Below are 230686 nucleotides of genomic sequence, written 5' to 3' on the forward strand. Positions count from 1 at the left end.
ATGTTTTACTTTCGCAACCATACCCAAGATTTGAGGAGTAGCCTCATGTTCCACGCTACTGTTCATCTTCCCCAATCCCAGAGAATCTAACGTTCTAACTTGACGTTTATCGCTGCCGATTTTACTTTTTACCAATGTAATTTTAATCCTTGCCATCGTCATTCAAATTAACCGTTAAACACTTTATCGAGATTGACTCCTCTTTGTCGAGCTACCATTCGGGCGTCTCTTAACTCTTTCAACGCGGCAAAAGTAGCTTTGACCAAGTTATGCGGGTTGGAAGAACCTTTACATTTAGCCAATACATCTTTTACTCCGGCACTCTCCAGCACGGCACGCATAGCACCTCCCGCCACAAGACCGGTACCGGAAGAAGCAGGACGCATAAACACCTCGGCTCCGCCGTATTTAGCCTCTTGCGCGTGAGGAATCGTTCCCTTATACACGGGAACCTTTACCAAATTCTTTTTAGCAGCCTCTATTCCTTTAGAGATAGCCGTGGTTACTTCATTGGCCTTACCTAATCCATAACCAACTACACCATTCTCATTACCCACTACAACAATAGCAGAGAAACTAAAGGTTCTACCTCCTTTGGTAACCTTGGTTACACGGTTGATAGCAACTAATCTGTCTTTCAATTCCAAGTCAGACGTATTATTTATCTTCTGTTCCATTCTTGCTTACGATTAAAAGTTAAGACCACCGTTACGAGCAGCATCTGCTAATGCCTTTACTCTTCCGTGATATAAATACCCGTTTCTATCAAACACCACGTTCTCGATTCCGGCTGCTTTCGCTTTTTCGGCAATCATGGCACCCAAAAGTTGAGCCTGTTCGATTTTGGTGATTTTCTTCTCTGCAATCTCCTTACAAAGAGAGGAGGCCGATGCTAATGTCTTGGCGGCATTATCATCAATCAACTGAACAGAGATCTGCGCGTTGGAACGGAAAACCGTCATCCGGGGTCTCTCTGCTGTTCCGAAGACTACTTTACGTATTCTTCTTTTTATTCTTATTCTTCTTTCTACCTTCGTTAAAGCCATAACATTACTTTTTTACAGGTGATTAAACTTTAGCCGACTTACCAGCCTTACGACGAAGAACCTCACCCACAAATTTAATACCTTTACCCTTGTAAGGCTCCGGTTTGCGGAATGAACGAATTTTCGCCGCAACCTGACCGATAAGTTGCTTATCACAACTCTCCAATGTAATAATCGGATTAGACCGCTTTTCAGCAAGTACACTCACCTTAACTTCTTTCGGTAACACCAAGAATATTCCATGTGAATAACCTAATCCAAGTTCAAGTACCTGACCTTCGGCGTTCGCACGGTAACCGACTCCGACCAACTCTTGTTTAATCGTGTACCCTTCTGAAACACCAACAACCATATTATGCACCAAAGCACGGTAAAGACCATGCTGAGCCTTATGACTTTTATCTTCGGTGTGACGTTCCAAAGTCACCTGATTCTCTCCCACGTTCACGGTAATATCGGTTCCTACATTTTGAGAAAGCTCTCCTTTCGGACCTTTAACAATCACCGTGTTGTCCGGGTTTACCGTTACGGTAACCCCTTGTGGTATATCTATTGGTAATTTTCCTATTCGTGACATCTTAAGCCCTTTCTATTAATAAACATAACACAATACTTCCCCGCCTACATTTTTCTGGCGAGCCTCTTTATCCGTCATTATTCCTAATGAAGTAGATAAAATCGCGATTCCCAATCCGTTCAATACCTGCGGCATCTCCTCCACGTTGGTATAACGTCTAAGACCCGGTTTTGAAACACGTGTCAATGCTTTAATGGCGGGCATCTTCGTTTCCGGATGATACTTCAAAGCAATCTTGATGTTGCTTCTTACGCCATCCTGCTCAAACTTGTAGTTCAGGATATATCCTTTCTCTTTCAAAATTTTGGTCATCTCCCGTTTCATTTTAGATCCGGGGATATCTACTACCTTATGACCAGCTCTTACTGCATTTCTAATGCGCGTAAGGAAATCTGCTATTGGATCTGTCATCTCTTCTAAATTTTAAAATTTACCAACTAGCCTTCTTAACTCCAGGTATAAGTCCGGCAGAAGCCATTTCCCGGAACTGAATCCGGCTTATACCAAATTGTCTCATGTACCCTCTCGGTCTTCCCGTCAACTTGCATCTGTTATGCAAACGAACGCGACTGGAGTTCTTAGGTAGAAGGCTCAATCCAACGTAGTCTCCTTCCTCTTTTAATTTGGCTCGCTTTGCGGCGTACTTTTCTACCAATTTTGCACGCTTTACCTCACGGGCCTTCATTGATTCTTTTGCCATTTCGCTTTTCTTTTAATTCTTTTTAAATGGTAATCCAAACTCTCTTAGAAGTGCAAAACCCTCTTCGTCGGTATTAGCCGAAGTTACAAACGTGATATTCATACCCATGATCTTGTGGACATTGTCCAGCACGATTTCCGGAAATATGATTTGCTCTTCTATTCCTAAAGTATAGTTTCCTCTTCCGTCCAACTTATTGTTGATTCCTTTGAAATCGCGAATACGCGGAAGGGCGGAAACAATAAGTCTTTCCAAAAATTCATACATACGTTCTTTACGTAAAGTCACTCTCACACCGATCGGCATGCCTTTACGCAATTTAAAATTAGAAACATCCTTGGTTGACTTACAAGTAATCGGTTTCTGACCGGTTATCGCCGTTAACTCGTTCACGGAAAACTCAAGAATTTTCTTATCCTGAATGGATGCTCCTACGCCCTGATTGATTACTATCTTCTCCAATCTGGGTGCTTGCATAACTGACTTGTATCCGAACTCTTTCATCAAAGCCGGTACAATTTCTTCGTTATACTTCTTTTTGTAATTTGGTACGTAATTCATCTAAATATTTATGATTTTCGATTCGTCGTTTTATCGTTAACACTTCACAGGTCGAAATTCTGCAAAATTTCAAGGCTGCAAAGATATAATTTAAAATCAGAAATCCATAATTAATTTATAATTTTTGATTTACGATCAAACATTCCGTTTATCGTAAACCAAAAATTAAAATTTCAAATCTGGACATCGCCTCTCGGCAATCCCTACAATTATTTCAATTCGGTTCCGGATTTCTTCGCGTAACGAACAGATCTCATCTTCGTTACTTTCTTTCCGTCCTTTACAATCTCCACCTCTACCCGTTTTCTTCCGACACGCGTCGGTTTTCCGGTAGTAGGATCAACCACGTTCAAGTTTGAAATATGGATCGGAGCTTCTTTTTTCACGATTCCACCTTGCGGATGAGCGGCATTGGGTTTCGTATGCTTGCTGATCATATTGATTCCCTCAACAATGGCTCTCTCTTTCCCCGGATCCACTTCAAGTACCTTGCCCTGCTTTCCTTTATCTTCGCCGGCATTTACCTGAACTAAATCACCTTTTTTTATATGAAATTTTCTATTCATCACCTATAAAATTTTAGATTTCAGATTTTAGATTTCAGATAAAGCAACTAACTACTAATCGTAAATCTAAAATCATAAATCGTAAATAATTAAAGTACTTCCGGGGCCAACGAAACAATTTTCGTATAACCTTCACGAACTTCTCTGGCTACAGGTCCGAAAATACGGGTTCCTCTCATTTCACCCGCGTTATTCAACAACACGCAAGCGTTGTCGTCAAAGCGGATGTAAGATCCGTCCGGACGTCTGTATTCCTTGCTTACACGAACTACTACTGCCTTACTAACTGAACCTTTTTTTACTTCACCGTTCGGGAGTGCGTTCTTCACGGCAACAACGATTTTATCGCCCACGCGCGCGTATCTTTTCTTGGTTCCTCCAAGTACGCGAATACAAAGCACTTCTTTGGCACCGCTGTTGTCTGCTACGGTCAATCTACTTTCCTGTTGTATCATGATTACTTAGCTCTTTCAATGATTTCAACTAATCTCCATCTCTTGGTTTTACTCAAGGGACGAGTTTCCATAATTCTCACTGTATCGCCGATGTTACATTCATTCTTTTCATCGTGAGCAGTGAATTTCTTGGTCTTGCTGACAAACTTCCCGTAAATCGGGTGTTTCTCTTTGAAGCGAACGGCAACAGTGATAGATTTCTCCATCTTGTTACTTACGACAAGACCGACACGCTCTTTTCTAAGATTTCTTTCCATACTTTATTACTTTACCGTTAATTCTCGCTTACGCAATTCCGTTAACATTCTTGCGATATCTCTTCTGACAGCCCGAATTTGCATCGGATTTTCCAAAGGAGAAACAACATGGTTCATCGTCATTTTAGTCAGATTGGTTCTCTCTGCCAAAATTCTCTCTTTCAGGTCTTCGGTGGTTAACTCTCTAATTTCTGAATTTTTCATCTCGCTAACAATTTTTTGTTTTGAAACTTAAAATAGCCTCTCGACTATTCCGTATAATCACGTCTAACCACGAACTTAGTAGCGATGGGTAGCTTCTGGGCTGCTAAACGCAAAGCCTCCTTAGCTATCGCATACGGCACTCCGTCTGCTTCAAAGAGAATACGACCTGGAGTAACAGGAGCAACGAATCCTTCTGGAGATCCCTTACCTTTACCCATACGAACCTCAGCGGGTTTTTTAGTAATAGGTTTATCTGGAAATATACGTATCCATATTTGACCTTGTCTCTGCATGTAACGTGTCACTGCAACACGGGCTGCTTCAATCTGACGTTGTTCGATCCACGTACTTTCCAACGCCTTAATTCCGAAAGATCCGAATGCCAGTTCATGTCCCCTCTGGGCATTCCCCTTCATTCTACCTTTCTGCGATCTTCTGTATTTAGTCCTTTTTGGCTGTAACATAGCTCTAATCTATTTATAAGTTAAAAGACTACTTTTTTCTTTTCTTGAATCCACCCTTTTTGCCGGCTCCAGCGTTCGGACGACCGCCATCTTTCGGGGCACTAATCAATGAGTTCGGAACAAGCTCGCGCTTGCCGTAAACTTCTCCTTTACAGATCCAAACCTTGATACCCAATTGGCCATAGGTAGTCAATGCTTCGGCCTGGGCGTAATCAATATCTGCCCGGAAAGTGTGTAATGGAATTCTACCTTCCTTGTAGATCTCGGCTCTTGCCATTTCCGCACCGTTCAAACGACCTGAAATCAGGATCTTGATACCCTCCGCTCCCATTCTCATGGTCGAAGCGATAGCCATCTTGATGGCTCTGCGGTAAGCGACACGACCCTCCAGCTGACGAGCTATGTTATTACCCACGATCACCGCATCCAATTCTGGACGTTTGATCTCGAAGATATTAATTTGAACTTCTTTATCTGTGATCTTCTTCAGCTCCTCTTTCAATTTGTCCACTTCTTGACCGCCTTTACCGATGATGATACCCGGACGCGCGGTGTTAATGGTAATCGTGATCAGCTTCAGAGTTCTCTCGATAACAATCTTGGCGATTCCAGCTTTGGCGAGACGGGCGTTCAAATACTTTCTGATTTTGTAATCTTCCACCAATTTATCACCATAGTTTTTACCGCCGAACCAGTTAGAATCCCATCCTCTGATGATTCCTAATCTATTGCTTATTGGATTAACTTTCTGTCCCATGCTAACTATTCTTTAGTAATGTTTTCAACAGCTGTCTTGCTTCCCAGCACGATCGTCACGTGATTTGAACGTTTACGAATCCGATGTGCTCTTCCTTGAGGAGCCGGTCTTAATCTTTTCAACATACCAGCACCGTCAACGAAAATCTCTTGTACAAACAGGGAAGCATCGTCCACGCGTTTTCCCTCGTTTTTCTGTTCCCAGTTCGCAATTGCTGAAAGCAGGAGCTTCTCCACTTTACGAGCAGCTTCTTTCGGACAAAACTTAAGCATATCCAAAGCTTTCTGTACCTCTACCCCACGCACCAAGTCCGCTACCAATCTCATTTTCCGAGGAGATGTAGGACAGTCGCGAAGAATAGCAAAAGCCTTCTCTTTTCTGGCTTCTTTATTCTGATTTGCTCTTAATCTTTTTCTTGCACCCATTTTAATACATCTTCATTAGTTCAACTTAACCACGCTTTATTTTTTCTTCTTGTCAGCATGGCCTCTAAATGTACGTGTCGGCGCAAACTCACCCAGCTTATGACCTACCATGTTCTCAGTCACGTATACCGGAATAAATTTATTACCGTTATGTACAGCGATAGTATGCCCTACAAAGTCCGGAGAGATCATGGAATAACGAGCCCAAGTCTTAATAACTGACTTCTTATTGGTCTCATTCATTACCAAAATTTTTCTCTCTAATTTGAAATCTATAAAAGGGCCTTTTTTTAACGAACGACTCATAACATCAATAATTAATCAGTTATTTCTTTCTTCTTTCTACAATATACTTATTAGAAAGCTTCTTCGGCGCTCTGGTCTTGTATCCCTTAGCCAACAAGCCTTTTCTTGAACGAGGATGTCCTCCTGAAGCGCGGCCTTCACCACCACCCATCGGGTGATCAACCGGGTTCATTACAACACCCCTTACACGCGGTCTGCGACCTAACCAACGGGTACGACCGGCTTTACCTGAACGCACCAACGCGTGGTCGGAATTGGATACCGTACCCACAGTCGCGCGACAGGTCAACAAAATCATACGAACCTCGCCGGAAGGCAACTTAATTGAAGCATATTTTCCTTCCCTCGCAACCAATTGAGCGTAAGAACCGGCACTACGGGCCATCACGGCTCCCTGTTGCGGTCTTAACTCGATGTTATGAATAATTGTACCAAGTGGGATCTCAGATAAGAACAACGAATTTCCTACCTCGGGCGCCACGCCAGCACCGCTCATCACGGTCTGATCTACCTGCAAGCCCGCGGGAGCTATAATATAACGTTTTTCTCCATCGGCATATACTAACAAAGCGATATGAGCGGTACGATTCGGATCATACTCGATCGTAGCTACACGCGCCGGAATATTATCCTTGTCACGCTTAAAATCTATCTCTCTGTATCTTTGTTTATGACCTCCACCTATATATCTCATTGTCATCTTACCGGAGTTATTACGTCCACCGGTCTTTTTCATAGGTCTTAACAATGATTTCTCAGGTCTATCTGTAGTCACCTGATCAAAGGTAATTCCTACCTTATGTCTTTGACCAGGAGTCACAGGATTAAATTTTCTTACAGCCATCTCAATTAAATATTGCTAAAAAAATCAATACTATCACCTTCTGCTAAAGTCACAATTGCTTTCTTAAATGAAGCGGTCCTACCGGAAATAACACCTGCTTTTGTATAGCGAGATTTTACATCTCCCTGATAAATCATGGTGTTTACCTCTTTCACGGTAACCCCGTACATTTTTTCAATTGCCTTTTTTATCTCAAACTTGTTCGCTGCCTTGTCAACAACGAAAGCGACTCTGTTCTGCTTGTCAGTCAAAGCAGTCATCTTTTCTGACAATATGGGCTTCTTTATTATTTCCATCTTTTACTCTTCGTTAAGATTGAACACTTCATTTAGGCCCTGTACAGAACTCTCAACGAACACGAGATTTTTAGCTCTCATGATGTCGTAAGTAGCCAAATCACAAGCTCTCATTACACTCACGTTCTGCAAGTTACGAGCCGACAAAATAATATTCTCGTTACTCTCATTCAAAATCAACAACAAGTTCCGATCGTTTACCTTCAAATTATTCATCAATTGAATCATCTGCTTGGTCTTCGGAACCTCAAAGTTAAAATCTTCAACGACAGTCACAGCATTCGCCCCTGCTTTTACTGATAAAGCGGATCTACGAGCCAATCTCTTCAGTTTCTTATTCAGCTTAAAGCTGTAATCTCTGGGAACGGGACCAAATACTCTACCACCACCTCTGAACAACGGGTTCTTAATACCACCAGCTCTGGCGCCACCGGTACCTTTTTGCTTTTTCAGCTTACGGGTACTACCTGAAATCTCATTTCTCTGCTTTGATTTATGAGTTCCCTGACGATTATTAGCCAAATACTGCTTTACATCAAGATAGATAGCGTGTTCATTAGGCTGAATTCCAAAGATAGCGTCATTTAACTCTATCTTCCTGCCTGTCTCTTGTCCGGCAATGTTTAATACACTTAACTCCATTACTTCTCGATAATTACGTATGAACCTTTAGCTCCGGGAATAGACCCCTTCACCAATAACAAATTATTCTCAGGTATCACTTTCAACACCTTCAAGTTCTGAACCGTCACTCTATCACCGCCCATTTGACCGCCCATACGCATGCCTTTGAACACGCGTGCGGGAGTAGAACAAGCTCCGATAGAACCCGGCTTTCTCGCCCGGTTGTGCTGACCGTGAGTTGCCTGACCAACTCCACCGAAACCGTGACGTTTCACAACGCCCTGGAAACCTTTTCCTTTACTGGTCCCGATTACATCAACGAAATCTGTTCCTTCGAACAGGTTTACATCAATTACGTCTCCTAACTTGTACTCGACATCATACCCGGAAAACTCTACAAGCTTTCTTTTAGGAGTAGTGCCTGCCTTCTTAAAATGTCCACTTAGCGGCTTCGTCGTGTTTTTCTCCTTTGCATCGTCAAACCCCAACTGAAGTGCTTCGTAACCGTCTGTCTCCATTGTTTTGATTTGGGTTACAACACATGGACCGGCCTCAATCACAGTGCATGGGATACTTTTCCCCTCGGCACTGAATACGGATGTCATTCCGACTTTTTTTCCAATTAAACCTGGCATCTCTTTTTTTCTTTTTTAAAATTAGGTTTTAATTCTCTAATAACGACATAGGTTTTCGCCGTTATCATACTTTAATCTCTACTTCAACACCACTCGGTAACTCAAGCTTCATTAAGGCATCGATTGTTCCAGCCGTTGAGCTGTAAATATCAATCAATCTCTTAAACGTGCAAACCAAAAATTGCTCGCGGCTCTTCTTATTCACGAAAGTAGAGCGGTTAACAGTAAAGATTCCTCGGTGAGTCGGAAGTGGAATAGGACCACTCACAACAGCTCCAGTAGCTTTTACTGTCTTAACAATCTTCTCTGCAGACTTGTCTACCAAGTTGTGATCGTAAGATTTCAATTTGATTCTGATTTTTTGGCTCATGTTATTTAATTATGATTCATGATTTAAGATTTACGATTTCGACTGAAAAACAATCTACATCGTAAATCGGTAATCTAAAATTCTATACTAAGTCTACTCTTCCGCTATTCTTTTCAACAACCTCCTTGGCTATTCCCTTCGGAACCTCAGCATAATGAGAGAATTCCATAGAAGAACTGGCACGACCGGATGACAACGTTCTCAATACGGTTACATAACCGAACTGCTCGGACAAAGGCACCTTCGCCTCGATCACGCGGGCTCCGGCTCTGGATTCCATTCCTTCGACCTGACCGCGACGACGATTCAAGTCTCCGATAATGTCGCCCATATACTCCTCGGGAGTAACTACTTCCAATTTCATCACGGGTTCCAATAATACCGGTTTAGCCTTTTGTGCAGCCTCTTTATAACCTATTTTAGCAGCCATTTCAAAAGATAATGCATCGGAATCTACCGGGTGGAAAGATCCGTCGATCAACGTGATCTTCAAGCTTTCCAACGGATAACCCGCCAACACACCACTCTCCATAGCCTCTTTGAATCCTTTCTCCACGGAGGGGATAAACTCCTTCGGAATATTACCGCCTTTTACCTCGTTCACGAACGTCAGACCTTCTTTACCTTCTTCAGCCGGCTCCATTCGGAAGATGATATCGGCAAATTTACCGCGACCACCCGTCTGTTTTTTGAACACATGACGATGTTCGAATACACCGGTAATAGCTTCCTTGTAAGCAACCTGAGGAGCGCCCTGATTACACTCTACCTTGAACTCGCGTCTCAGGCGGTCCAAAATAATATCCAAGTGAAGCTCTCCCATTCCGCTGATAACGGTCTGACCCGAATCTTCATCCGTTTTTACGCGGAAAGTCGGATCCTCTTCAGCCAACTTGGCCAAAGCCATTCCCAACTTATCCGTATCTTTTTGCGTAAGCGGTTCCACGGCAATACCGATCACCGGTTCCGGGAAGGTCATACTCTCCAGTACGATCGGATTCTCCTCGGTACATAAGGTATCCCCCGTACGAATATCCTTAAACCCGACGCAAGCACAAATATCACCGGCCTCAAGAACATCTCTCGGCTGTTGTTTGTTTGAATGCATCTGGAATAAACGCGAAATACGCTCTTTTTTATCTGTACGCGGATTATATACATACGAACCCGCTTCGATCTTACCGGAATAAATACGCGTATAACACAAACGTCCCACGAAAGGATCCGTGGCGATCTTAAATGCCAACGCGGAAAGCGGAGCCTCGGGATCGATCTCGAAAATTTTCTCCTCTCCCGTTCTCGGATCCGTACCTGCAGCAGCCGGAATATCCAACGGATGAGGCAAATAAGCAATTACCGCATCCAACAGGTTTTGAACTCCTTTATTTTTAAAAGAAGAACCGCACATTACCGGACAGAAATCCATCGCTATCACGGCCTTACGGACCACAGCTTTTAATTCCTCCACGGTAATCGATTCCGGATCTTCAAAGAAACGTTCCATCAATGCTTCGTCCTGAACAGCCGCGGCCTCGACCAACTTCTCTCTCCACTCTTGAGCTTCAGCCAACATGTTGGCAGGAATCTCTTTTATCGTCGCCGTCATCTCTCCATTCTCCCACACGTAAGCCTTCATTTCAATCAAATCGATCACACCCTGGAAGTTTTCCTCGGCACCGATCGGAAGTTGAAGCGGAATCGGATTAGCTTTCAATTTTTCACGGATCTCGCGTACTGCCTTAAAGAAATCAGCACCTGAACGGTCCATTTTATTCACGAAAGCGATTCTTGGAACTCCGTACTTGTTTGCCTGACGCCAAACGGTTTCCGATTGAGCCTCTACTCCACCCACGGCACAGAACAGAGCCACAGCTCCATCCAATACACGCAAGGAACGCTCTACCTCCACGGTAAAGTCAACGTGTCCCGGAGTGTCGATAATGTTAATTTTATATTCTTTATCCTGATATTTCCAGAAACAAGTGGTCGCAGCAGAAGTAATGGTAATACCTCTCTCTTGCTCCTGAACCATCCAGTCCATGGTAGCCGTACCATCGTGAGTCTCCCCTATCTTGTGAGATACCCCCGTGAAATACAGGATCCGTTCTGTCGTTGTCGTCTTACCGGCATCAATATGAGCCATGATACCGATATTTCTCGTATAGTGTAAATCTCTTTTTGCCATTTTCTTACTTTATCCCCTCCTTAAAATCTGAAATGAGCAAAAGCACGATTGGCCTCTGCCATACGATGAATATCCTCCTTCTTCTTGAAGGCCGCACCTTCTTCCTTGTAAGCAGCCATGATTTCGGCAGCCAACTTCTCAGCCATTCCCTTACCGCTTCTCTTACGAGCGAATAAGATCATGTTTTTTACAGAGATAGATCTTTTTCTTATCGGATTAATTTCCATCGGCACCTGGAAAGTAGCACCTCCCACGCGGCGACTTTTCACCTCTACCTGAGGAGTGATGTTCTCCAAAGCCTGCTTCCAAATATCCAAAGCCGATTTCTCTTCTTTTTTCGCCATCTTCTCCTCTACGATATCGATAGCATCATAAAAAATACTTAAGGCGATGCTTTTTTTACCATCCACCATTAAATCATTAACGAACCGCGTTACTAATACATCATTAAACTTCGGGTCCGGTAACAGGATTCTCTTTTTTGGTTTTGATTTTCTCATTTCTTCCTACGTTTACGAATTCGTTCGTCAGCTGCCCGTTTTGGTCTTCAACGGTCTCCCGACCATTTACTCAACTCTCGGGAACAACCCATAAACAATTCCTGTTAATAACTACTTTTTACCTTTTTCCGGAGTTTTACCTGCTTTCGGTTTTTTAGCTCCGTACTTGGAACGACTTTGCAAACGACCGTTTACACCGGCAGCATCCAAGGTTCCACGAACAAGGTGATAACGCACACCCGGAAGGTCTTTCACACGACCACCGCGGATCAACACGATAGAGTGTTCTTGCAGATTGTGTCCTTCTCCCGGAATATAAGCATTCACTTCTTTTCCGTTAGTTAATCTAACCCTGGCTACCTTTCTCATTGCAGAGTTCGGTTTTTTCGGAGTCGTCGTGTAAACACGTACACATACCCCGCGTTTTTGCGGACAAGAATCCAAAGCCGGAGCCTTACTCTTATCCTCAATTCTTTTTCTTCCTTTTCTTACTAACTGTTGAATAGTTGGCATACAAGTACTTTTAAATTAGTTACTTTTATTCAATTTGGCCCGCAAATGTAGTAACTAAAAACCACATCACCAAACATTCCAGCTATTTTTTCGCAAAAAAGTATAAGATTGTGAGAAAGTTAGCACTCCCCCCGTGATTAAACCAAACGACAAAATAAAAAACAGCATAAAGATTTTTTTAAATGAGGACGACATAAAGTCAAAAACGAAGGTTGTTAATGTTTGCTAAATAAAGCAAGAAACATCTTTTCAAGAAACATCTCACCACCCAATAATGGCAATAAATACGGCGAAAATACAACAATATAGATCTGTTTTCATCGTTTTATAAAAAGTGAAAAAATAAATCGATAAAATAAAAAATATTTTCTCCATATTTGATAATTCAAAGTAAAGGCATACGGACCGACATCGACCTGTTTTTCTTTTGCCTTGAATAACACAAAGAGGAGAAAATATCGACTCGATAATAACATACATCATTCATAATGACAAATTTAAACACCGTGGATCTACAACTATTTGAAGAAAAAAAGACGATAGACCGTATTCTGACAGACCTGAAAATAGGATGGTGGAAAATAGACCACGAAAAAAAAGGATACGTTCTCTCCGACATCGCGGTAAAAATGTTAAAATTAGACAGTAACATCATCCGTTTCAAAACCTTTACCGAGATGATACGGGAAGATTACCGAGCCCGTATTATGAAAGAAATTGAAAACATCGAGAATCAATACCTATACGACCAAACCTTTCCGATCCAGACTCCTTCCGGAGAGATATGGTTACGTTCCAAAATCATCCATAAAGAAACGGACGAAAAAGGCAACTCCTCCATTTCCGGATTTATCCAGATCATCCCTAATCCGGAAGTAACTCAACCGGAAAAAGCATCCCTTTTAAGAATAAACAATTTATTATACCAGTTAAATACCATTTCACATACGCTGCTCTCTTTTCTTCAATCCGATACGGCCGACACCGTTATCAACAGGATTCTTGAAAATATCCTGGAACAATTCAAAGGCGGAAGGGCTTACATCATTGAATATGACTGGGAAAAAAAGACACAAACTTGTACTTATGAAGTCACAGACTCCAACGTAAATAAAGAACAATCACGAATCAACGATATGCCCATGGAAGAATCTCCATGGTGGACGCGACAAATCACCCGACAAAAACATATCATACTTTCCGATTTAAATGAGCTCCCGGAAGAAGCTTATATCGAAAAAGAATTTTTAGCCCTCCAGGAAATCAAATCCATCATTATCGCCCCCTTAATCTCTCACGAGGGAGCATGGGGATACGTGGGTATCGACGTCGTGGAAGAACATCACGAATGGAGTAACGAAGATTGCCAGTGGTTCACCTCTCTCGCCAACATCATCAACATATGCATCGAATTGCAAAGATCGGAGCATGAAGCTCAAATCGATCGAACTTACTTGCAAAACCTTTACAAACACATGCCATTGGGTTATACGAGATTAAAACTCTTGTACGATTCCAACCGTCAACCGATAGATTATCTATTCTTAGACGCTAATTATGCCGCCGGAGAAATCAATGGTTATGACTTGGAAAAATACATCGGACATAAAGCCAGCGAATTGAGGGTAAACCTGAAAGAAGAGCTCGTCTACCTCCAAGATATCCTACATACCAAGAAACACGCCGATGTAGATTATTATATAGAACCTCTCAAAAAACATTGCCACGCCATTATCTATTCGACGATAGAAGATGAAGTCATCTGCCTCACCTCCGATATAACGGAATCATACAACACGCACGAGGCTTTGGATCGAAGCGAAAAGATTCTCCGAAACATATACGATAACCTGCCGGCAGGAATCGAACTGTACGACAAAACCGGAAAATTGGTTGATATGAATATAAAAGATCTGGAAATATTCGGCCTCGAACGGAAAGAAGATGCCTTGGGTGTCAGCATTTTTGAAAATCCCAACATTCCCCCGGAAATCATAGAAAAAATTAAAAAAGAAGAACCCGTCTCTTTCCGGCTCAACTATTCGTTTAAATCTATCGAACATTATTACTCCTCGACAAAGAAAGGAAATATCGAGATATACACGACGGCAAGTGCGTTATACGATAAACAAGGCAATCTTATACATTATCTGTTTATCAACATCGATAATACGGAGATCAGCAACGCTTACAGTAAAATAGCGGAATTCGAAAGTTCTTTTTCCGCCATCAGCAAATTCGGTAAAATCGGCTATTGTAAATTCGACTTATTCACGAAAAACGGATACGGAGTTGCCCAATGGTATCGAAATTTAGGAGAGCACGAAACAACTCCATTGCCACAGATCATCGGCGTTTACAATCATGTCCATGAAGAAGACAAAGCTTATATTTTGGACTCCATACGCAGAGTAAAAGCACACGAGATCGACAATTTTAGTCGGGATTTACGAGTTCACACGGAAGAGGGCTGGAAATGGACAAGAATCAATGTTATGCGTAATGCCATGAACAATGATCCCGACAAACTCGAAATGTTGTGCGTGAATTACGATATCACCGAATTAAAAGAAACAGAGAAAAAGCTTATCGAAGCAAAAAACAGGGCTGAAATAAGCGATCGGCTGAAATCCGCTTTTTTAGCTAATATGAGTCATGAAATACGAACTCCTTTAAACGCTATCGTAGGCTTCTCAAATCTTTTGGCGGAAACGGATGACCGGGACGAACGGGCTGCCTATTTCGATATTGTACAGGAAAACAACGAATTGTTACTGCAATTGATCTCCGATATTTTGGACTTGTCAAAAATAGAAGCCGGAACATTGGATATTACCAACAGCGATGTCAACGTAAACCAGTTATGTGAAGAAATCATCCGCTCTTTCAGCTTGAAAGCAGAAGAAAACAACATCGAAATTCTTTTCGAGCAACATTTACCCGCGTGTCGTATCAATAGCGACAAAAATCGCCTGACACAAATTATCACGAATTTCATCAATAATGCTTTGAAATTCACGTCTAAAGGCAGCATCACCCTCGGTTATTACCAAAGCGGACCGGAAGAGATTAAATTTTATGTCAAGGATACCGGAACAGGCATTCCCAAAGACAAAATAAACAACGTATTCGAACGCTTTATCAAATTAAACTCTTTCGCTCAGGGAACAGGATTAGGCCTTTCCATTTGCAAAAGCCTCGTAGAACAAATGGGAGGAGAAATCGGAGTGGAATCACAGGAAGGAAAAGGTTCCTGTTTCTGGTTTACACACCCGTTCCACCCCGAAGTACAACTTAAATTATCTTTTGAAACCACAGAAGTAAAAGCAATCGAACCCGCCCACCTTTTTTCAAATCCTACCCGACCGACCATATTAGTAGCCGAAGACACGGATAGCAATTTTTTACTTGTTTCAGCCATTTTAAAAAAAGATTACCGTTTATTCCGGGCCGTCGATGGAATAGAAGCCGTTAAATTGGCCGCGGAGATTCATCCCGATCTCATCCTCATGGACATCAAAATGCCTCATATGGACGGAATTGAAGCGACAAAAGAGATCAGGAAAACAGATAAAAACGTTCCTATCGTCGCCGTGACGGCTTTCGCTTTCGATAGTGATCGACAACGAGTTTTAGAGGCAGGTTGCAACGATTACATGTCCAAACCCATAACCGGACCGGAGTTACATCAAAAGTTGCGTGAAATGATCCGCCGATAGGGACAAACGGGGCATATCCAAAACGATTACTCCCCTTAGACAAATAACGCGACGAATCGGATACAGATGATCAAAAACGCCCCCAAACCGATACTCATGAAAACTATTGATTTTCTTCTATTAAATGCTTAATTTTGTTAAGCATGCCAAATTCACCCGTACGCGACACTTTCGGTATCTAAACTCAATTTATTATGGATGCGACAAATTCATTGTTATGTCAGGTAGCCATCACAATGACCTCGAAGTTAAACAATAAACTCGCTTCCCTCCTGTTCGAAAGATGCGGAGGCATAGAAGGATTTTTCCATGAAAGCAAAAACGCCCTGCAAATACTTATGGAAGAATTTCATTGGAAAAACATTGAAATAAAACAGAAAGAATGGTTGGATCTGGCTAAAAAAGAATTAGATATCATGCAAAAAGAAGAGATAGCGTGTTGTTCCATCGAAGACATGGAATATCCCCCTCTGTTAAAACATTGCGAAGACGCCCCTTTAGTCCTGTTTTACAAAGGCCAACTGGCAATATCCGGAGATAAAATCATCGCTATCGTGGGAACCCGTAAAGCATCCGAACGCTGCAAAAACCGGATAGATTTCATCATAGAACAAATAGCCGGAATGGGATACAGCCCGGTGATTGTCAGCGGACTTGCCTACGGAATCGATATAACCGCACATAAAGCCTGTCTGCGGCATAATCTCATTACCCGGGCCGTCTTGGGACACGGTTTACACATGGTCTATCCCGCCCGCCACCAAGAGATAGCCAACAAAATCATTTCGCAAGGAGGAGCTCTCATCAGCGAGTTTCCCAGCTGTGCACCCGTGTTGCCTATCAATTTTTTACAACGGAATCGAATTATTGCCGGGATGAGCGAAGCCGTTCTGGTTGCGGAATCCGCCATTAAAGGGGGAGCTATGGCTACCGCCAGGCAAGCGCTCTCTTACGATCGGGAAGTAATGGCCCTGCCCGGGAGACCGGAAGATCTTCTCTCTTCCGGTTGCAATTTGCTGATCAAAGAAAATATCGCGGCTCTCGTCGAGCACGTCGATGATATTCTTAAAATTATTCACTGGGAAAATCGACCTCCGCTCTCCCGACAAATGTCTCTTCCGTTTTTAGGAGAAACCGACCTGGAAAAGACCATCGAACGACATCTGGCAGGAGAAGGCCCGCGGGATATCGACCAACTTCACGTGTTGACCGGCATACCGATCCCCACCCTCTCCTCCCTGCTCCTGAAATTGGAGTTAGAGGGAATTATCTCCCGATTACCCGGAAAAAATTATATGCTCCTATAAATGATTTTCTTACAGATTCATAGTATTCGGACGAATGACATATTAATATTTAATTATTATAACGTTTGCACCTGATAAAAAATAATAGAAAAAACTTTTGGAATCATAAACAAAAACATACCTTTGATGCGAATTTATAAAATTCGAATATACAAAGATGTTTTTTTAAAGTTTTGCTTAAACAATATTCAAAATGAGAACAGAAATTAAAGAATTCATGGACGCCTTAAAGGCTAAAACTGTGGGTGAAACCGAATTTCATCAGGCAGTACAAGAAGTGATCGAAACTGTTTGGGATACCTATCAGGCAAACCCCAAATACAAAGCCAATAAGATCCTTGAGAAAATGGTAGAACCTGAAAGAGTAATCATGTTCAGAGTACCTTGGATTGACGACAAAGGTGAAGTACAAATCAACCGTGGCTACAGAGTACAATTCAACAGTGCTATTGGACCCTACAAAGGAGGTTTGCGTTTCCACCCGTCAGTAACCCTCGGCGGTTTGAAATTCTTAGGATTCGAACAAACTTTCAAAAACTCTTTGACTACTCTTCCTATGGGTGGAGGTAAAGGAGGTTCGGACTTCAACCCGAAAGGTAAATCTGACAACGAAATCATGCGTTTCTGCCAAAGCTTCATGACTGAACTTTGCAAACACATCGGAGCTGACACCGACGTTCCCGCTGGTGATATCGGTGTAGGTGGTCGTGAAATCGGTTTCTTGTTCGGACAATACAAGAGAATTCGCAACGAATTCGTCGGTGTTTTAACCGGAAAGAATCGTGAATTCGGTGGATCAAGAGTACGTCCGGAAGCTACCGGTTACGGTACCGTATATTTCGCTCAACACATGTTGGCAGAAAAAGGCGAGAAAATTGCCGGTAAAACGGTTGCTATCTCCGGTTTCGGTAACGTTGCTTGGGGTGCCGCTCAAAAATTAGTTCAATTAGGAGCTAAATTGGTTACCATTTCCGGTCCTGACGGATATATCTATGACGAGAAAGGTCTTACTCAGGAAGGTGTAGACTACATGTTGGAACTTCGTGCAAGCAACAACGACGTAGTTGCTCCGTATGCTGAAAAATTCGGTGCCAAATTCTTCCCGAAACGTAAACCGTGGGAAGTAAAATGCGACATCGCATTCCCTTGCGCTATCCAAAACGAATTGAACGAAGAAGATGCTAAACAATTGGTAGCTAACGGTTGCCAAATGGTTGTTGAAACTTCTAACATGGGTTGTACTGCAGAAGCTGTTAACTACTTGAACGAGCACATCACATTCGCTCCGGGTAAAGCAGCTAACGCCGGTGGTGTTGCCGTTTCCGGTCTCGAAATGAGCCAGAACTCTATGAGATATAGCTGGACTGCTGAAGAAGTAGACGCTAAATTGTCTCAGATCATGAAAGACATCCACGATACTTGCGTTAAATTCGGTAAAGAAGGTAACAAGATCAACTACGTTAAAGGTGCCAACATCGGTGGCTTTATTAAAGTTGCTGAAGCTATGTGCGCTCAAGGACACGTATAATCAACTGTCTTTATATAAAAAAAACCGCTTCGAGAAGAAGCGGTTTTTTTGTTCCCCCAACCGACCCTTCTAAATTAATTTTTGATTTATGATTTACGATTTATGATTAAATGCTGACCTTACCCTCTTTAAATCGTAAATCTAAAATCCGAAATCGTAAATCATTCCAATCACCCAATCTCTAAATCTCTAAATCATTAAATCACTAAATCATTATATCTTTTAATCATTCTATTTTTATCCATTTCACCGCGTCCGCCACGATAGCCACGTCCTTTCTTCTTTGAACCTCCTTATCGGATAACACCACCTTCGCTTCCCCTGCCGGGAAATCGTATTCACCGAGAGAGGCCCAGCCGGAGGGGCTTCCTCGAAGGAGAGCATCAAGATTAATCTCCACCTTTTCCGGCTTATCCCCGTGGTAAACCGTGTAATAATAAACCACGCCTCCCGGACGCCCCGGTCCCGGGACAAGAGATTGTCTGTACACTTTCCCCATCACCCGGTAACGTCCCGCTTCCGGTAGATTTACCCGCCAGGTAGCCGTCGATTTCCCTCGCCCTCCGCTAATACAATGACATCCTTGAATCGAATCCCCTTCCGCTTCTATCGTGACCACCGGAACCCAACGAGAAGTCTCTCCTTCATAAAAATCCCGGACTTCGGGAGCCTTTTGAAACCACTTTTGAAGCCAGGTAAGATTGCCGTCTACCAACTCGAAACCGGAGTCCTGATCATCCACCACAAACTCTCCCTCGTTCCGGTCGGCCAAAAACTCCTCCGCGGGAATGGACCGCCACTCTCTACCGGGCTCCCAAACCGAATCGTTCTTTACGGTCACTCCTTTAAAAAGGAAAATATTCGGCCGATTAGCAGACAAGCCCGTGTTCATATTATTGATCGTTACTCTATCCACAGGAGATCTCCCCTTCGGCGAATCTTGCAGGATAAAGGTAAAAGCCTTGGCCTCCCCGGGACGTATATAGCAACTGAAACGTTCCACGGATATCATATTCCCGTACTCGATAGAGACCACACCACCCGTCTTACCCATGTTCATAATTTTGCCTTCCGCCTTAAACATCCTCGTCTTCGGATTATAATACATTATTCCCCCCTTCATTCGGAAAAATTGCTCGTGCCGAGTGGTGACCCAATCCGAAACCACACTATCTATATCCACTCCCCAACGGGTGGTCCATGCACCTGCCAACGAATCGTAACCGATCTCCCCGTTACGATAACGGTACAAGCTATCCAAACAATCTTTCAACGGGCGTTGAGGAATATTTAACGTTAACCGGGCCCATAAATCTTGTACCTTCGTGTAGAATAAACTGCTTTTAAAACGATCGTCCAATTCTTGATCGGATAAAACATCCCGTAACGAGTGACCGCACAGGTAATCGTATTTCGATTTATTCCGACTGAACATAAACCCGTAAACACTTTGGTCCATGTTAAACGAATTCACGCCGCCTTGTAATTGCTCGAATACATGCCCTAAAAAAGGATTTTCCAAGGAGTGTATCCAGACTTTCCGGTCTCCCCCCAAGGAACCTATACTCCAATCGACAGGTCTATTTTCATAATCTGCTTCTTTCCGGCCCATATCCCAAAGCGGATGGCTACTCGTCTCTCGAACCGTACCGTTAAACAATCGACCGTGTAAAGCGTCGGCCACCGCGAAAAATTCGTTCCCGTTTTTGATTTTTCCGGCAGTCATCACCCCCGCCATATCCAGGTCGAATCCCCGTTCCCGAATAAAAGCCATTCCCGGCTCCACGAGTCCAGCTGACGTTTTTCCCCCGTGGGAAGCTAAACGAAACGAAACGGGGACCTCCGACACGTGCAGATAAGGAGCTTCCGCCTCATACCAGCTCATCGTCCGGAAATTTCTATAATTATACCAGTACATGGCGGGGGGAGTCTTCCACAAGAAAACAAAAGCCGATCGGTTAACTCCGGAAAAAATAGGGGCCAATTCTTTCACGAGACTGAAAGAATGGACTTGGAAACCGAAGGTTTCATCCACCGCCAAACGATAGTCCCTCGTGTTAGCCCCGTACAACGAGATACCGTTCAACGGGTTCCGGCAGGTAAAACGAATACCGTTTTTCAGTCGCTCGGGAACGCCCTGCGAGAGAATCGTTTTTTGCGAGGGATTTTCCACGACCAGCGTGAAAAGGGTGAAATCCCGACCCGTTGCTAACGGCATAAAGGGATTCACCGGGGGAATAGCCACCGGGTACCACGTGCATGCCGGCGTTAACAGGAGAAAATTCTTCCCCGTGAAAGCCCCCTGCCGACCTGTCGGGAAAAAACGATCCCCGTGAAACGCATCCTCGTACGCTTTGTCCGGCAAATGCAGGTCGCAATAACGATCGTCTACCCGACCCTCGTACTTCAACCGCAAGGACAAGGTATCTCCCGGTCCCAAAGCCCGGTCGATCAAGACGAATTGTTGATCCCGCCGGTACGGCAAATTCCCGCCGCCCGACTGAACCGAAATCACCCGCAATCCCGGGTTCAGGAAAAGCACGATCTGGCATAAAGGCTCTTTTTCCGGGTTATAAACCAGCAAGTCGCTCTCCGCCTTCAAAACATGACCCGACTGACGCAACCGGATAACGTGCTTTCTCACTCGGCAGGTCGCCTCCTCCCAGTTCCGCTCGAAGCTCGACCGGTAAGCCGATCGTACCGAACGATCCCGGTAATAGGAGCATTCCAGCAAAACGCCACATGTCAATCCCGCGAGTAAAAGAGCAATCCCGCCCAGCACGTGAATTCTTCCGGTTCCTCGGCGATTCGGCAGGCGTTTCATCCCCCTCGCGCTCCACGCCAACAATCCCGTGCCGATCAAAGCGTAAGCCGAACGATGCAACAGGTAACGGGGAAGATTCACGTGCCCCGTGATTTCAGAAAAAAGATTCGGCAACCCGCTTCCCGTGTAATCGAGTGTCCCGTGCAGGTGATAAGGCAACCAGAACAAGCAGCCCGCCAACCAGATCGCGGAAAGAACGATCGCCGCGAAACGACCTCCGGAAACACTGCTGACCCATAAAGAAAAACCCGCCACCAGTAGCCACGAGGGAAGATTTAACGTCAACAAATAAAACAGGTAACACGACCAGCTCACCGGGGCCAAACTCGTCAGGTTAACGATAAAAACCGAAACCACTATCACCGTGACATTCACCAACCCGAAAAGCAACAAATTACCCGCGATCGTCCCCCAGTAGAATGTCGCGTTATCGGCCGGGCGAGCCCACGTACTATCGAAAGCCCCCGGACGGCCCAGCCGCCGGGGAATATCCGCCATCATCACCGCCAGGAACAACGACTGTACCACGCTATACAGGTAAGCGTTTACCAGCGGCATCGAACAGGGCAAAGCCATCGTCTTCCAGTTGTCTGCCCCTTGTCCCTGCCAGTACACGTGACAAGCCACTATCCCGACCAACGATAACAACGCAAAAAACCGAAAAACCCAACTCCGCCCCTGCTGCTTTACCTCGTATACCGCCACCAAAAACAGTTCACGCAACTCCATCATTTCTCATTTTAAATTTTACTTAGGCCAATACAAGCATTTTAGATCTCCAAATCAAACTTTTTGTTCGGGTACAAATCAATTGATCGAAAGGATTACTTACCTCGTTCATTTTTAAATGATCTGCTTTCCCTGTAATAACGGCCATAGGAGGGCCAGAGACGGTAAGGGTAACACATAGCTTATATTTAAAAATAGTACTTCCTCCCTGAATTGTATCCTGTCCAAACCAATACTCAGCTTCGTCTTCAGCTGTAACACAACACAAAGTGAAAGCAGAAACTTTTCCCAGATTTCTATACTCAAGATTACCTGACGATTTTTTGATACAAAGTTTGACATATCGACTACCATCAAAAACCCCAAAAAAACTAACATGAAAAGTTTCTCCGGGATTACATACTCGAGTACGATAAATTACTTGATTTTGCGCCATTCCTGTTAAAACTCCTCCTACAAGAAGAATCAACGTTACCACTACGAATTGAATTGTCTTTTTCATGATCTTAAAATTTAAAGCTTTGAAAATAATTAGTTTCGGGAATAATTTCCTTTCAATTATCCCCATGATCCCCGGGCATTTACTACCCGCCATTATCCTCCTTTAGCTATTTCCAGATCACATTTAACAAGCCGATTCTTTGACAAAATATCACCTCCTCTTTCTCTCTTTTTAATCACAGAATCTCTTAATCTCTTTAATCATCCAATCCAAAATCCCCAATCTCTTAATCACTCAATCACAGAATCATTATATCTTCTAATCACAGAATCACTCAATCCCTCTTTTTATTGTAAACTGTAGATTATAGATTGGATACTGTTTTTTGTAATTTAAAATCTAAAATCTACAATCGTCAATCACTCCAATCACTAAATCCCTTAATCACTAAATCTCTTAATCATTCAATCACAGAATCATTATATCTTTAATCACCAAATCTCTTAATCTCTCTATTTATTGTAAATTGGACGCTGGTTTTTGTAATTTACAATCGTCAATCTACAATTTACAATTATTTCATTCCACTTTTATCCATTTCACCGCATCCGCCGCGATGGCCACCTCCTTCCGCCGACGTACCTCCTTATCCGAGAGGGTTACGCTCATCTCGCCGGCCGGAAGATCGTATTCTCCTATAAGTGCCCAGCCCGAAGACCCCGATAATTCGGCATCCAAACTGACCTCCGCTTTTTCCTCCCGATCCCCGAAAGAGAGCGTGTAATAGTAGATGATTCCGGAACCGTCAAAAGAGGTTCCGCCCGACGGGGAGTCCGAAAATTCGGGCGGTTTCGTATAGATACGATATACTTTTCCCATGATCCGGTAACGTCCTGCCGACGGGATATTCACTCGCCATGTCGCGGTAGATTTACCGGACCCGCCGCCGATATAATGATACCCCCGGATAGCATCGCCGCAAGCAGAGGCATCTATCACGCGTTGCCAAATTTTGGCATCTCCTTGCATTTGAAGCTGGGTCCCGACAACCCGGGGAGGTTCCTTCCGCCCTTTTTGGAACCACGAGAGATTGCCGTTTTTTACCTCGAAACCCGCGTCCTGATCATCGATGACAAACTCGTTCGGGTTTTCATTTTTCATGAACTCGGACACCGGTATCGAACGCCACTCTTCCATCAACTCCCAGGGTTTTTCCAACGTTCCCGGATCTCTATGCTCGAAGAAAAAAGCGGCCGGAACGTTGGCCGACAATCCCGTGTTTATACATGAAGCCGATTGCTCCGTTACCAACGTGAACGTCTTTGCCTCTCCCGGTTCGATACGACAAACGAAACGTTGCACCTGACCGAGAAAACCCCCGCATTCAATGGAAACAATTCCGCTACTATTTCCAACATTCATCACTTTTCCCTCGATTTTGTAACGCCGAGAATCAGGATCAAAATAGATCACGGCATCTTTCACCCTAAAATATTGCTCGTGTCTCGTGGTAATCCAATCCGCTATGACATCCGCCGCGTTTACCCCCCAACGCGTATCCCATACCCGTATCAAAGAATCGTAGACCAACTCGCCTTTCCGGTAACGATATAAACTATCCAGACTTTGTTTCAACTCCTGTCCCGGAATACCGGACAAGACCAAACGAGTCCATAGATCGTTGAGCTTATTCCATAACATAACCTCCCCGTTGTCCGTCCATATATCTTTTAAAGAATGCCCGATAAAAGGAATATTCTCCTCTTGATTCCCTATCATCGCGTTCGCGGCACCTCTCGCCACGTTAAAATCCGTTGTCGCCAACGCGTTAAATATTCTTCCCATAAAAGGATATTCGGAAGAGTGTACCCAAACCCGTTGTACCTCTTCCAAAGAAGAAGCATCATTATCGTTTTTTTCGAAATTCCAGGAGAACATCACATCTCTTTTTCCCAATCCAAGCAGGGGGTGACTATTCTGTTTTCTCCGCTTAGAATAGAAAAATTCGGGCTGAAGCACTGTAAGAACCTTGAAAAGCTCCTCGTCGTTTTCAATCGCCCCGATCGACATCGCTCCGGCAAGTCTCATATCGAATCCCCGTTCCCGCCAAAAGACCATTCCCGGCTCCACCAATCCGGCTTCCGGCTTTCCGGCATGAGAATCCGAACGGAACGACACCGGGACCTCCAATAAATACAGGTAAGGATTTTCCGGCTCATACCAATCTCCCGAACGATAATTTCGAATCGAATTCAAATTCGATCCCCGCTCTCCCTTCCGCAAAAAGATTATATCGGCTTGCTTTACTTTTGAGAAACACTTCACAAAACGTTTGTCCCAAGTCACGGAACCGAATTGTAAACCGAACGTTTCACCCTCCGGGAGCCTGTAATACTTGTAATCGCCCCCGCATAAAGAGATTCCGTTTAAAGCATGATGACATACGAAAACGACGGAATCTCCCCTTTCGAATACTTGCCCCTGAGAAACGACTACCTTTTGCAACGGGCGGTCCACCACCAACCGGAAGCGGGTAAAATCCCGCCCCGTGGCCATGGGCATCAAGGGATTCACGGGAGGTATCGCCACCGGGTACCACGCCGAGGCAGGGGTCAATAAAAGAAAATCCTTCTCTACAAAAGCTCCCCGTCGACCAGCGGCAAAAAAACGATCGTTATAAAAAGGATGCTCGTAGGCCGTGTCCCTCAAGTGCAGATCGCAAAAACGCTCGTCGATTTTTCCCTCGTAAACCACCTGCACGTGCAAAGAATCGCCCGCCCCCAAAGGACGATCGATCAGGATAAACTGCTGATCCCTCCGGTACGACAGATCCTCCCCGCCCGACTGTAAACCCGTCACCCGTAAACCGGGATTCAGGAAGAGAACGATCCGTTCCAGCGATTCCCGACCCGGGTTATAAACCGTCAACTCGCTCTTCGCCTTCAACTCATCGCCCTCCTGTCTCAACGCGATCGCGTTGCTCCTCACCCGGCAAGTTCTCTCTTGCCAATTCCGATTGAAACTATCCCGGTAATCTGCCCGTGCCTGCCGGTCCCGGTAATAGGAAGATTCCAACGTCACGCCGCAAAGCAAACCGGCTATCACCAAAAAAACACCCGAACAACGATTTAGCCTTAAACCGGCCGCGCCATTCGACAAACGCTCCATCTTTCCCGCGCACAACGCCAACAACCCCGCCCCCGCCAAAAGATACGTCAACCGGTGCAACAAATAGCCGCAAGGGTTCACGTGCCCCGTGATATCCGAGAACAAATTGGGGATCCCGCTCGCCATGTAATCCAGCGTACCGTGAACCTGATAAGGCAACCAGAAGATCGAGCCCGCCAACCAGCACACGGGAATCACCATCGCCAGCACTCGGGAACGGAACAAGTAACTCAACCACAACGTCAAACCGCCGATAAACACCCACGAGGGAATCGTCAACGTCAACAAATAAAAAAGATAATAGTTTAAACTCAACGGGGCTACACTCGCCAGGTTCACCGACAACACGGAGACCCCGATCACCGCGAGATCCACGAGCAGGAAAAGCACGAGATTACCCAGGAGCACGCCCCAGTAATACGTCGCGTTTCCCACCGGACGGGCGTAAAGACTTTCCATAGCCCCCTTCCGTGCCAATCGCCGGGGCACTTCCGCCACCATCACAACCAAAAACAACGACTGCACCACCCCCAACAGGTAAGCATTCACCAACGGCATCGAACAAGACAACGCCATCGTCTTCCAGTTGCCGCTATGCCCCCACCCCTGCCAATAGGCGTGACACCCGACCACCCCCAACAAGGCTACCAGCACGAAAAACAAAAACACCCGGCTCCGGCTTTGCTGCTTCAACTCGTAACCGGCTACGAGACTCAGGTCATGTAGTTTCATCATAAATATCTATATTACATTAATCATCTGTTCGTTCAATTTCCCTCCCCGGATAATATCCACGATCCGTTCTTTACGAATAATCATCATGCCATACCTGTCACGCGTAATTCCTTCTTCCAAACGATAAGAATAAACGGGTACGATCCCTTTCATCATCGTGGGCAGATACACGAACTTAAAATTTTGACACACCTCCTGCAACGTCAATCCCGCTTCCGTAATATGTGTCGAAATAATATAGGAACAATTCCTATTCTCCCCGAAAGCCTTAGCAACTGCCACGGTCGCATCATAAGCATCTTTCACATTCGTTCCCTTGAACAATTCATCAAAAACAATCACCAAATTTTTCCCGACATGCACCTCCTCCGCAACATACTTTGCCCGCAGCACTTCCGCGTAAAAATGACTATATCCCAAGTCCATATGATCAGACACGTTAATCGAGGTGTACAACCCGTCCCGCACCGCAAACGCCATAGCCTTCGCCGCCACGGGGAACCCCATGTGAGCCAAATAAACCGCCACACCGAACGACTTCATAAGCGTCGATTTCCCGGCCATGTTTGCACCCGTCAGGAACAACACGTTATGTTTGCCGTCTATCCGGAGAGAGTTACCCACCGATCCCGGTAGTTGCGGATGATACACTCCCGTCATATCGATGACGTTTTTCCCCTCTTCTCCCGCATAAGCCACAGCCCTTACGAACCCCTTCTCCCTCGCCACATCCGCAACAGCTATATACACGTCCGCATGATAAATAATTTCCAACAACCGACCTAATTCCTTCCGGCAAACATAGCGCAACAAGTAATCGTAACGGGCGACTTTCGCCACGGAAAACTTCCGCGCTCCCCGCCCCCCGCGTATCGGACGCAACCTCTCGTTATTCAAAATTTCAAAAGTTTCGTTTATCACGTCGACGTAAGCCGAATTTTTCCCCTCTTCACTCAATAAGGTATTAAAATCATAACACGCGCTCAACAGCTCTATCGTGTCCTCAAGGCCGGAACAAATCATCTCGTAAACCTTTTCTTTCGCCGCATGACGAACAAGTTTCAAACAACAAGTATTCAGCCATACTGCCCAACGGTTGGAACACACTTTCATTCCCAGGTAACGCTCCACCCGGCCAAGCAACTCCTTCGTGAAAGGGAAGACCGCATTTTTTTCCCGGAAAAATTCGAATACCCTTCCTCGTTTATTAATCGTTTCGACATCCGTCAAAGGATGTTCGAATAAATATTCCAAAACTTGCTCACCCCCGCGGGTAGAAGTACGATTAAACAAGTTAAAAATAGAACGCTCTTTAAACTTCCCGAGTATATTCAAATCCGACAACGTTTGCTTGTCCACGGCAAAGCCCCGATCCTTCCTTGTCCGTTCACCACCTCTCGCTTTTAAGAGGTCCGTTATCCCCGCGTTATGCACGATCGTCATCCCGTAGCGATCATCGGTAATCCCTTGCTTTAACCTGTAGGAGTAAACCGGTACTCCCTCCCTCATTTCCGTGGGCAAATAGACGAAATCGATATTGTTGCACCTGCCTCGTAGCACCTCGCCAGACTCTACGATATGAGTAGAAATCATGAACAACGAATTCTTCCTCGCTGCAAAAGCCTCCATCACTGCCACCGTCGCATCATACGCATCCTTGACATTCGTACCCCGAAACAACTCGTCAAAAACAACCACCAGATTGTCTAAATGGCAAACCCGCTCCGCCACTTTCCGAACCCGTAATACCTCCGCGTAAAAATGGCTATACCCCATATTCAAACTATCCGGTAAATTGATTGTCGTGTACATCCCGTTCCTGACGGAAAACTCCATCCGTTTCACGGGTAAAGGAAATCCCATGTGAGCCAAGAACACCGACACGGCGAACGTTTTCATAAACATCGACTTCCCTGCCATATTGGCCCCTGTCAGAAAAACCACGTTACGGTTCCCGTCGATGTTCAGCCTGTTCGGCACCGCGTTCTCCAGCAAAGGATGGTACATTCCCTCGATACGCAACACGTTCTCCCCCGGCGGCAAAGCCTTACCGAAAACAAATCCCCGCTTCCGAGCCACCTCGGCCGCCGCGACATACACGTCGATACGATAAACGTGATGCAACAATTTTTTCAACGACTCTTTTCCATCAAACCTAAACATCCTGTCGTAATCGCCCATCTTGTTACGGGGCACTCTTTTCCTCTTCTTTCCCAGCAACGCCCACGCGAGATTCGGATCTCTCACGATCTCCGACATTTGCCTACACTCCTCCTCGTATGCTTCCGGAATCTGCTTCCCGGCAACCCATTGTAAAAATTCCGCGGCGACATTCACGATACCGATACCGGCAAACAGCCCCTTGTACAACAACCCGTACTCCCTATCCCGGTATTTTCGCCATTTGCTTCGCAACATATCCTCCTCCATCGCCCACGTCACCCGCCTGTCGCACTTCTCCAAATAACGCCCGATATCCTCGAACCACTCCTTCTTAAACGGAAATTGCATCTCGTTCTCTATAAAGAAATGGATAATCGAACTTCGTTTATTAATCTCTTTTTCATCCGACAAAGGATGCCTGAACATCTCTTCCAATACCAATGCCCCACCCCGTGTCGTTGCCTTAAACAGGTCATACACGGAAGCCCTGCCGCTTTTTCCGAAAATAGCGAGATCGTTCAAAGTCTGCTCATCTGTAAGAAATGCCATACGTTAAAAGTTATCGATTAAAAATGTCCAGCTCCGGCTTTGCCGCTTCAACTCGTAACCCGCACCCAAAACCGAATCACACCAACTCATACTATTCTATTTTTAATTTAACACCACCGTCAATTGACGATTGTAAATTGTAGATTGACGATTATTTAGTGATGAAGGGATTCTGTGATTAAAGGATTTACCTGTAACGGAATCTCTTCATCGACTATTTACCCCCGCCTATTTATAGCACTTTTACCCCGTCCCCAAACGCTACCAAAGTGCTAATTTTGTTTAGTATACAATAGTGACTTTTCAAAAAACCTTTTAATTTTAAAAAATGGACCATGATCTACTATTAGCATCGTTCCCGCAGACCAGTAAAATTGATTACCTGTTCCCACGGCAACATAATAAACTCCTGTATCTTCTGGTTGGGCCCAATTAATCCTTATAACACCCCTTCTCCTTGAAGAATCATAAGAAACTGTAATTCTATTACTCATCGCAGGATTCCGAAAATGGATCCTTCCATTCGAACTAAGAATAAAAAGCAATTCGGGGGTCTTACCAGGTTTCTGAACATATATATAAATCCAAAAACTATCTGAATTTAACCCACTAATAGTATACTCAATGTTTACTGTTTGCCCAGGATATGCGACCATATAAGGCGGAGAGCTAACAACCTGAATATTAGATACATTTTTAGCATTTTCTGCAATCCCATCAGACATTCCTCCCATTAAGAAGAATACCGACACCATTAATAACATCATAATCTTTTTCATAGCTTTAAAATTTAAATGTTTAACATTAATAGTCTATATTACATAACACTTTAACCCCCATATCCGAAGTGCTATGACATCTCTTAATCCCTTAATCACCGAATCTTCTTTTGAGCTATTTTCAGATCACATTTAACAAGCCGATTCTTTAATAAAATACCTCCTCCTTATCTCTTTTTAATCTCCCAATCCTTTAATCTCTTAATCACAGAATCTTTGAATCTCAGAATCTTTGAATCATTTTCATCGTCATTTTTTTAGCCGGGAACTAAAAAGGGCGAAAGAACTTTCGCCTCTTTCGCCCTTACACACTACGATTTTACTCAACACGATTTAATTCACCTTATATTTCATTTTTAATTCCTTCTTTAGAAAATATCCATATTTAATCGGATTCCTTTTTTCTCTTTTAGCCGAAACTCCGACTTTTGATGTATGCTAAAACCGATGTTTTTATTTTTAAATCGCAAATCTAAAATCCGAAATCGTAAATTCTTTAACCTATGATTTAGTGTTTAGAGATCAGGAGACTCGTACAGTCTCCCAATCCCTCATTCACCTAACATTTAATCACTAAATCTATCTAACTTATAACACAACTATAATCACAAGTAGTTATTAACGCCCTCTTCTCCTGATCCAGATAAATAGATACAGTAAGAGCAAAAGTCCCGGAAATACACCCATCAACATATAATCGAGCACCTCAGCTCCTCCTTCCGTGGTAGAAATTCTATTATCTATTGATGCCGGACGACGTACATCGATCGGCACTTCCCCATCCGACAACCAATAGAAACCTCCTTGAACTATCCCGAAATTAGCAACCCACAAAGGCGAACGGGAACGACCGAACTCTCCGTCGCTGATACAATCCGCATCTCCCAATACGATAATTCTCTGCTCTTTATCTCCCATTTTACGAGACAATGCTAATCCCAAGGTGTAAGATTGCTGCACTTCTCCCACTTCCGGATTATACTTCACATCTTCCTCATTTACAATCTCTTTTGTCTCCAACTCGTTCCAACAAGTGGAATCGGAAACAAACATCGGAGTTACTTTAAATCCTTTATCCTCGGTATATTCCAATCCGGTAGCCGAAGGCATAACAATCACATAACTCCGTCTTAATGCATTAAATACGTAGGCTAAATCACCAGCTTCTTTCGTCGGTTTCATCACGATCAGATCGATCGGAAGAGCCGGGACAGTATATCCGGCAAACGGTCCGAGATTGATATTATCCTGCTTTTTCTTTTCCTCCGGATCCTTCGCTTTAGGCGGTTGGATCAGAAACCCATCCATAAACTTTACGCCGAATTGCTCTACCACCGGATTCATCACCTCCTGTCGTCTCGGTTCTCCGATAATCATCAGGTTACCGCCCCGGGCAATATACTTATCCAAATTTATTTTTTCGGACTCCGTCATGGGTTGTCTCATCTCTGCAATCACGAGAATATTCACATCATCCGGAATTTCCTTATCGAGTGTGACATCTTTGTAATCGAATCCTTGATTAATTAACGAACTTCGGAAAGAGGGCATATGTGTGAACATGCAATAATTTCGCTCGCCCGGACGATCCGTTTCCCGCTCCCCGTGTCCGGTCAGGAATCCGACCGTCGGCAATTTCATTACCAATCGTTTTAAAGCGGCTGTGATCTCTGCCTCACCCGGGTATCTTTGTTGACCATCGTATATCCGCAAGAATGTCTTTTCTCCGCTTTCCCGTTCTATTAATCGGGTAAAACGATTTCCTTCTGTCGTGATTAAATCGATTTGTTTCCGAATCTGTTCCGGAGTCAAAACCTTCTTCGGATTCATCTTTTTTCGCTCCATCTCTTTTTTCGCCTTCTCCTCGTATGTCATACCGGGATATATCCTTTCTAACTGATCGTTTTTAATCGTATCGTAATAGAAAACATATTTCATTTTAATCTCCGGTTTAAACCGGGTATATTGCTCAAATAATCGAATATCATTGTTATAGTTTTCAGGGTCCCCAATTTCAGCAAATCGATCCAATATGTTCACGTAAGAAGTAATTGTCATTCCCCCCGTAGCACGTTTAATAATCTCTTGACTATTCGGGGTCAATGTATTTATCTTCAATTGAGTGGCATCGTAATAAAACTTAAATACCGGACGAGACGAGACGTAAGCCAAAACAATCGCTAAAATCCATACTCCGGCATATTTACCCGAAGAGACCATCCAACTCACTTTTTGACGCCTTGCTTGCATACGGATAATCGTCATAAAAAGGAAAAGAGCGATCACCACGAAAAAATAAAGCAGGTCCTCCGTGGAAACCAAACCTCCCACAAAAGCCCCGGCTCTTCCGGAAATTCCGAACCAATAGGTAATATCCCGCAATATGGCGATACTTTGCCACATCCCTTTCACGTAAGTCAATACAGCCAGAATAGCCAACGTCCCCACGGCCGCCACGATCTGGTAGGAGGTCAAACTGGACATAAACAATCCGATGGAGACGTAAATGCACAACAACAGGTAAACACCCAATAACCCGGATAAAATAAGAGTAACGTCCGCATGTTCAATTACCACGATAGCGTATATGGCATACACCACCAACACGCCGATCAGTACCAACCCGTAAATCATCATGGCCAGATACTTACCCAGAATAATTTGCGTGTTCGTGATCGGGGAAGAGTAGAGCAATTTAATGGAACCGCTGCCTAACTCCCGGCTCATCAATCCCATGGTCAACAGGGGAATATAGAGATACAGATAGGATTGCACGTTCGAAAACAAACCACTCCAACCGGCAAAAAAATTGAGGGTAAGGTTTATATGCTGATATCCCATCACCTGTCCCTCTGCAACTTGGGAGATCATACCGGAAAACAGCATTCCGGTTTGAAAAGTGAATATAATTAAAATCAACCAGGCTATCGGAGAATAAAATAGATCTCTTAGCTCTGTTTTTGCTATCTTGAATATTGTTCTCATCTTTAACGAAATAAATTTAATAGATTATTTTTTAGACAACTCGGCAAAAATCGTATCCAAAGAGCTCTTCTCTTGTTGAAGTTCCGACAACTGCCAACCGCGTGTATAACTGGCCTCCACGATATGATCCATCGCCTCCCGGGCATCCGAAAATTGTACCCGGAAACGAGGACCTCCCAACTCTTCCACCCGGACCACGCCCGGAAGCGCCTCGATCTCCTCTACCGGGGGCATGGCCACCAGCGAAACCAAAATCGTACTCGGTTTAATATAATTATCAAATTCATCTACCGTACCGGCGAACACCATGCTTCCCTGCTCGATCATTCGGATATAGTCACAGGTGGCTTGTACCTCGGGCAAAATATGCGTGGAGAGGATCACCGTGCGCTCCTCGGCAATCTCCTTAATCAGGTGACGGATCTCCACGATTTGGTTCGGATCCAACCCGTTGGTCGGTTCATCCAACACCACGAACTCGGGATTATGAATAATGGCTTGGGCGATCCCGACCCGTTGCTGGTAACCACCGGAGAGATTCCGGATCACCCGCTTGGCAAAATGCGAGATACCGCAACGCCCCATCGCCTCTTTTATCGCTTTAGGCACCTCCCGATCCCGGATATGCCGGATCTCCGCACAAAACTCCAAATATTCCCACACCGTCAGGTCCGGATGCAAAGGCGGCACCTGCGGGAGGAATCCGATATGGCGTTTGGCCTCTACCGGATTTTCCCGTATGCTCACTCCCTTTATATACACGTCTCCTTCCGTCTGCTTCAACACCCCGCACATGATATTCATGGTCGTGGATTTCCCGGCTCCGTTGGAGCCGAGTAATCCGTAAATACCATTCCTTGTTATCTCGAAATCGATATCCCGTATCGCCCACTGCACGCTATAGCGATGAGATAAATGTTCTACTTTTAAAATCGGTTCTTCCATACAATATGATTTATCATTTTTACAAACTCGTTCTTTGACATTTAATACTCACTTCCACTTACTTTGGATGTTATCTCTTTAGCCGAAACCACCCGACCGCTCAATTGTTCCGTTTTCAACAGTTTCGGATTATCTCTATCCACGATACTATAAAAAGCCAACTTCCCGTTAATTCCTCCGACCACCAAAACCTGAAAATTACCATCACGCCCCACAAAGGTTACTTTTTCTCCAAAATCCGAAATCAACGGAAAATTCTTGTATTCTCTGTTTTTATCAATATAATTTACAGCATTTCCATTCGAATAGATAATCATAGGTGTCTCCGCTAAAAGTCCGGACAAAACAAAGGAATCATCCGGTACCTTCACAGAACATTCTATCAATTTGGAAAGGAGCGTTCCCGGAAAAGGCCCCCACCCAGCAGTAGCCTGTACCAACTCTCCGGTATTTCCATTCGCTCCACACTCTCCATAATATGTTTTACCATTCAAATTATAGAGTAATGAATACCTATATATCGATGGCATTCCCATAAATCCTCCTTCATGACCAGCATATCCTATATCCAACATTTTCGTACCTTGTGGCATATCCCATACTGGAGGACATTGGCTTACAGTCGAAGAATAACGTACCGGGATTAATTTACTTGTTGAATAAGCAGGATCCCATGGCATTGATCCTTCCGGTTGTTTATCACCAAAAATAACCATGATCACTCTGCTATTCTTTTCATCGTAACAAGGGAAAGAAGATCTAAGTCCATATTGCTTCCGTCCGAATTTTGTAATCTTATATCCTTTTTCATCCAAAAAATAGGGAGTAGTAATAAAAGCTCCTCCTAAATTATTTTTAGACAGTTGCCTTCTGAATAACCGCCCGTCTTCAGTCGCAACAAAAGTGGTTCTTCCGACATTGGCATCATTTTCCCATGCATCGACACGGGCGACCGGTTTAAAGTCTGCAGGAGTTCCATTACCGAACTGATCTTTTAATTCCGCCACTTTTAAAAAATTTTCCGTACGGAATTCATAAGCGACCTTGTCCGTGATAATAGTTCCCGAACCTAAAGGACCTATATTTTTAGCTGTTCTGGTATAAGCCAAGAATAACGGTTTACCCGGGATATTCTCCCCGTTTGCCTTATCGTAAGTATCCTTGATTTCAAAGATCGTCTTATTGGTTTGTTTATCCACGTAACGATCGATATAATAACATTTGGCATTTCCCCCGTCTTCCGCCAACACGAACCAATCACCCGGTCCCCTCGCTGCCGTGATAAAATAAATTACTTTTGACATAAAACGAGTACCTGTTTCTTTATCGATAACAGTAAACGTTCCCAGCAAGAATTCACTTTCTGCTAAAAATTCCGTCAAATTGACCTTTTTAACCACCGAATCAACTTTTATATCAAAATCAGCCTCCTCTCCGATAACAACACCTTTCAAGGTCCATTCGTAACGGACCTCTTTTTCCCGTTGAGCCGAATCGGTTTCCCATTTAAAAGCCTTATGACCGCGAAATTCCATGGTCTCCCCTTCCTTGCCATAGATTGCTATCGGCCGTGCAATAGGATCGGCATACCATTTCGGTTCGTTGATATTTTTATAGTCATAATTTCCCTCGTCTTCCAAGCAACCGACAAACAGGAAGAAAGACAAGTAAAACAATATATTTAGTTTTTTCATAACAGATCTTTTTTAATTATTAAATTTCCACCGTTATCTCTCCGTATTCATCCGTTTGTCCCGGATTATCGGTCAACCATTTCTTAAATCGCAACACATACTCAATGGCCAAATCCGGACGGTTCGTTATCAACTCCTCGTTTAATTCTCCCTTCGGATCGGCATGTTGCAAGAACAATTTATACTTCTTTTGCGAATAACGCCCTAAAAGCGTTATCTCGACCTCCTGAGTCCACCACTCCGGTCGCGACTCGAGGGCAGTAGAAATAATCACGGCCCGACGACGCTCGTATTGTCCCAGCTCCAAACCCTCCATCGGGACCAACTCGACGACTAACCTCACGCCTCCTTCCAAAGTTTTCAATCGATCCGTATATAAAAGCTTTACATGTATCGTATCTTTGATTTCCAATTGTTCCGGAACAATCGGTTTAGCGTGAAAAGTGTAGTATTCATCCAATTTATATTCATCTGCGTTAGCCGTCGTGGCCTCTTTTACCACTTTTAACCCGAATTTCAGATCGGAAGTCAAAGGAACTCCCGAGAATTGAACCACCAACGGGACCTCGATCTCCTTCGTATCTTCCGGGAAGAAAAAGAACGACATCACGGTAGAGTCGGCCTGTTTCGTTCCGGGTTTCAGCGCATCCATATAGAACTTATCGAAATAGATCTGAGAAGTTCCATGAAATACCTCTATCTTCTCCCTATTGCAAGAGATTAAAAACATCGGCATCCAAATCAACAGTAAAATATATTTTTTCATTATCATATCCTTTTAATTATCATTTTATATCGGCAGGCACGGGCAACAAATATTCGTCACGAGTCATCGGACGTACCTGATCGCCGATTTTTAAACTGGCATTCAACCGTTTGTAGAGATAGAACATTTGCCCTTCCGATAACCACTCTCTCCGCGCATCATGTAACAAATCAGCTTGAAATTCTGCCCAGGTCGTACCGGACAATGAACTTCCCCTGATTCCGCGAGATTCACGAATAGCGTTCAAGACCTCGTAAGCCTTCCCGAAATTCCCGTTATGAGCGTAATACTCCGCCATGATATAATGCATCTCCGTGGCACGCATGACCGGAAATATCGGCACATTCTCACGCCGAATGACAAAATTATTTTGATGAGGATACCATTTCCCGGATACCGGATACAGATAATTACCTAAATACATCAAGTATCTCCAACGATAATCGATCCCGGATTCATCCACTCCTCCCCGTTTAAAATAGGATTCCGATATTTGAAACCAATTTGGGGTAGATACTACAGTCCAATAGTTCCTATACATAGCATTCCGGTCATAAACCAATTTATCGTAGGCCGCAAATATCAAATTGGCCTTCATCTTTACATCGGGTCTTTTTTCGAAATTCGCCGCATCATGCCCGTCATTAGTCGTTATCCCGGAAAAATCATCCCTATACATGACAAGAACCCGTCCGTCCAATAATTCCATCTTAAAACCAAGAACCTTTTCTGCATAGTCAAAGGCCTCCTGCTCCATACCGGCATATTGATATACCCGGGCCAAAAGAGCCGTCACGGCATAATAGCTTAATCTATATCCTCTACCTTTAAAGAAATCATCTACCAACTCACTCTTAAATCCATCGATGAACGGATCTATTGTTTGTTCTCCGTCCTTATATTCATTCAAGAAACGTCCTTTTCCGACAATATTTACGGCTTGCCCCACAATCGTCGTATCGAACACAGCCGTTAACTCCCGTGCCATTTTCAAATCGGCGATCACTTTATCCAAAACGGGTTTTACGCCCAATTTCCCGGTTTGTATCGTCGGATAAGCATCCACATAGGGGATATACGCCCGTCCATCATCGTTCACGAGGGCCGGAGCAAACAAACGCAACAATTCAAAATGCATCAAAGCCCGACAAGCGTACGCTTCTCCCAAAATCATTTTACGCTCCATTTCACCCTCTGCAAAAATACCATTAGAAGCATTCTTAGCATTCTGGATCAAAGCATTGGCATTGGCTATAATATTATAAGCTTTAGCCCACATTCCTTCAATCGTTCCGGACAAACGGGAACTTCTATAATCAAATTTTTGAGCATCTTTATACTTTTCATCTGAAAAGGCTCCGTTGGTCTCCAAATCATATATTTGGGCCATACAGTCGATCATCCCATAAGTTAAATCCATACCGTACAATTGAGGATCACCCATAGCTTTGTACAATCCGTTCAAGACGGAACGATAACCGTTTCCGGAAGCAAACATCTCTCCTTCCGTAGCCTGGCCCTCCGGAGTAACGTCCAACCAATCTTTACAGGAGGAAAACATTACCGCCACGGCCAACACGAGTATATTAACATATATTTTCATCTTCTTTTCTATTTAGAATCCTACATTTACCGTAAAACTAAAATTCCTCGCAAACGGATAGTTAATAGCCCGTTCCTCCTTCACACTTCTCCATTTCGCCAATCCATTCGCGTTAAAACTGATTTTCAAATTTCTCATCTTCCACTTCCGTATCAATTCGGAGTTAAAATAATACCCGACAGAAAGACTCGTGAAATCCAAACGATTATCATCCTGCACGAAACGACTGGTAGGATTCTGGGTACGATTTTCTCTGATATCGTAATAAGGTACGATATTCCCGGCCTGCTTCCAGCGGGCAGACAAAACTCGTTTATCCACGTTCTCCGTCGAAATCTGGGCATTCTCCACCTTATCCACCAAAGTAGAATTATAGGTTTGTCCTCCCCATTGATAACTGAAATAAGCGCTCATCGTGATCCCTTTATAGGCAAGATTCACCCCAAAAGAACCTTGTGCATCCGGACTATTATCTCCCACGACGATCTGATCATTGGCATCCCAAGTATAAGTGGACATCCCGTTCTTTTTGATAAATCGTTCTTTTCCGTTAGCAGGATCGATCCCGTCCGAAGGAACGGCATAAATGGCACTCAAAGATTTTCCTTTATAATAAAAAGCCACCGGGCGACTCAACACATCACCGTATTGAGGTTTTTCTCCTCCTTCCGTATACTCTTTCTCGTATTCGTCCAAAATCTTTTGGTTATAGGTATTCATCTCTTCGCTCAAAGAGGTGATCTTACTCTTGTTAGAAGCTAAATTAGCATTCACCGTAATCATACAATCCTTATTCTGGAACACGGTAGCGTTCATCTTCAATTCGAATCCTTCGTTTAGGGTAGAGCCGGAATTTACCTTATAAGAAGAGAAACCCGAATAGGTCGGAATGTTGATATTATCGATCAAATTCCGTGTTTTATTTTGATAATACGATCCTTCCAAGAAAATTCGATCACGCAAGAAAGTTATCGATAACCCGACATCAAATTTATCTGTCGTCTGCCAGGTCAATTTCGGATTGCCCAAAGCTATCAAATTAGCTGCCGGTCCGGTATAAAACCAAGTATCCGTAGCCATTTTAAAAGTAGTGATCGCTGAATAGGGTTCAAACCCGACATTTCCAGTAGAACCGTATGTCACCCTCAATTTCAAACGACTGATTAACCAATTATCTTTCAAAAAAGCGTAATTATGAAGATTTATACCAGCTCCGACAGACCAGAAAGGAGCAAATTGTTTGTCTTTTCCGAAATCGGAACTACCGTCCAATCGGACAGAACCGTCAAACAAATAAATATCGTTATAAGAGTAATTCACCGATCCCAAAAAGCCTATTTTACGACTGGTCGATTCTGTTTCCTGTATCGGACTTGGTTGCTTTGCAGCAAATTGAGGTTTATTCATATTACCCAATTGAAAACCGTTCAAGGTAACAGACGTAGCCTCTGATTCATTTTCTGAAATTTCGACTCCGGCGGTTGCATTAATAAAATGCTTATCGATCATTTTATTAAAATAAAACATACCCTTCAAATTCCAGTTCCAATTTTTAGTATCGCTTCTTCTTAACTCTCCCTTATCTTCTGCAGTAGCACTTGAATAACCAGGATCGGCCGGATCCGTGAAATTCTCGGTTCTGGAAGTGACACTCCGGATTCCCAACGCCCCTTTAAACTGCAGACCTTCCAGTATTACGATATTCAATTGAAAATTATTCGTAATATCGTTTTGTCTCACTTTATTAAAGTAGCTATTCAGATTAGCCACTTTCCACAAAGGATTCGTTTTCGGATCCTGAACACCGATCACGATATCCTTCAGCAATCGTCCATTCTCATCGTAAATAGGAGAATAAGGTTGGGCCTTCGCATACTCCGTGTAGGGTCCATAAGGAGAGTCTTCGGAACGTGTTACCGAATAATTAACCGTATTCAATAACTGCAACCATTTACCAGCACGATAATCAAACGTCAATCCCGCCCCGTAGGTATGCCGGTAAGATCCCTTCATAACCCCGTTTTTACCCTCGTTATAATTCAAATCAAGACTATAACGAATATTTTCCACCCCGCCCGATAAGTTCAAGCTATGAGTATGACCGAATACATTTCGTAAAGGTTTCGACATCCAATCGGTATTTACCCCCCGCTGAATCTCTTTCAATTTCTCGTAATATTTAATCGTTAACGAATTTTGAGTATCCGGATTATCGGAAATATACAATCCTGACAGACGTTCCACTTCCAATTTCTCTGCCGCATTACAAAGATTGTAATCGGATAGGTCGGGCATATCCACGCTACCGGAAAGGTTATAATAGATTTGCATCTCTCCCGGCTTCGGAGCCACCGAGGTTACCACGATCACCCCGTTGGCAGCCTGAGAACCATACATAGCCGTAGCGGCAGCATCTTTCAAGATGGTCATACTCTCGATACGGTTGATATCCATATCGTAGATTTTCTGTACATCCACCTCGAAACCGTCTAAAATAAAAATCGGCAGATTAGGATTATTCTTTAGATTCGTACGTTGTGTCATCCGCTCTTTCTCGATATCCAATCCTTTCTGTTGTCCGATAGAAGTTTCACCCCGAATGTTAAATTCCGGCAAAGCATTCGGATCGGATCCCCATAGTTTATTCTCTTTAATCCGGAAAGAAGGATCAAAGGTTTGCAAAGCCGCAATCACGTTCCTGGCATTCACGTTCATCAGCTGATCTCTTGTCACGGTAGTAGCATTTCCGGTAAAACTCTCTTTCCGCACATTCAAATACCCCGTCACCACCACATCCTGCAATTTGACCTTATCCTCTTTCAGGGTCACGTTGATGGTGTCTTTACCGACATATTTGATCTCCTGGGTTTCCATTCCCATAAATGAAAAGACCAACACGATATCTTTTCTCTCCGGCAATTTCAATGAATACCTTCCATTGAAATCGGTGGCTGTTCCCAACTTCGTTCCTTTTATCAGAACGGTTACCCCGGGCAAGGGAAGCTTTTTTTCGTCGATGACTTTCCCGACGATACGGATCTCCTTTACCTTATCGTCGGGAACGACGGGTTTTAACACGATCACCGCATCCTGAATCACGTAGGTCAATCCCGTTCCTTTCAGACAAACCTTTAAAATCTCTTCGATCTTGGAAGCTTTTAATTTGACATCGATCTTTCCGACCTTGTCCAAATCCTCCTGATTGTACATAAAGGTAAAATCCGTCTGACGCTCGATTGCCCAAATCACATCTTTCAAATAAGCGTCCTTCATTGAAAGAGTCACCTGTCGTTCATTCTGGGAATAAACCGCCCCGCGTACATTCAACATTCCGAGAAGAACAAAAAACAGTGTCCATCTTGACATAACCCATGCTTTTTTTAATCTCCCGGATGGATCCCGGAGAGACATCAGAATTTTTTTCATAAATTTGTTCTTTAAATTGCATTAATAGATTATTTCGCTCGGGCGAGATAGTCCGGGCCGGAGATGCTGGTAACATCTCCGGCTTTCTTATCGATCCCGCTTTACTTTTAAAATCTTTCCTTCCTTATGGATTTTTATTTTACCGTTCAGTTCGAATATCCTCAATAGGGGATCGATCATTTCATGACGTCCCATGTTAAACCCGAAACGAAATTCCTTAACTTCCTCGTCTTCATAAACGACTTTCACATCATACCACCGTTCCACATCACGCATGATATCTTCCAACCGAACGTCCCGGTACCGGAATTTACCGTCTTTCCATGCCGTACAGTAACTCACATCTACTTGCTTCAATTCCGTTTTACCCGTGCTTTTGTTTAAAATAAACTGATCGTTGGGAGTCAATCGTCTGACTCCGCCGATTGTATTGCCGGAAACCGCCACGGCCCCTTGTACCAGGGTGGTGGTCACATCCGTTTCATCCGCGTAGGCTGAAATATTAAATCGCGTACCTAAAACCGTCACATCGTAAGAAGCCGTTTTCACGATAAACGGTTTCTCCGGGTTTTCCGCCACGATAAAGTAAGCCTCCCCCTCCAATTCCACCTCCCGTATCTCCCCGGTAAACCGGATCGGATAGCGAATTTTAGTCATCGAATTCAAATAAATCAACGTACCGTCGCTCAGGCTCAATTGATATTCCCCGCATTTCGGCACCGTGATTTCATTATACTCCACCGTGTCCGAAATCTCCGCGAGGCAAGTATCGCTATACGTAAGCTGGTAGCCGGTATTATAAATAAAGGTCCGTTCTTTTTCCGTACTGATCGTTCCGCTCATGGTCTCCAAATCGATCTTCTGACCGTCGGCCAACGTCAGTACGGCTTTAGACGCCCCCGGAAGGATCGTACTCATCGGGGCAACGGATAGTTTTTTATCCGGTTCCCGGTTCACAAAAAAATAAAAAGCAACACTTAAAGAAATCACAAGCAAAGCCGCGTAAGACAAGAAGTGCGAAAGAAACTTCCTTTGTCTTCTCCCGAATTGTTTTTCCTGGTAATTTTCCCAGCCTATTTTTTTATTAAAGGAAGAAAATTGTTCTTTTTTTAGCTTTCGATTCTCCTCACGCACAACACGTTCGAATAAAGCATTATTCTCCTCCGAAGATTCCCGCCAAACCTCTAACTCTTCCTTTTCCTCTTCCGTAGATTCTCCCGTCAGAAAAGCCGAAATCCATCGAGCTATCAAAAAAGGATCGTTTGATAATACAAAAATGGATTAAATACGGTTTTTTGTTAATTTGTTGATAACAAGAGAGAAAGACTTTTTTGCATGAAGAAAATAGAGAAAAAGGTAAAAGAAAAGAGTGAATCAAAAAACGATCCTTATTGGCATCCGTTCTTCGCCTATTACTTATATAACACAAAAACCCGTTTTTATGGGGAACGAAAAATGAACTTTTTTGCTTATTTTTTTAGTACGAATCGACAATTCTATTATAATCAAACGATTACATGCAAAGAAAAATAATTAAGGCAGGAAAATAAACACGAGATAATAATAATCTTTCAACGTTACTTTCAATTTCTTATAAGCGAGCTTCTTTAAGGTATGAACGGAACTTTCCGCTATTCCCATCTGTTTCGCTATCTCCGAATTTTTCAATCCGTCCAACGCCAATTGGATCACCTCCCGGGTCTGAAGCGGCAAAGCCTCCACGGCATTATAAAAGATACGATAAGCTTCTTCCTCTACCAAATTATCTACAAAAAACGCATCCGATTCAATGAGCGAAATATCTTCTCTTTTTTCCTTCTTATCGCGAATCGCATTGAGACAGTCGTTACGGACAACCGTATAAAGAAAAGATTTGACTTTGAAAAGATTATCAAAATCTCCGCGGCGATTCCAATATTTTATAAAAACCTCCTGCACGATATCGGCAGCCTGTACCTGATCTTTTACATAAGTCAGCGCAAATACACACAAGGCCTGATAAAATTCATCAAACAGTTCTTTAAAAGCAAGCTCATTGCCTTGTTGTATCCTCTCTATTACAATATTCATAATTATGCCGGAAGAATTGGGTCAAAATTAGCAAAAATCAAATGAAATCCAAATTTTCTTTAAATATTGAGATTCCCCCGATGATTCATTATCTTTGCTTCCGACTAAACAGTAAATAAATTCCGTATGTTTATAGATACGCATTCACACATTTATGCCGAAGAATTCGAAGAAGATCGGGAGCAAGTCGTGGAAAGAGCGTTGTCCGCCGATGTAAAATACATCATACTACCGGATATAGACCGGACGACCCGTTCTTCCATGCTGACACTCGCGGAACAATACCCGCGTATAATGCTTCCCTTACTCGGGGTTCACCCGACTTCCGTTAACGCCTCCTACAAGGAAGAGTACGCGGCATTTGAAAAACTTCTCGGGAAATATACGATTTACGGTATCGGCGAATGCGGTATCGATCTTTATTGGGATAAAACTTACTACAAGGAACAAATCGAGGTATTCGAAAGACAACTGCATATCGCCCGGGAAATGAACTTGCCGGTCATCATTCACTCAAGAGAATCCTTGTCCGAGATTTTTACCGTGCTAAAACGCCAACATTACAATATGAAAGGGATACTCCATTGCTTTCCCGGCAACACGGAAGACGCGAAACGCGCCGTTGACCTCGGATTCCTTTTAGGGATCGGGGGAGTAGTTACCTACAAGAAATCGCTTATGGCCGAAGTGGTCAAAGAAATCGGAACGGATCGCCTCGTATTGGAAACGGATGCTCCTTATCTTACCCCGGTTCCTTACCGAGGAAAAAGGAATGAAAGCAGTTATATTCCGTATATAGCCGCTAAAATTGCTGAAATATTAGGGGTTGACGTAAAAAAAATAGAGACGACCACGTCAAACAATGCAACTAATTTATTTAATTTGCATAGTGAATGGTGCGAATAAAATTATTCCTGTTTTAAAATCCAAAACCTCGTTTATGGAAAAACCAGTATTAATCATATATACCGGGGGAACCATCGGTATGGTAAATGATCCTGAAACCGGGGCATTGTGTCCGTTCAATTTCGACCAGATTGCATTGGAAGTTCCGGAAATCAAAGAGTTCGGCTTTCTGATCGACAGCTACACCTTACCCGAGATCATCGATTCTTCCGACCTTCAACCCGGACTATGGAAACAATTATGCCAGATTATCCTGACAAATTACGATAAATACCAGGGGTTCGTAATTCTACACGGTACCGACACGATGGCTTATTCGGCCTCGGCCCTGAGTTTTATGCTGAACAACTTAGACAAACCCGTGGTTTTTACAGGTTCACAACTACCCATTGGAAAAATCAGAACGGACGGAAAAGAGAACCTGATCGCCGCCGTAGAAATTGCCGCGGCATACGACGAAGGCAAAGCGATCGTACCTGAAGTTTCCGTGTTATTCGGCGACAAACTATTCCGGGGAAATCGTACCACGAAGATCAATGCCGAGAGCTTCGACGCCTTCCAATCGTTTAATTATCCCCCTTTAGCAAAAATCGGGATTCATATACATTATAATTACGGTGCTATCGATTACACCCCCCGCACGGAATCCGTTTCCGCTTTCTGCGATGTAGATACGAATATCGCCATCCTTAAAATATTTCCGGGTATGCGTCCCGAAATCATGGACGCCATCATGAATATCCCCGGATTAAAAGGACTCATTTTAGAAAGCTACGGTTCCGGAAACGCTCCCACGAATAAAGTTTTTCTTAACAAAATAGAGAAAATATTACACCGCGGAATATATGTTTATAACGTGACCCAATGCCAGGGCGGAAGCGTGGAAATGGGAAAATACGAGACCAGTAGGGAATTATTAAATTGCGGGGTGATAAGCGGTTATGATATCACGACAGAAGCGGCGGTAACCAAGATGATGTACGTGTTAGGCAAATATAAAGACCCTAACGAAATAAAAAAATGTTTAAATAACACGCTTAAAGGAGAAATATCCCCAAAACGCATTGGCTTTTAACATTTTTTTTATACCTTGCCGCTCTAATTTGTGGTGGAAAGAGAGAAGAATAGAACGAAATGGAGAAGAAAACAAAATATAGAGTTAAATTTTAATTATTTATAAACTAAAAATCAGTTAAATAGATCATGAGAAAATTATTTGCACTAATAGCAGTTTTTGGAATGCTTACTATTGGAGCATCATCTATGCTAATGGCACAGGAAAACGAGACAGTAAGTGTCGATATCCAAACCACGGAAACAGAACAACCTGCAACAAGCACCCCGACCCAATCCATGGATGACGAAGAAAACATCGAGAGTTCTTCATTCCACGCGGTAGTAAAACAAAAATTCATCGAAGGTGGTGCCGCTTTCATGAGCTTCGTTATCTTGGCTCTAATCTTCGGTTTGGCTATTTCTATCGAGAGAGTTATTTATTTGAATTTGGCTTCTACCAACTCTAAAAAACTGATCGACAAAGTAGAAGATGCTTTGGAGAATGGAGGAGTTGAGGCTGCCAAAGAAGTTTGTAGAACGACAAGAGGCCCTATCGCAAGTATTTTCTATCAAGGACTTTCCCGTTACGACCAAGGTATAGATATGGTTGAGAAATCGGTTGTATCTTACGGATCCGTTCAAATGGGATTATTGGAAAAAGGTATGTCTTGGATTGCCTTGTTTATCGCGTTGGCCCCGATGTTAGGGTTCTTGGGAACTGTAATCGGTATGATCGACGCTTTCGATAAAATCCAGGCTGCAGGTGATATTCAACCGTCTTTGGTTGCAGGAGGTATTAAAGTTGCATTGATTACGACCGTTGCCGGTTTGATCGTTGCCATGATTCTTCAAGTGTTCTACAACTATTGTGTTGCAAAAATCGAAGGAATCGTGAACGACATGGAAGATGCTTCCGTAACTTTATTAGACATCCTTGTAAAATATAATCAAAAACACTAAATCACCATGCAGAAGATTAATAAGTTATTGAATATCCTAACCATTGTAATGCTCGTAATTACAGTTGTGTTGATTGGATTGTTTTTTGGAGGAGGAGATCTTCCAAATGCCCAATACACCACTCCTGTTTATACGGACCAATTGATATGGTGGGCTTATATTCTGTTCGGACTTAGTGCTGTGGCAGCATTGGTATTCCCTATTGCCAGACTGTTTACCAGACCGAAACAAGCAATCAAGAGTCTTATCGCCCTCGTGGGGATCGTTGTTCTCGTGTTAATTGCTTATTCATTGTCCGACGGTACATTATTAGACATGAAGGGTTACGATGGACCGGATAACAATCCGAGTGCATTAAAGTTTGCCGATACCATCCTGTTTACCATGTATTTCTTGGGAATTGGAGCGATCGGGTCTATTTTTGTAACAGAAATTATCAGAAGATTGAGATAACTCGTTCTTCCGAATAAATAATAAAAAGAATATGGCAAGAAAAACACCGGAAATTAATGCCACGTCAACGGCAGATATTGCCTTCTTGTTGTTGATTTTCTTCTTGGTATCAACGACAATGGATGTTGACTCGGGATTGTTCAGACGGTTACCGCCCATGGCGCCGGAGAATCAAGCTCCTCCGAAATACGCCAAAAGAAATATTCTGGAGATATTGGTAAATAGAGATGACCTCTTATCCGTAGAGTCAAAGATAATTGATATATCCGAATTAAAAGAAAAGGCGAAAGAATTCATTCTGAACCCCCAAAACAAAGACAATCTACCGGAAAAAGTGAGCAAGGATGTTCCTTTCTTCGGTAAGGTGGATGTCTCAAAAGGTATTATTTCTTTGCAAAGTGACCGAGGTACTTCTTACAAAATGTATATTGCCGTGCAAGACGAACTTGCTGCCGCGTATAATGAAGTAAGAGACGTAATGGCCATGAAGCAATGGGGAAAAAAATATACCGAATTATCAGAAGAACAACAGGAGGCTGTAAGGCAGATCGTCCCGACAGCCATATCCGAAGCTGAACCGAGAAACATCGCAAAGAAAGGAGGGAAGAAATAATGGCTAAGTTTAACAAAGGAGGAAACAAAGAGACCCCTGCTATCTCAACAGCATCTCTTCCGGATATCGTATTCATGTTGTTATTTTTCTTCATGGTAAGTACGACGATGCGGGAAGTAACTCTTATGATTGAAAATGCGATGCCAGAAGCCAGGGAGATTACCAAGTTGGAGAAGAAATCCTTGATCAGTAATATCTATATCGGGAAACCCAAAGCACAGTTTATCGGTGCTTACGGAAGTGAACCTCGCATTCAGCTAAATGATAAGCTGGCCACGGTCGGAGATATAGCTGAATTTGTTTACGCGGAACAGGAAACCCGGAAAGAAGAAGATAAAAACAGGATTACCAATAACTTGAAGATCCAAGCAGATACTAAAATGGGTATCGTAACAGACGTAAAACAGGAATTACGTAAAGTCAATTCTTTGCGCGTGAGTTATGCCACTCGTAAAAAGCTATAATATCTCTATGACGAATAGAGGTAAAGGGGACATTCGTCCCCTTTTTTATTCTCAACATCCTTTCCGAATCTAAAAAAAATGATTAGATTTGTCCCCGGAAAGTCAAACAGACCATCCGGCTCACGGTTCCGTAGTTCAATGGATAGAATGAAGGATTCCGGTTCCTTTGATTGGGGTTCGAGTCCCCACGGAATCACAAGATCAAAAACCCAAAATACTAATATTCAGTGTTTTGGGTTTTATTTTTGAGGCTTATTTTGTAAATTTGCACAACGAATGCGCAACGGAATAATAAAATAAGCGGCTGGTTAGAGCCGCTTATACACACAATAAAGGTAAATGATCAGTTTTCGGAGGGCTGTTTTGTGGATTTTTTGCCCTCCTCTTCCTCCAATTTTTTTTTACGCTTCTGGATGTGGGAAATTCCCAACGTCAGGATCGTGAGAATGATGTCCCATAATGTCGATCTCCAATTGGTTGCCATAGTTGCCTCCTTTCTTTTTGTGCGGAGCTATTTCCGCAGGTTATGAGCCGGCCGATTCTTCGGCTATGTTTGTGACGGTGGTCTGACGAGCGGATGCGTAACCGCTCAGGGTGTTGATGGCATAGATTTGTACCTGTACTTTGTCACCGACGGAAGGAGTTCCGAATTGGGCGGTGTACTTTTCGGTGATGACAGCCTCGGAGGCTCCACCGGCAACCGTTCCCACCTGCCGGAGTCCGTTAATGTTGGTGCTTTGACCGACAGACAACGGAGTGATCCAAACTACCAGCACGTCGTTTTCTTCGATGTTTCCCTCCAAGGCGATTTTCAATTCTGAACCTGAAAGATTTACGGCTTTGAAGTCCGGAAGCAAACCGGTCATGTTATCCACCGGGGTGGTTACCGGGGTGGTGATTCCGATTAGTTCCAGATTCATGTTACAACGGACGTAAAGGTTGAAGCCGCTGATTTTACCGGATATGCCATAGTAGGAACTGGAAGCGGAAACGACTTTTGCCTTTTCGGCACAGAGAGCGCGTTGCTCATCGGTTAAGTCCTGCCAGTTCTTTGCAAAGCGGGTGAAGTTCTGACGGACGACGCACTGGTAGTCTGTATCGGTGTAGGTCGGGGTAACTTTGTTACGTACGACCAAATGACCGGCGGAATGGGCGGCGGTGATGTTGCCGGTTGAGCCGGTGAAGTCTTCAAATAATTCGTTTGTCTTTGCTTTCATGGGTGTGGATTTTATAGGGTTATTAAATGGGTATTCACAATATAGATTTATTTGCAGTACCTTATAATCTGTGCGTATGGCTTTAACATGAGTGAAAGGATAATGCGTAGGATCGGTTTTGGGTGAGCGATGCCGGTGGTATGCCGGAGGGAAGTAATCCGTTTTCTTATTATACTTTTAGCGCCGTGAGAGGACGATGGAAAAAGAACGGAGGCGGCTGTTGGCGCAATTGCAGGAAGGTGGAAAAGGCGGTGCGGTGGGGTGTGATGGGCTTCGGTGCGCCGTCCTCCGGAGACATGGGCGCACCAGCCGAATGGCTTAGCGGGAACGTGGGGTATGCCGGCGTAAAGAGGTAGAGAAAAGAGAATAAGTTTTTATCCCGGCATTGCAGGACGTTAGCAGAAGCGAAGGGGAGTGTGGCGTGGAGATTCACGGGGTATCAGGGCCGCGTATAGGACGGTGTGACGGATGGGTATGGCTGGGATGGCAGAGTGCGGTATCAGGGATTTGCGGGTTTGGCGTGGGTTGGGGTGGAGCTTTCTGGAAACATAATCTCAAATTATAGGACTTTTAAGTGTGAGCGGAGCGAACGAACCTATAATTTCGATTATGTTAAAAGAAAGCGGGACGGACCTGCGATTACCAAAAATGAATCCCAAAAATATAAACTGACGAATAATAGTGCTTATTTTGAATAGTTTATTAACCTTTTCTTTATCAAAGAACATAAATAATACATATTAACGTCAATACTATAAAAGTAAATGCCAAGTTTCGATCTAAGTTATAAGACAATATTTCGGAACAAGTCTTAACGATTACATTTAATCTCACAAATACCCTTTCCTATTAAAATCTGATTTACAAATTAAGTTTTTTCACGATATCTTTTTTTAGCTTTGAAAAAGGGCGTTTATAAAACTCAGTCTCTTCATAATAAGTGCCAAAGATAAGAAGATATAATACTTCTTTGGTGATAGACAAAGGAAAAGCATTATTCAGACTTTTCAAATAATCTTCGGAGAAAACATCCCTAAATTGTATAAGATTTTCAACAATGTCTTTGTGTTCATTGTATATTTCCTTAATCTTAAAAAATTCGAGTGTGTTAGAGATTTTAGACTTTTCCTGTACGTTAATCAATATTTCTTTAACCTGATTGACTCTCTGAAGTGTGTAATCGAAACTAAATTTAGTTATATCATTATCAATATAAGGATGTATGTAATTGTGCAAATCCAATTCTCTGGTTCCCTTCACTGTTGAATTGCATATTTTACAACTTGGAATCAAATTATAAAAAGAAAGTGCAAATAAGGGATAGATGCTTTGAGGAAGAAAATGGTCAAATTCAGGGCGGGTTACAAATTCAGTTTTTCGTGATATAACTGTGACTGTATACATTCTATTGCAATATGGACAGACATGAATATCTAAATTTTTTGCTAATTGATAGGCCCCATACCTCCCTTTTTCTTCATTTTCTTTTTTATTAAATTCCGAATAATTAAAAATACTGCGAATCTTTTTCTTTCCAATGTATTGGACTAATACGATTTTTCGATCTTTATTTTTTTCCGGTTTGAGCTGTATTTTACCTTGATTTTCCCATTTGTTGAACGTCTCAAGCATTTCTTCCGGTTTACATTTAATGATTGATTCACATTCACTAATTGTCAGATCTGTACCTTTAATACGCTTTGTCAATATTGGCACTAAACCTTGCCAATGTTCCTCCAAAGCTAATTGTGTTTTAGGGGTATTAATATTTATCATCAGAATTCATATTTAATTCGTTTAGCTGTTTTTGTAATTCTGCTATTTTTTGTTGAATTATTGCAGCTTCTTCACTTTTTCCGAATTTCTTTATATACATGGATTGTAACTTTTGCTTTAATATTGGCTCATCTATCACTTCTATCAATTTTTTGGAATTCAAATAGTCTGTTTCTTCCAAAGAATTTAAATTATCAATAAGATGATTAATTTTATTGATCGCAAACTGTCCTATCAAACCATCTTTCAAGAAAAAAGAATGTGTCATCAGGTTATGAATATTAGCAGCGAAAGAGCGGGAAGGCCGTTCCTGATTTTCCAAGACTTTACCTTTACATAGATAAACAATATTGTAATTAGGAATATCAGATAAACTAACCGGCGAATGGGAAGCAAAAATAACCTGTAGGTTTAAATTCCTTTCATTAGTATACCCTTTCCTTAAAGTAAAAATTTCAGAGATTATTTGAATTAAGTTGTTAATATAATTCTTTTGCCATTGTAAATGGAAACCAGTTTCACCTTCATCAATAAGAAAGAGAATATTATCAGGGAAACGTTCTTTTCTTTTACTTATCCGTTCCCTGACCATGTAGAATCTTGAAAACAAATTTAAATATGATTTTTCCCCACTACTCAATTCATGCCAATCAATATCCATAAAACCAAAGTCATAGTCAGAATTTTCCTTTAGATTATTAGCCCAATATTTATTCAATTCTGCCAAATAGATGAGATAAACATCCAAAAGTTTTTGACCTTTAGACCGAGAAAGTTTAAAGGATGCATTTATGACACCCTCGTGATCTATTTTCTCTGAATCATTTAAAGAAGATTTCAATACTTCCCAAAAGTTTAAAATCGGAAAAGTATTTAATTCAAATTTTTCATCTTTTCCCAAAGCATCTAATAAGATTTTGAATCCTGTTTCAGCATCGATATCCTCAGGTTGTATCAATTCTTTTATACCCTCCAATGAATAATTCCATTGAGGCTTTTCATTATCAAAACAAAGACGGAAGTTTGTTATAAGTTGTTCTAAGATAAGTCTTTGATAAGGATCTTTACACTTTGGATTGTTTACATCATCAATATTAGCATTTCTGAATTTATCAAGTAATATTTTAAAACAAGTATTTAATCGAGAAGGAATATTTCGTTCATTTGCCGTTTTGGCCAAATATGTCGTTATTGTTACTTTTTCAGGCAGACGGATTAAGTTATTAATAGCTTCCCGTTGATCTTCGGAAATATTATTTATAAAACGAATCTGTCTCCGTGTATCCTGATGTTTATGGAAGAGCACAGAATCTTTGACTTCATGACGAAATCCCTGAATATCAATATAATCCTCGCTTAATAATACGTTAGAGGATACATCATATTTCAAATTGGGATAACCAGGTGAATAATTTGAAAAATCAATAACCGGAGAATAGAATATAGTAGTCAGGTTACTTCGGTCAATTGGTATCAATGATTCTTCCGAAGAGGTAATATCCATATTTGCTATATATCCTAATCCTTTATCTGTTTTGAATACTATTATGTAACCACTATTTCCGGTATCATATAGCCGATGGCTCCAATTATTGGAAAGAGCTATTCGCAGGGCCGCAAGCAAATTTGATTTTCCACATCCATTTTCTCCAATTATTGCAGAAACATTATTTACTCTCCCTCCGGTTTCAGCAGAAAAAAAATCTGTAATATATTTATCATTGTCTGTTTTTTCCAAGTGCAACCTGTTACGATCACGAGTAACTTTAAAAACATACTCAGAGCCAAAGTTTATGCCAGCTTCGCTTAAGTTTCTATAATGCTCTACCCAAAAGAATACTAATTGTTTCAAGTTTGAAATTTTCATAATTGAAATATTTTTAGGAAATGGTCCTATTATAGGATTCACTTCGTAACACAATATTCAAAGATATTAATTTTTGTCTTTAAGTGTTTGGTAAGATAAAATAAAGTTGTATATTTGGAATGCTTAACAATCCCAGAAGGTGGGGAATCCTGCCTTATTATTCGGCGGGCTTTTTTTATGCCTGCTGATTTGATACACGGTTCCGTACCCCCGTGGGGAGCATTAATGTGCCCCCAGCCTTCTGGGTGTTAAGCAACGGGAAAGGCGGAACCGTCTTTTTATTTCCGCCCTCACTCCAAATATCAAAAATTATAAGTACCGTTGCTTTAACACCGGAGAAAAACAATGGGCCGCAACGTCTGACGAAAAGTCAGAGGCGGTTGGAAAGGCTGTTGAAAATGGCCGGGAAACATGCTTTGACGAGCAAAAAGAATTATTCACATTACAAGAATGTGCTGGATTTTATGCAGGTTGATGCGGGAATGATGGAAACGTTGTTCCGGACGCTGGCCTGTTCGTGGACGGATGGACTGGCAGAGATTCAAAGGGCTTGCCATTATTACATCATTCATAACGGGTCCAGCAGCCAGAAGGAGAAAGAGCAGGTTGGCTGGGCTATCAGAAAATGGACGGTAATGGCGGCAAAAATAGAATTGTTCAGCCGGTTGATTTCGGAAAAGCTGTATTATTATGAGCAGATAAACAGCGAGCTGGAGGAAATTATGAGGATAAAGGCTAAAAATGCGATGGTTTAGTTATTCACTTGTAAATGCGGAAAGTTATGGCAAAGATTGATATAAGGGAAAACAGGGCAGAAATGCCGGAAAGGAGAAATGTATTGAGGAAGGTAATCAGCCCGGCAGTGGCCGAGGTGGCTGTGGAGATCAGAACGGAGACGCCGGAGGTGCATCACCTGAAGGTGCAAAGTTTGCTTGAGGAAGGAAGAAAGGAGGTTCCTTTTTTACGGTTGAAAGGGAAATGGATGAGGGAAGCCGGAATTGTGGAGGATTCGCATGTGAGCGTGACGGTGATGGAGGGGTTGTTGCTGATCCGGAGAGTGCGAAGCGAAGTGGGATGATAAACGGATGATGTTGGAACAAATATTATCAAACGGGAGGATGTCCGAAAGGGCCGCCTTCGTTGTGTGAACCCTTTATGAACCCTTTGTGAGCCCATTGAAAGAAGAAGGATTTATTGGTAATATATTTATAATCAATTATATATATACATACATCATGTCGTTGATGTACGATTTTATGAGCCAATTGTGAGCCCTTTATGAACCGTTTATTTTTTGAGCGTTTTTATTTCACGCTGTATGAATTCGGCGAGTTGTTGGGGCTGGGGCAGTTCGATGAGGTATTTGGAGACAAAGAGCTGGGTGTCGAGGCTGGCGGTCGCGTATTCGACCATTTTGGGGCCGGCGCCTGTGCAAAGGAGGATGCCGATGGGCGGGTTGTCGCCGGGGGCCATCTGGGTGTCGCGGTAGTAGGAGACGTAGGTGTTGAGCTGGCCGAGGTGTTCGTGGCGGAATTCGTCGTTTTTGAGTTCTATGATGACGTGGCAATGGAGGATGCGATGGTAGAAGACGAGGTCGGCAAAGTAGTAGCGGTCGTCGATGATGATGCGTTTCTGGCGAGCCTCAAAACAGAAGCCATAGCCGAGTTCGAGGAGGAATTCCTGTAAGTGGTCGATGAGTGCCTGTTCAAGATCGGTTTCCTCGACGGTGTCTTTCGCTTTGAGTCCGAGAAACTCAAAAGTAAAGGGGTGTTTTATGATGTCGGCAGGCTGAGGGTTGTTGTTTTGAAGTGCGGCAATGAGTTTTGAGGGGTTGAGGCTCATGCCGCAACGCTCGTATAGCTGGGTGGCGATCTGGCGGCGAAGTTCGCGGACGCTCCAGTTGCATTTGATGGCTTCGGTTTCATAAAAGAGGCGCTTGAGGGGATCGGCGATGGGAAGAAGTTCCGCTATATGGGAGAAAGAAAGGTGAGCGATTAACTTTTCCGGCGGGAAGGTGAGCGTTTGGTTACCAGCACTTTGTAATTCGTCCGACAGTGTCGGACAAATCGGAGAAAGGGGTTGTAATTTGTGTGACAGTGTCGCACGAATTGATGAAATGACAGAATCCTGCGAGAGTGTCGCAGAAATGGCGTTTAGTTGATCTGTAATAATATCCTTTATTTGCGGATAGGTGATATAGAATTGACGGGATAATTTGAAAAGGGTTTCGGTAAGCCCGCGGGTGTTTACTTGTTTTTCGAGTGTTTTGAGAAGATTAGTGCCGTATTGGGCCCGGTCCTCCCCTTTTTGCTCAAATTCGACGATGTAGAATCCGATGAGCCAATTGCGGAGGGTGAGGTTGCGGTTGATGGCTTTGATGGCATTGGATTGCAATGCGATATGGGTCTGGGAGATGGCGGAGGAAAGGTCGGGTAGTTTCATGGTGTTGATTATTATTTTGATAATAACAAAGATAATGTTTTGCAAGGCTATTTTACAATTCTTTTTTATCTGACGAAGCAAACGTTTCTTATTTTCAGTAAGTTTTCAAAATTAAAAATTGTTTTTAATATCATTCATGGTTAAGATTCTGGATATTAACTTATTTCTATCATCATCACAAACCATATTACCACCAATTTTTTCCGTTGACATTAGGAAGTTTATCATATTATTTCGGGCATGGTCTGATTTTACAATTATAAAATCCACATTTTTAGGTATGAATTTCAATACTTTATCCGTTGCAGGTTTCTTTGTTTTTCCATCATGAACCTTTTTTTGCTGATATTCTTCTTGTGTTAACCAAGGGACCTCTTCCGGTTTAGATACAGAGCGCCATTCCCGTTCAATAAAATTATCCAAAGAATATTTCCATTTTCTATCCTGCATTTTACGAATAGGCTTTGCAAATCCCAATATACCTATGTCTTCAGAATGTCTATTTCCACCATGAAATTCATCGCTTTGTTTTTTAATAACATCAAACAACAAATTATCGACTCTATGATTAGGATAATAAACAACCGGAGTTAAACTGTTTTCTATACCCCACTCTTTACTCATACCAATTGCAAACTTCCCATATCCCAATTGATCTACCAAGGATAAAGGAATATTACAAAACGATACCATTGGAATACCTATGTCTTTTACCTTCTTATGATCTCCTGTCTTAAATTGTTCTGCACAGTAAAATATTTTAAATCCATCTCTCAAAATTTTTTCTAATATCTTTTCCTGACGTGTATAGTGAAAAAAAGAAACACTGTATACTCTTGCCATATTGAATATGATTTACTATTTCGAGCATAAACATACAAAAGTATATTTAATATTTCTTTAAACTAAATATGAAATTCCATAGAGCGGTAAAGGAACAGAATGAGAGGGTGCAGTATCCAGGGAGGATGAGGTGGTAGAGGCCGGTGCGGATGTGGATGCGAGCATGGAAACGGGCGGCTTTGCGCTGGAGGCGACGGAGGTTTTTGGGAGTAAGTTTTTTGAACATGGGTGTTGGAGTATTAGGGGTTAGACTTTGGTTGATGGATTTGGAAGCGGAGATGAACGGGCGCGGATCATGAGGGCGACGGATTAACGGGTGATGTAAAGGAAGATTTCGCGGTGGGTGACCTGGATGCCACGGGCGAGGGCTTCGAGCTGACGGAGGGCGGAGCGGGATTCGGTGAGGCGGCCGTTGCGGAAGTCGATGCCGGTGAGGATGCAGCCGAGGGTGTCGGCGGGGGTGTTGCCGGCGTGGATGAGGATGCCGGAACGGTGGGGAACATCACAGAGGTAGAGTTTTTGGAGACCGTGACGGGGACTGTCGTGGAATTTGAGCCGGTAGGCGGCAAAGGGGACGGCGGTATTGGCAGTGTTGTGGAGGGTGTTTTCGGGCGGATAGTATGGCGGTTCAAGGGTGCGGACGTAGAGCCGGTTCCGGTAGAGTATGGAGCCGATGGTCCGGTCGGGGTAAAATTCTTCGCAGACGAGGATGAGGGTGTTGAGGTTGTTTTGCATGGCGTTAGGGGTTTAAAGGTTTGGGACAATAGTTTTTACAGGCTTTTTGTTTTGCTGAAACGGTGCGCTGTTTCTGGCCGTAGCAGCGGCCAACCTCCCGGTCGAGGATGTTGGGATCGATGAGGAAGTGGAAGCAGCGACCACAGTAGTAAGTGCGTTTTTTCATAGCCGGAAATGTTTACAGGGTTTGGTACGGGGTTTGACTTTTGCCCACTCATAGGCGCGGCGGTGTTCGTAATACAATTGAGCCATACGGAGGCTGCAAAAGGTGACTTCCGGGGTTTGGCGGAAATGGCGGCAGAAGCGGCATTGAGGCGGTGGTGGTTTCATGGTTGCAGGTTTTAAGTGAGTTGTAAGATGTTGACACCGATTTCTTTAAGGCGTTCGTAAATGCAGCGGAGAATGGCAGAGCAGCCGAGGCGGATGATGTCACGGAAGGTGGCGGGGACGAAGGTACAGTAGTCGTGACGGATGATCCGGCCGGAAAATTCGGTGCAGAGGGTGGTGAGATCATCAAAAACAAAGCGATCGACGGCAGCGGTAACGCCGCGGAGGGCGCTGAGGGCGCTGAGGGTGCGGGACAATCCCCAGAGTTTACCCCGGACGAGGAGACGGGGCGGGATGTCTTCGTATTTTTTGTATTCGGAAAGTAGGTTTTTGCAAAGGTATTTACAGAGGTAACGGGTGAGGTCGCGGACTTTGCGGACGCTGTGGACGTCGGTGCTGCTGGGGTTGCGCCAGCCAGAAGCGTGGCCGGCAATGTAGCGACGGCGGAGGGTTGAGGTATCCGCCTGATTGATGTAACGGTTGTAGTAGTCGGTGAAGGTGTGGATTGCGGCGCTCATGCGGTCGGTGTAGGCATCGACGTAACCGAGTTCGTTCTGGATGCGGTTCCACTTTTCGCAGAGTTTGGCGGCATTGATGAAGATGTTTGTGAGGAGGTGAAAATGGATGTTTCCGTTTTCCTGTTTTTCGGCCCTCCAGACATAGTGTATCATGCCGTTTTGTTCACGAAGTTCGGTGAGGAGCTGGTTGAAGAGACGGGATTTAATGACCTGATCGGAATGGCGCTGGGGGCTGCTCAAGGTGACAGTAATTAAGGATATGCGGAATTTGACCCAGCGGCGGGTGTCGCAGTTGTAGGCCCGTTTTGTTTTGGAGAAGAAAAGGAGCCATTTGATAGCGGCCTGAATGCGGCGGGCCGCTTTGGAGGAGACGATGCCCTCCGGATCGTTTTGACGGGGACGGCGCCAGCGATAAGGCTTGGGAAAATCATCTTCACGGCGGGGCCGGGTTTCGAGGTATTGGTCGTAGATGGCGATGCCGTGGGGCTTTATGGATATGGAGGGGATGATGATCATGATTTTTGAGTTGTGGGATGATTAGATAAACCAATTGTGTGTCGCGGGTTGCCGGAGGGGTAGCGCTCTCCCCTCCTCCGGCTATGGGGTATCAAAAGAATTGTGGCGGACGGTGGTCGAGGATGAGGTCGGCGATGTCGATACCGCGCAGGTGTTCGTCGAGGGTGGCGGCACGCTCGATGCAGTCGGAGACGTGGAGCTGGCAACGGACGAGGCGGGTGACAGTTTTGGCCTTAAGGGTCCAGAAACGATAGGCTCCGGCGTCGGGTATGGCGTTGATGATACGTCCGGAGAGCGGGAGGAAACGGTCGGGCGTGAAGTTGTATTTGCCACCGGTGGCAAGCCAAAGGAGCTTGGGATATGTAAGGGAGCAAATGAGGGCCGTTTTTTCGCTCTCGACGATTCCTACGGGTGAGCGGATGGGCCGGGAGAAGATGCTCCCCGAAAAGGCATTGGCGGAGGCGGAAGTCGCGCGGGAGTTTACCCTGTGAGATGAGGATGCAGTGGAGCCAGTTGAAGGAGCCGGCGCGGTCCTTGATGCGGTGGCCGGTGACGGGGTTATAGGCCATGATTTTGGCGGTACGGCAGTGACCGGAGGCATCAATCTGGGGGAAAACGATGCGGCCATATGTAGCGGACTGGAGCCGGTAGGTGTCGATAAGCCGACGAAGTTGATCGGCAGAGAGGTGAAGCCGGCCGGTGAGGAAACGGAGGAGCGCGGTTTGTTCGGGCTGCGAGGCAAGCGCGGAGCCGGTGAGCAGTCCTGAGGGAATGGTGGAAAAGGTAACGGGTTTGTCTTCCGCAGGCGAGGGAACGGCGGAAACAGGCGGCGGAGTGATGCCGAGACGGCAGAGGTCATCGAAGTACTGGCGTGGCGTGTAGTGGTAACCACAGGATTCGGTACGCTCGCAACGGCCTACCTTTTCGTTGAGGAAGTGACCGGTGAGGGTGTCGATGTAGCGGACAAAACAGTGGGCGGCTCCGCAAGCCGGACAGGTGAAGCGGGAGGCCATGCCATCGTAGGGCTGGAGTTTGTAACGGTAGGTATTCATGACTCAGGAGTGTTGAAGGCGTTTGTATTTGGGTGAGGTAGCATTTTCGACTGCGGAGAGGTCGAAAAGGGTGCGGCGGCCGATCTTTACGGCCTGGATTTTACCGGAGTTGATCTATGCGTGGACAGTGGAAAGGGAGACGTGGAATTTTGCGGCAACCTCTTTGCGGGTGAGGTAGCGTTTTTCGTCAGGGATGAAACGGTCGAGGGAACCGGTGACGGCTTCGGAGACGGCCTCGGTAACGATTTGTTTTAAGTCGTCGAGGGAAACGGGGATGATGATTGATTGTTCCATAACTGTGAGTGTTAAAGTTGTGGAACAAAAGAATATAAGAATGAAAGGGAAAGGAATAACAATCCATTGCAGCGAAAGGTGCAATATGCTGCAATGGGTTGCAATGTTATTTGAGGGAACGCCTTATCTGGTCAATGATGCGGAGGGTTTCGGAGTTACGGTTTGAAAGGTAGTTGTATTGTTTTCCGCGCAGGGAATTGTAGTTGAAGCGGCGGCGCTTTTTGTCGCAAAAACAGAGGTGTGCGGTGCGCCATTTGTCGCGCTGGTCGGATATTCCGAAAAACATATCGACAAAGTAGGAAAGTTCGGCGACGGTATGGAGCCAGACAATGAGCTGCCAGGAGGCGGAGGAACCGATGCCGTAAAATATGTAGGCAATGGTTTCGGGCGGAGTGGTTGACGGAATGAGCTGGTGACGGATCAGGAGGGCATGGAGGCGTCCGGGTTCGGAGGGATCAAGGGCGTAACGGTTGAAATGAGGTTTTGCCGGCGGCAGGTCGGGAAGGCTGTCGGGGATACCGGAGAGGAGACGGAGCTGGCCGACGGTTTGAAGGACGTGGTTGTAGGTATCTGCTATCAGGGTGATGATCCGGTCGAGCTGGGAGTATTGATCGGGTGGCAGGTAGAGGTGGAAGTCGTTGGTTGTCCATTGGCGGCGGATGTTTCCGATTTGGGCGGCGGTGCGTTTGATTTGACCATCAACGAGTTTAAAAAAGAGCTGGAGCTGGGTGGTTGTGAGGCAGAGTTCGACGAGTTCGGCGGAAATGGTTTCGGCGGAACAGGTTTGCAGGTAATGGAGGAACTGGGAGAGGGATATGGAACGTAAACAACAATCAAAAGAGAGGGTTGCCGGGGTTTTGGTGGCTGCAAGGTTGTTGAGTTTGGCGGATAGGAGTACGACCAATTTTACGAAGTAAAGGGTTTTGTTGAGGGTTTTCATAAGCGGGCAATTTAGGAGGTTAAGATTTTGCACATAACGGCTTTGAGGAGTTTGGCGGACCTCCTGCGAGAGTATAGGACAACAATGCACGCCGAATGAGGGCGTGCATAAGGGTTTGGGAGATAGTTCATAGCACGGTTTTAGGAGGTAAAGCTATGAATTATTAACTATATTATATTAATTAAGTGCGAAAATTCCTTTGTTGAAATAGTCTGTTTTACTAAGTCTTAGTGCATTTTCTTCGGCAGTGACGCGAATGTATTTGTAGAAGTCCCGTTCACTCTTATGGCCTGTGAATTTCATAATGGTGTGAACATCCATACCAGCCAGATAAAGAAGTGTGGCACCAGTACGACGGGCGGTATGGGTAGTAATAAGTTTGTATTTTTCAATTTTGGTTCTTACTACCATTACACCCTTTTGTTCCTCATGATCGACTTTATGAGTAATACCGGCAAGCTGGCCGATTATCTTTATATCTTCGTTGACTTTCTAGCTGTAGGATTTGGGAAGAGTGTAGTTGTATTTTTTCAGAATACGATTTAAACGGGGTGAAATTGGGATCACGACGTCGGTGTTGGTTTTTTGTTGACGGATTTTAAGGGCTTTTTTATGGTTGGGTAGCTCGATCAGGTTGTCTTTATTGATGCGGTGGTAGTCACTGTAACGCTGCACGGTGTAGATTCCACACAGGAAAATGTTTCTCGAATCTCCGAGTTCAGGATGAGCGGAAAGATCGACTTTTTCAAATAGTTTAACCTCGGCAGCTGTCAAATAGATGGTATCGGATTCGGCGGAAATGGTTTTGAATGATTTTAAGGTGGTCTGGGTGTTGGTGTGCAGTTTTTCTTCGCGTGCCTGATTGACTAATTGTTTAAGGACTTTGATGTGTTTACCGGTGGTCTGAGGTGTGTATTGCTTTGCGTTGCAATGGTGAAGAAATTCGTTGTAAAAGTCCATCGTAACCTCCTCAAAATTAGAATAGTTTTTTTCCTGCATAAAAGCAAGTATGACGTTTACGCTGTTGTTCCGGCTGCGTACGGTGTCCGGTTTGAAAGGGGTGTTTTTGTCCGTCAGACGGGTGCCGTCTTTAATCTCTTTTTTGTAACGGGTAAGGTAATCGATCAGGTTCTCTTTTAGTTCCGGAGCAGATTGTTTGGCTTTTTCTGCTTTGATTTTGTAAAATTGATCTATGACTGTTTGTAACCACGTTGCCGGCAATTCGGCCCCATTGGATCGGTTGAAGGAGTTTAGTATGTGTTTTTTGAGATCGGACAGGTTGTCGATCAGGTGTTGAGCGTATTTGTAGGTGAAGGTCTCGGAAAATATTTGTGCGTCGTCTTTGATTGTCTCGCACTTGGCGTCCCATGCCCGCATGGGAACGGTGTAGGAGGTTTTGCCGTTTAAAATACATTTACGGCCATTGGTGAAACGAACCCGGACGGTAACATTGTCCGCATTTTTTCGACTGGATCGTACGATGTAAATTACCGATGCCATGATGTTGATATTAAATTGTTGTTAAAATTTGCGCAACCAAACATGCACTCCACCGAATCTTATAATACAAATATAGTAAATATTTTACTGATTTCCAATAGTTTACTGAATTTTATTGATGTGGGAAAATAGAATAAAATAAGGATTTTATATTCCCCACGGAATCACCCAAAAAAATAAAACCAACTGGTTAAGGTTGGTTTTATTTTTTTGCAGAATAATACACACAGGATATATTAATTTATTCAACTATGATTAAATGCCGATCCTGGCATCCCCAAATTGTAAATCCGGGATCACGGGATCTTTTAATCACCGAATCTTTAACTAAGCACTTTTATCCCCGGCTCCATCTGCTATAATCTTATTTAAAGTATTGTATGACTTTCAATTTAGCTGTCGAATAAGCCTCTCCCGCTACATTTTTTATACGCACCGTATATTCTCCTTGATCCTCCATACGAACATCTTTAATTATAAGCGTGGAAACACCATTCTTTGTGTCGATTCTAAATCTTCCACCGGATTTGATTTCAACACCGTCCTTATACCACGTAACCTCACACTCGGGGATACCAACAAATATAACTTCAAACATAGCATTTTCACCCTCCCGAACAACAAGGTCACGGAGCTTTCGAGTGAAACTTGGTATCTGGTAATCAGCATACAGACGATTCACAATATTAGAATCACTCAGTTTCACAGCTTTTCCATCAGAGCGAAAACTGGTTAACGTTAAAAACAACGCTAAAATTAAGATTATTCTACTTTTCATACCTTTTTAGTGTTTAATTTTTTTAATTAATAATTTCAACAATTCAAATATAGCAAATAATATATAATTACAACTACAATTTTAAAAATATATTAATATAATACACCTACATGTCAAATTACCTTAATCAGTTGGTTCTATTCTTCATCAAAATTGTACACACAAGGTATATTAATCTATTCAACTTATGATTAAATGCCGATCCTGGCATCCCCAAATCGGAAATCCGGGATCACGGGATCTCTTAATCACCGAATCTTTTAACATATAGCAGTTTTATCCCCGGCCCAGGGTGCTACTCTATTTTTATCCACTTCACCGCGTCAGCCACGATCGCCACCTCTTTTCTTCGCCGGGGATCCTTGTCGGAAAGTACCACCTTGGCCTCCCCCGCCGGGAAATCATACTCGCCGAGCAAGGCCCAACCACGGGAGCCCACGCGCTTGGGTATCGCGATATCCAGATCCACTGCCACCTCCTCTTTTTTATCCCCGTGGAAAACCGTGTAGTAATTAACTACTCCTCCCGGACGACCTATTCCGATAGCAAGAGATTGTACATGCACTTTAGCCATGACCCGGTAACGCCCAGCTTCAGGGAGATTCACCCGCCACGTGGCCGTCGATTTACCCTCTCCTCCCTCGATACAGTAACAACCTCGTATCGAATCCCCTTCCGCCTCCGGCGTGATCACGAATCCCCAGCGAGAGGTATTGCCGCCCTGTCGAAAACTACGCCGCAAGGGAGGTTCCTTCCTGAACCATTTTTGAAACAAGGTGAGGTTACCGTCCACTAACTCGAAACCGGCATCCTGATCATCCACCACGAGCTCGTTTTTATTTTCTCCTGCCAGGAATTCTTCTATCGGGATTGAACGCCATTCCCCGCCTATTTCACCGAAACTCCTCCCGTCTCTCTCTTCATAACTATCAAAAATAAAACCAGCCGGGCGGTTAGCGGATAGTCTCGTGAGAATACCGGATCCCCCTTTCGACACGAGGGTGTACGCCTTCGCTTCCCCGGGGCCCACGTAACAAGCAAAATCTTCCACGTCGCCATATTCACTCGTCAAGTTGCACTCCATGGAGACCACCCCTCCCGTCTTGCCGGCGTTCATGACCCGCCCCTCCACTTTCGAGAGTTTCATCACGGGATCGTAATACACCCCATCATTTTTTACCCTGAAAAACTGCTGGTGTTTAGCGTGTACCCACCCCATCACGATACTATCCACGTCCACGCCCCAGCGAGCGCTCCAAGCTCCCGCTAAAGAGTCATAATCGACCTCCCCGTGACCGCGAAGGCTATCGAGACTGCCACGCCACACCCGCCGGGGAACGTGTATCGAGAAACGAGACCGCAAGTCTTCTGTTTTAAGATACAAGATCCACTCCCGCAAATCTTCCCGCAAACCGGGATCCGATAATATATCTTCCAGGGTATGTTCCAAAAAGTAATCAAGCATGAACGCCTGTTCCGAGAACGAGAAACTGTTAACAGGAGGTCTCCTGTTTTGTAAAAGTTCGAAAACCCGCCCCATAAACGGGTATTTTAAAGAATGTACCCAGACATTCTTGTCATCATCGAGTGACTTCACCCGGCTACCCGTGTAATACGGTTCTTTTATTTCATACCCGATCCCCCGTAACGGGTGACTGTTATCACTCGGGCAATTACCGCTGAACAAGGACTGGTACAAGGGGTTAAAAACCGCGAAAAATTCATCCCCCGTCTTTACCTTTTCCCCCGTCACGACATCGAGCATCCAGTACTCGAATCCCCGCTCACGGAAAAAGACGATACCCGGTTCCGTTAAACCCGCCAGCGGTTTACCCACCCCGGGGGACAACCGGAAAGAGACCGGCACCTCCGAGAAATGAAGGTAAGGGTTACGGGGTTCGTACCAGCCCATCCCGGGAAACCTCCTGTAATCGTACCAGTGATAGATCGTCTCGCTACGCCAGAAAGAGGTGAAAAAACGTTGACTGATACCGGAGAACATTCGGGCTAAATCCCGTCCCCAGCTCGTAAGGTTAAAACGGAAACCGAAACTCGAGTCGACCGGCGCGGTGTAATTCAACGTGTTCGCACCGTACAACGCGATCCCGTTCAGCGGGTTGTGACTCGTGAAACGAATCCCGTCCTTCACCTTACCCGGGACTCCCTGCGAGACCACCGTCTTTTGAAGAGGGTTTTCCACCTCTAACGTGAAAAGGGTAAAATCACGACCCGTGGAAAAAGGCATGAAAGGATTAGACGGGGGAATAGACACCGGGTACCAGCCACTCGCCGGCGTCAACAGGAGAAAATTATTCTCCACGAAAGAACCACGGCGACCCGTCGGGAAAAAACAATCGTTATAAAAAACAGCCTCGTGGTCCTTATCAGGCAAGTGCAGGTCACAATAACGATCGTCTATCGTTCCCTCGTAATCGATATGTAAAGACAAGGTATCGCCCGGCAACAGGACTCGATCGATCGAGATCACCTGTTCATCCCGGTTGTAAGACAAGGCGTTCTCCCCGGATTTAACCGACAAGACACGCAAACCGGGGTTAAGGAAAAGAACGACTCGATCCAAAACCTGTTTTCCCGGGTTATAAACCAAGAGATTACTCTCCGCTTTTAATCGATTACCACTCTGCCGCAACCGGATAGCGTGCTTCTTCACCCGGCAAGTCTCCTCCCGCCAGTGACGGGAGAAACTCGAACGGTAATCTTCACGAGCGGAACGATCACGGTAAAAAGAATACTCCAGCAAGAATGCACCGCCCAACCCCGTTAAAAAAAACAACAAACCGACGAGTACCTGAGTTTCACGGGTCGAGCGGTAATTCGGGATTCGCTTGAAACGGCTCACGCTCCACGCCAACAACCCCAGCCCCAACAACGCGTAAGCCAGGCGATGCAATAAATAACGGGGAAGGTTTAAATGACCCACCAGTTCCGAGAATAGATTGGGCACGCCGCTACCCGTGTAATCGAGCGTACCGTGCTGAAAATAAGGCAACCAGAACAAGCAAGCAACCAACCATGCAAGGGAAAGAGAGATCGCGAGATAACGGGAACCCGTGACACTGCTTAACCAGAAGGAAAAACCGCCCACGAGCAGCCAAGACGGAAGGTTCAGCGTCAACAGGTAAAACAGGTAGCACGACCAGCTTACCGGGGCCAGGCTCGTCAAGTTCACGAGAAAAACACTGGACAGGATCACCACCACGTTCATCGAAAGGAAAAGCAATCCGTTACCCGCGATCACGCCCCAGAGATAAGTCGTGTTACTCACCGGGCGAGCCAACAACGCTTCCGGGGAACCCCGGTGATCGAGCCGACGGGGAATTTCCGACATCATCACCGCCAGGAACAACGATTGAATAACGCTATAAAGGTAAGCGTTAACCAGCGGCATGGAACAGGGAAAGGCAACCATTTTCCAGTTCCCCGCCCCCGGGCCCTGCCAGTAAACGTGACACGACACGATCCCCAATAGCGAGAACAAGACGAAAAAACGGAAAAGCCAACTTCGCCCCTGCTGTTTCATCTCGTATCCGGCAACGTGAAAAAAAACACTCGTGTTCATGTCATCTTATCTTTTAATTCTAATCTACGCTAATACAAACATGTTGGATTGCCAAACTAAACTTTTTTCCTCGATACAAGCTAAACGGGAAAAAAGAAGACCGTGATTCATACCTTTTAAATCATCCGTCTTACCCATCCTTGAAATCATTGAATCACCAGGTTTCTGAAGCACGATAAGTTCCACGATCAATTTTATATCATCAGGTATACCTGCATCTTTAAAATGATGACCAAATTCATAAATTCCATTTTCTTCTGCTGTCACTCCGACATAACAAAATATACCCACATCTATTCCCACTTCCCAACAATCCTTATCAATTACACCTATTTTTTGTCTAACATAAATCATTTTCTTAGAGTCAAATTCGACACCTAAAAAACTGACCGTGAAGTTTTCCCCTTCATAACACACCTGCGTACGATAAATCACTTCACCTAAAGCCACGTTCGTTGATATCCCCCCGACCAGAAGAACCAGCGTTAACACTAATAGTTGAATCGTTTTTTTCATAATTCTTAATTTTAAAAGTTTAGTACGATAGTTATTTAAATGAATATTATTATAAAAGATAATATTTGTGTAAAATTAAGGTAATTATTTTTCATATCAATACACCATACACGCATAATATTTATTATTATAATATAATTTATATTAATCTAACAAAACACGAATAATTCACAAAAAAAACGTTTCGTATTCATACTCTTTTAATGGCATCTGTACTTGTTTATTTTACCCTTTCATCCGGGACGACGAGTGTACATTTCGTGATCTTTTTGTATATTCGCAAAAACGAATTCACGGGACATGCAAAAACTTTTCAAATTCACCAAACTGAAACTGATTGCCGGATATCTTATCCTGCTCTTTCTGGCAACTGTGGCCATTATCTTTATCTACAAAGAGACGCTGCAACTGACCGAAAAAGATCCCAAAGAAACCATCACGCAAACAAAACTATTCATCATCAGCAATACATTGGCCAAACTTTATGAAGCGGAGGGCATCGGTATCGCTTTCTCACAGACCAATTCCAAAACGAAATTCAATCGTTATATAAACTTGATGAAAGAGGTTCGGAGAAATATGGATACGCTAAAAAACCTGACTACCATAAAACTTCAGAAAAAAAGAATAGATACGATCAATTATCTTCTCAACCAAAAAATCGATAACCTCAAGGCTTTAATGGAGGTAAAGCAAATTTCCCTTCCGGAAGATTTCTACAATATCGCCATCGAACGGGTCGAAGCCATAAAAGACAGTACCGCCGTGGAACCGGAAGAGACAACACCCCAAACGATCACCACATATGATAGCGTGTATACCGTGAAGAAAAGAAAAGGCTTTATGGGACTTTTCTCCCGCCGGGACACCACGCTTCAAGTTACGATCAAGCATATCCCAGTCGATACGATCACACAGGAAAAACCCGTGGCAAAGACAGATTCATTAGTCACGGTAATCAAATCGGCCTGGGACGAATTTCAGCAACAGAACCAGGAGATGGCCAAAGAGGTCTACCGGAAAGAGATTGCCGTTATTCAAAGCGGACAAAATATCACGGAAAGAATAAAACGCATCCTCAGCGATCTGGAAAATGAGGAATTCGATCATACCATCACGAAGATGGAACAGCAACAACAGTTGACTCACAGTATTACACGCACGATAGCATGGATTGCCATCATATCCTGCGTATTGGTCATCGTATTTATTTCCCTGATCATAAGCGACATCTCCCAAAGCCAACGGTACCGAAAAGCTTTAGAGGAAGCCAAATCATTTACCGAAAAACTTTTACAAAGCAGGGAACAACTCATGCTGACGGTTACCCACGACATCAAAGCACCTCTTAGCTCCATCATGGGATATATTGAACTTCTGAACAACACATCTTTAGAAGAGCGTCAACGTTATTTTCTCCAAAACATGAAAAGTTCCTCCGAACACATTCTTCATTTAGCCAATAATCTGTTGGACTTCTCTAAACTGGAGTCCAACAAAATGGACATAGACCACGTTCCGTATAATCCGGCCCGTCTGCTACAGGAGACAAGCGACAGTTTACAACCTTTAGCAGCGAAAAAAGAGTTAATATTACAAAGCAACATAAGCTCGGCCTTGGATACCTCATATTCGGGAGATCCGATGAAAATCCGGCAAATAATCATCAATCTGTTATCGAATGCCATTAAATACACCCGGGAAGGAAGAATCGAGTTATCCGCCTTCGTGAGCCCCACGCAGGCAGAGACCTTAATTATCGTCATTAAAGACTCCGGACCGGGAATGACCCGGGAAGAGCAGGAGTTGATTTTCAAAGCATTCACGCGCTTAGATGCACAACACAATAACGGAGCCGAAGGAACGGGTCTCGGACTAACGATCACTCAACAGTTGGTTCAGCTTCTGGGCGGAGAGATCAGCCTTGAAAGCGAGAAAGAGATCGGCAGTAGTTTTACGGTCAAACTTCCCCTGCTGAAAGCTACATCCCCGGTAGAAGAGCTGCCCGAAAAAGAGGAAACCATTCTTCCGGAAGTTCAACAATTGAAAGCCTTGTTAGTAGACGACGACCCATTACAACTCCACATGAGTACCGAACTGCTCAGACAAAAAGGGATTGTTTGTACATCTTGCAATGATCCGACAAAAGTATTGGAATATTTAGAGAAGGAAAGGTTCGATATTATTCTTTCCGATATTCAAATGCCCGGAATGGACGGATTCGAATTGATCGAGCAAATCCGGAGATTTCCGGATCCGGACATTCAAAAAATCCCGGCAATAGCCCTTTCCGCCAGAGGAGATATGAGGGAAAACCATTATAAAAAATCGGGTTTCTCGGCCTATCTGAATAAACCGTTTACACCGCAACAACTTTTCGAATGCATAGCCAAACTAACCGGATTTTCAGTAAAAATAAAAAATACGGAAGGAGAGTCCGTGACAAATAACCTTCCTTACGATTTAAACAGCATAAAAATATTTGCCGACCACGATCCTCAGGCTATAAAGGAAATCATCCGCTCCTTCATTAGGGACTGCGAAACCAATTTCTCGACATTAGCCCAACTTCTCGATAAGAAAGAGTTCCAACAAATCGGCAGACTGTCCCATAAGATGCTGCCCATGTTCAGACAATTTGCCATAGAAGAGATTATACCGCTCCTGGCCTTTTTGGAGCAAACAGATTCTGCCCGGACTCCGGAAACCCAGATAAAAGAGCAAGTTGAAAAAATCATCCGGCAAGGAAAAACGATTTTGGAAGAATTGAAAAAAGAGTTATAAATCCTCCAACCCGAAATGTTTTAATTTACTGTAAAGGGTCTTTCTATCGATTTGGAGAATGCGGGCCGCCTCGCTTTTGTTATTTTTGCACCGAATCATTACGTCCCGAATCAACTCTTTTTCCATATCCTTACGACTTCCGACGCTCTTCTCGGGAGAAGGGGCTTGTTGCTGCCATAATTCAGGCTGCAGACACTCTTTAACAATAAGTTTTCCGGGACACAAAAGAGTCGCTCTTTTCACCACGTTCCGCATCTCGCGAAGATTTCCCGGCCACCTGTAATTCCGGAAAATATCGACAACACTCTCGTCGAAACCGACAACCTCTTTTCCTAAATCCTCATTGGCATTATCTAAAAAATGATTGGCAAAAACCATAATATCTTCCTTCCGCTCTCTTAAAGGTATCGCCTGAATAGAAAATTCATTCAACCGGTGAAACAGATCTTCCCGGAACTTTCCGGAAGCTACGGCTTCCTTTAAATTCTCGTTCGTGGCGGTAATGATACGGACATCGAAAGGAATATCTTTCAGCCCCCCGATCGGATGAACCTTTCGTTCTTCCAACGCCCGCAGCAGCTGCACTTGTACATCATAGGAGAGATTGCCGATCTCATCCAGGAAAATAGTCCCCCCCGACGCTAAAACAAAGTAACCTTCCTTATCGGAAACAGCCCCTGTAAACGAACCTTTTATATGACCAAAAAACTCACTCGCGGCCAAATCTCTCGGGACCGCACCGCAATCCACCGCCACGAAGGGAGCATCCTTTCGGCTACTCATCGAATGAATCAAACGGGCGATATACTCCTTTCCCGTTCCGCTCTCTCCATTGATCAGTACACTCATGTTCGTGGGTCCTACCAAACGAATGTAGTCGTACAGCTGATCGGCCTTCTCGCTTATTCCTTTAATATAAGTGATTTCCGATGTTTTTGCGGAAGAGGCTTTTCCCTTCTCCTCGGGTTTCGTTTCCAATTTCAGGGCTTCCTGCAATTTTTTCAGAATCTCATCGGGGATAACCGGCTTGGATACATAATCGAAGGCTCCCAATTTAATAGCCGTAACGGCCGTCTGAATGTCGGCATAACCGGTCATTAAAATAACCTGAGCCTGAGGAGTTTTCTCTTTAATGATACGAAGCAGATCTATCCCATCTTTATCCGGCAAACGCAGATCCGTGAGAACGACATCAAAAGCGGTTCCCTCCAATTTTTTTACGGCCTCTTTGCAGGTAAAAGCATTCTCTACTTCAAATTTACGCTTCCCCAACCAATTTTTCAACATGATACAGAAAGTCGTATCATCATCGACTACTAAAATTTTTGCCATAGATCGATTATTTATCTTACGAAAATAACCTTAAACGACTAAACAAAAAAAGATTTAACGCTATTTAATAAATAAAGAATCTTGAGGCGTTACGCCTCGGACCACCTCCACACATTCGGCGATACGGATCAAAAATTGATTATTATCTACATATACAACGAAAAGGAGGCTATCCCGGAATAGATCCGAACAGCCTCCTACAAATGCACGATTATGTACCTCACTTATTTCTCCCCTTCACTAATGAATTTCCCGTCTTTATCATATATGACCGTGATTGTTTGTTCATCTTTTTTCAAAATCAGTTTATATTGGTCGTTATCACCTTTATAAGCCTCTTCAATCGTATAGCCCTCGTATTTTTTCGCAACGGCATCCTTTACCGCTTGCGGCACATCGGCTACGTCAATTTTCGTCCAAACCACATCCGCCCGAGTGATCAGACTCAACATAACTTCCTGCTTGGTTGTATCCGGAATAACCGTATCTCTGGCAATAGTCTGGTGGGACGCTGCCACAACATAATTTGAAAAACCAAACACAACAACTGCTACGACTACGATACTTTTCAATACATTTTTCATAATTTCCCGTTTTAAAATTAAACTCATATATATTCAGTTCACTTATTAGATTCCAGCTTATGATCAGGTTCCGTTAAAAAGTGCGGTAATAACAATCCCGATACGGCTACAACGATAAAAAATCCAAAAACTACCATACTTTCAATTTTTAATTTTAACCTCTTTGTCTTTTCTATAAGAAATAGTATGCCAAAACATACAATTTCCGCCGATTCCAATATTTCACACTAATAATCAACACTATACGATATCGTTTATCGCCATACACCGTTTCCCGGGTTGTAGAAAAACGGGGAACAACTGTGGCGATTTTCCACACCCGTTCCGTGATTCCACACTTTACGAATTAATCCGTCGAAAAAACTTTTATTATTCTTCAAAAAATCGTAGTATTGTTATTTATTTAAATATATGAAAACATTACTATATGGGTTCCTGTTTGCAGGACTACTCGCCGGCTGTCAGGATGACAAGATAGGGGATAAGAAGGATCTTTCGGAAAACTACAACATCAATCAATTTGTAGAGTCCCACATGAAAGAAGAGTATTTTTGGGCCAAAGAGGTCCAAACGAAAAACGTGGATAAAGAAACGGCTCCGTCCAGCTTTTTCAATGCCCTAAAATACGAAGGAGACAGGTGGTCTCGTTTAACCGACGAATCGGCTGACGGGACTCTCTCTGCCATTGAAGACGGAGATGATTACGGTTTCGGCATACGTGTTACCATTTGGAGCGATCAATCCGGTAATACCCTTTTTTCCAAAATCAATATGGTTTTTCCGGATTCCCCCGCGGGGAAAGCCGGACTGCGTAAAGGGGATATTATTACACGGGTAAACGGATTAACCCCGAATCTCTCTAATATACAGACGGCATTAAACGCCCGAGAGATAACGATTCAAGTGACCCATAAAAACGGTTCTTCCGAAAGTATCCGTCTGAATGCCCAAAAATATGAAGTCAATCCGATCCTAAAAAATACGATAATCGAAGAGGGAGACAAAAAAATCGGTTACCTCGCCTATGCCAGCTTCGTTTATAAAAATCAAAGCTCTTTAGATGAACTAACCCGGATTTTCAATGAATTCAAAACCCAGGAAATAGACGAATTAATATTAGACCTTCGTTACAACGGGGGTGGTTACAATCATGCGGCCGTTCATTTGGCCTCTCTTATCGCCCCGACATCCGCAGTTACGTCAAACAAGTTGTTGATTTATAAACAATGGAATGAAAAATACCAGGCGATATACCAAAATTCTTCTCTTATGACAGAAGAACATTTGAATGCCAAAGTTCCCGAGAATGCCCGGTTAGGTTTGGAAAAGGTATGGATTCTTACCAACAACTCCACCGCTTCGGCCTCCGAAGTTGTCATATCGGGCCTAAAACCTTATATGGATGTTATTACCGTAGGAGAAACCACTACCGGTAAAAATGCCGGAGGAATCGTTTATACTCCTTCCGATGCAAGCATCGACCAATGGAATGTCTATTTGATCGCATTCGAATATACCAACAGTAACCGTGAATCCGTAAGAAACGGGATTGTTCCCGATTACTACATAAAAGAAAGCGATAACGCTTATTTCCGGGATCAGAACGACTGGGGTGATAAAAACGAATATTTAATCGCTTACACGCTTAACCAAATAACCGGCCGAAGCTCATTCCGTTCGGCCCGCACGATATCGGAACAAGCAGTTCCCGAAACCTTGGAGCCAGAAGGACGTTATATTATCTCCTTTTAACTAAAGACCCTCCACTGCTCAGATTACGGGTAATAACAGGGCTCCCGTCATACAAAAGCAAACCGGAAGAAGATATCTCCGCATTTAATTTCTGACGCACGAAGATCTCTCCTTTAGCAGCATTGCTTATGTCAGCATTACACGTATCCGCTGATAATTCCCATGCCTTCAGGTAGGATGCCGTTGAGAGATTCAAATCCAACTGCTTTACTTCCCCTTTCAATTCCAAACGGGAGGCACCGGAAGCTTCCACCTGTAACTCGTTTCCCTTCACCTCCAATTTCATATTGGAAGCACCGGAAGCGACCACCTCCAATTGATCGACCCGCAACAGCGCCGAGCCCTCAATACGTGCCGCAGAAGCAGCCTCCAGACGAACAAGCCGCGGTAAGGTCACCAATACGTTCATTACCGTGTAGCGGCGAATGCTAATACCCGGTTCTATATATACATTCAACTGATTATTTTTTATCTCCGTCTTGATATATGGCAGAATATTATCATCCGACTCCACGGATATCGTTGCCGTCTTATCCAATGTCACATAGAGTGTAATCCCCTGTTGAACGGATATCTTTTCAAAACGGACATCCGAAGGACGTTGCGACATCAACACATAACCCGTTCCCGTTATTTTTTTGTCTTTTGCCCATCCGCTTACCGCAATAAGCAAAAAACACAATCCCCATAATAGACCTTTCATCATTCGAATTTTTTATATTCATATTCATTTTTCCCCTCCAACAAACCGATAGACTGCAGATACTCGGTTTCACTCAACTTCAACTGCGTCTTGGCTTCGACCCAGTCGCTCCATGCTTGTTGCCATTGAGCTTGAGCCTCTAACAAATCGGTCAGATTTTCCATTCCCACCTCGTATTGGTTTGTCGTAATCTTTAAATTTTCTTCCGCCTGAACCAATGCCGTACGGGTTAATTGAATACGGGTTTGAGCATCTTTCAGTTTAAATCGGTTTCCGGCAATTTCCAATCTCATCAATTCCCCCATTTTCTCTTTGTTTAAACGGCTTATCTCCTCGTCGACCTTTGCAGAACGGACCTTGTTCCGACCTTCCCCCCAATTGAATACGGGAATCTGTACCGAAGCCAATGCATTAAACGAATGATCGTCGGCACCATCCCCGTTTAACTCCAAGCCCCCGCTAAAACCATACCCTACAGAGACTCCGACCTGAGGCAAGAAACCGGAACGAGCGATACGGATCTCTTTCTGTTTCATCTCGATCTCCTTTTCCAACATATTATAATCGGGACGTTGCTCCAGATGATCGGGTAAAGCCCATATTTGCGGACTTAATGTTGAAGATAACGAATCTGTCAATTCTATCCTCGTCTCCAAATCCAATCCGACCAAACGACAAAGATTCATCCGGGAAAGTTCCTGCCCGTGTTGGGCCTTCTGTAATTGCAAAACAGCCTCATTGAATTTCACCTGTGCTTTCAACACATTATTTAAAGAAGTCATTCCGATTTGTTGAGCATCTTCCAGATTTTTCACCAACTCCCCCACGACCTCCTTGTATTTCCGGGCCACGAGAACCAACTCCCGAACCCGTATACATTGCCAATAAGCCTGTTCCAACTCAACAAGAACTTGCGAACGATTTAAGCGCACGTTCTCCTTTGCCAATATTTCTCCCGCTTTGGCCGCCTGATGAGCGGCCCGGATCTTCCCTCCCCAAAAAAGGGGCTGTTGCAACTGCACGCCGGCCATATATACTCCTCTCATCGAAAGAGAAATCGGGATATCCGGTAAAAAAGCATACTCTTTAAACACGGGCTTTCCATCGGGACCGAAGATAGGTTTTCCGTCCGGACCGACAACTAAATTCGGTTCTAACTTTTGATTTTCTCCAGGCACGTAAGTCGGCAAATATCCCCCGTCCAAACTATATTTTTGTTTTTTCTGGTTATAAAAATAAATACCGGTAATCGAAAGTTTCGGATAGTAATTGGCTCTATACTCTTTTTGGGTCCAAACGGCCTTTTGTTCCTGTTGGCGGGCAATAGCCAATTGTTGGCTATACTCAAGTGCCATTTCCCGACAGCGCTCTAAGTTCAGCACGACCTGCGCCTTCACCGGACTCAGTCCTAACACCAGTAGGGTAATAAATAAAAATCGCATCTTCTTCTATTATTTAAATTCTATCGTTCAAAACTCATTCATTAACTCAATCCCATGTGAAAATCTTTCTTCTCCCGTTTCGGATGTTTGATTTTTAAAAAGAGAGAATAAAGAACCGGAAGAATAACCAACGTGATCACGGTCCCAATAAACAACCCACCCATTATGGTCACGGCCAAAGCCCCGAACATATCGTCGTTAACCAAAGGAATCATTCCCAATATGGTTGTCATCGCGGCTAAAAATACAGGACGCAACCGGGAAGAAGAGGCATCCAACAAAGCCTGGAAAGGATCTTTCCCCGATCGGATCTGGATATCGACCTCATCCACCAGCACCACACCATTTTTAATCATCATCCCGACAAGCCCGAGTGCTCCCACGATAGCAACAAAACCGAACTCTTTTCCGGCCAACAACATTCCGAAAACGACTCCGGTAATCGCTAACGGCAAACACAATAAAATCATCGCCGGACGTTTGAAATCTTTAAAAAGTGCAATCAAAATAGCCAACACGAGAACAATAGCAACCGGCACATTCTTAAACAGGTATTGTTTGGACTGCGTACTGGCCAAATACTCCCCTTGCCACTCGGTCGTATACCCCGGAGGAAATTGAATCGTGTCGATTTTAGTAAGAAGGCTGTTCCGTACTTCATTGCTGGTGTATCCCGGAGCATTGTTACATTGGGCGGATATAGAACGCTGGCCGTTATAACGACGCACCACGGGAACCTCCCAAACGGCATTTATTCCATTGGTCGCTTGATTTAAAGGCGTTGACCCGATTGCAGCCGTCAATAGCTCGTCTGCCGAAATCATTCCGCTTATCAGCTCTTTTATGGTCTCCATGTTCAACAAATTCGTGGAAGGAACCAAACTCCAAACCGGAACGTTTCCTAATTTACCCAAACGTTGATTATCCTGCCCCACACTTTTTACATAAATCGGCAAATCGTGTTGTCCCTCGTAATAGGATCCTACCGGCAAACCGTCTGTCGTCGCCAACAAGGCCATTCCGACATCCTCGCGGGAAAGATTGGCCACCCGTGCTATCGGTTGATAATACTCCACGTTCAAAGCCGGAGTCATGGGTCCCCAGTCATTGGTCACCAGCATCGTGGTCGAATCATCCCTCATGATCTCCTCCACTTGGGCACATAACCGCTTTAAGACGGCAGGGTCAGGCCCTGAAATCATAAATTGCACGGGATAATCCATGTACATCAGATTGTATTGCTTCATGCGTACGTAAGCAGAGGGGTAATGTTCCGATAAATATTTCTGTAACTCGTTCAGATTCGCTTTCAATGTCTCCGGAGAAGTAAAATCCACGATCAACTCGCCGTAACTCAAAGCCGGCTCGGCCACGGTCCGTACCAAATTATACCGGGAAGGTGTTCCTCCCAAGCTCGTCGTTACCATCGTGATCTCGGGACGGGAAGAGAGATACCGTTCGATTGAAGCCAGATCTTCTTTTACCGTCTGCGGATTCGTCCCGTAAGGCATCTTATATTCTATATACAATTGATTGTAACTCAAATCGGGGAAGAACCCTTGTTTTATATACCGAAACATGTACACACTGACTAATAACAGAACGACTGTCGCCGCCAAAACACCGATCCGGTTATACACGGAAAATTGCAACACTCCCCTAAACATCCGGTATACCTTCGTGTCATACATCTCTTTTTCGCTAACCTGCTTGGCCGGATTTACCTTCAATCCCCTATCCGCCTGAATCGGGACATAAGCCAACGCTAACACCCAACTCAACCACAAGGAGACCGCCAGCACGATAAAAAGATCCCGGACATATTCACCCGTCGTATCGGGAGAGAGATAAATCGGTAAAAAGGTTAAGATCCCGATCGTCGTTGCTCCCAACAAGGGCCACGCTGTTTTTTTGGTAATATTGACCAAAGCATCGGGTTTCTTTAGTCCCCGTTTCAAATCTACCAATATCCCATCCGTGATTACAATAGCATTATCCACCAGCATTCCCATGGCCACGATAAACGAAGCCAATGAAACCCGTTGCAACGTTCCATGCATCATATGAAGTATCACGAAAGACCCTAAAACCACGACAACCAAACCGATACCAATAATATAACCGCTTCGGAAACCCATGAATAACATCACGACCAAAATAACGATCAGGACGGATTCTATCAGATTCACCATAAATACGTTAATAGCACTCTGCACCCGGGTAGGCTGAAAAAATACTTTTTGAAAATCAATTCCCGCCGGAATAATTTCCCGTTTCAATTCTGCTAATTTCTCGTCCACCTTCTTACCCAATTGAATGATATTCCCTCCTTTTTCCATGGCAATAGAGATGGCAATAGCAGGAATCGTATCATAGATTAATCCCTCCCGCTGGGGTTCCACGTATCCTTTCGTGACAGTTGCCACATCCGAAAGCCGGATCTGATCTTGCTCATGCCCTTTTATCAGAAGGTTACGAATATCCTCTATGGCTTTATAAGCTCCGTCTACATTCACCCTTATCCGCTTTTCTCCGCTATCGAAATAGCCGGAATAAACCGTTTTATTTTGTCCGTTCAGCGTCATGATAATCTCCGCGGGATGAACGCCGAGATTGGCCATCTTATCCTCCCGTATATCGATATTGATACAAGCCTGCCGCTCCCCGTATATATCCACACTGCTTACCCCGTCTATATCCAATACCGTACGACGGACCAATTCGGCATAATCGGACATCTCCTGATATCCGAATCCGTCCGAGGTCATGGCATAAAACATTCCGTATACGTCCCCGAAATCATCCATCACCAAAGAGGCATTGGCCCCTTCCGGTAATTGAGCTTGAACATTTGCCACCTTCCGTCGCAAAATATCCCAATTTTGTTGTAACTCCGCTAGCGGTACCGTACTGCTCAGTTCCACCGTAATCATCGACACATCGTCCATCGAAAGAGAAGAGACATGATCCAAATCTCCCATGGAACGTATGGATTTCTCCAGAACATCCGTTACCTCCAATTCGACTTGATAAGCCGAGGCTCCCGGAAAAGTGGTTATCACCAAAGCCTGCTTCACCGTAATAGCCGGATCCTCCAGTTTACTCATGGTAAAAAAAGAATAAACTCCCCCGACCACCAACACGAAGACGAAAAAATAAACTAAGGCTTTATTTTTTAATGCATATTCCGTAAAGTTCATATTATCAAAATTACAAGTTGCCTACCCGCCGGTTACCATCGTCTATAAATCGTAACCGACAAAGCATTATAAAAGTTTTCCGACATTAGAGGTTGATACGGGGGGAAGTTGACGAACTTTTTGTCCCTCTTTCAAATGATTGACCCCGGCTGTAACGATCCAAGATCCGGGTAGCAGTTCGGATTGAACCAAAACCATTCCGTCTTTCTGAATTTCAACGATCTCTACTAAAGATTTACTTATCTTCCCCTCCTTCTTTTCGTAAGACCATACATACGATTTCCCGTCTTTTTGAAAAAGAGCGGAAATAGGAATCAAGGCCAAATCGTCTTTTCCCGGCATAAAGTCGATGGTGACAGTAGCGCTCATCCCTGCAGCGATATTCAATTTTTGTTCCGGTTTCAGACGAAACCGGACTTTAAAGAGTTGATTGTAATTAGCCTGTTGTGCTATTTCCAATAGTTCCAATGGAATTTTCGTTCCCGGATACACATCGGCAACGCAATAAGAACTCACGAAGTTCTCCCGGCGAATATAATCACTCGATGGAATATCTATGTCTATCTCGAAGTAATTATCATTAATCATCGACAATACGGGTAAACCCTGATTAACGATTTCATGAGCATCAAAAAACTTTTTTTGGATATACCCGTCAAAAGGAGCCCGTAATTTCGTATCGTTCAAAGCATTTCGATGCGCCTCATACAGAGCCGTAATCCGTTTCAATGCAGCAACCGCCTTATCATAATCATTTACCGGAACACTCTTCCGGCGATAAAGCTCCATCACTCGCTCCGACTCACCTTTGATCTGTTTATACTCGGCCGCCGTAGCATCAAATTGCAACTTATAATCCCGGGGATCGATTTCGGCTAATACCTGTCCCTTCTTCACGTATTCTCCCTCTTTTGCTCTAAACCTTATGATCGGACCCGCCACCCGAAAGGCCAATTTTACATCCGAAGCCGCTTTTATCTTCCCCGGATAATTCGTACTACTCTCTCCTTCATATTTTTGAATCTCTGCCGTTTTAACCAACTGCGGGATCTCTAATCCAGGCGCCGCCCTGCGACAGGATTCGACTACAAATAAAGCTCCTATCACCGGAGCCCATTTCAATACAGAAAAAAACATCATCTTCATAATATACAGTTAAAGATCATAACCATATACTCGAAAGACTAAACAAATGTTTCACTTTCTTTTCCGAAACTCTATAAAAACATCCAAACAAAAAACGAAACCAGCGGAAACAGGTATATTATTTCAATCGATCGTATCTGAACGAATCTTTACAATTGCCCCGTCGCTTTCAAATAACGGGTTTCACTTAAACGTAATTCAGCCTTGGCATCGATCCAGTCACTCCATGCTTTTTGCCACTGAGCCTGTGCTTCCATATAGTCGGTCAATGTTTCCATCCCGACTTCGTATTGATTTTTACTAACAGTCAAATTTTCCTCCGCCTGAGATAACGATTGACGGGTCAATGTTACCCGGGTCACCGCATCTTCCACGTTAAAGCGAGCCCGGGCAATCTCTAACTGCATCATTTGTGCCATGTCTTCCTGTCTCAAACGGCTCATCTCTTTTTCCGCCTTCACTGAACGAACCTTATTTCTGCCTTCTCCCCAATTGTAAATCGGAATTTTTAAGGAAGCCATTGCCGTAAAAGAAGATATACCAGAACCCTGTCCGTTCAAGGTAATCCCATCGGAATACCCGTAAGAAGCCGAAACTCCCAGTTGAGGTAAAAAATCGGAACGGGTCAGCTCCACCTCTTTTATTTTTAACTCGACCTCCTTTTCTAACAAATTATATTCGGGCCGTCCCGTGATTTCCGCCTTCACCTCGAATAACCCCGGAGTAATCCCTTCTTGAAGCGTGTCACTAATCTGTACTTCCGAATAAAAATCGATCCCGACAATCCGACATAGATTCATACGGGCCAAAGACTCACCATTCATAGCCTTCTGCAACATAAGCTCTGCCTCATTCAGCTTTACCTGTGCTTTCAATAAATCATTACGGGAACTCATTCCGATTTCATAAGCATTTACCAGATTAAGTACCAACTCTTTCACAACCGACTTATATTTCTCGGCAGAAGTCACCAATTCACACACTTTCAAATATTGCCAATACGCCTCGTCGGCCTCTAAAATTACCTCCTTTCGATTGTATTCCTGATTCAGATCCGCCATCTCTTTCCCTATCTTTGCCATCCTGAAAGCAGAACGCACCTTTCCACCCATAAAAAGAGGCTGCTCCAACAAAATCCCTGCCGTATAAATACCCCTCAAACCCAAAGCCAAATTGATATCAGGCATAAAAGCATATTCATTAAAAAGAAACATACCGTCTTTTCCCATCACCGGCAAATGCGTTGTCGGATCAAGATATAAATTGGGAACTAAATTCCCTTGTCCGTCCTGAATATACGTGGGCAAATAACCGCCGTTGATCTTAAACTTCCACCTCTTTTGCATATAAGCATACATGCCAGTGGCCGAAAACTTCGGAAAGAAATTAGCCCTGTAACTTTTCACGTCATAGGTGGACTTCTCAACTTGTTGAGCCGCAATAGCTATTTTCTTGCTGTTCTCCAAGGCCATTTCCCGACATTTTTTTAAATCCAATGATACCTGAGCCTGTACCGGTATAAAACCCACCAACAATATAACTACAAATAAAAAGCGCATTTTTCCTTGATTTAAATTTATCATTCGCTAAACGTTATTCCTCTTTTTTATCTTCAAAGAAGATTGCATATAAAACCGGAATAAATACCAACGTAATCACTGTTCCGACCAATAATCCTCCCATAATCGTTACCGCCATAGAGCCGAACATATCGTCCCCTAAAAGCGGAATCATTCCTAATATAGTCGTTAAAGAGGCCATCATTACCGGACGGAAACGGGAAGAAGAGGAATCTAACAACGCTTGTAATTGACTCTTTCCCGAGGCTATCTGCAAACCGATCTCATCCAACAATACCACTCCATTCTTAATCATCATCCCGATCAATCCGAGAGCTCCGACGATAGCCACGAACCCGAACTCTTTACCGCTCAATAACATTCCCGCCACAATACCGATCGTCGCCAAAGGTAAACACAAGAAAATGATTATCGGTTTTCTAAAATCTTTAAACAACATAATCAATATGGCAATCATCAAGATAATAGCCAACGGAATATTGGCGAAAAGATATTTCATCGATTCCCCGCTCGCCTTATGCTCCCCTAACCATTGCATCGTATAGCCTTCCGGTAGAGCAATCGTATCTATTCTCTCGGCCAAAAGACCCCTTGCACTTTCGGCAGTATAGCCCAAAGCGTTATTACATTGCGCCCGCATCGCCCGTTGCCCGTTATAACGCCGTACGACCGGATCTTCCCACTTCATACTCACACCGCGGGTCACCTGATTCAAAGGGGTCGAACCTATGGTTCGAGCCAACAACTCCTCTCCCGAGGTCGTTCCCATCAATAATCCTTTCAAAGATTCCTCGTTTAAAGCAGAAGGCATCACGCTCCACACGGGAATATTATCCAACGCTTCGACCTTTTCTCCCCGGCTATTCCGGCTCTTCATGTATAAAGGCAGAGAACGGGTTCCCTCGTAGTAAGCCCCTACCGGCAGTCCATCCGTTGCCGACAACATCGACAATCCCACGTCGGAACGGGAAAGTCCCGCGGAGCGGGCTATCGGCTGATAATAGTTCACCATCAACACGGGAACCATCGGGTCCCAATCCCTCGTGACAAGCATAACTGCCGGTTCATCGCGCATGATACGTTCGGCTTTAGCCGTCAACTCTTTTAAAACGGCAGGATCGGGACCGGAAAACATCAATTCGATCGGAAATTTTTTGTACATGAGATTATAACGCTTCATCCTCACGTAAGCATCCGGATAACGAGCCTCCAGATAATCCTGGATTTCCGATAACGAACTTTTTAATGCATCGGGACTGGTATAATCCACAATTAATTCCCCATAACTCATGGAAGGTTCTGCTATGGAACGTACCAAATTATAGCGGGCAGGAGTTCCTCCCAAACTCGTTGTCACGTGAGTAATATCCGGACGATTCAATAAATAACGCTCGATTTCGGCCAAATCGGATTTTACTCGTTCTATCCTGGTTCCTTCGGGCATTTTAAATTCTACATATAACTGGGAATAACTCAGATCAGGGAAAAAACCCTGGGGGATATAACGGTAACAATAAGCCGTAATCGCCAATAAAACAGCAACTACAGCAACAGCTAACTTCTTATGCCATAAAATATAAGTTAAAAAAGTCCGAAACAAACGGTAAATCTTACTATCAAAAAGTTTTTCACCACCCTCCTTCGGTTGTATTTTCAACGATCTATCCGCGTGGATAGGAATCTGAGTCAAGGCTAATATCCAACTCAGCAACAAAGAAACGGCCAACACGATAAATAGATCCCGAACATATTCGCCCGTCGTATCCGGAGAAATAAAAATCGGGAAGAATGCCAATATGGCTATCAAGGTGGCCCCCAATAAAGGCATAGCCGTCTTCTTCGTAATATTTGTCAAAGCCGCCGGACGTTTTATTCCCCGTTCCAGGTCGACCAAAATCCCGTCCACAATAACGATGGCATTATCCACCAACATTCCCATCGCTACAATTAACGATCCCAATGAAACTCGCTGCAATGTTCCGTCAAAAAGATAGAGCACCACAAAAGAGCCCAACACAATAATCACCAAACCGGTTCCTATGATAACACCGCTCCGGAAGCCCATCGTCAACATCAGAATCAATATGACAATAACAACGGATTCCACTAAATTCACCATAAATACGCCGATAGCCTCACTTACCCGTTCCGGTTGAAAAAAGACCTTATGGAAATCAATACCTACCGGAATCCGGGAAGTTTTGAGATCTGTCAGTTTTTTATCGACAATACGCCCCAATGAAACAATATTTCCCCCTTTTTCCATAGAAACGGCTAATCCAAAAGCACGTTTTCCATCATAGCGCATCTCGTTACGAGAAGGCTCCTCGTATCCCTTGGTCACGGTAGCGATATCCCGCAATCGCAATTGATCTCCCTCGTGCCCCTGAATAATTAAATCTTGAATATCTTCAATAGAATGATAGCTATCATTCACGGCTACCCGGATACGTTGGTCACCGCTATTAAAATAACCGGGATAAACCGTCTTATTCTGATTATTCAACGTAGCCAGAACCTCCATGGGATGTACACCCAGGTTCACCATTTGATCCTGAAGGATCTCGATATTGATACATGGTTTCCGATCCCCGTACAGCTCGACCCGACGTACCCCCGCAATATCCTGCAACTCCCGTTTCACCAGTTGGGCATAATCCATCAACTCCTCATCTGATACGCCGTCGGTCGTTATCGCGTAAAACATACCATACACGTCCCCAAAATCATCCATGACAACGGAAGGACGGGTCCCCGATGGTAAACTGGCCTGTGCATTTATTACCTTCCGCCGTAAAATATCCCATTTCTGTTCTAATTCACCTCCGCTGACCGTACTCTCCAACTCCACGGTTATCAAAGACATATCCGCTACCGATTTGGATTCGATAGTAGATATAGCTCCCATGGAACGAATCGATTTTTCCAATACATCGGTCACTTCCAACTCCACTTGATGAGCAGAAGCCCCGGGATAAACAGTAAGAATCATCGCCTGTTTTACCTTTATCTCCGGATCCTCCAGCTTACTCATAGAGATAAAAGCAAAAACACCGCCAATCACGAGCACGGCAATAAAAAATTTCACCAACGCTCTATTATTCAAAGCGTATTCCGTCAAGTTCATAGCAATCCTCCCACGTTAGTCGATGACACTCCTTTCAAAAGCTCCACTTCCATACCTTCTTTCAACCCGTGGACTCCGGCTGAAATAACGATCTCTCCCACGTTCAACCCTTGCGCGACGATAACGGTCCCGTCTTTCAATATTTTACCAAGTTTTACCTCTCTCGTAGAAACGGTTCGAGTCGAAGGATCATACACCCAAACGGCAGCATCCCCCCTATTTTCAAAAACAGCGGATAACGGAATAATCGTTAACTCGCTAATTTGAGGATTATATTCGATATTCACGTTTACACTCATCCCGGCAGCTATATCAAATCCTTTTTCCGGTCTCAGACGAAGACGCATCTTGTAGAGCTGGTTTAAATTAGCCTTCCGGGTAACTTCTATCAATTCCAAAGGGAATACCTTATCCGGAAAAACATCGATAGTACAAGAAAAAGATTTGAACAAAGCCTGACGAACATAGTCGCTCGAGGGGATATCGATCTCCACATCGAAATAAGCACTATTGATCATAGAAATTACCGGTATACCGGCATTTACCGTTTCATGAGGATTAAAAATCTTTTTTTGAATATACCCGTCGAACGGAGCCAGTAAACGGGTATCTTCCAACGCATTTCTATGAGCGTTGTATTTAGCTGTTATTTGTCTTAAACCGTATACGGCTTTTTCATAATCGTTCACGGGAACGCTTTTCCGATTATACAACTCAATCACCCGCTCGGCCTCTCCTTTTACCTGTCGGAATTCAGCCTCCGTGGCAGAAAACTGAATTTCATAATCCCGGGGATCTATTTCGGCAATTACAGTGCCTTTCTTTACGAAGGCTCCTACCTCCAACGGCATTCTCAAAATAGGACCGGCCACCCGAAAAGCCAGATTCACATCGGAAGCCGCCTTTATTTTTCCCGGATACACAATAGATAATTCCCCTTGATGGTCTTTTACCGTATCCGCTTTTACCACCATTTTTCCCTGAGTACGGCCCGTCTTTGACGTACGGCACGCCCCGAACAATAACACCATACTCAATACCAGAAGAATAAATTTATTCGTCATACACGCTGTTTTTATATTCGTTTATTAACCACCACGCTAAAAAGTCGTTCTCTCTATCTTAGGGCTATCCCATTCATCCCCAGATTTTTTCCACCTCTTTTTTATACAAAAAATAAGCCAATCCGAAATAAATAAATGTCAAAATCCACAAGCTGTAAAACTCACAAGAGACTTGGGATAGAGTTGCTCCCATATTATTGATAGAGATAAAACCGTTTATTCCATGTGTAGAAGGGAATACATTGCCTATCCAAAGCCAATATTCCGGAATCGCCGTTTTAGGCCAGGAGATTCCGGAAATAAACATCAAAGGAACAGAGGTGAAAACAAATAAAAGATAAGGCATTTCCCGCTCCTTGGACAAAAAAGAGAGTATCATGGCAAAAAAGATACACGAGAGTAAAAAAGGCAAGAGAAACCACATCAGTTCCAACTTCGCCCCGATTTGAGTCATCCCGAATATACGGGGGACGATGAATAAAATCCAATAACCCATCACAAAATAGATCGGGAGATAAATCATGCCCTTTCCCAACACGACCCGCAAAGGATAACGGTAATGCATATTCCGGGGGATCATTCGCTTCTTCATATTACGATCCCTCTCTGTTCCCGCAATAGTTCCCATTCCCAATAATAAAGACTGTTGTATTACTAAAATCAGAACAGCCGGGATTAGGAAAGAGGTAAATCCGCTCTGAGGATTATACATCTTCACCTCACGTACTTTAACAGGAGAAGCTGTTAGTTGTTGCTGGATTTTCGAGGCATATTCCATCCCGTCTACTTGTATCTTTTTCCCCATAGCCAAAGAGACGTCTGTAGCTGCCGTCAATAAAGTCTTATAATTCAACAAGGCACTCATATCACAAAAAAGCGAAACATGAGCCTGTTCTCCCCTGGCTATCCATCTGCTAAAATCAGAAGGGACCTCCAATATACCATAGATCTTTTTCCGGTACATTAACTTCTTCGCCTCCTCCATATTACTGCAATAAGCTACCACATCCACCCCTGCCGTGGCATTCCAATTCCGGATAAACTCCCGACTCTCCGACGATTTATCCTGATCCACTACGGCAACCGGGATCTCCCGAGCCACTTCGTTGCTATAAATATAAGCATAAGTTATCGGGTAAGCCAGGGTCAGGGCCACGAAAAAAGTTAACACGGCATGATCCCGGAAGATCATGTAAAATTCCCGTCTCAGCACATAATATATATCTTTCCAGAAATCAATCATCCATTTCACAAATTAATCATTCTACCGATCATGGCATATATTTAAATTTCAACAAATCCAATTTCAATTTTTTCAGGACCAACAACGGTAACAACATAAATACCAACAAGGCGGAATAAGACTGCCAGGAATAAATCATATCCAAGCCATTAAGAGCCTGATCGATATAAATCAAAAGATAATGCCTCATTTGAAAAAGATTACTCATCGCTTGAACTAAAAAAGGCATGGAACGGACAGGATAAGTAAAACCGCAAATGGAGAAAGCAAGCACTCCCCACAAAGCACAAGCACTCAAAGCAATTCGATTACGCCGAACCAGTCCCGTTAAAAACAAGGCCACTCCCTGAGATGCAAGCACCATCATTACCATTCCTAAAAACATCGGGAAAAAACCGCTGTTCAATGGGAAACGAGCGTAAACATAAAGTAGTGACAAATAAAACATCCCCATACAGATAAAGACAACAGCTTGAGGGATAAGCTTACCCATCAACGACAACACGATCGAGTTACGCCCCATTTCCAACCATTTCCGGGAAGTTCCCCGCTTTACCTCTTCCCCGATACTGTATGCAGTCATGAACATCACGAACATGCAAAGAAAAGCCGGTAAAAGAAAATTAGCCAAATATACGGAGTAACTCAGCCACGGATTATTCAACGGATGAGAGTCCAAAGCGACAGGCATCAACCGGGCTGACAACAAAGGACATCCCTCTCCTTTTGCCAATAACAATGTTTGCTGAACTGCACCGTTGGCCAAAGAGGTTTGGGTTCTCATATCTTTATATACCAAAGAGGCCGGAAGAAAGTAGGTATCATTCGTGTAAAAAGAGATAACCGGCTCTTTTCCCGTGGAAATATCCCGCCGGAAATCTGCAGGAATATGGAAAATACCGTACACTTCGCTCTTTTGCATGGCCTCCCTTGCCTCCTTAAAAGAGGTAGTCTGCATCGCCACTTCCGATTGTGCAAAAGAATTCAGCGTGCGGACCAATTGACGGGACATAGCCGTATTGTCTTCATCGACAACGGCTATCGGTAAATTCGTCGGCAAGCCGTCTTTCAGTAAATCCATAAAAAAAAGGAAACAGAACATCGGGGCGACCACCATCACAAACCAATACAGCCAACGCCCCGAGAGAATCCCAAACTCTCTCTTCATCAAAACCCACAAAGCCCGTATATCCTTTTGCATCTCTATTTAAGATTTAAGATTTTTCCGACTAAGAACTCCGTTTTCCGGTAGCTTAACCCTTCACTTTTTTCAACACGCTCATCCCCGGACGCAAACCCTCTACCGGTTCTGTCGGAACAGCCTTTACTTCAAAAGTTTTAGCATCATACTGTCCGGTCGTCTTGGTCGCTCTCCAGGCCGCATAACTTCCCATGTCTTTCATCCGGGTCACTTTTAAAGTAATCTCCTTATTATCCAGAGCCGGAATGTAGGCTTTGAAAGTAACCCCCACCTGTAAATCTTTCAGTAAATCTTCCCGGACATTAAAAACGACCCACGTATCGGATAAATCCAATACATCCATGACCGGAGAACCCGTTCCGACCAACTCTCCCACGTGAGGATAGCGTTCGGATATCTCACCGTCTATCGGAGAAATTAAAAATGTCTCGTTCACGTACGAACTAACCTCGGCCACGGCTCCCTTAGCCCGGTTCACCTGAGCCTCCGCTGCCAATTTATCCTCTTTTTCAGCCCCGTTCATAGCCATTTCATATTGGGCTTGGGCGGCTTGCTCCGTAGCTGACATCGCTTTATAATTCGCTTCGGCCTCATCTCTTTTCTGAGCTGACATAACCCCGTTCTCGAACAATTTCTGCACGCGTTCATAAGATTTTTTGGCAACATCCGAGGCTGCCTGAGCCTTTTTCCAGGTTTGATACGCCATAGTGATTTTTTCTTCCCGAGCCCCTTTCTGAGCTTTATCACTCAATGCTTGCGCCGCCTCTTCCGCCGCACGGGCCTGAGAATATTTTGCTATCACCTCCGGACTATCCAGAATAGCGACAGTATCGCCTTTCCGAACCCGATCCCCTTCGTCCACCAAGAAAAGGGCAATTCTTCCGGGTACTTTCCCGGAAATCCTGACCTCATTCGCCTCCGCTTCTCCCTGTATGATCTCCGGAAGCGGTTTTCTAAAAATAAAACCGAAAACTCCTACCAAAAGGACGATCAAAACAATTCCGGCAAAAATTTTTACCTTACCGTTTTCCTTCTTTTCATTTTTCATCACCATATCGTAATTATAGTTATACCTTATTTATCAATCTCCAACAAGGTTCCGTATGCTTTTTGCAGATAAACTTCGCTCAATTTTGCCTCTATCCGCGTATCGATTAGCTCGGCGTTGGCCGACAACCAAGCCGTCTGTGCCTCCAATACATTTAAAACCGGAATGGTCCCTTCTTGAAATCCCAAATGGGCAAATCGAAGATTCTCTTCCGCTTTTTCCATGTTTTTACGTGCCATCTCCAATTTTTTAGCTACCTCCTTGACCTTAAACTCGGATTGATTTACTTGCAACTCTATTTTTTCTTTCGCCTCCTGTAGCTTATAATTCATAATGTTAGTCTGGGCCTTCGCGTGCCTCAGGCTTTTCCGGGAAGCTCCCCAATGGAAAATCGGAGCTTTTATCCCGATCCCGACGCTCCACATTCCATCGAACTTAGCACTTATCCCATCATAAAAAGAGGGAGTACTTGCAAACCAATTGGCCATCAAAGCGATCGTCGGCAAATACTCCGATAACGCTATTTTTTCCTTTTTTTTATACATATCGGTTGCCAAAGTCAAACTGGCCACCTCGGGACGACGGTTAAAAACCTGCCGGATATCCACACCTGGGACCTCCTTTAACTTCATATCCATATGCTCCCCCCTTAAAGGGATCACCGTATCGATCGGTAACCCGCAAATCTGGTTCAACACCATACGCGACAAACTCAACCCGTCTTCCACCTTCGTTAACATCATCTCTCCCTGATTCAGTTTTACCTTTACGGAAAGTACATCCGCCTTTGTTGCCACTCCGGTCTCCTCCATCAACAATACATCGTGCTCAAATTTTTTCAAAGTCTCCACGTATTTTTCCGCCATCTGTTTCCGGTTCACCAAAGAGACGATCTGCCAATACGCCTCATCCGTGGCAACGATAATATTCTGTAACTCCTGAGACCGATTACTTTCCGCCAATTTCTCGGACAATCCCGCCAACTGATTATAAGCCCGGATCTTTCCCCCCATATACAACGGCTGTGTCAAACCGATCTGCAATACGGCTAAATTACGTTCGTCTACCGTCATGGCACTCTTTGGCAATAAAGCATAATCTTTCGGAACATACTGACCGTTCACTACGACCGGTTTTCCATCCGGCCCCGACATCAATTGATCCGGCCGAAAAGTAAACTTTCCATTCTCTATCGTACCTACTGGCAAATGAGCGTCTTCAGCTAAAAGATTGATCTCTTTTTGATTCCGCATATACGTACCCATCGCGTCGATTCCGGGTAAATATTTCGTGAAAGCCTCTTTTTTCTGCTCCCGGCTTGCACGAATCTCTTCATCGGCTATCTTCAGGTTTTTATTATTCTCTATCGCCAAACGACGGAAATCTTCTAAGCTCATTTCCCGCTGGGCGCATAAATTCATAAACAGGAACATACAAACAAAACTAAAAATAACCCTTCTCATATCTTTAAACATTAGTTATGCAAACATTAACAAAAACCGATTTCAATATTCAACGTAATTTCGTCTCTTTTTATTATACTTTTCGGTATGTGATTTACCAAAAAAATTACCCTGCTTTTACCAAGGAATACAATTGTTCGTATTGCGATCGAACAGCCGATAACGCATAAGAAATATCCTGATGCATGATCAGATAATTGATCACCCCGACCCCTATGTTCAGCAAATTCTTTGCCAAAATAGACGTATCCACGTCATCTCTCACTTCTCCCTCCTTCTTCGCCTGCAATATCAATTGTTCCAATTTAGATAACCAGGAAACTTTCGTATTCAACACGACTTCCCGAAACTCGGGATAAATGGAAATCACTTCTACCAATAACGAAAGACATAAAATTTCCGGAATATCGCTATCGAAACTTTTGGCGCTATAATTATCGATCTCCAGCAAATGGCGTATCGTCACATCTATAAACTCCCGTAACGAATGTATCTGTTCAAATTCCTCCGTCCTTTTCCGGTTCAATAAACGATAGTACTCGCTGATACCCTCTTTCAAAACCTCTTCCTTATTTGTAAAATGGTAGTAAAACGTACCCTTCGTCATCCCCACGGCCCGTTCCAAGTCCGATAAAGTCACCGCCTTATAGCCCCGCTTCAGAAAAAGCAAAAAGGCCGTTTCAATGATTGTTTCCCTGGTACCGCTCATCTTTTTATCAACAGATAATATTGTTCAAACTGCATCCGCATATCCGAAAAAACAAATTTCATATCAGCCTCTTCGAACTTCAAATTTAACATACTGATCGACACGGACATTAAATTCTTCGCCAATACGGAAGTATCTAACGTTTCCCGGATTTCACCTTTTTCCTTTGCCTTCAAAATAATATACTCCCAACAGGCTAATCGATTTTTGGAAATACCGTATATCCGCTCTCTAAATTCGGGAAACAGCGAAGACACTTCCAATACCAATTGAAAAAATAAAACCTCTATCACGTAGGTATTGAATAATTTTTTCGAAAGATCGGCACTCTCTTCCTTATATTGTAATACCAACCCGAAAAATTCCCGCAACGAAGAAATCTGAATCAATTCCTTATCCCCGATTTCACGCATAACGGTAAAATATTTCTCAATTCCTGCTTTCAGTATCTCTTTTTTATCCTTAAAGTAGTAATAAAAAGCCCCTTTGGTCAAACCGGTAGCCTGTTCCAAATCTTTTAGAGAACACGCTTTATACCCCCTCGTCAGGAATTGCACAAACGATTTGCTGATAATCTCCTCCCGTAATTCGGCCATTTTATACTTTTTGGTATGCTAAATAGTTCTGCAAATATATAAAAAAATGGAGTCCAACGGTTATAAACGATAAAAACTAAAAAATCAACCTCATCCGCCCGACCAATAGTTTACCTAATAAAAATCAAAAAGGTCGTTTCGTCCAAATGGTGAAGCGACCTTTTTCTCTAACATTAAAACACCTATTATGAAAACTAATCAAAATACGCTCTCAATTCTTTTATCTTACCCTTTTTTGATTTTATGGTCACGATCACCTCTTTCGAATACCAATCATAAATAAAAGAGGTCCCCGTGTAACGATTTACCTCTTGTTGAGGAACATCTATTTTCCATTCATTTTCTCCATTACTAAAAATCAATTCGAGATCTCCTTCCACCTTTCCCTTCAATTTGACTGACATATTGAATACAAGCTCTCTATTTAGAGAAAACTGCTGACTCCATGCTTCCTGATTTTCTATCAAAAACTCTTTCTCATAAGATCTAAAAAATTGAATTCCGCTATAACTATAAAGCATTAACAAGACAAAACAAACAGTGCAATTAAAAAAATGGTTCTCTTTTTCATATTATAATTTATTCAATTAATAATAATCAAAATATACTCTTAATTCTTTCATTTTACCCTTCTTAGACGCGATGGTCACGATTACCTCTTTCGAATACCAGTCCCTGGAAATAAATTCACCCTTGTAACGATTCACATCTTGCTGAGCGATATCTGTTTTCCATTCACGTTTCCCATCGCTAAGGGTCAATTTAAGATCTCCTTCCACCTCTCCTTTCAATTTGATAGAAATACTGGACATAGGCTCCTTTTTAAAAGAAAACTGTTGATGCCATGTTTCCTGATTTTCTATCAAAAACTCCTTTTCATAAGATCTAAATAATTCTATACCGCTATAATTGTAGATGATCAATAAAATGACACAAACAAACAATACAATAAAAAAAATTCTTTTCTTTTTCATCTTACTTATTTTTATTGATTCGTTGGAATAAGTTCTCCATTTTTCTCATATAATAAATCGCCATTATTTAAGGCATCCATTGCTTTATCACTGGCAGATCTTTTATCCAGACCCGAATATTTTTTAAATATATCATATCCGACTTTATTATTATGCAAATCCATTCTCTTTTCCAAAGCACTTTGGTCTGAACGCTCTTCATGCGCATTCCCAAAACGTCTTGCCAATACGACACCACAACTGATAGAATTTAAAATATTAAAATAACAATGCCGAAAAGCATCACTTTTATCATTCCATCCATTTTTCCCGAATAATGCTTCTGTCTCTCTTTCCGCAATTTCAGCATTTTTCCTAATTTCCAAAGCTTGCAAGGGAAACCTCGTAACTAAAATTATTTCTTCAAGCGTTAATTCAGGAATTTTATCATAAGGGTCTAACTGAAATGTCTCCAAATCTATCCCTAATTCCGTCAGCTCCGCTTCCGTGTGTTCATATTCACCTGAAGTACCGCCCGAACTACCACTTCCTCCCGAACCACCACTACTCCCTCCCGAAGAAGATCCCGAACCACCTAATAGATGAATAGCATAATGAACATCTACCACACCTGCCTTTGTTTTAAATTCATTTCTACAAGCACCCGTATATGCTTCCAATAAATCACGATATCCTTTTTCAGTTAATGTTTTATGAGTATTCAAGCATATCTTAATCCATTCCATTTCAACAATAATTTCCGGATTTTTTGTTGGTTGTACCCTCCGTTCAAGCAGACGACCATTTCTCCGAAATATTTCGTTTCTCGCTTCATAGCTCACCCCATATATAAGAGACTCTCCATCTATTATTCCATTTTCAATTTCTATATAATAATCAATATGGCTCAGATACGCAGGACCTAACGGATCAACAGCACGGGCCACGCTATTTTCAATAAACACATCCCCATTATTCACGATCTTACTCTTCGTAAAACCTTGTCTCGGCATACATAAAGAAGATTCAACAGTTAAACCTCCGTTCTGCCATTTTTGAAAAAAACAGAACGCATGACTTGAACTTCATAGGGTAAAGTATTATATTCTTTCTGATCAATCAAATATAATTCTCCAGGTGGCTTGACTTGTTCTATAGACTCGCTCTCATCATTTTCTATTTTATAAATCAAACACCCGTTAATCACTCCCGACATTCGGTCTTGTATAGGAATGAGAAAATGGAGTCCCTCTCGAAATCCCAAACCAAAACATGTATGATCCAACATCAAACGAACCCGCTTAAACTCAAGAATCCTTTCTAATTCTTTCTTTTGATTTTGCTCATCAATCCTTTTGACAAAACTTATTCCGGATTTATTATCCCCATTATAATAAATACTTTCAACTTCATTTGTTTCTTCTAACTCGTGAACACATCCACAAAACAAAATAGAAATAAAACAGAAATAAATAATTCTTTTCATAACACTTACTTTTAATTAACAATCAATCATCTAAACTAACTGCAATATTGTAAATTATTTTAACAATTGCGAATACTAAAAAATAATTGTTAATAATATCCTGATTTTTTTAATGTTATAACAAGCACTTTCAGTTGTTTATTAGAAAATTATCCCTAATAAAAATGTAAATTCAATATCATTCCACAGCATAGAAAACATATAACAAAACATGCCGCCCGAATAACAGGCAGCATGTTCATTTATCCAAAGAATCAAATCGTCTATTCCACCGAAACGATCTTTTCCAGCTCTTCCCGGGTTCCCGGATGAGTTTTCAACTCGTATTTGCTGATCCGATTCATGATTACGGCGATTGCTCCGTCTCCGGTCACGTTACAAGCCGTTCCGAAACTATCCATCGCTATATACAAGGCGATCATCAATCCCTGGGCCGTCTCGTCGAATCCCAACATGGATTGCAACAACCCCAAGGCCGCCATAATCGCACCGCCGGGAACTCCCGGAGCCGCCACCATAGCAATACCCAACATCAAGATAAATCCGGCAAATTGCCCGAAGGAGATATCCATTCCCGACATCAGCATGATAGCCATCGCACAGGCAACAATTTTCATCGTACTGCCGGAAAGATGAATGGTCGCACAAAGTGGTATGACAAAGCTGGCAACTTCTCGATTGACCCCGTTCTTAATCGTCTGCTCCAACGTAACCGGAATAGTGGCCGCAGAAGATTGTGTCCCCAAGGCTGTCATATAGGCCGGAAGCATATTTTTGAAAAGCCGGAAAGGATTCGATTTGGAAACAAAACCGGCGATAAAGAATTGCATGAACAATAGAATGATCGTCATTATAAAAATTACGACAATAATTTTCACGAACACACCCATTACCCCGGAAACCTGACCGGAACCGGTAATATTTAAAAAAATACCGAAAATATAAAGAGGCAATAAAGGAATAATAACCCCCGTGATTACCCTATTGATGATATCTTTAAAATCTTCCATGGCCCCTTTCAGCGTGACCCCGTTAATAACGGACATTCCCAAACCCAAAGTAAAAGCCAGAAGCAAGGAGGTCATCACATCCATTAACGGCGGCATTGCCACGGTAAAGTAGGGAGTCAAAGTCTCCCCTTTTGCCGTTTCCAATGGATGCAATTGCTCCGCAGTATCGAGCAACCACGGGTAAGTCAAATCACAGGTAAAATAAGTAAAGAAGCCCGAAAAAATAGTAAACCCATAGGCTAAAAGAGCGGTAAACATTAACAGACGTCCCGCTCCTTTACCGACATCTGCAATACCGGGAGCCACTAATCCCAAAATCAATAAAGGAATAATAAAGCCCAAGAAGTTTCCGAATAATCCGTTTATCGTCAAAAAGATCCGAACCAACCCATCCGGAAAAAAGAAGCCACAAACTACCCCGAGTATTATAGCTATTGCCACCTTCGGTAACAAACCCAATCTCTTTTTTTTCATATTTTTCTATCATTTATTTTCCACGAATCAGCTACACCCTCATCCTTGCTTACTCGCAAAAATTCTACCACCCGAAATACGTTACCACCGATTCGCATCACATTAATTTTTAACTCGCCCAAATTAATACCTCTTCACCTATCGCGCAACCTCCTTGTTCATAAAAAGAAATAAGAAAAAATAAAGTCCTGCTTGTTAGGCCTTTTTCCTCCTATTTTTTTTACCATTCATAAACAATCTGTTTAAAAAAGAGTACTTTCGCAATAAATTAAGAACGTAACCCATGACAAAAGATAAATGGCACGGGCATATCGCCATCTTCTCCGCAAACATTCTTTTCGGACTGAACATTCCGATCGCCAAAACACTGATGCCGGAATGGATTAGCCCCATGGGACTTACCTTCGCGCGCATGGCATTCGGAGCCATCGCTTTCTGGTTCGCCTCCATCTTTTTTATAAACGAAAAAGTTACAAAAAAAGATTTATTAATCCTGTTTTTTTGTGCCGTACTCGGGACGACGGTCAACCAACTCTTTTTTATTATCGGATTAGGTATGACCTCCCCTATCGACGCCGGACTTATCGTCACGATGAATCCCGTGGTAGTCATGATCATTTCGGCCCTTATACTAAAAGAACCCATCACCTCTAAAAAAGCGGGAGGAGTATTTATCGGGGCCTGCGGGGCCTTATTGATTATCTGGCAATCGGCATCCGCGTCCGCGGGACAAGGCAGTTCGCTTCTCGGTAACCTCTATTGCTTTCTGAGCGTTGTCAGCTACGCCACCTATCTGGTGATCTCCCGCCCCATCGCCCAACGCTATACTCCTGTCACTCTGATGAAATGGATGTTTCTCTTTTCTACTCTACTCACGATTCCATTCAGTATCACGGACATGCAGGAAGCCAAAATCTTTACTTACGAAACGAACTGGAAGGCCATTCTAAGCCTATTTTATGTCGTATTCGGAGCTACCTTCCTCGCTTATTTCCTCATTCCGGTTGCATTGAAACGAATCCGGCCGACCACGATCAGCATGTATAATTACGCCCAACCCTTAATTGCTTCCGTCGTGGCAATCCTGATCGGACAAGATAGCTTGTCCTGGGACAAGCCGATTGCGGCTATCTTGGTCTTTACGGGTGTTTACTTCGTTACCCAAAGCAAGTCTCGTGCAGACATCGAACAGGAAGAAAAACAATAAACCGTCATATTCCTTCTTTCCATAAATACAAATACCGCATCCCATTTATCGGCATGCGGCATATGGCATTTTATTGCACTAAAAATCAATCTTCCGAATACTCCACTTTCCCGGAACGAAGTACCCGAAGTTCTTGTTTTAACCGGTCCATCTCGTTCTGCATGTCTTTCATTCGTTCCAGCAGATGACGAATGGCATCTATTCCTTCGATATTAATAGATAAATCATAATACATCCGGGTATATCTTTCCAACTCTTGCAATTGGGAAAGCAACAAATAGTGTTCATCTCCAATGATCCGGACATCAATAAGCCCTCCGTCTTCCAGCAAAACGATGAACGAGGGATCTATATGGCATTTCTGACAGTATTCACTAACAATTATCAAATCTGTTTCCATAACAATGTCTTTTAATTTAATCCCTGAATTTCTTTAAACAACTCTTTCTGCTTCTCCGTCAAATTCGTGGGAACCTCCACGGAATAGGTCACAATCAAATCTCCGTATTTTCCATCTTGCTTATAAACCGGAAAGCCCTTTCCCCGTAACCTGACCTTAGCGTTATTCTGCGTTCCGGGTTTTACTTTCAGCTTTACTTTTCCGTCCAACGTTTCTACCGTTTGCTCTCCACCCAATACAGCCGTGTACAGGTTCAAGGGTGCCGTGACGTACAAATCGTCGCCCAAGCGTCTGAATGTCGAATCCTCCGCAATCACGAAGGTAATATACAGATCTCCAGCAGGTCCCCCGTTTACACCCGGACCTCCCTGTCCTTTCAACTTGATGATTTGCCCGTTCGCAACGCCTGCAGGAACGGTAATTCGGATATTTTTCCCGTTTACACTCAATACCTGTTTGTGGGTTTTGGCCGCGTCTCGCAGACTCAAATGCAACTCGGCATTGTAATCCTGCCCGCGGAAACCGACATTTCCACCCCCTCTTCCCCGGCGAGAACCGAACAGAGATTCAAAGAAATCAGAAAACTCTCCGTCTCCTCCCATACCGGAAAAACCTCCCTCCGAAGACCATTGATAAGAACCTCCCCCGAAACCTCCCTGCTGTCCGTAGCGCTGTTTTTGCGCCTCAAACTCATCGGCATGCTTCCAATTCTCCCCGTATTGATCGTATTTCTTTCTCTTTTCAGGATCACTCAACACCTCGTTTGCCTCGTTGATCTCTTGAAATCGTTGCTGCGCATTCGGATCGTTCGGATTCAAATCGGGGTGATGCTTTCGCGCCAATTTTTTAAATGCTTTTTTAATATCTTCCTGAGAAGCCTTTTTATCTACTCCCAGAATTTTGTAATAATCTATATAGGCCATGCTTTGATTAATTTAGACTTTATATAAATAACAAATATCGTACCTAATAGTAATTATACGTACAACATTCATTTTCTGTTCGGATAAAAACAGGCTGAAAACCTTTACGCGTAAAAATTGACATATAAAAAAAGGGGCTCCGACAAAAAGTCAGTAGTCCCCCCGTTTTTTAATACATTGAACCTGTCATTTCAAAATAATCTGTTCGAAATAGATTTTGAATTTATCTTTCAATAAAGATTGTATCTCCAATATTTTATTCAATTCCAACTTCCTCATCCCAGACTCACCCGCCACGTATTTACTAATAAATCCATCTTTTCCGAAATCATGAATTAAAGCTACTTTTCCGTCAATCTCTTTTTGATAAATTTGAGCCAATAGTTTAGCATCGGCTTTTTTCAACTTTAATATTTTAGCTTCCTCTTTTACCCGGCCATCGATCTCTCCCTTAATTTCGTTGCATCTGTTCAGCATCAGATCATAGACGGTAGCATCGTCTCCTAACTCTTTTTTTAATCCTTCTACCCGCTTGGCTTGCTCTTCAGCCGACAAAGCCTTCTCCACAGCCAATGCTTCCTTCTCTTTAGTTAAATTCTCTATGTATTGCTCATAGGTCAATTGCGGAACCTCTTCGGCTTGCAATTTAAACGTAATCGGATAAGTTATCATATAGCGTACCGGTTTCCCCTCCAACAAAGCCGGAGACCATTTGGGCATCATAGACATTACCCGAATACCCTCTTTGTCCAATAGCGGATGTACCGAACGAGCAACCGTTACATTCGTAATCGACCCGTCTTTTTCCACGACGAAAGAGATATAAACCCGTCCTTCGATACCCTCTTTCTGGGCATCCTCCGGATAAACCACATTCTCCCCGATCCATTGATTTATATTTCCCTTAAACACCGGATTCTGGTCGACAACCACACATATCGTCGTATCCTCATCGACTAATCGTACCTCGGAAGCCCGCACTTCCGATACACGGCCGACAAACAGCATCATTCCTAAAACTATTCCCGTCTTAGCTAAATTGTAATACATTTTCAAATGATTCATAGTTGTTCGTTTATTTGAAATTCTTTAAAAATCAGGTAAACTTACAATTTATATCACAAAATTGCTAATTATCCCCTATAAATTTAGGTCTTTTATACATTTTCTTCTCCCTTACAAAAAAATGACCGCCCGATGTAAATAGGGCGGTCATTACTCAAATTCAAAACTTAACTATTCATTTAAATATGCACGAAGCATCCATAAAGTCTTTTCTTGCTCGGAAATATAAGGATTGATCATATCCTGCGTCCCATCGTCTCCCGCCTCGGCAGCCAAAGCCATAATCTGGTGTTCTTTCTTCAAAAGAATCAACAAATTTTTAACGATATCCTCTATACAAGCATTCGGATCACTCACCCCGACAACCTCCTTAATATCCGATTTTTTCATATAATCGGAATAAGCATGAAGCGGAGTTTCTCCCAAAGCAAGAATACGTTCTGCTATTTCATCCGCTTTATCCATCGCATCCCGATAGTACTCTTCAAATTTCGCATGTAAACCGAAAAACAACTTACCTTTGATATTCCAATGGAAACCTCTTAAATTTTGATAGAATATTTGGTAATTAGCCAAAAGGTCATTCAACTGATTTACGATTTCTTTTGATTTTTGCGCGTCCAATCCGATAAAATTCGTCTTCATATTCATTTGTTTTTAATTTGTTTATACTCTTGTTATTTTTTCTGTTACAAATGTAAGCCGCTTATTCACATAAATCAAATCAATTACATCTACATAAATATATATAACATTTATAAGCATTGATATCCAAACAATTATATTCACATTTTATAAAAATCAAACTATATTTTTTACGTTTCCAATAGAAAATTAGTTATATCCACACGATCTTATATTTCATTCTTTATATCTATTCTCTTCCGTTTACCCGTAAAAAACAAAAACCACATATAAAACGTACCTTTACGCGAAAGATCTAATTACATTTTCAAAAAAAAATCCTCCAATCATTTGGAGAATCCGGAATTTGCAGTACATTTGTACCCGCAATCGCATAGATAGCACGGGCGCTTAGCTCAGTTGGTTCAGAGCATCTGGTTTACACCCAGAGGGTCGGGGGTTCGACTCCCTCAGCGCCCACAGAAAGAGGTTCAAAAGAGCCTCTTTTTTTATTTCCACAAAAATTTACCCATAACATACAGGGATTCGAACGAAGAAATAAAAAAATTCTGTGACTCAATGATTCCGCGATTAAGAGATTGTCTCGTTCTGAAATAACATTACATTATTTTATGATAATGTTCCCAAAAGTGTGCATTTCTTTATAATCAACCAATCATAAATCATTTTAATCACAGAATCCCTTTATCTCCCCAACCACTAAATCTCCGAATCATCCCATCTTTTAATCTAAAATCCGCAATTAAAAATAACCAACTTCACCGTTCCTTCTGTGCTATTTTATACATATCACATAGCTATATTACTAAAGTTTTTTCCATTTTGCGGTATCTCCCGCTTCAGTTTTATTCACGACAGAATAGTGATTCAATTTGTTTCTAACAATTACTTTATCGCCTTTTTCCAGTAATTTATTCCAGTAATCCCATTTAGAAACAAAATGATTAAACAAGTTCTCGGAAACATTTAGTTCCCTTCCGTTCTTCATAGATGATTCAAAACGATTATTATTTATCAACACATTTTGTTCCATACGTTTTAATGCACGTGTATACACATCCTTATTTCCCCATAAAATTTTGGCATCATTCAAATTTCCTTGTATTTCCAAATAAGCAGAATCTTTATAAGATACTAAATGAAGAACAAGCCCAAATTAAAATGGATATTATATATATAACAATATATTTCATAATACGACCACGTTATAATTTATTATCTGATATCAATTGAACGATTACTCCTTTTAAATCTTCATTAAATTAAATACCCCCAGAATTTTTTGTTAGTAGTTCCTGTTCCATCAATACTCATATCTCCCATTCCATTCCCTCGGAAGCCTGAATATTCTATATCAATTACATTATTTAAATCAGTAAATCATAATTTTAAAAATTAGCACAATAATATTTTCGCCAAAAAGAATCATATTATATTGTAAATATATAAAAATATTTTTATATATACTTTGCATTAATTAATATTTTTAGAATTGTGACAAAAATAAAAGATACCAATGTTTAATCATCGACTATTATCGTTCAATTTCAACTACATACATCGACAACACATTCATTCAAATGAAGACTTTAATCCGTCACCATTCATGCCATTCCACTGACTCTCTAAAAAAACTATAAAACCTTTTTGACAAACATCTAAGATTAATACATAATTTGAATACCATATCTCCGAAAACGTACTACCCCCTATACTTACATGAAAATGCGCATAAACCTCAACATGTCCATTATCATCAGTAAAAGCGAGATCCTCTCGAGACTATTAAAACAGAAAGAATAAAAACGGCATGCTGAAAATCGGGAAGTTAATCACCCAATCTCAAGTTATTCTTTTTAAAAGGGAATCCATTTTTATCATTATTTAAATTCGCGATAAAATTTCCATTCGGATCTCATATTCTATTCATGAACCCTACAATCCGCACACAAACCTTTTAAAACATAATTTACGCTTCGCACGGAAAATCCATCGGGAATTTCCACCACGGGAACATGAACATTTTTAAAACAAAACGTACGACGGCATTTCTCACAATAAAAATGGGTATGCAGATCGTCCACTTCACAGGAACAATCGTTACTGCATACCGCGTATTTCAAAGAACCCGAACCATCGTCCACCGCGTGAATAAGATGATGAGCAAGAAACAAGGTAATCGCCCTGAAAATCGTCGATTTATCGACCGTATCCAAAGCATTTTCGATATCGAGTAAAGAGACGGCCCGTTGAAACCGCATCATTGTTTTCAGTATCAATATCCGTATGGCAGTGGGCTTTATCCCCCTTTGAGCGAACTTATCCAAATAAATCTTGTCATCCATAACTCTTATTTTATTAATCTCTGTATCCTTATGGCATTCAATATGGCTAACAAAGCGACTCCGACATCCGCAAATACGGCCTCCCATAAAGTAGCCAAGCCTCCCGCTCCCAGCAACAACACGATCATTTTCACGCTGAATGCCAAGGTCACGTTTTGCCAAATCACCCGATGCGTCTGTTTCCCTACTTGTATGGCCGTTACGATCTTACTCGGTTGATCCGTTTGAATAACCACGTCTGCCGTCTCTATTGCGGCATCACTACCTAACCCTCCCATGGCGATACCGACATCGCTTAAAGCTAAAACCGGCGCATCATTCAATCCGTCTCCCACGAAAGCAATCCGATTTTCCTTATCTTTCTTCAACTCCTCCATATGTTCTACCTTCCCCTCGGGTAATAAATCCCCGTACGCTCTACCGATACCCAAACGCTTTGCTAATTTAGAAACAATTGCCTGTTTATCCCCGGACAGGATCTGAATATTATGAATTTTTAATTTTTCGAGTCCTTTAACGACCGTCAAAGCATCTTCTTTTTCGGCATCAGCCAAAAGAAGATAACCGATATATCGCTTATCCGCCGCACAAATCACGATGGTTTCCGGAATCTCCAGAATAGCTGACGGAAAAGCAATTCCCTCTTTCACCAGCAAACGAGCGTTACCGACCAAAATCTCCTTCCCGGCTATCGACGCCTTTAACCCGTAACCGGCCATCTCCGTTACGTCTTTTACCGGAGAAAACTCCACCTTGCAGTTCCGGGCGTATTTCACAATAGCCTTGGCTATCGGATGATTGCTGCCTTCTTCCACGGAGGCGATCAAACGAAGCAACTCTTTATCCGAAACGATCCCGGCATTATCGATAGCTTGCACGTCGAAAACCCCTTGTGTTAATGTCCCGGTTTTATCGAATACGACCGTGTTGATCTTCGTAATGGCATCCAGATAATTCCCCCCTTTAAAAAGTACTCCTAAACGGGAAGCTGCCCCGATTCCTCCGAAATATCCCAAAGGTATACTGACCACCAAAGCACAAGGACATGAAATCACTAAAAAGACCAATCCCCGGTATAACCAATCGTTAAACACATACTCGAATCCGGGTCGTATCAAAGAGTAGAAAAACGGGAGCAAGACAATCGACAATGCCAAGCCGGTCACGACAGGAGTATAAACACGGGCAAGCCGACGGATCAACAGCTCAGCCGGAGCTTTTCTTTCGGATGCCTCCTGCACCAAAGTCAATATTCGGGCCAACGCACTCTGGTCGTACGATCGGGTAACCCGTATTTCCACCGTTCTATCGGTGGATATCATCCCGGCCAATACGGTCTCCTCCTTTCGAAAAACCCGGGGAACGCTTTCTCCGGTTAAAGCCGCCGTGTTGAAAGTGCCTTTTTCGCTCAATAATTGGCCATCCAAGGGAGCTCTCTCCCCCGCCCTGATCTCCACGATTTCTCCGACCTCCACCTCTTCGGGAGATACCTTCATACGCTCGCCTCCCCTTATGACGGATGCCGTATCGGGCCGGACATCCAATAATGCCTTTATATTATCCCGCGCTCTACCCACGGCATGATCCTGAAATCGTTCGCCAACAGCATAAAACAACATCACCGCTACTCCTTCCGGGTATTCTCCGATATAAAAGGCTCCGATTGTAGCCAATCCCATTAACATAAACTCGTTGAAAAAGTCTTTTTCACAAATACTCTCCCACGCTTCCCTTAAAACGGGAAACGTAACCGGAAAAGCTGCAATAAAGAACCATACGAACCGGACATAGGGTTGCCGAAACCACTCTCCACCGAATTCATCCATTAAAATTCCACCTATTAAAAACAGGAAGGAAAAAAATTCCGCACTATATTTTTTCATCATCTTATTGTTTTTATGACAAAAATAAATCGAAATACTTGCAACCAAGTTGCATAATTACAAGAGACTATCGAAACAGGTATTTTAAGTTAAAGTGAACGTTTCCATTTTCAACACCATATTTAATAATAATTAAAGAGGAATTTTGGAAACCTGTTTCCAAACCGACTCGTTTCTTTGTACAAATACCAACATCAAAACGAACTATTATGAAAAAAGAAAAAAAGCAAATCAAAGAAATAAAAAATGACGAAGAAGATAAACACGCGGTTAAAAACATCTCCTCAAAACAAGACAAACCTTGGGTAGGTACCTCGCAAATGGAACAAACCCAGTTCGATGAAGAAGAGTTTAAAAAAAGAAAAAAAAATGAGATTTAAATCCATAACGATGGACCGAGAAGAACACGTAAAATACCCTGAAATAAATCTTTTCGGCCCATCTCATTAAAATCTTCTCAATTTTATAAATAACTATCATTTCTCGTTTTCGGCGTAACTTTTTTACACCGGAAACGAATAATTGAACATAATATGAATTTTTATGAAAATATTCCGTCTATTTATCCCGTTAATGATCACTTTATGGTATTCGACGTCTAAAGCCGAACCGACACAAGATCAAATTATTATCATCACTAACGTAAATGTTTGGGATGGGATAGGCAACTCCTTAAAAAACAATTATCAGGTTTTAATTGTAGGAAACCATATTAAACAAGTAGCCCCGCGTGTTACCATCCCTGCCGGCGCTAAAATCATTGACGGTAAAGGCAATACGCTAATCCCCGGATTATCGGATGCCCATCTTCACCTGATGTTTACCATGCCCATGGATAAAGCCTACAATAACGCCAATTGGGCCTATTTGGCTATCAGAGCGACCAAAATGGCCGAACAATTTCTAATGCAGGGATTCACGACGATCAGGGATATGGGTGGTCCCGTACAAGGACTTAAACAAGCCATTGACGAAGGGTTAATCCCCGGACCGCGTATTTATCCGTCAGGAGCGATCATCAGCCAAACCGCCGGACACGGGGATATGCGAAACCCTAACGATATGAACCCGCATTGGACAGGAAACAACGCAAACTTTTTCCAACTACAGGGTTGGTCCTATATCGTAGACGGACGCAGTGAAATTCTAAATGCAGTTAGAGAAAACTTCCGGCACGGAGCCACTCAAGTCAAAATGATGGCAGGAGGAGGAATTACAAGTAAATCGGACCCCATACATACGATTCAATTCACGCAAGAAGAATTAGAAGCCGGAGTACAAGCGGCTTCCGATTGGGGTACTTATGTCGGAGTCCACGTCTATACCCCTGCCGCTATCATCCGGGCACTTAATGCCGGGGCAAAAAGTATCGAACACGGGCAGTTGATCAATGAAGAGGCTATGAAAATGATCAAAGAAAAGGATGCTTTTTTAGTTCCTCAAAGCTATTGGACAATGAGAGATCCGGCAACTTCTTCGAATCCACAAAAATTTCTCGAAGTACGAAAAGGAGCGGAAAACGAGATGAATCTGGCCAAAAAATACGGTGTTAAAGTTGCTTTCGGAAGCGATGTATTCGGGAATCTTGGTATCGCACCTCAAAGCATGGCAGAATTCACCAGTAGAGTAAGATGGTATACTCCGGTAGAGGTGTTGAAACAAGCTACCTCTCTGAATGCCGAACTATTCGCCCTGTCAGGAAAACTCAATCCTTACCCAGACGGAGAATTGGGAGTCATCAAAGAAGGTGCTTATGCCGACCTGTTGATATACGAAGGTAACCCCTTGCAAAATATTCAAGTGGTCGTCGATTTCCAAAAGAATCTGAAATTCATTATGAAAGACGGTAAAATCTACAAAAACGAATTATAATATTTTTTTCATACAACAAACACAATCTGCCGGCCGGGAGGATAAAAATGAGAATAGCAACAGCAAATGACGCAACTACCTGCTGTATTCTCGCTATTCGTTCACTCATCTTCTCTCGGCCGACTTTTTATTTGCACACTCTAAATTAGGGCCTCTTCCGGGGTAAACTAAAAACAAAATCATTACTTTTGTCACGTTCACGAACCGATTACCCGCTTTATGAAGAAAGACAAACTCTTTTTTATTTTGATTTCATGCATGCTGATGGTTTATGCTTGCCGAACGTCAAACCCGAAGCTACCGGCTCCTCCGAATTATGCCGACACCATCAGTTGGTTTCAACCCGGGAAAATGACTTTCGATAAAAAAACGGATGTTTTTTATATCGCTCCGACCTGTATATGGGATTGGAAAAACGATCAGGGAGATACCCTTCACCATATGGATATCAAAAACAAAAAGCAACGCCTCATGTTAACACCCTCCATTTTGTTGGGGAAACGGGTTTTTGCCGACAGTTGTAATTTTTTCTCCCCTTATTATCGACAGATCACCATGGAATCGTGGATGAACGGAGAGAAAATCACGAGCCAACGTTATCCGATAGCTTTGCAGGATATCGAACATGCTTTTGATTACTACCTCAAACACTATAATCAGGGACGCCCTTTTATTCTGGCCGGTCATAGTCAAGGGGCGAAATCGGTTATCGAGTTACTCAAACACAAGTTAAACACCACCAATTACCGGCAACTTGTGGCCGCTTATCCGATCGGTTTTTTCATTACAAAAGAGGAATTGGACCACTACCCCCATCTACGCCCGGCCAAAGACTCCACGGATACGGGTGTAATCGTCTGTTTCAATAGTGTTACGGACACCAATGCAATCGCTCCATTATTCAAAGATAACAGGGTGTGTATTAATCCTCTCAACTGGAAAACCGATACGACCTATGCTAACCGGTCATTGAACCGGGGAACCGTATTTTTTGACAGAAAGGGAAATATCAAATCAGATTCAGCCTGCTTTACCGGAGCGCATATAGATCCGGTTTATCATGTGCTAATTGTTCCGGATATCGATCCCGATCCCTATTTCATTCCTTCCATTGCCCGCATTTTTCCCAAAGGAAATTTACATGTACAGGAATTAAATCTTTATTTCAAAAATCTTCGAAAAAACGTGATCGACAGAATCCACGCTTATCAAAAAACACCTATTCTATAATATGTCTCGCGATATTACCATTTATACAGACGGAGCAGCAAGCGGCAATCCCGGTCCCGGCGGCTATGGGGTAGTCCTGATCTCCGGTCCTCACCGGAAAGAACTATCGGAAGGCTTTCGCCTTACCACCAATAACCGCATGGAATTACTTGCCGTTATTATCGGGCTGAATGCGCTAAGGTTCGATCATTGTAACGTGACTGTTTATTCGGATTCGAAATACGTAGTCGATGCGGTAGAAAAAGGATGGGTTTTCGGATGGGAAAAAAAGGGGTTTAAAAACAAGAAAAATCCGGATTTATGGAAAAAATTTTTACCTCTCTACCGAAAACACCAGGTGAAATTTATTTGGATAAAAGGTCATGCCAATGTCCCGGAAAACGAGAGATGCGACCAACTCGCCGTTGAAGCTTATAAAAGTATACACCTACAAATAGATGACTATTACGAAGCTATCGGTCGATCCGACGAAAATATTTTTAGTTGAAAGACAAAAAAAATTTCGTTTTGTTAATCCAACGATCACATTAAATAATTACTTTCGCGAGAACAAACAAAAGTAAATCGTTCATCAAAAAACAATTGGGATGAAAAAAATATTAATCGTCGGAGCAGGGGGACAAATCGGTTCAGAACTTGTTCCTCATTTAAGATCCATTTATGGAAACAACAATGTAGTGGCAGCCGATATCAGCGCTGATAAATGTAAAGCATTGGCAGAAGCCGGACCCTTCGAAGCATTAAACGCTTTGGATGGAGAAGCTTACACCGCTATCGTTAAAAAATACGGTATCGATACCATTTTCAATCTGGTAGCTCTATTATCCGCCACCGGAGAAAAAAACCCGAAATTAGCCTGGGATATCAATATCGGAGCATTAACCAACTCCTTGTATATCGCTAAAGATAACAATTGCGCCGTATTCACGCCGAGTTCTATCGGTGCCTTCGGTAACGATACCCCTAAAGATAAAACACCTCAAGACACCTTACAACGGTCCAACACGACCATTTACGGTGTTTGCAAGGTAACGGGAGAACTTTTAAGCGATTATTATTTCCATCGTTTCGGAGTCGACACGAGAAGCGTACGTTTCCCGGGGTTGATCTCTTACGTAACCCTACCCGGCGGAGGCACCACCGATTATGCCGTTGAAATTTATTACGATGCCATTCGCAAAGGTTCCTTTACCTGTAACGTTCAAGCAGGTACATACATGGATATGATGTATATGCCGGATGCATTGAATGCCGTGGTTCAATTGATGGAAGCCGATCCGACCAAGTTAAAACACCGGAACAGCTTCAATATCGCTTCCATGAGTTTCGAACCGGAGCAAATAGCCGCAGAAATCCGCAAACACATACCGGAATTTAAGATGGACTACCAAATCGACCCGGTAAAACAAGCCATTGCCAACAGCTGGCCTAACAGCATGGACGATACCTGTGCCCGCCAAGAGTGGGGTTGGGCTCCGAAATACGATTTAACCAGCATGACAAACGATATGCTCGTTAAGGTAAAAGAAAAATTTGACAAGGGATTGATCAAATAAGAACTTCCCTATTTACTCATAAATGGCTTTCGGGTGTAATAATCCGAAAGTCATTTTTTATTCTTCCGAATTCTATTTCGAATACCTCCGTCAGCCGTCTGAACGAGCAATTATAATAGCACTTTGGGACGGGGTCAAAGTGCTATTTAAAATAGACGGCCTCATCATAAAACAGATATCAAAAAATAATATTACTTTAGTGACATTAAACTTTAAAGGATTATATATCCTTCATAAATCTGTAGTGTATGTCAAAAAAAGAGAAAAAACCACATAAAAGCATCGGGAAAAAAGAACTTTATCAATCCTTATTCGATATCTTTACTCATAAACCCAACGAATATTTCAATTACAAGCAATTAGCCTTGCAGCTGGGCATCAAAAACATGGAATTAAAGCGCCTGATCAACGAGGTACTTTACGAGATGAAGATCGACGGACTGATATCCGAAGAATCGACAGGAAAATTCAAATTAAAAGCCGTCAGCACATATATTACCGGAATTATCGATTTAACAGCAAAAGGAACCGCTTACCTGGTTTCGGACGAAACCAAAGAGGATGTTTTCATTCCTCAGGTAAACCTAAATCACGCGTTAAACGGGGACAAGGTAAAAGTCATCGTCTATGCCCGAAGTAAAAGCAGAAGACCGGAAGGAGAGGTTGTCGAAATCCTTGAAAGAAAAAAAGAGACCTTCGTGGGAATCATACAATGCTCCCGGCAATATGCTTTTTTAGTTCCTTCCGGCAAACAACTTCCTTATGATATCTTCATTCCTCTCAACGAGTTAAACGGGGCAAAAGACGGGGATAAAGCCATAGTAAAAATTACAGAATGGCCTGAGAACCAAAAAAATCCGGTAGGAACCGTGTTGGAGGTCCTCGGAAGACCGGGAGACAACGATACGGAGATGAATGCCATCATGGCGGAATTCGAACTTCCCGTTAAATTTCCGGCAAACGTGGAAAAAGCGGCAGAAAAAATCCCGGATACGATCCCCGATGAGGAGTATAAAACACGAAAAGATTTCAGGGAAATAACCACGTTCACGATCGATCCCAAAGACGCCAAGGATTTTGACGACGCCCTTTCCATCCGAAAATTAAAAAACGGTCATTATGAGGTTGGCGTACACATCGCCGACGTGAGCTATTACGTCGAAGAGAACTCCGTATTGGATAAAGAAGCTGACGCAAGGGCCACTTCCGTATACTTGGTAGACCGTACGATTCCGATGTTGCCCGAACGGCTCTCCAATGGGGTCTGTTCCTTACGTCCGAATGAAGAAAAACTATGTTTCTCCGCCGTTTTCGAGTTAAACGATAACGCGGAAATAGCGGACCAATGGTTCGGCCGCACGGTTATAAAATCCAATCGCCGTTTCACTTACGAAGAAGCACAGGCGATGATCGAAGGAGGCGAAGGCGATTACAAAACGGAGATCCTGGAATTAAACGACCTGGCCCAAAAATTAAGAGCGGAAAGATTTAAAAGCGGAGCCATCGACTTCGACCGGGTGGAAGTAAGATTCGATATAGATGAAAAGGGAAAGCCTATCGGGGTTTACTTCAAACAATCCAAAGAAGCCAATAAATTGATAGAGGAATTTATGTTGCTTGCCAATAAAAAGGTAGCCGAACGAATCGGAAAACTTAAGCCCGGACAAAAGCCCAAAACTTTCGTCTACCGTGTACACGAACAGCCGAACCCGGATAAATTAGAAGAATTCGGACGATTCATCGCGAAATTCGGCTATCATCTACGTTCCAGCAACCCCAAAACCCTCTCCTCCTCCATGAACAAATTGATGAGCGATGTGAAGGATCGGCCGGAACAAAATATGATCGAGACACTTGCCGTACGTACCATGGCCAAAGCCGCCTACTCCACAGAAAATGTAGGACATTACGGTTTAGCTTTCGACTATTATTCCCATTTTACTTCTCCTATCCGGCGTTATCCGGATGTAATGACCCATCGTCTGCTGGCACGTTATATAGCAGGAGGACGTTCGGTCAATCAGGAAAAATACGAGGAAGAATGTAAACATTGTTCCGAAATGGAACAAGTGGCAGCCAACGCGGAGAGAGCTTCCATCAAATACAAACAAGTGGAATTTATGTCCGACAAACTGGATCAGCCCTTTATGGGAACCATCTCCGGAGTGACCCAATGGGGTTTTTATGTCGAATTGAACGATACCAAATGCGAAGGATTGGTCTCTATGACCGAGTTAGAGGATGATTATTACGAATTCGACGAAGAGAACTACTGCATTGTCGGTCGTCGCCACCGAAAGGTATACCAATTGGGAGATCAGGTAATGGTCAAAGTGGCGAAAGCTAATTTAGTTGCCCGTCAATTGGACTTCACTTTAGTAGGTAATGAAAAAACGGAGACCTCTCCATCCGTTATTCGCTCCAAGGCTATAACGCCGCCCCGTTCTGTACGAAAATCACGTCGAGGAAGACGAGGAGATGAAGGCAACAAAAACAAAGGGAGGAAAAAATCGAAAAAAAGGAATTAACTTTTTAAGTTCTTTCTTGAATGAAGAATAATAAAAAAACATTTTTTCTATCTTTGGGAGGTGTGAAAAACGACTAAACCAATGATTACTTTTATTATCTCCATCGCGTTGCTTATCGTCGCTTATTTTACTTACGGGAAATTTGTCGAACGATTTTTCGGTGCATCATCTGAAATAAAAACTCCGGTTAAACGACTGGCTGACGGAGTTGACTACCACGAATTAAAACCCTGGCGGATCTTCGTCATTCAATTTCTGAATATCGCGGGGTTAGGTCCCATTTTCGGGGCTATATTAGGAGCAGCCTACGGTCCCATGGCATATCTATGGATCGTAATCGGTTGTATCTTCATGGGTGCTGTACACGATTACTTTTCCGGAATGCTCTCCGTACGGAACGATGGCATGAGCCTTCCGGATATCGTGGGTAAATACATGGGCAACGGTATCCGGAAATTCATGACATTCTTTACCGGATTTCTTTTATTAGCGGTGGGTGTTTCCTTCGTGAACGGTCCCGCGGGACTCTTAGGCAATTTAACCGGAACAAGTATGGCCCCATGGCTGTACATTATTTTTGCCTATTACATACTGGCAACTTTATTGCCGATAGATAAAATCATCGGGCGTATTTATCCTTTTATGGGAGCAGCCTTGATTTTTATGGCACTCAGTGTAGGCGGCTATCTCCTGTACGGGGGATTCAGCGGGGAACTTCAATTAGAGGAACTCACTTTCGACACCATGCGTAACCTGCACGTCAATCCACAGGAAAACATTCTTTTCCCGATGCTGTTTATCGTCATCTCCTGTGGGGCTATATCCGGGTTCCATGCTACCCAATCCCCCATGATGGCCCGTTGTATGACCGATGAAAAATACGGAAGACCTATTTTCTACGGAGCCATGATATCCGAAGGTATTGTTGCCATGATCTGGGCCACAGCCGCCATGGCCTACTTCGGGGGAGCGGAAGGATTAAACGCGGCAGCAGGTTCCGGTAGCGATCCGGCCATAATTGTCAATGAAGTGTGTCGTTCCTGGTTAGGACGTTTGGGAGCCATTATTGCCATTATAGGTGTAGTCGCATGCCCTATTACTTCGGGAGACACAGCTTTCCGCAGTATGCGATTGATCATTGCCGATGCTCTTAAATTCACTCAAAAACCCATAAAGAATCGACTGATCGTTTCGATTCCTATCTTCATTCTGGCTTATTTCTTTTGCAGTTTTGATTTTTCCACAATATGGAAATATGTCGGTATAGGGAATCAGGTTTTAGCCACGGTAACCCTATGGACTGCTGCCACTTACTTGACAAAAACAGGAAAACCCCATTGGATGCTCTCTATTCCGGCCACCTTTCTAAGTATCGTATGCATTACCTACATCCTTGTAGCTCCATACAAGGCCGGGGGAATATTCATTCAACCGTCCGTCGGTTACCCGATCGGAATAGCCGCAGGCATCGGCTTATTGATTCTTTTCTTTCTGAGAACCAGCAAACTAAAAAAAGAGAAAAAGATTTAGTTTAAAATAATAAAAAACGGGTTGCAGTTTATAAGAGTTTACTCTAAATTGCAAACGGAAAAATCAACATACAAAACAAACAAAAAGGGACACATCTTATCCCGAAGGCAAGGTGTTATCCATGAATATATGAATATTTTGTAGAATGAAAAAAACAAAATGGATCTGGATTTGGGCAGCCGTAGGCGTTGTATTGGCTATCGTTATTTTTTGGCCTAAAGAGTACAAAGAAGCTGTACTGGAAGCCGAAGCTGTGGAAGAGGTAGTCGACACGACGGAGTTAAAACAAGAACATTATAAATACGGTATTCCTTCCGATAATTTCGAGGTAGAGGAAGGAGTCGTGGGACGCAACCAAAGTCTTTCGGCCATCTTGGCCAAATACGGGGTTTCTCCTAAAAAAATACACGAAATCTCTCAACGTTGTAAAGATATTTTCGATGTCCGGAAAATAAAAGCGGGACGAAAATACACTTTATTTCTCGCCAAAGACAGTTTGAAATCTCCGGAATTTTTCATTTATGAAAACAATGCATTAGAATTTGTTGTCATTGACTTCAAAGAGACCTCGCCTGTTTATATCGGGAAAAAAGAGGTCGAAGTAAGGGAACTATCCGCAAAAGTCGGCATCCAATCCTCTTTATGGAATGCGATGGTAGAGGCACAAACAGACCCTACATTAGCCATTAGTTTAGCGGATATATACGCCTGGTCTATCGATTTCTACGGCATTGCCAAAGGAGATTCCATTCGGGTGATCTACGAGGACTCCTATGTCGAAGAACAACCTCTACGGGATTTCAAAATAAAGGGTGCCATTTTCACCCATGCCGGTAGGGATTTTTACGCTATCCCTTTCGTTCAAAACGAAAAATTCTCCTATTTCGATGAAGACGGGAATAGTTTGCAAAAAACTTTCTTAAAAGCTCCTCTTAAATATTCGCGGATTTCATCCGGATTTTCAAACAACCGTTTTCATCCGGTATTGAAAAAATATCGTTCCCATCACGGAATAGACTATGCCGCTCCCACGGGAACCCCTGTCTATACAATCGGAGACGGCGTCATTACCAAAAAGGCTTTCCAAAAAGGAGGAGGGGGAAATTACGTCACCGTCAAACACAACAGCGTCTACTCCACCACCTATATGCATCTCTCCCGGTTCGCCCAGGGAATTGCCCCGGGAAAACGGGTTAAACAGGGAGAAGTCATCGGTTACGTAGGCAGTACCGGATTAGCGACAGGTCCTCACCTGGATTTCAGGGTATATAAAAACGGAACCCCCATCAATCCCCTGAAAATGGTATCTCCTCCGAAAGAACCGATTTCAAAAGAGAACATGCCTCAGTTCATTGTCGTGCGGGACTCTCTAACTCGACGATTAAAACAGTTATAACCGACCGGTATCAATAATCGGTTCTTTTTTCCCCGGTAATTCGGTAGTATTGCCATTTACCGACAGGATGACCTTTTTTATAACGTCCCTCACACAATAAATGACCGGTTTTGTAATAAAATTTTACCACACCGTGACGCGTTCCTTTACGGTAAGGCATCTCTAATTTCAATGTCCCATCGGGAAAATATTCTTTATAGAATTGAATCTCTCCTTTACGGTAAACGACCTTCCCTTGTAATTTGCCATCCTTATAAAAAAAACGAGCTTCTCCGTTTATTTTACCCTCCTCATACGGGAAGAGTCCCATCATTTTTCCAAGCGGATCGTAAATACTCCAACACCCGTCCGGATCCCCATCTTTCAAAGCTCCTTGCACCGTGAAAAGAGAGGTTTTGTATACATAAAAATCTTTCACACCTACAGCGATACTATCCGGAATGTTCGGATAATAAAAACCGGACTCGATCCGGTCTATTTGTTTTTCCAATTCCCGGTTAAGTTCCCGTATCTTATACTCTTCCGGAGCATTTTTATTAAAATTTGCAATTACATTGGTTTTAAAATCCTCACCTTGTGCCGACAACGCCAGTCCGATAACTTCAAAACTCAAAAATGCATCTTTATTATTTTCTAACTCCTGCCGGGCATCCGATTTTAAATCATGATACAAAAAGTCGTACGCGTTGGAAGTATTGATATAACCATAAATATTACTTCCGTTACCTAAATCTTGCATTAAACCGATGTATTCTTCATCATGAGCTAATGTCTTGCCTAACAAGTAATCCCTGATCATCTCCGCTAAAGAAAGAGGCGAATTACTAAATACGACATAATCCCCTATAAAAGTATAATAGGGACGATCCAATCGGTTGAACTTAGATTTCAGAAACAGTTTAAAAAATCCCTTCAAACTAAAATAATGAATCTTATACCCGTTAAATTCCATAGCTTTCTCACGAACCGGAGTCTTACGATCTATTTGTTCCATCAAATAGTTCAACTGATCTCGCGCATAAATAATATCGTTCGCCTGAATAGCCAAAATAATATTATCCTGCCGATTCTCTTCATCAAGAGCCGGTTTGATCAGGGCAATTTCATGCCCGACCCAGGAAGTAAACAGATCTAAAATATCAAGATTCAAGAATCTATTTATTTTCTCGACCGAACGCTCTATCGCTTTATAGTCTTCTTCCCGTTCCGACCTATAATTCTCGATCAAGATTTTTTGTAACTCGGAAAAAGAAGAAAAACACCAAGAAACATAGGCCGCCGTGTGTTCTCCTGCAATCCGGTCAATTCCGGAAGCCTTCCCTTTGGTCCGATTCAACAAATTAAGTATCGAAAATACATCGCGATTCGATTTGGTAATACCGGAGAAACGAAGATTTCGATCATTCAACTGCAATACTAAACGAGTAAAATCAAGCAGAGGCTCTTCTTCCGTTATAGACGCCGTTTCCAAAAAAGCATTGATTGCATTCCCTATCCGTTTATGGTCAACGTCGATTATGGCATCTCCGCCAGTCAGGTCTTTTTTCATTTTCACCCTGTCTTCGCATGCGGATAGAGAACGCTCAACTAATTCTCGGGAACAGGAGATAATTAAAAGATTCCCTTTTATGGCGAAATACAATTTAAACCCTTTGCCCGTCAGTTCATGAAATCTTTCTACCTCGCCTTTTAATTTCGTTATTTTCAAATCACCGTTATTCAACAATACCGAAACCATGCCTTCAAAAGTCCTGATCACGTTCAACTTACCCAAATCGCATACATATAAGAAATCATAATTAAAAGAAGTAACTTCATAACAGGAAATAGAAACAGGTCTATCCGTCAACATTCGTTTCAACGTCGGATAGACTTTACACAAAGAATCGGCCCGTTCAAAATAGTCGTGATATGCTTCAAAATAAGGATAAGTTTTAAGCGATTGCCATATTCTATTTCGACTTAGACTCTCGTGTATATGATTGAAAGAAGGTATTTCCACCGTAAAAACCGCATTCCCCGGTAAAGCTTGTGTTATTTTATAACGTCCGGCATCTTTATAAAAAGCGAACCAGATCAAAACGATCAAGGTTACTAATGGAATCGTTATAAGGACAAGTTTGCTTCTCATGATAAAGTCATCGACTTAAAAATACCGTACAAAATACAAGTATACAATATTATACAACCATTCACGCCATATCACGTATTATTTTTTGCAAAAAGCAAGAAAACGAGAAAACAAAGAATAATATATATTATTAATTTTACGCCCCGAAAAAAATAAATATGAAAAAAAGTTTCATCGCATTAGCTTTCGGAACATTAGGATTAGGTATTGCCGAGTTTGTGATCATGGGAATCTTACCGGACATTGCACGTGCTTTACATATCGACATCGCTACCGCCGGCCATCTGATCTCGGCCTATGCCTTAGGAGTCTGCTTCGGAGCTCCGGTACTGATTTTTGCCCGCAAATTTCCATTAAAGCACATCCTTTTGGGATTGGTTTCCGTAATCATGATCGGCAATATTTGTGCTTCCCTTGCCCCCAATTATTGGACCCTGATGATTTCCCGTTTTATCTCGGGACTCCCGCATGGAGCTTATTTCGGAGTAGGCTCCATCGTCGCCGAAAAATTAGCTATCAAAGGGAAGGGTTCGGAAGCTGTTTCCATCATGGTTGCCGGTATGACAATAGCGAACCTGTTCGGAGTACCTTTAGGAACTTTCTTGAGTACGTTCCTTTCCTGGAGAGTCACGTTCCTACTCGTCGGTCTATGGGGGATCGTCATTCTCTATTATATCTGGAAATGGGTTCCTCCGGTAGAAAACCTACCCGATACCGGCTTTACAGGTCAATTCCGTTTCTTAAAATCCCCGGCCCCCTGGTTACTAATTTTTGCTACCCTATTGGGAAACGGAGGCATCTTTTGTTGGTATAGTTACATCAACCCGTTACTGACACAAATTTCCGGATTTCCAGTCGACAGTATTTCATTACTTATGATTTTAGCCGGAGCGGGAATGGTTGCCGGAAATTTGATCAGCGGTCGTTTATCAGATCGATACACTCCGGGACGGGTAGCCTTTTTTACTCAAGGTTGTGCATTCACGATTCTGTTGCTTATTTTCTTTTTAGCGCGGGTATCCTGGATTTCGGCAACACTCATGTGCCTGTGTACGGCTTGTCTTTTCGCCCTGTCCACACCGCAACAAATTTTACTCATTCGTTATTCCAAAGGAGGAGAAATGTTAGGAGCTGCAAGCGTTCAGATCGCCTTCAATTTAGGAAATGCTATCGGGGCATATTGCGGGGGACTACCCTTACAAGCCGGATTAAGCTATCAATACTCGGCTCTCGCGGGAACTCCATTCGCGCTGACCGGTTTTATGTTACTGCTCGTTTTCACCCGGAAATACGAAACGATAAAAGCATAGACAATCCCGGATTTTCACCTGTTTTTTTCACCTGTTTCTAATAAAAAGTAAATCTTATCATGTACATTTGTTCGATATAGAAAAACAACTATTATGGCATCTTATTGGCAAATTTTTTGGTCTTTCTTCAAAATCGGAACATTTACGTTAGGAGGTGGTTACGCCATGATCCCCCTCATTCAGAAAGAGGTGGTCGATAAAAAAGGATGGCTTCAAGAGAAAGAGTTTATCGAAATGTTAGCGGTTGCCCAATCTGCCCCCGGACCCATAGCCCTGAACACGGCCATATTCGTGGGGTACAAAGTCAGAAAAGGTAAAGGGGTGGTTTTTTCCAGCCTCGGCACCATCTTACCTTCTTTCATCATCATTCTGCTGATCGCCATTTTATTTACCGACTTTAAAGATAACCCGGTCGTCGAACGGGTATTTAAAGGCATACGTCCCGCCGTAGTAGCCCTGATTGCAGCCCCGTTGTGGCAAATGGGCAAAGCAGCCGGGGTAACATCTAAGACGGTGATCATACCGATCATAGCTGCCTTATTGATATGGCAAGTCGGGATATCTCCCATTTACATCATCATTTTAGCCATACTGGGAGGTGTCGGTTACGGTTTATTCAGAAGCGGGAAAAACAAATTAACACCTAAGGATAAAAATAAATAAGCAAATTCGAAACAACATTCATGGAAGAATTCGATTTATATCTCAGCCTTTTCATCACTTTTTTTAAAATCGGCCTTTTCGGTTTCGGGGGCGGATATGCTATGCTCTCTTTGATACAACACGACGTGGTCGAGGTTCACCAATGGATCAGCGTTTCCGATTTCACGGATATCGTGGCTATTTCTCAAACAACCCCGGGACCTATTGCTTTCAACACGGCAACCTACATCGGTTACACGGCCACCAACAGCGTATGGGGCTCTATCATATGTACCGTTGCCGTCAGTCTTCCCTCCCTGATCATCATGATTACCATCTCCAAATTCTTTTTTGCCTTTCGGGAAAACCGTTACGTGGATATGGCCATGAATGGCTTGAAAATTACCGTTACCGGATTGATCGGGGCTGCTGCACTGCTTTTAATCAATAAAAACAACTTCATCGATTACAAAAGCTGGCTTATCTTTATCGGGGCCTTTTTACTAACCTTCAAATTCAAAATGGATCCGATACTCATGATCGTTATCGCGGGAATCGTCGGCTATATCCTCTATTAATCGTTTTTGTTCAACAACCTCTTTCTGATCTCCGAGGGCGTTCCTCCTAAATATTTAAGACAAAAATTATAAAAAGAGGTATGCCCCGAAAAATGATATTTATCTATAATGATCTGAATATCCTGGGTCAAATTAGCTAAATCGCTTTCAATTGCTTTCGCTTTTTTTACCTGTAACCACTTATAGGCGGAAGTATTGAACTCTCTTTTAAACCTCCGCTTAAAAGTAGACAAACTACATCCCGTTTTTTCGGCAAAATCTTTTAACGACGTAACGGATTGATAATGTTTAAACACAAGCAATTTAAAGGAATAATCATCGCCCAATACCGGATAAAACAGTTTATATATCTCTTCTTTCGTGTAATATTGAGAAAAAATGGCCGCCATATTCAATTTATAGACATTCAAATAATAATGACAAGGCATAACATTATGAAGGGAATACAATAAGTAATTTAAATACAGCCGTAAAGGCTCATTCACTTTTAAAGAGCTATACTCCCACCGAAAATATCTCAACCCCGAAAGAATTTCCTGATGATCTTTCAGGCAGATCTGCTCTTCCATATTAGATCGGATACACAATAATCTACACGGATCATCCGACGTATTTATCTCCACTTCACAATTTTTGGGAACGAGAAACATCTCCTCCTTTCCACAAACAATCTGTCGTCCTTTAAAAGAAACAGAAATACCTCCCTCCAACACGACCATCAGTTCATGACAGAACTTACTTCCCTGGTAAACTTTTTGAGTATTTCTTTCTACCTCCTGCAAAACAAAGCCGTATTTATTTTTCGGATCATATTTTTCACACGCAGATTGCTCGCATATTCTCGTATTCATTTGCCCCTTTTCCTTATAGTACAAACAAATATAAACATTCCGTTTTTTTATTGCCTACAAATTACATTTTATAAGTTCTTTTATAAACTAAACAGGCTCTTTAAGATAACTTCCCCGGAGAAAAAAAATATTCCAACCCTAAAATATTTCAACAAATACGATCTCTATTTTATAAAAAAACTAATTTTGCAAATCATTTAAACCTTCGACACCATGATTTCACTTCTTATTCTTATCGTTATTTTCGGTTACAGCATCATCGCGTACAATAATTTGACACGTAAACGCAACAACACCGAAAATGCATTCGGTTCGATCGATGCCATGTTGAAAAAAAGATTCGATTTGATTCCGAATTTGGTTGCAACCGTACAACAATACGCCAAGCACGAAGAAAATACCTTTACCAGGATCACGGAATTACGTTCACGGAATTACGATTCACTGACCACGGAAGAAAAAAGTGAATTCGACCGGACATTCAATACAGCCAAGCAAAGTTTTTTTCTGGTCGCCGAAAATTATCCCCAATTACGGGCTTCGGAGAATTTTATGCAATTGCAAAAAGCCCTAAACGAAACAGAAGAGCAATTAGCGGCAGCCAGAAGAACTTATAACGCCTGTGTCACCGATTATAATAATGCTGTCACGACCGTTCCTTCGAATATCATTGCCAACCTTTTCAATTTTTACAAGAAAGAAGTACTGAGTATTCCGGAAGAGGAAAAAGCGGTACCCGATGTAAAAGATCTGTTCCAATCCTAAAGCGGTTGTATGGATAATAACTTCGACAGATTGTACGGACAATTGACCCCGGCCCTTGAACAACTGGAAAATAAAAGATTGGAATTAAAAAGGAGAGGGACTCAGAACGGTCTGATAGCCGGAGGTATATGTTTTCTGGTCGGAACAGGCATAACCTTTGGGATCGAAGCCGGCTATACGGGAATCTTAATTGCTGCTCTCATCGGAATAATCGTCTTGTTCCTCTGCATCAATAGCCAATCTGCCGTACTATCCGGATATTATAAAAAAGATATCATTACCACGTTATTAACGAGCCTATGCAAGGATTCCTCGTTCCAACCCGAGAAAGGCATCTCGAAAACCACTTTTATGAGTAGCGGATTATTTTCCACCACGCCCGACCGCTATCATTCCGAAGACATGATAACCGGACAGCTCGAAAAAACAGCTTTTGTATGTTCGGAAGTCCACGCTGAAGAAAAACGCGTGACGGTAGATTCCAAAGGACACAGACATGAAAGTTGGGTGGATATTTTCCGGGGTTTTTTCTTTATTGCCGATTTCCACAAAGATTTCAAAGGACAAACCACCATTTATCGAAATGCTTGGATTAAGCTGAATTTCAACAACCGACGGGTTAAATTGGAAAATCCGGACTTCGAGAAAAGTTTCGACGTTTATTCTACCGATCAGGTAGAAGCCCGTTATCTATTGACTCCGGGAATGATGGAAAAACTTTTGATACTCGACCGAAAATTCCCGGGAAAGATTACAGTCAGTTTTTATAACTCCAATATTATCATCGCTATTCCCGACCGAACCGATCATTTTGAAACCAGTATTTGGCATTCTCAACTCCATAACAACAGTTTAAAACAGGAGTACGATACCCTCTCGGCCTTGACAGGCATTGTCAACGACCTGAATCTAAACCTACGAATTTGGAGCAAAGAATAACTTCTTTCTTCTATCTCCCGAAAACAATACTAAACAAAAAATCCGCCTAACCTGAGGTTAGACGGATTATATATCATACTTCAAAATTTTAAAGCAGAGCATTAATTTTTGCAACCAAAGCCGTTTTAGGCACAGCACCGACCTGTTTGTCAACTACTTCTCCATTTTTGAAGAAAAGAATCGTCGGGATATTACGGATTCCGAATTTTCCGGAAGTCCCAGCACAATTGTCCACGTCCACTTTAGCAACAACAATCTTACCTTCGTATTCCTTAGACAATTCTTCAACAATCGGCAGCATCATCTTACATGGTCCACACCATTCCGCCCAGAAATCTACCAATACGGGAAGCTTTGAGTTCAAAACCACTTCCTCAAAACTTGAATCATTAACTGCAATAGCCATACTTTTTTATCTTTTAAGTTTACATTCTCTTATCTACATGAAAATCACTACAATTAAGAATAAAAATACCCTTATTCACCGTGCAATATTAATCAATTTTCATCTTAATCACATCATTATTTTCAAAATATTCATATAATTCTCTCGAACGTTTTATTTTACAGCTTCTTGAAAACATCTTAACTCTATGCCCTTCCCGGTCGTAAAGGATAAAATTCAACGGGATGTCTCCCGCTTCGTTTACCAATTGATTATGAATCTCCGTTACGATTTCGTGTGTCAGATTCTCTATATCGACCTGCAACGTGATGGAACGAATCAGGTTTTCTCCGATAACGCTGAGCAAATCCATACTGATTACGTTAAAGGCCAGTTCATTGTTCCACTTTTTCGTTTGTACTTTTCCCTTAATATATATTGCCGTTTCCAAAATAAAATAGTTCCTGAATTTTATATAATCCTCACCAAAGAAAGGCAACTCGTAGGTTCCGCTAAAATCCTCTATCGTCAAAATACCAAAATCATTTCCTTTTTTGGTCTTTCCCTGCCTCATGGCGATGATAATCCCGGCAATAGTAACATCCCGGTTTTTAAAAGAGGCGAAATTACTATTCAACTCTTCCAAAGGAGTGCAAAGCGTTTTTATCTCCAATTTATAGGGATCCAAAGGATGAGAAGTAAGGTAAATACCGATCAATTCTTTCTCTTTTCGGGCCTTTTCCATATCCGTCCAAGGTTCGCACAAAGGAATAGAAGGCTTTGTCACCTCGTATCCGTCCATCCCCCCAAATAAGGTCGCTTGCATTTTCAACCCGTCGGCCTGTTTCTTCTGTCCGTAATTAACCAAGTTCTCGAGCAAAGAAGTATGCCCGTCAACTTGGTAAAAAAACTGTCCCCTGTGCAAACCGAAACTATCCAATCCTCCGGCCGTAATTAAATTTTCCAATGTTTTTTTGTTTACGGTACGATAATCGATACGTTCAAAAAAATCAAACACATCTTTATAAGGGCCATTTTCCGTACGCTCTTTAATGATCGAATCTACAGCCGCCAACCCTACTCCTTTTATTGCCGCCATTCCGAAACGAATATCACCTTTATGGTTTACCGTAAAGTCATTATCCGACTCGTTCACGTCAGGAGCCAGCACCTTCAATCCCATTCGTTTACACTCATCCATAAAAGTGGTCACCTTCTCTATTTGGGATAAGTTACAACTCAAGTTGGCCGCCATAAATTCAGCCGGGTAATGAGCCTTCAAAAAACCGGTTTGGTAAGCGATATAAGCATAACAAACGGAATGAGATTTATTAAAAGCATACGAGGCAAAGGCTTCCCAATCTCCCCATATTTTTTCTACCAAAGGTTTGACCTCTTTCCCCATCTCTTTACATCCCTTTACGAACTCCGGATTTTTATTACACCCCTCTATAAATTGCGTCTTCAGGGCATTCATCGTATCGATCTGTTTTTTACCCATAGCTTTTCGAAGCGTATCGGACATACCACGGGTGAAACTCCCCAAAGCCCGTGATTGTAACATCACCTGCTCCTGATAGACAGTGATCCCGTAAGTATCCTTTAAAAAGGGTTCCATCATAGGATGATCGTACACGATGGGTTCCTCCCCGTGCTTACGTTTGATGAAATCAGGAATATACTCCATAGGTCCCGGACGATAAAGAGCATTCATCGCCACCAAATCCTCGAAGCGGTTAGGTTGTAAGGCCCGCAGGTGTTTTTTCATCCCCGGGGACTCGAACTGGAACAGGCCCGTCGTCTCTCCCCGGGAAAAAAGAGCAAAAGTCTCCTGGTCCTCCAGGGAAATCGCATCCACATCCAAAACCTCGTGGCGGGATTTTTTAATATTATCCAAACAAGTTTTTATAATAGAGAGAGTCCGCAACCCCAAGAAGTCCATTTTAATCAATCCGATAGGCTCTACAAAATGACCGTCATACTGCGTCGTCATCAAGCTCTCCCCCTCGGTCGGCATAATCGGAATATGTTCCGTGAGCGGATCCCGGCTAATCAATATTCCACAGGCATGGACACCCGTCTGTCGTACGGAGCCCTCCAAAATTTCAGCCAACCGAATCGTTTTGCCCACTACCGGATTGGGTGATTCTTTCTCTCTCTTTAAATCGGGATTCTCTTCATATGCCCTTTTCAGTGTCATTTTCGGAGCCTCCGGAACCATTTTAGCCAACCGATTGGCTTCCGATAATTCCAACTTCAACACCCGGGCCACATCCTTAATAGCCATTTTAGCGGCCATACTTCCGAAAGTAACGATATGAGCCACTTTATCCGCTCCGTACTTTTGCGTTACCCATTCCAATACGCGTTGCCGTCCGTCGTCATCAAAATCCACATCGATATCGGGTAAAGAGATACGGTCGGGATTTAAAAAACGCTCGAACAGCAAATCGTATTTTATCGGGTCTATATTCGTAATACCTAAGCAATAAGCCACCGCACTCCCCGCCGCCGAACCCCGTCCGGGACCGACAATCACTCCCATATCGCGGGCTGCCTGAATAAAATCTTGTACGATAAGGAAATAGCCCGGGAAACCCATCGTCTTCATGATATGAAGTTCAAAAATCAAACGCTCCATGATATCGGGAGGGATATGCTCTCCGTAACGCTTCACCGCCCCCTTCATCGCTAACTCCTTCAAATAATCGGCCTCCAATTTAATACGATAAAGCCGATCATAACCTCCTAATTTTTTCACCTTCTTTTGAGCATCCTCTTCACTCATCACCACCTCACCCTTTTCATTTTGAGTAAATTCATCGAAAAGATCTCTTTCCGTGTATTTTTTTCGATACTCTTCTTCCGTTCCCAACTCAGGAGGAATCGGGAATACAGGCATCAACGGATCGGAATCCAATTTATAATCCTCTACCTTATCCACAATCTCTTGCGTATTCGCAATGACTTCCGGAACGTCGCTGAACAAGGCTTCCATTTCCGCCGTTGTCTTAAACCACTCCTGTTGAGTATACCGCATCCGCTTGGGATCATCCAAATCCTTATTCGTCTGCAAACAGATTAGGATATCGTGAGCTTCGGCATCCTCTTCATTCAAAAAATGCACATCATTGGTGGCAATAACCTTTATACCCAACTTTTTCCCGATTCTCAGTATCTCTGCATTACACCTCACTTGCCTGTCGTACACATCCGCTCTCAAAAGAGGATTGGTCGTCGGATGTTTCATCACTTCCAAATAATAATCCTCTCCTACCAAATCCTTATACCATAGGGCAGCAGCCTCCGCTCCTTCTATATCCCCGGCCATGATCTTCTGACAGATTTCCCCTCCCAAACAAGCAGAGGAAATAATCAATCCCTCTTTATGTTTCTCCAAAAGGGCCTTATCGATACGAGGCCGATAATAAAATCCTTCCACCTGGGCTACAGAACACAATTTTACAAGATTTCTGTATCCCTGCAGATTCTTTGCCAAAAGAATCAAATGTTCTCCGGAACGATCCTGCGGATTTTTTTTATTATGCAATGACACCCGGGCGACATAGGCTTCAACGCCCAAAATAGGTTTGATACCTTTCTTTCGACAAAGATCATAAAAAAGTTTGATACCAAACATACTTCCATGGTCCGTCAACGAAATCGCCGGCATCCCGTCAGCGATGGCTTTATCGATCAAACCGGGAATACTCGCCGCTCCATCCAAAATAGAATACTGAGAATGTACATGAAAATGGGTAAAAGACATATATTATACGCTAAGAATTAAAACAAACACCTAACAATCAAAAAATAGAAAATAATTTCATCGATTTATACTTAAACAAAGGTAAGGAATAATCTCTTGAGAACGATCATCAACAACTGAAAAACAGTTCTAAAATTTTCCACATTCTTTATCCGGATCTATCCCTTTTTTCTCTTCCCCAAAGCTCCGGGTTCAGGTAAAGACACCCTGGAAAAACTCACGATAGCGGCAAGCGCTGCAAAAGCACCCCCCAAATAAAGTGCGGCATGCGTCCCGTTACGCGGAAACAAGGCAAACATCAAAGCGACCAAAGAGGCTCCGGAGGTCTGTCCCAAAAGACGCGAAGTCCCTAACATTCCGCTCGCTCCTCCGCTACGTTGCCGGGGGGCAGATAAAATCAAAATACTGTTATTCGGCGTTTGAAACAAGCCGAATCCGGCACCACACAACGCCATTCGCCAAATAATACTTACGTTTGTCGGCATTTCGGGTAAAGTAGCCAACAGAAATAAACCGCCAGCAAACAAGGTCAGCCCTATTCCACCCAACAAACCCGCGTGAATGCGTTCGATCAACCGACCGGCAAGAGGAGCCGCCAACATGGTAGCCAAAGGCCAGGGAGTTAACAACAAACCCGTCACTACCTCATCCCTCCCCAACGCGTTTTGTAAGAAAAAAGGCAAAGAAACCATAGCCAACATCTGAGCGGTAAAAGAACATATCGATGTCCCGACGGAGAGAGCGAAAATAGGAATTCGCAACAAATCCACGGGCAACAGCGGATAAGTCTGATTCAGCTGACGACGAATAAAAAAGAAACCGACAACGAACATGACCGCTAAGCCCGAAACGATATACATGGAATCGATACCGTGGGCGTAGCCTTCAATTGCCGATATCAACAATCCGAACGTCAAAGCGTTCATCCACCCGCTCATCCAGTCAAAACGCCGTCCCTCTACCCGCACCGTATTGGAAGGCAGGAATTTAAAACTCAACATCAAGGCCGTAATCCCTATCGGAACATTGATCGCGAACAACCAAGGCCAGGAAGCAACGGAAAGGATCCCGGCAGCGATAGTAGGTCCGGCGGCTGCAGATACCGCAACTACCAAAGCGTTTATTCCCATTCCCCGGCCTATGATACGCTGAGGATAAATAATACGAATGAGTGAAGTATTCACACTCGTAATCGCGGCAGCCCCGAATCCCTGAAGAACACGGGCAATCGTTAACGTCCATAAAGAATTGGAAAGCGCGCACGCCAACGAGGTAAAACTAAACAAGAACAACCCGCTTATATAAACTTTACGGTAGCCCCAAATATCCCCCAATGAGGAAAGGGAGAGCAACGAGACAACGATAGCCAACTGATAAGCATTCACGATCCATATCGACATGGAGGGTGTCGCCTGCAGATCCTGCGCGATAGTAGGAAGAGCGACATTCGCTATCGTTCCGTCCAGAACGGAGACGGTTATACCCAAAGCAATGGACAGAATGGCCCAATAGCGTCTCGGCAATGGAAGCCCGTCCATCTTGACTTCTTCAATTCCCATAAAAATCTTTTCCTTTTATCCTTACCTATCGAAACATTTGGAAAAAAGTTTCAACCTATCTCAGTTCTTTCCCGATTTATCCGGGAAAACAGGAATAGGCGGAACCGATCTCTTCGCCGTTTTTAATTGCTCTAAAATAATTTCTATCGCCTTCTCCAACTGTTGATCCCGACCCGTATATTCTAAATAAGGATCGTTTTCCAAATCTATATGAGGAGTAACACCGGTCCCTTCGATGATAAAACCGCTTCCGTCAACAGCAAAAGGAGCGTAAGAAGGAGTTACGATCGCCCCTCCGTCCACAACCGGAACGGTTCCGCTATAACCGACTACTCCGCCCCAGGTACGTCTTCCGACAACCGTACCCAATTTATTGTATTTAAAGCGATAAGGAAACAAATCTCCGTCAGAGGCCGAGTACTCGTTCACCAACAACACCTTGGGACCAATAAACGTACCGACCGGATTTACCGATCCCTCCTTTTGATTCGTATGCATCGTAAAATAAGTCGGCGTACGCATCAAACGTTCGATAATCATGGGCGAAACATTGCCTCCCCCGTTTCCCCGATCATCGATAATCAAAGCCTTTTTTTGCAATTGGGGATAATAGTGTTTCACAAATTCATTCAATCCTTCCGTTCCCATATCCGGTATATGGATATAACCCACCTCTCCGTTCGTCGCCTCCTCCACTTTCTTTATATTGTTCTGTACCCAATGATAATAATACAGTTTCGACTCATCTGCCAACGGAATTACTAAAACCCGGCGGGATCCGGTAACGGAAGGTTTTGAATTGACCTCCAATTCAACCGTCTTTCCGGCCATATCTATTAATTCGGTAAATAAATTATCGGTCTCTTGCAAAGATTTTCCATTGATAGCGATCAAATAATCTCCCTCCCGGACATCCACTCCCGGCATGGTCAAAGGCGAGCGGGTCGAAGTTTTCCAATTAGCCCCCTCGATGATTCTTTCTACCTGAAAATAACCGGATTTATCCCTTTTGAAAGTCGCTCCCAATAAGCCCATCTTAATTCGTTCCGGTTCAGGATGTTTACCGTTTATAGAATAGGCATGCCCCACGTTCAGCTCCCCGATCATCTCTCCTATCAGGTAAGTCAGATCCGTCCGATGGTTAACATAAGGCACGAGCACCTTATACTTTTCGTATACTTTATTCCAATCCACCCCATGCATATTTTCAGCATAAAAGAAATCCCTCATCTGACGCCAGGTCTCGTTATAAATTTGCATCCATTCTTCACGGTAATTAATCCGTTTCTTCACGCCATTTGTCGAAATTCCGCTCCCCACGGAAAGAGAGGTCGTCGGCAAATCAATAATTTGAAAAACCTGCCCGACCACTCCTAACGCCTTATCATACCCCGGACTGAAAACAATTTGCCCGCCGAGGGAAGATTCGCTTTTACCCGCCAGGTCATACACCATCGTATTACCTCCCCGATCGTAATAAACATAATTACCTATCATATGCAAATTACGGTAATTATCGGCCGGCAAAATCGGTAATTCGATCAAACGACGGTTTACATCCGTAAAATCATAGCCACCTTCTTTTCCTTCGCCATCCGTCGTTTTCACCTTCGGCATTCCGTCGTTTTCAGGAGAAAAAGGAATCCAAGCTCCTTTCGCCAAAGGCAAAATATAAACTTTATTCATCTCCCGATAGACATGATTCCATTCCGTCCTGCCGTAAGAGGGGGAAAAAGAGCGGGCAGAAACGAACAAAAGATATTTTCCATCGCGACTGAAATTCGGAGAACTCACCCCGTACCAATCGTCAGTTATCTGATGTTTCCGCTTATCGGACAACTCGTATATTATAATATGATCCACCGCTTTTCCCGGACGTACATAAGTAATGTATCTGCTGTCAGGAGACCAATTGAAATCCGTCATCGGGCGCACGGGAGAAGTTTCGATAACCTCCCTCTTTCCGGTAGAAACATCCGAAATGTTTAAGGTATTCCCCTTATCGCTCCATAAAATAGACCGGGAATCAGGTGACCATTTGTAATTGAAGATGTATCCTTTAAAACCCTTTATCAACCTTTTTTCCCTGCCGGTCGCGACCTCCCGGATATAAATCGAAAACTCACCCTCCTTATCGGATATATAGCTTATGTAATTTCCGTCAGGAGACCAGGCCCCCATCCGATCATTGGCATGGGAAGAGTTGGTCAAATTATAAGTAATACCCTCTTTCACCGGAAGTGAAAAAATATCTCCTCTTGCCGAAACCAAAACCCGTTGTCCGTCAGGAGAAGGAGCCCGAAAGTCGATCTGATCGCTTACCCGTCTCCATTCCGGGCGCGAATAAACCTGATCATTATCGATATCAATTTTAATCCGTTCGTTTTTACCGTTCTTCAAATCGTAACGATAAATATATCCTCCTTGCTCGTAAACAATCGACTTATCGCCTATGGCCGGAAATTTTATATCGTAATCTTTATAAAAAGTCAATTGGCGAGTCTCTTTTGTCTTTATATGGTAAACGTAAAGATTCATGATGTCGTCCCGGTCCGAAATATAATAGATATCCTCTCCGTCGGGAGACCACATGGGAATAATATCCTGCCTCACATTATGCGTTATTTTTTCGGATTTTTTGGTGGAAAAATCGAAAACCCGGATATCGTCGGCCATCCCGCCTTCGTATCTTTTCCATGTTCGAAATTCCCGGAAAATATAGTTATAAGCTAATCTTTTCCCATCGGGAGAAAAGGACGCAAACCCTCCATTCGCCAACGGAATCTCCGTTGGCATTCCTCCCGATACGGGAACCGTGAACAATTGTCCGGTAAAATCATTAAAGGTATATTGCCTGGAACGATATAAAATAGATTTACCATCCGGAGTCCATCCGATCACGATGTTATTAGGCCCCATCCGATCTCCCAAATCATCCCGGTTCAAGGTGGCGGAATAGGTCAGCCGTTTCGGTTCTCCCCCCTCGACGGGAATAACGAACACTTCCGTATTTCCGTCGTATTGTCCCGTGAAAGCGATATATTTACCATCCGGAGAAATCCGAGGAAACATCTCATACCCCACGTGAGAAGTCAGGCGACGGGCAACTCCACCCGATACAGGTACCGTATAAAGATCGCCGGCATACGAAAAAACGACCTTATCCCCAACACTATGAGGAAAACGTAATAAACGAGCCTCTTCTGCCTTCAAGGACAGACAGCCTAAAAAAAATCCCAATAATAAAACAATACTTTTTTTCATCATTCCCAATCAATAAACCGTATAAATTCCTTTTATTCTTGCAGAAATAACCCTCATTTCTCCAATACCTGTTTTACCACTTTCGGAAAATACTCGTATTCCAAATCATGTATCTTGGCAGCTAACGAATCCGGCGTATCCTCGGGAGTAACCTCACATCTTGCCTGAAAAATTGCAGCCCCTTCATCGTAATGATTATTTACATAATGGATAGTGATTCCGCTCTCCTTTTCTCCGGCAGCGATTACGGCCTCATGGACATGCATTCCGTACATGCCCTTTCCCCCGTAACGAGGCAAAAGAGCCGGATGTATATTGATGATCCGGTGATCATAGGCATCGATGATAGGCTCGGGTACCTTCCACAAGAAACCGGCCAGTACGATCAAGTCCACTCCCAACTCACTCATTTGTGACAAGATACGATCAGACCGATAAAAGTCTTCTTTATTAAAAACAAAGGCGGGTATATTCAAACGTCTTGCTCTCTCCAAAACAAAAGCATCCGGCTTATTACAAAACACGCCGATCACGCTATTTTGCGGATCATTTTTAAAAAATTTAATGATATTTTCAGCGTTAGACCCTGAACCAGAGGCAAATATTGCTATTTTCTTCATGATGTAATTAATTAAAAATCAAAGTCATAAAGATAATAAAACTTTATTCAAGCAAAAAAATTTTCTATGAAAAATAAATTCTCTAACTTTGCCCCCGAACTTTGAGAGTTATGTACACCCCAAGGGTGTTAAGTGTGAAATTAAAAAATGTCTAATTAAAATTTAAAGTTATGTCTGACATTACAAACAGAGTGAAAGCTATTATCGTTGATAAATTAGGAGTTGATGAATCAGAAGTTACACCAAGCGCAACATTTACAAATGATCTTGGAGCTGACTCTTTGGATACGGTAGAATTGATTATGGAATTGGAAAAAGAATTCAACATCACTATTCCGGACGATCAAGCAGAGAAAATTGCTACCGTAGGCGATGCTATTGCTTATGTTGAAGCTAACGCTCAGTAATTTAATATTGATTTTATGAACCTCAAACGAGTAGTAATTACAGGTCTTGGAACGATCAATCCTCTCGGTCACACGGTGTCCGAGTTTTGGGACAACTTGAAAAAAGGCGTTAGCGGCGCCGGTCCTATTACTCGTTTTGATGCATCTAAGTTTCGCACGCAATTCGCATGTGAAATAAAAAATTACGAGCCGACGGAACATTTCGACAAGAAAGAAGTCCGTAAAATGGATCTCTATACGCAATTCGGTCTCATTGCAGCCCGGGAAGCCATTAAGGATTCAGGACTCGATATATCCGCAGAGGATAAGAGAAGAGTAGGTGTAATCTGGGGCGCAGGTATCGGGGGATTGGAAACATTCTATGAAGAATGTAAAACGTTTGCCATCGGAGATGGTACTCCCAGATTCAACCCTTTCTTTATCCCTAAGATGATTGCCAATATGGCAGGAGGAATGATCGCTATCGAACACGGCCTAAAAGGGCCTAACTATACGACGGTTTCTGCTTGTGCATCATCGGCTCATTCTTTAGTAGATGCATTAAACCTCATTCGATTAGGAAAAGCAAACGTGATTATTGCCGGCGGATCTGAAGCTGCAATAACCGTTCCCGGTGTTGGAGGTTTCAACGCCATGAAAGCCATATCCACCCGCAATGACGATCCGAAAAGCGCTTCTCGTCCGTTTGACGCAAACCGTGACGGATTCGTGTTGGGAGAAGGCGGAGCCGCACTAATCGTTGAAGAATACGAGCACGCCATGAAGAGAGGAGCTAAAATCTATGCAGAACTTGCAGGAGCAGGAATGAATTGTGATGCTTATCACATGACGGCCCCCGATCCGGAAGGAGAAGGCGCCGGAGAGGTGATGAAATCTGCCCTCGAAGATGCAGGCCTGACTCCTAAAGACGTCGATTACATCAATGTACACGGGACATCTACGGGATTAGGAGATATAGCAGAACCCAAGGCTATTCTTAAAGCATTTGGAGAACACGCTTATCAACTGAACATCAGTTCTACCAAATCAATGACCGGACATTTATTAGGCGCCGCCGGTGCCATCGAAGCAATCGCTTGTGTCTTGGCCGTGAAAAACGACATTGTTCCCCCGACTATTAATTTCCAGAGCCTGGATCCGGAACTGGATCCGAAATTAAATTTTACATTTAATAAGGCTCAAGAAAGAAAAATAAATGTTGCCATTAGTAACACCTTCGGGTTCGGTGGTCACAATGCCTGTGTTGTATTTAAAAAATAATCACTAACTAAAACGTTGGAAAGTGATTAGGCAAATAATTCAATCCATAAAACTATATCTGCATCGCAAAGATAAGTTTTATGGATTGTCTATTTACGAATGGGGATTTATCCCTCAAAATAAAGGGTTATATAACCTTGCTTTACTGCATAAGTCTGCCTCCAGATACACGAAAAGCGGAACGATCCTTAATTATGAACGCCTCGAGTTTCTGGGGGATGCCGTATTGGGTGCTATCGTGGCTGAAATTCTTTACAAATTTTTTCCGAATAAAGACGAAGGATTCTTAACTCGCCTACGTTCCAAGATCGTAAGCCGGGAATCCTTGAACGAAATAGCCATAAAGATGGGGTTAAGTAAAGAGGTCATCGCCAAATCGGACATTTCAAAAAACAAACACATATACGGTGATGTATTCGAAGCTTTTACCGGAGCCATCTATCTTGATCAAGGATACGCCAAGACAAAGGATTTTATCGAACAATACATCTTTCCTCACTACGTGAACTTAGAAGACCTGGTATACATCGATAAAAATTTCAAAAGTCGACTTATCGAGTGGGGACAAAAAAATAAAATAGAACTAAGCATACACACGGAAGAACTCTTTAAAAATCGTCGCTCCAAATTCGTTTGTACGATTTCAGTCGGAGAAGAAGTCATCGGTAAAGGCGTGGGGTCTTCCAAAAAAGAGGCTGAACAACACTCTGCAGAAAAAGCCATTCAAAAACTTCAAAATGAAGGTCAAGGCAATATTATCATATAACCCGAGCTTATCCGACCGAAAGAGAGCTCTCGCAATTTAGCAATTTTTTGATGGAATCACCTCATCCCGATTGTCGAATCCGTCCCGCTTGACCTTCGAGATGAACATAAAAGAGACTACCCTCAACGCGGATAGTCTCTTCATAAATATCTTTTCTTCTTTTTACTCCCTCACGCGCTCCACGTAAGAACCGTCTTGCGTACTTATACGTATTTTTTCCCCGGTATTAACAAAAAGAGGTACCATCACTTTGGCTCCGGTCTCCACCTCTGCCGCCTTCAAAGCCGTTGAAGAAGCCGTATCTCCCTTCAAACCCGGCTCCGTATAAGTCACTTCCAATACAACGTTCGGCAATAACTCAACATACAACGGTGTTTCCGTATCGGCATGCACAACCATCTCAACGGCATCTCCTTCTTTTAAAAATTGAGGGGCATTGATCAACTCTTTTGCAATATTCAATTGCTCGTATGTCTCCGTATGCATCATAACATAATCCTCTCCCTCTTTATATAAAAACTGATAAGGACGTCTCTCGATACGAGCTACATCTATCTTTATTCCAGAGGTAAAAGTATTTTCCAAAATACGCCCTGTTTTTACATTTCTCAATTTTGTTCTCACGAAAGCGGGGCCTTTACCCGGTTTCACATGTTGGAATTGTACAATGGTATATAAATCGTCCTTAAAAACGATACATAATCCATTCCTAAAATCAGCTGTCGTTGCCATTTATCTTATAAGTTTTAGTTTTAATAATTGAAATTAGGGTGCAAATATAAGAAAATCAGCCCAACTGACCAAAAGTCGAATCATTTTTCCATAGCCATGACCATTTTAGCGCCATGACAAGTTTGCTCTCTATAAAAAAATCCGAGAAATGGAAAAAACATTCAAAGCACTTTTTTCTTGGGAACGGTAGCGATAAAATCTTTTAAGTAAAACGGTTCGAAATAAGCCAGATCTTCAAAAGTTTTCTCTTCCCACTTTTGTTCAGCCAAAGTTATCATATTGACAGCAGAAGTAACCACCCGGTCCACAAATTGCGCATGGGGGTGAACTATGACCTCTTTTACTTTTCCACTACCGTTTCCAAAAAAATAGATTTTATGATCAACCAACCAATCGCTAAATGAAGACGGGTCTATGATTTCCGCCCGTACTTCACGCGTCATCTCCCCGTTCCGATTAAAAATAGCCGAATAAACTTCCATGCGACGAGCGTCTATCATCGGACAAAAAAGAGCCTCTTCGTCAACATGCCGGGCGACGGAAATAGCTAAAGCCTTCAACGTGCTTATAGCCATTAAAGGTTTCCCCGTTCCGAAGCATATCCCTTTGGCCAACGAAACGCCGATACGTAACCCGGTATAGGAACCGGGACCCATGCTAACGGCAACAGCATCCAACTCTTTGGCCCGTATTCCATTCTCTTTCAACAGTTCGTCTACATAAACACCCAATAAAACAGAGTGATTCAACCCCTCGTCAGTCTCTTTCAAAGCCAATAACTTTCCATCTCGAGCTATAGCCACCGAACAAATCTCTGTTGACGTATCTATATTTAGAATCAATGCCATAAATTAAAATTTTATATCCTTTATTGACGAATAATCTGTATCTCTCCTCCCAAGCCTAATTTAACAATACTGGAAGGGGCCGGATTAGTCGTTTCCTCCTGTCGAAAATCGACCACGTAATCGACGGATTTTTTTACCTCATCGCTGATATCGGCAAAACATTTGGGCGAAGGATCTCCGCTAATATTGGCAGATGTAGAAACAATAGGCTTGCGAAAGCGAGCCACCAACATTTGCGAAAAAATCTCTTTCGTGATTCGGATTCCAATCGTTCCGTCCGCACTAACCAGTCCTTTGGCCAAATTCTTAGCATGCGGATAAATGACCGTCATCGGACGATCGGCAGCTTCCAACAAATCGTAAGTAATATCCGGCACATCCACATAGGATGCCAACTTACCCAAATCATCCAAAAGAACCAACATCGCCTTACTGTCTTCCCGCTTTTTCAATTCGTATACCCGTTTTACCGCTTTATCATCAGTCGCATCACATCCGATTCCCCAAATCGTATCCGTGGGGTAAAGGATCACTCCCCCGTTTTGCAATACCTCACAAGCCTTCTTTACTTCTTCTCTACATTTTTCTACATTCATACCAGCATCATTGAAATTGATGATACAAAATTGTCAATTATTTTCCAGATTCAATTTTATTCATATAAATAATTTTTCTAACGAGCTGACGTTTACGATAACAGCTACCGGAATTCAAGTTACAGCCAGTGTTACGGATTGGTCAACAGGAAGCAATGGAACAGGAAGCATTTAATCGAGTTTTCGCTTTTTTGAAAAAGACCGGACGATGATAACGATCCGGTCTTTTTCAGTAAAATATTCTCTATACCAAATGTTTTATCAACTCTTTCCGGTCTCCGTACAATAAATCGATAACCGGAATCTCTATCAAAGTATAACATCCCGGCCTCTGCAGCATGGAAGCTCTGGCCGTAGCCACCAAAATCTGACCCGTCAGGGCAGGATTATTGATCTTCATACCGAATTCAAACAATTGATTCTGTGTTTTTCCGGAAACTCCTTTCCGGACCAGGTTGACTCCGTGTCCCATATCTTTCAAAGCATCTACACTGTCCACCTGCATTACATGGGTTTCATCATGTTCGAAATAAGGATCCGTCTTAATAGCTTCCGCCACCCGTTTGAAATCATACCCCTCTTTTAATTCGATATAAACCATCCGGCGATGAATGCCCGTACCAACAGGAATCGTCATAGATAATGCCGCCTTCACCCCTTCGATAGCTTTCACGGCTACCGTATGTCCCATACTCATGCCGGGGCCGAAATTCGTATAAGTAATTCCTTTCGGGGCACAAGCTTCCAACAGGGCCCGAACCATAGAATCACTCCCCGGATCCCAACCGGCAGAAATAATAGAAACTCTATTGTATTTTTCAGCTATCTCTCCCAAACGCTCATGTAATCCGGAAATCTCCGTATGAATATCGAAACTGTCGACGGTATTTATCCCCATCTCCAAAATCTTAGAAGCATAAGTCTCCACACTCCGGGTCGGCGTACACAGGATAGCAACATCCACCTCTTTCAGGCAGGCGATATCCGAAACAACCGGGAAACTTTTCAACTCATCAGGTATATCCGCGGCATCTCGGCGTACGATTCCCGCCACTTCAAAATCAGGTGCGACCTGAAGCGCATCAAGCACATAGCGTCCAATATTTCCATAGCCGACAATGGCAGCTCTTATCTTTTTCATCTGTTTCTTACTTTAAATTTAACGCTGCAAATTACAAAATAATCCTCTCCTGTAAAAAGGTATCTCTATTTTTCATCTTCCCAAATATCAAATTATTTCAACGAACTATTAAAAAACCATGATAATATGCCGAATAGCCGAAAATAAAAGGGATTTTCTTTTTTAAATTGTCGAAAAGGGTTAATTTTGCTTTTCGTTTTTAATAACAAACAGTTACAGAACAATTACATAAAAACTTATTATGGCAGAGAATGTACACACAAAGCTTTTCAGTGAATTTGCACCAAACACGACTCAAGAGTGGATGGACAAAGTAACTGCAGACCTAAAAGGGGCTGATTTCAATAAAAAGCTGGTTTGGAGAACAAACGAGGGCTTCAATGTCCAACCGATGTATCGTTTGGAGAATATGAAGGACCTCAAGTACTTGGATTGCTTCCCCGGAGAATTTCCTTACGTGAGAGGTAACAAGAAAGACAACAATTGGTTTATTCGTCAAGACATTAAGGTAGAGAATGTTGCAGAGGCGAATAAGAAAGCGTTGGACATTTTGAACAGAGGTGTTGATTCCTTAGGCTTCGTTATTTCTGATAGCAAGAACTTCACGAAAACCGACATGGAGGCTCTTTTAAAAGATATTTGCCTCGACTGCATCGAAATCAACTTCGTTCTATGTTGCAATAAAGTTGCCATCCTTAATATGTTTAAAGAAGTGGTTGCGGAAAAAGGAGTGAATCCGGAATCCATCCACGGAGGTATCAATATAGATCCGATCACGAAATTGGTTCTGGAAGGCAAGTTCTGTGATCCGCATCCTTTCAATGTTGTAAAAACGACCACGGAAGGAACAGCCCAGATGAAAAATTTCAAAAGCATCGAAGTCGGAGGATTTGTTTTCAACAATTCCGGTGCTTCCATTGTACAGGAATTGGGATTTAGTTTGGCTGCCGGAGTTGAATACTTAGATAAACTGACAGATGCCGGCATGGATATCAAAGATATTGCCCCCAGAATGCGCTTCCACTTTGCCACAGGCTCCAAATATTTCATGGAAATAGCCAAGTTGAGAGCCGCTCGTTTCTTGTGGGCTCAAATCGTGAAAGCTTACAACCCGTGCTGCGACTCCATCTGTAAAATGAATATACATGCAGAAACTTCAGAATGGAACAAAACGGTTTATGACCCGAATGTAAACATGCTTCGTACTCAAACGGAAGCCATGTCTGCTATTTTAGGCGGTGTTGATTCTTTTACCGTACACCCGTACGACTATATCTACGAATGCCATCCCTCCGAATTGGGTGAACGGGTGGCTCGTAACCAACAATTACTGTTAAAAGAAGAGTCTCATTTCGGCAAGATTGCAGACGTAGCCGGAGGATCTTATTATATCGAGGAGCTGACCCAGTTCATTGCAGAAGCTGCCTGGAAGTTATTCCTCGAAGTTCAGGAACAAGGCGGCATGCAGAAAGCTTTAGAGTCAGGCTTCGTTCAAGCCGCAATAAAGGCTACCGCCCAAAAGAGAGACCAGGACATCGCGAACCGCAAAGAAAACTTCTTGGGAACAAACCAATTCCCGAATTTCAACGAAAAGATCGACAAAGCTCTTTGTTCTTGCATCTTGGAACCGGAAGACTTTACCGCCCCCGATGCTGTGGTAGAAACATTGAAACCTTACCGCGGAACCCAGGCTTTTGAGGCTATGCGTTTAAGAACCGACATGTTTGCCAAAGAAAACGGACACCGTCCGGTCGTTTACATGTTCCCCATGGGCAATCTGGCCATGCGTAAAGCAAGAGCTCAATTCGCATGCAATTTCTTTGCTTGTGCCGGATTCCAGGTAATGGATAATAACGGATTCAAAACCGTGGAAGAAGGAGCAAAAGCCTGCTTGGACAACAAAGCCGATATCGTGGTAATCTGTAGTTCGGACGACGAATACGCGACGATTGCTCCGGAGGTTTACGCTGCATTAAAAGACAAAGCCATTGTCGTTGTTGCCGGAAACCCGGAATCCAGACCGGAATTGGAAGCAATCGGTATCACCAACTATGTTCATGTAAAATGTAACGTACTGGAAGACCTGAAGGGTTACCAACAAAAATTGGGAATTAAATAGTTGACGATTTTAGATTTCAGATTGAGAGCACAGCCTTAATCATAATTACAAATTACAAAGATGAAACCGAATTTTAAAGATATAAATATCAAGTCATCACAAAAGCCTGCTGCGACCGCTTCCGAGTGGGAGAAAGCAAATCAGATTGAAAAATCGTGGATGACCCCTGAACTTATACCGGTAAAACCCGTGTATACCGAAGAAGATTTGAAAGGTATGGAACACTTGGACTATGTAGCCGGTATTCCTCCCTACCTCCGCGGACCCTATTCCGGAATGTATCCGATGCGCCCCTGGACGATCCGTCAATACGCCGGATTCTCCACGGCAGAAGAGTCTAACGCCTTTTATCGCCGTAACTTGGCCGCCGGACAAAAAGGTTTGTCAGTGGCATTCGACTTGGCCACTCACCGCGGGTACGACTCCGATCACCCGCGCGTAATCGGAGACGTGGGTAAGGCCGGTGTTGCCGTAGACTCTATTTTGGATATGAAGATCCTGTTCGACCAGATTCCGTTGGATAAAATGTCCGTCTCCATGACGATGAACGGTGCGGTTCTTCCGATCTTGGCTTTCTATATCGTTGCCGGATTAGAGCAAGGAGCCACCTTGGATCAATTGTCAGGAACCATTCAGAATGATATCCTGAAAGAGTTTATGGTGCGTAATACCTATATTTACCCGCCTAAATTCTCTATGAAGATTATCGCCGATATCTTCGAATATACTTCCAAAAATATGCCGAAGTTCAATTCTATTTCTATCTCCGGATACCACATGCAAGAAGCAGGCGCTACCGCCGATATCGAGCTGGCTTATACATTGGCCGACGGTTTGGAATATCTGCGCGCAGGAGTGAATGCAGGAATGGATATCGACGCCTTCGCCCCGCGTTTGTCATTCTTCTGGGCTATCGGAATGAACCACTTCATGGAGATCGCCAAGATGAGAGCCGGTCGTCTGTTGTGGGCAAAGATCGTAAAACAATTCAACCCGAAAAACCCGAAATCTTTGGCATTACGTACACACAGCCAGACTTCCGGTTGGTCTTTGACCGAACAAGATCCGTTCAACAACGTGGGACGCACTTGTATTGAAGCCATGGGCGCCGCTCTTGGACACACCCAGAGTTTGCATACCAATGCGCTGGATGAAGCCATCGCTCTTCCGACCGACTTCTCCGCACGTATAGCCCGTAATACACAGATCTATATTCAGGATGAAACAACCGTTTGCAAATCCATCGACCCGTGGGGAGGTTCCTACTACGTGGAGAGCCTGACGCAAGAATTGGTAGACAAAGCATGGGCTCATATCGAGGAAATCGAAAAATTGGGCGGTATGGCCAAAGCCATCGAATCCGGCATACCTAAACTTCGGATCGAAGAGGCAGCCGCACGTACGCAAGCCCGTATCGATAGCGGAATTCAAACCATCGTAGGAACAAATAAATACCGTTTGGAAAAAGAAGATCCGATCGATATTCTTGAGGTGGACAATACTGCCGTACGGGAAGCACAAATTCGCCGTTTGCAAGAATTAAAAGCAAACCGTAATCAAGCTGAAGTGGATGCAGCCTTGGAGGCCATCACCAAATGCGCGGAAACCGGAGAAGGCAATTTACTGGAATTGGCCGTAGATGCTGCCAAGAAAAGAGCCTCTTTGGGCGAAATATCATACGCGTGTGAAAAAGTTGTAGGACGTTATAAAGCAGTTATCAGAACCGTGAGCGGAGTATATTCAAGCGTAGCTAAAGAAGACGAAGATTTCCGGAAAGCAAAAGAGTTAGCAGACAAATTTGCAGAAATGACCGGACGTCGTCCTCGTATCATGATTGCCAAAATGGGTCAGGACGGACATGACCGCGGTGCCAAAGTAGTTGCCACGGGTTATGCAGATCTCGGCTTCGACGTGGACATGGGACCTTTGTTCCAAACCCCGGAGGAGACCGCCAAACAGGCCGTGGAAAACGACGTACACGTAGTCGGAGTTTCCTCTTTGGCTGCCGGACATAAAACATTGGTACCCGCCGTTATCAACGAGTTGAAAAAATTAGGCCGCGAGGATATCCTCGTTTATGTAGGAGGAGTTATCCCTCATCAGGATTATCAATTCTTGTTCGATGCCGGTGCTATCGCCGTATTCGGCCCCGGGACCAAAGTATCCAAGAGCGCTATTCAGGTTCTCGAAATCCTGATCGACTTAGCTAAGAAATAATTTTCGAATGCTCTATAAAATAAAAAGAACTGTCTAAAAAATTTAGACAGTTCTTTTTTGCTTTAAGAAAATGGTAATAAATGTATATCCAAAACCAATCTCTTTCTGTTAAAAAACACGTATTTTCGATTAGGTTTAATCTTTATTATTCCTTGACATTTTATTGTTAATTGTATGGATTTCTAAATATAACAACACTTGACTCCCTTGACGGTACACCTACTCCAGCTTCATTTATAGCTGAAACACGAAATACCCCCCTGTCTCCTTCTTGCTTATTACGAACGGTATATGTACGCCCTTTCGTTGTACCAACTTTTTCCCAGTACCAGTTGAATATATTTCTATACTCAATAAGATAACCCGTAATTGGTGCTCCCCCATCGTATTTGGGCGCTTCGTATGACAAGTCACATCCATCAACCCGTATTCTATCAATCTGCGGCTCCCCCGGAGCATCAGGGGTAATAAAAAAATCTGAATTGGCAAACACGATCGTCGTAAGGGTTAAACCCAAGCAGACGAATAAAAATAATTTCAAAATGTTTTTTCTAATCTTTTTCATAGTTTTATTGTTTTAATGTTAATATCTTATCCATATCACAATCCAAAAAAGTTGAAATGATAATTTGATTATAACTAAAACACGATCTTATTCCGTCTAAAGACAGTTGCTAAAAACATGTTTTTCCGATCTGGTTTCTTTTTGAAAGAAAAAATCCCGAGTAACTCTATACTGGTATTTCATCACTACTAGTATGGATTTTCAAATAGTACAAATTCAGAAGCTTCTGACGGCTCACTTGCTCCAAATTCATTTACAGCTCTAACAAAAAATTGTGCCAACCTTCCACTCTCCATATGAGTTGTCCAAATAGTCTTCGTAGTTCTTCCCGATATATACCATATGGGCTCATTTTTATATCTATACTCAATAACATAGTATAGTATTGGCGACCCTCCATCATAAAAAGACGGAAGAAAATTTAATGTACATCCATTATCCCACACATCAAGAATCTCGGGCCTCCCCGGAGGACTGGGAACATCACCATTTGTCCTCGCACTGGCATACACGATCGTCGTAAGGGTTAAACCCAAACAGACGAATAAAAATAATTTCAAAGCGTTTTTTCTAATCTTTCTCATAGTTTTATTAATTTTAGATTTTATAATTTTAATATCTTGTTTTGTCAAAATTAATATTTTTATCTATATTAAAAAAATACTAATAATTATTTTTAAATTATATTATGCACATGAAAAACTCCGTTTTTATCGCTTTAAATCGGCATCTTTTTTCCTGTTGCAATAGCACGGTTAAGAATCCGGTTATCCTTATCTCAAATGTAAATACGGATTTTCCTGTTACCGAAAGATTGGAATTAAAGCCTTTTGATTCTTAAAAAAGATAGTAGTGTGACTAATGACTCTACAACTGAGGAGCATGATTTCGTATACTGTTATAACTTAAATACGGGAAAGAAATTATTTACAATTATTTCGAAAGGAAGAACAAATAATGAATTGAGAAACAGAAAATTTTTGAGCTATCGGCTCTATACAGTAAATTTGTACTTGTTCAGGAATTTAGGCCGCTCGAGAAATTAATTAGCAGATACACCGGTAGATTCAATAATCGTAACAGGGAGACAAAACCGTAAACGAACGGCCTCCGCTTTCATAAAATTACTTTTCACGAGGCACCCTTCGCAAGTTTGTGAAAAGTGTCTCGTATATTTTTGAATCACCTCATTGTTTACACCACTCTTCCACGTGGTCTTTCGCGTACAAGAAATAGATAATCAAACCGATCCAGCTGGTCAACAAAAGAACGATGATAATCAACAACTTGCAAGGCGTCGAAATGTTTTTCTTTACAAGATCAAGAATGGCATAAATCGTAGCCACGATCCCGATAATATAGATAATCAATCCCATAACATTTATTTATTTAAAATTAATACTGCAAAATAACCTGTTTTAGTCGAATTCATCAACTGAAAACAGAAATAAATACGACAAATTTTAAAATTTAACTTAAATAAAACCATAATTCCCATTTCTCATAAAATATATGCGTATCCTTTAGATCGCATTCAGAAAAAATTCCCGTATATATACCCCTATTCTCGCTGCCCGACAGGAGTATCCCCCATCGATTATCGCAACAACATTCGGTCATTATAACATCGATGCACGAATTCTTCCCCTTAAAAGTTTGCATCAATATTGGAGTTCATTATATTTGTATACACAAATAATAGAAATGAATCCATCGGCAGCCATACTACATTTGATCAAAAAAGACGAAAGCAATGCTTTTCAACTTCTTTTTGATCAGTATTACGACAATTTATTATTGTACTGCTATCATATACTGGATGATTTGGATGCCGCGGAAGATATCGTACAAGACTGTTTTATCTGCTTGTGGAACAGCAAAAGACTTCATTCATTCACTGGAGACTTAGATCGTTTTATCTTCAAAATGATTAAAAATAGGGCTCTTTTATTCCTGAAAGAACATAAAAAAAGGCACGAAGTCCAAATCTCTTTTTCTCAAGACAACAGCACGAATGATTACGATACCAAAGAGGTGAATCAAAAAGAGATCGAAACCTTACACGAAACAATAAACAGACTTCCCGAAAAATGCCGGAAAGTATTTTTAATGGCTTGTTTAAACGATAAAAGTTATCAGGAAATAGCAGACGAACTGGGCACAAGTATCAACACCGTAAAAACCCAAATGAAAACAGCACTTAAATTTTTACGCGAGAACCTTCAGGAAAAAGCCTTCCTTGCACTTTTATATTTTTTAACAAAAAAAAGATTGACATCCGATCACCCTTTTTTCTTATTTTATAAATATATAAGAAAAGCGTGGATAAATGAAGGAAAAAGAGATCGACGAAATCTTATCAGACATCTTAGTTAACAACACGTTAACAAAAGAAGAAATACAAACACTGGAAGAGTGGAAACACACTTCCAGCAAGAATGAAGAATTCGTAAAAATCGTACAAAGATTAAAACTCCAAAAACAAATACTGGATAAACACCAAAAACAAGATACGGTTTTTGCTAAAATAGAACGACAAGTCATCCGAATAAGAAAAAAACGAAGACATATGTACTGGTCGTCCTGTGCCGCAAGCGCAATGTTATTGTTAGGCCTCTTTTTCACGTTGAAATGGGAAAACCCATCCCGAAAAGAGATTCCCTTGAATCAAATACCTATTTCCTGTTTATCCCCCACCAAACCGACCGTAGAACTGGTCTTACCGGATGGGAAAAAACAATCCCTCGGTCATCAGAAATCGACGGTCATATTATCCGATAGTAACAGAGAAATACGGACCGAGAAACAAACCTTGATCATCGAAACGAACAACACAAAAAACCGAGAACCCGAATATTTTACGATGAACGTACCCTTCGGGGCAGAATACAACCTGATGCTCTCCGACGGCACAAAAATATTTCTCAACGCGGGAAGTTCATTACGCTATCCGGATCAATTCATCGGAGAGAAAAGAGAAGTTCATTTAACCGGAGAGGCCTACTTCGAGGTTATGTCCGATTCCCTACACCCGTTTATCGTACATGCATCAGATGTAGCCATACGGGTATTGGGTACCTCCTTTAACGTAAAGGCCTATCCCGACGAAGCTTGGGTAAAAACGACATTGGTGCAAGGGCAAGTAGAAACCCAGTGCGGAGAAAATCACGTTATCATGGTCCCCGGGACACAAGTAACCTACAATAAAGACACTCACGAAACCGAATATTTTCCCGTCCATACCCGACAATTTACCTCCTGGAAAGAGGGATATTATGATTTCGAGGATATGCCGTTGGATGAGTTAATGCGGATATTCGTGCGGTGGTATAATGTCCAAATCGAATTCGCATCACCGGAACTAAAGAGCATCCAATTTAGTGGACGTTTGAAAAGGTACGAGGATATCAAATCTCTATTCAATATGCTGGAATATACCCGGGATGTGAAATTCATTGTGAAAAACGACCGTATCGTGATTCAACGTAAATAAAAATATAACAGGTTGAAGACTTGATCAATCTACAACCTGTTACCATTCATGAATACATCCGGAATCCTTGCAAGAGACGGATGTACAGATGTTAAATAATTAATATTACAAATTTATGAAAAAAAAGCGAGATTACGCGTTACCCGGATGCTGGAACAGAGGGCTAAAGATGTTAATCTATAAAAAAATCTTTATGCTTTTGTTTATAGGTGTATCTTTTTCCATTTCCACTAGTGCACACGCACAACAAAAAACCAAAGTGACACTGGATTTAAAAGACGTTACCCTGAACGAGGTAATTGCAGAAATGAAAAAACAAACGGATTACGAATTTTTCTACAATAGCGAATTGGCCAAATCCAAAGGAAAAATCTCCGTAAAAGCCGAAAACAAAGACGTAAAAAAAGTTTTGGACGAAATTCTGCCTCAACTGGGGTTAGAATACACCATCCAAGGAAATCTAATCACGATTCGCGAAAAAAAAGCGGTAAGTCAATTTAAGGTTAGCGGTAAAGTGACGGATGAAAAAGGAAATCCTTTCCCCGGCGTTACCGTGATTATTCACGGAACGACACAGGGAATGGCTACGGATACCGAAGGACGATTCACTATTCCCGCAAGACCGGACGATGTGTTACGGATCTCTTTTATCGGATATAAAACAGAAATCGTACCCATTAAAGGCAAAACCAAAATTAACATACGATTAAACCCCACGGCAGAGAATATCGAAGAGGTTACTGTAGTAGCATTTGGAGAACAAAAAAGAGAGAGTGTCGTTTCGGCCATCACTACCGTTAACCCGGGAAGCCTGAAATCATCGAGTAGCGATCTGACCACCCAATTTGCGGGAAAGATCGCCGGCATGATTGGATGGCAGACGGGAGGTCTCCCCGGAGCCCTGACGGAAAAGGAGATGAATACCAAATTTTATATCCGGGGAATCACCTCTTTTCAAACCGAGGCCAATATCGATCCCCTGATCCTGATCGATGGAGTAGAATCTTCCAAACTGGACCTTGCCCGTATGACTCCCGAAGATATCGAAAGTTTCAGCGTGATGAAAGACGCATCCGCGACCGCCATGTACGGGGCTCGCGGAGCCAACGGGGTTATTCTCGTGACCACGAAAAAAGGACAAGAGGGTAGCGTATATACCTCCTTCCGTTACGAAACGGTAGTAAGTAGTCCGACCCAAAAAATCGATGTCGTGGACCCCGTTACCTACATGAAAATGTACAACCGGGCATTATTGGCCCGAAACCCGGAAGCCACCCCGCAATATAGCGTGGAACGCATCGAACGTACCGGTTCGGATAAATATCCCTCCTGGGTATATCCCGCGAACGATTGGTATAAAATCATGTTCAACAACTTCTCCATCAACCACCGGGCAGGATTAAGCCTTCGAGGCGGTTCCCGCTTGGTTCAATACTACGCTTCTGTCAATTACGTCAGAGACGAGGGTATGTTGAAAACCGACCGTTTGAACCAATTTAAATGCAATATAGAGAACAATACCTTCTCTTTCCGCACTAATTTAAACATAGACCTAAGCGCAGGTATAAGATTGAATATCAATTCATCTGCAAACCTGGACAAATTTCACGGTCCTTACGCCGATGTGACCCAAGCTTACTATCTTGCTTTTAACGCCTCACCGGTAGACTTTGCTCCGACTTATCCGGGCGATGATAAATACGGTTGGCCGCACTTGCGTTTCGGAGCCGTAGACTTAAATTCGACCAACCCTTACAAGGATCTCCACCAGGGATATAAAGATCGGCGACGCTATTCGGCGGTAGCCCGTGCAGAGTATATCCATAATCTCTCTTCCCTTCTTAAAGGATTGGAGTTACGGGCATCTGTTTCTCTCAATCAAACAGGATACTATGTTAATGCCTATAATACAACGCCTTATATCTATTCGTTGAGTAAATATGATTTCGAAACCGGCATGCATAAACTAAACTCGTTAAACGGACTCAGCGCATCAAGGACATTGGAAAAGGACGATCAAAACAGCGGAAGTTCGCAACAAACGCAGATGAGTTACGAGGTACGAGGGCTACACGTGGCTGCCTGGGGAGAACATCAAACCAGTTTAACAGCCGTGTTTAACGCACAGGAAAGTACGACCTCTCAAACGAAAACCGTACTGGACGGCATTCCCCGTCGAAACATGGGTTTATCCATGCGCGGTACGTACGGATTCAAAAATAAATATTTTGCGGAAGCCAGCTTCGGATATAACGGTTCCGAACGTTTTGCCGCAAATCATCGATGGGGATTCTTTCCTGCCGTCGGTGGAGCTTGGATTGCATCCAAAGAAAACTTTTTTATTAACCACACCTCTCACTGGCTCTCCTTCTTAAAATTCCGATTTTCTTGGGGGCAGGTAGGAAACGACGGGGTAATCAATTCTCCGCATTTTACCCATTTGCCATTACTGGAAGCAAGCAGTGTTACGGATCCCTCCCCAAGCGGACAACAGATGAGTAAATACCAGATTCTTTCTTATCCAAACGATAAAATTACATGGGAGATTGCCGAACAAACCAATATCGGTGTTGAAACCAAATTATTCAACGGCATCCTTGAGATCAATGCCGATTTCTACCAGGAAATACGCCATAATATCCTTGATTTTCGTTATACAATGCCTTCATCCACCGGTTTGGAAAAAATGCAGATCGGAAACGTGGGTAAATCCCGCTCCCGCGGAATAGACCTATCCGGAAAGATCCAACACGCTTTCTCTCACGACTTTTGGATGATTTTGAACGGTACGTTTACCTACAATAAAGCCGTATTTAAAGAGATCGAAGAGGCTACCGACAAACCTATATGGCAACGCAAACAAGGCCACGAAATATCCCAATCGATCGGTTATATCGCTGAAGGACTTTTCCGCGACGAGGCTGAAATCAAAAACTCTCCTCGCCAGGGCGGCGACATAAAACCGGGAGATATTCGTTATCGAGACTTAAACAGGGACGGGAAAATTGACGTGAACGACGCCACCTATATCGGTTTCCCGACTACCCCGCGTATCATTTACGGGTTCAGTGGATTCTTTAACTTCAGAAACGTCGAGTTCAGCTTTGCGTTCCAAGGGTCCGGAAAACGGGCTTTCTTTATGGATCCGCAAAAAATCAGCCCGTTCGTAAAAAACAGAGCCATGTTAAAGGCTATTTACGAGGATCACTGGAGCGAAGACAACATGAAAGAGCGTCCTTTCTGGCCGCGTCTCTCCACTCAGTCGATTGATGCACACAATCCGCAAGAGAACTGGGGAAGCGGAGCGGAACAACGGAAATCAACCTATTTCATGAGAGAGTGTAGTTTCCTACGTTGTACCTCTATCGAATTGGCCTATAATTTTTCGCAAAATTTAATGCAAAAAATAAAAATGCAGAATATAAAATTATACGCTCGTGTCAACAATCCCTTCCTCATCACCAATTTCAAAATCTGGGACGTGGAGTTAGGCGACAACGGCTTTAACTACCCGATCCAACGTACTTGGTCGGTTGGATTGAACGTGAGTTTCTAATTTAAACAAATCTAATGATGAAAAAATATTTATTATCAATACTTTGTAGCGTTTTCCTATTCACCGGATGTAATTACCTCGATATGGTTCCCGAAAAGGATATCGAAACAATAGAGTCCATATTCGAACAAAAAACAAAGGCTGAAACTTGGTGGAAAGGACTTTATAGCGACCTGAATACAGCATTCGCGGACATCCGTTCGAACATCTCTTACATGGGTGCCGACGAGTTCGTAACTTGTCTGGCCTTATACAATTCGGACATGCATAATCTGGATGGGCTGAAAGTAGCCGACGGTTTACAAATGTCACAACAACCTTACGGATCCCTGTGGTACAAAATGTATATTATTATTCGAAATTGCAACACCTTCCTCGAAAACATCGATAGGACCTACAATTTGGATCAGAAAGATCGCGATTGGTGGAAAGCGGACGTAAAAGCGGTGAAAGCATTTATCTATTTCGAATTGGTACGTCGCTACGGACCTATTTGCCTGATTCCGCAGAATATGCCGGTAGATTTAGAGGTATCGAAATACCAACTGCCGCGTCAACCGGTAGATTCTTGTTTCAAAGAGATTGTCAAATTATTGGATGAGGCATCGAAATATGTACCCATGCATAACCAACGGTTATCCAACTACGGACACACCTTCTGCCTGGAAGCTATATATGCTCTAAAAGCCAAAGCATTGCTTTACGCGGCATCTCCTCTCTTTAACGGGAATGTGTTCTATTCCGATTTTACCAACAAAAACGGAGAGTTGCTCTTTAACAGTAGCTACGATCGTAACAAATGGTTGTTAGCTGCAGAAGCTGCCGATAAGGCTGCCGAGATATGTGCTCAAGGAGACAGGAGATTATTCGAAGGAGCAGGAACGAAAAAAACAAAATTGTTAAACAAAATGTACGATACCGAAGCTAACATGTTCTCTCGTTTCGATAATCCCGAATATCTGTTAGAATGGAAATACCAACAAGGATTCTACACGTATACCCTACCGCGGTTGGTAGGCGACGATAAGAATTACGAGGGGCAAGTCCTCGGTTGTCTCTCTCCTTCGATGAAGATGGTGGAAACTTATTACACGGAATATGGCTTACCCATCGACGCTGACATTACCTGGAATTATAGTAATCGCTACAAATTCGGATTCGAAAGCAGTCAACTTTACGAAGATGTGATTCCGTTAAATACAACCGTGGTGAATCTTCACCTGCGGCGGGAACCTCGTTTCTATTCCAATATTGCAGGAGACAGGATGTACTGGCAACGCGGTTCAAACACGTTACAAGACAATTATAACTTACTTGTAAAAGCACATAAGAATGAAGAACCTTGGGGTACGACAGAAAATATTATCGTCAGCAACACTTGGCAAAACATCAATGGTTATTGGCTAAAAAAACACACATTTTCATGGTTACCTACCCAGGGTTACTCGAATAACCTGATGGGAACGGAAACAGTAGCTATCATTCGTTTAGCTGAAGTCTATCTTATGCAGGCCGAAGCCTGGAACGAATACCTGGAACATCCGGACAAACGGGTATACGATCCGCTTAATATCGTACGTAAACGAGCCGGAATACTACCGGTACAGGAAGCTTGGGAAAGCCATTCCAACAATCCCACGAAAGTGACGACTAAGGTCGGCATGCGCGACATCATCCGCCAGGAAAATAGAATCGAGTTTGCTTTTGAAGGCCATCGATATTGGGATATTCGTCGCTGGATGATCGCTCATCAAGTAATGAACGAAAAACAATTCGGATGGAACATTCTCGGAACAACATTCCAAACATTCTATAACAACGAAGAAGGCCCGATTGTAGTGTGGAGTAAAAATAAATTTGTAGCTCCGCGGGATTATTTTGAACCCCTCGACGCCGAAGAGATCCTGATCTCCGGCATGGTACAAAATCCGGGATGGTAAAAAGAATCACGATAAAATTAAAATACGAGATTATGAAAAAATATAAATGGATAGTATTCTTCCTGTTGATCGGTTTCTTCGCCTGTAATGACGAAAACACTCTTTTTACGGCATCAACGGAAGGATTGGAACTCAAGTTTACACCCGTGGCCGGTGGGTCAATGATGCATTACACCCTTCCCAACAATAGAAATATTTTTGCCATGAATATCCGCTATAAAGACTCTCAGGGACAGGAGGTATTAAAAAGTTGCGGTTATAGCGGCGACTCGCTTCTATTGGACGGCTTTACTCGGGCTCAGGAGGTACACGCCCATATCTCTTTTGTCAACCAACAAAACGAGGAGTCCGAGCCTATGGAATATCAATTTAAAACCCTGGACAGCGCACCTTGGGCCTTTTTTAACGATATGAAGGTAAATTCTTCTTGGAACGGTTTCCAAGTAATCTACAAAAGTCCCTCGGTAGTGACCGGAATGGCCCACGTTTTCTACCTGGGGATTAACCCCATGACACAAAAGGAAGATACCATTCTGGTCTCCAGTTTTCCCATCAGATTAGGAGGAGACACTTTAAATTTTACCCTACAACAAGAACGACCAATGAACACCATCATTATTCGCTCGGAGGATTTTCATGGTTATAGGGTAAGACAGGAGATCTATCCGGAGATCGATGCTTTCCGAACAGAAAAATGGCCGATGACGCCTGCAGAATTCAAAGACTTCGGGCTTTCTCAAGAAAATACGATAGCGAAAACAGGTGTACAATACCTGTTCGACGGAGAATTAAAAGGAAAAGAGCGTCTGATAGCCGAGGCATCGGAAAACCCGCTAACCCGACCGTGTACGGAAATATACGCTACCTATTTGGCCGGACCCCAATCTTACGACAAACCGATCATACTCGACTTAAAAGAGCAAAAAGTGCCGGCTTGGATTCGTCTTTATTGTCTTTATCCGTTAAGAGCAAAAAATGCCACTCCCGGTTACGAGTTGGGAAATGCATGGTCAGGTTCTTACGAAGACAAGGTCCCCTGTAGTTTGACGGTGTATGGCAGCAAAGAATCCTCCGATCCGGCATCCGATGAATGGGAATACTTGGGAAATTTAAATCAAGACCCCTTAGCCTTAGGTAAAAACAGATGGTCACATCTTACAGCAGAAATTGGCTACGCCCCGAAGGATATAAATGAACTTGCCGAAAAAGATCCGATCTCGGTAGATGTTTCATTTCCGGCGCAGAACAACACCTATCGTTACTTGAAGATATTGGTTCACAACACGTTTAAACTATCCACGAACCCAAATATCAATAGAAACAGAGAGAAGTATTTTACATTACACGAATTGGAAGTTTATGTAAAAAAGAATTAAGCCATGAGAAAGAGAAAATACATCATAAACCTATTTGCAGCAACCGCTTTATTTATCGGTTGTAATGAAAGCCTCGAAGATACATACAGCGACTACACCGGCGATGGAAAGATTCGTTACGTGGCGAAATGTTACGACGTCCACGCCACATCCAGGTGGGAACGATTGATTTTAGAGTGGAAAAACGGAACGGATGCCTCGATTAATAAAATAAAAGTGGTATGGTCCAATGAAAATCTCAAGGATTCGGTTTTACTTCCGAAAACAACCACATCTTTCGATTTGAATAATCTGTCGGACGGCACCTATCGGTTTGACGTCTGCGCGATGGATTCATTAGGTAACGAATCGCTAAAAGAGACTACTTACGGTCGGCCGTACACAAGACAACACGAGATCATGCTCGCTTTCACGAGAGGTATTGTAAAGTCCTATTTTATAAAAAATAACATGATTTTCTTCTCCGATCAATGGAATGAAAATATCGTCGAGATAAAATTGCAATACAAGGATACAAAAGGGGAAAAACAAGATTACACGTTCGACAAAGAAACGAGTTTTAATAGTTTTATCACGATTCCCGATGTAAGTATGGATCCGAGAGATACGGTCTATGTACTTCGAAAAGGAAAAATAGAAGACTGTCCGGATGTGATTGAATTCGAACCGCTCGCAATCAGTCGGAAAAAGAACTATAGTGCCGGATTTATAAACGCCATAGAACGACGTTACGGTTATTCGACGTACACAAAAGAACAGGAGGTGGAGTTCGATAAATTTATCGAAAAAGTGGAAGAATTGGAGTTCGACTACAACATGGAAACCTTTGAAGATGTACTCTATTGTTCGAACTTGAAAAAGCTGATATTAGGTAAGAATCGGTATTTAGAAGATAATTTTCAATACAGTACAGAAAATGATCAAAGTAAGTTACTTGGTAATAGTAAAAAAAGCATACAAATTCTGGACAAGGCAAATGAATTGTTTAAACTGACGATCGACTACTACGGAAACAGGTTTAATGCACATTATTTCGGTCAACCCTTACGGTATATGGTCTACAAAGGATACTCCGTATTACCGCATATGGAACCGATAACGGAAGATAAACTGAAAGTGTTCGACGACGGAAACAAAATTCTTTGTACACCTTCGGATCCTTATGCAAAGCTGGAAGAATTGCTGGACAACGACAATACAACCCGGTGGGAAACAACGTCAAGCAATATTCCGCGTAGGTATGAAATGATGATGGAATTGTTGGAAGAAACCGAGATTCGCGGAATTAAAATAGCACAGGCACTGTATTCCCCGCGACTGGATAGAAAAACCCCGCATTTCATGCCCTCTTCGATCACCATGCAAACTTCCACAGACGGTGCCACTTGGCAGAATGTCACCTTCCTCGAGGGCAATGAACTGGGCCGCGGTTCAGGCGAAATAACCTTGTTACCGATCGCCGAAGGGTCTCGATTAGTACGCTATATTAAATTTTCGGTACGTGACGGAATCGATCCGGGAGGTGTTTGCCAAGTCGTTTTAGGAGATGTCATCCTCTATAAGTAAAATAAATACCACGACCGCTCCGGCGGTCGTATATCAAAAACAACAATAAAATATGTCAACAATCAATTTTTTAATCAAACTATTTTTGAGCGGCTTACTGTTATTGAACTGCTCCGGAATATTCGCCCAAGAACAGGAGGATCGACTCTTGCAATTGATGAAGCAGGAGTTGAAATACAATATGGAGCAGTTGAAAAAACAAGAGAACGCCCCTTATTACATGAATATGCGGACGATGGACGACTATACCCTAACGGTGACAAGCAAGTTCGGAGCCGTGGCCGCCACCAATGAAAATCATACCCGCATGCTGATACCGCAAATTCGTCTGGGAAGTCCGGAGTTGGACAATTTCAAGTATAACTCGCAAGGAGGGTCTGCCGGTGCTCATGCCCAGGGAGCACGAGGGGTAATTCTACCCCTACGCGACGAGGCTACGGATGCGATTCGGGAAGCCATCTGGCGGGAAACATTGAAACGTTACGAATTCGCCCGAAACATGTATGACCAAACAAAAACCAAAGCTACCGTTAGCGTAGAGGATGAGGACAAAGCCCCTTGCTTTTCCTCCTCTCCAGCGGAGCATTATTACGAAGCTCCCATTCCGGCCGAAAAACGGAAAATAGACGTACGCGCTTGGGAAAAACGAATGGACGAAGTATCTGCCGTGTTCAAAACCTGTCCCGAGCTACGCGAAGGATCCGCAGGTTTAAGCTTTCAAGTATTACGCACCTATTTCGTAAACAGCGAGGGAACTGCCGTCGTACAGAACCGGATCGCCGCCCGGGTGATGCTGATGGCATCGCTGAAAGCAGCCGACGGAATGGAGCTACCGCTAAACATGAGTTATTTTGCCTACTCACCCGACGAGTTACCCGATAACGCACAGATGATTGCCGACGCACAAGATATGATCAAACGCTTGCTGGCGTTACGTGATGCTCCGGTTGCAGATCCTTACACCGGACCCGCAATTCTTTCCGGTCCTTCCAGCGGAGTATTTTTTCACGAGATCTTCGGACACCGCTTAGAAGGACATCGTTTGAAATCAGGCGGTCAAACCTTCAAGAAGATGGTAGGTGAACAAGTATTACCTGCAGAATTTCAAGTGTATTGCGATCCGCAATTAAAAAGTTATGCTGCTACAGATTTATACGGTCACTACTTGTATGACGACGAAGGAGTAAAGGCTCGTCGTGTAGATAACGTCGTTAACGGTGTACTGAAAGAGTTTTTAATGAGCAGAGTACCTTTAGACGGTTTTCCCGCAAGTAACGGTCACGGACGTACCTCCGGCGGCGGAGATCCCGTATCACGACAATCCAATCTGGTCATCGAGACCACACGTCCATACACGGAAGACGAACTGCGAGCCATGCTCGTGGCTGAAGCAAAAAAACAAGGAAAAGAGTACGGTTATTATTTCCGGACGGTCACAAGCGGCTTCACATACACGGGCGAAGGAGGAAGTCTGAATTCGTTCAACGTGACTCCCCTGGAAGTATACCGGGTATTTGTGGACGGTCGTCCGGATCAACTGGTACGAGGAGTAGATATGATCGGAACTCCTTTATCGATGTTTTCCAATATTACGGCTGCCGGAAACGATCCGAGCGTTTTCACGGGCGTTTGCGGTGCAGAATCGGGTTGGGTTCCCGTAACGGCATCGTCACCCACGATCTTCGTGAGCCAAATAGAGACGCAACGCCGGGCTCAGGCACGTGATATCGCCCCGATTCTACCCTCTCCGAAACCGGAAACCAGGACAAAAGAAAATACGGATGACGTCATTTTTGCAGCCATGCGTTCCGAACTGGATCGCAACAATGCTGCCTTGATCCTACCGGGCGGACCGAAACCCTATTACATCTCGTACGAGATCGTTCGCTTCCGAAGCTTTCAAATAGGCGGATCGTTGGGGGGACTGATGCTCTCGAGCGTTTCACCATGGCAAATGAGCGGAGGTACACAACTCATGATCGGAGACTATCAAAACAATAACGACGTTACTTATTCTGAACAAATAGCCCCGGCTCAGTTACCGTCAGAGGTGGACTACGACGTGATTCGTCGCGGATTCTGGGAATCATCGGACATGATGTATAAATATGCACTGGGAATGATGGCCCAAAAAACGAACTACCTGCAACAAAATCCCAAACCGGCTGATGAAGCGGGATTGGCTGACATGCAAGCTCTACCGTCTGTAACTCACGTACAAAACCGGGCAACGAAATACGAAATCGACCAAGCGGCTTTGGAACAATTGGTAACGGAAGTTTCTGCCGTTTTCGAAGAATACAAGGATATTTATAATTCCAGCGTGGTCATCAACGGAATGGAAGTAGACGTCTACCGATTGACAACGGAAGGAGTACAGTTAAAAGTACCCGGAGGATTTGTAACCGTAACGGTTTCGGCCGAGGTACGGGGTGACGACGGTTCAAAATTGGGCGATACGTTCTCGCTTACGCTACAAAATCCGGATGAAATTCCCTCTATCGACCAATTGAAAAAAAGAACAAAAGTATTTGCAGAGAGACTATTGGAATTAAAAGCTGCACCACCGGTAGCGGAATATTACAACGGCCCGATTATGTTCGAGGGAGGAGCAGTGGCAACCATTCTGGCAAACAATCTACTCTATCGCGGCGGATTGATCGCGGCTCGTTCTCTTACCCCGACACGGGCAGGTTTGGCAGATCAATTCGGTCATAAAATCATCGATAGTCGCCTGACGATCAAAAATTACACGGACAAGAAAGAGTATAACGGCACCCCGTTATACGGTTATTATGAATTCGATGGTGACGGAGTCCAACCGGAAACTGAGATGATCCTGGTAGAAAAAGGGGTATTCAAAAAGATGTTGAATGGACGAATCCCGACAAAAAATGCCCCGGGAACAACGGGTAGTTCTCGCTTTATGATGTCGCCTCAGGCACCGACCGTGACGACCGGAACCGGTACGCTTCACGTGCAGACAGAAAAAGGCACTTCCCACGACAAGATGAAAAAGACGCTGATCAAAGCGGCCAAGGAGGCAGGTCAATCGTATGCCTACATCGTGAGAGGTATCTCCGGATCGGCCCTCGAGGTTTACCAGGTGAATCTTAAGGACGGCAAGGAGACACGCGTTCGTACCACGGGGTTCCGTATGCCTGATCTGACCAAATTACTGAACATAAGAGCCATTTCCTCTAAGGAGGAAGTAATGAACTACCTGCCGAACTCTTATCCCGCTTCAATGATTTATCCTGCCGGGATGATCGTGGACGGTCTGGTAATCGATAAGGCTACACCGAAAACAGAAAAAGAACCGGCATTAAAACTACCGAGACAACGGAATTAAAAATAACCAATCCATTCTTTATATTCAATAAAGTCTCCCGTTAAAACTAACAATAGCCGATACGGGAGTCTTTTAAAAACTAAAAACAAAAAAATGAGAAAGATTTTATTTACGGTATGCATGTTACTAACGTTGAGCATGACAAGTATGGCTCAACAGGATAGTTTCAAAATCGAAGGTCAATTAGATAACGGAACCAACGGAAAATTGTTACTGGTGGCCAACACGGATCGAGGACTGCTGGATATCGGCGAGGCTACAGTCACAAACGGAGTTTTCGAATTTACAGGTCGAATGCCAAAAGTTACGGTGGCTTATTTGATGCCGGTTAAGAAAAATGCGATTTTGGCATTGATCATGCTGGAGAACGCCAACTACAGGGTTACTCTCGGTTCAAACGAGTTACTCGTGGAAGGTGGCGGTGAGGCACAGAAAATATGGAAAGAATTCAACGACCTCAACAAGTATCTTGCACAAACCCAACAACAATTCCAAGCACAAGCAAGCGCCAACCCCATGCGGACAGAAGGAATACGGAAAGAATTCCAGAAAATCTTGACACAAGTGGAAGGCGAAGAATTAGCCCTTCTAAAAAAATACAGTAACTCGACCGTAGCAGCCTACGTGGTCGCCTCCAAAATGCAAGGTATCGACGAAGCAAAACTGACTGAACGTTACGAAGCACTGGGAGAAGAAGCCAAAGCATCAATATACGGGAAACAGGTAGCGGACAATTTAGCCAAGTTACAAAAGGTTGCCATCGGTGCTATCGCTCCTAATTTCAGCGCTCCATTGTCTAACGGCGGCGTACTCTCACTACACGAAACAAGTGCAAAAGTGAAGGTAATCGATTTCTGGGCTTCGTGGTGCGGTCCCTGCCGACAAGAAAACGTGAACATGGTGAAACTCTATAAACGTTTCCGCCCGAAAGGCTTAGAAATCATCAGTGTTTCGATAGACGACAATAAACATTTATGGCTGGCAGCCATCGGGCAAGACGGTTGTAACTGGCCGAACGTGTCCGACCTGAAAGGCCAACACTCTGAAATCGCCGCAGAATACGGCGTAACAGCAATACCCGCCACCTTTATACTCGATGCGGAAAATCGTATCGTGGCCAAAAACCTCCGGGGTAGGGAATTGGAAAAGAAAGTCGAGGAGATGCTGAAAAAGAAAAAATAATTCACAATAAAAACCGCCTCAATGCTCATCCAAGAGGCGGTTTTATCAAAAATATAATTTGAATTTACCTGTTATTTGCTATTCATTCCAAAACGAAAAATATATGAAAAAAATAATTTTCACATTATTAATGAGTTTGTTATGTACCATAATAGCAAAAGCAAGTACTTACGAACTTCCGGTTGTGAAAACTCTCGGTCGGTTTCGTTTTTTATAACGCTATTTAATAACCCCTCGTTAAACCTATTTCGTTAGGTAATCAATCTATTCTCACGACCGCCACTTTAACGGTTTTACTTTGATTGAAATTTTTAATTCCATCTTTATTATAGGAACCGGAAATTGTTATCGTGATCGTGTAATCTCCCGCTTCCTTACCTTCTCCCGTAACTCTAAATTTAGTCATGTTATAGTTATCATCTATTTTTAATTTCGAAACAGGAAATTTTTTGGGGTCACTACTAATCGGCTCAACGTCTAATACTCTAAACTCCCCGTAAGTTTTATAGATTGTTACTTCAAAGTCAACTTTTCTCCCTTCAACAATAGCTTCTGTCATCGGGCTAACAATCCACGCCACGTCTCCCTCCGTCGCCGCTGGAGAAAACGAGGTCAAAAAACAAAAGACCCCGCTCAATACAAGTAAAATTCTTTTCATAATGTTCGTAATTTAAAGGTTTATAATAAGTTTAACGAGGGGCACGACCTGTAACTTGTTCATCTTTACCGCCAAGATATTTCCACCTGACGGCATCCGCCCAAATGAGCTGACCGGGTATTCCTTTATCCAGGAGAGACACGCGCGTCGTTCCGGGCACGTGATAGAATTTCCCTATCGACACCCAGCCCGGTTGACCGGAAATCTCGATACTGGTTTCTTTCAATTTACCGTCGCTCTCGATCGTGTAATATTGCGAGAACGACGGCTTGGCCGTGTTATCGCTCTTCACGTGAGAACCCGTGTATTTTATCAAGCCCGGCGGGATATAGACCGAGATCTCGTAATATCCTTCCCTGTCGATCCCCGCACTCCAGCTCACCCCGTCACCGGAATTCGACGCTGAACGGGCCACCGTCGTGCGCGTGGGATACCCGTGAGCCGTTTGATCTATCCTCGTTTGCCAGTCCGGGTTTAATCTATCAAAAGAGTCTTCATCCTTCTCGCGGGCAACTTTCTCCTGTCGCTCTCTTTTCCATCGCTTGACAAGCGATAACCCGCGAGTACCGCGAGAGAACCCGGCATCCATGTCATCGACGATAATCTCCCCGGGCGGGAATAAATCCTCTTTACCGATTTTTTCCTCCCGATTTACCGTGTCCACTGAAGCGACAGATGAAAGGAACTCCTCGAGAGGGATATCGGGAGGGTAATTTCGGGAGAGGTTCAATTTCAGAACAGGCTCCGAACACATGCCACGAGCCACGTGACTTATCCTTCTTCCCTCCCCCGCCGGGACCCGATAATGATAATTGGAGGGAAGCCTGGCATAAAGTTCCGAGAAGTAAGACAGGGTAACAAAACCGTCTGTCTCGCTGTCGTTGTAAACGGTGAAAACAAATCGCGTCACGTCGTTACCGTTATAATAAGGTCCATCCGGGCTAACCCATCTCGCGTCAATATCCTTCACGATAAACGAGGGCAAGCGATTTTGTCGATACCAACCGGGTAAAATATCCATTAAATTTACTCCCAGGTCACGTCTCATGTCCCGGTCGAGTTCCTTTAAATCGACACGATTAAAATGCCTCCGGGAAACATACTCCCGTAGATAGCCGGCAAGCTTGCCCGTGGGGAGACCGTGCAAGTCCAGGAGAGACAGTAATTCATCCGTTTTAATATTCACGAGCCTACGCGTCAACTCCGGGCTCAAGCCGGGGTACCGGGACACGTCTTTCAACCCGCGGGTACTTAAAAAACGAATCCCCTCGCGGTAATTTTCCAGGCTATTAAAGGAAAAAGCGGCCGCGGCCGGGTTAAAAGAGTTTTTGACCATCGTGTTGAACACGGTCTCGATGATCGGGTAATCGAGCGAGTGAAAAGAATAGACATGGTTATAAAAGAGGGGACCGGTAAAGAACAAGTTATTCACTCTCGCCGGCTTTGACGGTCGAAACGTCAATCGATCAATCACTCGTTTTAAACGAGGGTAATACACGGGCCTGGTTTCTCTTTCCAGGTCATTGATATAGATCGACTGAATCATATCGAGTTTCACCCCCTTCTCCCCTCCCGTGAAATACTCCGCGAATTGCTTGCTCTTCCTGTTCAACGCCCACCTGTCCATCCAGGGCGTGGGCATGCGCTCCGGGAAAAAAATAATCTCGGGTTGCACGTACTCGCTTCCCCCTCTTTGATCCCGGTAATACGTGACAAAGGTACGGGGAGTCTCGATAAACAGCAATCGTTTGAACGGGTACTCTTTATTAAAATCATATTCAATCGAAGGCTTCAACTTGTCGGAAAAATACCCCGGCAAATCGTTCAAAACATCTTCATACGCCTCCACGAAGATCCCGTGTCCTTTAAACAGGAAAAGCTCGTAATCGACAGAATCCAACCGGAGGTAACGCCTTTCATAATCCCCGACGCACAGGCTAATCCCGGCAAGAGGGTAATTATTCTCGAACACGACACTTTCCCCGGTATCCCGCCGCTCTCCTTGCGAGATGACAGTTTGGCCTTTCACGCCGTGAACGGTCAACCTGTAACCGGTAAAATTTTTTTCAATGACATACGGCGAAGCGGGATTTACCGGGGGGACCGTGACGGGATACCACAAACCCTCCGGGTTTAACAACACCTGGTGATCGTCCAGGTAAGCGTACCGTTTGCCACGAGGGCACAAATCCCGCGGGTGGCCCTCTACCCACGAGTCTTTTAGCTCTTCTTCCGGCACGTCGAGATAAAAAATATTTTCATCGATACCTCCCTCGTACACCATCTCCACCCGGAGCGTGTCGCCCGGCAAAACGGTTTTCCCGACGACAATAACCTGATCCTCTCGACGGAACGAGACGGTATCATCCCCCACCGTCAACGATTTCACGCGTAACCCCGGGTTCAAGTAAAGTAAAAAATCGGGCAAGACCTTCCCCGTCTCGTTCAAGAGTTTCATCCGGCTAAGGCCCTTTAGCCGGCGGCCGGCGGGCGTGACATCCAACTCCTGAGTCAGGAGGTATAACCTGTCATGATTCACGTGGCGATCATACACCTCGGCGTAACGAGCCCGGCGGGCGTACTCGCGAGAGTATATTCCCTGAACGGCTAACAAGCAGGCAAGTCCCAGCAACAATATTCCGCCGGCCTTTTTCCCTATCGCCACCCGTTCCCCGGGACGGTTCTCCAGGCGTCGACAAAAAAGTATCGAGAAAAAAAACAACCCGACACCCGCCAGCAACCATCCCAGGCGTTGTAAAAGATAAGGATAAACATCAGCGAAACCGGTTATCTCGGAATACTCGTTCGGTAACGTCAGCCCGGAGAAATTAAGAATACCGGAAAAAGATTCTCCAGACAAGGAGACGGTTCCCCAAACGCAAGCGAACAAGATTATCATGGAGACAAACGATTGACGTAAAAGACTTAAAATAAAAAAGGAGAGACCGAGCGTGAAGACCGTGGCCGGGAACACCAGCGTCGCCAGGTAATAGGGGTAAAGCCACGGGTTAAAAGGAGCCTTGCTGGCAAAAACATGAAAAAGCATGCCCAGGGAAAAGAGGACGATCGCCCACGCCACGAATACCCGGACAAAACCGATACCGACTCCCGTGTAATACCCCGCGTTACTCGCGGGACGGGCTTTGATGGAATCGAGCGTGTCGATTTTTTTCCGGGAAAAAAACGACGCGGAAAGAAAAATCAAAACAGGGTATTGCGACAAGGTGAATAAAAAAGCGATCGTGTAGGGGAAAAGGGAGGCCATGTGGACTTCTCCCGACCCTTTCGCGGGATTAAGCGCACTCAAGTTAAACCCGACGTGAAAAAGAATACAGGCCGAGATCAAGATAAAAAAGAATCTTCCCAGGCCGGATCGAAGAAGCAGTTTGGCCTGCACGCGAGCTATTAATCCACAACTTTTCATGTCAATCGAGAACTTTAGTGTAAAAAATACGCTCGTAAGTTATAAAAAATTATTTAAAAAGAAAATAAAATAAAAAATGATTTTCATGCTATTGTATTATTATGAACTACCGTCAAATTAAAAATTTATAAATCAAATTTTTGCAATGAAAATTTTCCTTCTGTCTTTTGATTCGTTTCCCTCCATCTTGCTCGCGAGCGGTCAGGCGGGGCAATCATTCCGTTTCCCGAGTACAATAAAACAGGTTTAATAAAATTTACGATGATTGAAGGAAAGGCTATTTTTGATGCTTGTTATGTATATTTGTGTATATTTCCTATCGTGAGTAAGAAAATCTGAACGCACACACTATCATCTTTTAAAATCGTGCGTTAGATCTCGTCCGTAACCATCTTCATTGTATAACTTCCAGAGTGATATCCAACCCGCTTTTTAGAAGTTTACCCTGCTTTTTATTGCCGTGAAAATTATTGCGTGATAACCATTTCGCAGATCTTCTATTCGTGCGGCTATCACAACATGGTTAAGATCTGCTGTTTCTTGTTTTATGATGTCTACCTGAATATCGGTATCTTCGTAAACATGTATTTTATAAGGATGTATCCAATTGTTATATCTAACATAGCCTTCATACGTATCCCATGCGCCTGTGTTCGTGTTGAATATTCATCAGTTTGATATAATCGATCGGAGAATAAACTTTTAGCGAAGTACTTGAAATACAGAGGTAACGATTTGGAAACCATGCGATTTTCAGTGATTTGCGGTGCCGTGCTATCAAATACCTCTTTCGATTATAACGGTAGTCATAATCCCTGAGCATACAGGTCCCTTTATCAAATATTTGGTTTCATCCTTGTACACGGTTCATTGAAAAGGATATAATCTCATAGATGATAGCTACTTTTGTAGCTAAAATTCAACGGGTCAATAATAAATGGCAAAGATTACAGTAAAAGACACAGGCGTCACAATTATATCAGTCAATGAAAATGACTATATCAGCCTGCCAGACATAGCAAAATACAAAATGTGATGCCCCGACTGCAATTATTGGGAGCTGACCATGTAATCGAAATACAATTGAATATCTTGGAATCTGGAAAATGTTACAATAAACAAAGTTTATATTCTATATATTAATAAAATAACATTTCACAAATCTTATCAAAGGAACAACATAGAAACAAAATCAATAATTTAAGCGATTCTCCGCTTTTCGTATTTCACTTAGTTTCATCCCTTGCATTTGGTCGCATTCAAAGTGCCTCTCAAAGCAGTTTTCCGACTATCGACCTCTCATCCGAAGAATATCGTTCGATAGCTCATCCATGAATTATTGCAGCCAAAAGAGAAGGAAAGTACACAGCATATTTTCTCTTTTCGCTGCAGTTTTTATTTTACTGTCCCCTTAAGATCATATACCTTAAGAGTTGACTTTGATAGAACTTCAAGGAAGTTGCAAAAATAAAAACATAGCAAAATTCACGGCAAAAACAAAATGCACCTTTTTATAAAAAGTTGTCCGAATTATGATTTTGTCATTTAATTTGCTATCTTTGCAAAAGAATTACAAATCTGGAGGATAAAATGATACTCGAAATCCGTTTGAGCAACTTTTTCTCAATTAAAGATGAGGTTGTGCTGGATATGCAGGCAGCAAGTATCCAGACTAAAAAGGCAAAGGACCTTGAAGAAAATACATTTGTATGCGGTGATGAACGGTTGCTTAAAACTGTTGCCATTTATGGTGCAAATGCCTCTGGAAAGAGCAGTATTATCAAGGCTATTCGCACTTGTGTGGGAATGATATTCTCATCTCACAATTACAACGAGAATACGATATTTGCTTTTACTCCGTTCAAATTCGGGGGCATTGGCAAGCCAAGTACATTCTTCATTCGCTTTCTTCTTGAAGGTATCGAATATGAATATTCTTTTGAACTCAATAAAGTTGAGATACTGAAGGAGGCACTGTACTATTATCCGAATGGCCGTCGTTCACTGGTATTTTCTCGTGATGAGACAAAGGGACCCGACAAAAAGGATATCTATGAATTCCGATCGGTGATTCGCCGTCCTATGGATGTTGCTGCCAATACGTCCAAGAAAACGCTTTTCGTGTCGCGCGCCAGCCAGATGGACCGAGATGTCGCAAAAGATGTTTTTCGATATTTCAATGAGCGTTTTATTCTGAATTATTTCGGATATAACTCGTTCTCTGTCGAGCGTTTGTTGAATGAGAACAAAGAGCAGTTCCTTAATGTACTGCGAATTGCCGACAGCGACATTGTCAAAATCGACAGCCGGCATGAGAATAAAGTCCTGTCTACTGCGGTGATTGACCCTACTGAAAACCAGATATTGTCGCTAGAGAATATTCAGAAATCACAGTTGGTTATTACTACCTACCATAGGAATAATCCGGATATACCCTTCAATTTTTTTACTGAAGAGTCTGATGGAACACAGCGTTTATTCAATATGATGCTGACAATTCTGGATATCGTCAAGAATAATAAAATCTTGTTGATAGATGAAATCGAAACGCAGCTGCACATAAAACTGGTGGAATATATTATCGGTTTGTTCAATAAAAGCGAATCAGCGCAGCTGATATATACTACGCACAATACATACCTGCTTAATACCAACAAGTTGCGTAAGGATCAGATTTATTTTGTTAACAAACGGGATGACGGGTCCTCGGATTTGTATTCGCTGTTTGATTACAAAGATTTCCGCGACGGGCTAGATGCAGAGAAGGCATATTTGCAAGGTCGTTTTGATGCCATCCCGTATATTGACGAATAGGCGGATAGTTTTATAAAATAGAAACTGATATGGGACGACAAATAAGAAAATCCAAAGGTAAAACAATGAAGCCAAACTTCTTTGTTTTCTGTGAAGGGGAGTCTGAGGTTGCCTATATCAGTCATCTCCGTTCGCAATACCGTGTGCCTCTTCAGATTATTCCAAGAAAGAGCGATTCGAACATCTCCGTTCGATATATAGAGAATTGCAAACGGGAATATATTGTAACCAAAAAAGATAAAACATTTCTAATGTATGACCTTGATGTGGCTGGGATGTTAGGACATTTGCAAAGTATTCCGGATGCGGTATTGCTGGTGTCGAATCCATGTATTGAGTTGTGGTATTTGCTACACTTTGAGGAATGTCATGCCGAACTGACTCAAAACGCCTGCATCAAGAAACTGAAAAGACATCTTGAACACTACACAAAGGGAGCTTTGGCATTGAATGAGAAACAGCAGCTGTCAGACAAGACATCAGAAGCAACGACGAGAGCCAAGGTGTTGGAGACATATAATAATCCATCAACTACCATCTATAAAATGATAGAGTTGCTGGAAAGCTTGTAATTTGAAGATTATGGAGAATAAGGAAATAACATTAGCTGATATTTTTCTTGACATCCTGTCAGAATCACAAGATAAAGGTACTAAACTAATGGCTGAACGAATAAAAGCAGCGATTAAATCACCGGAGATATTGGAACTGTTAAACATATGCGTTATAAATGCATTGGGATATAAATCCAAAATCAGTAGCAAAACTGTAGATGATGCAATTGATGGTATTATCAGTTTTGTACACTCTGAAATTGACAGCAGCTCTTTATCGGATGACCATAAAGGTATAGAAAAGAATTCATACAAACACTTTGCAAAAAGTCTCGGTAAAATATTAAAAGAGAATTTACGGGTGTCGCAACAATTAATATAGAATAAGTAATTATGGACATCTATAATTGTTCTGCAATATTATTCAAGCAACGGGATATTGGCAGGTAGTCGGAGGGCAGATTCGTGTCCGTTGAGATGAAACCATGCACGAGTTTTTATGTGTCAGTATTATAGAGGTATTAATTAAAGGGCACTACATATAATGCATTGGAATGGGACGATGATCCGATAATTCCATACTTAGTATTTACAACCGGTTATTACTCAATAATTTGCAAGTAATAAGTCAGAAATATGGTCGTAACCTTTAAGGGTACATTCTAAAGGGTGAAGATTTAACGCTTTTATTGATTATTAACTTATTCGCAGTGTCAACACGAGCGGTTTCTTCTTTTTCGGTGCAGTTTGTTTCCGATATTCCACTTCTATTTTGGCTCATTGTCTAAGCCGCTGCAAAGGTACTATATTTTGTTGGATATTGTTCGATTTTCCTTGTCTTTTGGTTGCGCTACCATTTCTCAACCAGTTATCCGAGGCACGAATGGTAGAGAGAGGAAGCGTATCTCCAAATCTATTATTTTAGAGGGAGTGCAGTCTGCCGCTTGCCAAATCTAAATTTGTCAAAAGACATGTGCCACCAAAAGAGAAATCAATAATGTGTGTAATCGATTATCGAATCAAGGGCAATAATCCTCGTTTTTGATTTTCTCTTGTAACCTACTATTTCGTCGGTCGTTTGTCTCCGTTGCCGGATGCTGCATCAAGCCAAGCCGATGAATGGGAAAGGTTTTGGGGCAGTTTACTCTCCAAAGGAGGAAGAAACTGCTACAAACGGTTACCGCTTGACCTTTACACATTCAATGAGGCTGGCTACCTTTGCATCCGGCATAGGGGATAAATGACCGATTGTTTAGTAGAGCATTTATCGTGGGTCAAGAAATAATGAATGCCGTGCCGTAATATCCGACAACTTTTCTTTGCATAAAGGACATTCGATGTACATATAGTAGTCATAGCCAAACTTAATTTTCAAATTGCAGGATTGGCTACTGAATATGGCGTAGATATATTCTCGCAAACACAATCGTGCTGCGTTACAAAATTTATTTACACTCATTGTCTGACCTTGTTTTAGACTTTTTGCGATAGGAAGAAGTTGGAAATCCTGTTCGGGAATCTTTGAGTTTACCATTTGCTCTTCTATCCATTCATCTTGTTTTTCGATGTATTCAATGGTCAGACTGTCTGCACCGACAACTTGCAAAATCTCACAAACGGCATCAATATAATTGTTTTCCACAGCAAAATACTCTTCTTGGGTCAATACTTTCCCATTGAAACATTTGCCAATATCGCTGACAGAAGTCCATTCATCCTTGCAATATACACTGTCCTCATTATAGAAAGCCGGATTGTATTTGACTATTTCGTGTTGATGCCTCATTTCCTGCTATTATGATTTATGCCTTTGATTATAACCCATTTGGTAATATATGAAATCGCACAAGAAAGAATAGGAGCAATGATTAGCCACAGCAGCAATATGATTCCAACCAATTCATTGTTGGTAATGTATGTGCCGACATCGGGCGGTAGGTCGGCAGGGCGTCCTCCTGTATCATGCCAGTCCCATACAAAGCCGAACAGCACAATGGCAAGAAGTACCGTTGTGGATAGAAGTGTGTATCCTGCCAACTTCCACCATTGGTTGCCTTTGTATAGTTTCCACGCTATGATGCCTCCAATAAGAAACAGGCAACAAAATGCAGCAGGAACCCCAATATGGGGTAAAATAAACCAGTGGTCTGCCCATAAAATAACCATAGCGATAATCGAGCATATCAGCACTATTGCCTCAAATATCCAAAACCGTTTATCTTTCAATCTCATATTATACTAAATCTTCTCCTACATTCTTTTTATAAACAATAATAGAGGGGAATTCATCTCCAACGGAAGAATACAGCACCTCATATCCTTTCTTTGTCAATTCATCTATGTACGATGCAAGATTCCTGTCTTTCAAATAGCAAATAGTGCTGAATCCCTCGATTTTATGCGGAAAATCGTTGTGCATCGTATTGGGAGTATGTAAATATAAAATCGGCTGTATTCCGAAATCTTCTTGCAATCCAATGAAAGCCCATAGCTGAAACTGTGTTTCCATTGTTTTGAAGGACTCTGCCACACGGTTGAAGTTATGTATGAGCGCGTCCAAATGGGCTTTGATGCCTCTCCAACGCCGAAGGGTATATTTCGGACAGTCGAAATGAATATGCTCGTAGTCGAAGTCAGGGCAATGTACACACGCCGTCCATTCGTCAATCTGCTTTGCAAATGGACGGTCTGCCGCCAAATTCCGATAGTAGCGTCTGAGACCTCTTGGTTTCTTTGCTTTCATTGTGTATCTCCTTTCTTTTGCAAATACACCTTTTTACCTAAGAACTCTTGTGTACCGATAGCACCACCTCCATAATAAAATAGTGTTTGGCGGTCAAAAACTATATAGCCGGGATCATGATTAAATTTTTCTATTTCTTCATCGATTAACGGATGGTCATAGATATAAAAATAATAAGCACCTAAATCGATTCTGCGAAACAGGAAAACAAAGTGGTTCGTACCAATAGCAAAACCTCTGCAACCGATTTTTTCCAAATCGGATCGGAGTTCGTTAATGAAAGATTGGTCAATCTCTGTATTGGTCGACAATCTGTCAATCTCTCCACGTCGATTAAATTCAATATCGATGCTTGTGCTGTCCGGAAGTCTATGGCGAGTGTTGTTAATAAAGGTCTGAAACTCCTGTTTGTGTTCAATGTAATGAGCCTCCATGATCTCTGCGCTGCAAGTGGTGTTAAGCGTACAGATAATAATAAACTGAATTATATTGACAATGTGAAGTGCCAAAAGAATTTTGTCGTGCTTTGTCCTATGCATTATCGATTTTACGAACGAATAGATCCATATACCGATACATGGAATAACAAGAAACCATAATATGGCACATGCCATAAACAGCATGAGCAAAGCCACATCATCATAAACCAAAACTAAAAGAGGAGCACTGCCCAAAACAATCATAGTTACAACGACTATGAAATAACGCCAGCCTAGGATTTTTTCGGACGCTGATGTCGGTAATTCTGCTCGTATATCGTCCTGTTTCATAACTCAACATCTGTTCCTTGTTCATATTCTGCCAGATAGTCTGCATAGCCATCATCATTTTGTGTGCATAACTCGTAATTCTCATAAAGTTCCCCATATCCGCGAGGATGAACAACAAAGGCAATCAATCGTCCGTCTGACAATCGGACAATGTGATTCGACATCCCCTCTGTCGTGCGAATGCCGACAATCATACCTGTACTTATTTCGCAATGAACAGATTTGTCATACCTTGTATCATCAATAACGACATGACTGAAAGTGCTGTTTTTATAGCAGATTGCCGTTTTGTCATTACGGACAAAATAGGCTTCCATCCGTTTTATTCCACTGTTATCAGTAATAACACCTATACGACAATAGGTTTTATCAAAGGTGAAAGGGTACTCGATTTTTCCGTAAGGTATTACATTGATAGACGAATGACAGGTTCTATCTCCTTTTCTGCGCCAAAGGCAGACAAACAAGACAGCAGCTAAAACAAGATTCAGCCACATGGCGACAGACAAACTGTTAATTCTAAGACGGGCGCGTTCCATAACGCAGTTGTCAATATCATATAGTCCGTGAGGAGTGAATATGTATTTCAAATCCAATTCCGCATTGACCCATATCAGCAATTCATAACCGACCAATATTGCCAATATGATTACTCCTGCTATTTTCTGCCAGCGTTTCATAATATTTTAAGTCTTAATTTCATTGTAATCACCACCAATCTCCTTCAATGCTTTGGAGGCATGTGCTTCTATTATCCCGTTTTTGCTTTGTGCCAGCCTTTCCAACGTGGCAATCGTGTCTTGCTTCTTGTTTACTGAGGCAAACTCGATCGCAGCCCAATAAGCAACACCCTCATCGTCGTCATCGAGCAAGTCGCGAATCACGGCCATTCCGTCTTCGTCGTCCAGCAGGCATTCGCTTGCCATTCTGATGTCTTTTAAGCTGCGTTTCATTCCTCTCTCGTCCAACATTTCTGCTGCCGCAAAATACTCGCTCGCACTCAACAAGAACACAGGCCACGCATCCGTACTTCCGGCATGTATGTAATACCCCCATCGATGCCATTTTTCATAAAAAATATCTTCGTCGATGATGGTATATTTGCCCTCCTCCCACTGTGGCCAAAGAGAAAGCCACTTGTCAAACACGTCCGATATTGCATCATATTCGTAATAATACACATAGTCTTCCGTGACAAACTCCCATTGCTGATTGTCCCATTGCGCTTGCGGAATATGCACCGCCCTTATGATATGGTATATAGTAAGCTCGGCAAGGAAAATCCCGTCTTCATTTTTGCAGTGGATATAATACCTGCCGTTATAATCGCCACCTTGTACATCGAACAACAACCGGCTGATGGCAACGAGCCTCTTGGTGGTAATGTCCCGTTTGTGAAACTCCATCTCAAGACGGGCGAAGATAGAGCCATGGGCATAATCAAGTTGGTAGGCGGGCGATAATCCCAATTCATGTATGTCCTTTTTCAAGTGTTCTAAGCGGTAGTGTAACTCGCTTTCGGAATCTTCGGTTGGAGGAAGCCAGAAATAAAGTCCGTCTATCACGAATTTGCGTTCTTTGCGTTTCAGGATGTACCTGATGCTACCATCGCCCCAACAGCTGTACATAGGTTCGCGCAAGCCGTATGTTTCGCCCGGTGCCGTCTGGTCAAGGCATTTCATTCTGCGCATCATCCAACGCCTGTCTTTTACCACATAGACGGAAACCCCGACTGCAACCGCGCAGGACAAGACAACAAACAACGCCCTGTACTCCCCATCGGACATCATGCTGCTTGCCACGCCCCAGAGGAATATGCCTGCAAACGCTACGGCAAAAAGCCATAAAAGCACACGCCCTCCCTTGTGCAAGAGGTTCATCGCCCGTTCGCTGAACACGCCTTTCCTATAAAGCCACCACAACAACCCTATCACGCCAAAGGCAACAAGTATAATCAGTGCAGCAAAAGGGGCTTCCACTGCCTTGGTAATGAAACCAATCGCCATTACGGCATACATCACATACAATTGCCATTTTTTCATAATATTTTAGTCATTGGTATCGTGTCTATTAGCTGTTTCCATCCAATTCTTTCTCAATCTCTTCAATCGTAGGCAGACTGCCCCGGAAGTCTTTAGGCAAGGCTTGTCCCAGTTCATAGTCGGATATGCCAATAGGCTTCTGAATATCGCGCAAGGCATATTCCGCCTTGATGCGATCTTTGCTCTTGCAGAGCAGCAGTCCGATAGTGCGGTTGTCTCCCTCGCGGCAAAGAGTATCATCCACGGCAGAACAATAGAAATTGAGTTTGCCGATATACTCCGGCATAAACTCCGTATCTTTCAGCTCAATCACCAAATAGCGGTGCAGGAAAGCATTGTACATCAATATGTCGATATAGTAGTCATCGCCCGACACCTCGATGTGGTATTGCCGCCCCATAAAGGCAAATCCGGCTCCCATTTCCACGAGGAATTTCTCTATATGATTGACCAAGCCGATTTCCACATCACGCTCATTGTATTGCTCTGTGAAAGTCAGCATGTCGAATATGTACGGGTCTTTGAGCATGGATTTCACATCGCCAGCTTCCGGTGCAGGCAGTGTTTCTGTGAAATTGTTTGCCAATGCACCATGCTTGCCGTAGTCGTCCAGTTTGATGGCTTCTTGCAGATAGCGTTTTGACCAATGTGAAGTGATACTCTGTATCATGTACCAGTAACGGGCATGTATATCTTTAACCTGCTGCATGATAATCAGGTTGTGCGTCCAGCCCAAATGTTTGATAGGGAGAGTAAAATTGTACTTTCCTGATTGCGCAACCAGTGGTTGCGTAATTGAGTCGGGATTGTTCCTTAATTGCGAAATCGCTGATTTCGTAATTGGAATAACTTCCCCTTTTACCATTGTAAGTTCCTGATTATACTCATTGAAGAACTGCATCATGCACTGCATATTCCGTACGGAAAAGCCTTTTATCTCGGCATAATCGTTCTTCAAGTCCACAGCCAACCGTTGCAAGGTTTTCTTGCCCCAGCCGTCTGCATCTTGGCTATGCTGCAACATTTCGCCCACGTCCCAATACATCCGAAGCATTTCTTCGTTGGCAGCATAAATCGCGCGTTGCTGTGCAATCAGCACCCTTTGCTTTATTCTGCGCAGCAATGCCGCATAACCTCGAAAGTTATCCGTCAAGTTACCAGTCACTTGTATGTCCGTATCCTTAGCCATATTCCTCTTTAATTTATTTGCAAAGTTACTCATTTTTATTTGATTGAACCTCAAAATATTACGATTATTTAAACATGCCTCTACATGGGTCATCTTCTCATCGAAAAACCTCTCTTCTGTTGTTGGTCATAATGTCCCTCCACCACGTTATCGACTTCCCGTCTGGCTTTAATTTGCTCACGGTTATCCAGCTTGCCTTTCTGCGTGGCTGTGATATACAGGAAATCCCCGGCTACTTGGTGCGACTGCCTATCGTCACCGAACAGGTTTAGGGCACTTTTAATGTCTGATACCTGTTCCGCATCAAAACGGGACTTGTAATACTCCCTTGCCAAACGGATGATGCCATTTACCGCCTTGCGGAAGATGTCGCTTGTTTTGAGCAAGAAGAAACTGAGAGTGCCAATAATTTGATTCTGCCACGAAATGCGGTTTTTGAGCCTCGCTGTTTCTTCCGTATGTGCCGCCTCCTTACGGTTGAGTTCGGACTGGTGCTTGGCTTCCAGCTTCATCAGTTCACGGTGGTGGTCGCTCTGCATGGCTTGGATTCTGCCCTGCAACTGCTCGATGGTCTCCTCGTGCGTGGCAATCTCATGGCGCAAGCCCTCTATTTCCCCTTTCAGAGCTTTTGACTTACCAGTAGCCCAACCGACAGCGGCATCAAGAAGCTCGCTACCTTTCTCCTTGTTCAGTTTGGAGCGTTTTTCTTTGATAGCCCTGTCAAGGTCTTCACTCTGTCGTTCCTTTTGATTAGCAGCCTCGATAAGAGAGCTGGTTCTGCTTTCCACCTCCTGCATTTTTTGATTTGTCATTTCCAACTGATGCTCCCTGTACTGCCTTGTGGCATCAAGGCGGCTCATCTCCTCTTTCTGCTTCTCAATGATGAAATCGTTACGCTCCAGATGCTCCTTGCCTGTCACGGTTTTGGACTGACCTCGCTTCATCGAGAGAATATCAGATGCCAAAGTCTGCATTACCATCATATCATCGTGGTTCAGCTTTTGGTTCTTGCCCGTGTCATGGTTCATCCAGTCGAATACGATGTGTGCGTGGTAATTCGGCTTGAACCATTTTTCACCTACTTGGAAACTCTCCTTGTCATTGCCTTCAGGCTGTCCGCTCAGCCAATGCCCCTCGTCCTTGTGCAGGAAGATTTGAAGCGGAGTGATGCCCCAGCGTCTTTGACACTCCTCGCCAAATTTCTTCACGTCTGCCAGTGTGGTGTCCGGTTTGATGAGTAACACACCTTCACGAATGGGTGAACATCCTGCCACTTTGATGATTTTTCCATTCTTGCCTTTCCGCTCCCGCTCTTTTTCCTGCATGGCACGACCCGTCTTTTCCTTTACCATCCGTTTTATGTTGTCGTAATGCGTTTGCAGGTCGGGATTGCCGAAGTTCGGGTTTATCCACTGCTCGTTGTCGGCAGAGAGTCCGGGCACGATGTAGATTTTGGATGTACCGATATTACGCATATACTCGGCAGTCCTTCGGTTATGAGCCTCGCTTGACTTGGTGTTGCAAGGCTTGATATGTATGCTTGATTTTGTTGCCATTTTCTTAGAATTTGATTTGTTGATAAAATTATTTTTCCGCTGTCCGCTCATAACCGCAATGAGTTATTAGGGCATCGCCTTAATCGGAGGGTGCAGGGAGAGGGTCACTTCCTGCTCCGGGTTCTTAGGGGTGGAAGCCACTAAGCGGAGTTTCCAAAGAGAGGGTCACTCTTTGGTCGGGTTGCATAGGGCTGACAGCCCTTGCCGGGTTCTCAGGGCAGCGTCCTGAGTGGGACGGGGCAAAGCCCAGCCCCTCGGGAGAGCCCACAACTACGGAAGCGAAGCGTGTAGTTATAGTGGGCTATATCAAGGGCAAGCCCTTGTCCGTATACCACAGCCTTTGGTTTCCGCTCTCCTGCCGTTAGGAAGGGTTTCAGTCACTGCTTCCGACCTGACTTGCACCGACCAGTACAAGGTCTAAATCGTCTATCAGCTTTTGCAGGACGGGGTTCTTCTCTATCATCTGTTGGAGGATTTTTTCAGCTTCTACCAAGTGGTTGGCAGTACACATTAGTCTGCCCTCCCGTATCTGATAAATAATCCAGTCGGCTATGTCGATGTGAGCTGCTTTCTGTTCAGGTGTGGCGTTTCTTTCGATGATGTCAGATACAATAGCCCTGCAAAATGTCATGCTCCCGGCACGTTGTTTCCACTCTGCATATCCGTCCGCATCGGGGAAGAGAAGCACGGTTCGCCCGGTCAGCGCACGGAGCTTTTCTTCTCTCATCTGGCTTTTGCCTCCTGTCGCCATCCATACATAGCCGGGGAAGATAGCCGAACCTATGACAGCACTCTTTTCGGATTCCACTAATACTACCACCTTGCCGGGGTTGCTTTTTAGCAGATGTTCCCCGAAAAGACATTGGGAGAGCTGCCACTCCTCCGGCAAAACCTGTTGCTTTTTCAGTATGCTGTGTATCCAGTTCACTGCCGATGTCAGCCCTCCTTTGATACGGTGTCCGTCTTCGGGATTGTACTGCATCACCTTGCCTGTACGTACCTTGTCGTTGCGGTCTATCTGCCAGAAGATGACAGCCCTGTCACGGGTAGCACCCAAACGGTATTCCTCCAACAACCGGGTCAATACTTCTCTTGCCTTGCTGCCGTAATAGGCGGTAAGGAGCGTGGAGAGGAAACGGAAGAAGTTACTGTGAACGCTCTGAGACTTCTCCACATAGTTGGTCGGTATGTAACATACCGTAGGCGGTAGTGACGGCTGCTTGGTCGGTTGTTTCATCCTTTGCCCACCAAAAGAGAAATCCTTTACTGTACGACATTCGGGATGATCCTGAAAGTATTGCTTGGGAGTATAGTGATACCCACAACCGCTTTCATGGTTGCATCTGCCGACCGATGGATGAAGAGGTGTGCCCTGTTCATCCACATAATAGGTAAAGGAGTGTCTGTCGCCACAATTCGGGCAAGTGTGCCGTGTAGCCGTTCCTTTATATCTCTGTAACGAATAGTTGCTCATTGTCTGCCTCCTTTGTTTTTTCGTTGGTTATTGCACTGTCCCGTCCTGTCCCACTGTCCCGGCTCATAGTGCGTGGGACAGTGGGACACCTTGGGACACTTGGGATGTTTTGAGAAATAACGCTTCTGTTTGCAGGGTTGCTTATCCAGTAAATGAAGCCATTACCTTTTATAACGGTATGTGTAATAAGCCCTTTCATAGCTTATCCTCCGTATTGTCATTTCCTGTAAACAGTTCCACTTGCTTTACTTCCTTGATTGTCCCGGCTGTCCCATCCTGTTCCATTGTCCCACTTGCCGTGAGCTGGGACGGTGGGACACTTGGGACAGCCGTCTTGTCACCCTCCTTGTTGCGCTGGATAATCCGGCTGACGGTGGATTTGCCGCAATTCACCTGTGAAGCTATTTCCCTTACTGATTTGCCAGATTGGGACAGTTGCAATATCAGGCAGTCCCTTTGGCTCGATTCATTGTCGCCCAACTTTTTCAGATGTTCCTTTTCCGTGGAATACCCCCTATGTACAAACTGCAAGAAGGCATCCACCTTTTCAATCTCATAGATGATTACATTGTCCGCATCGTATGAGTATGTGCCATAGCGTACTTTCAACTGCTTCACATAGCGAAGTCCGCTATCCTGCGCACTCTTGCCTATGGCAAACACGCTGTCGAAGAAGTTGTAGAGCCGCTTGCTTCCTGCAAGGTCGTTGGATGTGATAGGACAGTCCAAGGAGCGTTTGGGCGTATGAGCCAACACGAGGATGGATAGCTCGTATCTCTTTTTGAGGTTGTTAAGCTGTATCATCAGCCGCCCTGCGGCATCGCCTTTCTCCATGGCGCAGCACAGATAGGTAAGGTTGTCAACGATAAAAATCTTGCTGGCGGTTTGCAATGCCATCTGCTCAATGCTGCCGATAATGGCTTCCTCAAAATTTTCCTCCAACAGTGAGTTGCAGTCAAGTGATACCCGGTACAGCCTTTCAGGAAAGGTGTAGAGGTTTCCATGTTCGTTGGTGTATCGGAGCTGGAACTGCTTGTCGGACAACTCAAAGTCCAGATACAGCACATTGTCGGTTCGGGCGATGCGGTCAGCTATCTGCACGGCAAGGATGGACTTGCCCACGTTGGAGTCGGCAAATAGGCAGGAGAGCTCCCCCTCGTACCAGAAACTGTCCCACAGCGCACGGGGCGTGGGCAGCAGCGATGCTTCGAGTATGGTGCGGTTGGCGGTCTTGATGCTCATCACACCGATACTCTCCGGCATACCGCTCCGTACTTGGGAAGCCCTCGCAAGGTCGCCATGTATCATGCCGATATAATTCTTATCCTCTTCCATAGCATCTACCAGTTACGTTTGTTGGGCTTGCGACGGTGCGATGAAGATATGGACTCGTTCAGTTCCTCATCGGACAGCGGCACGGGATTCTTCCGGGAGGATTCCAGCCACTTGTCCAATTCGTCACGGTAGAGGCAATAGCGTTTGCCGGGCTTGGTGGCAGGGATGCTCCCGTCCGATAGCTTCATATAGAGCGTACCTTTGGGGATGCCCAGATACTCCGCAGCTTCATCTACCGACATGGGGACATGGGTGTCCACAGCCTTTGCATTGTTCACACTGTTCTGCTCGGTGAGCAGGCTTTTCAGGCTCATCACTTCGTCCCGAAGCTGGGCCACGACCTCCGGAAGGTCGTTGAATGTAAGATTTACTTTTTCCATTTTGCGATTCGTCTCTTTTGTAAGACTTGCCGCAAAGGACTGCAATGATAGGGTCGTGAATATCTCCACGAAAAAATAATTCCCGAATAACGATACCCAACCGTGAATGATGGGTAAAGTTGTTCGGGAAACACTTTTAGACAGACTGTTAAGTAGTGTCGGCTACTTGTCATTATTGCTATAAGACGGGATGATCCTTACTCTTTTTGCAAGTAACCATTCGGATAATGGAAATCCAGCTTGCCGTCTTCGAGTTCGTCAATGGGAATCGGTGGCTTTAACGGGTCAATCCTAAAGTTCTTGATGGTCGCTATATCCGTTTCGGCAAACTCGCGAGGGAAAAGTTCTTTGACGAAACGGGCGCGGTTATCCCCATTATAATATCTCTTGTACATGCAACGCTCCGCTATGTTCCATATGAAATGACGGAGCGGAATATTGGAGATGTCCTGTGTCAGCCGCCTTTTTATCGGTTTCGGCTTGTAGTTGTTCTTGTTCATCCAGTTGCTTACCTCGTTGCAGACATGGTTCACGGTCTCTTCGTCAGCGATACGGGGCATGTAAAAATGTATATACTCCACGACCATGCGGATGCGTCTCTCATTTTCCTTGTCCTGCTCATCTTCATAACTTGAACGGATTTCTTCGTGACGCTTCGGATCGATATTCAGCTCTATGGGGTGGGCATCGGAGCTTGCCTCTTCCGCTATCTGCGTTACAGGTTCTATTGTATTCTGCGGTTCTTCTTCCTGCAAGGCTACGGTTTCCGTAGTAATCTCTTTTGCCTCCTTTTTGCCGAACTTGATTTTGTAAAGCTGGTAAGTATCAAAGATTATTGTCTGGAAGGATAAGTAGAACAGCCAGCCCAACAGGTTGCTGCACAAGAATACTATCAGCCTTACAAAGTTGTCCTGGTTGAAACTCTCTGCAACGATAAGCGTTATAAAGAATGAAATTAGGCAGATGGTAAAGCCGATGAAGCCTAAAATGATATGTTTGTCTTTGACGGATGAATCCATATTCTGTTCGGGTATTACAGGTTACTGTCTGAATTTTGTGCAAAGTTAATGCTATTCTTCTGATTATTATTCATTACCCGTAGTCAGAGGGTTCTTTTTCAGCGTTTTTCACCAAATTGCCAAAATCATACTCAATTATCATACTCTGATGGCTTGTAAGGATGGAAACAGAGGGAGCGGTTGGTGTAATAATGCCTTGACCGCTCCCTCCGAATTTCCGTCTGCTTATAACCGCCTTATGCTTCCTTGCGTTTCAGGGTTATCTTGTCCACCACATCACACATCTGCTGTGCTGCCATTTTGGAATATATCTGTGTGGTGGTAATGTTCTTGTGTCCCAGATAGGCTTGGATGACAGCCATATCCGTACCCATTTCCACATGCAGGCTTCCGAAGGAATGGCGGGTGCAATGGAATGTTATCTTCTTGGTTATTCCCGCTGTCGAGAGCCACCGTTTCAGCGGTCCTTGCAGCATCTTGTCCTTGAAGCCGTCAAAGATAAACCCCTCGCACCGTTCCCCGAGCAGTCCGTATGCTTCATCGCTGATGGGGTTGTGTACTATCTGCTTCGTCTTCTGCATACGGGTGGTCACGAACATCTTGCCGTTGGTGTACGGCTGTATCTGTTGCCAAGTGAGCTGCTTGATGTCGCTCTTCCGCAATCCGGTGAGGCAGCCGAAAAGGAAAGCCCTTTTCAAGACATCTTCCTCACAGGGTGTTTCGGCAAGCCGTATCAGTTCCTCTTGGCTCAGATGTTCCCTCATGGTCGGAATACTCTCGATGCGGTCTAAGAATCCGTTGGGGTTTTCCTTTATCTTTCTGTCCCGATAGGTGGTGTGGAGTACGGCACGGAAAGTTGACCAGTACCCGGCTGCGGAGTTGATATGCAGTTTTCGGTTGGTGTGTATGGATTGGGGAGCATCAAGCAGATACTCCATGAATTTGCGGCACAAGTCCACATCCACCTCCTCAAAGGTGCATCGGCCGTTCACAAACCGTTCGAAGTGCTTGTAGACGTGCTGCCACTTGGTGTTTTTCCTGTCAGCCAGCTCCTTGAAGTAGGCAAGGAAATCGCCTTTCATCCTCGTCTTGTCAAAGAAACCGTGGTTCTCGTTGAAGATGGCTTCGTAGCGTTGGTTACGCAGTATCTCCGCTTTCTTCATCATGCGTGTGTTGAAATCACGCTCCTGCTGGTTGGCAGGTTTGGCGAACAGGTAGATACCCAAGGCTTCGCGTGTAATCACCCTCATGGTGGTGTTGTCACGGTAGCCGGGATAATAGTCCAGACACAGCGAATACTGTGTCCCGTTCTTGATTTTGCGCTTGCGCAAAGTTACAGTCTTGCATTTCATATTCATTCTGATTTAATTGATAATACGTTTGTGGGAGTTTCCCGTTTCGGGGGCAAAGTAACAACGTGAAACAACCGTGAGAAACGCCACGGACAATCATTTTGAAATAATTTTCCGATAATGGAGGTTGTTCACGGTTGTTTGTTCCTCTCTGCCATGACTCGCTCCACATCGGAGCGTAAAAGCAGGTTCTTCACACCCACCTTTACCTTTTCAATGTGCTTTACCTTGACGATATGGCAGATGTTGGCAGAAGACAGCCCGTAAATCTGCTGTACCTGTTCCACGGTGTAGTAGCGTTCATCGTTCACAAGGTCGGTTCTGCGAAGCTCGTCCAGATGGGATTTGGAGTAGTAGGTACGCCCGTATTCTCTTTTGGTGGGTATCTTGTGGCGGTAGGCGTATGCCCGGAGTGCGGACGGCTTCATGCCGAACACCTTTTCCGCTTCTTCGGTCAGGAGCCAGTCGGTAATCCTGCTTATATCGACTGACACACCGAAAAACTTGTCAATATGCCTTTTGCTGTAATAGTTCTTTCCTGCAATGCGGCAGATGGGGATGCGGTTGCGCTTGGCGGAGGTATAGAGCCACGACTGCTTTACCTTATAAAGGGTCATCACCTCCTCACCGGAATAGAAGTCCAGCACTTCATCGTTTTCCTTTTCCCTCATCTCCCTTTTGGGGGATTGGGAAAATGAAACGGACTTTTTCGGTGTGGAGGTACTGCCGGGCAGGATGCGGTGATAGGGATTGCCCTCCAGCATCCGCTCAATGTCGGCTCTGCGGATAATCGCCATGCGGTTGCTGATGCGTGAGGCTTTCAGCTTGCCGGTGGCTACCAGTTTATAGATGTACTGTCGGGAACAGCCCATGAGTGTGGCTGCTTTGGAAAAGGTGAGATACTCCTGATGCTGTATCTCCATGAGTGGCAGGACGACTTTGAAGAGGTTGTTCTTCTGCGCTGTTCTGGCTCGCTTGGCTTCCACCTGACAAGCCTCGCTGCAATACCGTTGCACACCGCTACGGGTTACAAACGGCTTGCCGCAAAATTGGCATTTCTTGGTTGATTTCATACTGCTTTATCGTTTACTTGTTCACTTCTCACTTTGTATATCCCTGAAGTGGTGAACGGTCGTAAACAGCAGTCAACCGTTGTCGCATTTCCACACGATGTGACTGTCGCTGCATACCGGGGCGGAAATTGTCGCTTATCGTAAACGGTTATAAACCCTTGTCAACTCTATGCACGATGTGACAAAAAATAAGCTCCGCAAATTCTCCACGTCAGAAATATGTCTCAAAAATATGTGGAAATTTGGGAAGCATCAAAAAGCAGCCGAAATGTGTTAAATCTTGAAATGTATTGACAATTAAAGGTTTATGATTGGATATTTCTGGTTGGTTTCGGTTGTTGGGGCGTTCTAAATACAAAGTCAAAAGTTGCTTGCGACCCGTTTACACCTTTGATTAAATAAGCAGATACTCGTTTAAGATTTTCTTTTATATAAACGGAATTTGGACCATGATAATTCACCGAGATCCTCGATGTTCCATTGAAATTAGCCGAATATTCTTTGTAAAAATTAAAACTTCCACTGTGTTCATGTGTGTATAATAATGTCGATTGACTATAAGTAGCTTTCGCTAAAGGTTGTTTTGTATTCTCAACATATTGGTATAGTTTTTCATTTCGTGTGAAACCTTCTCCGTTATAAAAAACAATAGCTCCAGAATCCAGATAATTTTCTATTTTTTGATTTTCATTTTGTAGGTATTGAAGAAAATGGCTATATTTCTCTTTAGGGATTCCTTGTTCTAAAGCTGATTTTAAATTTAGTAAGCTAATGAGTTTACCCTCCTGAAAATTAATATTTTCAAGTAAGGTTCTGTCATTCTGTGTTAATTTTTCTTGTGGGTAATTTGAATAGTCAATATAACCTATCTCCGGCTCAATGATCTCCAGTGAATTGGAACAACCCAAAATCAAATAGGTCCAAATTAATAGATTAATTTTTTTCATAATTTACTAATTGATTCGTTAAATAATAGTATCCAATGTACATGTGAAAATATCGAGTGTCAATTGATTTCTTCATAGTAGTTGAAACGGGTTAAAGTCTTAATATTCCAAAAATGAAATAATCATTCATGTAAACACGGACTTTAGTGGAATTGCTAAACTCTAATTTGTAATGTATGGGAATGAGATTATCCTTAAATGATACTTGGGTACGAATATCATCACCCTGATACTCCATTTTAAACCAAAAACTGATTATGACTCGACTACGGCCGGATTCAGTCTGTTTGTAGTCTAAAATTTTATACTTCTTACTTTGCATTTGTTCTACATAATTTTTTCTGAAATAATTTAATCCATCCGGGTTGTCATATTCAGTGAATGAGATTAGCGTGTCTCCGTGTATTTGGATGTATCCAGGTATATGTATATATGCATATTCAGTCTTATAAGTCGTCGGTAAATCGATGATATAATTCCTATTATTTACTTTTGTTTTGATTGCTTTAATTAAAGCCTCTTTAGAACAATTTTGATTTAGCGAAGCGCATGACGATAAAAAAATACCGGTATTTATCATTAGGAATAACAGTGAATTTTTTTTCAGAATCATATTAATATGAATTATATGTTATTGTTTCTAAATATATAATTATTTTTTTAATTATCAAAATAATTATAAGTATATTTACATTTAATCTCGTATTGAAAGATTGTGGTTTTATTATAAAATGAATATATTCTAATGTGGAGCGTATATTCTAATTTTTAGAGAAAAAATATAAACTATTTAATAGCTTTATAGGACAAATCAATAATTATGCATTTACAATCGAAACGTTTGCTTTAATCGTTCCAATCCTTCTTGTACTACGGATAAAAGGCAACCGATATTCATGCGTCGGAATCCCGCTCCTTCCGTTCCGAAATCCAAGCCGTTATTGAAGCCGAGGTGAGCTTTTTCTAAGAGTCGTTTACCGACCTCTTCGTGGGATAATCCGGTTTCCCGGAAATCTAGCCAAAATAAAAAAGAGCCTTCCGGCCGTAGCATGTGGATAGCAGGAAGTTCATTCAGAAGAAATTTTTCCGTGTATAAAATGTTATTTTCGAGGTAAGGGAGTAATTCCTTTAGCCATTTGTCGCCGTAACGATACGCTGCTTCCAGTGTAATATGACCGAAAATATTGCCTAGATCCAAATGTAAGTTTAGTAATTCCCGACGGAAGGAGCGACGCAATGCATCGGAAGAGATCACGATAATGGGATTCATCATCCCGGCAATATTGAAGGTTTTGCTGGGAGCCATCATGGTGATGGTTATGGAGGCAATCTCTTCGGTTATGGAGGCTAAAACGGTGTGTTTGTGACCGAAAAGCGCCAGATCGGAATGAATTTCATCGGATAGTATAATTACTCCATTGGCGTAACAGTAGTTTCCGATACGTGTCAGCTCCTCTTTGGTCCATACTCGTCCGACGGGATTATGCGAATTGCTGATTATAAGTAGTTTTACGTCGCTTTTTATCTTTTTCTCGAAGTCCTCCCAATCGATAACGTAACGGTCGTTTTCAACGACGAGACGACAGCAAACCAGCTCCCGTTCGTTGTCTTTTACCACGGAATGGAAGGGGGATATACCGGGGTAAAGATCATTACCTTATCTCCTTTTTGCGTATAAATTCGTACGCCTAGAGCAAGAGTCGTAACAATTCCCGGTGAAGAGAGTATCCATTCGCTTTTAACCTTCCATTGATAACGTTGCTCTACCCATTCGCTAAATGCTTCTTTGGCTTTTTTGGATCGAAAAGTATAGCCGAAGACACCCTTCTCGCAGCACTTTCGGGCGGCTTCGATCACTTCGGGCGGAGATTGGAAATCCATATCGGCTACCCACATCGGAAGGATATCGGTGCGTCCGAATACCTCGTTCAGGTTATCGTATTTGACACAGTCGGTGTTTTTTCGCTCTATGATTTGATCGAAATCGTACATGATACAGATTATTTTCCGGTTTGTTCTCCTTTTAATACGGGTAAACTAATGTGATATTTTACAGCTAAGACTCGAATGATGATGACACTAATTGCCGTGACGATTTGAGTAGATACCGGTCCGATTTGTATAGAATCGCAGAAAAAATAGATGAATCCTCCTATGATGCAGGCGATTGCGTAAATGTCTTTTCGGAAGATCAACGGAACTTCGTTTATACAGATATCCCGGATGACTCCTCCGACGGCTCCGGTGGTCATTCCCATGATAATCGCCACCCAGGCCGGAAATCCGCTTAACAGACTTTTTTCAATGCCGACCACGGTGAATAGTCCCAATCCGATGGCATCGAAGATAAAGAAGGTGTTATTCAATCTGATCACGTGTTTTCCGAAAAGGATAACAAAACCTAAGGCAAGTGCGGTAACGATTAAATAAGAGGGTTGGTGCATCCAGAAAGGCGTCACTCCGAGTAAGAGATCCCGGGTGGTTCCACCCCCGATAGCCGTGGCTGCTCCTACCACGTATGCCCCGAACCAATCGAAATTCTTTGCCGAGGCTAACCGGATACCACTGATTGCAAAAGCAAAGGTTCCGATGTAGTCGATGATGGTCGTAAAATTGATATCTGAAAAATGGAACATATTATTGTTTTTAACGGTGGCAAAGTTACGATAAATCTATCGAATAGACGAATAAAACAGGAGAGAGTCACTGAAGGGGTTTCTTTTGTGTCTCTTCCCAACCACAGATGCCGAGTATGCCGATGCGCTCCGGATTTACACGGTCGAATATGGTAAGAAAGACACTGCCGCACTGAAATCCTCCGTGTTGATGTCGGGAGAGGCAATGCTGCGACGTTCTCCTCCACTATCGCCTGTAAAAGACGGGTCGAAAGCAATGGTGAGAAAACCTCGTTCGGCGAGCATCTGGGCGTAAGGGCCGGACGATTGTTTTTTTACCGCTCCGAATGGTCCGCTTACGGCGATTGTCGGAAGTTTTCCATCTGCGTTCTTCGGTATATCCATGCCTGCGGTAAGTGTAATGCCGAAACGGTCGAGAAACGTGCATAACCGATTTTCATAATTGGGACGGTCTGAAACGTGTTAGACAGTCCTTTACATTCGGACTATATAAACTCTCCCATGTTTTCACATCTATAATATAGCTGGGTTACAAATAGATTTAAGTTTACTTTAATTCGGGTACGTATAGGAAAAAAACAAAGTAAATCTGCTATCACGAAAATAAGGGAAAAGAAATATCGAGATCAGAGCGATATTTTTCTTTCCCTCTTTTCGGCAATCTACTTGTGTCATGTTATTTTTCGACGAGTAAAAGCAATTCTGCCTATCCGTTTGCCACTCTACAATTCATTACATATTGGACAATCTTACCGCCTCTGCTTGCAGACTATATGGCAACTCTCCAGACGACAAATGTCAGTCGGGTTATTAGACTCCCCCGAAAGAATTTTTGCGGTATGTACGCAAGCCGAGCAATATTATTCAATGACAAAACGATATTTGTTTGGCACACAATGATATGATAATGCTCATTAAATTATTTTATTCTGTAATTATATCTATTGCAAAATAATTAGCAGACATATTATTTGATTCCTTGATCTCTAATGTTGTTGAACTTTGGATTGTATTTTCATGTGATTGAAAGTTTGTGTTTTCAATTTCTATGTATTGGTTTGTCGGGAAGTCAGCATTAATAATTACATCTATAAACTTCTCGGAGAATCCAGCCTCTTTTAATGTACTATCTAGCGATTTCATCTTCTTTGGGGAGTTAATGGAATATTAATGGGAGCTGCATTTCTTATAACACAATAGTTGTTGGAAACAAATATTTTAACTATTCCCGTATTTTCAAATATCCAATAAAACATTGCCCACATTCGTCGCATGACCTTATCCAATCCTTCAATTGATTCTGAATGGGTGACTTTAAGTTTGCAGACATTCCAAGCAACATCCCTATTAATAGCATGACCATGACTTTTCCAGTTACTATGACTACATAAAAGATTAGCTATTTCATTAGCTCTTTTTATTTTTTCATCGTTTGTAACAGGTGTATTTGTTGAAGAATGAGTATTCCATGATTTGAACTTGAATTTAACGAGAAAGTCTTTAACCATATCAATTGAATACTTACTTGCGCTTTGTGCTAATCCAATATCTCGTGCATCCATATTTCTCAGTAACTGAATATCTGTCCAATCTGGCTGCTGATTTTGTTTGAGCTTTTCTTCTCCTCTAATACGAATTCCTTCTAACGCTACTAATATTGACTGTGCAGGAATAAATCGACCTTCTAAGTATGTAAATAAATGAAATGTATATTATTATAGATATGTATTTATTGTAATTGAAATTTATTAATCTTGTTCAAGTGTTATAGACTACTTTTTTCAGTTTTGATCGAGGTATAGGGGATAAGGAAATTCTCGATCACCCACATACTCGTAATTAATTTTATGATCTTTTATAGCTACTCGATATATTACTAGCCAAAATGTGCAATCTTGTGGATATGGTAATCTGATATATTCGTAAGCGGGTTCATAATGTGATTCTCGATAAAGTCGATAGTCATTTTCACCATGTTTCAGATATATTAGTATTGTATATGTTCCTGAATGTATAATTTCTATGTATAACCTTTTATTTGGTAAATCTTTAAATGTATAGACGTAAGAAGGGAAATTATTCCAATAATATATGTAGTTTGGATTTCCCGCATTGTGTGGAGGCATTGGATCTTCCCAGTGTCCGATAAATTCAAGTTTAGTATCTCTAGATACAGGTGAATTATATACTATTGTCCAATTCCACCGTACATTATTGCCAAATCCATACTTAAAATATATCATGTAACCGACTTAGACATTTATTGGGTAGCTTCATAAAGAAAATGATTAATCACACCTGAAAACTTGTAAAAAAATAAAACAAGTAACGCCAATTATAGTGTTTATATTTAAATCAAAATGGATTCATTTCTATGGTCTTCGCAAAAGAAAAAATATTTAAGTTCTAAAAGTTTTCCTCCGAATTTTCAATTCCGACAGCAATTTCAGGGATAATGCCTTTTTCCACGTAAACAGGCCGGGTCAGGCGGCGGATCAACGGGCGATAATGCTCGAAAAGGCAAGCAGCCAATACGCAACCGCTACCCGAACACAAAATGATAGCGGGTAACCCGATATACTTTTCAATAGTTCCCAAAACCATGCTCCCGACCGGAGCCATCCCCGTAAAAGTCATGGCCATATATCCCATAACCCGCCCCCGCTTGTCCTCATCGGACAACGTCTGCAACAACGTATTGACGGAAGCTACTGCCGCTATTATGAAAAAACCGATCGGTATGCATAAGATCGTTGCCACCCAGGGAACGGAGACAAAAGATATCAGAATAATCCCGATTCCAAGTAAGAGAGTGGATAACATCACCACCTTTCCCAACCCCAACACGCTTTTCCGGGCCGCCAGATAAAGGGCCGCCCCGAAAGAACCGATCCCGATACTGGAGAGCAATACGCCCAACATCTCGCTCTCTCCCCCGAGAATCGTCTTCACGTATGCCGGAATAAAAGTCATCAACGGGATACCGAAAAAGCTAACGCTACTCATTAATAACAATAAAGTCCGTATAGGAATATTTCCCCACACATACCGAAATCCGTCTTCTATATCCACCCATACCCGCTGAACAACCGGTTTCGGCCGGAAAGGGGTCAAACGCATCATCAATAAAGCAACAATAACGCCCAAATAACTGATTCCATTCAATAAGAAACAATACCCCTCCCCGAATAATCCGATCAATACACCTCCTACCGCCGGACCTATTAACCGGGAACCGTTAATTACCGCTGAATTTAAAGCTATGGCATTCCCCAAATTCTCTTTCGGAACCAAACTCGGATAAAACGATTGACGGGTAGGGTTATCCAGGGCATTGATCAAACCGATAAATACACTTAAAACTAAAATATGCCACACTTCGATCCAACCCGATAAGGTCAACCAAGCCATAATCAACGCTTGCAACATAGATAAACTTTGGGTAAAGATCAAAATATGACGACGGTTAAAACGATCGACAAAAACACTCATGAAAGGTGTCACGAGCAAGATCGGGATCTGAGCCATAAAAGTCACCGTGGCTAACAAAAAAACGGAACCCGTCAAACGGAATACCAACCAGCTCATGGCGATCTGCTGCATCCACGTTCCGATCAGAGAAACACATTGCCCGCCAAAATAAAGACGAAAATTATAATTTTTCAAAGAAGAAAAAATATAAAAAAAAGCACTCGAGTTATTGGGTAATAACTCTCGCCATCCTTTTCTTCCTCCCCAAAATTTCTTTCTATTTTTATCCTCATGCATTCCGATCAGTAATCTAACTTAGGCAAAAGTAGTCAGATTTTAAACAATGTAGACATCAACAGCAGAATTTTGGCTATTTTTGTAAGACAAATTCGTTTAATAAAGAATTTAGTACTATGTCGGAAACAAAAAGCAAACTTTCTATCGCGGAAGTGCAAGGAATTTGTCTGAGAAATAATATTCCTTTTTACACGTATCGTTTACCCGGTTCTCAGGAGATGGTTTTCGGAGCACAGCTTTCAAACGATATCAATATATTCAATGGTTTCGATAAACACCAGAAAGGCAAAGGATTTATCATTGCGCCTTTTAGCCGTGCCTCCTGGAGTTTTCCTTTTTTTATCAAAGAAGACCTCGCTTTTACCGATTACCTGACCGATCAGGAAGCCATCATAAATCTTCAAAACACGGTATTCAATACCCCCGAACGCCATTTTACCAAAAACGATTGCGATCATCTCGAATACCTGGATGAACTCCGGACTTTAATTGCCACGTTAAAAAGAGAATCCATGAAAAAAGTGGTCTTTTCACGGACCATAACAATTCCCTGCGATTCACTCAAAATGGCTCCCATTCTTTTCGAGCAGATGAAGCAGTACCATCATGCTTTTCTCTTTTTCGTGGTCATACCCGGCAAATGCGCCTGGATGGGAGCTACCCCGGAAACTTTTTTGAAATACGACAGGAACGGTTTCTTTACGATGTCTCTTGCCGGAACACAACCGGCCACAACACCTAAAGAAAAAATCGTGTGGAGTGAAAAGGATAGGATAGAACAACAGATCGTAACGGACTATATTTCTCAGATTTTACAACCGATTTTTACTCGCAATTTAGAAATAACAGGACCGGAAACCGTACAAGCCGGAAACGTATACCACCTTTGTACCTTGTTTAAAAGCGACGAGCAACTGCCTGCCGAAGAGATAGATCAATTGATTTCTCTATTGCATCCTACACCGGCGGTTTGCGGCATTCCTAAAAAGAGGGCCATGCAATTGATTTCAGAAATAGAAAAACAGGAACGGCGGTATTACGCGGGGTATTTAGGCCCCATACAACAAAACGGCGCCTTCAATCTTTTTGTAAACCTACGGAGCATGGAGCTTTTTAACGATGCATTAAAACTGTACGTGGGCGGCGGAATTACTCCGGCCTCCGATCCGGAAAACGAATGGGAAGAAACTTGTACAAAAGCCGATACCCTGTTAAATTTAATACGACAGATCAATTATGGAAAAACTACATTCTGATATAGAGAGCGTACGTATACTCACGGAACTGTTGGTTCAAAAGGAGATTCACGATATCGTCCTCTCCCCGGGCTCCAGAAATGCCCCCCTACTGGTCTCCGTGGCCAAAGAAAAAAAGTTACGGCATTTTGTCATTCCCGATGAACGATCCGCCGCCTTTTTCGCTTTAGGCATAGCGCAACAAAGTCAACGAACAGTCGCCCTCATTTGCACATCCGGAACCGCACTCCTGAATTATGCTCCCGCGATAGCCGAAGCTTATTATCAAGGGATTCCCTTACTTGTCATTTCGGCCGACCGTCCGCCGGAATGGATCGATCAGGACGATAGCCAAACCATCCGGCAAAACAACATCCTGACCCCTTTCGTCAAATACTCTTGCCAATTACCGGTAAATATCGTTACGCCGGAAGACCGGTGGTATGCCAATCGTTTGATCAACGAAGCGATCAATGCCTCCCAGACAGCATATAAAGGTCCTGTACACGTAAACATACCCTTGCGGGAACCCCTGTACGGATTTCACACACACGAGATATCGCCCCAGCGAATCATCCGGGTAAGTCCTACTCGAACCGAACTGCTGCCGGATGAAAAAGCAAAATTACAGGGATTATTCTCCCGGTATAACAAAATCTTACTGATCGTAGGTTTTCATACACCCGACAAAATTATTTCCCGACAAATAGAACAGCTCATCCGGCAACATAAAGTTGTCGTCTTAACCGAAAATATAGCAAATAAAAACATCCCGCAGGCCATTCCGACCATCGACCGGGTTTTGGCCACGATCCAAAACGAAGAGGAATCCCTCTTCGCTCCCGACTTATTGATTACTTTCGGAGGAGCCGTCGTTTCGCGAATGATCAAAACTTTTATTCGCCACCATCCGCCTCGGGAACACTGGCATATCGATTTAAGAGAAATTGCCCCGGATACTTATCGATCCCTGACTCTACCGATAAAAATGGAGGTCCGGGCTTTTTTTACTCAACTGACAAGCGGATTAGCGGAAAAATCGGAACCTTCGGATTATTTCCGGCTCTGGAAAGAAAAAGAGAAGTTAGCGGAAAAACGGCATCATGAATACCTTAGCCGGATTCCATGGTGCGATTTGAAGGCTTTCTCGCTTCTGCTTCCCGCCTTGCCCGCGAATACGCATTTGCAATTGGGGAATAGCACCCCCGTAAGATATGCCCAACTTTTCCATTGTAACACGATAGCAAGAGCAGACGGAAACAGGGGGACCAGCGGAATCGACGGATGCTCCTCTACCGCTGTTGGAGCCTCCGCGACAACTCGCGATCCCACGATACTGATTACCGGAGACATCGGATTTCTATATGATTCGAACGCTTTATGGATAAAATACAAATCTTCCAATTTAAAAATCGTTGTTATCCAAAACGGAGGAGGGGGCATCTTCAGATTTCTTCCCGGTCCCTCCGTATTGGATGAGGTAGAAGAGTTCTTTGAAACGCCGCATCAAGTCGATATCGTCCGATTAGGAGAGCTCCACGGTTTTAAGGTATTTGAAGCAGACAACGAAATAACCCTGAAAGAATGTATCTCCTCTTTTTTTCAACCGGCAGAAAAACCCTATCTGTTAGTCGTAAAAACCCCCCGGACTGTAAACGGCAATATATTGAAAGAATATTTTAAACACCTAAGAAAAAGAAACTGAATAATAATATGACAACAAGAAACTGGACCACAATTAAAACATACGAAGATATCAAATTCGATTTCTTCGAAGGAATTGCAAAAATAACGATCGACCGGCAACAGGTGTACAACGCTTTCCGGCCGCAAACCAATGCGGAGATGCTGGATGCCATGGCCATATGCCGGGAACGAAGCGATATTTATGTCGTCATCCTCACGGGTGCCGGGGATAAAGCATTTTGTTCCGGAGGCGATCAAAACGTAAAGGGGAGTGGTGGATATATAGACGAAAACGGAGTTCCCCGGTTAAACGTTTTAGACCTGCACAAAGCCATCCGTTCCATTCCTAAGCCCGTCATCGCCATGGTAAACGGCTATGCTATCGGGGGCGGTCATGTCCTGCATGTCGTATGCGACTTAACGATCGCTTCCGAGAACGCCCGTTTCGGTCAAACCGGACCCAAAGTGGGAAGTTTCGACGGGGGATTCGGTTCTTCCTATTTGGCAAGACATGTCGGCCAGAAAAAAGCAAGGGAAATTTGGTTCTTATGTCGACAGTACACGGCCAGGGAAGCAGAAGAGATGGGAATGGTGAATAAAGTGGTGCCCTTCGATCGACTGGAGGACGAAACGGTAGAGTGGTGCAAAACCATCATGCAACGGAGCCCTATGGCCATTCGGATGATCAAACGGGCGCTTAATGCCGAATTGGACGGGCAACACGGTTTAATGGAATTCGCCGGAGATGCCACTCTGATGTATTATCTTATGGAGGAAGCCCAAGAGGGTAAAAACGCCTTTTTGGAAAAAAGAGATCCGGATTTTAAAAAGTTCCCTAAATTCCCCTGATTCTATGCTAAAGGCATCCTATATCCCTTATCGTCTCGTCTTTAAACAACCGGCGGGAACTTCCAGAGGAATCCTGACGACAAAAGAGAGCTGGTTTATAAAAGTATGGAACACTGAGCGCCCCGAGGTCTTCGGGATAGGGGAATGCGCACTATTCCGGGGGTTAAGTGCCGACGATCGGCCCGACTACGAAAAACGACTGGAACAGGTATGCCTAAACATAGACCGGTTACCCTTGGAGACATTGAATGATTGGAGTTCGATCCGTTTCGGCGTAGAAACCGCTTTGGCGGATTTGGGAAACGGGGGTAAACGTTGGATTTACCCTACCCCTTTCCTTGAAAACAGCCGGCCGATAGAGATCAACGGCCTTATTTGGATGGGAGACCGGAAAACGATGGAAGAGCGTCTGGTTGAAAAATTGAACGCCGGATTCCATTGCATAAAATTAAAAATAGGAGCAATCGATTTTCAATCGGAACTGGAACTATTGAAACTGATCCGTTCCCGTTTTAACCGTCACGATATAGAGTTACGGGTAGATGCGAACGGAGCCTTTACTCCCGATGAAGCCTTAGCAAAATTAGAACAATTAGCTCGTTACGATATCCACTCCATCGAACAACCCATTCGCCAAGGCCAATGGAAAGAGATGGCCCGGCTTTGTCGATTATCTCCCGTACCTATCGCCCTTGACGAGGAGTTAATCGGGATATCGGAAACAGAAAGAAAGAGAGAGTTGCTGATGACGATACAACCCCGGTACATCATATTAAAACCCGCCCTGACAGGAGGATTCTCCGGTGCGGAAGAGTGGATCGAAATAGCCGGCCGACTCCGTATCGGCTGGTGGATCACTTCCGCCTTGGAATCGAACATAGGGCTAAACGCCATCGCCCAATGGACGGCAACACTACCTACCGCCATGCCCCAAGGGTTAGGAACCGGGCAATTATACATCAACAATATACCGTCTCCCTTAGAACAAAAAGGTTGTTTTATCAGTTATAATCCGACTAAAAAATGGGAATTGAATCCACTCTCTTTTTAATACCAACCGCATGAAACAAATTCGACTGAACGGCAAATCTTACACAAAACTTTCGGAAATCGATGCATCCGAAAACAAAGAAGTCGTCTCTTTTTTAAAAGAATGGTTCGACCCGAACGAATACGTTATTGGTCGCACATCCGGTTCAACAGGGAAGCCGAAAGAGATCCGACTTTTAAAAAAAGACATGCTGGCTTCCGCCCGGATCACCAATGCTTTTTTTGAAATAGGACAGGAAACCAATATGCTGTTATGCCTTTCCCCCTCTTACATCGCCGGAAAGATGATGATCGTAAGAGCTTTGACGGCACAGGCAAATTTATGGGTTACTCCACCCTCTTCCTCCCCTTTATCCCATTTCTCCGGAGCGATCGATTTTGCCGCGATGGTTCCCATGCAAGTAGATACAACATTATCAACCCCGGAGACAGCCAAACGACTTAACCGGATCCGGCACGTCATTATCGGAGGGGCAGCTATCTCTCCTTTACTCCATAAAAAGCTGCAATATATTTCTTCCCGTTGCTTCGGAACTTACGGAATGACGGAAACCGTCTCACACGTAGCTCTTCGTTATCTCAACAGTCCGCAGGCTTCCGATCCGTATTTTGCCATAGGCCAAGTCCGGTTTGCTACCGACGACAGGGATTGTTTGGTTATCCATACTCCGCATTTGCATACCGGAACATTCACGACCAACGATATCGTCCGGCTTATAGACGAGCGACACTTCGAATGGTTAGGGCGTCACGATAACGTTATCAATTCGGGGGGTATAAAGCTCTTCCCCGAAACATTGGAGCAAAAATTAGCCCCTTACATCGCTCAACGTTTTTTTATTACTTCCCAACCGGACGATTACTTGGGAGAAAAAGCCGTTTTAGTTATAGAAGACGCTCCTTGGGAGAAGAAACGGTGTACAGCCCTGAAAAAACAAATAAAACAGTTACTTCCTCCTTACGAGGTACCTAAAAATATTCTATTCCAAAATCCGTTCCGGGAAACTTATTCAGGAAAAGTCATTCGAAAACTTTAAGTCACGTCACGTACTTCACCCAAATAAAATCTTTCGTATATTTGGACCGATAAATTACGAACGAGATGGATTACAAAGAGGTCATCGAGAACATATACCAGGAAGTCAAACCCTTTTTCGGAAGAGGAAAAGTAGCTAACTATATTCCGGCTTTAGCCCATGTGGATCCGCACCAGTACGGTATTGCCATCGCTACTTTAGACGGTGAAATAATCGGCACCGGAGATTACCTCACCAAGTTTTCCATACAAAGCATATCCAAAGTTTTTACTCTGTCTATGGTTGTCCGTCACCTCGGAAGCGACTTATGGCAATACGTGGGACGAGAGCCCTCGGGTACTCCTTTTAACTCGTTAGTACAATTGGAACATGAACAAGGTATTCCCAGAAATCCTTTTATCAACGCGGGAGCCCTTGTCGTTACCGATAAGTTAATGGACCTTTATCCGCGCCCCAAAGAAGCAATTTTACAATTTATTCGGGAGGTGGCAGGAAATGACGATATCTATTACGATAAAAACGTAGCCTCCTCCGAATTCGAACACGCCAGCAGAAACAAAGCTTTGGGGCATTTTATGAAAAGCTTCGGAAACATCCGGAATGACGTGGATTCACTGGTAGACGTTTACTGTCATCAATGCAGTATTGCCATGAATTGTGTCGATTTAGCCAAATCTTTTCTTTTTTTGGCAAATCACGGAACGAATCCTTATAATCAAGAAGAAATTCTTACCGTCAGTCGTTCCAAACGGCTTAGTGCCTTGATGCTGACCTGCGGATTTTACGACGAATCCGGAGATTTTGCATTCCGGGTAGGTATGCCCGGAAAAAGCGGTGTCGGAGGAGGAGTTGTAGCTATTATTCCCGGTAAACTCAGTATCGCCGTGTGGAGTCCCGAATTAAATTGCCACGGGAATTCATACATGGGCATAGAGACCTTGGAACGTTTTACCACCAATATTGGTATTTCTATTTTCTAATATTCCATTGATTTCTCGTTTTTTTGTCCTAATTTTGAAACACGGAGGCGTGTATTAAATCTCTTACCAAAATTATTTATCCGATGCTCCCTCCTTCTGCTCGGGAAAAGAAGGAGTATATCCTCGTCTTATTACGTGATTTTATCACGGTACGTTAATATGCTGAAAAATAATAAATGCAGTCCCCATGAAAAAATTAATTTTTCTACTCGTAATCGTATGCTTTTGCATAAGCTGCTTCATGGACGAAATCATTACAGGTCAGGAAACTCACGTTAGTTTTAGTACGACGCTTGCAGGTTCGCAAACGAAAGACGTAAACGCCGCGTTTTCCCGTTTACGCGTTATCGCGTTTGATGAAACCAATCATGTCGCACGCCTATTTTCCTATTCGGAAGAAGATCTCGACGGAACCGACCTATCGATCAACCTCCCGATAGGCAATTATGACATTGCTTTTATTGCCAACGGAACGGATGAAAACGAAGTTAGTGCCAAAATAGGTGACCCGAAAGAGAAGATACTGTTGAAACTTTTAAAAACAGGTGAAAACTACCGGGAATCTTCTGAATTTCTCTCGGTCATACAACGCGTAAATATCACTGAAAATTCTCCTCCGGCCCCCATTGCCGTTCACCTCCAACGACGGGTCGGAAAAGTAATTATCGAACTCAACGATATCGATCCGGATATCGATTCGATCAAAGTGGAACTGAAAGGAGTTCCATACACCTCTACCGTCGACGGAAGCAAACTCGGAACCGTCAATACTATCCTTAAAAAGTTAGCGCACGCAAGAGGTTCGCGAACGTGTACGGCAGAACTCTTAACCTTTCCCGTTGCGGCCAATAAAGCGGAAATCGGAATTCTGTATACAAAAAATCAGGTTACCTACCGGGGTGTCATGCCCATGGCTCCTGCCATCCGAGCAAATCAGATCGTAAGAATCTCCGGAAGATTCATCCCGACGACAAGACAAACTTTCAACTTTATTATTCAAGATTGGGACGAAAACGTCATCGACGCGGGTAGCCAATTCACGTTTGACGACAATAACCTCATTGTCGCCGACGACCGACCGATTCCAGGCAATCCGACCGGCCCGAATCTTCTGGCAAACGGAGATTTCGAAACCTGGGAAACGGCCCCGGTAACCCCTGTCGGCTGGCTGGTAACCGGAGGAGCTCATAACGTTATTCATAAAAACACGGATGCGACTTTCTCTCTCTCGGGTAACTCCGCTCGACTGGAACATCAAACCTATATTTATCAAGATATTCCGGTCATGGAAGGAGAATGTTTCCAAATCAAATTAAACGTAAACTCGACAGCCACCTCTTACGCTTGGAAAATAACCAGTACATGGCGTAAAGCATCAACCGCCCTATCCGGTTTCAACGAAAAACTTCAGACCCAAGAAACAAAAGCGACCGATGGCTGGATCGAACCTTTAGGAGCCAATAATAAATTCAGGGCTCCGATGGGAGCTAAATTCCTGAGAATAGAGATCAGGACCTACTCTCCGGGATCAAAAACACCAGATCCGGCAGAGGCTGTCTACGTGGATAATTTCGAAGTCCGCAAATTAGAATAACGATTTCATACGGGTCATCCCAATAAATTCTTTTTATTTCCTTTTTAGTTTTAAGTTTTACCATTAAATTTGCAACCCTAATTCAGAGATAGAATAATAATCAAATAGATACAACTATGGGAAGAGCGTTTGAATATCGTAAAGCACGTAAACTGAAGAGGTGGGGTAACATGGCCCGTACTTTTACTCGGATAGGTAAAGAAATTGATATCGCCGTGAAGGCCGGAGGACCCGACCCCGCAAACAATACACGCCTCCGTATCTTAATCCAAAACGCTAAGGCTGAAAACATGCCGAAAGAAAACGTGGAACGGGCCATCAAAAGAGCCGTTTCAAAGGATACCTCGGATTATAAAGAAGTAGTATACGAAGGTTATGCTCCTTACGGAATAGCAATTGTCGTTGAAGCCGCCACGGACAATAATACGCGTACGGTAGCCAATGTACGCCATGCTTTCACCAAATACGGCGGCTCTCTCGGAACCACCGGTTCTTTGGATTTCCTCTTCGACCGGAAATGCGTGTTCAAAATACGTAAACCGGAAAATTTCGATATAGAAGGATTCGAGCTGGAAATGATCGATTACGGGGCTGACGAAATCTTCGAAGACGAGGACGGCATTATCGTAATTTACGGCCCGTTCGAGGCTTATGGAAACATCCAAAAATTCTTGGAAGACAACAAATACGACATCGTTAGCGGAGAATTCGAACGGATACCGTTAGATACGAAAGAATTGACGGAAGAACAACGTGCCGAAGTCGACAAAATCCTGGATAAACTGGACGAAGACGACGATGTCACCAATGTTTATCACAACATTAAAGAATAAATTTCTTGCAGATTAAAAAATATAGTTGCATATTTGCACCCGCGAATCGGTCAACACTGTAAGCAAAGGATGACTTCGTAGCTCAGCTGGTAGAGCAATTGACTCTTAATCAATGGGCCGAGGGTTCGAGCCCCTCCGAGGTCACCAAATGAAAACAAAGAGGTTATGAACAAAATCATAACCTCTTATTTTTTACCGCTTGAATACAAATTGTATACAACCTCGAATTAAATTTTTCTTATACAGTAGATACTCCATCTTGTTTTAATATCCTAAAGAAGATAAATAGGATAGTGTTCCGAAAAGTGTTCAACCCAGGCGATATTTTTCAAGTCGTAACTGACTGATTCAATAAATACCCAATGTATTTTTATAAAAATATATTAAAAAAAATTGGAAATACACCAATATAGTTCTATCTTTATGACAAGAAGTGATTTTAGATGAGAATGTAAATATATAAAAATAATGAATATGACAGCATGGCAAACCGTTGTGACTTACGAGAGTAAACTGGTAAAGAGGAACTGGTTGTTCCGCCTTTTTATCGTGGGAGTATTGGGCTACATTTTGGCGTTTCTCGTCCCGTGGGACTTTCAACGGGAAATATGGAGGAATATAGCGTTCGCATCCTCTCTCCCGGCGAGAGGGGTTTATTTCCTGAACTTGTTCCAGTCTTTGGTCGTGGTGCTCCTATCTTGTGATATGCAGAGGAAGAGGAAGAAAGCAGAAAGCCGGGAAATACTTTCAGTGAAGCCGTTAGGCAACAGTCCATTTTTTTGGGCGGAATTAGCAGGAATGGCACTCCCTTTTTTGATCGCGGATGTCGTTTTCATGGCGTTTTGCCTGTTCATTCATTTGATGATTCCAGATTCGCCGATGAACCCGTGGGTGTACTTGTCCTTCTTGTTGAAAGACGTGTTGCCGACATTCGTGTTCGTGACGGGGCTGTCGTTGCTGGTGAATAGGATTCTGAGACATCCATTCTTGAGTTGGCTCGTGCTGACCGTGTTCCTTTGCGTGTCGTATGCTTACCTGACGAAACCATTTCACGGGATACTGGATTTCCGGGGAAGCCTGTTGCCGGAATCGTTTTCCTCGATCGTGGGGTTTATGCATTCCGACGTGTGCCTGTTGCAACGGGGGATGTTCTTGTTACTGGGGCTGGGATTGTTGTGCGTGGCAGTTCCTTTCACGAAGCGGTTGTCCGACATGCCGGGACGAAAAGTGTTTTACCACGCGGCAGGTTGTTTGTTGCTGATGTCAGCCGTGGGGGCGGGATACGTTTATATCGATAAATTCCAGACCCGCCGGGAGAACCGGGAAACGTACCGGGAGGCTTTTTCCCGTTACGAGGCTTATCCCAAGGTGCGAATCGCGACACACGAGATCACGTATAAGCCGAAAGGAGAGACTTTTTCTGCCACGAGCCGGATGACGGTGGTGAACCGGAAAGCAGAGAGGATGGAGCAGTTGATCTTGTTCCTGAATCCCGGGTTGGAAATCGGCAGGTTGAAGTCGGGGGAACAGGAGGTGCCCTTCCGGCGGGACCGACAGGTGGTGGTTGTCGAACGATCGCTGGCTCCCGGGGATAGCGCGGTGCTGGAGATAGAGTACGGCGGATGTATCGACGAGGATATTTACCAGGTGGACATCGATGAAGAGGATTATTTTGCTCCCGAGCGGCCATTGACAAAGGTGGATCGGTACGGGAAACGTTCTGCGTTCGTGTCGGGGGATTACACGCTACTCATCCCGGAGGTGTTGTGGTACCCGGCGGCAGTGGCCCCGGTAGCGTTGCAGCCGTCACGAGAAACGAATTTCACGGATTACACGCTGCGCGTGAAGAATCCCGGCAGGCAGGTCGTCTTGTCGCAGGGCATCCCGGAGGAAGTAGAGGACGAGGTGAGATTCCGTAATTTGCAGTCGTTGACCGGCCTGTCGCTTTGCATGGGCAATTACGTGAAGCGGTCGGTGACGGCGGACTCTATCACGGTGGAGTTCTACACGTACCCGGGCAATGATTTTTACTTGAAGCCTCTCGACGGCTGGTTGGATGAAATCGCGAGATACCCGAACGCGGCGGAGTACTGGGAGGAGTTGGTGAACAAGTGCCGCAATCGCATAGAGGGAAGCATGCCTAACCCGTACCCGTTCAGGTTTCTTAAATTAGTGGAGGCTCCTTCCTCTTTTCTTTACCAGTATTCATTCCACAATAACATCCAGCCGGAAATGGCGTTTTTCGGGGAACGGATGTTGGAAGAATCTTATAAACCGGGAGCCCCTTCCGTTGACAGATTAAGAGATATGAATAAACAGGAATACCTGTTACTCAATGATTTTCCTTTTTTCCTTGACGATATACACGCGGAGCGGCTTTTCTCTGATTTCCACTGGAGCGTTGCTTCCGACAGGTATGCGGGGATAGACATGTTGTTCGGTAAAATAGCAAACCCGTCGCTTGACAAGTTGATTTTGTTCCCGTCAATGCTGGATAGTATCACGAAAGGAGGATTGGAGGGACTAATCCGGAGAGGGTATTCGCAGGGATACGATAAATTGATTAGCATGAAAGTTTCGCAGTTACTGGCTTATCTGACGACGATTACCGGCTGGGATTCGTTATGCGCTTACACACGGGAATTCTACGAGCGTGCCCGCTTCCGGGAAGTGGATTTTGATTTGTTCATGGAGGGGTTCCGCGAGCGTTTCGGGCGGGACATCAGGCCATTCGTGGAGGATTGGTACACGACGCGAGAGATACCCCGGCTGGTCATAAAAAACTTGACATACCGGCAAACGGAGAAGGTGCAGGCGGTCGATTTTAAGGTGGGTAATACCGGAGAGGTAGACGGGGTCGTTTCGGTAATTGAAGCTTTTTCTGATGATTACGGGAGGTGGATAATTGGCGATTGGCGGAGTTTCCTGGTCAAACCGGGGGAATACAAGCGGATAGTGGCTCACGAGGTTAATGGATACTCTTTTTTCTTGTCCACCAATTTTTCGGGATGCCTCCCGGAACGTCTTGAGTTCCATGGCACCTCGTTGTGGAAGGGAGACATTCCCGCTGAGCGTGTCGTTCCGCTTGACAAGTACCAGTTTTATCCTCCCGGTGAAATTATCGTCGATAACGAGGACGAGGGTTTTCATTTGATCGATTCTTCGGGAAACAGGTTGAAACGACTGGCGGAACGGTTGGCAGAAGACAATATGAAAGATTATAATTATGGCATTAATGCTAAGAAGCACACGTGGGGAAAGCCATGCATAGAAGTTGAATTTTACGGGGAAGAGGTCCATAGCGCCTTTACCAAAGTTGCCGGGAACGGAAGTTTTAGGGCGGAATGGATAGCGAATCTTCCGGAAGCGGGCAGGTACGAGATTTTTGTTTACCTGCCTGATGTTAGAAATGCAGATGCGCTTTATACCTATGAATCGAAGTACCCGGGAATGAAGAATTATTATACCGTCGATACTCCCGGGGGAAGTGAAAAAGTCGAGCGGGAGGTGGCAAAGGGAGATGCCGATTGGGTGTCTCTGGGTACGTTTGTTTTACCGGCGGGGGAATCCCGCGTTGTTTTGGATGACCGGGGTGTTCCTCCATTTGATGATGAAGAGTATACCCGGGAAGTAGTTTCAATTGGTGGTGACAAGCATGCCCAGTTGGTCGTGGCGGATGCGGTAAAATGGGTAAAAGTAAAGTAGGTCGGAAAGAGTATTATAAAAAGCCAACAATGAATTAGTTGGCTTTTTATAAATGATATTTTTTGAAATAGTATTACCTATTGGAGTAAGACCATTTTACTCGGCTCAGATGGCTCACCTTCTCCTTCAGCGTTTATGGCACTAACACGAAATTGAACATTTTTTCCTTCTAAAAGACCCACTAGCCTTACTCTGAACAATTTTGCCTTAGAAGTCCACACATTCCATAATCCACCTTTATATCTATAACTAATGCGATAACCCGTTATAGCACAACCGCCGTCATCACCCGGTGCAGTAAATTCAATTGTGCACCAATCTTTCCCAACGTCAACGATCTCGGGTTTTCCGGGAGGTCCGGGAGGCCTACACACTGTTGCACTTATAAGTGTTACAGTCATTAAGCACAAACAGATAAACATGGATGGCTTAAAAAAGTTTCGATTAATTTTCTTCATAGCTTGTTAATTTAATATGTTTACATTGCACAACATACAAAATTTATTGAAACTTCACAAACTTATAATTAAAAAATACTACAATTAATACAATATTATATTCATAAATATGGTTTATTTTACATTCTACTTCATTTTTTTATTTTTCAGGTCACGCTTTTTGGGTAGTTACGGATTTCGAAAGTGCAAAACTGAAACAATGCCCAGCACACTTTCCGATCTCCATTCCCTCCGAATACTTTCAGAAAACCCGAGATGGTATCAGCAACTCTTTGCATTTGACCGACTGATATGCAGTAGAAGATTCAAACGTGTTGAGGCTGTAATCAACGTAAAACTCATCCTTGTCCGTGTACACATCTATATTCTTACTGATATTGATGTCATATTCTTCATAGCCTTCAACTTCACACGTCTAAGGAGCTTTCTCTATATATAGAAGTACATGGGATCGAGGGTAACCATGTTCGGAAGAAAAAATATAGTACAGATTTGTCTTTTTGTATATCTTTTTTTACTAATCCACCGGGACAATGTAATGTGTTATTTAATTGTAAATTTCAGATTAACAATTGTAGATATACCTTGATAGCACTTTTACCCCGTCCCCCGAGTGCTACTAAAGAGTATAACCGGTTCCGTATGTTTTGGCAAGCCAAAGACCGAAAAAGCGGTCATAAATCTGGTAGCTATTCTCCTCTTTAGTTATAAACTCTTTTTCTAATAACTGTTTCACCGACGATTGTACCGAACTGGGAGAGTATAGGCCATGCTTCCTTATAAATTCAGCCGAAGTGATCCCTGAAGCTTTTCCTTCCTTGGCAATGGCAAACAAGATCTCTTTTTGCCGTTCGGATAACATCGAAACCATATTCTGGTAAACCGTCCGGTTCGATTCCACCGTCATATGCAAGACGAAATCGGCCATGTCAACAGTCATCTCCTCTCCTCGATCCAATTGTTCATACAACCGGTTAAAAACCGCCTGCATATACCAGGTATGCCCGTCCAACAGATTATAGACTCGTGTTATACATTCGTCCGAAATATTCTTTCCCGCTTTATTGAAATGATTCTGCACGAATTTTCTATAAGGTTCAAGTCCTATCGGCTCGAGATTCATATACGACGCACTCTGGTAGAAAGGCCTCGATGCCGAGAAAAAAATATTCTGTATCATATGGCGTTGACTCCCGCAAAACACAAAAGTCGTGTTCTTGCATTGCTGTATGTATGTACGCAAAACAGCCTCTACATTTTTCTCCGGGTATCTGACTATTTGCTGAAACTCGTCTATCGCCACAATACAACGTTTATCGGCCGTTTCGAGGTATTTGAAAATTTCTTCCAATGACAACAGAGGTTGTCGGATCTCACCTATTCCGATATCAAAAACGGGTTGACCGCTAACCGGGTCGAGTTTGAAGGCAGGACGTAAAGAACCGATCGCCGAAAAAAAATGTTCCGCAAATTTTCTCCCCTTGGATTTCAAGGTCGTAAAAATATGTTTGCCGAGAATAAAAACGAACTCTTTTAAACTACCGGTAGCATAAATATCGATAAAAAAAGTATAGTACCCCCTTTCAATTTCCTTTTGATGGAAACAATGCTCTATCAGACCGGTCTTTCCCATACGCCGGGGCGATACAACGACCGTATTACGCTCGCAACGCAAGGCTCCGGTCAACTCTGCTGTTTCACTCTCCCGGTCGCAGAAATACTCCTCCGAAACATACCCGTTTACAACAAAAGGATTTTTAATTTTAGCAATCATTCTTCTCTTATTATTTGATATACAATTATTGCAAATATAATAATTATAAATTAAATAACAATATCTTATACAGCGTTATCGTCGATACAAAATCATGATTCCTATCACAATACAAGCGTATCGATACCGGATACATCTCCTATCGTCTCTAATAACAAAGCAAAAGCGCCGACAAAATTCAATGCATCCGCTTTTTTTTGACCGGAAGTTTGGGAAAAAGTTTTCTAAAACGAACCAAATAGACGGTAACATTACTTCCTGCAACAATAAGGGTTACGGCAGAAACAATCATGAGTATCCCGCAAGCCAATCTCATCGTAAAAGATTCTCCGAAGACGGTTACACCAAAGAAAACTGCAGTCAGGGGTTCCAAAGCCCCCAAAATGGCCGTCGGCGTCGAACCGATGTATTGGATGGCTTGAGTAGTACAAAGAAACGAAACAGCCGTCGGAAAAATAGCCAAGGCTATCAAATTACCCCACAAATACCAGGTATCGACAACCCGCAAACTCATCCCGAAATCAACCCGCACTAAAAATAAAGTCATTCCGAAAAGCAATACGTAGAACGTCAATTTTAGCGTCGCGATATCTTTTAGCAGGGGACGGTTTACAGCGACAATATAAATGGCATAGGAAAGAGCTGAAATAACGACTAAAATAACTCCTGTCAAATTAAGCGTCGTACCGTCATCACCTTTATAAAGCAACCCTATTCCACCCAAGGCCAATAAAATACATACGATGGTCTGCAATGTCAGTCTCTCTTTAAATACAAAAGCCATAATCAATGCCACCATAATCGGATAGACAAACAATAAGGTAGACGCAATACCGGCTTCCATGTAATTATAGCTTTGGAAAAGAGTAAGGGAAGAAAGAGAAATCAACAATCCCATGATAACCAGCGGGACGATCTCTTTCCGTTTTAACTTGAAATCACGTCCCCTCGCCTTAATCATGATTCCCAACACGGGGATAGCGAACAAATACCTTAGAAACAGAACCGAATCCGGATTCATTCCCGCCTTGTATAGGGGAAGTGCAAACAAGGGATTCATACCGTAAGTCGCCGCCGCTATAACCCCTAAAATATATCCTTTAGCCTTTAAATTCATCATTGGTAAGACATTTTTATATCCACTATAAGCCAGCAAATTAAAATGGCTGCAAAGATACCATTTTGTTTTCACAAAGAAGAAAGAATTCAGCGATTCCGTAATACTCACGCGGGACGGATCAGGGAAGCCGTCCTGCCCCGTTTTAGTATTATCGAATCCTATCCAATATTATTTCACTTTAAAATAGCACTTTTGCCCCGTCCCCCAAGTGCTATTACGTCACATAGAGATAAAAGTGACAAAAAAATGTTTGGCCGTTATCCAAAAATGAATACTTTTGCAGCACCTAACGAGAAACCTCCCTTACTTACTTTAGATTGTTAAGATAAAGTCAAAAAGAAAACCGGATTAATCCTTTTTGATCCGGAGAGTGTAATAATAGTAAAACCTTAATTTTTTAAAAACAAAAACATGAAAAACTTAATTTACTTTGGTTTAATTTTAATTTTTTGTGCCTGTAGCAGTAATCCCCAAAAAGAGATGGAAAAAAAACTCGTCGGGGAGTGGTGTAACCCTTATACCTATCAGTCTACAGGAGAATTAAAAGGATTCAATTTCAAAAAAGACGGAGTATGCGAAGCCATCAACATTCCTTCATTGGATTTGAAAACCTGGGAAATCAAAGACGGTTACCTGATCATTAAGGGAACCAGCATTGAAGAAGACGGTACAAAAGAGGCTTACGAAACAAAAGAAAGAATCGAACAGCTGACAGCCGATTCATTATCCTTAGTCGTACAAGAAGCCAATCCTCGCCTTGCTTTTTTGTATTTGAATACCAAAATCATTAAGGAAAAAGTCACTCCTCAGATAAATACGACCGTAGAGCAAGATTCTACCGTAAATACCGATGTTCAATAATAACATTCTCCGGAGATACCTCAAAATTTTTAACACTTATCCTTTTATAAAAGACTCTTGAGGTATCTCCGCTCAAATTTTTATAATATATGCATTATCTACACTCACTCTTTCTTTTTCTGTTTTTCTCTCTCTTTTTTCATCTCTCCGGCCTATCCCAAAAAAAAGCATTGGACAAAGAAGCCTACAAACAATGGAGATATGTTAATTCCTATGAATTATCCATGAACGGGAAATGGGTTAAATACCGTTACCTGTATCACGATAACGAAGATAAAAATAAAGATGCGCGCCAAACCTACTACCTATACGAAGTAAAAACCGGAAAAACCATTACGCTGAATCAAATCGATTTCAATCAATTTTTCGCCTCGGGAGAATGGATTACCTACAGTAGAGCCACTTCCGAAAATAATTCAGGATCTCTCGTAATAGCCAGATCTTTAAAAAATCAAAAGGAAACCGTATGTCCCGAGGGAGCCGAATTTAGTCTTTATGCCCCTCAATTTTCCTATTTTCGGGAAAACGACCAAGCCTTAATAATAAAAAATATAGAAACCAACGACAGCACCATTCTGGAACACATCGGGAACTATCAATTGTACGACCGGGACTCCAAAATAATATACATCGAGCAAACTCCTTCCTGCAACATTATCCGTCACGGTGATGTGTTCGCACAACAACATAAAACATTATACCGAGATTCGACAAAATCCCTCTCTTTTTTCAGATTCGATGAACGGGAAAAGAAAGGAAGTTTTATCGTTATCGCCGATACCAATTATAAAACGGCAAAAAATCTCCATATTTTTTCCTTGCAAAATAATTCGGCAATTAAATTAGTAGATTACAGCGAGATCGACACCCTATCAATGGATATCGAATCCGCAGAAATTTTAGGAGATAATAAATTTCTTCTATACGATCTGCCTACTCCCCGAAAACCACGTCCCTCCCGGGGAGAAAAAGACGAAAGTTTCCAATTGGAACTTTGGAGTTGGAATGACGAGATGATCCCGTCTCAACAGGCAAAAGGAGGCATCTTAAACCCTATGCCCTCTCCCTCCAAAGGGATCTTCGATCTGCAACGAAAGAAATATTATAAAATTTGTGATTCCGACTATTCCGCTTTATACCTCCAAAACGGCAAAGATCCTAAATTCGCTTTTAAGACAGACAAAATTCCTTACCGAAAGTTCAGAGACTGGCAACACGATACCAGATACGACCTTTATCTTGTAAATTTAGCTGACGGGGAGAGTAAAATGATCGCCCAGGCGTTAACCCGGCCCGTTCAATGGACACCGAACGGAGATCACATCCTCTTTTTCGACAACACGAATTCATCCTGGATACTATTGGACCCGGAGACCTTTACCCGAAGAAAACTAACGGATGAAATTCCCTATCCTTTACAAAACGAATTATACGACAGACCGAACCCGGCACCCCCGTACGGTATTGCAGGGTGGAGTAATGACGGGAAAAAATTACTCGTTTACGACCGATACGATATCTGGGTGGTCGATTTGGAAGGCGAGGAAAAAACCCATTGCTGGACAAAGGGATCCGGTCGCAAACACCATACTGTCTTCAGGTTTGTCAATCCCGAAAGAAACGAGTTGTTCATTGATCTGAACAAAACCCAGGAAATCTATTCCGTGAATTGGGAAAACAAAGATCATGGAATATACCAACTTTCTCCCCATGGAAAATTAACACCCAAAATAGAGGGAGCATTCGATATCGAAATTCTTCAAGAGAGTGAAGACCGAAAAACTGTCGTATGTTTCAAACAAAGCTATGAAGAAGAACGGGATTTATGGATCTGTGACCGTTCTTTCAAACGAATGAAAAAGATAACCTCCGTAAACCCCCAACAAAAAGAGTATGCTTGGGGATCCGTTCAACAAGTTGAATGGACCAATTACGACGGAAAACGGAATCAAGGATTGCTCTATCTTCCGGACAACTACGATCCGAACAAAAGTTATCCTTCCATCGTCACGTTTTACGAGACACATACTCCGGAAATGCATATTCATCCTGTCCCGGGATTGAGTCACGCCATGATCGATATTCCGACTTACGTCAGCAAAGGATATATCGTGTTTCAACCGGATGTCTATTTTAAAATAGGAGAACCCGGTAAAAGCTCTTACAATGCCGTTGTCAGCGGAACAGAAGCCCTAATCGACCGACAGATCCTGGATTCAAACCGAATCGGACTGCAAGGACACAGTTGGTCGGGCTTTCAAGTAGCTTACATCGTTACTCGAACCGATCTATTCAAATGCGTTAATATCGGGGCCGCGTTAATCAACATCACATCCGTATACACCGGGATAAGAGACGAGGGAGGAATAGCTTGCATGCTTATGTATGAAGATTGGCAATGCCGTATGGGTAAAACATTATGGGAGGATCTACCGGGATATATTGAAAATTCGCCTCTTTTGTTTGCCGACAAAATTCATACTCCGGCCCTGATTTTTCATTGCGATAAAGATGAAGCCGTGGCATTTTACGACGGACGCAACCTGTTCCTGGCCCTGCGAAGACTACAACGGCCGGCATGGTTATTAAATTATATGGGAGAGGGACATTTCCTGAGATCCCGTCCCGCACAGGTCGACTGGACCATAAGGATGGAACAGTTTTTCGATCACTATTTAAAAGATACTCCTCTACCCCGGTGGATGAAAGAGGGAATCAATATCAAAGAGAGAGGTTATGATCAAAAATACGATTTAACAAAATAGCTTCTACAAAAAGGCAAAAGGCTGGTCATACGATCAGCCTTTTATCATTTAAAAAGTTCCCGACATATATCCGCAATTTTTGAAAAGGAACGGACGTCAATTTTTTCGTTTTTTTTGGTCAAGGCCTTCTTGTTTCCGGTAGGAATAAAAATCCGCTTAAATCCTAATTTCTCCGCTTCGGCTATCCGCTGTTCGATACGACTAACGGCTCTGATCTCTCCGGATAAACCGACTTCTCCGGCAAACACCGTATCTTTGGGAAGAGCCGCATCCATATTAGAAGATAACACGGCCATAACGACCCCTAAATCAAGAGCGGGATCGCTCACCCGAATACCTCCGGCAATATTTAGAAAGACATCTTTCGCCGCCAAACGGAAACCGACCCGTTTTTCCAAAACCGCCAATAACATATTCAAACGTCTCGTATCAAAACCGGTAGCCGAACGCTGAGGCGTTCCATAAGCAGCCGTACTCACCAACGCCTGTACTTCCAATAAGATAGGCCTTACACCCTCTACCGTAGCCGAAACGGCTATACCGCTCAACTCTTCCCCGTGATTCGACAATAACAACTCGGAAGGATTCGTCACCTGACGTAATCCCGATTGCAACATTTCATAAATTCCGATCTCGGAAGTCGATCCGAAGCGATTTTTCATGGAACGCAAAATCCGATACATGTATTGCTGGTCTCCTTCAAACTGCAAAACGGTATCCACCATATGTTCGAGTATTTTGGGACCGGCCAATTGGCCATCCTTGGTAATATGCCCGATCAATATGGTTGTAATCGTATTCTCCTTTGAAAATCGTAACAGCACGTTCGTACACTCTCGAATCTGAGAAAGGCTACCGGGAATAGCATCGACGCTTTCTGTTGCCAAAGTCTGGATAGAATCAATAATCAATAACTTAGGCTCTAAAACCTTGGCATGCTCCATCACCGCCTCCAAAGAATTACCGGAAAGAAACAGGCAATCGTCATTTTCCGCCCCTAAACGTTGTGCCCGCATCTTAATCTGGGAAACACTCTCCTCCCCCGAGACGTAAAGTACCTTACCGCAACGATTATGAAGGGCAAATTGAAGGACTAAAGTAGATTTACCGATCCCCGGTTCTCCTCCCAATAAAATCATGGAACCGGGGACTAAACCTCCCCCGAGAACCCGGTTCAACTCATCGTCCTTCGTGTCCATCCGTTCGTCAGCATTGGCCTTCACTTCCGACAATCTTAAAGGTCTTAATGAACTCCCTCCGAGTCCGGAAGCAGTCCGATTACCTTTCGTGATGACTTCAACCTCCTCTACAAAACTATTCCACTCCCCGCAAGTAGAACATTTTCCAACCCACTTGGACTCTTTGGCTCCGCAGTTCTGACAAACAAAAACGCTCTTTGATTTTACCATACCCTCCGTATATTTAGTAATGTATCATACTGTAATAGAAAATTTTCCGGACGCAGAGACCAAACAAGGAACTCTTTTTACAATCGTTAATTCGGAATACAAATCCCAACTAAAAAAATTCCTCTTCCTCCTCCGGCTGGACCGCTCTCCCGTCTTTTTCCTCATCACCACAATCCAACACATTACTCATGCCCACTGGAGCTTCGAAATCCCGTTGAGGCATGGCAATAGATTTATCTGCATATACTTTTTGCATAAATAAAGCCCAAATCGGCAAAGCCATACTGGCTCCTTGTCCGTTCGCCAAATTTTGGAAATGGATCGAACGATCTTCAGCTCCTACCCAGACTCCTCCTGCCAAATCAGGAGTGATACCGATAAACCACCCGTCGGAATGATTTTGCGTCGTACCCGTCTTGCCTCCAATCGGATTCGTAAAATGATACCGGAAGCGGATACGCCTTCCCGTTCCTTCATCGACAACCGCTTTCAAAAGACTTGCCATCAGATAAGCCGTGTTTTCAGTAATAACCTCTCTCGATTCCGGTTCAAGACGGGCCAACACATTCCCGTATTTGTCTTCAATCTTCGTTACCATCATCGGAGAGTTATAGACTCCCTTATTAGAGTATATAGAAAAAGCGGATACCATCTCTTTCACGGAAATTTCGGAAGATCCTAAAAACAGGGCGGGCACGGGATCGATAAAACTGGTAATTCCCATTTTATGAGCCATTTGAGCCACCGCCTCTGGAGTAAACTGTTTCATTACCCATCCAGAAATATTATTTACGGAATTGGCTAATCCCCATTTCAACGTTACCCACTCGTTTTCCCTTTTATCCGTGGAGTTCCGCGGAGTCCAGGTTGTCCCGTCAGGCAACACAAACGTCTGGGCGACATTCAATACTTTCTGACAAGGAGCCAATCCCTCCTGCATGGCCAATGTATATAGAATCGGCTTAATCGTCGATCCTACCTGACGCTTTCCCACGCTTACCATATCGTACATAAAATAACGGTAGTCCGGTCCTCCCACATAGGCTTTTATATTACCTGTCTTCGGATCCAGCGCCATAAAACCGGCACGGAAAAACGACTTATAATGTTTAATCGAATCCATCGGAGATAAAAGCGTATCCCGAACACCTTTCCAAGTAAAAACAGACATTTGTACCGGTTTCAAGAACTCTTTTTTTATCTCTCTATAAGTTTTACCTTCCGCCAGCATAGATTTATAACGATCGGACCGTTTGATAGCCTGATTCATAATATCTTCTATTTCCTCTTTTGTCATATCGTTCGAGAAAGGAGGATTTCTCTTTTGTACTCTTTCATTATGAAAGGTAGGCTGCAAAGTCTGCCCCAAATGTTCGGCAACGGCCTCTTCCGCGTATTTCTGCATACGCGAATCCAAGGTCGTATAAATTTTTAAACCGTCGGAATAGATATCGTAATGTGAACCGTCGGATTTAATATTCTTATTACACCAACCATAAAGCGGATTCGTTTCCCAGGCGATGGAATCTAAAGCATATTGAGACTTATTCCATTTGTAATCCTCCCGTTTCGGTTTATTGGCCGTCATAAACTGCCTTAAATATTCTCTAAAATAAGTAGCAATTCCCTCTTTATGATCCTCTTTTCTAAAATCGATACCTAAAGGCAAAAGGACCAAAGAATCGTATTCCGCCCGAGTGATTTTACCGTATTTATACATTTGTCCCAATACCACGTTCCTGCGTCCCAGGGTCTTATCCGGACGACGGATAGGATTGAACAACGAAGGATTTTTAGCCATACCTATCAACATGGCAGCCTGTTCTACCCGTAAAGAATCAGGAGTTGTCGCAAAATAAATATTAGCTGCCGAGTTTATACCGACCGCCAGATTTAAAAAATCAAATTTATTAAGATACATGGTAATGATCTCCTCTTTCGTGTAACTCTTTTCCAACTTCACCGCGATGACCCATTCCCGAAATTTACGCAAAGCCAATTCCATAAAATTCTGATTGGCCGAGCGCGGAAATAACATCTTGGCCAATTGTTGTGTGATCGTACTTCCTCCCCCGGAAGAACTATTTCCCGTAACCATTCCTTTCGCCACCCGGAACAGACCCCGTATATCGATACCGCTATGCTCATAGAAACGTACATCCTCGGTGGCAATCAACGCATCTATCACGCTCTGGGGAATATCGTGATAATCCGTGTAACGCCGGTTTTCACTTCCCCGAAAATATTTTCCAATAATTTTTCCATCTGCCGAATAAATCTCACTGGCAAAACGATTATTCGGATTCTCCAGTTCTTCGAAAGTAGGCATAAAACCTAACTTCCCGTCAGATATCAAATAAAAAAATAAAAAAATACCTGCCACGAAAAGAATAAACAGACTCCAAAAAATTGTAAAGCTTTTCCAATACCTTTTTAACATCCTAATCCGTATTAATTTTGAGACGCAAAGTTAGAAAATAAATCCGAATCTTTCCTTCATCATATATTCTCAACTCTCTGACCTTCCTCCATAAAACTCACGTATACAAACTATTCCGAAACCTCAAGAATGATCTTTAAATCATTTATCTCGCATTCGTTAGATCGTATTTGAAGCAATACACCGGGAGAAGTCCACGGACAATCCAAAACCTTCTCTTTTAAATCGCCTTTTTTAATCGGAAATGTTATTCTAGATTTTACCGATTGCCCTGTATTTTTTACGACAAGCAAAGCATCGCAATCCACTTTTCCCTCGAAACGGATTTTTATTTGTTCCGGCTTCTTGAATTTGGACTTAAAATCAAAAGAAGCCTCTTTTTGATGAATAACGGTAAAAACCTTCATCTCCGAACTTCCTACTTGCTGATACCATAAAATCACACCTATTACAAACAATACCAACAAAGCCCCTGTATAAACCAATCGATTTATTTTTCTCCTATTCATAATTTCAGATTATTATTCCGTAAAAATAAATGATTTTCTCCTATTTCCGGCACAGGTTTATTTTGTTTTTGAATAAAAAGCGAACAAACCAAAGATTGGGTTACAACTCTGTCATGACATAGAAGCATTTACGATATAACATTTTCAATTGACGAATGCCAAGCGATCAATATTCGTCCCAACTTTTAATCACGATCTCACCCGCCCCTACTTTACAAACCGCGTAAATAAACGCACTCGCCAAACGGGCATTCGTTATCAACGGAATATTATAATCTACCGCCGCCCGGCGAATTTTATAACCATTATCAAGTTCTCTTTTCGTATGGTTTTTAGGTATATTGATCACCAAATCCACTTTTCTCTCTTTCAAAAATTCCATGACATTCGGCTTCTTGTCCTCATCCGGCCAATATAGAACAGTAACCTCTATTCCATTCTCTTCAAAGAATTTTGCCGTACCTTCCGTAGCATAGATGGCATATCCTTTTTCCTGTAACATCCGGGCAGAAGTAAGCAGCTCCACTTTCGAACGAGAGGGACCTGAAGAGATTAAAATATTCTTACAAGGAATCCGGTATCCGACAGAAAGCATACTTTTCAATACGGCTTCATAATAATTCTCCCCTATGCAACCGACCTCTCCGGTAGATGCCATATCAACTCCCAATACCGGATCTGCCTTTAATAACCGGGCAAAAGAAAATTGGGAAGCTTTGACTCCCACGTAATCCAAGTCAAAGACCGATTTATTCAAAAACTCCACTTTTTCTCCCAACATGATCCGGGTCGCCATATCTATAAAATTATATTTCAATACTTTCGAAACAAACGGAAAACTTCGAGATGCTCTTAAATTACATTCTATCACTTTAATATCATTATCTTTCGCCAAAAACTGCATATTGAAAGGACCGGAAATATTCAACTCCTTCGCGATCGACCGAGCTATTTTTTTTATCCTCCGTATAGTTTCTATATAAAGTTTCTGAGCCGGAAATACAATGGTCGCATCCCCCGAATGGACCCCTGCAAATTCAATATGTTCACTGATAGCGTAAGCTTTAATCTCACCGTCCTGAGCAACTGCATCGATTTCGATCTCTTTCGCCTGTTCTATAAATTCGGAAACCACTACCGGGTGATCCTTAGAAACCTCAGCTGCCAGTTCAAGAAAATATATCAACTCCTCCTTATTCGATACCACGCTCATAGCAGCTCCGGAGAGCACGTAAGAGGGACGTATTAAAACAGGGAAACCGACCTTATCCACAAATTGATAGATATCCTCGATACTCGTCAATTCACTCCACCGCGGCTGATCTATACCCAGTTCATCACACATAAAAGAAAACTTTTGCCGATCTTCCGCCCGGTCGATAGACTCCGGAGAAGTTCCCAGGATAGGTACCTGTTGCCCGTGTAAACGCATGGCAAGATTATTGGGAATCTGTCCTCCCGTAGAAACGATCACCCCTTTAGGCCCCTCGAATTCTACGATATCCATTACCCGCTCAAAAGAAAGTTCGTCAAAATAGAGTCGATCGCAAATATCGTAATCCGTACTCACCGTCTCCGGATTGTAATTAATCATTACCGAACGATAACCCGCTTTACGAATCGAATTCAAAGCACTAACCCCACACCAGTCAAATTCGACACTACTCCCGATACGATAAGCTCCAGACCCTAGCACGATCACAGAACGGTGATCGTGCTCATATGCAATATCATTAGCTTCTCCGCCATAGGTTAGATAAAGATAATTGGTCAATGCCGGATACTCGCCGGCCAACGTGTCTATCTGTTTTACACAGGGCAAAACGCCTAATTTCTTACGATAACTTCTGATTTTTAACATCTTCTCATGAGGAGAAAGAGAGGAGTCCCGAATCACCAAACGACCGATCTGGAAATCCGAAAAACCGTACCGTTTGACTTTTCTTAAAAATGATTTATCTATACTTGTCTCTTTCTCCGAAGATCCTAACTCTTCTTTCAGCAAATGGATATTTTCCAAACGTTGAAGGAACCATCTGTCAATACGCGTTTTTTCATGGATTTGCTCCACGCTATATCCTTTATCAAAAGCAGCCGCAATAGCAAAAATACGAGTATCCGTAGGATGAATAAGCTCTTCATCGATATCCTTTACCCTTACCCTATTACCGACAAAACCGTGCATCCCTTGTCCGATCATTCGAATTCCTTTCTGAATCGCCTCCTCAAAAGACCTGCCTATGGCCATAATCTCCCCCACACTTTTCATAGAAGAGCCTATCAGCTTGGAAACACCTCCAAACTTATTTAAATCCCAACGCGGAATTTTACAAACCACATAATCTAAAGCGGGTTCAAAACAAGCCGTCGTTATTTTAGTCACCGAATTTTTTATTTCGTGTAATCCATAGCCTAATCCCAATTTTGCCGCAACAAAAGCCAATGGATAACCGGTAGCTTTTGAAGCCAAGGCACTCGATCTGGACAGTCTGGCATTTACCTCTATCACCCGGTAATTTTCCGAATTCGGATCCAATGCATATTGTACATTACACTCCCCGACGATACCTATATGCCGGATTATTTTGATAGCAATGGCTCTCAGTTTATGGTACTCACCATTACTCAGCGTTTGGGAAGGAGCGACTACGATACTTTCGCCGGTATGAATGCCTAACGGATCAAAATTCTCCATATTACAAACAGTAATGCAATTATCGTATCGGTCTCTGACAACCTCGTATTCGACCTCTTTCCATCCCTTCAACGACTCCTCCACCAGAACCTGAGGAGAATAAGAAAAAGCACTCTCTAACAGCCGTTTAAACTCGTCCATAGAGGAACAAAAACCGGACCCTAATCCTCCCAACGTATAAGCAGCTCTGACAATCACCGGGAAACCTACCTTTTGAACCGCAGCGATAGCTTCTTCCATTGTACCTGCCGCAATACTTTTAGGAGTATACACCTGAATTTCAGATAATTTATGCGCAAAAATCTCTCGGTCTTCCGTATCAATAATCGCTTGCACGGGAGTTCCCAATACCTCTACATCATATTTTTTTAAAATTCCCATCCGATGTAAAGTAATCCCGCAATTTAAAGCCGTTTGTCCGCCGAAAGAAAGAAAAATGCCATCAGGACGCTCCTTCTCTATTACTTTTTCTACAAATTCGGGAGTCACCGGCAAATAATAAATTTTATCCGCTACTCCTTCCGAGGTCTGTACCGTAGCAATATTAGGATTAATCAACACGGAATAGATTCCTTCTTCCCGTAAAGCTTTCAAAGCCTGTGAACCGGAATAATCAAATTCTCCCGCTTCCCCGATCTTTAAAGCTCCCGAACCCAAAAGTAATATTTTCTTTATCTCTCTCATCATCATCTATTTTACAATGTTCAAATTCTAATTATCTATCCGTTCTCTCCATGGCTCTTATAAAATCGTCGAATAGAAATTCCGTGTCTACAGGTCCACTCGAAGCCTCGGGATGAAATTGTGTCGAAAAAAAGGGTTTCGTTTTATGCCGGATTCCTTCATTCGATCCATCATTTACATTCACGAAAAGAGGTTCCCACTCCTTCGGCAAAGTTTTTTCATCTATAGCAAAACCGTGATTTTGCGATGTAATATAGCAACGTTGGCGACCCGGTTGCATGACCGGTTGATTATGGCTTCTATGCCCGTACTTCATCTTGTAGGTTTGTGCTCCTGCAGCCCGAGCCATCAATTGATTTCCCAAACAAACACCCATTATAGGAATACTCTTTTCCAGCATAATCTTTATGTTTTCTATGGTTTTACCACACATGGCCGGATCTCCCGGACCATTGGATAAAAATAAGCCATCGCATGTTTCCCGTGTAAAATCGTAATCCCAAGGAACTCGTCTTATCGCAACATCCCGTTTCAGCAAACAACGCAATATGTTATTTTTCACACCGCAGTCCACAAGCAATACTTTATACTTTCCATCTCCATACTCCATAATTCTCTTCGTAGAAACCTGCGCAACTATATTATCTTTATTCGGATCATAGAAAGGAATCTCTTTCCCATCAAATACGATCTTCCCTAACATAGCCCCACTTTCCCGCAATTTTTGCGTCAATGAACGGGTATCTACACCGAAAATTCCCGGAACTTTTTGTTCTTTTAACCAATCTCCCAGATTTTTTCGCGAGTTCCAGTGGCTGTATTGAAAAGAGTAATCGGAAATCACCAAAGCACTACAATGAATTCGATCCGATTCAAAAAATTTGGAAATACCATCGCGTTCATCATCCACCGGAACCCCGTAATTCCCAATCATCGGATAAGTAGGTACTAAAATCTGCCCCTTATAAGAAGGATCCGTCAAACTTTCGGGATAACCCGTCATTGCCGTATAAAAAACAACTTCCCCGGAAACCGATTTCTCGTAACCAAAGGAAGTTCCTTCATAAACAGTCCCGTCTTCCAAAACCAGACGAGCATTTTTAAAATCATGCATATTTATTCTATTTCAATACAGATTATGATTAATTTTCGGCAAAAATAGGGGTTATTTTTGAAGATTCAAAGCATATTTATGTATTATAACAAATAAATATGCAATTTTATTCTCTCTATTGAAAATCAAACTATTTTATTTACTTTTGTATAGTGCAATACACAGAATAATATGGGAAACAAAACAAAACGTTTGTTGATCATCCGTAAATTAATTGATAACGAACAGATCAGCTCGCAAGAAGAACTTCTATACAGATTAAAACAGGAAGGAGTGGAAGCTACTCAAAGTACATTATCGCGCGATTTGAAATTTATGAGAGTGGCCAAGATACCGCATAAAGACAAAGGTTACATTTATATCATTCCTGATAATATGCAAAGCGAACCATCCGATGAAAAAGCATCTACCATCGTTACCGACGCTATTCTCAGCATTGATTTTTCCCAAAATATCGCCGTTATTAAAACTTTACCCGGATATGCCAAAGCCGTCACTGTCCTTATCGATAGCGGAAATTATTTTGAGGTGTTAGGTACCATTGGAGGAGACGACACGATTCTCGTCGTTATGCGGGAAGGAGTAAATCGAAACGAATTGCTGGATACTCTATCTTCCATTCATCCCAATATCCATTCATTGTATAAATAACATTAACGAACTAATAATATCTGTAAATATATCTATAATATTACCTTTATACAAAGCTATTTTCAATTTTCAATCGGCAATTTTGAATTATATCGAAAATAGTTTGTAAACTTGCATCCCGAATTTTCAAAAAAATAAGATGGAAACGATATATAAAAAATCACAATTGACCGCCTTAATTGAAAAATTGAAGAATGAGGGAAAAAAGGTGGGATTTGTACCTACAATGGGTGCGTTACACGAAGGACATATATCACTCGTCAAAACCTGTAAACGAGATAATGATATAACGGTTGTCAGTATATTTGTAAACCCGACACAGTTCAACGATAAAGAAGACCTGAAAAGATATCCGAGAACCGTTGAAAAAGATATCGTTCTTTTGGAAAAGAACGGTTGTGATTATGCATTCGTACCTGACGTAGAAGAAATTTATCCTGAAGAAGATACGCGTTCATTCGATTTCGGATATGTTGAGACTGTTATGGAAGGAGCAAAGCGTCCGGGGCATTTTAACGGGGTAGGACAAGTTGTCAGTAAATTATTCGATATCGTTAAACCTCACCGGGCTTATTTCGGAATGAAGGATTTTCAACAAATCGCCATTATAAAAAATATGGTAAAACAATTACACTATAACTTGGAAATCATACCATGCCCTATTGTCCGTGAAACGGACGGCTTAGCCATGAGTTCAAGAAATACGCTTCTTAAACCTTTGTACAGGCAAAACGCACCTCACATTCATAAGATACTTCAAGAAGCAACCGAATTAACCGGCAAGATGAATGTGGAAGAGTTGAAACAATGGGTGACAAGCGAAATCAACAAAAATCCCTATTTGGAAGTGGAATATTTCGAAATCGTAGACGATACGGATCTGCGTCCCATCAAAGATTGGAACGAAAACAAAAACAAAGTCGGTTGCATTGCCGTGTATGCCGACAAAATCAGACTAATTGATAATATCGTATTTTAACCATTCATCACAAATACCACGAATATGTTCATAGAGGTCGTTAAATCCAAACTTCACAAGGTGACCGTAACCGAAGCAAATCTCCAGTACGTGGGAAGCATCACCATTGACGAAACTCTGATGGAAGCAGCCAATCTGATCGAAAACGAGAAAGTACAAATCGTAAACGTAAATAACGGAGAAAGATTGGATACTTATATTATAAAAGGAGAACGTAACTCAGGCATCGTCTGCTTAAACGGACCCGCCGCACGAAAATGCGCAGTCGGAGATATAATCATAATTATATCTTACGCCATGATGGATTTCGAAGAGGCTAAAAAACATAAACCCACTCTGGTTTTTCCTGAAACAACAACGAATAAATTGATATAGTATTATGGATTATTTGCCGTATATAAAAAATAAAATAGCAAGAACGCAGGAAGAAGCGTCACGCACGTTAAGTTTATGGAGATTCAAAGACGAAAAAATCGTCTTCACGAACGGTTGTTTCGATGTTCTCCACAAGGGACATATCGAATACTTGGCCCAAGCAGCCAACCTCGGCACCAAATTAATTATCGGACTGAATTCAGACGCCTCGGTTAAACGCCTGAAAGGCGAAAACAGACCCGTAAACGATGAAAATGCCAGAGCCTTGGCTCTCGCTTCTTTCATTTTTGTCGATGAGGTTATTCTTTTCGATACCGATACTCCCTACGATCTCATTGACTACGTTCAACCCGATGTGTTGGTAAAAGGCGGCGATTATAATCCGGAAGAGATTGTAGGTTATGATATAGTAAAAGCAAAAAACGGGAAAATAGTTACCATTGACTTCGTTGAAGGTTATTCCACCACTTCCATTTTAAACAAGATATAACAGATACGATATTATTTCAAAGAGTTGGCCAAAAGCAATTGACCAACTCTTTTTTTATCCCCATACCTCGTGAAAAAAAGGTGTATTAAAATCGAAATAAAAAGAATAAAATCATTTTGATCTTTCATTCCGATACTCTTGTAATAATAAAATCCGGAAATACAACAATGTTTTCTATTTTTAATTTGATTTGTTTATACAAATTATTAACACAAACGTCTCATTCATTTACAGAAGATTTATTCAAAGTAAATACAATTAACAGCTGTGAATAACTAAGTAATTTCACTATAAATCAATATATTAATTATAAAAATCCTGTGAGTAAATTTACGACCTTTTTTTAATAACGAATAAAACAAAAGATACATACATATTTTATTACAAATACTCACACGCTATTATCATAATCAATTTGTTTTTCAAATAAAGAAAAAATATAATAAGGATAAGAGAAGAATAACTCCCTTTCCAAAGATATTTTTCGCCTAAATATTTTTGTAAATAAGATTTTTATTTGCGAAAGGATTTTTATCAGATTCTTTCGTAAAAATTCCCTATCTTAGCACGATTTATTATGATAGGGTAATACTGTATTATTTAAAGAGAAAAATGAGAGTAAATATAATCAACAAATCAAAACACGCTCTTCCGGAATATAAAACGAATTTTTCCGCCGGAATGGACATTCGTGCTAATTTAGAACAATCCATTATGTTAAAACCTCTGGAGAGGAAGCTAATACCGACAGGACTTTTTATAGAGTTGCCAGAGGGGTATGAGGCTCAAATCAGACCGAGAAGTGGTTTGGCTCTAAATGAAGGAATAACTGTTTTGAACGCACCGGGAACTATCGATCCCGATTACAGAGGAGAAATAGGTGTTATTCTTGTTAATCTTTCTCACGAAATGGTTCAAATTAACGATGGAGACAGAATTTGTCAAATGGTCATACAAAAATTCGAACAAGTGGAACTTGTTAAGGTAAAGGCTTTAAATGAAACGGAGAGAGGCGAAGGGGGTTTTGGTCATACAGGTAAATATTAAAACGACATAAAAATATAATGATCAAATCATTACTTACATTTCTATTTATTGGATGTACTGTTTTATCTTTTGCTGATAAAAAAAATGGTGTAAGTGTTACTTTGGACGACGATAAAAAAGTAGCGTTTGACTACGCTTTTATGGAGGGGATAAGGTACAAAGTATTAGGAGATTTTAAATCTGCCCTATCTTATTTTGATCAATGTATGAAAATTGATAATAAAAGTGCGGCAGTACGTTATGAATTGGCTTCTATTTTACTATTGACGGATAATTTGGATATTCCTTTGAAATTGATGCGGGAAGCTGTAGAGTTAGAATCTTCTAATATTTGGTATAAAATTTTGTTGGCCAATATATTGGAAAAAAAATCGATGATAGATCAGGCTTGTGTCGTTTATGACGAATTAATAAAGCAATATCCGGAACGGGAAGATTTTTACTTGATTGAGACGAATTTGTTAACCTCTGTGGAAAAATGGGAGGAGGCTATAGCTGTATTGGATCGGTACGAAAAACAGTTCGGTGCTTCGGAGATTTCTTCCGTAGAAAAGGTAAAACTGTATGCCAAAGCTAAGAATATAAAAAAAGCTTCTTCGGAGATTTTGAAGTTGATCAAGAAATATCCCGGTAAGAGCGATTATTTAGGATTATTGGCAGAACTTTATTTGTCAAATGATCAAGAGAAGAAGGGATTACAGATATTGAACAAATTGATGGAAAGAGATCCTTCCAATGGTTTTGTTCTTTTTTATCTGACAGATTATTATTTGCAAAAGAAGGATACGTTACATGCTGATATTTATTTGAGAAAGGCCTTATTGAACGATAATAACGATAATAATTTTAAGGTTCAGTATCTTTTAAAATTGCTTGTTAATTCTTCCGATTCGTTTATGTCGGATAGAAGAATACACGAATACATGAGGTTATTATTGGAAAAATACAATAACGATTTGACCGTTAGAACGCTTTATGCGGATTTATTGAGGAAGGACAACAAGCTGAAAGAGAGTGCAAACGAGTTAGAATTTGTATTATCCAAGGATAAAAATAACTATTTGATTTGGGAAGAGTTATTACTGTTGTATAGTCAGTTGGGCGATACTGTTTTGATGTATGACAGAGGAAAAGAGTGTATGGAGTATTTTCCGAATCAACCTTTACCTTATGCAATGGTTAGTTTACCTTTGATGATTCAAAAGAAATATAAAGATGCTTTGGTTTATTTGAATAAAGGTCTTGAATTGTCTCCTGATAATTCTCCTATGAAAGCTCAATTTTATGCTTATTTAGGCGAAAGTTTTTACGTTTTGGATAGTGTCGAACGTGCTTTTAAAATGTTTGACGAGGTACTGAAGATCAATCCAAACGACATTATGACTTTGAATAATTACAGTTATTATCTCTCTATCCGGGACGAACGATTGAACGATGCCGAACGCATGAGTGCAAAAACGGTTTCTGCCGATCCAAATAATCCTACTTTTTTGGATACTTATGCTTGGGTGTTGTTTAAGCAGAAAAGTTATTCGTTGGCCAAATACTATATGAATATAGCGATTGAAAAAAGTCAATCGCCTTCAGCTGTTTTATATGAACATTATGGTGACATTTTATACATGAACGGGGAGAAGGAAGAGGCTGTGAAAATGTGGAAAAAAGCGTTGGAGTTGGGTGGTGAAGAGTTAAGTAGTGAATTAGAAAATAAAATTGAGCATGGATTATTGATTGAAAATGAGAAGTAATTTATTTATTTTATCGTTGGTTGTTCTTTTTATTTCTTGTCATTCGACAAAAAAATTGCCAAAGCAAAGGGAACTTGAAAATATTTCAGAGGGAAGGTTATTTAAAAATATTGTTGAAAATGAATTGGATTTCCAGTCTTTGTATTCGAAGAAAATGGATATTTCTTTGAGCACGAAGAAAAAATCGAATAGTCTGAGAGCCACGATGCAGATGAAAAAAGACAGTTTTATTTGTATCTCCATGTCGGCATCGCCCCTTGGTATTAATGTGGCTCGTTTATTGTTGACTCCCGATAGCGTAAAGTTCGTTAACTTTCATGATAAAGAATATTTTATATCGGATTATAGTTATTTTTCCAATAGATTCGATTTAAATTTAAGTTTTGATTGTCTTCAACGGATTCTTTCGAATTACTTTTTTAATTTTGAATCCTGTACGTCTTTGAACGATAGAACTAAACGATACAAGTTCGATAAGTCGGGAAATAATTATTTGCTTTATACCTTAGAAGAGAAAGCATTGGGTAGGAAGTTGAAAAAATTGTATAAAAAAAGGAGGAAAAACAAGGAATATTCTTTGATTTTGCAGGAGATTCAGATAGATCCGGATTATTTTAGACCTTCTTTCGTCTCTATCAAAGATATGGAAGAGCAGATAGGATTGAATGTAAAGTATGATGATTTTAAAGACTTCGGCGGATACCTATATCCTGGAAAGATTTTTTTCAATCTCTATATGGAATCGGATTCGGTTGAAGTTAAAATTGTTTTTGACAGATTGGAATTTGATGTAAAGGTAGAATCGAATTTTAAGATATCCAGTAAGTATAAACGAATTTATTGATGGTGATTGTGCGTTATATATTGATTTTTTTATTTTTGCATGCTTTCGCTTTTTCCTTTTCTCAATCTATCGATGAGGTAAAGAAAAAGAAAGAACAGGCAGAAAAGGAAATCTCATACTTGAATAAATTACTGAATTCTACTCGGAATAATCGTTCGACTACTTTACAAAAGCTGACTATAATCAATCAAAAGATAGTGAAGGGAAAGGAGATCATTCAATCTCTGAATGATGAAGTCTCCTATCTTGAAAAACTGATTACGGATAACGAAAGGATAAAGATTCATCTGGAGTCGGACAGACAAAAAATGTTGGATTTTTACGCGAAGATGGTTTACGAAACCTGGAAGAAAAAAAATCAATCGGATAAATTAGTTTTTATTTTTTCTTCCACGACTCTTATGCAAGCCTATGCGCGTTATAAATACTTTGATCAGGTACAAGATTATTCCAAACGGCAAATAGAGCTTATAAAGACAGCTAACGATTCCTTGACGACTGTCAATAATAAGCTGAATCTTTTGGTTTCTGAAAAGAACGGGAAACAGAATCTTATTGCTGCAAAGAATGCAGAATTAATACGAGAGCAGAATCAGGCTAACAGTTATGTAAACGAATTAAAGAAAAAGGAGAGGGAATTAGATAAAAAATTGAAAGCCGAAATTAAGAAAAGGGAAGTTTTGGCTAATAAACTGAAATCTTTGATAGCCGCACAGGCTAAAAAGTCCGGTAGTAAAAATTCTAACTATAAATTAACGCCGGAAGAGAAACTTATTTCGGATGATTTCGCTAAAAATAGGGGAAAATTGCCTTGGCCCGTTGAGGAGGGATTCGTATCGGAAAAATTTGGAGTGAACGTTCATCCACTTTTTAAACAGGTTAAGTTGACAAATGACGGAATAACCGTTACGACATCCGCCGGTGCGGATGTCAGATCGGTTTTTACGGGAACGGTTGTCGAAATCATGTTTATACCGGGGTATAACAACGTAGTCATGATTAGGCACGGTAATTACTTGACACTTTATTCGAATATAATAAAAGTTTATATCAGAAAGGGAGATGTAATTAAACTGAAGCAAAAAATAGGTAAATTGGCCTCTGATAATGAAAGTAGTAGTACTTTGAATTTTCAGATATGGAGGGATAAGGAAAAACTGGATCCTCAGTTATGGTTGTCACCCTGGTAGGTTTGCAGAGACGGTTTTTAAAATTTTTATCTATTTGAGGAATTGATATTTAAATTTTTTTTGTTTAAATTCGCTATACGTTAAGCTGTGTATATGCGGTTTTAATTGTGATTGAGATTTGAGTGGATATTGTTATTGTGTTGGTAAATTTAATATGAACTATTTCATTTTAGTTGGTGATGGACAAATTAGAATTTTCAATTACTTCAGAGATTGGAAACATCGTTAAAGTAGAAAATTTCATTGACTACTTTGTCGATGTGTATCATGTTGAACCTGAGGTATTCGGTAAAATCAGTCTGTGTGTTATTGAAGCGGTCAACAATGCTATTTTATATGGAAATAAGCTCGATCCTTCAAAATATGTAAAGTTTTTTGTGCGTGAAGATGACGGTAAGCTTTGCGTAACGGTAAAAGATGAAGGAGACGGATTCGATTACAATTATATTCCGGATCCGACATTGCCGGATAATATCGAGAAAGATGCCGGACGCGGACTTTATTTAATGAAAACCTTGTCAGATGATTTGATTTTTGAAGACAGCGGTTCTAAAGTAACGTTGGTTTTCAATTTATAAATTGTAATGGGTGAAATTTTCTTTTTTAATGAGGGATGTGAATTGCCATCTTTTCTATTGACGGAAAAGGTAAAGAAATGGTTGGATTTAGTCGCTTACGATTACTCTTGCCGTATAGGAACCATTTCTTTTATTTTTTGTGATGATTCTTATATTTTGGATGTAAATAGAAAGTATTTGAATCATGACTATTATACGGACGTAATCACCTTTGATTATAGAGAAAATGATATCCTTTCAGGAGACGTTTTTATCAGTTTGGATACCGTACAATCCAATGCTTTGGAATTTAGTACGACTTTTGAAAACGAATTGAATCGTGTTATGGTACATTCGGTTCTTCATTTAATAGGTTTTAAGGATAAAACGGATGAAGATGCTAAATTGATGAGAAAGAACGAAGATCATTGTTTAGGATTGCTTAAAACGCTATAATATGTCGTCTTTATTTCCTCGATATGATGTCATAGTTGTAGGGGCAGGTCATGCTGGATGCGAGGCAGCTTGTGCCGCGGCTAATTTGGGTTCTAAGACGCTACTTATTACATTGGATATGAATAAGATAGCTCAAATGTCATGTAATCCTGCCATTGGAGGTATAGCCAAAGGACAGATTGTTAGGGAGATAGATGCATTAGGAGGGTATACGGGTATTGTAACGGACAGAAGTTCGATTCAATTCAGGATGCTTAATCTTTCGAAAGGTCCTGCCATGTGGAGTCCTCGTGCTCAATGCGATCGAATGTCTTTTTCTCAAAATTGGAGAAGTATAATTGAAAACACGGTTAATTTGGATATTTGGCAAGATCACGTAAATGAGTTATTGCTGGATTCTAAAGGAAATGTAAATGGTGTAAAGACGGTTTTAGGGGTTAACTTCTCTGCTGAAAAAGTTATTTTGACCAATGGAACTTTTCTTAACGGTTTGATGCACGTGGGAAGAGTGAGTTTTCCCGGTGGAAGAATTTCGGAGCAAGCCTCTTTCGGGTTATCCGAGCAATTGAAAAGTTTAGGTTTTACCGTGGGGAGGATGAAAACAGGAACTCCTGTAAGAATAGATGGCCGCAGTGTTGATTTCTCAAAGTTGACACGTCAGGATGGAGATAATGATTTTCATCGATTTTCTTTTCTTCATTTCGATTATGAAAACGAATTGAACAAACGTCCCTGTTATATCGCTTACACGAATAAGGAAGTACATGATATTTTGCGTACGGGTTTTGACGATAGTCCCTTGTTTAACGGTACGATTAAAAGTGTAGGTCCTCGCTATTGCCCCAGTATAGAGACAAAATTGGATACTTTTTTCGACAGAGAGAGTCATCATCTTTTTTTGGAGCCGGAAGGAGAAACGACTACTGAATACTATTTGAACGGTTTCTCTTCTTCTTTGCCTTTGGAGGTGCAATTAAAAGCTCTGCGTCGCGTGAAAGGTTTTGAGCATGTGAAAATATTTCGTCCGGGATATGCCATAGAGTATGATTATTTTCCGCCGACTCAACTCTTTTCGACCTTGGAGACGAAATTGGTTTCGGGACTCTATTTCGCGGGACAAATTAACGGTACTACCGGTTATGAGGAGGCTGCGGCCCAAGGTTTGATGGCCGGTATAAATGCTCATTTGTCACTTCATGGGAGTAGAACTTTCGTGTTGAATCGGGATCAGGCTTATATTGGTGTTTTAATCGATGATTTAGTGACGAAGGGAGTGGATGAACCTTATCGTATGTTTACTTCCAGGGCTGAATATCGTATTCTATTGCGTCAGGACGATGCCGATGTAAGATTGACTCCTTTAGGGTACGACATAGGTTTGGTATCGGAAAAAAGAAATCTTGTATTTCGGGACAAAGTAGTAAAAAGAGATTGTTTGATAGATTTTATTCGAAATTACAGCGTTTCCCCTAATGAAATTAATGGAGTTCTCGAGAGTCTGAACTCTTCTCCGATTAAACAAAAAATGAAGTTGATTGACTTGATTTCTCGACCTCAAATCAACTTAATGAAAATTATTGATTTTATTCCTTCTTTAAAATCATTAATTTGCAATCGATTTATTAGAGAGGAGATTATTGAGGCTGCTGAAGTTTTAGTGAAGTATTCAGGTTATATAGAGAGAGAAAAACTGATGGCAGACAAATTAAATCGTTTGGAAAATTTGATTATTGCCGATAAATTTAATTATATGGAGATTACTGCACTTTCCATGGAAGCCCGTGAAAAGCTTACAAAGATTAAACCTAAAACAATTGGCCAGGCTTCTCGTATTACTGGAGTATCTCCTTCCGATATTAATGTTTTACTCATTTTGATGGGAAGATAAAAGGATGTTTCACGTGGAACGTTCAAAATGATGCGAAGGGTTGATAAGGGCTAATCGTTTAAAAATGCATTATGAAAACAATAGAGGGGAACTTAGTAGATGTTGTCAATAGAGAAATTTATCCTTCTACTATAAAAATTTCGGAGCAAAGAATTGTATCCATTGAAAGAAATTCTAATTCCTATGATAGGTATATTATGCCTGGTTTTGTCGATGCCCATGTACACGTTGAAAGTTCTATGCTTTTACCTGTCGAGTTTTCAAATGTAGTTACCAGACTGGGTACGGTTGCTGTTATCAATGATCCGCATGAAATAGCAAATGTGTTAGGGATGGAAGGAGTGAAAAAAATGATGGAGAATGGTGAAAAAGCTGCATTGAAATTTTATTACGGAATTCCTTCTTGTGTACCTGCTACACTCTTCGACCGGACTGTAGGAAAAATAGATGCTGAAGATGTTGAAGAGATGGCTGCTACCGGAAAATTTGTGGCATTATCGGAAATGATGAATATACCTGGTGTTTTGAATAATGACCCTGAAGTAATGGCTAAATTAGCTCTTGCGAAAAAATATAATTTAAGAATAGACGGTCATGCACCTGCATTGAGAGGGGACAAACTAAGTTTATATATAGGGCATGGAATAGAGACGGACCATGAGTGTGTGACTTTGGATGAAGCGGAGGAAAAAATCATGAAGGGGATGAAGGTTATTATTCGCGAAGGAAGTGCTGCAAAAAATTATGAAGCACTGAAATTTTTGATCGGAACACGTACGGATGATGTTATGTTTTGTACGGATGATGCTCATCCCGACGATCTTCTTCAGTTCGGGCATATCGATTATATGGTAAAAAAGGCTTTATCGGATGGATTTGGTATTTTTGATGTATTGCAGGTCGCTTGTTTGAATCCGGTTCGTTTTTACCGTTTGGATGTGGGTACTTTGAATGTAGGAGATAAAGCTGATTTTATTATTACGGATGATTTAGAGAGAATGAATGTTATTTCTACTTTTATCGATGGAGAAGATGTTTTTGAAAAGAGATCTTTTTTCGGCCTAAAAGAGGAATGGAATTCATGTAATCTTTTCTACCATGATAAATTAACTATTTCGGATATAGAAACGACATTATCGAATCAAGTGGCGTGTATTAAAATTATGCCGGATGAACTTGTGACTGGTAAAATGATTTTTTCGCTCGATAACATGAATGATAAATTTGAATCCGATCTTTCGGCAGATGTTTTGAAGATTGTTTATTTGAATCGTTATTTGAACGGAAGGCCTCAGGTCGGATTCGTTTCCGGATTTGGTATAAAACGAGGTGCTTTTGCTTCTTGTATTTCTCATGATTCGCATAATATAATTGCAATCGGTTGTACGGATGAAGATTTAGTCGCTTCTATTAATGCCGTGATTGAACAACAAGGAGGTTTATCGATTAAAAACGGCGATAAACTTTTACTTTTACCTTTACCCATAGGAGGAATTATCAGTAATTTATCCTGTGAAGAAGTTGCCGGGCAATACCTGAAATTGAATGACGAGATAAAAACGATGGGGTCTGTTCTGAAATCTCCGTTTATGACCCTTTCCTTTATGTCGTTGATCGTGATTCCTTATTTTAAGATAGGAGAAAAAGGGATGTTTGATTATAATAAGTTCGATTTTGTATAGGAATGATGGAAGACAATCCTCTGAAAGAAAAAGTGAGTAAGTTGCCTACTAACCCTGGGGTTTATCAATTTTTAGATGCTAATGGAGTTATTATATATATTGGTAAAGCTAAAAATCTGAAGAACAGGGTTTCATCTTACTTTATCAAGACGAATCAATCATCTAAAACCATGGTTTTAGTGAGAAAGATACGCGATTTGAGGTATGTAGTCGTTGATAGTGAGCAAGATGCACTTCTATTAGAAAATAATTTGATCAAAAAATACAAACCCCGTTATAATATTTTATTAAAGGACGATAAAACTTATCCGTGGATTTGTATAACTGATGAGCCTTTTCCCCGGGTTTTTATTACTCGAAAATTCATAAGGAACGGTTCGGAATATTTTGGTCCTTATACATCAGCGAAATTCGCTCATACTTTGATTACGCTTATCAAATCACTTTATAAATTGCGTACATGCAATTTATCTATAAATGAATCAAATATTTACGATGGAAAATATAAAGTTTGTTTGGAGTATCATATAGGAAATTGTTTAGCTCCTTGCGTGGGGAAAGTGTCGGAGGAGGAGTATTTGGATTTCATAGCACAAATTCGTTCCATTCTGAAAGGAAATATCTCTACTGTTCTGGAGGCTATGAATAATAAAATGAAAGAATTTTCTATTTCCATGCAATTTGAAAAAGCCCAGGAATTGAAGGAGGCAATGGAAGCGCTGAAGACTCATCAGGCGAAATCCACGATTGTGCGCACTTCTATCCATGACATGGATGTTTTTTCTTATATAGAGGAAGATAAATATGCCTATGTAAATTATTTGCGTATCGTACATGGAGCTGTTAATCAGGTTCATACTATAGAATTAGAACGTAAATTGGATGAATCGAAAGAATCTCTTCTTTCTTTTGCCATTCTGGAAATCAGACAGTTGGTCAATAGTCATTCAAAGGAAGTTTTAGTTCCTTTTTATCCTGATGTTTTGATGGATGGGATTACTTATTTTATTCCGCAACGGGGAGAGAAAAAGCAATTATTGGAACTGTCGGAACGGAATGCCAAATTCTTTAAAATGGACAGGGAAAGGCAACGGGGGGTTTTTCGAAAGGATGAGAGTAAATTTACCATGCTGAACACGATTAAGACGGAATTGAGATTGCCTCGTATTCCGCATCGGATGGAATGTTTCGATAATTCGAATATACAGGGAACCAATCCTGTTGCTTCCTGTGTCGTTTTTATAGACGGTAAACCCGCTAAAAGAGAGTATCGGCATTTTCACGTGAAAACGGTAGAAGGACCGGATGACTTTGCTTCTATGGAGGAGATTATTTATCGGCGATATCACAGGATTTTAGACGAAGGAAAAGAGCTTCCGGATTTAATTGTGATAGATGGAGGTAAAGGACAATTGCACGCTGCTTTGAATAGTTTGGAAAAATTAGGCCTTCGGGGACAAATTCCTATTGTAGGTTTGGCAAAACGGATGGAAGAGATATATTATCCCGGGGATACGGACTCCTATCTGCTGGCTAAAAATTCACTTGCCTTAAAAACCTTAATGCATATTCGTGACGAGGCTCATCGTTTTGGTATCACGTTTCATCGAAGGTTAAGGGAAAAGGGGCAGATTAATAGCGTTCTAAATGAAATTGAAGGTATTGGGGAAAAAACTGAAATTACTTTGTTTCAACATTTCAAAACGATAGATGCAATAGCGAAAGCTCCTTTGGAAAAACTCTCTGAAGTTATTGGGAAAGCAAAAGCTAA

Annotated in this window: 196 protein-coding genes, 3 tRNA genes and 4 pseudogenes (2 of these 203 cut by a window edge); 77 read left to right on the plus strand and 126 right to left on the minus strand. The window is 42.6% G+C overall.

Annotated features, from left to right (window positions below):
* From rpmD to rpsL, 23 genes are all read right to left on the minus strand, one after another.
* Window positions 1–156, minus strand: the 5' portion of a protein-coding gene (gene rpmD / locus NVS78_RS01760) for a 50S ribosomal protein L30 (RefSeq protein ID WP_041503058.1). 27 nt of this gene lie to the left of the window's left edge; 156 of the gene's 183 nt are visible here — the first part of the coding sequence; its start codon is at window positions 154–156; its stop codon lies beyond the left edge, outside the window.
* 11 nt (window positions 157–167) lie between these two features.
* Window positions 168–677, minus strand: coding sequence for a 30S ribosomal protein S5 (gene rpsE, locus NVS78_RS01765; RefSeq protein ID WP_286357657.1), 510 nt, complete (start codon window positions 675–677; stop codon window positions 168–170).
* A gap of 12 nt (window positions 678–689) precedes the next feature.
* The gene (gene rplR, locus NVS78_RS01770) at window positions 690–1046 is read right to left on the minus strand and encodes a 50S ribosomal protein L18 (RefSeq protein WP_286357658.1); all 357 of its coding nucleotides are present in this window, start codon (window positions 1044–1046) and stop codon (window positions 690–692) included.
* Window positions 1047–1068: 22 nt separating this feature from the next.
* Window positions 1069–1623 carry a 50S ribosomal protein L6 gene (gene rplF / locus NVS78_RS01775; protein WP_041503061.1) on the minus strand — a complete coding sequence of 185 codons (555 nt, stop codon included), beginning with the start codon at window positions 1621–1623 and terminating at the stop codon, window positions 1069–1071.
* 15 nt (window positions 1624–1638) lie between these two features.
* Entirely contained in the window at window positions 1639–2034 is a 396-nt protein-coding gene (rpsH, locus tag NVS78_RS01780; protein ID WP_041503062.1) for a 30S ribosomal protein S8, read from the minus strand.
* 19 nt (window positions 2035–2053) lie between these two features.
* Window positions 2054–2323: a 30S ribosomal protein S14 gene (gene rpsN / locus NVS78_RS01785; RefSeq protein ID WP_018337673.1), complete on the minus strand. Its 270-nt coding sequence runs from the start codon at window positions 2321–2323 to the stop codon at window positions 2054–2056.
* Window positions 2324–2335: 12 nt separating this feature from the next.
* Window positions 2336–2884 carry a 50S ribosomal protein L5 gene (gene rplE / locus NVS78_RS01790; protein WP_286357659.1) on the minus strand — a complete coding sequence of 183 codons (549 nt, stop codon included), beginning with the start codon at window positions 2882–2884 and terminating at the stop codon, window positions 2336–2338.
* Window positions 2885–3093: 209 nt separating this feature from the next.
* Window positions 3094–3450: a 50S ribosomal protein L24 gene (rplX, locus tag NVS78_RS01795; RefSeq protein ID WP_041503064.1), complete on the minus strand. Its 357-nt coding sequence runs from the start codon at window positions 3448–3450 to the stop codon at window positions 3094–3096.
* Between the two features lie 89 nt (window positions 3451–3539).
* On the minus strand, window positions 3540–3905 hold the full coding sequence (rplN, locus tag NVS78_RS01800) for a 50S ribosomal protein L14 (protein ID WP_041503065.1): 366 nt from the start codon (window positions 3903–3905) through the stop codon (window positions 3540–3542).
* A gap of 2 nt (window positions 3906–3907) precedes the next feature.
* Entirely contained in the window at window positions 3908–4162 is a 255-nt protein-coding gene (gene rpsQ / locus NVS78_RS01805; RefSeq protein ID WP_041503066.1) for a 30S ribosomal protein S17, read from the minus strand.
* Window positions 4163–4168: 6 nt separating this feature from the next.
* Window positions 4169–4366 (minus strand): 50S ribosomal protein L29, encoded by a 198-nt coding sequence (gene rpmC / locus NVS78_RS01810; protein WP_041503067.1) that lies wholly within the window; start codon window positions 4364–4366, stop codon window positions 4169–4171.
* Window positions 4367–4410: 44 nt separating this feature from the next.
* Window positions 4411–4830, minus strand: coding sequence for a 50S ribosomal protein L16 (gene rplP, locus NVS78_RS01815; protein WP_041503068.1), 420 nt, complete (start codon window positions 4828–4830; stop codon window positions 4411–4413).
* Window positions 4831–4858: 28 nt separating this feature from the next.
* Window positions 4859–5587 carry a 30S ribosomal protein S3 gene (gene rpsC, locus NVS78_RS01820; RefSeq protein WP_041503069.1) on the minus strand — a complete coding sequence of 243 codons (729 nt, stop codon included), beginning with the start codon at window positions 5585–5587 and terminating at the stop codon, window positions 4859–4861.
* Window positions 5588–5592: 5 nt separating this feature from the next.
* Window positions 5593–6012, minus strand: coding sequence for a 50S ribosomal protein L22 (gene rplV / locus NVS78_RS01825; protein ID WP_286357660.1), 420 nt, complete (start codon window positions 6010–6012; stop codon window positions 5593–5595).
* Window positions 6013–6048: 36 nt separating this feature from the next.
* Window positions 6049–6318 (minus strand): 30S ribosomal protein S19, encoded by a 270-nt coding sequence (rpsS, locus tag NVS78_RS01830; protein ID WP_041503071.1) that lies wholly within the window; start codon window positions 6316–6318, stop codon window positions 6049–6051.
* Window positions 6319–6337: 19 nt separating this feature from the next.
* Complete coding sequence (rplB, locus tag NVS78_RS01835; RefSeq protein ID WP_286357661.1) at window positions 6338–7162, minus strand: 50S ribosomal protein L2; 825 nt, start codon at window positions 7160–7162, stop codon at window positions 6338–6340.
* 5 nt (window positions 7163–7167) lie between these two features.
* On the minus strand, window positions 7168–7458 hold the full coding sequence (rplW, locus tag NVS78_RS01840; protein ID WP_041503073.1) for a 50S ribosomal protein L23: 291 nt from the start codon (window positions 7456–7458) through the stop codon (window positions 7168–7170).
* Between the two features lie 3 nt (window positions 7459–7461).
* On the minus strand, window positions 7462–8100 hold the full coding sequence (gene rplD, locus NVS78_RS01845) for a 50S ribosomal protein L4 (RefSeq protein WP_286357662.1): 639 nt from the start codon (window positions 8098–8100) through the stop codon (window positions 7462–7464).
* Window positions 8100–8717: a 50S ribosomal protein L3 gene (rplC, locus tag NVS78_RS01850; RefSeq protein ID WP_286357663.1), complete on the minus strand. Its 618-nt coding sequence runs from the start codon at window positions 8715–8717 to the stop codon at window positions 8100–8102. Before rplC ends, rplD begins: the two co-directional genes overlap by 1 nt.
* A 64-nt stretch (window positions 8718–8781) precedes the next feature.
* A complete protein-coding gene (rpsJ, locus tag NVS78_RS01855) occupies window positions 8782–9087 on the minus strand; it encodes a 30S ribosomal protein S10 (protein ID WP_041503076.1) in 306 nt (101 codons plus the stop codon).
* A gap of 82 nt (window positions 9088–9169) precedes the next feature.
* A complete protein-coding gene (gene fusA / locus NVS78_RS01860) occupies window positions 9170–11272 on the minus strand; it encodes an elongation factor G (RefSeq protein WP_286357664.1) in 2103 nt (700 codons plus the stop codon).
* 20 nt (window positions 11273–11292) lie between these two features.
* Window positions 11293–11772: a 30S ribosomal protein S7 gene (gene rpsG, locus NVS78_RS01865; protein ID WP_286357665.1), complete on the minus strand. Its 480-nt coding sequence runs from the start codon at window positions 11770–11772 to the stop codon at window positions 11293–11295.
* A 111-nt stretch (window positions 11773–11883) separates the two neighbouring features.
* Window positions 11884–12285 (minus strand): 30S ribosomal protein S12, encoded by a 402-nt coding sequence (gene rpsL / locus NVS78_RS01870; RefSeq protein ID WP_041503079.1) that lies wholly within the window; start codon window positions 12283–12285, stop codon window positions 11884–11886.
* Between the two features lie 488 nt (window positions 12286–12773).
* On the opposite strand from rpsL, the gene NVS78_RS01875 reads away from it, so the two are divergent.
* The 3 genes from NVS78_RS01875 (at window position 12774) to gdhA (ending at window position 18839) form a co-directional block, all read left to right on the plus strand.
* Entirely contained in the window at window positions 12774–16004 is a 3231-nt protein-coding gene (locus NVS78_RS01875; protein ID WP_286357666.1) for an ATP-binding protein, read from the plus strand.
* A 194-nt stretch (window positions 16005–16198) separates the two neighbouring features.
* The gene (gene dprA / locus NVS78_RS01880) at window positions 16199–17311 is read left to right on the plus strand and encodes a DNA-processing protein DprA (protein WP_286357667.1); all 1113 of its coding nucleotides are present in this window, start codon (window positions 16199–16201) and stop codon (window positions 17309–17311) included.
* A gap of 193 nt (window positions 17312–17504) precedes the next feature.
* Window positions 17505–18839 carry an NADP-specific glutamate dehydrogenase gene (gene gdhA, locus NVS78_RS01885; RefSeq protein ID WP_041503081.1) on the plus strand — a complete coding sequence of 445 codons (1335 nt, stop codon included), beginning with the start codon at window positions 17505–17507 and terminating at the stop codon, window positions 18837–18839.
* 226 nt (window positions 18840–19065) lie between these two features.
* Here gdhA and NVS78_RS01890 read toward each other — a convergent pair whose 3' ends face one another.
* The 13 genes from NVS78_RS01890 to NVS78_RS01950 form a co-directional block, all read right to left on the minus strand.
* Window positions 19066–22392 (minus strand): golvesin C-terminal-like domain-containing protein, encoded by a 3327-nt coding sequence (locus NVS78_RS01890; RefSeq protein WP_286357668.1) that lies wholly within the window; start codon window positions 22390–22392, stop codon window positions 19066–19068.
* A gap of 22 nt (window positions 22393–22414) precedes the next feature.
* Entirely contained in the window at window positions 22415–22894 is a 480-nt protein-coding gene (locus NVS78_RS01895; RefSeq protein ID WP_286357669.1) for a hypothetical protein, read from the minus strand.
* 519 nt (window positions 22895–23413) lie between these two features.
* On the minus strand, window positions 23414–26737 hold the full coding sequence (locus NVS78_RS01900; protein WP_286357670.1) for a carbohydrate-binding protein: 3324 nt from the start codon (window positions 26735–26737) through the stop codon (window positions 23414–23416).
* 6 nt (window positions 26738–26743) lie between these two features.
* Window positions 26744–29449: a MutS-related protein gene (locus tag NVS78_RS01905; RefSeq protein WP_286357671.1), complete on the minus strand. Its 2706-nt coding sequence runs from the start codon at window positions 29447–29449 to the stop codon at window positions 26744–26746.
* Window positions 29450–29721: 272 nt separating this feature from the next.
* Window positions 29722–30228 (minus strand): immunoglobulin domain-containing protein, encoded by a 507-nt coding sequence (locus NVS78_RS01910; protein WP_286357672.1) that lies wholly within the window; start codon window positions 30226–30228, stop codon window positions 29722–29724.
* Window positions 30229–30846: 618 nt separating this feature from the next.
* The gene (locus tag NVS78_RS01915) at window positions 30847–33213 is read right to left on the minus strand and encodes a Gldg family protein (protein WP_286357673.1); all 2367 of its coding nucleotides are present in this window, start codon (window positions 33211–33213) and stop codon (window positions 30847–30849) included.
* Between the two features lie 24 nt (window positions 33214–33237).
* Window positions 33238–34158 (minus strand): ABC transporter ATP-binding protein, encoded by a 921-nt coding sequence (locus NVS78_RS01920; RefSeq protein ID WP_286357674.1) that lies wholly within the window; start codon window positions 34156–34158, stop codon window positions 33238–33240.
* A gap of 41 nt (window positions 34159–34199) precedes the next feature.
* A complete protein-coding gene (locus tag NVS78_RS01925) occupies window positions 34200–35852 on the minus strand; it encodes a PKD-like family lipoprotein (protein WP_286357675.1) in 1653 nt (550 codons plus the stop codon).
* A 19-nt stretch (window positions 35853–35871) separates the two neighbouring features.
* Complete coding sequence (locus NVS78_RS01930) at window positions 35872–36618, minus strand: DUF4843 domain-containing protein (RefSeq protein ID WP_286357676.1); 747 nt, start codon at window positions 36616–36618, stop codon at window positions 35872–35874.
* 19 nt (window positions 36619–36637) lie between these two features.
* A complete protein-coding gene (locus NVS78_RS01935) occupies window positions 36638–38221 on the minus strand; it encodes a RagB/SusD family nutrient uptake outer membrane protein (protein ID WP_286357677.1) in 1584 nt (527 codons plus the stop codon).
* Between the two features lie 12 nt (window positions 38222–38233).
* Window positions 38234–41587: a SusC/RagA family TonB-linked outer membrane protein gene (locus NVS78_RS01940; RefSeq protein ID WP_286357678.1), complete on the minus strand. Its 3354-nt coding sequence runs from the start codon at window positions 41585–41587 to the stop codon at window positions 38234–38236.
* A 147-nt stretch (window positions 41588–41734) separates the two neighbouring features.
* Window positions 41735–42898, minus strand: a complete 1164-nt coding sequence (locus NVS78_RS01945) for a FecR family protein (protein WP_286357679.1) — start codon at window positions 42896–42898, stop codon at window positions 41735–41737.
* Between the two features lie 282 nt (window positions 42899–43180).
* Window positions 43181–43717 carry an RNA polymerase sigma factor gene (locus NVS78_RS01950; RefSeq protein WP_286357680.1) on the minus strand — a complete coding sequence of 179 codons (537 nt, stop codon included), beginning with the start codon at window positions 43715–43717 and terminating at the stop codon, window positions 43181–43183.
* 126 nt (window positions 43718–43843) lie between these two features.
* Here NVS78_RS01950 and NVS78_RS01955 point away from each other — a divergent pair, with 126 nt between their 5' ends.
* The 7 genes from NVS78_RS01955 to NVS78_RS01985 all read left to right on the plus strand — a co-directional run bounded on the left by NVS78_RS01955 (window position 43844) and on the right by NVS78_RS01985 (window position 48365).
* The gene (locus NVS78_RS01955; RefSeq protein ID WP_286357681.1) at window positions 43844–44623 is read left to right on the plus strand and encodes a TatD family hydrolase; all 780 of its coding nucleotides are present in this window, start codon (window positions 43844–43846) and stop codon (window positions 44621–44623) included.
* Between the two features lie 34 nt (window positions 44624–44657).
* The gene (locus NVS78_RS01960) at window positions 44658–45698 is read left to right on the plus strand and encodes an asparaginase (RefSeq protein WP_041503460.1); all 1041 of its coding nucleotides are present in this window, start codon (window positions 44658–44660) and stop codon (window positions 45696–45698) included.
* Window positions 45699–45826: 128 nt separating this feature from the next.
* The gene (locus NVS78_RS01965) at window positions 45827–46639 is read left to right on the plus strand and encodes a MotA/TolQ/ExbB proton channel family protein (RefSeq protein WP_059026741.1); all 813 of its coding nucleotides are present in this window, start codon (window positions 45827–45829) and stop codon (window positions 46637–46639) included.
* Between the two features lie 6 nt (window positions 46640–46645).
* Complete coding sequence (locus tag NVS78_RS01970) at window positions 46646–47092, plus strand: hypothetical protein (RefSeq protein ID WP_041503096.1); 447 nt, start codon at window positions 46646–46648, stop codon at window positions 47090–47092.
* Between the two features lie 31 nt (window positions 47093–47123).
* Window positions 47124–47705: an ExbD/TolR family protein gene (locus tag NVS78_RS01975; RefSeq protein WP_286357682.1), complete on the plus strand. Its 582-nt coding sequence runs from the start codon at window positions 47124–47126 to the stop codon at window positions 47703–47705.
* The gene (locus tag NVS78_RS01980; protein ID WP_286357683.1) at window positions 47705–48169 is read left to right on the plus strand and encodes an ExbD/TolR family protein; all 465 of its coding nucleotides are present in this window, start codon (window positions 47705–47707) and stop codon (window positions 48167–48169) included. The genes NVS78_RS01975 and NVS78_RS01980 overlap by 1 nt, the downstream gene beginning before the upstream one ends.
* 124 nt (window positions 48170–48293) lie before the next feature.
* Window positions 48294–48365: transfer RNA gene (locus tag NVS78_RS01985), tRNA-Arg, on the plus strand.
* Between the two features lie 147 nt (window positions 48366–48512).
* Here the strand turns inward: NVS78_RS01985 and NVS78_RS01990 are convergent.
* Together NVS78_RS01990 and NVS78_RS01995 are read right to left on the minus strand one after the other, a co-directional pair.
* Window positions 48513–48653: a hypothetical protein gene (locus NVS78_RS01990; RefSeq protein WP_286357684.1), complete on the minus strand. Its 141-nt coding sequence runs from the start codon at window positions 48651–48653 to the stop codon at window positions 48513–48515.
* Window positions 48654–48693: 40 nt separating this feature from the next.
* A complete protein-coding gene (locus NVS78_RS01995) occupies window positions 48694–49305 on the minus strand; it encodes a hypothetical protein (protein ID WP_286357685.1) in 612 nt (203 codons plus the stop codon).
* A gap of 203 nt (window positions 49306–49508) precedes the next feature.
* On the opposite strand from NVS78_RS01995, the gene NVS78_RS02000 reads away from it, so the two are divergent.
* Window positions 49509–49742 carry a hypothetical protein gene (locus tag NVS78_RS02000; RefSeq protein WP_286357686.1) on the plus strand — a complete coding sequence of 78 codons (234 nt, stop codon included), beginning with the start codon at window positions 49509–49511 and terminating at the stop codon, window positions 49740–49742.
* Between the two features lie 29 nt (window positions 49743–49771).
* A complete protein-coding gene (locus NVS78_RS02005) occupies window positions 49772–49951 on the plus strand; it encodes a hypothetical protein (RefSeq protein ID WP_286357687.1) in 180 nt (59 codons plus the stop codon).
* 296 nt (window positions 49952–50247) lie between these two features.
* Here the strand turns inward: NVS78_RS02005 and NVS78_RS02010 are convergent, their stop codons facing one another.
* On the minus strand, window positions 50248–51162 hold the full coding sequence (locus NVS78_RS02010) for a hypothetical protein (protein ID WP_286357688.1): 915 nt from the start codon (window positions 51160–51162) through the stop codon (window positions 50248–50250).
* On the minus strand, window positions 51149–53029 hold the full coding sequence (locus NVS78_RS02015) for an AAA family ATPase (protein WP_286357689.1): 1881 nt from the start codon (window positions 53027–53029) through the stop codon (window positions 51149–51151). Before NVS78_RS02015 ends, NVS78_RS02010 begins: the two co-directional genes overlap by 14 nt.
* Before the next feature lie 398 nt (window positions 53030–53427).
* On the opposite strand from NVS78_RS02015, the gene NVS78_RS02020 reads away from it, so the two are divergent.
* The gene (locus NVS78_RS02020) at window positions 53428–53784 is read left to right on the plus strand and encodes a hypothetical protein (RefSeq protein WP_286357690.1); all 357 of its coding nucleotides are present in this window, start codon (window positions 53428–53430) and stop codon (window positions 53782–53784) included.
* A gap of 26 nt (window positions 53785–53810) precedes the next feature.
* Complete coding sequence (locus NVS78_RS02025; RefSeq protein ID WP_286357691.1) at window positions 53811–54107, plus strand: SymE family type I addiction module toxin; 297 nt, start codon at window positions 53811–53813, stop codon at window positions 54105–54107.
* A gap of 209 nt (window positions 54108–54316) precedes the next feature.
* Here NVS78_RS02025 and NVS78_RS02030 read toward each other — a convergent pair whose 3' ends face one another.
* The 7 genes and pseudogenes from NVS78_RS02030 to NVS78_RS14165 all read right to left on the minus strand — a co-directional run bounded on the left by NVS78_RS02030 (window position 54317) and on the right by NVS78_RS14165 (window position 59183).
* Window positions 54317–55471: a PDDEXK nuclease domain-containing protein gene (locus tag NVS78_RS02030; protein WP_286357692.1), complete on the minus strand. Its 1155-nt coding sequence runs from the start codon at window positions 55469–55471 to the stop codon at window positions 54317–54319.
* A 111-nt stretch (window positions 55472–55582) separates the two neighbouring features.
* Window positions 55583–56314, minus strand: coding sequence for an abortive infection system antitoxin AbiGi family protein (locus NVS78_RS02035; RefSeq protein ID WP_286357693.1), 732 nt, complete (start codon window positions 56312–56314; stop codon window positions 55583–55585).
* 309 nt (window positions 56315–56623) lie between these two features.
* Window positions 56624–57049, minus strand: coding sequence for a DUF5675 family protein (locus NVS78_RS02040; RefSeq protein WP_286357694.1), 426 nt, complete (start codon window positions 57047–57049; stop codon window positions 56624–56626).
* Between the two features lie 4 nt (window positions 57050–57053).
* On the minus strand, window positions 57054–57215 hold the full coding sequence (locus NVS78_RS02045) for a hypothetical protein (RefSeq protein ID WP_286357695.1): 162 nt from the start codon (window positions 57213–57215) through the stop codon (window positions 57054–57056).
* Window positions 57212–57379, minus strand: a complete 168-nt coding sequence (locus NVS78_RS02050; RefSeq protein ID WP_286357696.1) for a hypothetical protein — start codon at window positions 57377–57379, stop codon at window positions 57212–57214. Before NVS78_RS02050 ends, NVS78_RS02045 begins: the two co-directional genes overlap by 4 nt.
* Before the next feature lie 11 nt (window positions 57380–57390).
* A complete protein-coding gene (locus NVS78_RS02055) occupies window positions 57391–58410 on the minus strand; it encodes a rolling circle replication-associated protein (RefSeq protein WP_286357697.1) in 1020 nt (339 codons plus the stop codon).
* A gap of 91 nt (window positions 58411–58501) precedes the next feature.
* Window positions 58502–59183: pseudogene (locus tag NVS78_RS14165) on the minus strand (DUF6371 domain-containing protein).
* On the opposite strand from NVS78_RS14165, the gene NVS78_RS02065 reads away from it, so the two are divergent.
* On the plus strand, window positions 59164–59292 hold the full coding sequence (locus NVS78_RS02065; RefSeq protein WP_286357699.1) for a hypothetical protein: 129 nt from the start codon (window positions 59164–59166) through the stop codon (window positions 59290–59292). The pseudogene NVS78_RS14165 and the gene NVS78_RS02065 sit on opposite strands and share 20 nt — an antisense overlap.
* Window positions 59293–59324: 32 nt before the next feature.
* Here the strand turns inward: NVS78_RS02065 and NVS78_RS14170 are convergent.
* A pseudogene (locus NVS78_RS14170) lies at window positions 59325–59462 on the minus strand (PG0870-related protein); the annotation flags it as partial.
* 114 nt (window positions 59463–59576) lie between these two features.
* Complete coding sequence (locus NVS78_RS02070; protein ID WP_286357700.1) at window positions 59577–59756, minus strand: hypothetical protein; 180 nt, start codon at window positions 59754–59756, stop codon at window positions 59577–59579.
* A gap of 40 nt (window positions 59757–59796) precedes the next feature.
* Here NVS78_RS02070 and NVS78_RS02075 point away from each other — a divergent pair, with 40 nt between their 5' ends.
* From NVS78_RS02075 to NVS78_RS02085, 3 genes are read left to right on the plus strand one after another with little or no spacing between them, the layout of a single operon-like run.
* Window positions 59797–59922 carry a hypothetical protein gene (locus NVS78_RS02075; protein ID WP_286357701.1) on the plus strand — a complete coding sequence of 42 codons (126 nt, stop codon included), beginning with the start codon at window positions 59797–59799 and terminating at the stop codon, window positions 59920–59922.
* Window positions 59923–59934: 12 nt separating this feature from the next.
* On the plus strand, window positions 59935–60156 hold the full coding sequence (locus NVS78_RS02080) for a hypothetical protein (protein ID WP_286357702.1): 222 nt from the start codon (window positions 59935–59937) through the stop codon (window positions 60154–60156).
* 12 nt (window positions 60157–60168) lie between these two features.
* The gene (locus tag NVS78_RS02085) at window positions 60169–60582 is read left to right on the plus strand and encodes a hypothetical protein (protein ID WP_286357703.1); all 414 of its coding nucleotides are present in this window, start codon (window positions 60169–60171) and stop codon (window positions 60580–60582) included.
* Between the two features lie 291 nt (window positions 60583–60873).
* Here the strand turns inward: NVS78_RS02085 and NVS78_RS02090 are convergent, their stop codons facing one another.
* From NVS78_RS02090 to NVS78_RS02110, 5 genes are all read right to left on the minus strand, one after another.
* Window positions 60874–61107 carry a tyrosine-type recombinase/integrase gene (locus tag NVS78_RS02090; protein ID WP_286357704.1) on the minus strand — a complete coding sequence of 78 codons (234 nt, stop codon included), beginning with the start codon at window positions 61105–61107 and terminating at the stop codon, window positions 60874–60876.
* 81 nt (window positions 61108–61188) lie between these two features.
* The gene (locus NVS78_RS02095; RefSeq protein ID WP_286357705.1) at window positions 61189–62196 is read right to left on the minus strand and encodes a phage integrase SAM-like domain-containing protein; all 1008 of its coding nucleotides are present in this window, start codon (window positions 62194–62196) and stop codon (window positions 61189–61191) included.
* Between the two features lie 364 nt (window positions 62197–62560).
* Window positions 62561–62974 (minus strand): immunoglobulin domain-containing protein, encoded by a 414-nt coding sequence (locus NVS78_RS02100; RefSeq protein WP_286357706.1) that lies wholly within the window; start codon window positions 62972–62974, stop codon window positions 62561–62563.
* A gap of 295 nt (window positions 62975–63269) precedes the next feature.
* Window positions 63270–66554: a golvesin C-terminal-like domain-containing protein gene (locus NVS78_RS02105; RefSeq protein ID WP_286357707.1), complete on the minus strand. Its 3285-nt coding sequence runs from the start codon at window positions 66552–66554 to the stop codon at window positions 63270–63272.
* Between the two features lie 24 nt (window positions 66555–66578).
* The gene (locus NVS78_RS02110; protein ID WP_286357708.1) at window positions 66579–67070 is read right to left on the minus strand and encodes a hypothetical protein; all 492 of its coding nucleotides are present in this window, start codon (window positions 67068–67070) and stop codon (window positions 66579–66581) included.
* 300 nt (window positions 67071–67370) lie between these two features.
* Here NVS78_RS02110 and NVS78_RS02115 point away from each other — a divergent pair, with 300 nt between their 5' ends.
* Window positions 67371–69854: a hybrid sensor histidine kinase/response regulator gene (locus NVS78_RS02115; RefSeq protein WP_286357709.1), complete on the plus strand. Its 2484-nt coding sequence runs from the start codon at window positions 67371–67373 to the stop codon at window positions 69852–69854.
* Here NVS78_RS02115 and NVS78_RS02120 read toward each other — a convergent pair.
* The gene (locus NVS78_RS02120) at window positions 69849–71186 is read right to left on the minus strand and encodes a sigma-54-dependent transcriptional regulator (protein WP_286357710.1); all 1338 of its coding nucleotides are present in this window, start codon (window positions 71184–71186) and stop codon (window positions 69849–69851) included. The two genes, NVS78_RS02115 and NVS78_RS02120, sit on opposite strands and share 6 nt — an antisense overlap.
* Before the next feature lie 224 nt (window positions 71187–71410).
* Window positions 71411–71770: a hypothetical protein gene (locus NVS78_RS02125; protein ID WP_052649415.1), complete on the minus strand. Its 360-nt coding sequence runs from the start codon at window positions 71768–71770 to the stop codon at window positions 71411–71413.
* A gap of 411 nt (window positions 71771–72181) precedes the next feature.
* Between NVS78_RS02125 and NVS78_RS02130 the strand changes: the two genes are divergently transcribed.
* Window positions 72182–73522: a S41 family peptidase gene (locus tag NVS78_RS02130; protein WP_286357711.1), complete on the plus strand. Its 1341-nt coding sequence runs from the start codon at window positions 72182–72184 to the stop codon at window positions 73520–73522.
* Here NVS78_RS02130 and NVS78_RS02135 read toward each other — a convergent pair.
* The 18 genes from NVS78_RS02135 to NVS78_RS02220 all read right to left on the minus strand — a co-directional run bounded on the left by NVS78_RS02135 (window position 73509) and on the right by NVS78_RS02220 (window position 95967).
* Window positions 73509–74225: a head GIN domain-containing protein gene (locus NVS78_RS02135; RefSeq protein WP_286357712.1), complete on the minus strand. Its 717-nt coding sequence runs from the start codon at window positions 74223–74225 to the stop codon at window positions 73509–73511. The genes NVS78_RS02130 and NVS78_RS02135 overlap by 14 nt on opposite strands.
* The gene (locus NVS78_RS02140) at window positions 74225–75667 is read right to left on the minus strand and encodes a TolC family protein (RefSeq protein ID WP_286357713.1); all 1443 of its coding nucleotides are present in this window, start codon (window positions 75665–75667) and stop codon (window positions 74225–74227) included. The genes NVS78_RS02135 and NVS78_RS02140 overlap by 1 nt, the downstream gene beginning before the upstream one ends.
* 41 nt (window positions 75668–75708) lie before the next feature.
* Window positions 75709–78867 carry an efflux RND transporter permease subunit gene (locus NVS78_RS02145; RefSeq protein WP_286357714.1) on the minus strand — a complete coding sequence of 1053 codons (3159 nt, stop codon included), beginning with the start codon at window positions 78865–78867 and terminating at the stop codon, window positions 75709–75711.
* A 66-nt stretch (window positions 78868–78933) separates the two neighbouring features.
* The gene (locus tag NVS78_RS02150; RefSeq protein ID WP_286357715.1) at window positions 78934–80013 is read right to left on the minus strand and encodes an efflux RND transporter periplasmic adaptor subunit; all 1080 of its coding nucleotides are present in this window, start codon (window positions 80011–80013) and stop codon (window positions 78934–78936) included.
* A gap of 149 nt (window positions 80014–80162) precedes the next feature.
* Window positions 80163–81572, minus strand: coding sequence for a TolC family protein (locus NVS78_RS02155; RefSeq protein ID WP_286357716.1), 1410 nt, complete (start codon window positions 81570–81572; stop codon window positions 80163–80165).
* Window positions 81573–81606: 34 nt separating this feature from the next.
* Window positions 81607–84720 carry an efflux RND transporter permease subunit gene (locus tag NVS78_RS02160; RefSeq protein WP_286357717.1) on the minus strand — a complete coding sequence of 1038 codons (3114 nt, stop codon included), beginning with the start codon at window positions 84718–84720 and terminating at the stop codon, window positions 81607–81609.
* Complete coding sequence (locus tag NVS78_RS02165) at window positions 84717–85784, minus strand: efflux RND transporter periplasmic adaptor subunit (protein ID WP_286357718.1); 1068 nt, start codon at window positions 85782–85784, stop codon at window positions 84717–84719. Before NVS78_RS02165 ends, NVS78_RS02160 begins: the two co-directional genes overlap by 4 nt.
* A gap of 73 nt (window positions 85785–85857) precedes the next feature.
* Entirely contained in the window at window positions 85858–87027 is a 1170-nt protein-coding gene (locus NVS78_RS02170; RefSeq protein WP_286357719.1) for an ABC transporter permease, read from the minus strand.
* A gap of 28 nt (window positions 87028–87055) precedes the next feature.
* Complete coding sequence (locus tag NVS78_RS02175; RefSeq protein WP_286357720.1) at window positions 87056–88228, minus strand: ABC transporter permease; 1173 nt, start codon at window positions 88226–88228, stop codon at window positions 87056–87058.
* Window positions 88229–88280: 52 nt separating this feature from the next.
* Window positions 88281–89276: an HlyD family secretion protein gene (locus NVS78_RS02180; protein ID WP_059027257.1), complete on the minus strand. Its 996-nt coding sequence runs from the start codon at window positions 89274–89276 to the stop codon at window positions 88281–88283.
* A gap of 26 nt (window positions 89277–89302) precedes the next feature.
* Window positions 89303–90739 carry a TolC family protein gene (locus NVS78_RS02185; RefSeq protein ID WP_286357721.1) on the minus strand — a complete coding sequence of 479 codons (1437 nt, stop codon included), beginning with the start codon at window positions 90737–90739 and terminating at the stop codon, window positions 89303–89305.
* A gap of 106 nt (window positions 90740–90845) precedes the next feature.
* Complete coding sequence (locus NVS78_RS02190; RefSeq protein WP_286357722.1) at window positions 90846–91448, minus strand: TetR family transcriptional regulator; 603 nt, start codon at window positions 91446–91448, stop codon at window positions 90846–90848.
* A complete protein-coding gene (locus tag NVS78_RS02195) occupies window positions 91445–92044 on the minus strand; it encodes a TetR/AcrR family transcriptional regulator (protein ID WP_286357723.1) in 600 nt (199 codons plus the stop codon). Before NVS78_RS02195 ends, NVS78_RS02190 begins: the two co-directional genes overlap by 4 nt.
* 194 nt (window positions 92045–92238) lie before the next feature.
* On the minus strand, window positions 92239–92448 hold the full coding sequence (locus NVS78_RS02200; RefSeq protein ID WP_286357724.1) for a hypothetical protein: 210 nt from the start codon (window positions 92446–92448) through the stop codon (window positions 92239–92241).
* 183 nt (window positions 92449–92631) lie between these two features.
* On the minus strand, window positions 92632–93018 hold the full coding sequence (locus tag NVS78_RS02205) for a hypothetical protein (RefSeq protein WP_041503116.1): 387 nt from the start codon (window positions 93016–93018) through the stop codon (window positions 92632–92634).
* A gap of 11 nt (window positions 93019–93029) precedes the next feature.
* On the minus strand, window positions 93030–94010 hold the full coding sequence (locus tag NVS78_RS02210; RefSeq protein WP_286357725.1) for a DUF6973 domain-containing protein: 981 nt from the start codon (window positions 94008–94010) through the stop codon (window positions 93030–93032).
* 20 nt (window positions 94011–94030) lie between these two features.
* Window positions 94031–94483 carry a hypothetical protein gene (locus NVS78_RS02215; protein WP_286357726.1) on the minus strand — a complete coding sequence of 151 codons (453 nt, stop codon included), beginning with the start codon at window positions 94481–94483 and terminating at the stop codon, window positions 94031–94033.
* Between the two features lie 263 nt (window positions 94484–94746).
* Entirely contained in the window at window positions 94747–95967 is a 1221-nt protein-coding gene (locus NVS78_RS02220; protein WP_286357727.1) for a dicarboxylate/amino acid:cation symporter, read from the minus strand.
* Window positions 95968–96250: 283 nt separating this feature from the next.
* Here NVS78_RS02220 and NVS78_RS02225 point away from each other — a divergent pair, with 283 nt between their 5' ends.
* Complete coding sequence (locus tag NVS78_RS02225) at window positions 96251–97174, plus strand: DMT family transporter (protein WP_286357728.1); 924 nt, start codon at window positions 96251–96253, stop codon at window positions 97172–97174.
* Between the two features lie 85 nt (window positions 97175–97259).
* On the opposite strand, the gene NVS78_RS02230 is transcribed toward NVS78_RS02225, so the two are convergent.
* The 4 genes from NVS78_RS02230 to NVS78_RS02245 all read right to left on the minus strand — a co-directional run bounded on the left by NVS78_RS02230 (window position 97260) and on the right by NVS78_RS02245 (window position 100207).
* On the minus strand, window positions 97260–97574 hold the full coding sequence (locus NVS78_RS02230) for a chaperone modulator CbpM (protein ID WP_286357729.1): 315 nt from the start codon (window positions 97572–97574) through the stop codon (window positions 97260–97262).
* A gap of 11 nt (window positions 97575–97585) precedes the next feature.
* Window positions 97586–98497, minus strand: coding sequence for a DnaJ C-terminal domain-containing protein (locus tag NVS78_RS02235; protein ID WP_286357730.1), 912 nt, complete (start codon window positions 98495–98497; stop codon window positions 97586–97588).
* A 186-nt stretch (window positions 98498–98683) separates the two neighbouring features.
* Window positions 98684–99562 carry a TonB family protein gene (locus NVS78_RS02240; protein WP_286357731.1) on the minus strand — a complete coding sequence of 293 codons (879 nt, stop codon included), beginning with the start codon at window positions 99560–99562 and terminating at the stop codon, window positions 98684–98686.
* Window positions 99563–99733: 171 nt separating this feature from the next.
* Window positions 99734–100207 carry a Dps family protein gene (locus tag NVS78_RS02245; protein ID WP_286357732.1) on the minus strand — a complete coding sequence of 158 codons (474 nt, stop codon included), beginning with the start codon at window positions 100205–100207 and terminating at the stop codon, window positions 99734–99736.
* Window positions 100208–100591: 384 nt separating this feature from the next.
* On the opposite strand from NVS78_RS02245, the gene NVS78_RS02250 reads away from it, so the two are divergent.
* Window positions 100592–100666: transfer RNA gene (locus NVS78_RS02250), tRNA-Val, on the plus strand.
* A gap of 346 nt (window positions 100667–101012) precedes the next feature.
* Here NVS78_RS02250 and NVS78_RS02255 read toward each other — a convergent pair.
* The 3 genes from NVS78_RS02255 to NVS78_RS02265 form a co-directional block, all read right to left on the minus strand.
* Window positions 101013–101318 (minus strand): hypothetical protein, encoded by a 306-nt coding sequence (locus NVS78_RS02255; protein WP_286357733.1) that lies wholly within the window; start codon window positions 101316–101318, stop codon window positions 101013–101015.
* An 811-nt stretch (window positions 101319–102129) separates the two neighbouring features.
* Window positions 102130–102552 carry a Fur family transcriptional regulator gene (locus tag NVS78_RS02260; protein WP_286357734.1) on the minus strand — a complete coding sequence of 141 codons (423 nt, stop codon included), beginning with the start codon at window positions 102550–102552 and terminating at the stop codon, window positions 102130–102132.
* A 5-nt stretch (window positions 102553–102557) separates the two neighbouring features.
* Window positions 102558–104438, minus strand: a complete 1881-nt coding sequence (locus tag NVS78_RS02265) for a heavy metal translocating P-type ATPase (RefSeq protein ID WP_286357735.1) — start codon at window positions 104436–104438, stop codon at window positions 102558–102560.
* Window positions 104439–104644: 206 nt separating this feature from the next.
* Here NVS78_RS02265 and NVS78_RS02270 point away from each other — a divergent pair, with 206 nt between their 5' ends.
* The 8 genes from NVS78_RS02270 (at window position 104645) to NVS78_RS02305 (ending at window position 114547) form a co-directional block, all read left to right on the plus strand.
* Window positions 104645–104815: a hypothetical protein gene (locus NVS78_RS02270; protein ID WP_286357736.1), complete on the plus strand. Its 171-nt coding sequence runs from the start codon at window positions 104645–104647 to the stop codon at window positions 104813–104815.
* A gap of 163 nt (window positions 104816–104978) precedes the next feature.
* On the plus strand, window positions 104979–106307 hold the full coding sequence (locus tag NVS78_RS02275) for a metal-dependent hydrolase family protein (RefSeq protein WP_286357737.1): 1329 nt from the start codon (window positions 104979–104981) through the stop codon (window positions 106305–106307).
* A gap of 219 nt (window positions 106308–106526) precedes the next feature.
* Window positions 106527–107537 (plus strand): DUF3089 domain-containing protein, encoded by a 1011-nt coding sequence (locus NVS78_RS02280; protein ID WP_286357738.1) that lies wholly within the window; start codon window positions 106527–106529, stop codon window positions 107535–107537.
* Window position 107538: 1 nt separating this feature from the next.
* On the plus strand, window positions 107539–108024 hold the full coding sequence (gene rnhA, locus NVS78_RS02285; protein ID WP_286357739.1) for a ribonuclease HI: 486 nt from the start codon (window positions 107539–107541) through the stop codon (window positions 108022–108024).
* Window positions 108025–108124: 100 nt separating this feature from the next.
* Entirely contained in the window at window positions 108125–109093 is a 969-nt protein-coding gene (locus tag NVS78_RS02290; protein ID WP_041503129.1) for an NAD-dependent epimerase/dehydratase family protein, read from the plus strand.
* 248 nt (window positions 109094–109341) lie between these two features.
* Entirely contained in the window at window positions 109342–111621 is a 2280-nt protein-coding gene (gene rnr / locus NVS78_RS02295; protein ID WP_286357740.1) for a ribonuclease R, read from the plus strand.
* An 81-nt stretch (window positions 111622–111702) separates the two neighbouring features.
* The gene (locus NVS78_RS02300) at window positions 111703–113151 is read left to right on the plus strand and encodes a carbon starvation CstA family protein (protein WP_286357741.1); all 1449 of its coding nucleotides are present in this window, start codon (window positions 111703–111705) and stop codon (window positions 113149–113151) included.
* A 145-nt stretch (window positions 113152–113296) separates the two neighbouring features.
* Entirely contained in the window at window positions 113297–114547 is a 1251-nt protein-coding gene (locus NVS78_RS02305; RefSeq protein WP_286357742.1) for a peptidoglycan DD-metalloendopeptidase family protein, read from the plus strand.
* Window positions 114548–114557: 10 nt separating this feature from the next.
* Here NVS78_RS02305 and NVS78_RS02310 read toward each other — a convergent pair whose 3' ends face one another.
* A complete protein-coding gene (locus NVS78_RS02310; RefSeq protein ID WP_286357743.1) occupies window positions 114558–116678 on the minus strand; it encodes a DUF3352 domain-containing protein in 2121 nt (706 codons plus the stop codon).
* 158 nt (window positions 116679–116836) lie between these two features.
* On the opposite strand from NVS78_RS02310, the gene araJ reads away from it, so the two are divergent.
* The 3 genes from araJ (at window position 116837) to NVS78_RS02325 (ending at window position 119208) form a co-directional block, all read left to right on the plus strand.
* Entirely contained in the window at window positions 116837–117988 is a 1152-nt protein-coding gene (araJ, locus tag NVS78_RS02315) for an MFS transporter AraJ (RefSeq protein WP_286357744.1), read from the plus strand.
* Between the two features lie 93 nt (window positions 117989–118081).
* Entirely contained in the window at window positions 118082–118651 is a 570-nt protein-coding gene (locus tag NVS78_RS02320) for a chromate transporter (RefSeq protein ID WP_286357745.1), read from the plus strand.
* Between the two features lie 20 nt (window positions 118652–118671).
* Window positions 118672–119208: a chromate transporter gene (locus NVS78_RS02325; RefSeq protein ID WP_286357746.1), complete on the plus strand. Its 537-nt coding sequence runs from the start codon at window positions 118672–118674 to the stop codon at window positions 119206–119208.
* Here the strand turns inward: NVS78_RS02325 and NVS78_RS02330 are convergent.
* On the minus strand, window positions 119205–120059 hold the full coding sequence (locus tag NVS78_RS02330) for an AraC family transcriptional regulator (protein WP_286357747.1): 855 nt from the start codon (window positions 120057–120059) through the stop codon (window positions 119205–119207). The two genes, NVS78_RS02325 and NVS78_RS02330, sit on opposite strands and share 4 nt — an antisense overlap.
* A 213-nt stretch (window positions 120060–120272) precedes the next feature.
* Between NVS78_RS02330 and NVS78_RS02335 the strand changes: the two genes are divergently transcribed.
* Window positions 120273–120824, plus strand: a complete 552-nt coding sequence (locus tag NVS78_RS02335; protein WP_286357748.1) for a LemA family protein — start codon at window positions 120273–120275, stop codon at window positions 120822–120824.
* 9 nt (window positions 120825–120833) lie between these two features.
* Window positions 120834–121763 carry a DUF3137 domain-containing protein gene (locus NVS78_RS02340; RefSeq protein ID WP_286357749.1) on the plus strand — a complete coding sequence of 310 codons (930 nt, stop codon included), beginning with the start codon at window positions 120834–120836 and terminating at the stop codon, window positions 121761–121763.
* A gap of 88 nt (window positions 121764–121851) precedes the next feature.
* Here NVS78_RS02340 and trxA read toward each other — a convergent pair whose 3' ends face one another.
* The 5 genes from trxA to purN form a co-directional block, all read right to left on the minus strand.
* Entirely contained in the window at window positions 121852–122169 is a 318-nt protein-coding gene (gene trxA, locus NVS78_RS02345; protein ID WP_041503141.1) for a thioredoxin, read from the minus strand.
* A gap of 88 nt (window positions 122170–122257) precedes the next feature.
* A complete protein-coding gene (dnaE, locus tag NVS78_RS02350; RefSeq protein ID WP_286357750.1) occupies window positions 122258–125917 on the minus strand; it encodes a DNA polymerase III subunit alpha in 3660 nt (1219 codons plus the stop codon).
* A 158-nt stretch (window positions 125918–126075) separates the two neighbouring features.
* A complete protein-coding gene (locus tag NVS78_RS02355; protein ID WP_286357751.1) occupies window positions 126076–127476 on the minus strand; it encodes an MFS transporter in 1401 nt (466 codons plus the stop codon).
* Window positions 127477–127536: 60 nt separating this feature from the next.
* Window positions 127537–130740 carry a S41 family peptidase gene (locus NVS78_RS02360; protein WP_434802122.1) on the minus strand — a complete coding sequence of 1068 codons (3204 nt, stop codon included), beginning with the start codon at window positions 130738–130740 and terminating at the stop codon, window positions 127537–127539.
* Window positions 130741–130793: 53 nt separating this feature from the next.
* Window positions 130794–131360: a phosphoribosylglycinamide formyltransferase gene (gene purN / locus NVS78_RS02365; protein ID WP_286357753.1), complete on the minus strand. Its 567-nt coding sequence runs from the start codon at window positions 131358–131360 to the stop codon at window positions 130794–130796.
* Between the two features lie 170 nt (window positions 131361–131530).
* On the opposite strand from purN, the gene NVS78_RS02370 reads away from it, so the two are divergent.
* Genes NVS78_RS02370 through rnc form a run of 3 tightly spaced genes read left to right on the plus strand, consistent with a single transcriptional unit; the run spans window position 131531 to window position 133793 of the window.
* The gene (locus NVS78_RS02370; RefSeq protein WP_041503145.1) at window positions 131531–131767 is read left to right on the plus strand and encodes an acyl carrier protein; all 237 of its coding nucleotides are present in this window, start codon (window positions 131531–131533) and stop codon (window positions 131765–131767) included.
* Window positions 131768–131782: 15 nt separating this feature from the next.
* Window positions 131783–133027, plus strand: a complete 1245-nt coding sequence (gene fabF / locus NVS78_RS02375) for a beta-ketoacyl-ACP synthase II (RefSeq protein WP_286357754.1) — start codon at window positions 131783–131785, stop codon at window positions 133025–133027.
* A gap of 22 nt (window positions 133028–133049) precedes the next feature.
* Window positions 133050–133793, plus strand: a complete 744-nt coding sequence (rnc, locus tag NVS78_RS02380; RefSeq protein WP_041503147.1) for a ribonuclease III — start codon at window positions 133050–133052, stop codon at window positions 133791–133793.
* A 162-nt stretch (window positions 133794–133955) separates the two neighbouring features.
* On the opposite strand, the gene efp is transcribed toward rnc, so the two are convergent.
* The 4 genes from efp to NVS78_RS02400 form a co-directional block, all read right to left on the minus strand.
* Window positions 133956–134525, minus strand: coding sequence for an elongation factor P (efp, locus tag NVS78_RS02385; protein WP_041503148.1), 570 nt, complete (start codon window positions 134523–134525; stop codon window positions 133956–133958).
* A 161-nt stretch (window positions 134526–134686) separates the two neighbouring features.
* Window positions 134687–135373 carry a tRNA (adenosine(37)-N6)-threonylcarbamoyltransferase complex dimerization subunit type 1 TsaB gene (gene tsaB / locus NVS78_RS02390; RefSeq protein ID WP_286357755.1) on the minus strand — a complete coding sequence of 229 codons (687 nt, stop codon included), beginning with the start codon at window positions 135371–135373 and terminating at the stop codon, window positions 134687–134689.
* 20 nt (window positions 135374–135393) lie between these two features.
* Window positions 135394–135969, minus strand: coding sequence for an L-threonylcarbamoyladenylate synthase (locus NVS78_RS02395; RefSeq protein ID WP_286357756.1), 576 nt, complete (start codon window positions 135967–135969; stop codon window positions 135394–135396).
* 244 nt (window positions 135970–136213) lie between these two features.
* The gene (locus NVS78_RS02400; protein WP_286357757.1) at window positions 136214–137110 is read right to left on the minus strand and encodes a diaminopimelate dehydrogenase; all 897 of its coding nucleotides are present in this window, start codon (window positions 137108–137110) and stop codon (window positions 136214–136216) included.
* 241 nt (window positions 137111–137351) lie between these two features.
* Between NVS78_RS02400 and NVS78_RS02405 the strand changes: the two genes are divergently transcribed.
* Complete coding sequence (locus tag NVS78_RS02405) at window positions 137352–139229, plus strand: acyl-CoA mutase large subunit family protein (protein WP_286357758.1); 1878 nt, start codon at window positions 137352–137354, stop codon at window positions 139227–139229.
* A 60-nt stretch (window positions 139230–139289) separates the two neighbouring features.
* Complete coding sequence (scpA, locus tag NVS78_RS02410; RefSeq protein ID WP_286357759.1) at window positions 139290–141446, plus strand: methylmalonyl-CoA mutase; 2157 nt, start codon at window positions 139290–139292, stop codon at window positions 141444–141446.
* A 166-nt stretch (window positions 141447–141612) separates the two neighbouring features.
* On the opposite strand, the gene NVS78_RS02415 is transcribed toward scpA, so the two are convergent.
* The 3 genes from NVS78_RS02415 to NVS78_RS02425 all read right to left on the minus strand — a co-directional run bounded on the left by NVS78_RS02415 (window position 141613) and on the right by NVS78_RS02425 (window position 143387).
* Complete coding sequence (locus NVS78_RS02415) at window positions 141613–142011, minus strand: fibronectin type III domain-containing protein (protein WP_286357760.1); 399 nt, start codon at window positions 142009–142011, stop codon at window positions 141613–141615.
* Between the two features lie 188 nt (window positions 142012–142199).
* Window positions 142200–142595, minus strand: coding sequence for a fibronectin type III domain-containing protein (locus NVS78_RS02420; RefSeq protein WP_286357761.1), 396 nt, complete (start codon window positions 142593–142595; stop codon window positions 142200–142202).
* Between the two features lie 603 nt (window positions 142596–143198).
* Entirely contained in the window at window positions 143199–143387 is a 189-nt protein-coding gene (locus NVS78_RS02425) for a PLDc N-terminal domain-containing protein (RefSeq protein ID WP_041505285.1), read from the minus strand.
* Between the two features lie 328 nt (window positions 143388–143715).
* Here NVS78_RS02425 and NVS78_RS02430 point away from each other — a divergent pair, with 328 nt between their 5' ends.
* The 8 genes from NVS78_RS02430 to NVS78_RS02465 all read left to right on the plus strand — a co-directional run bounded on the left by NVS78_RS02430 (window position 143716) and on the right by NVS78_RS02465 (window position 158476).
* Entirely contained in the window at window positions 143716–144387 is a 672-nt protein-coding gene (locus NVS78_RS02430; protein ID WP_286357762.1) for an RNA polymerase sigma-70 factor, read from the plus strand.
* Window positions 144341–145504, plus strand: a complete 1164-nt coding sequence (locus NVS78_RS02435) for a FecR family protein (protein ID WP_286357763.1) — start codon at window positions 144341–144343, stop codon at window positions 145502–145504. The genes NVS78_RS02430 and NVS78_RS02435 overlap by 47 nt, the downstream gene beginning before the upstream one ends.
* Window positions 145505–145619: 115 nt before the next feature.
* A complete protein-coding gene (locus NVS78_RS02440; protein WP_286357764.1) occupies window positions 145620–149060 on the plus strand; it encodes a TonB-dependent receptor in 3441 nt (1146 codons plus the stop codon).
* A gap of 17 nt (window positions 149061–149077) precedes the next feature.
* Entirely contained in the window at window positions 149078–151000 is a 1923-nt protein-coding gene (locus NVS78_RS02445; RefSeq protein WP_286357765.1) for a RagB/SusD family nutrient uptake outer membrane protein, read from the plus strand.
* Between the two features lie 32 nt (window positions 151001–151032).
* Window positions 151033–152376: a DUF4959 domain-containing protein gene (locus NVS78_RS02450; protein WP_286357766.1), complete on the plus strand. Its 1344-nt coding sequence runs from the start codon at window positions 151033–151035 to the stop codon at window positions 152374–152376.
* 3 nt (window positions 152377–152379) lie between these two features.
* Complete coding sequence (locus tag NVS78_RS02455; protein ID WP_286357767.1) at window positions 152380–153942, plus strand: DUF4998 domain-containing protein; 1563 nt, start codon at window positions 152380–152382, stop codon at window positions 153940–153942.
* A gap of 52 nt (window positions 153943–153994) precedes the next feature.
* Entirely contained in the window at window positions 153995–157294 is a 3300-nt protein-coding gene (locus NVS78_RS02460) for a metallopeptidase TldD-related protein (RefSeq protein WP_286357768.1), read from the plus strand.
* Between the two features lie 93 nt (window positions 157295–157387).
* The gene (locus NVS78_RS02465) at window positions 157388–158476 is read left to right on the plus strand and encodes a TlpA disulfide reductase family protein (RefSeq protein WP_286357769.1); all 1089 of its coding nucleotides are present in this window, start codon (window positions 157388–157390) and stop codon (window positions 158474–158476) included.
* Between the two features lie 259 nt (window positions 158477–158735).
* On the opposite strand, the gene NVS78_RS02470 is transcribed toward NVS78_RS02465, so the two are convergent.
* A complete protein-coding gene (locus NVS78_RS02470; protein WP_286357770.1) occupies window positions 158736–159134 on the minus strand; it encodes a hypothetical protein in 399 nt (132 codons plus the stop codon).
* A 31-nt stretch (window positions 159135–159165) separates the two neighbouring features.
* The gene (locus NVS78_RS02475; protein WP_286357771.1) at window positions 159166–162558 is read right to left on the minus strand and encodes a carbohydrate-binding protein; all 3393 of its coding nucleotides are present in this window, start codon (window positions 162556–162558) and stop codon (window positions 159166–159168) included.
* 937 nt (window positions 162559–163495) lie between these two features.
* On the opposite strand from NVS78_RS02475, the pseudogene NVS78_RS02480 reads away from it, so the two are divergent.
* The 4 genes and pseudogenes from NVS78_RS02480 to NVS78_RS02495 form a co-directional block, all read left to right on the plus strand.
* Window positions 163496–163619, plus strand: a pseudogene (locus NVS78_RS02480) (KilA-N domain-containing protein); the annotation flags it as partial.
* A gap of 529 nt (window positions 163620–164148) precedes the next feature.
* Window positions 164149–165372 (plus strand): AAA family ATPase, encoded by a 1224-nt coding sequence (locus tag NVS78_RS02485; protein WP_286357772.1) that lies wholly within the window; start codon window positions 164149–164151, stop codon window positions 165370–165372.
* A 29-nt stretch (window positions 165373–165401) separates the two neighbouring features.
* The gene (locus NVS78_RS02490) at window positions 165402–165944 is read left to right on the plus strand and encodes an RloB family protein (RefSeq protein WP_286357773.1); all 543 of its coding nucleotides are present in this window, start codon (window positions 165402–165404) and stop codon (window positions 165942–165944) included.
* Window positions 165945–165954: 10 nt separating this feature from the next.
* On the plus strand, window positions 165955–166308 hold the full coding sequence (locus tag NVS78_RS02495; RefSeq protein WP_286357774.1) for a hypothetical protein: 354 nt from the start codon (window positions 165955–165957) through the stop codon (window positions 166306–166308).
* Window positions 166309–167190: 882 nt separating this feature from the next.
* Here NVS78_RS02495 and NVS78_RS02500 read toward each other — a convergent pair.
* From NVS78_RS02500 to NVS78_RS02600, 21 genes and pseudogenes are all read right to left on the minus strand, one after another.
* Window positions 167191–167712, minus strand: coding sequence for a hypothetical protein (locus NVS78_RS02500; RefSeq protein WP_286357775.1), 522 nt, complete (start codon window positions 167710–167712; stop codon window positions 167191–167193).
* Window positions 167709–168116 carry a hypothetical protein gene (locus NVS78_RS02505; RefSeq protein ID WP_286357776.1) on the minus strand — a complete coding sequence of 136 codons (408 nt, stop codon included), beginning with the start codon at window positions 168114–168116 and terminating at the stop codon, window positions 167709–167711. Before NVS78_RS02505 ends, NVS78_RS02500 begins: the two co-directional genes overlap by 4 nt.
* A 43-nt stretch (window positions 168117–168159) precedes the next feature.
* Window positions 168160–168669: a hypothetical protein gene (locus tag NVS78_RS02510; protein ID WP_286357777.1), complete on the minus strand. Its 510-nt coding sequence runs from the start codon at window positions 168667–168669 to the stop codon at window positions 168160–168162.
* Window positions 168666–169439: a hypothetical protein gene (locus NVS78_RS02515; protein WP_286357778.1), complete on the minus strand. Its 774-nt coding sequence runs from the start codon at window positions 169437–169439 to the stop codon at window positions 168666–168668. The genes NVS78_RS02510 and NVS78_RS02515 overlap by 4 nt, the downstream gene beginning before the upstream one ends.
* Entirely contained in the window at window positions 169436–170119 is a 684-nt protein-coding gene (locus NVS78_RS02520) for a hypothetical protein (protein WP_286357779.1), read from the minus strand. Before NVS78_RS02520 ends, NVS78_RS02515 begins: the two co-directional genes overlap by 4 nt.
* 6 nt (window positions 170120–170125) lie before the next feature.
* Window positions 170126–171481: a hypothetical protein gene (locus NVS78_RS02525; protein ID WP_286357780.1), complete on the minus strand. Its 1356-nt coding sequence runs from the start codon at window positions 171479–171481 to the stop codon at window positions 170126–170128.
* Between the two features lie 28 nt (window positions 171482–171509).
* The gene (locus NVS78_RS02530; RefSeq protein ID WP_286357781.1) at window positions 171510–172670 is read right to left on the minus strand and encodes a PDDEXK nuclease domain-containing protein; all 1161 of its coding nucleotides are present in this window, start codon (window positions 172668–172670) and stop codon (window positions 171510–171512) included.
* An 89-nt stretch (window positions 172671–172759) separates the two neighbouring features.
* Complete coding sequence (locus NVS78_RS02535; RefSeq protein ID WP_286358448.1) at window positions 172760–174226, minus strand: coiled-coil domain-containing protein; 1467 nt, start codon at window positions 174224–174226, stop codon at window positions 172760–172762.
* A 373-nt stretch (window positions 174227–174599) separates the two neighbouring features.
* The gene (locus tag NVS78_RS02540) at window positions 174600–175700 is read right to left on the minus strand and encodes a DUF6371 domain-containing protein (RefSeq protein WP_286357782.1); all 1101 of its coding nucleotides are present in this window, start codon (window positions 175698–175700) and stop codon (window positions 174600–174602) included.
* 195 nt (window positions 175701–175895) lie between these two features.
* Complete coding sequence (locus NVS78_RS02545; protein WP_286357783.1) at window positions 175896–177035, minus strand: AAA family ATPase; 1140 nt, start codon at window positions 177033–177035, stop codon at window positions 175896–175898.
* 5 nt (window positions 177036–177040) lie between these two features.
* On the minus strand, window positions 177041–177415 hold the full coding sequence (locus tag NVS78_RS02550; protein WP_055205179.1) for a helix-turn-helix domain-containing protein: 375 nt from the start codon (window positions 177413–177415) through the stop codon (window positions 177041–177043).
* Between the two features lie 197 nt (window positions 177416–177612).
* Window positions 177613–178434, minus strand: a complete 822-nt coding sequence (locus tag NVS78_RS02555; protein WP_286357784.1) for a transposase — start codon at window positions 178432–178434, stop codon at window positions 177613–177615.
* A gap of 236 nt (window positions 178435–178670) precedes the next feature.
* On the minus strand, window positions 178671–179792 hold the full coding sequence (locus NVS78_RS02560) for a tyrosine-type recombinase/integrase (protein ID WP_286357785.1): 1122 nt from the start codon (window positions 179790–179792) through the stop codon (window positions 178671–178673).
* 125 nt (window positions 179793–179917) lie between these two features.
* Complete coding sequence (locus NVS78_RS02565) at window positions 179918–180859, minus strand: helix-turn-helix domain-containing protein (protein ID WP_286357786.1); 942 nt, start codon at window positions 180857–180859, stop codon at window positions 179918–179920.
* 305 nt (window positions 180860–181164) lie between these two features.
* Complete coding sequence (locus NVS78_RS02570; protein ID WP_286357787.1) at window positions 181165–181806, minus strand: hypothetical protein; 642 nt, start codon at window positions 181804–181806, stop codon at window positions 181165–181167.
* An 826-nt stretch (window positions 181807–182632) separates the two neighbouring features.
* Complete coding sequence (locus NVS78_RS02575) at window positions 182633–183424, minus strand: MalY/PatB family protein (protein ID WP_286357788.1); 792 nt, start codon at window positions 183422–183424, stop codon at window positions 182633–182635.
* On the minus strand, window positions 183418–183798 hold the full coding sequence (locus tag NVS78_RS02580) for a beta C-S lyase family protein (protein ID WP_286357789.1): 381 nt from the start codon (window positions 183796–183798) through the stop codon (window positions 183418–183420). The genes NVS78_RS02575 and NVS78_RS02580 overlap by 7 nt, the downstream gene beginning before the upstream one ends.
* 8 nt (window positions 183799–183806) lie before the next feature.
* Complete coding sequence (locus NVS78_RS02585; RefSeq protein WP_286357790.1) at window positions 183807–184442, minus strand: trimeric intracellular cation channel family protein; 636 nt, start codon at window positions 184440–184442, stop codon at window positions 183807–183809.
* Window positions 184443–184539: 97 nt separating this feature from the next.
* Window positions 184540–184865: pseudogene (locus NVS78_RS02590) on the minus strand (alpha/beta hydrolase); the annotation flags it as partial.
* A gap of 716 nt (window positions 184866–185581) precedes the next feature.
* Entirely contained in the window at window positions 185582–186004 is a 423-nt protein-coding gene (locus NVS78_RS02595; RefSeq protein ID WP_286357791.1) for a hypothetical protein, read from the minus strand.
* Window positions 186005–186848: 844 nt separating this feature from the next.
* Entirely contained in the window at window positions 186849–188210 is a 1362-nt protein-coding gene (locus tag NVS78_RS02600) for an MFS transporter (protein ID WP_286357792.1), read from the minus strand.
* Between the two features lie 116 nt (window positions 188211–188326).
* On the opposite strand from NVS78_RS02600, the gene NVS78_RS02605 reads away from it, so the two are divergent.
* The 10 genes from NVS78_RS02605 to NVS78_RS02650 all read left to right on the plus strand — a co-directional run bounded on the left by NVS78_RS02605 (window position 188327) and on the right by NVS78_RS02650 (window position 201179).
* On the plus strand, window positions 188327–189466 hold the full coding sequence (locus NVS78_RS02605) for an isochorismate synthase (protein WP_286357793.1): 1140 nt from the start codon (window positions 188327–188329) through the stop codon (window positions 189464–189466).
* Complete coding sequence (gene menD, locus NVS78_RS02610) at window positions 189447–191150, plus strand: 2-succinyl-5-enolpyruvyl-6-hydroxy-3-cyclohexene-1-carboxylic-acid synthase (protein WP_286357794.1); 1704 nt, start codon at window positions 189447–189449, stop codon at window positions 191148–191150. The genes NVS78_RS02605 and menD overlap by 20 nt, the downstream gene beginning before the upstream one ends.
* Window positions 191151–191158: 8 nt before the next feature.
* The gene (menB, locus tag NVS78_RS02615; RefSeq protein WP_286357795.1) at window positions 191159–191980 is read left to right on the plus strand and encodes a 1,4-dihydroxy-2-naphthoyl-CoA synthase; all 822 of its coding nucleotides are present in this window, start codon (window positions 191159–191161) and stop codon (window positions 191978–191980) included.
* 4 nt (window positions 191981–191984) lie between these two features.
* Complete coding sequence (locus NVS78_RS02620; RefSeq protein ID WP_286357796.1) at window positions 191985–193031, plus strand: o-succinylbenzoate synthase; 1047 nt, start codon at window positions 191985–191987, stop codon at window positions 193029–193031.
* A gap of 10 nt (window positions 193032–193041) precedes the next feature.
* On the plus strand, window positions 193042–194067 hold the full coding sequence (locus NVS78_RS02625) for an AMP-binding protein (RefSeq protein ID WP_286357797.1): 1026 nt from the start codon (window positions 193042–193044) through the stop codon (window positions 194065–194067).
* Window positions 194068–194132: 65 nt separating this feature from the next.
* A complete protein-coding gene (locus NVS78_RS02630) occupies window positions 194133–195047 on the plus strand; it encodes a glutaminase (protein WP_286357798.1) in 915 nt (304 codons plus the stop codon).
* Between the two features lie 187 nt (window positions 195048–195234).
* Window positions 195235–196641 carry a FimB/Mfa2 family fimbrial subunit gene (locus NVS78_RS02635; RefSeq protein ID WP_286357799.1) on the plus strand — a complete coding sequence of 469 codons (1407 nt, stop codon included), beginning with the start codon at window positions 195235–195237 and terminating at the stop codon, window positions 196639–196641.
* Between the two features lie 116 nt (window positions 196642–196757).
* A complete protein-coding gene (locus tag NVS78_RS02640; RefSeq protein WP_286357800.1) occupies window positions 196758–197474 on the plus strand; it encodes a YebC/PmpR family DNA-binding transcriptional regulator in 717 nt (238 codons plus the stop codon).
* Window positions 197475–197545: 71 nt separating this feature from the next.
* Window positions 197546–197621 (plus strand) — tRNA-Lys (locus tag NVS78_RS02645).
* 327 nt (window positions 197622–197948) lie between these two features.
* Window positions 197949–201179: a golvesin C-terminal-like domain-containing protein gene (locus NVS78_RS02650; protein ID WP_286357801.1), complete on the plus strand. Its 3231-nt coding sequence runs from the start codon at window positions 197949–197951 to the stop codon at window positions 201177–201179.
* Between the two features lie 77 nt (window positions 201180–201256).
* Here NVS78_RS02650 and NVS78_RS02655 read toward each other — a convergent pair whose 3' ends face one another.
* The 3 genes from NVS78_RS02655 to NVS78_RS02665 all read right to left on the minus strand — a co-directional run bounded on the left by NVS78_RS02655 (window position 201257) and on the right by NVS78_RS02665 (window position 204528).
* Window positions 201257–201637, minus strand: a complete 381-nt coding sequence (locus NVS78_RS02655) for a fibronectin type III domain-containing protein (protein WP_286357802.1) — start codon at window positions 201635–201637, stop codon at window positions 201257–201259.
* Between the two features lie 619 nt (window positions 201638–202256).
* Window positions 202257–203411, minus strand: a complete 1155-nt coding sequence (locus tag NVS78_RS02660; protein WP_286357803.1) for an AAA family ATPase — start codon at window positions 203409–203411, stop codon at window positions 202257–202259.
* A 178-nt stretch (window positions 203412–203589) separates the two neighbouring features.
* Window positions 203590–204528, minus strand: coding sequence for a DMT family transporter (locus NVS78_RS02665; RefSeq protein ID WP_286358449.1), 939 nt, complete (start codon window positions 204526–204528; stop codon window positions 203590–203592).
* A 414-nt stretch (window positions 204529–204942) separates the two neighbouring features.
* On the opposite strand from NVS78_RS02665, the gene NVS78_RS02670 reads away from it, so the two are divergent.
* Window positions 204943–205392 (plus strand): lipocalin family protein, encoded by a 450-nt coding sequence (locus NVS78_RS02670; protein WP_286357804.1) that lies wholly within the window; start codon window positions 204943–204945, stop codon window positions 205390–205392.
* A gap of 89 nt (window positions 205393–205481) precedes the next feature.
* The gene (locus NVS78_RS02675) at window positions 205482–208157 is read left to right on the plus strand and encodes a S9 family peptidase (protein WP_286357805.1); all 2676 of its coding nucleotides are present in this window, start codon (window positions 205482–205484) and stop codon (window positions 208155–208157) included.
* A 44-nt stretch (window positions 208158–208201) separates the two neighbouring features.
* Here NVS78_RS02675 and radA read toward each other — a convergent pair whose 3' ends face one another.
* The 5 genes from radA to carA all read right to left on the minus strand — a co-directional run bounded on the left by radA (window position 208202) and on the right by carA (window position 217008).
* Window positions 208202–209566: a DNA repair protein RadA gene (gene radA / locus NVS78_RS02680; RefSeq protein WP_286357806.1), complete on the minus strand. Its 1365-nt coding sequence runs from the start codon at window positions 209564–209566 to the stop codon at window positions 208202–208204.
* Window positions 209567–209675: 109 nt separating this feature from the next.
* Entirely contained in the window at window positions 209676–212006 is a 2331-nt protein-coding gene (locus tag NVS78_RS02685) for a transglycosylase domain-containing protein (protein ID WP_286357807.1), read from the minus strand.
* 110 nt (window positions 212007–212116) lie between these two features.
* A complete protein-coding gene (locus NVS78_RS02690) occupies window positions 212117–212515 on the minus strand; it encodes a hypothetical protein (RefSeq protein WP_286357808.1) in 399 nt (132 codons plus the stop codon).
* A gap of 166 nt (window positions 212516–212681) precedes the next feature.
* Window positions 212682–215897, minus strand: coding sequence for a carbamoyl-phosphate synthase (glutamine-hydrolyzing) large subunit (gene carB, locus NVS78_RS02695; protein WP_286358450.1), 3216 nt, complete (start codon window positions 215895–215897; stop codon window positions 212682–212684).
* 28 nt (window positions 215898–215925) lie between these two features.
* Window positions 215926–217008, minus strand: a complete 1083-nt coding sequence (carA, locus tag NVS78_RS02700; RefSeq protein WP_286357809.1) for a glutamine-hydrolyzing carbamoyl-phosphate synthase small subunit — start codon at window positions 217006–217008, stop codon at window positions 215926–215928.
* 171 nt (window positions 217009–217179) lie between these two features.
* Between carA and argR the strand changes: the two genes are divergently transcribed.
* The 13 genes from argR to uvrC all read left to right on the plus strand — a co-directional run.
* Window positions 217180–217659, plus strand: coding sequence for an arginine repressor (gene argR / locus NVS78_RS02705; RefSeq protein WP_041503184.1), 480 nt, complete (start codon window positions 217180–217182; stop codon window positions 217657–217659).
* 139 nt (window positions 217660–217798) lie between these two features.
* A complete protein-coding gene (gene panC, locus NVS78_RS02710) occupies window positions 217799–218638 on the plus strand; it encodes a pantoate--beta-alanine ligase (RefSeq protein ID WP_286357810.1) in 840 nt (279 codons plus the stop codon).
* 24 nt (window positions 218639–218662) lie between these two features.
* Window positions 218663–219013, plus strand: coding sequence for an aspartate 1-decarboxylase (panD, locus tag NVS78_RS02715; protein WP_041503186.1), 351 nt, complete (start codon window positions 218663–218665; stop codon window positions 219011–219013).
* 4 nt (window positions 219014–219017) lie between these two features.
* Window positions 219018–219503 carry a D-glycero-beta-D-manno-heptose 1-phosphate adenylyltransferase gene (gene rfaE2 / locus NVS78_RS02720; protein WP_286357811.1) on the plus strand — a complete coding sequence of 162 codons (486 nt, stop codon included), beginning with the start codon at window positions 219018–219020 and terminating at the stop codon, window positions 219501–219503.
* Window positions 219504–220115: 612 nt separating this feature from the next.
* Window positions 220116–220550: a dUTP diphosphatase gene (dut, locus tag NVS78_RS02725; RefSeq protein ID WP_041503188.1), complete on the plus strand. Its 435-nt coding sequence runs from the start codon at window positions 220116–220118 to the stop codon at window positions 220548–220550.
* Window positions 220551–220756: 206 nt separating this feature from the next.
* Window positions 220757–222298 (plus strand): tetratricopeptide repeat protein, encoded by a 1542-nt coding sequence (locus NVS78_RS02730; protein ID WP_286357812.1) that lies wholly within the window; start codon window positions 220757–220759, stop codon window positions 222296–222298.
* Window positions 222288–223142, plus strand: coding sequence for a lipoprotein insertase outer membrane protein LolB1 (gene lolB1 / locus NVS78_RS02735; protein WP_491896681.1), 855 nt, complete (start codon window positions 222288–222290; stop codon window positions 223140–223142). Before NVS78_RS02730 ends, lolB1 begins: the two co-directional genes overlap by 11 nt.
* On the plus strand, window positions 223142–224332 hold the full coding sequence (locus NVS78_RS02740; RefSeq protein WP_434802114.1) for a murein hydrolase activator EnvC family protein: 1191 nt from the start codon (window positions 223142–223144) through the stop codon (window positions 224330–224332). Before lolB1 ends, NVS78_RS02740 begins: the two co-directional genes overlap by 1 nt.
* A gap of 179 nt (window positions 224333–224511) precedes the next feature.
* A complete protein-coding gene (locus NVS78_RS02745) occupies window positions 224512–224910 on the plus strand; it encodes an ATP-binding protein (protein ID WP_286357815.1) in 399 nt (132 codons plus the stop codon).
* 6 nt (window positions 224911–224916) lie between these two features.
* Complete coding sequence (gene ybeY / locus NVS78_RS02750; protein WP_286357816.1) at window positions 224917–225345, plus strand: rRNA maturation RNase YbeY; 429 nt, start codon at window positions 224917–224919, stop codon at window positions 225343–225345.
* 1 nt (window position 225346) lies between these two features.
* Window positions 225347–227233 (plus strand): tRNA uridine-5-carboxymethylaminomethyl(34) synthesis enzyme MnmG, encoded by a 1887-nt coding sequence (gene mnmG, locus NVS78_RS02755; RefSeq protein ID WP_286357817.1) that lies wholly within the window; start codon window positions 225347–225349, stop codon window positions 227231–227233.
* Window positions 227234–227304: 71 nt separating this feature from the next.
* Entirely contained in the window at window positions 227305–228915 is a 1611-nt protein-coding gene (gene ade / locus NVS78_RS02760; protein WP_286357818.1) for an adenine deaminase, read from the plus strand.
* 5 nt (window positions 228916–228920) lie between these two features.
* Window positions 228921–230686, plus strand: the 5' portion of a protein-coding gene (uvrC, locus tag NVS78_RS02765; protein ID WP_286358451.1) for an excinuclease ABC subunit UvrC. 34 nt of this gene lie beyond the right edge of the window; the window shows 1766 of its 1800 coding nt (coding positions 1–1766); its start codon is at window positions 228921–228923; the stop codon falls past the right edge of the window.

This window comes from Gabonibacter chumensis (genome assembly GCF_024741215.1).
Taxonomy (GTDB): domain Bacteria; phylum Bacteroidota; class Bacteroidia; order Bacteroidales; family Marinifilaceae; genus Gabonibacter; species Gabonibacter massiliensis.

Coding starts and splice junctions, on each gene's coding strand:
- NVS78_RS02565 (WP_286357786.1), bottom strand. CDS start 180,859: ATGAAATCAACCAAGAAATGCCAATTTTGCGGCAAGCCGTTTGTAACC.
- dprA (WP_286357667.1), top strand. CDS start 16,199: ATGGATGCGACAAATTCATTGTTATGTCAGGTAGCCATCACAATGACC.
- NVS78_RS02470 (WP_286357770.1), bottom strand. CDS start 159,134: ATGAAAAGAATTTTACTTGTATTGAGCGGGGTCTTTTGTTTTTTGACC.
- NVS78_RS02275 (WP_286357737.1), top strand. CDS start 104,979: ATGAAAATATTCCGTCTATTTATCCCGTTAATGATCACTTTATGGTAT.
- NVS78_RS01915 (WP_286357673.1), bottom strand. CDS start 33,213: ATGAGAACAATATTCAAGATAGCAAAAACAGAGCTAAGAGATCTATTT.
- NVS78_RS02190 (WP_286357722.1), bottom strand. CDS start 91,448: ATGAGCGGTACCAGGGAAACAATCATTGAAACGGCCTTTTTGCTTTTT.
- NVS78_RS02550 (WP_055205179.1), bottom strand. CDS start 177,415: ATGGAAAAAGTAAATCTTACATTCAACGACCTTCCGGAGGTCGTGGCC.
- NVS78_RS02435 (WP_286357763.1), top strand. CDS start 144,341: ATGAAGGAAAAAGAGATCGACGAAATCTTATCAGACATCTTAGTTAAC.
- dut (WP_041503188.1), top strand. CDS start 220,116: ATGAGAGTAAATATAATCAACAAATCAAAACACGCTCTTCCGGAATAT.
- ade (WP_286357818.1), top strand. CDS start 227,305: ATGAAAACAATAGAGGGGAACTTAGTAGATGTTGTCAATAGAGAAATT.
- NVS78_RS01960 (WP_041503460.1), top strand. CDS start 44,658: ATGGAAAAACCAGTATTAATCATATATACCGGGGGAACCATCGGTATG.
- NVS78_RS01890 (WP_286357668.1), bottom strand. CDS start 22,392: ATGGAGTTGCGTGAACTGTTTTTGGTGGCGGTATACGAGGTAAAGCAG.
- rplB (WP_286357661.1), bottom strand. CDS start 7,162: ATGGCTGTAAGAAAATTTAATCCTGTGACTCCTGGTCAAAGACATAAG.
- rplF (WP_041503061.1), bottom strand. CDS start 1,623: ATGTCACGAATAGGAAAATTACCAATAGATATACCACAAGGGGTTACC.
- NVS78_RS02525 (WP_286357780.1), bottom strand. CDS start 171,481: ATGAAAAAATGGCAATTGTATGTGATGTATGCCGTAATGGCGATTGGT.
- NVS78_RS02440 (WP_286357764.1), top strand. CDS start 145,620: ATGAAAAAAAAGCGAGATTACGCGTTACCCGGATGCTGGAACAGAGGG.
- NVS78_RS02745 (WP_286357815.1), top strand. CDS start 224,512: ATGGACAAATTAGAATTTTCAATTACTTCAGAGATTGGAAACATCGTT.
- NVS78_RS02030 (WP_286357692.1), bottom strand. CDS start 55,471: ATGAAACTACCCGACCTTTCCTCCGCCATCTCCCAGACCCATATCGCA.
- NVS78_RS02260 (WP_286357734.1), bottom strand. CDS start 102,552: ATGGATGACAAGATTTATTTGGATAAGTTCGCTCAAAGGGGGATAAAG.
- NVS78_RS02020 (WP_286357690.1), top strand. CDS start 53,428: ATGGCCGGGAAACATGCTTTGACGAGCAAAAAGAATTATTCACATTAC.
- NVS78_RS02100 (WP_286357706.1), bottom strand. CDS start 62,974: ATGAAAAGTAGAATAATCTTAATTTTAGCGTTGTTTTTAACGTTAACC.
- NVS78_RS02360 (WP_434802122.1), bottom strand. CDS start 130,740: ATGAAAAAAAGTATTGTTTTATTATTGGGATTTTTTTTAGGCTGTCTG.
- NVS78_RS02105 (WP_286357707.1), bottom strand. CDS start 66,554: ATGAACACGAGTGTTTTTTTTCACGTTGCCGGATACGAGATGAAACAG.
- NVS78_RS02430 (WP_286357762.1), top strand. CDS start 143,716: ATGAATCCATCGGCAGCCATACTACATTTGATCAAAAAAGACGAAAGC.
- trxA (WP_041503141.1), bottom strand. CDS start 122,169: ATGGCTATTGCAGTTAATGATTCAAGTTTTGAGGAAGTGGTTTTGAAC.
- efp (WP_041503148.1), bottom strand. CDS start 134,525: ATGGCAACGACAGCTGATTTTAGGAATGGATTATGTATCGTTTTTAAG.
- NVS78_RS01975 (WP_286357682.1), top strand. CDS start 47,124: ATGGCAAGAAAAACACCGGAAATTAATGCCACGTCAACGGCAGATATT.
- rpsN (WP_018337673.1), bottom strand. CDS start 2,323: ATGGCAAAAGAATCAATGAAGGCCCGTGAGGTAAAGCGTGCAAAATTG.
- NVS78_RS01920 (WP_286357674.1), bottom strand. CDS start 34,158: ATGGAAGAACCGATTTTAAAAGTAGAACATTTATCTCATCGCTATAGC.
- NVS78_RS02320 (WP_286357745.1), top strand. CDS start 118,082: ATGGCATCTTATTGGCAAATTTTTTGGTCTTTCTTCAAAATCGGAACA.
- menB (WP_286357795.1), top strand. CDS start 191,159: ATGACAACAAGAAACTGGACCACAATTAAAACATACGAAGATATCAAA.
- panD (WP_041503186.1), top strand. CDS start 218,663: ATGTTCATAGAGGTCGTTAAATCCAAACTTCACAAGGTGACCGTAACC.
- NVS78_RS02195 (WP_286357723.1), bottom strand. CDS start 92,044: ATGGCCGAATTACGGGAGGAGATTATCAGCAAATCGTTTGTGCAATTC.
- NVS78_RS02640 (WP_286357800.1), top strand. CDS start 196,758: ATGGGAAGAGCGTTTGAATATCGTAAAGCACGTAAACTGAAGAGGTGG.
- NVS78_RS02555 (WP_286357784.1), bottom strand. CDS start 178,434: ATGGATTCATCCGTCAAAGACAAACATATCATTTTAGGCTTCATCGGC.
- rnhA (WP_286357739.1), top strand. CDS start 107,539: ATGTCTCGCGATATTACCATTTATACAGACGGAGCAGCAAGCGGCAAT.
- rpsE (WP_286357657.1), bottom strand. CDS start 677: ATGGAACAGAAGATAAATAATACGTCTGACTTGGAATTGAAAGACAGA.
- lolB1 (WP_491896681.1), top strand. CDS start 222,288: ATGAGAAGTAATTTATTTATTTTATCGTTGGTTGTTCTTTTTATTTCT.
- argR (WP_041503184.1), top strand. CDS start 217,180: ATGGGAAACAAAACAAAACGTTTGTTGATCATCCGTAAATTAATTGAT.
- NVS78_RS02245 (WP_286357732.1), bottom strand. CDS start 100,207: ATGAAGACGAATTTTATCGGATTGGACGCGCAAAAATCAAAAGAAATC.
- NVS78_RS02415 (WP_286357760.1), bottom strand. CDS start 142,011: ATGAAAAAGATTAGAAAAAACATTTTGAAATTATTTTTATTCGTCTGC.
- NVS78_RS02475 (WP_286357771.1), bottom strand. CDS start 162,558: ATGAAAAGTTGTGGATTAATAGCTCGCGTGCAGGCCAAACTGCTTCTT.
- NVS78_RS02120 (WP_286357710.1), bottom strand. CDS start 71,186: ATGGCAAAAATTTTAGTAGTCGATGATGATACGACTTTCTGTATCATG.
- NVS78_RS01935 (WP_286357677.1), bottom strand. CDS start 38,221: ATGAAAATATATGTTAATATACTCGTGTTGGCCGTGGCGGTAATGTTT.
- NVS78_RS02070 (WP_286357700.1), bottom strand. CDS start 59,756: ATGGAACAATCAATCATCATCCCCGTTTCCCTCGACGACTTAAAACAA.
- NVS78_RS02025 (WP_286357691.1), top strand. CDS start 53,811: ATGGCAAAGATTGATATAAGGGAAAACAGGGCAGAAATGCCGGAAAGG.
- NVS78_RS02420 (WP_286357761.1), bottom strand. CDS start 142,595: ATGAGAAAGATTAGAAAAAACGCTTTGAAATTATTTTTATTCGTCTGT.
- NVS78_RS02405 (WP_286357758.1), top strand. CDS start 137,352: ATGGCAGAGAATGTACACACAAAGCTTTTCAGTGAATTTGCACCAAAC.
- NVS78_RS02670 (WP_286357804.1), top strand. CDS start 204,943: ATGAAAAACTTAATTTACTTTGGTTTAATTTTAATTTTTTGTGCCTGT.
- NVS78_RS02515 (WP_286357778.1), bottom strand. CDS start 169,439: ATGAAACAGGACGATATACGAGCAGAATTACCGACATCAGCGTCCGAA.
- NVS78_RS02270 (WP_286357736.1), top strand. CDS start 104,645: ATGAAAAAAGAAAAAAAGCAAATCAAAGAAATAAAAAATGACGAAGAA.
- scpA (WP_286357759.1), top strand. CDS start 139,290: ATGAAACCGAATTTTAAAGATATAAATATCAAGTCATCACAAAAGCCT.
- ybeY (WP_286357816.1), top strand. CDS start 224,917: ATGGGTGAAATTTTCTTTTTTAATGAGGGATGTGAATTGCCATCTTTT.
- NVS78_RS02055 (WP_286357697.1), bottom strand. CDS start 58,410: ATGATCATCATCCCCTCCATATCCATAAAGCCCCACGGCATCGCCATC.
- NVS78_RS02620 (WP_286357796.1), top strand. CDS start 191,985: ATGCTAAAGGCATCCTATATCCCTTATCGTCTCGTCTTTAAACAACCG.
- NVS78_RS02300 (WP_286357741.1), top strand. CDS start 111,703: ATGATTACTTTTATTATCTCCATCGCGTTGCTTATCGTCGCTTATTTT.
- NVS78_RS01925 (WP_286357675.1), bottom strand. CDS start 35,852: ATGAAAAAACTAAATATATTGTTTTACTTGTCTTTCTTCCTGTTTGTC.
- rpsJ (WP_041503076.1), bottom strand. CDS start 9,087: ATGAGCCAAAAAATCAGAATCAAATTGAAATCTTACGATCACAACTTG.
- rpsQ (WP_041503066.1), bottom strand. CDS start 4,162: ATGGAAAGAAATCTTAGAAAAGAGCGTGTCGGTCTTGTCGTAAGTAAC.
- NVS78_RS02605 (WP_286357793.1), top strand. CDS start 188,327: ATGTCGGAAACAAAAAGCAAACTTTCTATCGCGGAAGTGCAAGGAATT.
- NVS78_RS02165 (WP_286357718.1), bottom strand. CDS start 85,784: ATGACGAATAAATTTATTCTTCTGGTATTGAGTATGGTGTTATTGTTC.
- mnmG (WP_286357817.1), top strand. CDS start 225,347: ATGTCGTCTTTATTTCCTCGATATGATGTCATAGTTGTAGGGGCAGGT.
- NVS78_RS02155 (WP_286357716.1), bottom strand. CDS start 81,572: ATGCGCTTTTTATTTGTAGTTATATTGTTGGTGGGTTTTATACCGGTA.
- NVS78_RS02690 (WP_286357808.1), bottom strand. CDS start 212,515: ATGAATAGGAGAAAAATAAATCGATTGGTTTATACAGGGGCTTTGTTG.
- NVS78_RS02500 (WP_286357775.1), bottom strand. CDS start 167,712: ATGAGGCATCAACACGAAATAGTCAAATACAATCCGGCTTTCTATAAT.
- NVS78_RS02110 (WP_286357708.1), bottom strand. CDS start 67,070: ATGAAAAAAACGATTCAACTATTAGTGTTAACGCTGGTTCTTCTGGTC.
- NVS78_RS01940 (WP_286357678.1), bottom strand. CDS start 41,587: ATGTCAAGATGGACACTGTTTTTTGTTCTTCTCGGAATGTTGAATGTA.
- NVS78_RS02130 (WP_286357711.1), top strand. CDS start 72,182: ATGAAAACATTACTATATGGGTTCCTGTTTGCAGGACTACTCGCCGGC.
- NVS78_RS02510 (WP_286357777.1), bottom strand. CDS start 168,669: ATGAAAGCAAAGAAACCAAGAGGTCTCAGACGCTACTATCGGAATTTG.
- carB (WP_286358450.1), bottom strand. CDS start 215,897: ATGATGAGAGAGATAAAGAAAATATTACTTTTGGGTTCGGGAGCTTTA.
- NVS78_RS02465 (WP_286357769.1), top strand. CDS start 157,388: ATGAGAAAGATTTTATTTACGGTATGCATGTTACTAACGTTGAGCATG.
- NVS78_RS02535 (WP_286358448.1), bottom strand. CDS start 174,226: ATGGCAACAAAATCAAGCATACATATCAAGCCTTGCAACACCAAGTCA.
- dnaE (WP_286357750.1), bottom strand. CDS start 125,917: ATGTCTTTTACCCATTTTCATGTACATTCTCAGTATTCTATTTTGGAT.
- rplX (WP_041503064.1), bottom strand. CDS start 3,450: ATGAATAGAAAATTTCATATAAAAAAAGGTGATTTAGTTCAGGTAAAT.
- rpsG (WP_286357665.1), bottom strand. CDS start 11,772: ATGAGAAAATCAAAACCAAAAAAGAGAATCCTGTTACCGGACCCGAAG.
- gdhA (WP_041503081.1), top strand. CDS start 17,505: ATGAGAACAGAAATTAAAGAATTCATGGACGCCTTAAAGGCTAAAACT.
- NVS78_RS01895 (WP_286357669.1), bottom strand. CDS start 22,894: ATGAAAAAGACAATTCAATTCGTAGTGGTAACGTTGATTCTTCTTGTA.
- NVS78_RS02630 (WP_286357798.1), top strand. CDS start 194,133: ATGGATTACAAAGAGGTCATCGAGAACATATACCAGGAAGTCAAACCC.
- NVS78_RS02570 (WP_286357787.1), bottom strand. CDS start 181,806: ATGAAAAAAATTAATCTATTAATTTGGACCTATTTGATTTTGGGTTGT.
- NVS78_RS02035 (WP_286357693.1), bottom strand. CDS start 56,314: ATGGCAAGAGTATACAGTGTTTCTTTTTTTCACTATACACGTCAGGAA.
- NVS78_RS02580 (WP_286357789.1), bottom strand. CDS start 183,798: ATGTACGATTTCGATCAAATCATAGAGCGAAAAAACACCGACTGTGTC.
- NVS78_RS02125 (WP_052649415.1), bottom strand. CDS start 71,770: ATGAAAAATGTATTGAAAAGTATCGTAGTCGTAGCAGTTGTTGTGTTT.
- rfaE2 (WP_286357811.1), top strand. CDS start 219,018: ATGGATTATTTGCCGTATATAAAAAATAAAATAGCAAGAACGCAGGAA.
- NVS78_RS02445 (WP_286357765.1), top strand. CDS start 149,078: ATGAAAAAATATTTATTATCAATACTTTGTAGCGTTTTCCTATTCACC.
- radA (WP_286357806.1), bottom strand. CDS start 209,566: ATGGTAAAATCAAAGAGCGTTTTTGTTTGTCAGAACTGCGGAGCCAAA.
- NVS78_RS02685 (WP_286357807.1), bottom strand. CDS start 212,006: ATGTTAAAAAGGTATTGGAAAAGCTTTACAATTTTTTGGAGTCTGTTT.
- NVS78_RS02655 (WP_286357802.1), bottom strand. CDS start 201,637: ATGAAGAAAATTAATCGAAACTTTTTTAAGCCATCCATGTTTATCTGT.
- NVS78_RS02495 (WP_286357774.1), top strand. CDS start 165,955: ATGGAGAATAAGGAAATAACATTAGCTGATATTTTTCTTGACATCCTG.
- NVS78_RS02540 (WP_286357782.1), bottom strand. CDS start 175,700: ATGAGCAACTATTCGTTACAGAGATATAAAGGAACGGCTACACGGCAC.
- NVS78_RS02180 (WP_059027257.1), bottom strand. CDS start 89,276: ATGAAAAATGAAAAGAAGGAAAACGGTAAGGTAAAAATTTTTGCCGGA.
- rplR (WP_286357658.1), bottom strand. CDS start 1,046: ATGGCTTTAACGAAGGTAGAAAGAAGAATAAGAATAAAAAGAAGAATA.
- rplV (WP_286357660.1), bottom strand. CDS start 6,012: ATGGGTGCAAGAAAAAGATTAAGAGCAAATCAGAATAAAGAAGCCAGA.
- NVS78_RS02660 (WP_286357803.1), bottom strand. CDS start 203,411: ATGATTGCTAAAATTAAAAATCCTTTTGTTGTAAACGGGTATGTTTCG.
- NVS78_RS01875 (WP_286357666.1), top strand. CDS start 12,774: ATGACAAATTTAAACACCGTGGATCTACAACTATTTGAAGAAAAAAAG.
- NVS78_RS02150 (WP_286357715.1), bottom strand. CDS start 80,013: ATGAAGATGATGTTTTTTTCTGTATTGAAATGGGCTCCGGTGATAGGA.
- panC (WP_286357810.1), top strand. CDS start 217,799: ATGGAAACGATATATAAAAAATCACAATTGACCGCCTTAATTGAAAAA.
- NVS78_RS02730 (WP_286357812.1), top strand. CDS start 220,757: ATGAAAATTGATAATAAAAGTGCGGCAGTACGTTATGAATTGGCTTCT.
- NVS78_RS02280 (WP_286357738.1), top strand. CDS start 106,527: ATGAAGAAAGACAAACTCTTTTTTATTTTGATTTCATGCATGCTGATG.
- NVS78_RS02095 (WP_286357705.1), bottom strand. CDS start 62,196: ATGGCATCGGTAATTTACATCGTACGATCCAGTCGAAAAAATGCGGAC.
- NVS78_RS02220 (WP_286357727.1), bottom strand. CDS start 95,967: ATGAAAAAAAAGAGATTGGGTTTGTTACCGAAGGTGGCAATAGCTATA.
- rplD (WP_286357662.1), bottom strand. CDS start 8,100: ATGGAGTTAAGTGTATTAAACATTGCCGGACAAGAGACAGGCAGGAAG.
- NVS78_RS02010 (WP_286357688.1), bottom strand. CDS start 51,162: ATGATAAATATTAATACCCCTAAAACACAATTAGCTTTGGAGGAACAT.
- NVS78_RS02230 (WP_286357729.1), bottom strand. CDS start 97,574: ATGGAAACAGATTTGATAATTGTTAGTGAATACTGTCAGAAATGCCAT.
- NVS78_RS01955 (WP_286357681.1), top strand. CDS start 43,844: ATGTTTATAGATACGCATTCACACATTTATGCCGAAGAATTCGAAGAA.
- rplE (WP_286357659.1), bottom strand. CDS start 2,884: ATGAATTACGTACCAAATTACAAAAAGAAGTATAACGAAGAAATTGTA.
- NVS78_RS02115 (WP_286357709.1), top strand. CDS start 67,371: ATGCAAAAACTTTTCAAATTCACCAAACTGAAACTGATTGCCGGATAT.
- NVS78_RS02050 (WP_286357696.1), bottom strand. CDS start 57,379: ATGAAACCACCACCGCCTCAATGCCGCTTCTGCCGCCATTTCCGCCAA.
- NVS78_RS02045 (WP_286357695.1), bottom strand. CDS start 57,215: ATGAAAAAACGCACTTACTACTGTGGTCGCTGCTTCCACTTCCTCATC.
- NVS78_RS02135 (WP_286357712.1), bottom strand. CDS start 74,225: ATGAAAGGTCTATTATGGGGATTGTGTTTTTTGCTTATTGCGGTAAGC.
- NVS78_RS02145 (WP_286357714.1), bottom strand. CDS start 78,867: ATGAACTTTACGGAATATGCATTAAAAAATAAAGCCTTAGTTTATTTT.
- NVS78_RS02530 (WP_286357781.1), bottom strand. CDS start 172,670: ATGGCTAAGGATACGGACATACAAGTGACTGGTAACTTGACGGATAAC.
- NVS78_RS02200 (WP_286357724.1), bottom strand. CDS start 92,448: ATGTCAGTCAAATTGAAGGGAAAGGTGGAAGGAGATCTCGAATTGATT.
- NVS78_RS01905 (WP_286357671.1), bottom strand. CDS start 29,449: ATGGCATTTCTTACAGATGAGCAGACTTTGAACGATCTCGCTATTTTC.
- NVS78_RS02450 (WP_286357766.1), top strand. CDS start 151,033: ATGAAAAAATATAAATGGATAGTATTCTTCCTGTTGATCGGTTTCTTC.
- NVS78_RS02460 (WP_286357768.1), top strand. CDS start 153,995: ATGTCAACAATCAATTTTTTAATCAAACTATTTTTGAGCGGCTTACTG.
- rnr (WP_286357740.1), top strand. CDS start 109,342: ATGTCAAAAAAAGAGAAAAAACCACATAAAAGCATCGGGAAAAAAGAA.
- NVS78_RS02240 (WP_286357731.1), bottom strand. CDS start 99,562: ATGAATCATTTGAAAATGTATTACAATTTAGCTAAGACGGGAATAGTT.
- NVS78_RS02075 (WP_286357701.1), top strand. CDS start 59,797: ATGAAAGGGAAAGGAATAACAATCCATTGCAGCGAAAGGTGCAATATG.
- rplC (WP_286357663.1), bottom strand. CDS start 8,717: ATGCCAGGTTTAATTGGAAAAAAAGTCGGAATGACATCCGTATTCAGT.
- rplP (WP_041503068.1), bottom strand. CDS start 4,830: ATGTTACAGCCAAAAAGGACTAAATACAGAAGATCGCAGAAAGGTAGA.
- NVS78_RS02625 (WP_286357797.1), top strand. CDS start 193,042: ATGAAACAAATTCGACTGAACGGCAAATCTTACACAAAACTTTCGGAA.
- NVS78_RS02235 (WP_286357730.1), bottom strand. CDS start 98,497: ATGGCCTATATAGATTATTACAAAATTCTGGGAGTAGATAAAAAGGCT.
- NVS78_RS02205 (WP_041503116.1), bottom strand. CDS start 93,018: ATGAAAAAGAAAAGAATTTTTTTTATTGTATTGTTTGTTTGTGTCATT.
- NVS78_RS02290 (WP_041503129.1), top strand. CDS start 108,125: ATGAAAAAAATATTAATCGTCGGAGCAGGGGGACAAATCGGTTCAGAA.
- NVS78_RS01930 (WP_286357676.1), bottom strand. CDS start 36,618: ATGAAAAAATATATTTTACTGTTGATTTGGATGCCGATGTTTTTAATC.
- NVS78_RS02090 (WP_286357704.1), bottom strand. CDS start 61,107: ATGGTAGTAAGAACCAAAATTGAAAAATACAAACTTATTACTACCCAT.
- NVS78_RS02395 (WP_286357756.1), bottom strand. CDS start 135,969: ATGAATGTAGAAAAATGTAGAGAAGAAGTAAAGAAGGCTTGTGAGGTA.
- NVS78_RS01965 (WP_059026741.1), top strand. CDS start 45,827: ATGAGAAAATTATTTGCACTAATAGCAGTTTTTGGAATGCTTACTATT.
- carA (WP_286357809.1), bottom strand. CDS start 217,008: ATGCATGATTTTAAAAATGCTCGTCTGGTTTTGGAAGACGGGACTGTT.
- NVS78_RS02310 (WP_286357743.1), bottom strand. CDS start 116,678: ATGAGAAGCAAACTTGTCCTTATAACGATTCCATTAGTAACCTTGATC.
- menD (WP_286357794.1), top strand. CDS start 189,447: ATGGAAAAACTACATTCTGATATAGAGAGCGTACGTATACTCACGGAA.
- NVS78_RS02335 (WP_286357748.1), top strand. CDS start 120,273: ATGATTTCACTTCTTATTCTTATCGTTATTTTCGGTTACAGCATCATC.
- NVS78_RS01980 (WP_286357683.1), top strand. CDS start 47,705: ATGGCTAAGTTTAACAAAGGAGGAAACAAAGAGACCCCTGCTATCTCA.
- NVS78_RS02355 (WP_286357751.1), bottom strand. CDS start 127,476: ATGGGAATTGAAGAAGTCAAGATGGACGGGCTTCCATTGCCGAGACGC.
- purN (WP_286357753.1), bottom strand. CDS start 131,360: ATGAAGAAAATAGCAATATTTGCCTCTGGTTCAGGGTCTAACGCTGAA.
- NVS78_RS02225 (WP_286357728.1), top strand. CDS start 96,251: ATGACAAAAGATAAATGGCACGGGCATATCGCCATCTTCTCCGCAAAC.
- rplN (WP_041503065.1), bottom strand. CDS start 3,905: ATGATACAACAGGAAAGTAGATTGACCGTAGCAGACAACAGCGGTGCC.
- NVS78_RS02330 (WP_286357747.1), bottom strand. CDS start 120,059: ATGAATACGAGAATATGCGAGCAATCTGCGTGTGAAAAATATGATCCG.
- NVS78_RS02215 (WP_286357726.1), bottom strand. CDS start 94,483: ATGAAAAGAATTATTTATTTCTGTTTTATTTCTATTTTGTTTTGTGGA.
- NVS78_RS02370 (WP_041503145.1), top strand. CDS start 131,531: ATGTCTGACATTACAAACAGAGTGAAAGCTATTATCGTTGATAAATTA.
- rpsH (WP_041503062.1), bottom strand. CDS start 2,034: ATGACAGATCCAATAGCAGATTTCCTTACGCGCATTAGAAATGCAGTA.
- rpsS (WP_041503071.1), bottom strand. CDS start 6,318: ATGAGTCGTTCGTTAAAAAAAGGCCCTTTTATAGATTTCAAATTAGAG.
- NVS78_RS02600 (WP_286357792.1), bottom strand. CDS start 188,210: ATGCATGAGGATAAAAATAGAAAGAAATTTTGGGGAGGAAGAAAAGGA.
- NVS78_RS01950 (WP_286357680.1), bottom strand. CDS start 43,717: ATGAATATTGTAATAGAGAGGATACAACAAGGCAATGAGCTTGCTTTT.
- NVS78_RS02400 (WP_286357757.1), bottom strand. CDS start 137,110: ATGAAAAAGATAAGAGCTGCCATTGTCGGCTATGGAAATATTGGACGC.
- NVS78_RS02015 (WP_286357689.1), bottom strand. CDS start 53,029: ATGAAAATTTCAAACTTGAAACAATTAGTATTCTTTTGGGTAGAGCAT.
- NVS78_RS02560 (WP_286357785.1), bottom strand. CDS start 179,792: ATGAATATGAAATGCAAGACTGTAACTTTGCGCAAGCGCAAAATCAAG.
- NVS78_RS01970 (WP_041503096.1), top strand. CDS start 46,646: ATGCAGAAGATTAATAAGTTATTGAATATCCTAACCATTGTAATGCTC.
- tsaB (WP_286357755.1), bottom strand. CDS start 135,373: ATGGCATTGATTCTAAATATAGATACGTCAACAGAGATTTGTTCGGTG.
- NVS78_RS02170 (WP_286357719.1), bottom strand. CDS start 87,027: ATGATTGATTTCTGGAAAGATATATATTATGTGCTGAGACGGGAATTT.
- NVS78_RS01910 (WP_286357672.1), bottom strand. CDS start 30,228: ATGAAAAAGATTATGATGTTATTAATGGTGTCGGTATTCTTCTTAATG.
- NVS78_RS02455 (WP_286357767.1), top strand. CDS start 152,380: ATGAGAAAGAGAAAATACATCATAAACCTATTTGCAGCAACCGCTTTA.
- NVS78_RS02340 (WP_286357749.1), top strand. CDS start 120,834: ATGGATAATAACTTCGACAGATTGTACGGACAATTGACCCCGGCCCTT.
- NVS78_RS02665 (WP_286358449.1), bottom strand. CDS start 204,528: ATGAATTTAAAGGCTAAAGGATATATTTTAGGGGTTATAGCGGCGGCG.
- NVS78_RS02490 (WP_286357773.1), top strand. CDS start 165,402: ATGGGACGACAAATAAGAAAATCCAAAGGTAAAACAATGAAGCCAAAC.
- NVS78_RS02185 (WP_286357721.1), bottom strand. CDS start 90,739: ATGAGAAGGGTTATTTTTAGTTTTGTTTGTATGTTCCTGTTTATGAAT.
- NVS78_RS02175 (WP_286357720.1), bottom strand. CDS start 88,228: ATGCAAAAGGATATACGGGCTTTGTGGGTTTTGATGAAGAGAGAGTTT.
- NVS78_RS02595 (WP_286357791.1), bottom strand. CDS start 186,004: ATGGATGCACGAGATATTGGATTAGCACAAAGCGCAAGTAAGTATTCA.
- NVS78_RS02520 (WP_286357779.1), bottom strand. CDS start 170,119: ATGAAACGCTGGCAGAAAATAGCAGGAGTAATCATATTGGCAATATTG.
- rpsC (WP_041503069.1), bottom strand. CDS start 5,587: ATGGGACAGAAAGTTAATCCAATAAGCAATAGATTAGGAATCATCAGA.
- NVS78_RS02545 (WP_286357783.1), bottom strand. CDS start 177,035: ATGGAAGAGGATAAGAATTATATCGGCATGATACATGGCGACCTTGCG.
- NVS78_RS02040 (WP_286357694.1), bottom strand. CDS start 57,049: ATGCAAAACAACCTCAACACCCTCATCCTCGTCTGCGAAGAATTTTAC.
- NVS78_RS01990 (WP_286357684.1), bottom strand. CDS start 48,653: ATGGCAACCAATTGGAGATCGACATTATGGGACATCATTCTCACGATC.
- NVS78_RS02485 (WP_286357772.1), top strand. CDS start 164,149: ATGATACTCGAAATCCGTTTGAGCAACTTTTTCTCAATTAAAGATGAG.
- fabF (WP_286357754.1), top strand. CDS start 131,783: ATGAACCTCAAACGAGTAGTAATTACAGGTCTTGGAACGATCAATCCT.
- rpsL (WP_041503079.1), bottom strand. CDS start 12,285: ATGCCAACTATTCAACAGTTAGTAAGAAAAGGAAGAAAAAGAATTGAG.
- NVS78_RS02585 (WP_286357790.1), bottom strand. CDS start 184,442: ATGTTCCATTTTTCAGATATCAATTTTACGACCATCATCGACTACATC.
- NVS78_RS02650 (WP_286357801.1), top strand. CDS start 197,949: ATGACAGCATGGCAAACCGTTGTGACTTACGAGAGTAAACTGGTAAAG.
- NVS78_RS02325 (WP_286357746.1), top strand. CDS start 118,672: ATGGAAGAATTCGATTTATATCTCAGCCTTTTCATCACTTTTTTTAAA.
- NVS78_RS02425 (WP_041505285.1), bottom strand. CDS start 143,387: ATGGGATTGATTATCTATATTATCGGGATCGTGGCTACGATTTATGCC.
- NVS78_RS02210 (WP_286357725.1), bottom strand. CDS start 94,010: ATGCCGAGACAAGGTTTTACGAAGAGTAAGATCGTGAATAATGGGGAT.
- NVS78_RS02160 (WP_286357717.1), bottom strand. CDS start 84,720: ATGAACTTGACGGAATACGCTTTGAATAATAGAGCGTTGGTGAAATTT.
- NVS78_RS02675 (WP_286357805.1), top strand. CDS start 205,482: ATGCATTATCTACACTCACTCTTTCTTTTTCTGTTTTTCTCTCTCTTT.
- araJ (WP_286357744.1), top strand. CDS start 116,837: ATGAAAAAAAGTTTCATCGCATTAGCTTTCGGAACATTAGGATTAGGT.
- rplW (WP_041503073.1), bottom strand. CDS start 7,458: ATGGAAATAATAAAGAAGCCCATATTGTCAGAAAAGATGACTGCTTTG.
- NVS78_RS02635 (WP_286357799.1), top strand. CDS start 195,235: ATGAAAAAATTAATTTTTCTACTCGTAATCGTATGCTTTTGCATAAGC.
- NVS78_RS01900 (WP_286357670.1), bottom strand. CDS start 26,737: ATGATGAAACTACATGACCTGAGTCTCGTAGCCGGTTACGAGTTGAAG.
- rpmC (WP_041503067.1), bottom strand. CDS start 4,366: ATGAAAAATTCAGAAATTAGAGAGTTAACCACCGAAGACCTGAAAGAG.
- fusA (WP_286357664.1), bottom strand. CDS start 11,272: ATGGCAAAAAGAGATTTACACTATACGAGAAATATCGGTATCATGGCT.
- NVS78_RS02740 (WP_434802114.1), top strand. CDS start 223,142: ATGGTGATTGTGCGTTATATATTGATTTTTTTATTTTTGCATGCTTTC.
- NVS78_RS02140 (WP_286357713.1), bottom strand. CDS start 75,667: ATGCGATTTTTATTTATTACCCTACTGGTGTTAGGACTGAGTCCGGTG.
- NVS78_RS02305 (WP_286357742.1), top strand. CDS start 113,297: ATGAAAAAAACAAAATGGATCTGGATTTGGGCAGCCGTAGGCGTTGTA.
- NVS78_RS02265 (WP_286357735.1), bottom strand. CDS start 104,438: ATGATGAAAAAATATAGTGCGGAATTTTTTTCCTTCCTGTTTTTAATA.